The organism is Corallococcus sp. AB011P (assembly GCF_003611605.1).
GTDB classification, from domain to species: Bacteria; Myxococcota; Myxococcia; order Myxococcales; family Myxococcaceae; genus Corallococcus; species Corallococcus coralloides.
The window spans coordinates 1-197144 of the sequence record NZ_RAVX01000017.1; the positions used below are offsets into that span (position 1 = coordinate 1).

Genomic DNA, 197144 nt, shown 5'->3' on the forward strand with positions numbered 1-197144 from the left:
GCACAGCCAGTGTTGATCACGCCTGACGCTGGCCGGCAACCTCCAGATGCCCTCTGAAGCTGGGTCCAACCCTGAGGTTAGATCCGCCAGGTTGATTTTCGGGCCGGAGATCAGGGACAGCCCCTAGGCCTCCGTCTATCGGGTGTCCCTTGCGTCAGTGCAGGGACACCTCGTTCTCGTTGTTGCGCTCCGCCGCGCGGCGGCTCATCTCCGTGAGCCAGGAGCGGGTGAGGGGCGTCTCGCTCTCGCTGCCCTTGTGGCGCTCCGGGGTGCTGTCCTGGGGCAGCAGCCGGTTGACGGCGTCCAGCACGCGCGCGGTGAGGTTGGGTGCCAGGGCCCGGCCCACCGCGCCCAGCTTCGCGGGCATGCCCACCAGCGCCTCCGCGTCACCCCGGCGGCACGCCTCGATGATTTTGCGCGCCACGCGTTCGGCGCTCATGGACACGCCCATCATCGAGTTGCTCACGTGGAACCACGCGTACTCCTTCTCGTGGTCGCCCTTGAAGCTCGCGTTGCGCGGGCTGCCCGTGCGGATGAGGGACGGGCACGCCGTCGTCACGAGGATGCCGTCCTGGGCCAGTTCCGTGCGCAGCCCGTCTGACAGGCCCACCAGCGCGAACTTGCTGGCGGAGTACGGCACCAGGTGCGGGATGCTCAGCTTGCCGCCCATGGAGGCCACGTTGACGATGCGGCCCTCGCCGCGCGCCTTCATGGCCGGCGCCACCGCGAGCGTCGTGTACAGCGGCCCCCACAGGTGGACGTCCACCGCCTCCTCGAAGTCCTCCAGCGTCATGGACTCCAGCGGGCCCACCATGATGACGCCCGCGTTGTTGATGAGCACGTCCACCGCGCCCCACCGCTCGTGGACGGCGCCCACCATTGCGTCCACCTGCACCTGGTCGCGCACGTCGCAGCGCAGGGTGAGCACCTCTCCGCCCATGCGCTCCAGGTCCGCGTGGGCGCGCTGGAGCGACTCGACGTCGCGTCCGCAGATGGCCACGCGCGCGCCTTGCTTCAGGAGCATGCGCGCCATCACCAGTCCCAGCCCCCGGGAGCCTCCGGTGATGACGACCGTCTTGCCCTGGAAGCTGTAGCGCGGACGCAGCGCGTGCTTCAGCCCCACGACAGCCCCCACCCCGGCGGCCAGCGCGCCCAGGGAGAAGCCCTTTCGCTCGATGTGTCGTCGGTCAGCCATGGTGCGACTCTCCAGGGGAGGGAAGGGTGGGGCAGCGGGACACTCAAGGATTCGAGGCCGCGACCTGGTCTTCCTGTTCGCGGGACACCTCGCCGTGGAGCGCGGGCGGCTCCTGGCCGGGCAGGTCCTTGAGCAGCGCGCGCACGCGGCGCAGCGCGTCCTTGCCGCCGATGCGGTTCTTCAGCCGCCCATCCGTGCCGAAGAGGAGGAAGGCGGGGTGTTTGTCCACGCCGTAGGCCTTGGCCATGGAGCCGTCGTCCATGGCGATGGGGTAGCGCAGGCCGTGCTCGCGCGCGAAGCCCTCCACCTTGTTGGTGTCCCGGAGCTCCGTCTCGTTGTGGGTGACGTCCACGCCAATGACCTTCAGGCCCTTGGGCCCGTAGTCCACCACCCACTGGTTCACGGCCTCGAACTGCTTCGCGCAGTCCTCGCAGTCCATGGTCCAGAAGTGGAGGAGGACGGGCAGTCCATCGAGCTCCGAGACGTGGACGGGGGCATTCACCCACCCGCCATCCGGGTCCAGCAGCGTGAGCGGGATTTTCGTCGAGGCCATACGGGCTCCCTGTGGGAAGTGGAAAGCGCTTCAACGGGACGTGACTCAAGCTATGCATGCGCCACCGGTTGCTCCCGGCTGCGCGCCCGTCCGCTCGCCTGTCCGGCAAGGGCTGTTGGCCCGCTCCGCCCTCCGGTGGGCAGGCGGGCATGGAGGACGTGATGCGCATCCCCGACTTCGAACTGGAGCGGTACTTCGCGCGCTGGGAGTTCGCCGCGCCCTACCTCTTGTGCTCCTCCGACGTGGAGGGCTGGCGCATGGCGGACCTGCTGGCGCTCGCGTCGCCGGAGGACCGCGCGCGCTGGGACGGGCTGACGCTCGGCTACACGGAGACGCCCGGCCTGCCCGCGCTGCGCGAGACCATCGCTGGCATGTACCCGGGCCTGTCCCCCGACGACGTCCTCACCTTCGCGGGCGCGCAGGAGGCGCTGTTCGTCGCGATGAACGTCCAACTGGGTCCCGGCACGCACGCCGTCGTCACCTGGCCGGGCTATCAGTCGCTCTACGAAGTCGCGCGCTCCGTGGGCGCGGACGTGACGCTGCTGCCCCTGCGCGAGGAGGATGGCTGGGCCCTGGACCTGGACGCGCTCACGGCGGCGCTGCGCCCGGACACGCGCATGGTCGTGGTGAACTTCCCGCACAACCCCACGGGCTCGCTGCCGGACCGCGCGACCTTCCAGAAGCTGTGCGCGCTGTGCGAAGCGCGCGGCATCCACCTCTTCTCCGACGAGGTGTACCGCCTGCTGGAGTACGACACGAACGACACGCTGCCGCCCGCCGCGTCGTGCTTCACGAAGGGCGTGAGCCTGGGCGTGATGTCCAAGGCGTTCGGCCTCGCGGGCCTGCGCGTGGGCTGGCTCGCCACCCGGGACGCGGAGCTGCTCGCGCGCTGCCGCGCCTTCAAGGACTACACCTCGCTGTGCAACAGCGCCCCCAGCGAGCTGTTGTCCCTCATCGCGCTGCGCGCCCGCGAACGTGTGCTGGAGCGCAGCCGCGGCCTGCTCTCCGCGAACCTCGCGCGGCTGGATGACTTCTTCGCGCGCCACGCGGACACCTTCCACTGGGTGCGCCCGCGCGCCGGCAGCGTGGCCTTCCCCCGTCTGCTGCGAAACATCCCAGTGGCTCGTTTCACTGAGTCACTGATTACCCGCGAGGGCGTGTTGCTGTTGCCTGGCGACGTGTATGGCTTTCCGGGCAATCACTTCCGGTTGGGGTTGGGGCGCGCCAACCTGCCGGAAGCACTGGCACGGCTGGAACGCTTCGTGCGGGACGGGGCCCTGGACGCGCTGGGGTGACTCCCAGAGCCAGCGCGGTGCGTCAGGGTTTTCACTGACAGCTGGACTTTCGGCTTATCGCCTTCATCTGAAACAACCCCTAGAGTGGTTGTCCCCTCGCCCGGCCTGGGGCCGTGCGGAAGCCCTCTCATCCCCCCGAGAGGCCAGGAGACACACCCCGATGAAGATGCTGATTGGCGCGGCCGTGACCGCCGCGACGCTGTTGGTGGGTACCGAAGCCGCCGCGACGAACTACACGCTGTGGATCCACGGCAGGAACGGCAACACGACAAAGGCGGGCAACTACGCCGACTTCAGCTACTGGGGGCCGTCCACCACCGCGGCGGGCGTGAACAAGAAGGCCGTCAACTGGAACGGCACGCAGCGCGTGGGCTCGGAGAACTACCGCATCCGCAACGCGCTGGACTGCTTCTGCACGGGCACCAACTCCTGTTACATCGCGGTGCACAGCGCCGGTGACCTGCAGATCGGCTACGCGCTGTCGCTGTACGGCACCAGCACGCGGCAGGTGAAGAACGCCACGCCCAACGCCAACGGTGAGTGCGGCAACGTGGGCACCTCCACGCAGAAGGGCTGGAACATCAAGTGGGTGGCCGTGGCGTCCGGCGCGGGCGGCGGCAGCGAGCTGGCGGACCACGGCGACTGGGCGATGAGCGAACCCCTGGTGAGCGACCTGGTCACCACCACGGCGCGCTCCATGTACAACCACAACGCCACGGCCAACGTGGAGTTCCTCATGTTCGCCGGCTCCAAGGGGACGCTGTACTCCGGCATCCTCCCGGGCCAGGACGACGAGGCGGTGTCCTACCACTCCACGGGCGGTGTCTCCGGCAGCAGTGGCGGGTCCTACTGCAACCCGGGCGACTGGTTCTGCGGCGGCACGCTCAACCTGCTCAAGAACGCGTGCAGCGACGGCCGGGCGAAGTGGAGCTTCCACTCCGTGTACCTCCGCGACGACGGTGAGTCTTTCAACCACTACGCCAACGGCAACTGGGGAGGCATCGTCTCCAAGGTACGCGAGTACATGGCCCAGTACGCGTACTAGAATGACGGCTTCCCCCGCCCCCTCCGGCGAAGCCCGCTCATGACACGCGACGACGGTCCCGTCTCTTCCGCCTCCCGGCTGCGCCACGGCCGGTGGTTGCTTGCCCTCGTGCCCCTGGTGCTCGTGGGCGGAGCGTTCTTCTGGTGGCAGGGAAGCGAAGGGGCCGAAGCGCCGGAGGGCGCACCGGAGCCCACCTCCGTTCCGGTGCCCGCCCCCCGCGAGGTGGCGCGGGCATCGGCGGAGCGCTCCAGCGCGGCGATGGCGGCCGAGCCCGCCGCGCCGTCGCTGCTCAGCCCGGAGGCCCGCGAGCGCGAGGCCCGCCGCGAGCTGTGGCAGAAGCGGCTGGAGCGCGCGAAGCGCTCGTTGGAATCCTACGTGGCGGCCACGCGCTACCCACCCGAGTCGCGGCCCAGCCGCGAGCATCCGGACCAGTTGGAGCTGGCGGAGCCGGAGCGCACCCGGCCGCTGAGCCCCAAGGCCGCGGAGGACGGAACCTCCGATGTGCAGCTGCGGCTCAAGCAGGACAAGGTGTTCGTCGTCGGTGACGAAGCGGTGCTCTTCACCGTGGCGTGCGAGGACTCACGCCGCGCGCCGCGCCCGTGCGAGGTGGTGTCCGCGATGGCGCACGAGGCGGACCACCTGGCGGACGCGGGCGGCGTGCCGGGCGTGCCGGTGACGTTCGTGGACTCGGGCCAGGGCGGCGATGCGGTGGCGGGTGACGGGATGCTCACCGGCCGCTTCCAGCCGTCGAAGCAGGGCTTCGCGATGTTCTCCGGCACGCTGCGCGTGGCCCTCCGCGTGCGCTCGGGGTCGCTGGAGGACTCGGCGTTCTTCGACGTGCTCTACACGCCCGCGCCGCCGGCCACGTTCACCCGCCGGGTGCGCGAGGTGGTGGAGGCGGGGTCGCTGGACCTGTACCTGTCCGTCCAGGTCCGCAAGGCGGGGCGGTACGTGGTGTCCGGCCGGCTGGACGACGAAGGCGGCGTGCCGTTCGCGGTGCTGTCCTTCAACGAGGAGCTGCAGGAGGGCGCGCAGGAGGTGAAGCTCAACGTCTTCGGCAAGGTCGTCCGGGACGACAAGCCCACGTTCCCGCTGACCCTGCGCGACGTGGAGGGCTTCCTGCTCAAGGAGATGGGCGACCCGGACCGCGAGCTGATGGTCACGCTGCGCGGGCCCGTGCACACCACGCGCGTGTATTCGCTCGATCAGTTCTCGGATGCCGAGTGGTCGAGCCCCGAGCGCGACCGCTACAAGAACGAGCTGGAGAAGGACGTCATGGAGGCGCAGAAGCAGCTCGACGCCGCGCTCTCCGACACGCCCGAGCCCTGAAGCGTCAGGGCCCGCTCCAGGGGGCTCCGGTGAGGCTCAGGATTCGAGCGGAGGCGGCGGAGGCGTGTGGGCCGCGTCGACCTCCACGAGGTCGGCGTCCTGCACGTCTTCAATGACGTCCGGGAGGTCCTCCGTCGCGTCAGCGGCCTCGGGGGCCACCACCACGGCAGGCTCCGGTTCGGAGGCGGAAGCCGCGTTCTTGCGGGCCTCGGCATACGCGGCGGCGTAGGCGGCCTCGGCCTGGACGGCCTCCATCGTGAAGTCGTCCGCGTCCGCGAGGAAGTCATTCGACGACGGGGCGCTCCGCGGCGCATCCGGTGACAGCGCCTCCGGCCCGCTGTCCTCCAGCGTGGCCAGGAACCCGTCTGACTCCTCCGGCGCACCGGACGCCTCCAGGCCGTCCGCGTCGTAGGACGCATCCGGCGCCGCTTCGTCCACGCCCAGGTCGTCGCTCAGCGCGGCCAGCTCCTCGTCGCTCAGGCTGGACAGGTCACCGGACTCCAGGAGGAAGAGCAGGTCCTCCGCCTCCTGCGCGGAGACGGTGCTCGGCATGGTGTCCAGGTTCTGCAGCTCCCACGCGGCCGCGTCGGGCGACAGGATGTCGGAGGGGTCCAGGGACGGATCCACCGGCGCGGCCTCCGCGCGGCGCTCCGCCTGCTGGAAGTGGCGCGCCTGCATGAGCGGCGTGGACGTCTGCGGTGTGCCCAGCCGCTGCGCGTACGCGGGCCCGGCGGCCTCGAAGGTGCTCTCCCCCGCGAAGGTGCGCAGGTGGGGGTTCTCCAGCAGCGCGGCCCGGGCCTCCGGGGCCTCCAGGCCCGACGCGCGCCCCCCGGCCTCCGAGGACGGGTCCGACGTCAGCCCCAGGTCCTCGAGCAGGGCGCCGGCCAGGTCGCCGTCGGCGTCCGCCCGGAAGTCGCTCGTGTCGGAGAAGCCCCGCCGCACCGGATCCACCGGCGCCATGGGCTCCTGCTTCACCGGGGCGGTGACCTCCAGCTCGTTGGAGATGGACCAGGCCCGGGACGTCGAGATGCCAGAACCCACGCGGCGGATGGATGTCATGGTTCTCCTCGGGTGATGGCCCGCAGGTCGGGCGGCTCATGCATTGTCCGCCGGGCCCGGCAGGAGTTGCTAGGGGGACACGAGCAATCCCCATTGGCCACGATGCCCGGTATCCTACCGGCGCCCATGAGTCCCACCCTGGCCGCACACGTGGACGCCGGTCCCGCGTCCTCCCACGAAGTCCGCCCTGGCCTTCGGGGTGTCATGCCCGTTGAAAAGTCGCGGGGGGACGGGGTGGAGACGACCGCAACGTCGGTCCGCGGACAGGGGAGTACGGGGGCGCGGAGGGAACGTGCACCCGGACGTTCTCCAGAGGCGAAAACCCCATGGGGGTGCCCCGGGCATGAAGCGACCGGGCCGTTGGCCTCTCGTTTGCTGTCCGGGAGCCCAGCCAGGAGGCGGTGGTGATGAGATTCGAGTGCGCGGGGCAGACCCACATCGGTCGGCGTCCGCACAATGAAGATGCGTACTGCGTGCTGCCCGAGCGCGGGCTGTTCGTCGTGGCGGACGGCCTGGGCGGGCAGGAGGGCGGGGAGGTCGCCAGCCAGTGCGTGGTGGACACCTTCGCGGGGTTCAGCGACCGGTTGGACCGCGATCGCGACGGCACCTGGCCGGACGCGGTGGATCCCGCGCGAAGCCGCGAGGAGAACTACCTGGCCGCTTGCACCGCGCTCGCCCAGCGCACGTTGCGCGTGCGCCGCGTGGGCAAGCTCAAGGAGATGGCCTCCACGGTGGTGGCGCTCGCGGTAGGAGAGCGCTTCGCGGCGGTGGCCCACGTGGGCGACAGCCGCCTGTACCGCCTGCGCGAGGGCCAGCTGGAGTCGCTCACGCGCGACCACTCGCTCATCGAGGAGCTGCGTGCCGCGGGGCGCGAACCGCCCGGCAATCCGGCCAACCTGCGCCACCTCATCACCCGCGCCCTGGGCACGGAGAACGCGGAGCCCACCGTGCAGCGGCTGGAGACGCAGCCCGGGGATGTCTTCCTCCTGTGCTCGGACGGGCTGTATGAGCCCCTGGGCCCGGAGGTGATGAAGGAGCAGCTGCACGCGCCCTCCGCCCAGGCCGCGTGTGACGCGCTGGTCACCGCCGCGTACGAGGCCGGTGGCCGCGACAACATCACCGCCGTCGTGCTGCGCGTGGCGGTCTGAGCGTCTACCCACCGCGTCACACGCTGAGAGTGCGCGGATGATGAACTCCACAGGTCGGCCCTGACCGCCGACCCGACGCGATGGGTCCGCCCGGACGGAGGGGAGTCACCCTGCACAGGGACTTCAATCCTTCGCACCTTCCAGGTTAATCTGGGGGCTCCCCCCTCGCGTCTCCCTCCCCCCTCCGAGCACCCGTTGCGTATGACGCTCAGCCTTGCCGCGCGCCTGACCGCGGCCCTTACCGCCGTTGTAATCGCCCTCACGCTGCTGACCGTGACGTTGATGGGGGTGTCGCTGCGCTCGCGCGTGGAGTCCGAGATGGCCTCCGCCCTGACGCGGGACGCGACCCGCTGGAAGGCGTTGAAGGACCAGGAGCTGCGGGTGCTGGCGGAGCTGGGGCGCGTGGCGGCGGCCAACCCCGCGTTCACGGCGGCCTTCGCGGAGGATCATTCGGAGACGGACGCCCTGCTGAACGAGCACCGCACGGTGCTGGGCGTGGACCTGATGGCGCTGGTGGGCGTGGACGGGACGGTGCTCGCCTCCTCCGGCGAGCGGACCCTGCCGGGCATCGACAAGGTGGTGCGCCAGCAGGGACAGGTGCTGCTGCCGGCCACGGGTGTGCCCCTGCTCGCGGTGGGGCAGCCGCTCCAGTCCAACGGCGTGCCGGTGGGCTACCTCGTGGTGGGCGCGGAGCTGGGCGGAGAGGACCTGCGGCGGCTGGGCGAAGGGAACGAGGACCTGGAGGCGTTGCTGCACGCGGGGCCTCGGCTGGTGGCGAGGTCGGTGCACGCGGTCCAGGCGAAGGCGCTGCTGGCCGCGGCGAGCGCGAGCAGGGCGAACGGCGCCGAGGTGAACGTGGGCGGCGTGTCGCTGCACGTGTCTCGCGTGGAGGTGGGCGAGGGCCTGGAGCTGGTGCTCGCGCGCGGCGCTCAGGCGGAGTGGGCGCTGATGCGCGCCACGCTGATGGAGGTGCTGGGACTGGGGCTGTTCGTGGCGCTGGTGGCGGGCGGGGGCATGTTCCTGCTGGTGCGGCGGATGATGGCGCCCCTGGGCGCGCTGACGGCGGCGGCGGCGCGGGTGGTGGCGGAAGGGGACTTCAGCGGCACGTTGGACATCCACTCCAGGGATGAGATTGGCCAGCTGGCCACGTCCTTCGGGGACATGATGGCGCGGCTGCGCGCGGTGCTGATGGCGCTGAAGAACTCCGCGCAGGAGCTGGAGGCGACGGCGCTGGAGCTGGCGAACTCCGCGTCGGACCAGAACCTGGCGGTGACGCGGCAGGCGGCGGCGCTGCACCAGACGCAGATCGCCGCGCGGCAGCTTCAGGAGAGCTCGCGGGCGGCGGCGCAGCGGGCCACGGGCGTGCTGCGCGAGGCGGAGAAGGCGGGCGCGGTGGGGCAGGCGGGCGAGTCCGCGGTGGCGGGCAGCGTGGGCGGGCTCACGCACATCCGTTCGCAGGTGGAGCGCATCTCCAACACGGTGTCGGAGCTGCGGCAGAGCACGCGTCAGGTGGGCGACATCACCGGCACGGTGAAGGACCTGGCGGACCAGTCCAACGTGCTGGCGTTGAACGCGGCCATCGAGGCGGCGCGCAGCGGCGAGGCGGGCCGGGCGTTCGCGGTGGTGGCCCGGCAGATGCGCTCGCTGGCGGACCAGTCCGCGACGGCCACGGCGCGTGTGCAGACCATCCTGGCGGACATCGGCCGCGCCATCTCCGAGGCGGTGCAGACGAGCGAGGGCGGCACGCGCGAGGTGGAGGGCGGCCTGGAGCAGGCGCGCGCGGCGGGAGAGAGCCTGCGCGCGCTGGCCGAGGTCATCCAGAACAACAGCGTGTCCGTGAAGAGCATCGCGGACATGGTGAGCCAGCAGGACGCGGGCATCGCGGAGCTGTTCGCCGCGCTGAGCGACCTGACGCGGCTGGCGGACGAGACGGTGGAGCGCGTGGCCACCAGTGCCGTGGCCGCCGCGCGCCTCACCACCGCGTCCCACGAGGTCAGCAACATCGTGGAGCAGTACCGCCTGTGACGCCGGAGCGCGGCGGTAGCGCCCGCGATGCCGCATGGCGTATCGCCCCGCTCGCGCGGTGACGCCGGGCACGTTTCGTCCCGGCGCGCGGGAGTCCGGCGCTACGCCGCCTCGCCGCCGTCGATGGCGTAGGCCGCGCCCGTGATGGGCGCCGCCGCCTCCGACGCAAGGAAGAGGCACATCGCGGCCACCTCCTCCGGCTGGATGATGCGGCCCATGGCGCTCATCGCGGCCAGGGCTTCGCGGGCCTGTTCTTCACTGCGGCCCGTCGTCTTGGTGATGGCGGCCGTCGCGCCCGCGAACATGTCCGTCTCCACCCAACCCGGGTTCACGATGTTCACGGTGACGTTCTTGCGCGCGTACTCCACCGACAGCGCGCGCGTCAGTCCCAGGAGCGCGTGCTTGGACGCGCAGTAGGCGGACGTGTACCGCGCCCCGCGCGTCGCGGTGATGGAGCCGATGTTGATGACACGCCCGCCGCCCGCGGACGCCATCGCCGGCATCAGCTCGCGGCACAGCAGGAAGGGCGCCGTCACGTTCACGGCCATCACCTTCGCCAGGTCCGCCGTGGACGTCTTCGTCAGCGGCGCGGACACGGTGATGCCCGCGTTGTTCACCAGCACCCGGGGCGTCCCCGCGGCCAGCACGGTCTTGCACGCCGCGAGCAGCGCGGACTCGTCCGCCACGTCCACCGTGAGCGCGCGGATGCGCTCGCCGCCTTCCTTGCGCAGCGCCTCCAGCGACTCCGCGGAGCGCGCCAGCGCCCAGACGTCGTAGCCCTCGCGCGCGAACGCCAGGGACACCGCGCGGCCAATGCCCCGGCTGGCGCCCGTCACCACCACGCTCTTCGTCGTCTCGTTTGCCATGGCCGGACAGCATAGGACCCCGTGCGTGGAGCCGCGCGGAAGGTGCATGGCGAAATGCATCAATTGCGCTGCCGGGGACTCTTCAAGACATCAACCACTGCATCGGAGTCCCCTGCGTATGAAGTCCCTTGAGCGTGGCCTGCTGGCCGCTTCCTGCCTGATGTTCGCGTCCACGTCCGCCCTCGCGGCGGCGCCCACCGGTCGCGCCAACCCGCGCCTCATGGGCACGCGCGCCATCGTCGCGTGCGCCGCGGTGGAGAAGTCCTGCGGCGTGGCCAGCATCTCCTTCCCCGCGGGCATCAGCGGCCTGGTGCCCTATGGTCGTCCGGACGTGGCCATCGCCACCATGTTCTACCCGTCGGTGGATGACGCCGAGGCGGTCCTCGCGCGCGTCGACGCGGGCAACACGGCCCAGCAGGCCGTCGACTACGTGTTCTCCGTGGATCCGTACGCGGACTACCGCCAGCTCGCCGTGGTGAAGCTCAACCCCAACGGCACCATCACGGTGGGCCAGCAGACCGGCGCGGAGAACGCCCCGCAGCGCTGCGCCGTGAAGGGCGCCACCTTCGTGGTGCAGGCCAACAACCAGACCACGTCCACCATCTGCGCCGCGATGGCGACGGGCTTCCAGCAGGCCACGGGCAGCCTGCCGCAGCGGCTGCTCGCGTCGCTCAAGGCGGGGGCCGCCGTGGGCGGCGACAACAACGGCGAGCGCTCCGGCGTCATCCGCGTCTGGACCTCGGAGAACGAGTCGACCTTCTACACGAAGGTGCTGGCGGACGCCGTCGTGCACACCAGCAGGACCGCGCTGAAGGACCTGGAGGTGGAGATGAACCGCTACCAGGCGGGCATCGCGGCGCCGTACGCGTCGGACCTCATCCCGCTCGACGCGGAGACCGCGAAGGTCGTGAAGGGCGCCCTGTTCAAGGCCGGCTACTACAACGGTGTCGTGGATGGGACCTGGAACGACGCCGCCGAGCAGGCGCTGGATGCCTTCAACTGGAACACGCTCTTCTTCCTCAAGCCCACGGTGCTGGTGAACGGCCAGCGGAAGATCGACGGTCCGCTGGTCAACTACCTGCGCAACGCGGATCCGAAGGCCTTCAAGCCCGGCGGGTTGTGAAGCACCGGACCCTCGGGTCCGTCCGCGGTATCCCTGTGGGCCGGACGGTGCATGGCGACATGCATCATTCGCGCGTCAGGGGGCTCTTCCAGACACCGCTCACTGCATCGAGGTCCATTGCATATGAAGACCCTCAATCGTGGCTTGCTGGCCGCCTCCTGTCTGATGTTCACGTCCACGTCCGCCCTCGCGGCGGCGCCCACCGGCCGCGCCAACCCGCGTCTCATGGGCACGCGCGCCATTGTCGCGTGCGACGCGGTGGAGAAGTCCTGCGGCGTGGCCAGCATCTCCTTCCCCGCGGGCATCAGCGGCCTGGTGCCCTATGGCCGTCCGGACGTGGCGGTGGCCTCCATGTTCTACCCCTCGGTGGATGACGCCGAGGCGGTCATCGCCCGCACCGACGCGGGCGACACGGCCCAGGCCGCCATCGACTACGTGTTCACCGTGGATCCATACGCGGACTACCGCCAGCTCGCCGCGGTGAAGCTCAACCCCGACGGCACCATCACGGTGGGCCAGCAGACCGGCGCGGAGAGCCCCTCGCATCGCTGCGCCGTGAAGGGCGCCACCTTCGTGGTGCAGGCCAACAACCAGACCACTCCCTCCATCTGCGCCGCCATGGCGACGGGTTTCCAGAAGGCCAGGGGCAGCCTGCCGCAGCGGCTGCTCGCGTCGCTCAAGGCGGGGGCCGCCGTGGGCGGCGACAACAACGGCGAGCGCTCCGGCGTCATCCGCGTCTGGAGCTCGGAGAACGAGGCGGTCTTCTTCACGAAGGTGCTGGCGGACGCCGTCGTGCACAGCAGCAAGCACGCGCTGAAGGAGCTGGAGGTGGAGATGAACCGCTACCAGGCGGGCGTCGCGGCGCCGTACGCGTCGGACCTCATCTCCCTGGACAAGGAGACCGCGAAGGTCGTGAAGCGCGTGCTGCGCAAGCTCGGGTACTACCACGGCCGCATGGACGGGACCTGGAGCGACGCCGCCGAGCAGGCGCTGTATGACTTCAACTGGAACAACAGCTTCTTCCTCAAGCCCACCGTGGTGGTGGACGGTCAGCGGAGGATTGACGGTCCGCTGTTCAACTTCATGCGCGACGCGGACCTGGATGCGCTCGCGCCCGCGACGCACTGAGACACCGAGCCTCGGGTGCGTTTGACGGCTCCCGCATGGCGACGTCAAGCTCGCCGCCATGCCCCGCGCCGACATCACCGACCTGTTCCGCATCGACGACCTGCTGTCCGCCGAGGAGAAGGCCGCTCGCGACGCGGTGGCCCGCTTCGTGGACGCGGAGGTGCTGCCCATCATCGGGAAGCACTTCCGCGACGGCACCTTCCCCGCGCACCTCATCCCGGGCCTGGCGGAGCTGGGCGTGCTGGGCGCGAACCTCCAGGGCTACGGCTGCGCGGGCATGAACACGGTCAGCTACGGCCTGGTGTTGCAGGAGCTGGAGCGCGGTGACTCCGGCCTGCGCAGCTTCGCGTCCGTGCAGGGCTCGCTGTGCATGTTCCCCATCCACGCCTACGGCAGCGAGGAGCAGAAGACGCGCTTCCTGCCGGGCATGGCGAAGGGACAGCTCATCGGCTGCTTCGGCCTCACCGAGCCCGACTTCGGCTCCAACCCCGGCGGCATGCGCGCCCGCGCCCGGAAGGATGGAGACACCTGGGTGCTCAACGGCACCAAGGCGTGGATTACCAACGGCTCCATCGCGGACGTCGCGGTGGTGTGGGCCAAGACGGATGACGGCGGCCCGGAGTCCGTGCGCGGCTTCCTGGTGGAGAAGGGGATGCCCGGCTTCAGCGCGCGGGAGATTCCCGGCAAGTTCTCCCTGCGCGCGTCGCGCACCAGTGAGCTGTCCTTCCAGGACGTGCGCGTGCCGGACCGCAACGTGCTGCCCGGCGTCGTGGGCCTGCGCGGTCCGCTGTCGTGCCTCAACAACGCGCGAGCGGGCATCGCGTTCGCGGTGACGGGCGCGGCCATCGCGTGCTTCGAGGGCGCGCGCGAATACGCGCTGTCCCGCACGCAGTTCGACGGCAAGTCCATCGCCGGCTACCAGCTCACGCAGGAGAAGCTGGCGGACATGCTCCAGGAGATCGTCAAGGCGCAGTTGTTGGGCCTGCGGCTCGCGCGCCTCAAGGACGAAGGCAAGAGCAACCCCGTGATGGTGAGCCTGGCCAAGCGCAACAACGTGAAGAGCGCGCTCGACATCGCCCGCGTGGCCCGGAGCATCTACGGCGCCAACGGCATCACGGACGACTACCCGCCCGTGCGCCACATGCTGAATCTGGAGAGCGTCTTCACCTACGAGGGCACCCACGAGGTGCACACGCTGGTGCTGGGCAAGGCCATCACCGGCATCGACGCGTTCGGCTGAGGCGAGCGCGGACGTCCGGTGGAAGCCGAGCCTCCCCTCGCTCCCGGATGGGAAGGAGGGGAGGCACGGGAAGGAACATCAGGACTGGGGGCTGCCTTCGCCGTTCGGCTCGGACGACGGCTCGCCAGGGGACTCGGACGACGGCTCGGACTCGGCGGACGCCTCGCCCTCCTCGGCACCTTCCGCGGCGGCCTCGGGCTCGTCGGCGACTTCCGGCGCGGTGCCGGAGGCCTCGGCGGCCTGCTGCGCCTTGAGCTCCTCGTCGTTCATGAAGCCGACGGGGTTCTCCTTGCGGTTGAAGAAGCGCACGGCCTTGGCGGACAGCGCGTACATCTGCTCGGCCGCGGCGGCGGGCACCAGCGAGTGCTCGATCTGCGCGGGCTCCGGGCGCTCCACCACGCCCAGCTCGCCGTCCTCCAGCTGCTTGGCCTGGGCGGGGCTCAGCTCCATGCGGCGCAGCTTTCCCTTGCGCGTCATGAAGTAGAAGGTCGTCTCGCCCGGCTCCTGGGGCACCTGGGCGCCGAGCACCAGCTCGCGCAGGGCGCGGTCCAGCTCCACCTGCTTCTTGGACTCGGCGCGCTGGTAGGCCTTGGAGCCCGGCATGGGCGGCAGCTTGGGGATGGGCTTCTCCGTGGGCGTGCCCGGACGCGCGCTCGCGCCGGACCCGCCCTGGGGACCGCCCCGGAAGCCTCCGCCCTGGCGCGGCGGACCGCCCGCACCGTGGCGCGGGGGACCTCCGGCGCCGCGCGGCGGACCGCCACCGCCCTCACGGCGCGGTGGACCTCCGCGGTCATCACGGCGCGGCGGGCCTCCGGCTGTCCGATTCTCATCACGTCCGCGAGGGGCCGGGGCGCGTGGAGCGCTCCCCCGGCTGTCCTCCTGGCGCCGTGGCGCCGAGGGCGTGGAGTCGGACTTCTTGGCCTGCTCCTCGGAGACGAGGCCCGCTTTCAACAACTTGTCTCGCAGGTTCTGCATGGGTTGGGCGTTCTATCCCTTGCACGGCCGCACGCAAGCCGCCGCTTGCCGCTCCTGTCCCCCCCACGTAACTTGCCGCCCCCGCCGTCCTGGTCGTGGAGGTTCCGTGAGAAGTCTGACGAAGTCCGCCGCCCTCGCCCTGGTCCTGGCAGCCACCGGCTGCTCCGACCCCGTCGACAAGGCGGCCAAGGCCCGCATCTTCTCGCCGGAGGACCCGCCGAAGGTGGTGGCCTCGGCGAAGGAGAAGCTGCCGCCGGAGGACGTCGCGGACAACCCCCAGGTCTCCCGCCGCATCCTGGGCATGGACGCCGCGGAGGTGACCGAGCGGCTGGGCCCGCACTTCTTCCAGTCCACCCTCAGCTACGAGTGGGCCGGCCCCAACGGGAACAACCCCGTGAAGCTCACGGAAACGCGCTCCTTCCGAGCGGGCCCCGGGGGCGTCAACGGCGACTTCCACGGCGTCCTGGAGAACTCGCGGGACCAGGGCCTGGAGGTGATGCGCGTGAAGGGGCAGGTGTTCGCGCGCAACCGCTACGGCCCGTACCGCCAGCGCCTGCGCGACCGCGGCATGGCCGAGCGCACCCGCACGGAGCTGACGGGCGCCATCCGCGACTTCGACAGCCTCTTCCAGGGCCGCATCAAGCTCACCCCCGCGGGCACCGTCACCCACGAGGGGCGCACCGCGTGGAAGTACAACGTGTCCCTGGGCGCGCCCCAGGAGGGCGGCACGCCGAAGAAGATGCCCGCCGCCTTCACGCCCAAGAACGCGGACGAGACGACGAAGCGCCGCGCCAACTTCTTCACGCACCGGCTGCCGCGCTCGCTGGAGGGCGAGGTGCTGGTGGACTCGGCCACGTCCGTCGTCCTCAAGGCCCGGCTGGACGGCCGCATCGGCGTGCCCCAGGAGAAGACCCCGGAGGCGGCGGAGCTGCGCATGACGCTGGAGTCCAGCCTGACGGACATCGGCAAGGACCCCGCGCTGCAGCCGCCCCAGGACTTCCTGCCGGACGCGGACAAGCCCCAGGGCATCGCGGACGCGCTGGACCACTTCGGCATCCCGCGCACCAAGGCCGGGGACTCGACCGGCACCCCTGGGGCCGCGGCCGGCGCCCCCGAGCCGGAAGACGAGGCCGAGGGCAACTGACGCACCCCGCCGCGCCTCCTGTCCGTTGGAAGCCCTACGGCTTCACCGCGGGAGGCGCGCGGCCCTTCCGGGCTGTGACGGCCGTGTCCTGCACGGGCCGCCGCCCCGGCCGGGGCCTTCCCGCAAGTGCCTGACGCGGCTGGGGAATCCCCCTGGCCCTGGCCTTGCTCTCACGGGAGGCCATGTTCCGTTCCGCCCTCCCCCTGGCGTGTGCCGGGCTCGCACTCCTGGCGACCCCGGCCCTCGCCGAACCCGCCCGCAACCTGGGCATCACCGTCGCGCCGCTGGGGGCCTACGTGCTCCAGGGCGACGCGGAAGGGGCGCCCACGGTGGGTTACAGCGCGGGCCTGGGCTGGGCGTACCGCAAGCCGGGGGCGGTGCTGGAGGTGGGCGGCCACCTGGCGTCCAGCCGGCACCTGACGGAGGTGACACCCATGTCCGTGCGCGTGGTGCCCCTGGGGGACACCCGGGTGCGGCCCTTCCTGGGAGCGGGGGCCAGCATGCTGGTGCCCCACTCACGGCCCCAGCCGGTGGCCCCGGACGCGCTGGGCAGCCGCGTGCTCCAGCTGGGCTTCGAGCTGTGCGGCGGCGTGGGAGTGGAGCTGGGGGAGAACCTCTTCCTCTCCGCCGAGGCGCGCTACCAGAACTTCTCCGCCAGGGGCTCCCCCTTCTCCGGGGAGCGACAGAGCTTGCGCTCCACGTTCCTGGGGCTGGGGATGCATCTGTAGCTGTAGCGGGTGGGGCGGGTCGCTACAGACTGGCAGCGGCCTGTTGGAAGAAATTTTGACGGCCCTCTTGCGTCCTCTACAATCCTCGTCGGTTGCGGCCCAGACGCATCTGACATGCTCGGGTGTTCAGGCGTGCACAACGAAGGGAGCGGAGATGGAGCGCAAGGTCGGAAGTAGCACGTTGACCGCGAAAGAGGTCAAGGCGGCGCTGGAGAAGTCCACCACGCTGACGGCCACGGAGGAGAAGGCTCTGCGCATGCGCCACGGCGCGGGCGCTCCCAGCAAGAGCGCGCCGCTGCCCCGCGCCGCTGGTGCGAACGCGGAGCTGGCGGACGAGCTGCTCGTCATCGAGATGCAGCTGATGAAGGCCATGCGCGCGCGCACTGGCCAGACGCGCACCGCGGCCAACGCCTCCAAGGCGCCGGCTCGCGAGGTCGCTCCGGCCAACGCGGCGAAGGACAAGATCGTCCGCGCGCTGCGCGCCAAGAAGAAGTAGGGGGCCGTACTCCCTACTGGTTGAGGATGGCCACGAGGCGCGCTCCCGCCTCGGGCAGCGCCAGCGGCGTGCCCGAAACCTCCGTGGCCAGTCCCTCCGCGTCAGCGGCGCCGCCGCGCGCGAAAAGCCCCTTGAGCCAGGTGAAGGCGGAGGGGTTGCGCCAGAAGTCCTCGTTGAACCGCTCCAGCAGGTGCGCGGTGAGCCGGGTCTCCAGGGCCCAGGCCCGCAGGTAGCGGGTGACGTAGAGCTGTGAGTCCACGTCATGGAGGAAGAAGCCCGGGTGCGGCTGCGCGAAGAGTGCGCGGCGCTGGCCGTCGGCGTACTCGTCCGCGCGGTCGGCGGAGGCGCCCTTGGTGCTCAGGGACAGCTCGTAGGACAGCTTCGCGCAGTGGCGGCGCAGCACGGCCAGGGCCTGGAACGCGGCCAGGCGCACGACGTCCTTCGTCGTGCCGGACGGCAGGCCCAGGTAGCGCTTGAGCCAGGGCGGGGACAGCAGCAGCCGCTCGAAGGTGGCGGCATACGCTTCCGTGACGGAGGCGTCGCCCAGGCGGCGCAGCTCCATGGGGGCGTCCGCGTCCACGTGGGCCAGGTGCCACGCGTGGCCCAGCTCGTGGAGCAGGTCGCCCAGCGCGTCCATGCCGCTCCGGGGCTGGAGGACCAGGCGGATTTCGTTGGGCACGCGCACGGCGGCGACGAAGGGGCGTGACGCCTTGCCGGGGCGGGCCTCGTCATCCAGGCGGATTTGGCCGCCAGCCTCCGGGTGGAGGCCCCAGTCGGACAGCCAGCGCATCACGGCGGGGACGGTGTCCTCGCGGCGGAAGCAGGCGTCCATCCACGGGGCGCGCAGGGCGTGCTGCACGTCGTGGCGCCGCGCCTCGCCGCCGGGCAGCGGGCGCAGGGTGGGCTCCAGCTTGCGCAGCACGTAGGCCAGCACGTCGCGGTAGGCGTCCTCGGTGCGCTTGAGGGTCTCCTCGGCGGCCTCGGCCAGCTTGCCCGCGTCGATGCCGGTGACGTCCTGGCGCAGCGAGGGGTAGTCCGGGAAGCCCAGCACCTCCGCGGCCTGGAGGGTGGCGTCGCGCCGGTCTCCATAAGGGCCACGGTGGTCCCAGAGGAAGTTGCCGGCGCCGCGCTCCAGGAGGGCGCGGCGGGAGCGGCTGGGCTCGCGTGGAATCTGGGACAGGGTCTGGGCCAGGGACAGCGTCGTGTCGTCCGCGGGGATGTGGGAGCGGGCCTCCAGCGCGACGACGGCGTCCGCCGCGGGCAGGGCGAGCGACTCCTCCACCTGGGTGGCGATGAGCTCGCGCACCAGTGTGATGCGGCGGATGGCGACGGGGTCGGGGTCGCCCTTGCCCTTCGCGCGGGCGAGCGCCTCGCTGGCGGCGGCGAAGGTCTCCGGCGAGGACAGCTCCGGAAAGGACGCGTAGAGGCGTGCGACGGGGAGGTCCGGGGAGAGTCCGGCGCCGTAGCGGTACTGGAGGGTGGCCAGCTCGGCGAGGAAGTCATCCAGCCGCGACCGGACGGAGAGCAGGGGGCGGTCCATGGCGGTGCGGAAGGTAACAGGAAGCCCGCGTCAGGGCAGGGAGCACGCGCATAGAGTGTCGCGCCATGTCCTCCGCCTCCGTCGCCTGTCCGCATGCCCCCCTGGAGTCCCTCCTGGAAAGGGGCGGCGCGCGATGAAGCGCCGGACGTTCCGGGCGGAGGGGGCGCACGTGGGCCGTGCCCTGGTGGAGGCGGTGGCGGCGGAGCTGGCGCTGCCGGTGGCGGACGTGCGGCGGCTGGTGGACGTGGGCGCCGTGTACGTGGCAGGACGGCGCGCGCGGGATGGGGCCGTGAAGCTCCAGGCCGCGCAGGTGGTGACGGTGGTGCTGGAGGAGGCCGGGCAGAGCCCGCTGGAGGCCTCGAAGCCCGCGGTCCCCTTTCGCGTGCTGTTCGAGGACGCGGACGTCATCGCGGTGGACAAGCCCGCGGGCCTGAACGCGCAGCCCACGGAAGGCCGCGTGGGTGGCAGCCTGGTGGACCTGGTGAGCGAGCACCTGGGACGGCAGGCGGGGCTGGTGCACCGGTTGGACCGGGAGACGTCAGGAGTGACGGTGTTCGGCAAGACGGCCGCCGCCACCTCCGCGCTGGCCGAGGCGTTCCGGGAGGGCACCGCGCGCAAGCGCTACCTCGCGGCGACGGGGCCGGGGCTCCCGGTGGGCGGCACGGTGGACCTGCCCCTGTCGAAGGACCCGTCGCGGCCGGGGCGCTGGCGGGCGACCCGCGCGGCCAATGGCGTGCCCGCGTGGACGGACTACCGGACGCTGTTCGCGGGGGAGGCGTTCAGCCTGGTGGAGCTGCTGCCCCGGACGGGCCGCACGCACCAGCTCCGGGCGCACCTGACGGCGCTGGAGCACCCCATCCTGGGGGACTCGCGCTATGGCGGCGCGGGGAGCGCGGGGGGCCTGATGGCGGCGCGGTGCCTGCTGCACGCGCACACGCTGGAGCTGGGGCATCCGCGCACGGGCGGGCCGCTGCGGTTGGAGGCGGCGGTGCCGGAGGACCTGCGGGCGTTCTTCGAGTCGGCGGGCGTGCGCGTTCCGGAGGGGCCCATCGTGGCCTCGGACGCGTCCTGAGAACCTGGAAAACCAGGGCCCTGTGCTGGCGGACAGGATGCCCCCGTCGCGCGCATCGTGTGTAGACTGGGGGCTTCATGGGTGGCGGGAGACACGGCAAGGGCCCACGGACGCCGGAGCCCTCCCTTCGCGGACCGGAGCCAGGCTCGCGAGGAGAGGACGTGCGAGGCGCGGTGGCCCGGATCTGCCGGGACGCTGCTCGGCTGCTCCAGGAGGGGCAGGCGGCGCGGGCGTATTCCGGCCTGGTGTCCGCCAGCCGTTCCCTGCCGATGACGCCCCGGCTCGCGGCGGTGCTGGTGCGGTGCGCGCTGAAGGCGGGCACGGAGCGCGCGGTCATCACCCTGCTGGACGCGGCGATGGTGACGGAGCGGGGCGAGGTGCGCCGCGAGGTGCGCCGCCAGCTGTCGCGGGTGTTGCGGCGCACGGGACAGGAAGCGCGCGCCGCGGCGGTGCTCAACGGGCTGTTGATGGACGCGCCGGATGACGCCCGGGCCCGCTTCGTGCTCGACGTGCTGCGCGAGCGGGTGGCGAAGGCGAAGTCGGTGCCGTCGCCGCAGCCCCTGGCGGAGGACGAGGAGTCCCGGACGAAGACCGTGGAGGTGTCCGCGCTGGCGCTGTCGGATCCGGAGCTGGGCAACACGGTGGTGGAGATGCCGGTGGTTTCGGTGCCGGCCCCGCAGGCGTGGGCTCCCCGGGCCGCCACGGTGCAGGTCCCGCTGGGCGAGTGGGCGGAACCGGCACGGACGGCGTCGCGAGGACCGGAGTTCCCCTGGGAAGACGAAGGGCCGGGCAAGGCCCGGGTGGTGACGCCGCCACGGGGAGCGAGGACGATTCCGGAGCCCGTGTCGGCGGGAGCTTCCGGTGCACGAAGTGAGACGGACTCCGGTGCAGGGCTCGCCGGGTCACCCCGCCTCAAGGGGGAAGGCTCCGCTGCGCAGGAGGCTGGCGAGAAGGCACCGGACACGGTGCGCCCTGGAGATGAGGCGCAGGCGCCGAGCGACATGGGCCCTGCTGCATCGGATGGGTCGCCGTCAGCGGTCGAGGCGCGGGCGTCAGATGATGCGGTGAGCGCAGCGGCCTCGGGTGCGGCGTCGTCCGTGAACGCCGCGGATGCGCCTGCGTCCGTCGTCGCATCGCCGTCCGCGCCGGTGCCCGAACCCGTCATCGCGGCGTTGAGCGCATTGATGTTGTCAGGCGAGGCAAAGGCGCCTGAGCGCGTCGAAACGTCATCGTCGTCAGCGGATGCGGCCGAGCACGTCGGTGGAACACCGCCAGCGAGTGCGACGCAGACGCCACTGCTTCCGGACACGGCAGCAGCGTCCGAAGTGAAGGCCATTGCGACGACGACTGAAGCAGCGGCGTCGGATGCGGTGCGGACACCCGACGGGAAGGTTGAGGCGCCGGCGCCTGCTGCCGCGCCACCCGCTTCGCCGTTGTTCGAGGCGACGCAGGTCTTCGGCAAGAAGCTCGAGGAAGCGCCGCCTGCCGATGCCGCACAGGCCTTCGACGGAAAGCCTTCGTCGCAGAAGCCCTCCGAGGAATCTCCGGCCGCGATGACGGCGGCACCCTCGAAGACCTCCGCTCCTGACGAGCCGTCCCCACGCCAGCCGGATGCGGTGCGGGTGCCGGGCGGTCCGTCGAATGCCCCCGACCCGGACGAAGCGACGTCGGAAGTGCTCCCTCCGCGTCCGTCCAGCGCGGTGCTGGTGCCGGGTGCGCCAGCGATGGCGTTCGACGACGAAGAGGCGACCTCGGAGATCATCCCTCCCGAGCGTGTCGAAGCGGAGAAGGGCGCTTCCGCGTCAACGCAGTCCCGTGACGGGAAGCCATCCGCTCCGCGACGGGCCTCCGTGCTGGTCCCCGCCGCTTCGAAGCCCGCGTTCGACGAGGAGGAATCGACTTCGGAAGTCGTCTTCCCGCAGGCGGATTCCCCCGCGCAGGCCGCCACCGCCGCGCCCCGGCGCGACTCCACGCGCGTCCCCTCGGTGAAGCCCTCCGAGCCCCCGGCTTCGGATGCAGCTGCGTCGGCACGCACCGCGGACGAAGGCTCGGAGCGGGCCTGGTCCCAGCGCCAGGAGGCCCAGCTCATCGCGCGCAGCGCCTGGCGCGAGCTGGCCCAGCTGTACCTCAAGCGCGCGGACCGCGCGAAGGACGCCCCCGAGCGCGCCGAAGCCCTCACCCGGCTCGCGGAGGTGATGGAGAACGAGCTCCAGGACTCCGCGGGCGCCGCGCGCATGTACCGGGAGATCGTCGAGCTGACCGGTGAGCGCACTGCGTTGCGTGAACAGGTCCGGCTGTTGTCTCAGCGGGAGGACGCCTCGCTCGTGCGCCGTGCGCTCGATGACGCGATCTCCCGGGCGAGGACCTCGCGGGCCCGCGCCGTGGCCCTGCTGACGCGAGGCGAGCGGCAGCTGAACATGGGCAACCCCGCGAAGGCGCGCGAGGACTTCGAGGCGGCGGATGCGCTCGTGCCCGGAATGCTGCCCGTGCTCGCGGGGCTGGTGCGCAGCGTGTCCGACGACGAGCGCTTCGCCCAGGTCGAGCGCCTGCGCGCCGCCTGTGCCGCCGCGCCGCGCCGCGCGCCGGATCGCCTGGACGCGCTGCGGGTGCTCGCGCGGACCGCGGAGGAGTCCCTGGGCGACCTGCGCATCGCGCAGTGGGCCTGGGCGGAAGTGCTCGCGGAGAGCCCGGACAATGAGCAACCCCGGGAGCACCTGCTGGCGCTCGCGCGCCGCCTGGGCGACCTGCCCGCGCTGAGTGCGTTGCTGCACGCGCAGCTCGCCCGTGAGCCTCGGGGACCGGCCGCGCGCAAGGCGCACCTGGAGCGGATCGCCACGCTGGAGGCGATGGGCGACGCGGGAGCGGCCCTGGCGGAGCTGCGCCAGGCCGTGCGCTTCGAGCCGGGGCACAAGGAAGCCTGGCTGCTGCTCGCGGACCGCTGCACCGAGCGCGAGCAATTCGGCGAGGCCGCCTGGGCGCTGGAGAACGCGGCCACCGCGACGGAGGACGACGAGGAGCGCCAGCACACGTGGGAGCGGCTCGCGCTCTTCTGCCGCGAGGTGCTGCACAACACCGAGAAGGCCCGCCTCTACGCGCGCCGCGCCGAGAGTCTGCGCAAGTCCCGCGAGCAGCGCGCCCATCCGCCATCGCCGGAGCCCGCGCGTCCGGCGCCTTCGCAGGCCGGCGGGGTGCCGCCACCGTCGGTGCTCGTCGCTCCGCCAGTCGCCACGGGCCGGGTGCCCGCGGCGAAGCGCAAGGACCTGTCCGACGAGGTGACGTCCAACACGGACGTCCCGTCGCTGCTCCAGGCGGCGGAGGCCTCGTCCGCCAATGCCCCGGAGAAGCGCTCGACCGGAGCGAAGGACGGCGCGGGCCAGAAGGCCGGGGCTCCAGGGGCCAGCGCGACTGCGCGCAAGGGACGCGGCAACGCGGCAGCACCAGTCGGCTCGACGAACACGGCTGGCGAGGAGCCCGACGCGGCTCCTGGCAACAAGAAGCGAGGGCGCGCGGGGGCTCGGAGTGACACGGCTGAGCGTGCGTCGCGGAAGGAATCAGAGCGAGGCGCGGGAGCGTCTCCAGCCGCGTCGCAGCCTGGGAAGGCCCCCTCGGGAAGCCATGCTCCGGTCGCGGATGTCGCCAAGGCCCCCTCGGGACGGCACGCGTCGGTAGGAGACGCCGCCCAGGGAACGGAAGCGCAGCGCCGCCCCGCATCCGGGAAGGCTCCGGTGGGAAGCCCTGTGTCCCTCGCGGATACAGTGCCGGGCGCGGAGGTCGACCTCCCGCTCAAGGCTCCTTCGGGACGTCACGCTCCGGTGGACACCGCAGCGACGTCCACGGAAGCACCTCGGCAACCCAAGGCGCCCTCGGGACGTCATGCACCGGTAGGAACCTCACCGTTCCCCACGGAAGCACCGCGCCAGCCCAAGGCACCCTCCGGAAGTCATGCGCCAGTCGGTACCGCAGCGCCGGGCACGGACGCCACCCGCCAGCCAAAGGCCCCGTCCGGTCGTCACGCTCCCGTAGGCGCAACGGCATCTGGCGCGGATGCCGCACGCCAGCCGAGGGTTCCGTCCGGCCGTCACGCCTCCGTCGGCGCCACGGCATCCAGCACGGACGCCACCCGCCAGCCCAAGGCTCCATCCGGCCGTCACGGCTCGGTCGCGAGCACTTCGCAAGACGCGGACTCCCCCCGTCGCGCCGCGAAGGCGCCAGCGGAGAGCCCTGTCTCCCTCGCGGAGTCCGCCCCCGCTCCCAGCGGCATGGCTCGGGCCGCGAAGCTGTCTCGCGGCGGCTCGGCCCAGGAACCCGGCCCCACGCAGGACGACGCAACCTCCGCGCCCGACCGCAAGCCGCGAGCCGCCGCCACACCTCCGCGCGAAAGGACCACGGCCTTCGGAGCATCGCTCCCGCTGGACGCGGAGCCCGAAGCCCCGGCGTCGAGCAAGGCCGCCTCCGCTGCGTCCACCTCCGAGGACAACGCCCGTTCCTCCAAGAACGCGGGCACGCAGGTGCGCGAAGCCCCGTCCCGCGTGGAACGCGCCCCGCGCGCCGGACACGCGCCCCGGGTCGCGTTGTCCGCCAGCGGCGTGGAACCCCCTCCGCCTCCCCGTGCCCCGCTGTCCGCCAGTGGCGTGGAACCCCCGGCCCCCGCGCCGCGCGCCATGGCCGGAGCCTCGCGCCCCGTCGCCCCTCCCGCGAAGGGCCGCGCCGCTCCCGAAGCCCCGCCCGACATCCCGCTCCTCAGCCAGATTCCGTCCGAGGACGAAGACGAGGACGCCCAGGAACTCGGCGCCGGGCCCGTGGAGGCCACGAGCGTCATCGCGTGGGAAGCGCCTCCCGGCCGCATGGACCCCGTGCGCCGCATCCACCGCGCCGGCCGTCCCGAAGGCACCGTCTCCGGCCCGGCCCCCACGCGTCCCCAGGCCGGAGGCCGCCCCACCGTCGGCTCCACCGAGACCCGCGAGACGCCCGCCGCCGTCCCGGACGCCGCGCCCCCCGCGGACGCCACCTCCGCGGAGCCGCTCGTCTTCAAGCTCGTGCGGGAGAGCCCGCTCGACCCGAAGCCCTACCGCGGCCTCGTGGACCACTTCGACCAGCGCGGCGACGGCACCCGCGCCGCGCTCATGCGCGAGCTCGCGGACTCCCTGGAGGGCCGCGACGTCCCAGCGCCCCGCGTGCAGCGCACGCCCCTCACCAACCAGGAGCGCGCCGGCCTGCGCCACCCGGGCCTGCGCACCCCGTCCGGGGAGCTGCTCGCGTGCGTGGGCATCGCGCTGTGCCGGCTGTTCCCGTCGCCCGCGCGCATCGCCAACACCACGGAGCCCCTGCGCGCCTCCTCCGGCCCGGGCGCCGCCGCCGTGCTCGACGCGCTGAACGGCGCCGCGCGCCTCCTGGGCGTACCCCTGCCGGAGCTTGTCGCGGGCGACGACGACAGCGCCAACATCACCCCGCTGCACACCAGCGCCCCGCGCCTCGTCGTGGGCCGGCTCCTCGTGCAGCAGCCCCCCACCAACGCCGAGCTGCGCTTCCACGCCGGCCGCGCGCTGTTCTCGCTGTCACCGGACCTGCTCGCCCTGCGCGCCCTGCGCAAGGACCACCTGCTGCGCGCGCTCGCGCTCCTGTCCTCCGTCCTCAAGAACCCCAAGGACGCCGGCGACGACGCCCGCGTGGTGCGCGAGTCCCTGTCTCCCAAGGCCCTGGAGCGCGCCGCCCTCCTGATGGAGCCCGGCACCCGGGACTTCGACGCGAGCCTGCTCGTCGCCGCCGCGCGAGACTCCGCCAACCGCGCGGGGCTCGTCGCCTGCGGAGGCCCCGGGCCCGCGCTCACCGTGCTCCGGGCCCGCCGCCCCAACGACTCGGAGCTGGAGGAGCTGGTCCGCTTCGCCGCCTCCGAGCGCTACCTCGCCCTGCGGGACGCCGCCGAAGCCGGCCGCGGCCGTTAGAGCGGCTTCGCCTGGAAGCGCCTCAGTTCACCAGCAACCGCAGCGTGAGCGACAGCACGCGCCCGTTCAGCCCGCCCAGGTCGTGCTGGTACGCCAGGTCCACGCCGCCGCCCCCGGGCGACAAGAAGCCCGCGCCCACCGTCACGCGCGATATCTTCTGGAAGCCGTCGTACGTGTAGCCCGCGCGCAGCGGAATCGTCTGGTCGAAGATGTACTCCGCGCCGGTGTTGTACGTGAGCACCGTCGAGTCGCGCGTCTCGAAGTCCCCGCGCACGTCGAACGCCACCACCACCACCTGCCCCACGTAGCCCGCGTGCGCGGAGAAGTAGCGCGTCAGCTCCACGTTCTCCGTGTCGATGAGGTTGTTCCCCGACACTCCCAGCGTCAGCTGCTCGCTCAGCCGCACCAGGATGCCCGCGTCCATCGTGATGGAGTTGGCGAAGCGCGACTGGCCATTCAGCCGCAGGTAGTGCCCCGATAGGCCGATGAGCAGCGACTGCCCCAGGGGTATCGCCGCGCCCAGCGTGCTCAGGTTCGCGGACGTGCGCCCCCCGCCGCGCCCCAGCGAAAGCCAGTGGTAGTCCACGCCCAGCGCCAGCCGGCCGCTGCTGGAGTCCGTCAGGTTGATGCCCAGGAAGCCCTCCTTGTTGCGAGGGTCGTACGCCCCCGTGCCCTCGATGCGGTAGGCCGGGTACAGCGCTATCGCCGCCGGATTGCCCAGGAGTGCATCCGCACCCAGGCCCGTGGCCCGGAAGGCGCCGCCCATGCCCTGGGACCGTGCATTCGCGATGTTGCGCAGCTCATCGGCCCGTTCGGTCGTGGCGGCTCGGGCGAGGAAGGGGACCACGGAGAGCGTCAACGACAGGGCGGCGGCGATGGCACGGAGCGGCATGGCACCGGGGAATCTATCCGGCTTGCTGGGGTTCTGGGCCACCAATAGATTCCCCGCCCCATGTCCTCTCCTGACACGAAGGCAGCGAAGCTCATCCGCAAGTGCGTCATCCCCGCCGCCGGCCTGGGCACCCGTTTCCTCCCGGCCACCAAGGCCGTGCCGAAGGAGATGCTGCCCATCGTCGACACGCCCACCCTCCAGTACATCGTGGAGGAGGCCGTCGCCGCGGGCATCGAGGACGTCGTCGTCATCAACGGCCGCGGCAAGGGCGCCATCGAGGACCACTTCGACATCGGCTTCGAGCTGGAGACCACGCTGCGCGCCCGCGGCAAGACGGCGGACGCGGACAAGCTGCGCGCCATCGCGAACCTGGTGCGCATCATCAGCGTGCGCCAGAAGGAGCCGCTCGGCCTGGGCCACGCGGTGCTGTGCGCCAAGAGCGTCATCGGCGACGAGCCCTTCGGCGTCCTCCTGGGCGACGACATGATCGACTCGGAGGATCCGGGCATCGGCCAGCTCGCGCGCATCTACCAGCAGCACCAGAAGGCCGTCATCGCGCTGATGGAGGTCCCCGACAGTGAGACGCACATGTACGGCATCGCCGCGGGCAAGGACCTGGGCAACGGCGTCATTCAAATCGACCACGTGGTGGAGAAGCCCAAGAAGGGCACCGCCCCGTCGAACCTGGCGGTGATTGGCCGCTACGTGCTGCCCCCGTCCATCTTCCCCATCCTGGAGAAGCAGACCACGGGCGTGGGCGGGGAAATCCAGCTCACGGACGGCCTGGCCACGCTCCAGAAGACCGAAGGTCTGCTGGGCTACAAGTTCCAGGGCCAGCGCTACGACGCCGGTGACAAGGTGGGTTACCTCAAGGCGAACATCGCCTATGCGCTCAAGCGCCCCGACCTGCGCGGAGGGCTCCTGGAGTACCTGCGCGAGGTCGTCAAGACGGAGAAGCCGTGAAGCGTCTCATCGCTGTATCCGCAGTCCTCGTGTCCCTCGCCGCCGGCGCCTACGTGCTGCCCGGCGGCTCCATCCTGCGGCGCATGGCCACCGCGCGGGAGGAGAAGCGCCTGTCGGCCTTCCGCGTGGAAGGCTCCGTCATCTTCTCCTCCACGGGTGTGGCGGAGGCGGGGGCCGCCCTCAACGTCCCCACGGACCGCCCGGAGCTCCAGGGTGACGGCGTGCTGTCCGTGAAGATTCCGGGCCGCTGCCGCTTCGACGCGAGCTCGCCGGACAGCAGCCTCAAGTCCTCCACCGTGCAGGTCTCCGGCAAGAAGCGCGTGGAGGGCAAGGAGATGCCTGCCGTCTCCGTGCTGGTGGCCCAGGTGTGCGCCATCCTCGCGCAGGACGCGGGCAGCGTGCAGGACACCAAGCTCGCCCAGGAGGCCTACCTCCAGGGGCTGGGCGTCAACACGAAGGTCACGTCGCTCGCGCGCTTCGGCGGTGAGGTGGCCTTCGTCCTGGGAGACCCCGCGGAGGGCAAGCCCCAGTTCTGGGTCTACAAGGACGCCTTTCGGCCCGCGCGGCTGCGCTACTCGGACGCGTCCGGGGCGGCCTGGGACGTGCGCTTCCTGGACTACGCCTCGCCGGCCACCGGCGACTGGATGCCCCGCACGGTGGAGGTGTGGAAGGCGGGCCAGCGCGTGGTTCGCTTCACCGCCCTCAAGGCGGACAACCGCTCGGCCGTGCCGGACACGCTCTTCAAGTAGCGGCGCGCTTCGATTCGCTTGCGGCGGGCGGGGCTGACGGTGAAAGTCCCGCCCGTTCCAGGACCGGGATATCCCCGGTTCCCGGCGCGGAGGCGATTCGCATGAAGCTCCATGGCAACCCGATGAGCACGTGTACCCGCAAGGTCCTCACCGTCCTGGCGGAGAAGGGCCACGAGGTCGAGTTCATCAACATCGACCTGCAGAAGGGCGAGCAGAAGTCGCCCGCGCACGTGGCGCGCCAGCCCTTTGGCGTGGTGCCCGCGCTGGAGCTGGACGACGGCTTTGTCATGTACGAGTCGCGCGCCATCAGCCGCTTCCTGGACCGCACCCTGCCGGGCCCGTCGCTGACGCCCGCGGACCCCAAGGCCTACGCGCTGATGGAGCAGTTCATCGGCGTGGAGCAGTCCTACTTCTCCGGCCCGGCGATGAAGATCGTCATGGAGCGCTTCCGGGGCACCAACAACGAGGAGAACATCGCCAAGGGCCGCGAGGGCCTGAAGCGTCCGCTGGAGGTCCTCGACGCGGCGCTGGCGACCCGGCCGTACCTGGCGGGCAATGACTTCACGCTCGCCGAGGTCTGCTTCGCGCCGTACATGGAGTACCTCTTCGTCATGGGGGAGAAGGACACCGTGGCCCCGTACAAGAACGTGATGGCCTGGTGGGACCGCGTGTCCAACCGCCCGTCCGTGAAGAAGGCCGCCGGCCGCTAGCCCGCCCGCTCGTCCCTCTTCCCCGCAGGCCACCCGGGCCTCTTCCGCACCCTGTCTTCCAGGGTCGGGAGGGGCCCTTCGTGTTTCCAGGGCACCGGGGATGTCAGACGCCCGGGGCACAGTGGATCCCGGGTGCAGGACGGGCGGGCCGGGGAACTGGCGGCAAGAGGTCGGTCATGGAGCAAGAGCACTTCGCGCTGGGTGGTTTTCCTCGGGCACAGGCAGAGGCCCCCTCTCGCGGTTCCATTCCGTTGCGGACGCGGCGTACGGATGTGGGAAGGGAAGTGTCGCAGCGGGAGCACGCCGCTACAGTGCGCCCCGTCGTGAGCGCCACTCCCGCCCAACTTGCCTCTGTCGCCGTGGGCCGTCCCGTGCGCGGGGAGTTCACCTACCTGGTGCCGGAGGCGCTCGGGGAAAAGCTCGCCCCGGGGCAGCGCGTGCTCGTGCCCTTCGGCCGGGGCATGGCGCTGGGCTTCTACCTGGGGCCCGCGAACGCGCCAGTGGAAGGCGGCGTGCGGCTCAAGCCCATCCAGCGCGTGCTGGAGGACTCGCCGTCCCTCCCCAAGGACCTCATCGCGCTCCTGCGCTTCACCGCGGAGCACTACCGCTATCCGCTGGGCGAGGTGATCCGCGGCGCGCTGCCGCCGGGCCTCTCCACCGCGGTGGATGAGAAGGAAGCGAAGCCGGACATCCAGTTCTTCGTGGAGGCGCTCATCACGGAGGTGCCTCCGCAGCTGGCTCGCGCCCCGGCGCAGGCCGCGGTGCTCCAGTACCTCCTGGCGGTGGGTGGACGCGCGCCGCTGGACGAGGTGACGCACGCCATCCCCGGCGCGCGCGAGACGCTGAAGAAGCTGGCCACGCGCAAGTTCGTGAAGTGGGTGGAGGTGACGCTGCAGCCCGGCGTGCGCGAGGGCCTGGTGCAGAACCGCCCGGACCGACTCACCCCGGAGCAGGCCCTGGCGGTGAAGGAGTTGCAGGGCGCCGTCGACGCGGGCGGCTTCCAGCCGTACCTCCTGCACGGCGTCACCGGCAGCGGCAAGACGGAGGTGTACCTGCGCGCGGTGGAGCACACGCTCGCGCGCGGCCTGGGCAGCCTGGTGCTGGTGCCCGAAATCGCGCTGACGCCGCAGCTGGTGGGGCGCTTCCGCAGCCGCTTCGGCGGCGACGTGGCGGTGCTGCACTCGGGGCTGAAGGACCGCGAGCGGCTGTTCCATTGGCAGGCGTTGCGCAAGGGCACGGTGAAGATCGCCGTGGGCGTGCGCTCGGCGGTGTTCGCGCCGGTGGAGCACCTGGGGCTCATCGTCGTGGACGAGGAGCACGACCCGTCCTTCAAGCAGGACGAGAAGCTGCGCTATCAGGCGCGCGACCTGGCGGTGGTGCGCGGCAAGCAGGCCAGCGCGGTGGTGGTGCTGGGCTCCGCGACGCCTTCGCTGGAGACGCTCCAGAACACGCGCTCTGGCCGCTACAAGCTGATTGAGCTGAAGAACCGCGTGGACGACCGGCCCATGCCCACCATCAACCTGGTGGACCTGCGCGTGGAGCGTCCGCGCGAGGGCCAGGTGACGGAAGAGGCGCCCATCTTGAGCCCGCAGATGCTCCAGGCCATGGAGGAGACGGTGGCCAAGGGGCAGCAGGTCATCCTGTTCCTCAACCGCCGCGGCCACAGCACCATCCTCCTGTGCGAGGTGTGTGGCCTGTCGCTCAAGTGCCAGGACTGCGACGTGTGCATGACGCACCACCGCTCGCAGAACCGGGTGGTGTGCCACTACTGCGGCGTGGCCTTCCCGGTCCCGGACAGCTGCCGCGAGTGCACCGGCCCGCTGCTCAAGCTCGGCATCGGCACGGAGCGTGTGGAGGCGGAGGTCCTGGAGCGGATGCCGCACGCACGCGTAGCGCGGCTGGACCGGGACTCCGCGACGAGCGCGGAGAAGCTGACGGAGCTGCTGGCCTCCTTCGCGCGGCGGGAGCTCGACGTGCTGGTGGGCACCCAGATGGTGGCCAAGGGGCACGACTTCCCGGGCGTGACGCTGGTGTGCGTGGTGATGGCGGACACCTCCCTGGCGATTCCCGATTTCCGAGCCGCTGAGCGGACCTTCCACCTGTTGACCCAGGTGGCGGGGCGCGCGGGGCGTGGGAAGGACCCGGGGCGGGTGTTGGTGCAGACCTACAATCCGGACGCGGAGCCGGTGAAGCGGATGCTGGCGCACGACTTCGACGGGTTCTCCAAGCAGGAGCTGGAGTGGCGCAAGGCGTTGGCCTATCCGCCCTTCGCGCGCATGGCGTCCGTCCGGCTGGAGGGTGAGCACCCGGAGCAGACCGCGGGTGTGGCTCGGTTCCTGGGGAACCTGGTGGGACGACACATGCCGCCGGCGTCGGCGGGGGTGCGCCTGTTGGGGCCGGCCCTGGCGCCCATTGCCCGCATCCGGGGCAAGACGCGCTGGCAGTTGCTCCTGAAGGCGCCGACGCATGCGGCGCTCGCCCCACTGCTCGCCCGGTTGGAGGCGGCGTTGGCGGATGTGCCCAATGGGGTGAAGGTCGTCATCGACGTGGATCCCGGGGCCATGCTGTAGACTCCCTGGCTCCCCCATGGGCGCCTCGGTCCTCCTCGTACACGACGATATCGCCACCATCGCCGCCGTCCGGCGACTGCTGTCCCGCGAAGGGCACGAGGTCATCCTCGCGACTTCCGCCGCGGACGCGCTCATTGCATTCGGGCATCACCTGCCGGAGCTCATCGTGCTCGCACCGAGCGTGGAGAGCGACCGCGGGCGCGTGGTGTTGGAGGAGCTGGTGCAGCACCCGGAAGGCCACAAGGCTCGGGTGCTGCTGCTGAGTGAGCCCATCGAAGGCTTCAGCGCTCCGGTGGCGCCGCTGCCCCTGGACGGGCCGAGCTTCGTGACGCTGGTGGACACGTTGATCCGCGCGCCGGCGGAGGCGGATGGCTGGCGCGTGGTGGAGAACCGGACGCTGCAGGAGCCGGCGAAGGGGAGCGCCCCGGCGGCGGACGAGGCCTGGCATGCGACGGCGCCGCGCTCGGTGGGCGGGGACCCCGCGCTGGCGAACGCGCTGTTCGGGGACCTGGCGCCGCTGAACCAGACGGACTGGGAAGTGGCGGCGATGACGCGCGAGGAGCGCAGCGCGCACGCCGTGCACCAGCAGCGCGAGCGCAGCACCCACCTGGCGATGAACGCCGCGCTGGAGCAGGCGCACCTGGAAGTGGAGACGGAGGCGATCGCCTCCATCGACTCCGCGCTGACGGTGGGCACGAAGTCGCAGTGGACCGGGGCGACGGAGGAGGGTGACTCCGGCGAGGCATGGGGCGAGGAGGATCCGGACGCGAGCGTCGGCAGTGAGTGGGACGCGGAGCCGCCGAACGCGGAAGGGGTGGACGAGGGCCGTCCACCGGAAGCGCGCACCACGTTGCGCTTTCCGTTCCCGAACGAGGAGGGCGAGGAAGAGGCGCCCGCCGAGGGGCAGCTCGCGTTCCGTGAAGAGCGGCTCACCCCGCCGGGGCTGAAGCCGGTGAAGCCCGCGCCAAAGCTGGGGGACGAGGGGTTCTTCGACGTCGACTCGGACGAGGAGGCGAAGGCGTCGGAGCCGGAGGGCTCGGAGCCGCTGGCGTGGAAGGAGCTGGAGCCGGATCCGGAGCTGGAGGCGCGTGCGTCTCCGGGCGGCGTGGAAGACTCCGACGAGACGGACTTCGGTTCGGTCGCGGACGACGTGGCGGCGGAGGAGCGAGCCGCGGCGGCGGGTGGGGCGGAGGAGGACGCGCCCTCGGAGCCGACCGCGGAGGAGCTGGCGGCGGCGGGCCTGTCGAACTGGGACGTGCTGGAGGCGGACCTCAAGGCCTCCGCCGAGGCGCGCGAGCAGGAGGATGAGGAGTCCTCCTCGGACGCCGCGAAGCCGGTGGGTTCGGACTGGTTCGACTCCGAGACCGTCGAGGAGGCGAAGTCGGAGGGCTCCAAGCCCCTCCAGTGGGCGGAGTCGTCGGGCACCGCGAGCCCGACGGATGCGGCACGCGCGAAGATTGATGACGCGAAGCCGGGCAAGGAGGCGTCGCGTCCGGATGAGGCCAAGGAGTCGCGCGATGGAGGAACGGCGGACAGCACCGCGCCGCGCGTGAACACCGAGAGGCCGCTGCGTGTCGCGGCCCGTGTCCCGCTGCGCTCGTCGGGCAAGAGCAGCGCGGGTGTCGTGGCGAGCGTGGGTGTCTCGTCCGCGAGCCCAGGCGATGCAGCAGGAGCGGGTGGAAGCGCCGCGGCCTCGGGCAATGCGGCAGGCTCGGGAGGCAGCGCCGCGGGCCTGAGCGACAAGTCCGGTGCTTCGGCAACGGGAGGCACCTCCACGCGTCCGGGCAACGAGTCCGGAGTGGGCGATGCGGCACGTGCAGGTGGCACCTCGCTTCCTGACAATGCGTCCGGTGCCGTTGTCGCGGCAGGAGCAGGGGATGCGGTGACGCCACCTGGCTCCTCCGCGAATCCGCGCGACGGTGCCGCGGATGCAGTTGGTGCCTCGTCGCGCGAGAACGCCCGGCTGGAAGTCCAGGCACCGTCGTCGCCGCTGCAGGTGCCCGGAGGCCTGCAGCGGGCGAACAAGACGCGCACCCAGGAGCAGGAAGCCTCCGCTCCAGCGCGCCCGGACGCGGCCGAGCCGTCGTCGGAGCTCGCCGCGGAGCTGGAGTCACTGCGCGAGGAGCTCGCGCTGGCCCACGCCGCCATCGAGGAGGCGGAGGCCCGGGCCGCGGACGCGGAAGCCCTGGCCGAATCGGAGCAGTCGCTCCGCGTCGAGCTGGAAGAGCGCATCGCGAGCGAAGAGCGAGCACGCGAAGACGCGAGGCTCGAAGCGGACGCGGAGGTGGAGGCCCGGAGCGCAGTGGAGGTGAGGGCCGAAGCGGAGGTCCACGCTCGCGCCCGAGCCGAGTCCCTGTTGAAGCAGGCCTCGGCGGCCCATGAGGCCTCGGAAGTCCGGGCCGAGTCGGCGACGGAGGCCCTCGCGGAGGTCGAGGCACGGCTCGCCTCCGAGGCCGGAAGCCGCGTGGAGGCCGAAGCCCGCGCGGAAGCCGAGGCGCGCGACCGCCGCGAAGCCGAAGCCCTCGCGGAGATGGCCCGGCTCGAGCTCGTCGAACTCGAGAAGCGGCTCGCCACGGAGGTCCAGGCGCGCGAGGAGGCCGAGCTCCGAGCCCGCCAGGAAGCGCAGTCGCGCGAGGAAGCCGAAGCCCGCGCGGAGCTGGAGCAGGCCGCACGCGCGGACGTGGAAGCGCGGCTCGAAGCCGAGACCGAAGCCAGGATCGCGGCCGAAGCCCGCGTGGAAGCCGAATCCAAGGCCCGCGAGGACACGCGTCAGCGAGCGCAATCCGAGTCCGCGCAGGCGGAGAGCCGCGACACCGAGGACGCCGCGCTCCGTGCGGACCTGGAGGCGCGGCGTGCCGAGGCGGAAGCCAGGGCTGAAGCGGAGGCGAAGGCCCGCACCGCCGCCGAAGCGAAGGTGAAGCACTCCGCGCAGGCGCTGTCCCTGGTGGAGGTGCGAGCGCACCAACTGGCCCAGTCGCTGGCCGAGTCCGAAGCGAAGTCGAAGCACTCCGCGCAGGCGCTGGCCCAGGCGGAGACGCGGGTGCAGCAGGCCACGCAGGCGCTGGCGCAGTCCGAGGCGAAGGCGAAGCAGTCCGCGCAGGCCTTGGCGCAGGTGGAGGCCAGGGCGCAGCAACTGGCGCAGGTGCTGCTCCAGGGCGAAGCCAAGGCAAGACAGTCCGCCCAGGCGGTGAGCCAGGCCGAAAGCCGCGCCACGCAAGCCGAGGAGGCCCGCGCCGCCGCGGAAGCCACCGCCGAACGAAACGCCGAAGCCCTGCTCCAGGCGGAAGCCCGCGTGGAGCAACTGACGCAGGCCCTGAATCAGGCCGAAGCGCGAGCCACCGAAGCCGAGAAAGCCCGCGACGCCAACACCGAGCAGCTGGCGCAGGCACGGGCCGAAGCAGGGGCCCGAGCGGAGCAACTCCAGCAGCTCCAGTCCAACTCGGGGAGCCGCGAGGACCAGTTCACGCAGGCCCAGGCCGAAGCCCAGGCTCGCATCGAGCAGCTCACGCAGGCGCTCGCGGAAGCGGAAGCCCGCATCGAACAGCTCACGCAGGCGCGCACCGAGGCTGATGCCCACGCGGATCAGCTCACGCAGGAGCGCACCGAGGCTGAAGCCCGCATCGAACAGCTCACGCAGGCGCGCACCGAGGCTGATGCCCACGCGGATCAGCTCACGCAGGAGCGCACCGAGGCTGAAGCCCGCATCGAACAGCTCACGCAGGAGCGCACCGAGGCTGAAGCCCGCATCGAACAGTTCACGCAGGCGCGCACCGAGGCTGAAGCCCGCATCGAACAGCTCACGCAGGCACGAGCCGAAGCAGAGGCCCGCGCGGAGCAGTTCCTTCAGGTGCGCACGGAAGCGGAAGCCCGCGCGGATCAGCTCGCGCAAGCACGCACCGAGGCCCAGGCTCGCATCGATCAGCTCACGCAGGCGCGCACGGAAACCGAGGCACGCGCGGAGGAGTCCACCCGCGTTGGCACCGAGGCCCAGGCTCGCATCGAGCAGCTCACGCAGGAGCTGACCCAGGCCCAGGCCCGGGCGGATCAACTCGCGCAGTCCCTCGCCCAGGCGGAGTCCCGCGCCGAGCAGTCCACGCACGCCCGGACCGACGCGGACGAACTCGCGCGGACCCGCATGGCCCAGGCCGAACAGGCTCGCGCCGAAGCGGAAGCCACCGCCGAACAGCAGCTCCAGGCCCGCACCGCCGCGGAAACCCGCGCCCTCCAGGCCGAGCAGAAGGCCGCCGAAGCCACCGCCAAGGCCACATCCGAAGGCCGGCTGCGCACCGTGCTGGAAGTCCGCCTCGACTCCGAAGGCCGGGCACGCCAGGACCTCGAAGCCCGCCTCGAAACCGAGTCCCAGGCCCGCACCGCCGCGGAATCCCGTCTCGCCGCCGAGACCCAGGCACGCACCGAAGCCGAAGCCCGCGCCCGCTCCGAATCCACGGACCTCACGCAGGCCAAGGACACCCTGCAAGCGCAGCTCGACCAGCTCCGTGAGGAACTCACCCGCGAGCGCGAAACCCGCGCGAGGCTCGAAGCCGAAGCCGTCGAACAGCGCCTCCAGGCCGAACGCGAGCGCGAACAACTCGAAGCCCGAGCGCAGCGGGACGCGGAAGAAGCCGCGGCCCAGGCCCGCGCCACCATCATCCCCCTCGAATCGCCCGGCCGCCCGGAGATGGCGGTGGCCCGCAGCGGCAGCCTCACTCAAGAGGGCCTCTCGCGCCTCATCCTGCGGCTCTGCGACGCGCGCATGGAGGTGCGCCTGGAGCTCAAGGTGATGAACGCCTTGCGCGTCCTCTGGCTGCGCGACGGAGCCCTGGTCGGCGCCGCGTCCTCCGCGCAGGGCGAGTCGCTCGTCGACCGCGCCCGCGCGGACGGCCTCATCGACGCGCGCCAGGAAGCCGAGCTGCGGCTCGTGCGCAGCGCCACCACCGGCACGCTGCTGGAAGCCCTGCGCGGGCGCGGCTACGTGCGCGAGGCCGAATCCGTCCCGCTGGTCCAGCGCTACACCGAACAGGTCTTCCTGGACGCGCTCGCGGAGCCCTCCACGCTCTACCGTCTGGTGCCGGAGCCCGCGCCCCACGAGGTGGCGCTCGCCGCCGCCACGCGTCCGCCGCTGCACCTGCTCGCGGAAGGGCTGCGCAACACGCTCACCGCCGAATCGCTCCTGGACGCAGCGGGCTCGCTGCGCGCCCAGGTCTCCCGAGGCGACGCGCACATGCCCCCCGCGGACTTCGGCCTCTCCGCCCGCGAGCTCCAGCTCCTCCAGGCCGTGGACGGCGAACGCACGCTGGAGTCACTGCTCCTGGGCGCGGGCCTGCCGCAGGACGGCGCGCTCAAGACGCTCGCGGTGGCGAGGACGCTGGGCCTCATCGCGCTGCATCCGCCGTCGGAGGACGCCCACGGCGGCCTGCCGCCGGAGCTGGACGTGCACCGCCTGGAGGCCAAGTTCGAGGAGATCCAGGACGCGGACTACTTCACCGTGTTGGGGCTCGCACGCTCGGCCGGGAGTGAGGAGGTCAAGCGGGCCTACGCGCTGCTCGCCGCCGAGTTCCACCCGCTGCGCTTCGCCGGACATCCGGACCCCGCGCTCCAGCACCGCGCGCAGCAGATTCGCGCGGTGTTGACGGAGGCCGCCCGGGCGTTGGGAGACGACCGCCTGCGGGGCGAGTACGCCCGTAATCTGCTCGACTGATGCCCGGTGGAACGGTTGCCCGTCGCGGTCCGGAGGGGTTAAGAGTCCCCTCCATGGTTCGCGAGATTCTCATCTGGCCCGACCCCATCCTGAAGCAGAAGGCCAAGCCGGTGGCGAAGGTGGACGACAAGGTCCGCGCGCTCATCAAGGACATGTTCGAGACCATGTACGCCGCCGAGGGCGTCGGTCTCGCCGCCCCGCAGGTGGGCATCCTCCAGCGCATCATCGTCCTGGACACCCGGCCGCAGCAGCCGGACTCCAAGCCCCTGGCGATGATCAACCCGGAGTTCGTCTTGCTCGAAGGGGAGACGACCTACACGGAGGGCTGCCTCTCCATCCCCGGCGAGGCCGAGGACGTGGACCGCGCCGCCTTCGCCACGGTGCGCTACCTGGACGAGGAAGGCCAGGAGCAGACGCTGCGCTGTGACGGCCTGCTGGCCATCGCCGTGCAGCACGAGGCGGACCACCTGGACGGCACCGTCTTCGTGGACCACGTCTCCACGCTCAAGCGCGAGTTCATCCGCAAGCGCATGAAGAAGCTCAAGGCGTCGCGCGAGCAGGGCGCTCCGGCGTCCGCTTAAGCCTTCGCGGTGGCGCGCACGCCCTTCTTGGGGCAGCGGTCCGCCACCACGCAGGAGCCACAATCGGGCGAGCGCGCGAAGCAAGTGCGCCGCCCGTGCCACACCAGTAGCTGATGCCCCAGCGTCCACCGCTCGCGAGGCAGCAGCGCCTGCAGGTCCTTCTCCACCTTGTCCGGGTCTTCGTGGGTGGTGAAGCCCAGCCGGTACGCCAGCCGCTTCACGTGCGTGTCCACAGGGAAGGCCGCGTCGCCGCCCAGGTGGATGCACACCACGCCCGCCGTCTTCAGCCCCACGCCCGGCAGCTCCGCCAGCGTGTCGCGCGTAAGCGGCACCTGCCCGCCATGCTCCGCGACCAGCGCGCGCGCCGTGGCGACGATGTTCTTCGCCTTCGCGCGGTACAGCCCGCAGGTGCGGATGAACGGCTCCACGTCCGTGGGCTCGACGCGCGCGTAGGCCGGGGCATCCGGGAAGCGGGCGAACAGGGCAGGGGTCACCAGGTTGACGCGCTTGTCGGTGCACTGCGCGGACAGGATGACGGCGACCAGCAGCTCCAGCGGCGTGCGGTAGTCCAGCTCGATGCGGGCGTCCGGCATGGCTGCTTCCAGACCGTCCAGGACCGACACCGCACGCTGCCGCTTCTCACCCACTGTCTCTCGCCGGGCCACGCGGGCGTTGTATGTCACGGGGCGGCCCCGCCCAAGCGCCATGGCGGGGCATCCCTTTTCACGCAGCGAGGAGAACCATGAAGCCCATCGACTTCCGCTCCGACACCGTGACGAAGCCCACGCCCGCCATGCGCAGGCTCATCGCCGACGCGGAGGTGGGCGACGACGTCTACGGCGAGGACCCCACGGTGCGCCGGCTGGAGGAGCGCGTGGCCGAGCGGCTCGGACTGGAGGCCGCCGTCTTCGTCCCCTCCGGCACGCAGGCGAATCAGATCGCCATCGGCGCGTACTGCCGCCCCGGCGACGAGGTGCTCACGGAGGAGGGCAGCCACATCCTCCAGTACGAAGGCGGCGCGGTGCCGGCGCTGTGGGGCGTGCAGCCGGGGCCCCTGCCGGGCGAGCGCGGCCTGCTGAAGCCGGAGACCGTCACGGCGGCGGTGCGCGAGGACAACATCCACAACCCGCGCACGCGCCTGCTGTCGCTGGAGAACACGCACAACCGAGGCGGCGGCACGGTGTGGCCGGTGGAGCGCTTCAAGACGGTGGTGGAGGCGGGGCGCAAGGCCGGGCTCGCGGTGCACCTGGACGGCGCGCGGCTGTTCAACGCGGAGGTGGCGGCGGGCCAGCCCGCGTCCGCGTGGGCGTCGCTGACGGACTCGACGTCGGTGTGCTTCTCGAAGGGGCTGGGCGCGCCGGTGGGCTCGGCGCTCGCGGGCAAGAAGGACGTCATCCGCGAGGCACGGCGGCTGCGCAAGCGGCTGGGCGGCGGCATGCGGCAGGCGGGCATCCTCGCGGCGGCGGCGCTGTACGCGCTGGAGCACCACGTGGAGCGCCTGGCCGAGGACCACGCCAACGCGCGCCGGCTGGCGGAAGGCCTGGCCCAGGTGCCGGGCGTGAAGGTGGACCTGGCGCGGGTGGAGACGAACATGGTGTTCGCGGACATGGTGCGACCGGCGGCGGAGGCCTCCGCGCTGCTCCTGAAGCAGGGCGTGCTCGCCAACCCCACCGGCCCGCACTCCATCCGCCTCGTGTGCCACCTGGACGTGTCCACCGCGGACATCGACGACGCCCTGGCGCGCGTCCGTCAGGCCTTCGCCGGCTGATCCGGGCGGGCCCGCCGCGTCCCGTGGGCGAGCCGCCTCCACGCCGGGTGTGGACAGCACGCACCTGTGCGCTACGGGAAATGATCCACGCCCCCAGGGCGGGTGGACGGCCCGGCGCGCGTGGTAGTCTCGCCCCGCCGTGCGCCGACCCGCCGTCCTTGCCCTGCTGGCCCTCTCCGCCTGCGCGACGCCGCGGCCGGGGAAGATGAGCTTTGAGGAGCTGTACGCGACCTCGGGCGACAGCGGCTTCGCCAACAGCAGCACGCCCTTCCTCCCCCGGGAACCGGACCGCGCCCGTGGGCCCCTGGCGCCGGAACGCTCCCCGGAACTCGAAGCCGCCCTCGCCGCGTTCACGAAGCAGGCCCAGGGCTACCGCGAGAAGGTCCAGCGCGGCAGCGCCATGCCCGCCGAGCAGGTGCGCAACTGGGAGTCGATGAACGCGGCCCTGGACGCCTTCCTGGCCCGGCCGGTGGAGCACACCGACACCCGCGACCTGACGCGCGCCCGGGGCGTGATGGAGGCGGAGCTGGAGCAGGACGCGCGCCTGTACGGCGACATGCCGGGCTCGCTCGCGGAGGCCGTGGTGGTGCGTGTGGGCCGCCTCATCGTGCGCGCGTCCACCCTGCGCCGCTGGGAGCAGCCGCCGGAGCCCTCCGGACCGCCGCGCCTCGCCTGGCCCGTGGAGCCGGTCACCATCACCAGCCTCTACGGCGACCGCTGGCACCCCATCACCGGCCAGCTGCGACGCCACTCGGGCGTGGACCTGGCGGCCCGCCGGGGACAGCCCGTGGGCGTCGCGGACAGGGGCGTCGTCCTGCGCGCCGGCTGGAACGGCGACCACGGCAAGATGGTGGAGGTCCAGCACGACGGCCAGTGGGTGACGCGCTACAGCCACCTGTCCGAGGTCCTGGTGACGACCGGCGAGGTGCTGGCGAGGGGCGAGGTGGTGGGGCTCGCGGGGGACACGGGCCTGGCGACCGGCGTCCACGTCCACTTCGAGCTCTGGCACGAGGGCTACTCACTGGATCCGCTGGAGGCGCTCGTCGCCCCCGAGGCGGCCCCGGACGCGTCCGACGAGGGGCGTCCCGTGGCCCGCATGCCGGCGGAGTCCCCCGTCCTCACGTCCCAGGGGCGTCACCCGGCCACGGGTTCGCGCCCCTGAGGGGGACGGGCCTGCACAACGGCCCTGCGACTACAGCGAGTTCTTCAGCTCCTTCGCGGGACGGAAACCGACCGTCTTCGACGCCTTGAGCTTCATCATCTCGTTGGTCTGCGGGTTGCGGATCTTCCGCGCCTTGCGCGAGCGCAACGACCACGTGCCGAACCCGGGGTAGCTGAATCGGGTGTCCTTCTTCACCGCCTTGCCGATGTTGGTGAAGACGCTGTCGAGGATCTGGGCGGCTTGCTTCTTCGTGAGCTTCGACTGCGCAGCCACCACTTCCACGAGCTCTGCCTTGGTCATGACACCCCTCCCTCTTGCGTTGTCTGGCGTTGATCGAGCGGATGGCGGAGGTAACAAATCGAGCTTTCGACTGTCAATGCGCCACCTGCTCCCGGGCCGGAAAATCGGCCTCCGGATGAAAACTGGCCTCTGAAAATACACCCTGTAGAGAGAGGGGAGGATCGCATCTTTTGATACATCCTCACACTCCTGCTTTTCACATCAGGGGAAGTGATCGCCTGGTGATCGGTTCCGCGTGAAAGGCATTGGAAAATCGATCACTTAGCAGTCGCCGCTGATCCAGCTCCAGCAAGGTGCCATCAGGGGGCTAGAGTGCCTGCCCGCGTGCCCACCCGACTGCTTCCATGGCTCCTCGTCCTGTTGTGCGCCTGCTCGCGGCCGTCCCCACGGCCCCAGGCGACGGGCGAACTCTGGGTGGACGGGGCAGCCTCGGGCGGCGACGGCACCCGGGAGCGCCCCCTGCGTTCGCTGATCGAGGCCCTGGCCCGCCCCGGCCCGAAGCGCGTGCACCTGGCCCCTGGCCGCTACGAAGGCCCCTTCCGGCTGCCGGAGGGCACCCGGCTCGTGGGGGAGGGCCCCTCCACGATCCTGGCGGCGACGGACCCCGGCACGACCGTGGTGGAGGCGCCAGGGGACACCGCCCTGGAGTCCCTGGCGGTCGAGGGAGGAGGCTGGGGCCTGGAGGCCCGGGGCCCCGTGAAGGTCCACACCGTGACCTTCCGGAATCAGTCCCGGGGCGCCATCCGGCTGGGCTCGGGTCCGCTGGAAGGCAGGGGGCTGCGCTTCGAGGCAGGGGCGGGCAGCCAGGCGTCGGTCGCGGTGGGGGTGCTCGTGGAGGCCGGAACCACGGGGGCCTCCGCTCCCTCCCTGATCCTCCGGGACAGCGCGTTCACAGGGGCCTACGACCGCGCGGTCCGGGCCCGGGGTGGGGCCAAGGTGCGCCTGGAGGGGGTGGACTTCCAGGGCCCCCGGATGGCGCTGAGCCAGGAGGGCGGCGTGGCGGAGGTCGAACGGGCGCGGGTTTCGGGCGGCACGGGCACGGCGTTCTCCACGGTGGAGGGCGCGCTGACGCTGGTGGACGTCCGGGTCCAGGGCCACGAGTACGGCGTGACGGCCAACCAGGCCCGGCTGTCGGTGCGGGGCTTCAGCTCGGAGCACGCCACGCGCGCGGGAATGGGGCTCACCGCGACGACCGGCCTGCTGGAGGACGTGACCGTGAAGGACGCGGGCAACTACGGAGCGCTTCAGCTCACCGCCTCGGACCTGGAGGTGCGGCGCTTCCGCCTGGAGGGCTCACGGGAATACGGCGTGGTGGCGCTGCAGGGCCGCGTGCGCCTGCGGGACGGCGTCGTCAAAGGCGTGAGCACCGCGGATGGCATCACGGGAGACGGGCTCCACCTGCGCCAGGTGGACGCGGACGTCGACACCGTGACCGTCGAGGGAGCGAAGGGCACCTGCGTGCTGGCGACGCAGCGGGCCCGCGCGACGCTCCGCAACGCCCGGCTCTCGGGCTGCGGGCTCGCCGCGTTGGCGGTGGATACGAATGCCACCCTGGAGTCCCGGAGCATCGACGTACGCGACACGCCGGGCTCCATCCTGGTGGCCATCGAAGAGGGCCAGTTGCAGGTGGAGCACCTCACCGCGAAGGACGCGCGGGGCGAACTGGTCTCCACCGACTGCGAGGGCCAGACGCGCGTCCGCCTCCGCCATGTCGACGCGAGCAGCAGGCGAGGACTGAGCTCCCCCTGCGTCCAACTCGACGCCCGCCCGCCTCAGCCCTGAGCGGGAGCGGACGTGGGAGGCAGCGGCGTGGCGCGCTGTTCGAGCCACTCGCGAATGACGGGGTAGACCTCCATGGGCGCGCCGGTGCCGAAGATGAGGTCGCCGTGGCCGTAGTCCATCTTGTCCCCGCGGTCCCGGCCAAAGACATGCAGTGTGCGATCCGGTGACGTGAGCAGCGCGTACTGCGCCTCCACGTTGGCCGCGGTGGCCAGCCGGTCCGCGCTGCCGCCCATCACGAGCACGGGCAACTGGAGCTTCGAGATGCCCGCGCGCCAGTCCGTCTTGCGGTCGTAGGAACGGAACGTGTCGTGGGAGATCCAGTCCTGGAACTGGAGCAGCACCTTGCGGCTCATCGCCGCCATCATGTTGACGGACAGCTGCCTCAGGACGCGTGGCGGAACATGCCGGGGGTTCACGACGATGTCCGACAGGGGCAGCGCGAGGTAGCCCAGGAAGGGCGCCATGCTGGAGCTCACCCACGACTGCCGGATGCTCCCGGGCCACGCCGCGCGCACGCCCAGCGAGATGAGCGTCCGCAGGAACGGCTCCGACTTGAGATACACCGGCGCGCCCAACTCGAGCAGGCCCGCCAGCTTCCCGCTCTCGGGCCCCTGGGCCACGCCGTACCCCACCAGGCCTCCCAGCGAATGGCCCAGCCAGAAGGCCTGCTTCGCGCCGGTCTCCTTCAGCGCCAGCTCCAGCAGGGCCGGCCCGTCATGGTTGATGTGGTCGTCGACGGTGAAGTCCGTGGGCCGCCGGCCCCTGGGCGGACGCTGCGAGTGCCCGGTGCCGCGCCACTCCACGCTGAAGCAGTCGAAGCCGGCCTCGGTGAGGTAGTGGGCCACGGAGTAGGGCGGCTCGAAGTCGAAGGTGAAGCGGTTGGCCGCCAGCCCGTGGCACAGCAGGACGGGCTCGGCGAAGCGGCGCACCGGGGCCCGCCGGGCGTGCACGGTCAACTCCCACCCATCCGCGCAGCGCACGCGCAGCATGTCGGGAAGGGGCCCCTTGAGGCGGTACCAGCGCCGCACGAGCAGGACCCACGCCACATTCACCAGCAGCAGGACGGCCGCCGCGGTCAATCCCCACAGGGCCCACTGCCCGTACGGCATTTCTCCTCCCATGCGACCCGGGACTGACTCCGGCGCGAATAAAACCCTGCTAAGGTCCGTTCCCTCGCCGTTTCTGCCACATGGGCAGCCGACCACCTGGGGAAGTCGAGGGAACGATGAAGCTGCGGAAACTGATGTTCGTGCTCCCGAACCTCTTCACCGTCACTTCCATCTTCTGTGGCTTCTACGCCATCACCCTGTGTTCGGGTGAGGCTGAACCGGTGCAGCTGTACCAGGCGGCCCTGGCCATCCTCTTCGCCATGTTCTTCGACGGGTTCGACGGACGGGTGGCCCGCCTGACGAAGACGCAGAGCGACTTCGGCATGCAACTCGACAGCCTCGCGGACGTCATGTCCTTTGGCGCGGCGCCGGCGCTCCTCGTCTACAAGTGGGCGTTGGCCCCCATGGGCTTCTGGGGCCTGTTCATCTCCTTCGCGTTCATGGCCTGCGGCGCCATGCGGCTGGCGCGCTTCAACGTGCTCGCCATGCGCAACCCGCACGGCGGTGGCGGCGGCTTCTTCGTGGGGCTCCCCATCCCGCTGGCGGCCGGCGTGCTCGTCTCCCTCATCATCTCCCACCACGTGGCCAGCCAGGGCGAGGCGCTCGGTGACGGCGCGCGCCTGCCGGTGGCGGTGGCGGTGGGCGCCCTGTCGCTGCTGATGGTGTCCACGGTGCGCTACCGCACCTTCAAGGACGCGCGTCCCAGCCGCAAGACGGCGCTCGTCTTCATGGTCATGGCGCTCACGGGCGCGTTCATCGCCCAGCAGTTCCACCCGGCCTGGGTGCTGGTGACGTACTTCGCCGCGTACCTGGTCATGGGGCTGGTGGAGTCCGCGGTCTCCGTGCGCAGCCGGCTGGCGTCGCGCAAGGTCGGCGCCGTCGCGGCGGTGGCGGTGGCGGCCGGGTTGGACGAGGACGACGACGAGGACTCCGAGGCCAACGCCCCGGACGACGGTCCCGCGTTCCTCTGAGCAGTCAGGCGCGGGAGCCGGGACGCGGACCGTGCCCTCCCGGCCCGGGGCCGCTAGGATGCCCGGCCCATGCGCGTCGAGCTGCTGTGCACCGGTGACGAGCTCGTCACCGGCCTCATCACGGACACCAACAGCACCTATCTGGAAGCCCGCCTCTTCGACCTGGGCGTGAAGGTCGCACGGGTGACGCTGGTGGGCGACGTGCGTCCGGACATCACGGGCGCGCTGTTGGAGGCCTCGGCGCGCGCGGACGTGGTCATCGTCTCGGGAGGCCTGGGGCCCACGGCGGACGACTTCACGCTGGAGTGCGCCGCCGCCGCCGCGGGTGTGCCCATGGAAGAGGACGCGCGGGTGCTCGGTTGGCTGAAGGAGCGCTACGCCGCGCGGGGCATGCCCCTGAATCCGGGCGCCCTGCGCATGGCGCGCATCCCCGCGGGCACCGAGCCGGTGCGCAATTCCCAGGGCTCGGCGCCGCTGGTCATCCAGCAATTGGGCCGAGCCCACCTGTTCTTCCTGCCAGGCGTCCCTCGCGAATACCGCGCCCTGGTGGACGGAGAGGTGTTGCCGCGCGTGCGGACCTGGCTCGCCGCCGAATCTGGTCGCACGTTCCGGGCCTTCCGACTGCTGCGAACCGTGCGCCTGCCCGAATCCGTGCTGAACGAGCGGGTGATGCCCCTGGCCCCCAGCCACCCCAGGGTGGTGTTCGGCTTCCGGACGCACGCACCGGAGAACCACCTGAAGCTGATGGCGGAAGCCCCCACGCAGGCGGAAGCCGACGCAGCGCTCGCGGCCGCGGAGGCCGCATGCCGGCAGGTGCTGGGCACGCATGTGTACGGCGCGGATGGCAGCGAATATGCCCCCGTCCTCCTCGAGCTGCTGGCGCGCGGCGGTCACACGCTGGCGGTGGCGGAGAGCTGCACGGGTGGCCTCGTCGCGCAGGAGCTCACGGCCGTCCCGGGCTCCAGCCAGGTCTTCATCGGAGGGGCGGTCGCCTACTCGGAGAAGATGAAGTCCGCCTGGGTGGGCGTGCCCCCGGACATCCTCGAGAAGCACAGCGCGGTGTCGTCCCAGACGGCGCTCGCCATGGCGGAGGGAGTCCGCGTCGCCTGCGGCGCCACGTTTGGCCTGTCCGTCACGGGCTACGCGGGCCCTGGTGGCGGAACGCCCGAGGACCCCGTGGGCACCGTGTACTGCGGGCTGGCCGGTCCCGGAATGGAGTCCCGCTGCGAGCGGATCTCGCTCTCGGGTGACCGGGACCGGGTCCGTCTGTTCGCCGCGTCCCACGTGCTGGAAATGTTGAGGTTGCACCTGCTCGCCGCCCCCGTGTCGCCATGAGTCGCTCCAAATCAAAGCGTCCCCGTCCTTCCGCCCTGGACGCGCCGTCCACGGTGCCCCCGGCCCCCGCCACCGCGGGCGAACCCGTCCCGGCCACGCCCGAGTCCTCCGCGCCGCTCGACAGCCCCCCGGCGGCGACGGAAGCCACCAGCCCCCCCACGTCGCAGCCCGGAGCAGGAGCGCATCCGGTGCGGAGCGCGGTGCGCCTGTGGCTGTCCGCCTACCGGGTGGAGGTGGTGCTGTTCCTCGTCGCGTTCGCGGTGCTGTCCAGCTTCAGCTCGCAGCGCTTCCTCCGGCAGAGCGCCGCACCGCACTTCATCTACCAAGCGCAGTCCTGGTTGGAGGGACGGCTCGACGTGGATCCGCAGGTGTTGCCCAACCTGGAGGACTGGGCCTGCGTGCGGCTGGTGGACGGACACAAGGTGCGGTGCGAGGGACGCCCGCTCCGCGATGACCGCTGGTTCGTCAGCTTCCCGTCCTTCCCCGCGGTCGTGATGCTCCCCTTCGTCGCGCTGCACGGCTACCAGTTCAACGACACGTCCTTCGGCGTCTTCGTGGGCGCGCTCGCGGTGGCGCTCTTCTATTCGCTGCTGCGCTTCCTCGCGCAGGAGGGGGAGACGGAGCGCAACCGCGACGACAACGTGGTGCTGTCGCTGGTGCTCGCCTTCGGCACGCTGTTCTTCTACTGCGCCATCCGGGGCGAGGTCTGGTTTGGCGCGCAGGTGATGGGCGTGGCGCTCACGTGTCTGTACGTGCGCAACGCCGTCAAGGCGCGGCGCCCCGTGCTCGCGGGGCTCTTCTTCTCCATGGCCGTGCTCACTCGCACACCGCTGGTGTTCGCGGGCCTCTTCTTCGTCCTGGAATCGCTCTGCCCTGGCCCGGACCGGCTGGCCCAACTGAAGGCCCTTCCGTCCACGTGGAAGCCCGCCCTCCGCAAGCTCGTCCTCTTCGGCGCGGGGGCCGCGCCCCTTGCCGCGCTCGCGGCTGCGTACAACATCTACCGCTTCGGCAAGCCCGGCGAGTTCGGCCACTCGTACCTCTTCAACAACCGGGTGAACGTCGACATCGACCGCTTCGGGCTCTTCAACATCGAGTACCTGTCGCGCAACCTCCAGGCCGCGTTCCTCAAGCTGCCCCAGGTGTCGCTGTCTCCGCTGAAGTTGTCGTACGACCCGCATGGGCTGACGCTGCTGCTCACGCTGCCCCTGCTGGTGTTCCTGCTGGTCCCCCGCACGCGTCCCCGTCTGCACTGGCCCCTGTGGCTGACCGTGGCGGTGTGCGCGCTGCCGGGGCTCTTCTACCAGAACACCGGTTACATGCAGTTCGGCTTCCGGTTCAGCCTGGACTACACGCCCTACCTGCTGTTGCTCTTCGCCATTGGCGGATGGTCGCTGCGCAACCGCGCGGTGGTGGCAGTGCTGGCGCTTGGCGTGCTGGTGAACTTCTGGGGCGCCGTGGCCTTCCGTGGCTACACGGAGTTCGTGCGGAACTGGTAGGCCTCCAGGCTCCGGTGGCTTGAATCCGCCGGACCTCACCCGCACCTCAAGGGCGACATGCAACCTCCCACTGGCCAGCCCCCACCAGGCAAGCGTTGGCACACCCGTGAGGACAGCGGCATCCGTCTGGATGCGGCGTTGCGCTGGTGGCACGACGACGAGCCCATCGAGCACCCGAAGATCATCGAGCTCTTCAACGCCTCGCTGGTCCTGGATGACGACGGGCGCTACCAGCTCCGCATCGCCCCGGACTGGTGCTACGTCCAGGTGGAGGACGCGGCCTATGAGGTCCGCACCGTGGACATCACCCCGGACGAGCGTGTGTCCCTGCGACTGAGCGACCGGACGGCCGAAGCCCTGGACCTGGGGTCGCTCCAGCTCTCTCCAGACGGAGTCCTCACCTGCCGCGTGAAGCAGGGCAGGGCGAAGGCCCGCTTCTCTCGTGATGCGCAGTACCAGTTCGGCGAGCTGCTGGAAGAGAGCCCCGAAGGGCACCTGGTGCTGCGCGCGGGCCAACGCCACTGGGAGGTCCCCCTCTCGCTGGATGCACTCCAGTCCGCGACCTAGGCCGCCGCTGCGTCCGCGGGCGGCACGGAGGGCGCGGTGGCTCCCACCAGGTCGCGGGCGAGGGCCTCCAGGACGTCCGGGTGCTCCCGCAGCCACTCGCACGCCCGCTCGCGGCCCTGGCCGATGCGCTCACCCCGCAAGCTGAAGTGGCTGCCGGACTTCTCCACCACGCCCGCGCTCACGGCCAGGTCCAGCACCTCGGCGGCGCGGTGGATGCCCGTGCCGTAGAGCACGTCGAACTCCGCCTCCTGGAACGGGGGCGCCAGCTTGTTCTTCACCACCTTCACGCGGGCCCGGGAGCCCACCACCGCGTCGCCCTCCTTGAGGTTGCCCGTGCGGCGGATCTCCATCCGCACCGACGAATAGAACTTCAGCGCGTTGCCACCCGTCGTCGTCTCCGGGTTGCCGAACATCACGCCAATCTTCATGCGGATCTGGTTGATGAAGATGATGCAGGTGCCGGAGCGGCTCACCGCGCCCGTGAGCTTGCGCAGCGCCTGGCTCATCAGCCGCGCCTGGACGCCCATGTGCGCGTCACCCATCTCCCCTTCGATTTCCGCGCGGGGGACCAGCGCCGCCACCGAATCCACCACGATGAGGTCCACTGCGCCGGAGCGCACGAGCTGCTCGGTGATTTCGAGCGCCTGCTCGCCGGTGTCCGGCTGCGCCACGAGCAGTTCCTCCGTCCGCACCCCCAGCTTGCGCGCGTAGGACAGGTCCAGCGCGTGCTCCGCGTCGATGAAGGCCGCGACGCCTCCCACGGCCTGCACCTGCGCGATGGCATGCAGGGTGAGTGTCGTCTTGCCGGAGGACTCGTTGCCGAACAGCTCCACCACGCGCCCTCGCGGATAGCCCCCCACGCCCAGCGCCCGGTCCAACCCCACCGAACCCGTGGGAATGATCGCCACCTTCTGCTCCGGTGCGTCCGCGCCGAGCGTCATCACCGCGCCCCGGCCGAACTGCTTCTCGATGGACGCCACCGCCGCCGCCACTGCCTTCAACTTCTCCGTCAGCCTGCTCATCTCGTCTGCCTCCCTCGCCGCCCTGCGGGCTGGATGCCTCGGCGGTGGGCAGAGCAACGCTCATGCCGCGCGGGCTTCCAGGCGGAAGGGCCTGCAAGGGCGTCCAGGTTCGCTGGAGCCGTCCGAACTGGCGGAGCGGCGTGGCTGTCTCCCGCGCGCTGAGAAGGCGCAAAGGTAGGGACGCCTCCGCATAAGCAGACACGACGGGACGTGACAGTCCGGCTTGATGGGATGGAAGGCTTTGCGTTGAAACCCTGGCGCGTCGCCGTGACATCCCTCACGTGAATACGACCCGTGAGAACCTTCCCCATGTGGTCATCCTGGGAGGCGGCTTCGGCGGCCTCTACGCGGCCCGGTACCTGCGAAAGGCAGGGGTTCGCGTCACGATGGTGGACCGTCACAACCACCACCTCTTCCAGCCCCTGCTGTACCAGGTGGCCACGGCGACACTGAGCCCCAGCGACATCGCCGCGCCACTGCGGGCGATGCTCGGACGCGATCACGTCCAGGTGCTGCTCGCGGAAGTGACCGGTGTGGACACCGCGCGCAAGCACGTCCTCCTGGCGGACGGCGAGCTGGCGTATGACTTCCTCATCGTCGCCACCGGGGCGACGCACTCGTACTTCGGCAATGACGCCTGGTCGCGACACTCGATGGGATTGAAGACCGTCGAGGACGCGCTGGAGATCCGCCGCCGCGTGCTCCTTGCCTTCGAGCAGGCCGAGCGCGAACCGGATCCCGAGCGCCGCCGCGCGCTGCTCACCTTCGCCATCATTGGCGCGGGTCCCACGGGCGTGGAGCTGGCGGGGGCGCTGGCGGAGATCAGCCGCAATTCATTGTCGGGTGACTTCCAGAACATCGACCCACGGGATGCGCGCGTCATCCTCATCGAGGGAATGGACCGCGTGCTCCCCACCTATCCCGAGAATCTCTCGGCGGAGGCCCGCCGGGTGGTGGAAGGGCTCGGCGTCGAGGTCCGTACGGGCACCCGGGTCACGAACATCGACGCCGCGGGCGTGGACATGGGCCCTGAGCATCTCGCGGCCCGAACGGTGCTCTGGGCCGCGGGGGTGGAGGCCTCGCCCGTGGCCCGCTCGCTCGGCGTGACGCTGGACAGGGCAGGGCGCGTCCCGGTGACGCCCGAGCTCACCGTGCCCGGGCATCCCGACATCTTCGTCGTGGGGGACCTGGCGCTCGTGAAGCAGGAGGACGGAAGCGCGGTCCCGGGAGTGGCGCCCGCGGCGATGCAGGAGGGCAAGCACGCGGTGCTCAACCTCCGCCGCCAGCTCGCGGGCGAGCCCATGCAGCCCTTCCGTTACTGGGACCGGGGAACCTACGCGGTCATCGGCAGAGGCCATGCCGTGGGCGTGGCCTTCCGCCGTGTGAAGCAATCCGGCTTCGTCGCCTGGTTGGCCTGGCTCTTCATCCACATCACCTTCCTCATTGGCTTCCGAAGCAAGCTGGCCGTGCTGCTCAACTGGGCGTACTCGTACCTGACCTTCGGCAGGTCCGCGCGCATCATCACCGGCCCCGCTCCCCGTCTGGAGGATCGGGTGGTGCATCCGCTGCCCGCGAGTGGAAGGTCAGCCCCGGTCGAAGGGAGCCCCGAGACGTCCATCCAGCTCGGAGTCCTGGTGCCTGACAAGAGTGGGACGGGATGAGGCATTCACCGCGCCCCGGGTATTGGCGTGGAGCCAGCCCCGGCGGTCCAGCATCCGGCAATCGACGGCGAGCCGCATGTCCACGTCCTCGATACGTCCGTGTCCCTCCAGGTCCGCGCGCGTCAGCGCGAGCTTGAGGATGCGGTCATGCGCCCGAGCAGACAGGCCAAAATGAGTGACCGCGTCCTTCAGCGCCTTCTCCGCGGGCGGTGACAGCACGCAGTAGCGGCGCAGCAGATGCGAAGGCATCTGGGCATTGCAGTGCACCCCGGGCGTGTCGTGGAAGCGGGCGCGCTGCCGCTCGCGCGCGGTCTCCACACGCTGCCGGTAGTACTGGCTGGGCAGCTCCTGGCTCCTCTCCGCGAGGTGGTGGTACTCCACCGGCCGCGTCTGCACGGTGATGTCGATGCGGTCCAGCAGCGGCCCGCTGATGCGCGAGTGGTAGCCGAAGATGCGGTGCTCGAGGCAGGTGCACGTGTGTCCGGGGACGTTGAAGTAGCCGCACGGGCAGGGATTCATCGCCGCCACCAGCATGACCCGGCAGGGATAGGTGATGTGCTGGGTGGCCCGCGCCAGGTGGATGGCGCCCTCCTCCAGGGGCTGGCGCAGCACCTCCAGCACGTTCTTGCGGAACTCCGGCAACTCGTCGAGGAACAGCACGCCGTGGTGGGCCAGGGACAGCTCGCCTGGACGAGCCGTGGGGCCACCTCCCACGAGCCCCGCATCGGACAGCGTGTGATGGGGCGCGCGAAACGGGCGCTCGCGGATCAGCGCCTGCTCGTCTCCCAGCAGCCCCTGGATGGAGTAGACCTTCGTGACCTCCAGCGCTTCGTTGAAGGTCATCTCGGGCAGGATGCCTGGCAGCCGTCGCGCCAGCATCGTCTTGCCCGAGCCTGGCGGCCCGGCCATCAGGATGTTGTGGCCGCCAGCCGCCGCGAGCTCCAACGCCAGCTTCAGCTCCGGCTGTCCCCGGACGTCGGCCATGTCCGCGGCCGCCGTGCGAGGACCGCCCACGGAAGTCCCCGTGCGCGTCAGCGGCGTCAACGGGGACTTGCCGGTGAGGTGCCCCACGGCCTCTCGCAGGTGCGCCACGGACAGCACCTGGATGCCCTCCACCAGCGCCGCCTCCGCCGCGTTGGCCGCCGGCACCATGACCCCCTGGAAGCCGCCATTCCGGGCCGCCACGGCCAGCGGGAGCACCCCCTTGATGGCCTTGATGGAGCCATCCAGCGACAGCTCTCCGCCAAAGAGGTACCGCTCCAGCGGTTCCTCCTCCATCAACCGCGCCGCCGCCAGGACGCCCAATGCGATGGGCAGCTCGAAGGCCGCCCCTTCCTTGCGGATCTCCGCGGGCGCCAGGTTGACCGTGATCCGCTTCTGCGGAAGGTCGAATCCCGCGTTCTTCAGCGCGGAAACCACCCGGACCTTCGACTCCCGGGCTGCTCCCTCTGGCAGCCCCACGACGTTGAAGTAGGGCAGCCCGAGGGCCATGTCGACCTCGCACTCCACCACCACCGCGTCGATGCCCATCAATGCCCCCGACCGCACCCTCGCCAGCATCGTCTCCCCCTTCCAACCCGTACAGGAGGAGGGGAGAGCAATGCCCGTACCGGCGCGCTGTCCTCAGAGGCGGCCCTCCACGGCCATCCCACGCGGCAGACGTCGGGTCCCGAGCGCGGACATGGGGCCTGAAAACAAGAAGCCCGCTGGCGTCGGAACGCCAGCGGGCTTCGGATGGAATCGGTGACGGCGTGTCCGCGCGTCAGCCCTGACGAAAGGCGTGGATCAGGGAGTCGGCGGGGCAGGAGGCGCGGGCGGTGCACCGTCCGGCGTGGTCTGCGTGCCCTGGATGACCGCGTTCTGGGGAAGCTCGGTGGCCATGCCCAGGATCTTCGCTCCCGCGGCACGGGCGCCATCCAGCGCCACCACCAGCTTGCCGTAGTTCGCCGCGTCGTCCGCCATGAAGAAGACGACCTTCTCGTCCGGCTTCTTGGCGTTCAGCATCCGCTTGAGGCGGGCGACGTAGTCCGAAGCGGGGATCTGCTCCGTGTTGATGGAGTAGGCGCCGCTCTTGTCCACCTGCACGACGATCTGCTGATCATCGGGCTCCGGCGGCGGCTGGTTCTCCTCCACCTCCGTCTCCGGGACGCGGACGAGGATGTCCTTCTCCAGGAGGGGCGTCACCACCATGAAGATGATGAGGAGCACCAGCACCACGTCCACCAGGGGCGTGACGTTGATCTCCGAGTTCGGCGCGGACGCGGGCTTGACCCACTGACGCTGCTTGTGTCCTCGGGACATTACTTCTTCTCCTCCACACCCAGGGCGATCTGCTTCGCCTTCGCCTTGCGGGCCGTGTCCAGCACCTTGCGCACGTCGCCCACGTTCAGGGCGTTGTCACCCTTCAGGAGGATCTTCTTGCCCGGATCCTTCACCAGCTCCGCGGCGATCTTCTCCTGGAGCCCCTTCTCGTCGACCTCATCGTTCTCCACGAACATCTTCTTGTCCGGGGTGATGGAGAGGATCAGCGGATCGGCGTCCGTCTTGCCTTCTTTTTCAATCTCCGTGGCCTTGGGCAGCTCCACGGACTTGCCGCGCTGGAGCATGGGCGTCACGACCATGAAGATGATGAGGAGCACCAGCACCACGTCCACCAGCGGCGTGACGTTGATCTCGCTCTTGATGCCCCCTTTGGGGCCTGCTGACATTCCCATGCGTGCACCTGTATCCGGGAAGGAACGCCCACCCCGGGGCAGCGCGGCTTCTCAGCCGGACCGCCCACATGGGTGGGGACGTCCCAGGGTGGGGCTACTAGGCCGCGTGCGACGAACCGCCGCCCACGTGCCGGGCCACCACGTCCAGGAACTCGTTGGAGGACTCGGAGATGTCCACGGAGCGGGCATCCACCCAGCCCTGCAGGAAGTTGTAGGCCATAACCGCGGGGATCGCCACGAGCAGACCGAACGCCGTGGTGATGAGCGCCTCGGAGATACCGGCGGAGATCGTCGCCAGACCGCCGGAGCCCGCCGCCGCCATCAGCTGGAAGGCGTTCACGATACCCATCGTGGTGCCCAGCAGACCGACGAACGGCGCCGTCGAACCGACCGTGGCCAGCAGGCCCAGGCCGCGCTTGAGGCTCTGCACCTCGCGCTGCGCCTGGCGCTCCAGCGCGCGGGCCACGGACTCCACCGCCAGGTCCTTGTTCCCGGGGGTGATCCGGTACGCCGTCAGGCCGGAGTTGATCACGCGGCCCAGGTGGCCCACGTCCTTGCCCAGGTTGGTGTTCGCCGCGGTGGTCAGGTCGCCCTTCGCGAGGATGGCGCCCATCTTGGCGGCGAAGTTGCGGCTGTCCGAGCGGGTCTTGCGGAAGACGATCATCCGCTCCGCCATGACGACCAGCGACGCCACCGACATGATGGCGAGGGTGAAGATGATCATGCGGGCGAAGAGGCCCGTGTGGTGCCAGATATCAAGCAGGGTAAATTGCATGGCTGTGGAGCGCTCCTCCTCACGAGCGCGAGGTGATGTTCGGCGGACTGCTCAAGCGGGGCTGCCTGCTTTGGATCAGCGCGGCAGCTTCAGGTTGAAGTTGAACGTGTACTGCACTTCGACCGGCCTGCCCTGGAACGTGACCGGCTTGTAGCGTGAGGCGGTGAGCACGTCCATCACGGCCTGCTCCATGTGAGGGAGCGGCTTGATCGTGCGGCAGCGCTCGACCTTTCCCTCGGTCGTGATCACGCACTTCACGATCATCAGGCCCTGCACGCGCGCCTCGATGGCCTCACGCGTATAGGACACCTCAGGACCCGCGATCTTCTCGGGACGCGTCATGCCCTGGCCGAACGCCAGCACGTCCGTGCCCGTTCCACCCAGCTGACCGCCCACCACGCCACCGATCACGCCACCCACCACGCCACCCACCACACCGCCCGCGACGCCACCTTCCACGCCACCCTCGACCTCGGACTCGCTCGCCTCTTCCTCGGGCTCGGGCGCGGTCTCCGTCTCCTGCGGCTTCTGCTGCGGGATCTCCTTCGGCTGCACGATCACGTCCTTGGGCTTCTTGGGCGTGACCTTCTTCTCCGTCTTCGGCTTCGACGCCGGGGGAGGCGGCGGAGGCGGCGGAGGCGGCGGAGCCATCGTGGCCTTCAGCGTGACCTCGACCTCCTTCTCCTCCACGGGAGGTGGACGCGTGGAGAGATAGGCCACAAGACCCAGCAGGCCAACGTGGAGCAGCGTGGAAACGCCAGCACCCACGCCGAAGCGCGACCTGGGTCCTTGGCCGCGGTCAAGGACTGAATCGAACATGCACGTAACTCCTCTTCACCAGTGGACTACCCGTCCCCGCCATGCCCGGATTGAAGGGCGGCCACCATACAGAAAAGGGTTCCGGGTTCAAGCAACCGTGTCTGGTGCCGCCGACGTGATCGCGCAATGCCGCACTGGTCACCAAAAAGCAACGGTCTATTGACAACTGCTTGACCTCGGATATTTTCCCAAGTCATTTTCGGTTGCAGCCCACCTTGGAGGGGTTAGGTATGCAAGTGAAACAAGTACTTCGGGAAACCGGAGTCGTCCTTGCTGCAGGTCTGTTGTACGGATCCGCGGCTTTCGCGCAGTCCAGCGTCATCATCGGCACTGTCATCAACACTGAGGACAAGAAGCCGGCTGCAGATGTCGTTGTGACCGCCACCTCGCCCAACCTGCAGGGCGAGCAGACCGTGGTTACTGACGCACAGGGTAACTACCGTATTCCCCAGCTCCCGCCGGGCACGTATACGTTGCGGTTCGAGAAGGAGACGTTCAAGCCTTACGCCCGCCCCGAAATCCAGTTGCTCCTCAACCGCACCATCCGCGTGAACGTGGAGCTCCTGCCGGACTCCTTCACGCAGACGGTTGACGTTATTGGTACGCCGCCGACGATCGACGTCGGTTCGACGAACCAGGGCGTCAACGTGGATCAGGAGTTCATCAGGCGCATCGCGGTGGCCCGTCCGGTCGGCAAGGGTGGCGCGACGCGCTCCTTTGAATCCCTGGCCGAGCTCGCCCCTGGCGCCCAGTCCGACCAGTACGGCGTGTCCATCAACGGCACGACCTCGCCTGAGAACGGCTACGTGGTGGACGGTCTGTCCACGAACGACCCGGCCTTCGGCGTGAACGCCAGCCCGCTGAGCATCGAGTTCGTGCAGGACGTGAACATCATCACCGGCGGTTACATGCCGGAGTTCGGTCGCTCCACGGGCGGTGTGATCAACGCGGTGACCCGGTCCGGTTCCAACGAGTTCCACGGCTCCGTGTTCGCCAACTGGACGCCGGGCGCCCTGGAAGGCAACCGCAAGCTGGTCATCGAGGACGGCACCACGATCACCGGCCTGAACGCCCTGAGCAACCTGGGCGACTTCGGCGCGACCCTCGGTGGTCCCATCCTGAAGGACAAGCTCTGGTTCTTCGCCGGCTTCGCGCCGTCGTTCCAGCGCTACGAGCACACGCGCTCGCTCAACGCCTTCGAGCTGGAGAACCCGTTCAACGCGGCGAACCCCACGCCGGCGGCGAACCCGGTGGCGACCGACGAGAACGGCTTCAGCGTGGTCCGGGAGATCCCGGGCTCGCAGCGGACGTACTTCGCCGACTCGCGCACGATCCAGTTCATGGGTAAGTTGACCTACCTCATCAACCAGGATCACAACGTGTCGTTCGCCCTCAACGGCACCCCGACCGTGTCGGGTGGCCTGGGCAAGCTGCAGATCAGCCCCCGCTCGGGTGGTCTGCCTGCGGCGCAGAACTCGCGTCCCGGTGACATCGGCCAGACCGAGAACCGCGCCAACACCACGGCGCTCGCCCTCAAGTACGCGGGCGCGTTCATGGACAAGAAGGTCCTGGTCGACGCCAACCTCGGTTGGTTCCACCAGACCGCGGGGACGCCTCCGGCGGACGGCAGCGCCATCGGCTCGACGAGCGGCCTGGCGGGCTACGCGCTGGCGCAGTACACCACCCGGCGTGCCCTGACGCAGTTCGAGAGCGTCCCGAACGCGGCGGAGTTCTGCGGCGACACCATCGAGGAGCAGCGGCTGCGCTGCCCGACGACGAACTACTTCGTCGGCGGCCCCGGTTTCATGTCCGAGGCCACGCTGGATCGCTACCAGATCAACGCCAAGGCCACCTACCTGCTGAACGCCCTGGGCACGCACGTCTTCAAGGCGGGCGTGGACACGGAGTTCCTGACCTTCGATCAGAAGAAGGCCTACTCCGGTAGCGTGTTCCTGCGGGAGGCGCGCACGTCGTACAACGGCGCGACCATCCCGATCTGGGCGGACGACCGTCGTTACGGCTACCAGACGGCGCCGGACTCCCCGGTGTTCGAGACCCTGCAGCAGTCCTCGACGAGCGGCACCACCATCGGTGGCTTCCTCCAGGACAGCTGGTCCATCGCCAACCGCGTCACCCTCAACCTGGGTGTCCGGTACGACGTGCAGTCCATGTACGGCGGTGATGGCAACCTGGCCCTGAAGCTCGGCAACCAGTGGTCGCCCCGTATCGGCGCGGTGGTGGATCCGTTCGCCAACGGCCGCGCGAAGCTGTTCGTGAACTTCGCTCGTTACTACGAGCAGGTTCCGCTCAACATGATGGACCGCGCCTTCCCGGGTGAGCGCCGCTTCACCGCGCGTCGCTTCTTCTCGGAGCCGGGCGCCGCGGGCGGTTGCGATCCGTCCACGCTGGAGGGCCAGCGCGGCAACTGCGCGGACACCCAGTTCATCGTGCCGCGCGCGGAGAGCACCCCCAACGCGAACCAGTTCTACAACGGCGGTCTGGTGCAGAACGAGCCGGTCGATCCGGACATCGAGCCCCAGTCGTCCGACGAAATCGTGGTCGGCGGCGAGTACGAGCTCCTGTCGAACACCCGCCTGGGCGCGACCTACACCCACCGCAACATGGGCAAGGTCATCGAGGACATGAGCCGCGATGACGGCAACACGTACTTCCTCGGTAACCCTGGCAGCGGCTTCGCCAAGGAGTTCCCGACGCCGGTGCGTGACTACGACGCGGTCACCGTCTACCTGAACCGCACGTTCACGGAGGGCTGGCTGGCGCAGGCGAGCTACACCTGGTCCCGCCTGTACGGCAACTACCCCGGTCTGTTCCGTCCGGAGAACAACCAGCTCGATCCGAACATCCTCGCGGACTTCGACCTGATTGCCCTCCTGAACAACCGCACGGGCCTGCTGCCCTTCGACCGTACGCACGCCATCAAGGTGTTCGGCGCCAAGGAGTTCAACATCTCCAACGCGCTGTCGGCGAGCATCGGTCTGTCCTACCGCGGTAACTCCGGTACGCCGATCAACTACCTCGGCGCCTACCCGGGCTACGGCCAGGATGAGACGTTCATCCTGCCGCGCGGCACCGGCGGTCGCACCCCGTGGATCAACAGCATCGACTCCAACGTGGGCGTGAACTACCGCGTGAGCAAGGACAGCGTGGTGTCCTTCACCCTGGACGTGTTCAACCTCTTCAACTTCCAGGGCGTGGACAGCGTGGACGATTCGTACACGTTCGCCCAGGTTCTCCCGGTGTACGACGCGAAGACCGGCAAGTCCGGCAACGCGTCCGACCTGCCGGGTCCGGGCAACCCGGGCAACGTTCCGCTCGCGGACGGCTCGGGCTATCTGGCGGAAGAAGACGTGAACCTGAACTTCAAGAACCCGGACCGTTACCAGGCCCCGCGGCAGATCCGCTTCGGTGTCCGGTACACGTTCTAATCCCCCAACCACGTGAGGAAGATCAGCAACATGCGCAAGAGCATTCTTTCGACGCTGGTTACGGTTGCTCTCGCGGGCAGTGTCACCGCCTGCGACATCGAGCAGCCGGATCCCGGGTGCATTGTCCAGGACGCGTCGTTCGCGAACTGGTGGGCGAAGTTCGACGCCGTGGACGCGCCGACGGGCACCTGCACGGACTTCGAGCCGCTGCTGGGTGACGAGCTCGGTGTCTGGAAGTTCGCGGACCCCGTGGCGAACACGGCCAAGCTGGTGATCCGGCCCCTGAGCCTGGCCGCCCTGGGTCAGTTCGACCTGACCAACACGTTCGACAGCCTCCAGGCGACGGGCAAACTGAGCACGGGGAAGGACGCGGATCAGTTCTGCACCGCGGACACCTTCACGACTGCCACTGTCAACGTGGATCAGGGTGACTTCGCTGCCGCACCGCAGGCCATCACGTACCAGTTCGACAACGTGAAGGTGTATTCGAACACCCGCGCGCCGGGTACGCAGATGACCGGCGAGCTGACCTACACGAACAACGGCTGCACCGCGCACTACGTGGTGCGCGCCGTGTGGCCCGCGACGAACTGCGACCCCACGCTGGATCCGAACGACGAGGCGAACTTCACCTCGACGTGCGGTCCGGGCTCCGGCATCAACCCGGACTTCGACTTGGTCTGCGACGCCGAGACCGAGTACTGCACCCCGGCCAAGGCCATCCCGTCGTTCAAGTAGTCGGCACTGACCGACCCTGAAGGCCAACGCGGCCCCGGCAGCCCCTCCCCCACGCGGGAGTGGCGGTCCGGGGCCGCGCTGTTGTTAGGTGTCTGGAATCCACGTTGGGAGGACCATGGAGGGCCGTTACGAACTCATCGAGCACGTCTGCTCACTGCTGGCGGACGAGGCGGGAACGCTCCGCAAGGAGGCGCCCTACCGGGTCGCGCTCTGCTACCCGAGCCCCTACCACGTGGGCATGAGCTCGCTGGGCTACCAGGCCATCTACCGGGAGGTGCATGAGCACGCGGGCGCGACCGCCGAGCGTGTCTTCCTTCCCGATGATGTCGAGACATACAAGAGAACCAGGACGCCATTGTTTACCTGGGAATCCCAGGCACCCGTGTCTAGCTTTGAAATGCTTGCCTTTTCAGTTGCCTATGAATTGGAGCTTTCAGGTTTATTCACGATGTTGGATTTGTCTGGTTTGCCGGTTCTTTCATCGGAACGGGATGCCAGACATCCGCTGGTGGTGGCGGGCGGCCCGCTGACGTTCTCCAACCCGGATCCGCTGGAGCCCTTCGTGGACGTGCTCGTCCAGGGGGAGGCGGAGGACTTGATCCACGTGCTGCTGGAGGCCGCGGCCTCCATGGAGCGCGAGGCGCTGCTGGATCACCTGGCGAAGGTCCCCGGCTTCCGGGTGCCCGGGCGGGGCGGGGCGCGCTACCACGTGGCGAAGGCGACGGACGCCCGGCTGCCGGCGCGCACGCAGATCATCACGCCCCACACGGAGCTCCGGTCGATGTTCCTCATCGAGCCGGAGCGGGGCTGCTCCCGTGGCTGCCACTACTGCGTCATGCGCCGCACCACGAACGGCGGCATGCGCACGGTGCCGCCGGAGCGCATCCTGTCGCTCATCCCGGACCATGCGAAGCGCGTGGGCCTGGTGGGCGCGGCGGTGACGGACCACCCGCGCATCGTGGAGCTCCTGCGCACCCTCGTGGACTCGGGGCGCGAGGTGGGCGTGTCCTCGCTGCGGGCGGACCGGCTCACGCAGGAGCTGGTGGATCAGCTCCGGCGGGGTGGGGCGACGAACCTCACGGTGGCCGCGGACGGGGCGTCCCAGAAGATGCGGGACCTGGTGGACCGCAAGCACTCCGAGGAACAGATTGTCCGCGCGGCCCGGTTCGCGCGCACGGCGGGCATGAAGCAGCTCAAGGTCTACAACGTGGTGGGCCTGCCCCATGAAGAGGACGCGGACATCGACGAGCTGATCCGCTTCACCACGGAGCTGTCGCGCATCCTTCCGGTGGCGCTGGGGGTCGCGCCCTTCGTGGCCAAGCGCAACACGCCGCTGGACGGGGCTCCCTTCGCGGGCCTGCGGGAAGTGGAGAACAAGCTGGAGCGGCTGCGCAAGGGCCTGCGAGGGAGGGCGGAGGTGAGGCCCACGTCCGCGCGCTGGGCCTGGGTGGAGTACATGCTGGCCCAGTGCGGTCCGGAGGCGGGGCTCGCGGCCATGGACGCCTGGAGCGCGGGAGGCAGCTTCGCCGCGTGGAAGCGGGCCTTCCAGGAGCGCGGGTGCGAGCCGTACATGGCCCGCCGGGTGGAGGACGGGCGGCGCCAGCCCACGGTGTGGCCCATCGTGCCGGGCCGCCCGCCGCCCCAGCCGTCCGCCGCCTGACGGGGCCCGCAAAGGCCGTATTCGCCGGGCTCCGCTTTCGCTAGAAGATGGTCAGCGGGGCCGATGGCCGGCACTCGCATGGCCTCGGAGCGCATCTGGTGAGCACGCAGCGCGTGGAAAAGTCGTGGCAGAAGACGGGCCTCAAGGACTACTCGACGGAGGCCCTGCTGAGCACGCTGGGGCACTACGGCATCCCGGTGGGAGAAGAGGACTACCGCAAGCTGGCGGAGTCCGCCTATCCGCTCGGCATCGCCCAGCAGTGGGCGGCGAAGTGGAAGGGCACCGGCCCCTTCAAGGACTACGTCGTGGCCGCGGCCGTGGAGCTGTGGCGCCGGTGGATGCCGGACCGCGTGTCCCCGCAGGAGTTCACCACGGCCCTGGCGACGCTGATGCAGGTGCTCGTGCACAAGCTCAACGGCGCGAAGGAGGCCCCGGTGGCCTCCTCCTTCGAGCACGTGAAGGCGCTGCGCTCGAAGCTGGCGGTGGATGACAAGGGCGCGCTGCCCCAGCCGTTCCTCCAGGAGGCGCTGGCGCCCTTCTCGGAGAAGGACGCGGAGCTGTTCGACAGCCTGGCGGAGTCGCTGGCCGCGCAGGGCCACCTGGACGACGCCTCGGCGTTCGCCGAGGTGGAGGAGTTCCTGCTGCCCGACCGGCGCGGCATCTCCCAGGCGGTGGTGCGCGCCGCGAAGGGCGAGCGCGAGCCCGCCATCCAGGACCTCAAGAACCTCATCCACGACACGGCGCGCGCGCCCATCTCGCGCCTGCTGGCGGTGGACGGCCTCATCCACCTGCAGGCGTGGATCGACGCGTCCGTCGAGGGACGCGGCCTGCTGGCGGAGGCGGAGAAGGCCAACGACATCCACCTGGCGCTGGACCTGGTGCCCCGCCTGGAGCACGTCTTCAAGCAGCAGAACGACCGGTCCGCGCTCCTGGAGCTGATGGGCACGCAGGAGCGGCTGGAGGCCCTGCACGACAAGATGCACCCGGGCCACCGGGCGCACCGGCACCAGCACGCGCAGCCGCAGCGCCGCCGCTAGTCGGCCGAGCTTCAGGTCCCCGTGCGCCGGGGGCTCCGGGCTTCCGGGGCCTCGGGCGCTTGGGGTTCGCTGGCCGCCGCGGGCGTCGCGCCTTCCGCGTCCGGCGTGCCGGGCTTCACGCCAGGCTTCTCTGTCGCCGCGCGCTTGAGCTTCACGGTGACGACGCCGGGCACGCCTTCCGCCACGTCCCGCACGGGCACGACCGCGCCCACGGTGGTGTACCGGATGGCGCCCGTCTGGGTGAAGGCGTGCTTGAGGGCGTACTCTTTCGCGCGCGGGAGGAACCACTCGCGCACCCGGGGCAGGGGCAGGGCGTGCAGCTCCCCCTGCGTGAGGAACACGTACAGCATCAGGTCCGCGCCGCTGTAGAGGAAGCAGCCCGGCGTGTCCTTCTCCAGGTTGGAGATGAGCTCGAAGAAGTAGCGGCGGCGGGTGGCCTGGCGGTCGCCCTTCACTTCAATGCCGCGCACCTCTCCGGAGGGCAGCTCCCAGAGCAGGTCCACGCCCCGGTGCTGGAAGCGCGGGTCCAACTGCACGTCGTGCACGCGCGACCCGGGCTCCGTCTCCAGGAGCCACGCGCGGGCGTGCTGCACGGCCCGGTCGGCCGCGCCCTGCACGCCCCGCATGCTGAAACTGCGGCCTCCCATCGCGGCTAGCGGCGCAGCTCGACGCCGGAGGCCACGAGCTGCACCTCGCGGGGCTTGCCGTCGGTGCCGCGCGGGACGATGGCGCCTTCGGCCTCGTAGTGCTTCGCGTGGGCGTCGCTCAGCTCCGCGACCTTCACCACGCCCTCCACGCGCGCCTGCGAGCCCGCCGAGTCCAGCGGGACGAAGAAGCCGTAGTCCTTGAACGTCACGCGCACGCCGGGGCTCTTGGCGTCCTGGGCCAGCTCCATCCAGCAGCCCTTCTTCTCACACGCCTTTCGCACCTGGCCCTCCACGCGCACGACCTTGCCGTCGTGGGCCTGGGGCTTCGCGAGCAGCTCTGACAGCTTCACCGTCTTCTCACCCTTGAGGGGCTCGCCGCGGGTGAGCGTCCAGTCGCCAGGGTTCGCGGCCTTGGCGGCCTCGGGCGTCTTCGCGTCGGCGGGGTGGTGGCAGTCGCTCGCCGCGGCTTCGGCCTTGGACGCTTCCGCGGCCTTGGCTGCGGGCTTGGGCGTCTTGTCCGCCGCGAGGGCCACGAGGGGAGCGGCGACCAGCATCACGAGGGCGGTGCGGAGCATGTGCATGCCCGTTCGCTTAGCCCAGGTTTCCGGGGCCCGGCAAGGCACCCCTTCCATCCTCGCGACTTGTCCCGCACACTCGGCGCGAGGTGCGCATGAAGGTCACCATCCCCGCCCCCAACCGCCGGTTGGGCACATTCGAATGGCTCGGGCTCGTCGGGCTCGGGGGGCTGCTCGTGGGGCGCTACGTCCCCGTGGCCCGCATCATCCCGTTCTGGGGCTGTGTGCTGCGCGAGCACACGGGCTGGCCCTGCCTGGGCTGTGGGCTCACCCGCGTGGCGGACCGCGTCGCGCACTTCAACATCCCGGGGGCGTGGGAGGCCAACCCCCTGGGCACCGTGTGCGCGCTCTTGTTCGCGCTGGCCGCGGTGGCGACGGTGCTGCACTTCCTCTTCGCGCTGCCCATCCCGGAGGTGGAGCTGGAGGAGCGCGAGTGGCGGTGGGTGCGCATCGCGTTCCCGCTGGTGTTGCTGGTCAATTACGCCTACGTCGTGGTGCACACCCGTTTCCCGCACCTGCTGTCCTGAAGGGCGGGACCCTGTCCTCTTCCGTGCTCTCCGCCTTCCTCCTGCTGGGCTACCTCTGCGGCTCCGTCCCCTTCGGCGTGCTGCTGACGCGGTGGCTGCGCGGAGTGGACGTGCGCGCCAGCGGCAGCGGCAACATCGGCGCCACCAACGTCACGCGCGTCGCCGGCAAGAAGCTGGGCGCGGTGGTGCTGCTGCTGGACGCGCTCAAGGCCGTGCTGCCCGTGGCGCTGGCCGTGCACTACCTGCCCGGGGACACGAAGGCGCACGCGCTGGTGGGGCTGGCCGCGGTGCTGGGGCACGTGTACCCGGTGTGGCTCAAGCTCCAGGGCGGCAAGGGCGTGGCGTCCGCGCTGGGCGTGCTGGTGGTACTGGTGCCCAAGGCGGCGCTCGCGGGGGCCATCATCTACGGGCTGGTGGTGGCCCGCTGGCGCGTGAGCTCCGTGGGCTCGCTGGCCGCGGCGGTGGTCGCCATCGCCACCGCGTTCCTCACCGCGCCCGCCCGCGAGTACGTGCTGCTCACCGCGGGCCTATTCGTCCTGATGCTCTGGACCCACCGGAGCAACCTCCAGCGACTCGCCCGCCGCACCGAGCACCGGCTTTGAGCCGGGAGGCAGCGGCGGGGCGCGGTAGCCCAGCAGCGTGCAGGGGATGGGGCCGTTCCAGACGTCGCGCCGGGCCATGGGGCGCGCGTGGAAGGCGCTCTCGAAGGCGGGGTTGCCGGACAGCACCCAGACGCGCCAGCCCGGCAGCGCGCGCAAGCTGTCACCCAGCTTGAAGTAGAAGGTCTTCATGCCCTTCTGGCCGCCGGAGCCGAGCCGGTCTCCATAAGGCGGGTTGGTGAGGACGAGCCCGCCGCCCTCGGGCAGGGGCGGGAGCTTCGTCGCGTCGCCCTCCGCGAGCTGGATTTCCTCGCCCATCCGCGCCGCCTTCACGTTGCGGTCCGCGGCCTCCAGGGCCTCGTCGCTCTTGTCGAAGCCGAGGATGGGAACCTCCACCTTGCGCTCGTTGCGCCGCGCGTCCGCGCGCAGGTCCGCGAGCAGCTCCTTCGCGCGCGCGCCCAGGTGCGGCCAGCGCTCCACCGCGAAGCCCCGGTTGATGCCCGGGGCGCGCTTGCGCGCGATGAGGCCGCCCTCGATGACGATGGTGCCCGAGCCGCACATGGGGTCCACCAGCGCCTCCGTGCCGGTGTAGCCCGCCGCGCGCAGGAGGGCCGCGGCCAGGTTCTCCTTCAGGGGCGCGGGGGTGGGGCGCACGCGGTAGCCGCGCCGGTGCAGCGGGTCACCGCACAGGTCCAGGGAGAGGGACAGCTTCTCCTTCACCAGGTGGGCCACCACGGACACGTCCGGGTTGCGCGTGTCCACGTCCGGCCGCGAGCCCAGCTTGTCGCGCAGGCGGTCCACGATGGCGTCCTTCACCTTCAGGGCCACGAAGCCGGAGTGCGCGTGCTCGGTGTCCTTCAGGTTCGCGTCCACGGCGAACGTCACGTTCGTGGTGAGGTGCTCCTCCCACGGCACGCTGGCGACGGCGTCGTAGAGCCCCTGGGCACCATGCGCTTCGAACTCGCCCAGTGGATAGAGCACGCGCATGCCGATGCGGGACCAGAGGCAGACGTTGAGGGCCTCGTCGAGCGAGGCCATGAAGCGCACGCCGCCGCGGTCCTGGCGGATGCGCTTCGCGCCAAGCTCCTTCAGCTCCTCGGCGAGCAGGTCCTCGGTGCCGCGCGCGGCGGTGACGAATAGGGCAAGACGTTCAGCCATGGTGCACCGCCCTTAGACGACCCGGGGCCGATTGGGAACTGCTCAGGTGGCCACGACCTCGTACATCGTGAAACTGGCGTCCTCCTGGGACGCGCTGGCCCCCTTCGCCCGCTGGAAGTCCTCGGACTGGAAGTAGGCCCGCATGGCGTCCCGGTCCTTCCAGCGCGTGACGAGCAGGATTTCAGGCGAGCGCTCGAACGAACGCAGCACCTCCAGGCCCAGGAAGCCCGCGTAGCCGTCCACGCGCCGCGAGCGCTCCTGGAGCCGGTGGACCCAGCCGTCGGCCTCTTCGGGGGACGCGCGGAAGCGGGAGATGGCGACGATCATTCGGCCGTCCAAGGGAAAGTAGAGCGGGGGCGCCCGGAAGCTCTTTCCGTGGCGCCCCCGAGGGGAAAACCGCCGGGGGACGGAGGTCCGTTCCCCGGGCTTTGAATCCGTGGCGGCGGGCTACATCGCCCCGGCGCCGGGCATGTCGCCCAGGCCGCGCAGCAGCACCTCGCGGGGCTTGGCGCCGTCCGCGGGGCCCACCACGCCGTCGCGCTCCATGCGTTCAATCATGCGCGCCGCGCGGTTGTAGCCGATGCGCATCTTGCGCTGGAGCATGGAGATGGAGACGGAGCGCATCTCGCTGACCGCCGCGAGCGCCTGGTCGTAGAGCTCGTCGGACAGCTCGTCCTCCTCGCCACCGCCGCCCTCGTTGTCCTCGTCGCGCGGCTTGAGGATGGACTCGTCGAAGACGGGCTTGCCCTGGGCCTTGAGGTGGTCCACCGCCTTCTTGATCTCCTGCTCGGAGACGTAGGCGCCGTGTACGCGCTGCAGGTGGGCGCTCGTGGGCGGCATGATGAGCATGTCGCCCATGCCCAGCAGGGCCTCCGCGCCCACCGTACCCAGAATCGTCATCGAGTCCGGCTTCGAGCGCAGCATGAAGCTGATGCGCGTGGGGAAGTTGGCCTTGATGATGCCCGTGACGACGTCCGTGGACGGACGCTGGGTCGCGACCATCAGGTGGATGCCGGCCGCGCGCGCCATCTGCGCGAGGCGCGCCACGTAGGTCTCCACCTCGCGGCTGGCGACCATCATCAGGTCCGCGAGCTCGTCGATGATGACCACGATGTAGGGCAGCTTCTTGAGCTCCTTCTTCTCCGGGGAAGCGGCCTCCGCCGGCGTGGACTCCTCGCCGTCCTCCTCGAACTCCGCGTCCTCCTCGCCGTCGGCCTCCAGGGTGGGGGCGGGCTCGGAGACGATGGCCTCACGCAGGTCCTCGTCGTCCTCGCGCGGCATGGCCACGCCCAGCCCGTCGCTGGCGGAAGCGGGGGCGGGCACGGTGCTGCCCTCCACGTCCACGACGAACATCTTCTTGGGCTTGGTCTTCTTCTTCGCGGCGGGGGCGGGCGCGGGCTTCTCCTCCGACGCCTGCGTCTCCACCAGCTTGTTGAAGCCTGCGATGTTGCGCACGCCCGCCTCGGACAGCATCTGGTAGCGGCGCTCCATCTCCTCCACCGCCCAGCGCAGCGCGAGCGCGGCCTTCTTGGGGTCGGTGACGACGGGGAGCAGCAGGTGCGGGATGCCCTCGTAGACGGAGAGCTCCAGCATCTTCGGGTCCACCATGATGAAGCGGACCTCCTCGGGCGTGGCCTTGAGGAGGATGCTCATGATCATCGAGTTCACCGCCACGGACTTGCCGGAGCCGGTGGTACCCGCGATGAGCAGGTGGGGGGCCTTCACCAGGTCGAAGACGTACGGCATGCCTTCGATGTCCTTGCCCACGCACATGGTGAGCTTGCTGCCGCTCTTCTGGAACGTGTCCTGCTCCGCGATCTCCTTGAGGAACACCGTCTCGCGGTCGCGGTTGGGGACCTCGATGCCGACCACGCCCTTGCCGGGGATGGGGGCGACGATGCGCACGCGCATGGCCTCCATGGCCATGGCCAGGTCGTCCTGGAGCGCGGCGATCTTGCTGACCTTGATGCCGGGCCCGGGCAGGAACTCGTACATGGTGACGACGGGGCCGGGGCGGATCTCCACGACCTCGCCCACGATGCCGAAGTCCGCCAGCTTCGCGCGCAGCTTCTCCGCCGTGACGAGGAACGCGTCCTTGTCCAGCGCGGAGCGCTCCTTCTTGTCCGCCTCCAGCACGTCCAGCGGCGGCAGCGAGAAGCTCTTGCGGTCACCCACGAACTCGAACTGGTCCTGCGGCCGCTTCATGGCGGTGGGCTTGGGCGGTGCCTTGGGCTCCACGATGAGCGGCATGCGCGCCAGCGCCGCGGGAGGCGCGGGGATGAGGGCGTTGCCCGGCGCGGCGGCGGCCGGCTTCTCCGCGGCCACGGGCTTCGCGGCGGGCTCGGCGGCCGGAGGCGTGAGCGACGCGGCGGGCACCGGCGGCGTGGACGGCGCGGAGGGCGGGGTGACGATCTGCGGCGTCTTGCGAGCGCGGCGCGGCGGCTCTCCACCGTCCGCGTTGGCGGGCAGCTGCGGCTGGGGCGCGAGGAAGGACGCGGCCCAGGCGGGGTCGGCGCCAGGGGAGCGGCGCTCGGCGCGCTCGGGCGGCAGCGAGGGTTGCTCGTCGGAGGCGTCGTCGTTCTCCTCGTCCTCGGACGGCTCCTCGCGGGCGAGCTTCTTCTCCAGCTTCTCGCGCTCCTTCTGCTCCTTGAGCGCCTTCTTCGCGTTGGCGAGTTGCTCCTTCTCGTTCTGCCGGGCCAGGCGCACGGCTTCTTCCGCCAGGGACTCCGCCTCGGCGGCCTCGGCCTCGGCGGCAATGCGCTCGGCCTCGGAGAGCTCCTCCTCCTCGGCCTCCAGCTCCGCGAGGAACGCGGCCTCCTCTTCCTTCTCCTGCGCGAGCCGCTCCTGGCGGGCCGCGTAGTTGACCTTCTGCTGCTCCCAGAAGACGTGCGCGTTCTCGGAGATGCGGCGGCCCAGGACGGTGAGGCCGGCCCACACCAGCGAGCACAGCTTGAAGAACGTGTACTGGGTGCCCACGATGAGCGCCGCCGCGCTGATGGCGGTGACGAGGATGATGGTGCCGACGGTGGAGAACATCCCCTCCATCAGGCCGCCCAGGCTCGCGCCCAGCGCGCCGCCGGGCGGGTGGGCCCAGCCCTTGTCCTTGGCGAACATGAGCTGCGCGAGCACGGACACGCTGCAGGTGAGCAGCGCCAGGGAGATGATCTGCGGCATGCGGCGCCGCTCGCGGTTGCCCACGAAGAGCACCACGGCGGTGTAGATGCCACCCGCGGGGATGAGGTAGGCGCACACGCCCAGCGCGCCGCGCAGGGTCTCCGCGATGAGGTGGCCCATGGGGCCCACCGCGTTGTGGAAGCCGGGCCCCACGCGGTCATGCGCGTCGAACGTGGCGACCGCCAGCAAGGCCAGCAACGAGGCGGCCAGGATGAAGACGCCGATGAGCGCCCGCTTGGCGGGGCTCGCCGCGCCCGGGGCCTTCATCTTCTTGTTGTTGAGCGCCTTGCGGCGCGTCGCGATCTCCTGCCGGGAGAGCACCGCCTTCTCCGCCCGGCCACCCTTCTTTGCCGCTGTCATGGACCCCTGTTCCCTCTGCCCGATTCCAGCCGCGTAGCGAGCTGTAGCAATCCGCCCGGCGAGAATAGGGAGGGAGGGGGCGGGGTCAATTTTCCGGCAGGCGTCCAAGGGGCCCCCGAGGAGGCGGAAGCAGGGCCTACATTTCGGGCGCGTCCCCGTGGCGAGAGGGTATGGTGCCTGCCGCCAAGGAGAACCCGAGACCATGTCCGACCTGAGCCCCGACAAGCCCTCCCACAACGAAGACGACTACTTCGCGCGCGAGGAGATTGAAGCCAAGCGCAAGCTGGCCCTCGAGCAGTCCAAGGAGATGGCCGCCCAGCAGCGCGAGTCGCTCAAGCAGCTGCACTACATGAAGTGTCCCAAGTGCGGCATGGACCTGCAGACGCTGAAGCAGGGCGACGTGGAGCTGGAGAGCTGCTTCAACTGCCACGGCGTCTGGCTGGACGCGGGCGAGCTGGAGCAGGTCATCAAGCAGCACGGCCACGAGGGCAGCGGCAAGGTGATGGGCGCCATCCTCAACCTGTTCAAGCGCTCGTAGTATCGCAAGTCCGGAGGAGGCTTCCCCATGGCCCTCACGCTCGAGCAGGTCCGGCACGTGGCCACCCTGGCGCGGCTGTCGCTGACGCCGCAGGAGGAGGAGCGCTACGCCACCCAGCTGTCAGCGGTCCTGGACGCGGTGGCGGAGCTGGAAGCGCTCGACGTGAGCCAGGTGGAGCCCACCTCCCACGCGACGCTCGCGTCCTCGCTCTTGCGCGAGGACGTGCTGCGTCCGTCACTGCCCCCCGAAGCAGGGCTCGCCAACGCGCCGGCGAAGGTGGGCAGTGCCTTCGCGGTCCCGAAGATTCTGGAGTAGCCCGCCATGTCGTCGCTGACCGACCTGTCGATGCTGGAGCTGGCGGCGAAGCTGGCTTCGCGCGAGGTGTCCTCCGTGGAGGCCACCCAGGCGAGCCTCCAGCGCATCGCCCAGGTGGACCCGAAGGTGCGTGCCTTCCTGCGCGTGGACGAGGCCGGGGCGCTGAAGGCCGCCGAGGCCAGTGACGCGCGCCGCAAGGCGGGCAGCCCGCTGAGCGCGCTGGACGGCGTGCCCGTGGGCCTCAAGGACATCTTCCTCACGGAGGGCGTGGAGACCACTTGCGCCTCGCGCGTCCTGGAGGGCTTCGTCCCGCCCTACGACGCCACCGTGGTGCGCCTGCTGAAGGAAGCGGGCCTGCCGCTCGTGGGCAAGCTGAACATGGACGAGTTCGCCATGGGCTCGTCCAACGAGTCGAGCGCGTACTTCCCCACCCACAACCCGTGGGACCTGACGCGCACGCCGGGCGGTTCGTCCGGTGGCTCGGCGGCGGCGGTGGCGGCACGGGAGGTGTTCGGCGCGCTGGGCACCGACACGGGCGGCTCCATCCGCCAGCCCGCGGCGCTCACCAACACCGTGGGGCTCAAGCCCACGTACGGCAGGGTGTCGCGCTACGGCGTCATCGCCTTCGCCTCGTCGTTGGATCAGCCGGGCCCCATGGCGCGCACGGTGGGGGACACCGCGGCGCTCTTCCAGCTCATCGCGCGGCATGATCCGCTCGACTCCACCTCCGCGGACGTGGAGACGCCGGACTGCCTCACGGGGCTGGAGGACGGCGTGCGCGGCCTCAAGCTGGGCGTGCCTCGCGAGTACTTCGCGGAGGGCATGGACCCGGAGGTAGCGGGCACGCTGCGCGCGTCGCTGGAGGAGCTGGAGAAGCTGGGCGCGACGCTGGTGGACGTGTCGCTGCCGCACACGAAGTACGCGCTGGCGACGTACTACCTGCTGGCCTCGTCCGAGGCGTCCAGCAACCTGGCCCGCTACGACGGCATCCGCTACGGGCAGCGGGCGAAGGACGCGCGCGGGCTCAAGGAGCTGTACACGCAGACGCGTGGGCAGGGCTTCGGCGCGGAGGTGAAGCGCCGCATCATGCTAGGCACCTACGCGCTGTCCGCCGGCTACTACGACGCGTACTACCTGCGCGCGCAGAAGGTCCGCACGCTCATCCGCGAGGACTTCACGAAGGTGTTCCAGCAGGTGGACGCCATCGTGTCACCCACGTCGCCGGTGCCGGCGTTCAAGCTGGGCGCGAAGGTGGACGACCCGCTGTCCATGTACCTGATGGACGTCTACACGCTGCCGTGCAACCTGGCGGGACTGCCCGGCCTGTCCGTGCCGTGCGGCTTCACGCAGGCGGGGCTGCCCATCGGCATGCAGCTGTTGGGGCGCCCCTTCGACGAGGCCCGCCTGCTCCGCATCGCCCGCGCGTTCGAGCGCGAGCACGACTTCTTCCGCCGCGCCGCCCCCGTCTAGCGGGCGCGACACAAGGGTGACACCGCCATGCCCCTGAGCGACTTCCAGACGGTCATCGGCCTCGAGGTCCACGCGCAGCTGCTCACGCAGTCGAAGATCTTCTGCGGCTGCTCCACTGCCTTCGGCGCCGAGCCGAACCACCACACCTGCCCGGTGTGCCTGGGCATGCCCGGTGTGCTGCCTGTGCTCAACCAGCGCGTGGTGGAGTACGCGGTGCGTACGGGCCTGGCGCTCGGGTGCACGGTGAAGCCCACGAGCGTGTGGAGCCGGAAGAACTACTTCTATCCGGACCTGCCCAAGGGCTATCAGATTACCCAGTACGACCAGCCCATCTGCGAGTGGGGCGAGCTGGTCATCGACACGCCCTCCGGGGAGAAGACGGTGCGCGTGCGGCGCATCCACCTGGAGGAGGACGCGGGCAAGAGCGTGCACGAAGCGACCGCGTCCGCGGGGCAGAGCCTGGTGGACCTGAACCGCGCGGGCGTGCCGCTGATGGAGATCGTCAGCGAGCCGGACCTGCGTGATGCCGACGAGGCGGTGGAGTACCTCAAGGTGCTGCGCGACGTGCTGGTGTACCTGGGCGTCAACGACGGCAACCTGGAGGAGGGCAGCTTCCGCTGCGACGCCAACGTGTCGGTGATGCCCAAGGGCTCCACCACGTACGGGCAGCGCTGCGAGTTGAAGAACCTCAACTCGTTCCGCTTCCTCAAGCAGGCCATCGAGTACGAGGCCGCGCGGCAGGTGGACGTCATCGAGTCCGGCGGCAAGGTGGACCAGGAGACGCGCCTCTGGGACGTGAACAAGGGCATCACCCGGTCCATGCGCTCCAAGGAGGACGCGCACGACTACCGCTACTTCCCGGAGCCGGACCTGCCGCCGCTCCTCGTGTCGGACGCGCTGAGGGACTCGCAGCGGCAGTCGCTGCCGGAGCTGCCGCGCGCGAAGCGCACGCGCTTCATGGGCGAGTACGGCCTGCCGGCCTACGACGCGCGCATCCTCACCGCCGAGCGCCCGCTGGCGGACTTCTTCGAGGCCTGCGCGAAGCACGTCTCCGACGCGAAGAAGCTCTCCAACTGGTTCCTGGGTGAGCTGAGCCGCCTGCTCAAGGAGGAGGGCACGCCCATCTCCGCGCTGCGCTTCACCCCGGCGCAGCTGGGTGAGTTGCTGGCCACGGTGGAGAAGGGCACGGTGTCCGCGAACGCGGCGAAGGACGTGCTCGGGGAGATGTTCCGCACGGGCCGCCCGCCCGCGGACATCATCGCGGAGAAGGGGCTCGCGCAGGTCAGCGACGTGGGCGCCGTGGAGGCGGTGGTGGACGACATCCTCGCGAAGAACGCGGGCGAGGTGGAGAAGTACAAGGCCGGCAAGAAGAGCGTGTACGGCTTCTTCGTGGGCCAGGTGATGAAGGCCATGAAGGGCAAGGGCAACCCCGGCCTCGTCAACGAGCTGCTCAAGAAGAAGCTGGGCGAGTAGGGCGCTCGTGGCCCGGCTCCTGACGGTGAACGGTGTCTCGTACCGCTGGAGCCTTCGGGGGCGGCGGGACGCACCGGAGGGAACGGGCTGGCGGCTGCTCACGGTCGTGTGGGCCGAGGCCACCCGGCAGGCGTTGCACGTCCGTGTCCGCCACGATGATCCGTGGCTTCACGTCGGCGACGGCGACATGACCGGACTCGTGACTCGCGACGTGGGCCCCGACCTGGTGGCGCGGGTCATCGTGATGGCGCGGGACCTGGGGTGGAAGCCGGAGGAGCGCGGCCCCACGCTCAAGTTCGTCCTGGAGGATGACGCGCGGCTCGTTCCCGCGGCGCCTACCGGGGAACAGTGACGTGGAGCACGTCCTCGCCGCGTGGATCCGCGGACTGGGCGAGCACGTGCACGTCGTCCGGCCCCCGGCGCTCCAGGATGAGCGAGGGCGCCTCGAAGGTGTTGTCGAAGAAGCCACCGGTGAGCTGCGGGTTCACCGCGTAGCGCACGCGCTTCAGGGTGCGCAGCTGCGTGAAGAGTCCCTCGTTGAACCACTGCTCGCGGCGCAGTTGTGTCTCGCCGGGCGCGTTGAAGGCCCAGGGGGCGTCCCAGCTCCAGGCGTTGGCGGAGGGCTGCGCGAGCACCTCCACGCCCAGCGCGTCCAGGTACTGCGCGCAGGGCACGAAATAGGGCTCGCCGGACGTGTGGGGTTCGCGGAAGCCGTCGTAGCAGACGAGCGTCCCCAGCTTCCCGAACGGCGTGTCCAGCACGGGCAGGTCCTCCGGGCGGCCCGGGCTCAGGTGCAGCACGTCCTCCTGCGTGGGCACCAGGTTCACCTTGCGCGTGACGGCCACGCAGTGCCCGTCCGGTGAGAACGTGTAGCTCGTGTTGAAGGTTCGCGCGCCCGCGGGCTCGTACTCGGGGGTGTCCGGGCCCAGGCGGTTCGTGGGCAGCAGCGCGCTGCCGGCCACCACCCACAGGCCGAAGTCGCGCGCGATGCCGGAGAAGGTCTCGTACATGGCGCGGTGCACGCGGGGCGCAACCGTGGCGTAGAGGCACTCCTCCAGCGTCGGTGGATGAAAGGTGCTCCACGTGCGGAACATGCCCAGCCACTCCGCGAGCGCCACGCGCGTCATCGCGCCGTTCGTCGTCTTGCGGCGGCGCACGCGCGACAGGTGCCCCATCAGTCCCAGCGCCGCGCCCACCATCTCCGGCCAGACGACGAGCGCGGGGTTCAACGGCCGGCCCGAGGCGTCCCGGGGACGCAGCGCGTCCGCCCGTGCAGCGAGCGCCCGATGGTGCGAGGCGAACGTCTCCTGCGAGGCATAGTCGTCGAGCGTGACGCGCGGCTGGATGGCGAACAGGTCGAGGGAGGGGGGCACGGTGCCGCGAGGATGGCACCCACCCCCATGCCGCGCGAGCCTCGCGGCGATGGACCGTCAGGTTCCGGGAGTGCCCCCGTCGAGGCCGTGCCCGGAGGCAGTGATGCGCATGAAGAGGACACTCCACGTCGAGGTGCACCCGTTCGTCGACGCGGCGGAGGCGCTCGCGGGACGGAAGGTGAAGGGCCGGGGCGTGGCACCCGACAACACCGTGTGGTGGCTCGCGGACGCGGGAGGCGAGGGCGACGAGGTCCTCCACTTCGCGGATGCGTGGGACTTCTGGGAGCGGTTCACGCTGCCTCGCGGTGCACCGGACTTCGACTTCGTCCAGCCGCTTCCCGATGGCGCGGTGCTGCTCGTGAACGGGCGTTGCCGTTACCGTTCGGAGACGGGATACGAGCGCAACGCCCACGTCTACTCGCCGGAAGGCACGTTGCTGCGGGAGCTGACCCTGGGGGACGGCATCGAGGACGTGCAGACGACGTCCGATGGACAGGTCTGGGTCAGCTACTTCGACCAAGGCGTCATCGGCAGCCTGACCCGGGGCGGCGGGTCGTCCATCGGCGCCAAGGGCCTGGAGCGCTTCGATGCGCTGGGGCAGCGGCAGGAGAGCGGTGTGTCGATGGCGCTCGGCCTGGGGCAGTACATCCTGGACTGCTACGCGCTCAACGTCGCTTCGGAGCAGGAGACCTGGTTCTACAGCTACACGGACTTCCCGCTCGTGCGCATGCGGCCCGGACAGCCCTCCACGGTCTGGATCTCCCCGGTGCATGGCGCGCGCGCCATCGCCGTCAACGACACGCACGTGCTGTTCGGCGGGAGTTACGACGACAAGCCGCTGCTCCAGTTCTACCGGTTGTACTACCGGGGCGAACAGCGCCTGGCTCCGCTGACCCATGTCGTCCTCACGGACGAGACGGGCCGTGCGTGGCAGCCCTCGTGGCTCAAGGGCCGGGGACCCTGGCTCCACGGCGCGGAAGGGACTCGCCACTTCCGCGTGCACATGGATGAGCTGCTCGCCCTCGCCGCTGCTACTTGAGGAAGCCCAGCTCGCGCAGGCGCTGCTTGAGGAACGCGTCCGCGGTGATGGGCGGGTGGCGCGCGGGGTTGTCCGGCGTCTCCGTCTGCGGCAGCGGCTTCAGGATGCAGTCGGAGAACGGGTGCACGAAGAAGGGCATCGAGTAGCGCACGGTGTCCTGCTCCGTGCTGGGCGGGTTCACCACCCGGTGCGTCGTGGACGGGATGACGCCGTTCATCACCCGGCTCAGCATGTCGCCGGAGTCCACGACAATCTGGCCGCGCAGCGTGTCCACGGGGATCCACTCGCCGTCGCGCGTGAGCAGCTCCAGGCCGCCGGCCGTGCCCTCGCACAGGAGCGTGATGAAGTTGATGTCCTCGTGCTCCGCGGCGCGCACCGCGCCCGGGATGAAGCGGTCCTTCAGCGGCGGGTAGTGGATGAGCCGCAGCACGGAGTTGCCGTCCACCGTCATGTCGCTGAACGTGTTGCGCGCGATGCCCAGGTAGTCCGCCAGCGCCTGGAGCATCACCGTCGCCGCGTCGTCCAGCTCCCGGTAGAGCGTCAGCGTGTGCTCACGGAAGGTGGGCACCTCCTCCGGCCAGACGTTGGGACCGTAGTCGTCGCGGTACGGGTGGCCCACGGGCAGCTCGCGCCCCACGTGCCAGAACTCCTTCAGGTCCCCCACCTTGCGGTTCTTCGCGTGCTCCTGGCCGAACGCCATGAAGCCCCGCTGCCCCGGACGCTCCGGCACCGCGTAGCGCGTCTTGGTGGACTCCGGCAGCTGGAAGAAGCGCTCCACGTCCGCGTACGTGCGGCGGATGAGCGCGTCCTCGACGCCGTGGCCTTCCACGGTCACGAAGCCGAACTCCTTGAGCGCGTCGCCAAACACCTGGACGAAGCGGGCCCGCTCCTCGGGAGTGCCGGAGCGGTAGTGGGACAGGTTCACGGTGGGGATGCGTCGGGCCGAGCGGGACATGCGCGCATCCTAGCCGCGTGACACCTTCCTGACACGTCGCAGTCCGCCGCCCAACCGTCACCCCGGCCCACGGGCGGGGGCCCTCCTCACTTTGAGACACCCACCCTTGGCGGCAGTGGATGCCGGGCTTCCGGGATGTGCAGATTGGGCAGGGAATAGGCCAGGGGGGCGCGGTATGGCCGAAGTCGCGAGGAACGAGCGCACGTGCTCAGCGTGCGGGCGGGGACATGGCGAGGGGACGTCGTGCGACACGCTTGTCCGGGAGGCGGGGGGCGGCCCGGGCAAGGCCGTGGAGCCGCCGGCCGCCGTGGCCGCGGCGGAGGAGGTGGACCCGCTGGTGGGCACCCAGATGGGCAGCTTCCGGCTGGTGCGCCGGGTGGGCCGGGGAGGCATGGGGTCCGTCTACCTGGCCGAGCACGTGTCCATTGGCAGCCGCGTGGCGGTGAAGGTGCTGCACGAACACCTGACGCGCTACCCGGAGCTGGTGCAGCGCTTCCACGCCGAGGCCCGGGCGGTGAACCTCATCGGGCACGAGAACATCGTCAGCATCTTCGACCTCAACGCCACGGCGCCCCGGCCGTACCTCATCATGGAGTTCCTGGAGGGGGCGCCGCTGTCGGCGTGGGTGGGGACGCCCCTGTCAGCCGGGGCGGTGGTGCCCATGCTGATGCAGGTGTGTGATGCGCTGCATGCGGCGCACGGGCGGGGCATCGTCCACCGCGACCTGAAGCCGGACAACATCTTCCTGGTGAAGCGCGGGCGGGGGATGCCGTTCGTGAAGGTGCTCGACTTCGGCATCGCGAAGCTGGTGGACGCGAGCATGCCGGAGACGGTGGCGGGCATCATCGTGGGCACGCCGGAGTACATGGCCCCGGAGCAGTCCCTGAGCCGGCGCCTGGACGGCCGCGCGGACCTGTACGCGGTGGGCGTCATCGCCTACCAGCTGCTCACCGGGCGGCTGCCCTTCCCCGACGAGGGGCTCACCGCCCAGCTCGTGGCGCACCAGACGCGCACGCCCCCGGCCCCGCGCTCCATCTGCCCTTCGGTGCCGCCCGCGCTGGAGGCGGTGGTGCTGCGCGCGCTGGCGAAGACGCCGGAGGAGCGCTTCCCCCACGCGCTCGCCCTGCGGGCCGCATTGGAGCAGGCCCTCGCCACGCGGCCCCCGTCGCCGCGCGCGGCCGTGGGCGCTCCCCGTCCCGTGCAGGCAGGGGCCTCTCCGGGGACTCCCGTCACCGGGCCCCGGCGCACCCCGCCGCTGGCTCCGCCGGGCGCGTCCGGGGGGAAGACGCTCCCGGTGCCCGTGCAGGTGGTGCTGCAGCCGGGCGCGCAGCCCCGGGCCTTCACGGGGTCGGACCTGTCGCGCGGCGGCGTGTTCCTGCACGCGACGGGGGAGCTGCCCCCGCTGTTCGCCCAGGTCCAGGTGGTGCTGCCGCTGTCCACGGGGCCGCTTTCGGTTACATGCGAGGTGGTGCGCCACGTCTCGCCCGAGCAGGCCCAGGCCTGGAGCATGCGCCCGGGGTTCGGCGTGCAGTTCGTCGCGCCGTCCGCCGCGCTGAAGTCCCGCGTGGAGCAGCACCTCGCGAGCGCCACGGCCTCTCCGCCCCCCGCGTCCCGGGAGCTTCCCGACGACGCCGAGGCCGAGCGCGTCCTGGCGATGTGGCGCGGACAGCTGGCGGGGGAGGGCACGCACTATGCGGTGCTGGGGCTCTCACAGGACGTGGAGCTGGAGTCCGCGCGGGAGCGGGCGCGCGAGCTGTGGGGCGCCCTGTCCGCGCTGCGGCAGCGGCCCCTGTCGCGCGGGCAGCGCTCGCGCCTGGAGTCCATGCTGATCCGCGTGAGGGACGCGGGCGACACCCTGGGTGTGCCGCTGCGCCGGGCCCGCTACGACGCCCGGCTGGGCAATGCCCGGGGCGTGGCGCGGTGCCTGGAAGCGGGCCTCACCGCGGTCCAGACGGATGCCCTGCGCCGCGAGTACCTGGCCGAGCAGCCCCGGGCGGTGGGCACCGCGCGGGTGCACTTCCTCACCGGCAACGCGCTGGAGCGCGACGGCCAGCTCCAGCGGGCCCTGGAGTCCTACGAGCGGGGCCTGGAGCTGGACCCCCTGGAATGGGAGTACCACCAGCGCCGCCGGGTGGTGGACCGGGCGCTGGGTGCGCGCCTGTCGGGGCCCCGAAATGAAAGAGCCCGATTCCCTGGGGAGGGAACCGGGCCCTGATGCAGCGGCGGGAGCCGCTGGCGGACGATTACTCCTCGCCGATGCTGATGCCGACGCCCGCGGAGCAGGACGCGCTCACGCCGGTGGCCTTGCTGTAGCAGCTGAGGAACGCGAGGCTGAAGGCCGCCTGCTCGGACTGGGACTTATCGGAGCAGCTCTTGAGGCTGTCCACGCAGTCCAGGGCCGCGTCCAGCTTGTCCTTGTCGGAGTCGTTGCAGCTCTCCAGGCCATCCTTACAGGCCTTGGTCTCGGCCTCGGTCGGCTCCTCGGGGGTGCTGTTGCTGTCGAAACCACACTCCTCGAACTTGGAGGCCAGGTCCTTGGCGAGGTCCTCGGTGCGATCGCAGTAGTCGCCGCCGCCGCAAGCGGTGAGCGTGAGCGAAGCCATGGCCGCCAGACCGAACAGGATCTTCTTCATGATGGTTCTCCCCCTCAGGGATGAGGTACAAGTGGAATGCAAACGGCGCGCATCCTAGCGAGCGCTCGATTGCGGTCCAGTGGACCTTATTCCGGGAATTCTATTCAAAAGCAAATAGGGAGGCTGGGAGCGGGCTGATCCGCCAACTGCCTTGACTCCCCCCCGGGATTCTCGTAAGTCCCGCCGTCTTTTAGCGCGCCGGCCGGTCTTCCGTCCGAAATGCGCGTTGGATTCCATGGGTTGAACCAACCCGAAGCTGACAGGGGTTCGACGATGTACGCAGTCATTCGCACGGGCGGAAAGCAGTACCGCGTCGCCGAGGGCGACGTTGTCCGGATCGAGAAGATCGCCGGTGACATCGGCGCTGAGGTCTCGTTCACCGAGGTTCTTCTGCTGGGTGGCTCTGAGAGCCCGAAGGTGGGACAGCCGACGGTGGCGGGCGCGAAGGTCGTGGGCAAGGTGCTGGCGCAGGACAAGCACCGCCGCGTCCTGCACTTCCGGAAGGAGAAGGAAGGCTGGACCCGTCGCCGTGGCCACCGCCAGTCGTACACCGAGGTGAAGGTCACCTCGATCTCCGGCTAGTCGCCTTTCCGGGCATTCCCCACACGAACTTCAAGGAGCAGGTGTCATGGCCCATAAAAAAGGTCAGGGTTCTTCGCGCAACGGGCGTGATTCCAACCCGCAGTACCGTGGCGTGAAGGTGTACGGTGGTGAGACGATCACGGCGGGCAGCATCCTCGTGCGCCAGGTCGGTACGGTCATCCACCCGGGCACGAACGTGAAGCTCGGTCGCGACTTCACCCTCTTCTCGACGGTGGACGGCGTGGTGAAGTACGAGCGCCTCGGCCGCGACAAGAAGAAGGTGTCCGTGTACCCGGCCGCCGCCGAGCAGGCGAGCGCCTAGTCAGTGGCCCTGGGGCAACCCGGGGCACGGCTTACCGAGCGGGTCGTTCCCGGTCCTTCCGTTCCCGTTGGGAGCGGGTGGATGCGAGGACGGCCCGCTTTGTGTTTTTCCAGGAGGGCGTTCGCCCCATGAAGTTCGTCGACGAAGTACGCATCTACGTGAAGGCAGGAGACGGCGGGAACGGCGCCGTGGCCTTCCGGCGTGAGAAGTTCATCGAGCGCGGCGGCCCCAACGGCGGGGACGGCGGCAATGGCGGCTCCGTGGTGTTCGTGTCGAACCCGCAGCTGACCACGCTCCTGGACTACCGCTACCAGCAGCACCACCGTGCCAAGAACGGCGAGCACGGCATGGGCAGCGACTGCAACGGCCATGGCGCCGAGGACATGGTGCTCCAGGTGCCGGTGGGCACGCTGATCCGCAACGAGCAGACGGGCGAGCTGCTGGTGGACCTGAGCGACCCGGGCCAGCAGTTCGTGGCGGCCAAGGGCGGCCGGGGCGGCCTGGGCAACATGAACTTCGCCACCTCCACGCGCCAGACGCCGCGCTTCGCGCAGGACGGCGGAAAGGGTGAGGAGATCACCCTGCGGCTGGAGCTGAAGCTGCTGGCGGACGTGGGCCTCCTGGGCTTCCCCAACGCGGGCAAGAGCACGTTCATCTCGCGGGTGAGCCGGGCGCGGCCGAAGGTGGCGGACTACCCGTTCACCACGCTGGTGCCGAACCTGGGCATGGTCCAGTACAAGGACAGCCTGTCCTTCGTGATGGCGGACATCCCCGGCATCATCGAGGGCGCCAGCGAGGGCGTGGGCCTGGGCCACCAGTTCCTGCGCCACGTGGAGCGCTGCAAGGTGCTGGTGCACCTCATCGACATGGGCGCCGAGGGTGAGGGCCGCAAGCCGCTGGACGACTTCAACATCCTCAACACGGAGTTGAAGAAGTACAGCGCGGAGCTGGCCAGCAAGCCGCAGGTGGTGGCCGCCAACAAGCAGGACCTGACGGAGGGCCGCGACCGCCTGGGGCCCTTCACGGAGGCGCTGCGCCGCCGGGGCATCCGCGTGTACCCGGTGTCCTGCGCCACGGGCGAGGGCATGCAGCCCCTGATGGACGCGGTGGCGGAGGTGCTCTTCACCGGCCGCACCGACAAGATCCACGTCGAGATGCCGACGAAGAGGTCCGCCTCCAAGGCTCCGGCGAAGGCTCCGGCCAAGAAGGCGGGTGCCAAGGCCACGGTGAAGAAGGCTCCGGCGAAGAAGGCCGCGAAGCAGGCGGCGCGCAAGGGGGCGGCGAAGAAGGCTCCTGCCAAGAAGGCCGCCGCGAAGAAGGCTCCGGCGAAGAAGGCCGCCGCGAAGAAGACCTCGCGCAAGCCGTTGGCGAAGAAGGCCGTCCGCAAGGCGCCGGTGAAGAAGGCGGTGCGCAAACCCGTGGCGAAGAAGGCCGCCCGGAAGGCCCCGGCGAAGAAGTCCGGCGGGAGGCGCTGATCCGATGGCTGGTGGAGGCCCCCGCTACGAGAAGTTCGAGCGCGACGTCGTCGAGCCGGAGCAGTTCCTGCTCGACGTGCGGAAGGAGAAGATCGACCGCGTCGTCAGCCAGCGCACGCGCAACTTCGTGGTGGTGCTCGACCGGCTGGAGGACAACTTCAACATGGCCGCGGTGCTGCGCACCTGCGAGTCCATGGGCGTGCAGGAGGTGCACGTCGTCGTCAACCCGGAAGCGCCCTTCATCCCCAACCTTCGGGTGGCCCAGGGCTGCGACAAGTGGTTGGACGTGCACCTCTACAAGACGTTCGCGGAGTGCCGCGAACACCTGAAGGGGCGGGGCTTCAGCCTCTACGCGTCGGCGCTGCGCGAGGGGGCCACCAACCTCTACAGCCTGCGCTTCGACACGAAGTTCGCCATGGTGTTCGGCAACGAGCGCTATGGCGTGAGCGATGACGTGCTCACCGGGGTGGACGGCACCTTCTGGGTCCCCATGAAGGGCTTCAGCCAGAGCCTGAACATCTCCGCGGCGGCGTCCGCCAGCATCACCCGGGCGATCGCCTGGCGGGACGAGCACCTGGGGAGCTCCGGGGACCTGTCCCCCGAGGAGGCCCAGGCGCTGCGGGAGCGCTTCTACCTGCTGGGCGTGAAGCAGCGGAAGCGTCTGGTCAAAGCCACACAGCGGTGAATGCCGGTCCCCCGGGGCCCGTCCGGATGCGGTAGATGGACCCTGCGGGCGCCCCGGGTGCCCGCTCCGGAGGCGCACGCCATGTTGCTGGAATCCCTGCTCTTCACGCTCCTCACGCAGGCCCCCACCACCGCCGCCCCCACCGCGCCCGCGCCGAAGCCCGCGGCCGCCGCCAAGGCCCCCGCAGCCGCGCCGCAGCCCGCCGCTCCCAAGGATGCCGGCACGGCCGCCATGCCCCCCGCCGCGAAGCAGGGCGACGCGAGCGTCGCCGACAGCGCCACCAAGGCCGCTCCGAAGCCGATGGCGCCCGAGGTGAAGACGCTCGTGGACCGGATGCAGGCCTTCTACGAGAAGACGGGCGACTTCAAGGCGGGCTTCAAGCAGGACTACAAGTACAAGGCCTTCCGCCGCACGCAGACGTCCACGGGCACGGTGACCTACAAGAAGCCGGGCCTGATGCGCTGGGAGTACGAGAACCCGTCCAAGCGGACGTTCGTGCTCGCGGGCAACAAGGTCTACATGCACGACCCGGAAGCGCAGACGCTGTCGGTGGCGGCCATGGACACCAGCCAGCTGTCCGCGTCGGTGACGTTCCTCTTCGGCCAGGGGAAGCTGGCGGACGAGTTCTCCATCACCAAGGGCGCCTGCAAGGACTGCAAGGGCACGCTGCTGGTGCTGGATCCGCTGAAGAACGAGCCGCGCTTCCGCCAGGTGCGCCTGGAGGTGGACCCCTCGACGGCGCAGGTGCTCAAGAGCACGGTGGTGGATCCGGACGGCAGTGAGAACACCATCTCCTTCCTGGACCTGAAGACGAACGTGGGCATCTCCGCGGACAGCTTCAAGCTGAACCCGCCCGAGGGCACCCGCGTGGACGACTTCACCAAGAAGGCGCAGTAGGACGGCCCGCCCTCCATGCGCGGCGTGCTGCTGGCGGGATGCGTGCTGCTGGGCGCGGGGTGTCACTCCGCCGCGCCCGCGGGCCCTTCACGTCCCACGAGCCTCGCGGGGCAGACGCTGCCCCTCCTGTCGTCGCCCGCGCTGCGGCTGACGGTGGCGGGGCGGTTGGGGAACCGGGCCGTGCCGGTCGTGCTGGACGTCACGCGGCCGCTGTCGCTCGTGTCCTCCAACTGCTTCGACGGCGCGCCGCCCGTGGCAGCGGGGACCGCGCGCGTGCCGGAGTCCTCCGGAGGGCATCGCTCCTGGCCGGAGGTGCCGGCCCCTCCAGTGACGGTGGGCCCGGTGGCGCCGACACTGCGCACGCTGCTGCTCTCCGGTGAGACGGGCTGTTCGGTGACGCTGGGGCAGGACGTGCTGTTCCCGTATGCCCTCACGGTGGATCCGCTGCGCCGCGAGGTGACCTTCACCGCTTCACGTCCCCGGGAGGCCTACGACGCGGAGCTGCGCGGAACGGACGCCGTGCGGGAGTCGCACGTGGTGGAGCTGAGCCGCGAGCCGCTGGGCGACTGGCCGCTCCTGGCCGTGCAGGTGACGCAGGGTGGGGCGAGCATCACCGGCCCCTTCGTGCTGGGCACGCGCGAGCCCTTCTCCCGCCTGGCGGTGGACCCCGCGCTGGGGCTGGGGCTTCAGCCGCTGGAGACGGCCGCGGGCCTCCCGCCGCGCACCTTCGTGGTGGACGCGGTGGAGGTGGCCGACGGCCTGGGCGTGAAGCCGCTGGTGATGGAGGCCGCGGGGCGCTGGCCGTCGCAGAGCAGCCTGGGCCGGCTGGGGCCGGACGTGTGGGGCCGCTTCACCGCCACCGTGGACGCGCAGGGTGGGGCGCTGGTGCTGCGCAGGCCCCACGTGCGCACGCCCGAAGGCGGAGGCCGGCAGCAGTGCTCGGGCGAGGGCGGCGCGTTCAGCGAGGAGGCCTGCTACGGCATCTTCGTGCGCGCGGAGCCCGACGGCGCGGTGGCCCTCTCCGGCGAGGTGTTCCGGGACGTGCCGGAAGGCGTGCGCCTGTACGTGGAGCCTCGGGGCGCGGACGGTCAGCGTCTGGAGACGGGCTGCCAGGTGGGCCTGAGCTTCCCGACCACCACCCGTGGCGCCAACACCCAGCACCGGCTGCCGTGGGCGTCGCTGGCGAAGACCCTGCCCGCGTGCCACGCGGCGCTCCAGGGCGCGCGGAGCTACGCGGTGTCGCTGGTGGAGGAGGGGCGCCAGCCCGAGTGTCCGACGACGTGCGCCTTCGTCATGGAGTCCGCGTCGCGGCGGACGGTGTGCGAGTGCCAGCCCACGCCACTGGGCGAGGGCGTGGCGGTGCCGACGAAGGGCTCAGGCCCGCAGCCGCCGCCCGTCGAGGAGCGTGAGCTGGAGCCCGAGGATCCGAAGTAGGGCCCACGAACGGCTCGGGCCCGCGACCGCCTCCGGTGGGGAGGACGGGGCGGGCCCGGGGTACGGCCTTCGCGGTGACGGACTACTCCGGCCGCGGCTCCGGCGGACGCACCAGCGCCTTCAGGGGCACGGGCGCGGGCGGGGCCTCGCGCGGGGTGTGCTCGCGCTGCTTCGGATCCGGACGCTCCACCACGCGGGCGATGAGGTCGTAGTCGTGCGCCTCCGTCACCTCCACGGTGACGAACTCGCCCGGGTACGCCAGGCCGTCGTTGATGTAGACCTGCCCGTCGATTTCAGGCGCCTGGCCCTCGTGGCGGCCCACCAGCAGGTGCTCGGACTCCTCGCTGGGGCCCTCCACCAGCACGGTGAGCTTCTGGCCCACGAGCTTCTTGTTCTGCTCGCGGTTGATGCGCTTCTGGATGGCCATCACCTCGCGCCAGCGGCGCTCGATGGTCTTCGCCGGGACCTTGTTCGGCAGGTCGAACGCGGCGGTGTTCTCCTCGTCCGAGTACTGGAACACGCCCAGACGCTGGAAGCGCTGCTCCTTCACGAACTCCTTCAGGAGCTCGAAGTCCTCTTCCGTCTCACCCGGCAGGCCGACGATGAGCGAGGTGCGCATCACCAGGTTCGGCACGCGCTCGCGCAGCTTGCCCAGCAGCTTCTTGAGGAACTCCGAGTTGCGGCCGCGCTTCATGGACAGGAGCAGCTTGTCGCTGGCGTGCTGCACCGGCATGTCCAGGTACTTGGCGATCTTCGGCTCGGTGGCGATGACGTCGATGAGCTCGTCCGGGAACACGCGCGGGTAGGCGTAGTGCAAGCGGATCCACTTCACGTCCACCTTCACCAGCTCCTTGAGCAGCTCGTGGAGCTTCGGCTTGCCGGGCAGGTCATGCCCGTACGCCGTCAGGTCCTGCGCGACGAGGTTCAGCTCCTGCACGCCGCTGTCCGCCAGGTTCCGCGCCTCCGCCACGATGTCCTGCACCGTGCGTGAGCGCTGGCCGCCGCGCAGCGTGGGGATGATGCAGAACGCGCAGGCGTTGTCGCAGCCCTCGGAAATCTTGAGGTACGCCGTGTACTTCGGCATCGAGTTGATGCGCGGCGTCTCCGCGTTGTGGATGTAGTCCGGATCCGGAATCACCTGGCGCGGCGAGGCCTCCGCCGCCAGCAGGTCGCCAATCTGGGCGTACGCGCTGGTGCCCAGGAAGTGGTCCACCTCCGGCATCTCCTGCGACAGCTCCTGGCCGTAGCGCTGGGACAGGCAGCCGGTGACGACGAGCGTCTTGCACGCGCCCGACTTCTTCAGCTCCGCCATCTCCAGGATGGAGTCCACCGACTCCTGCTTCGCCGGCCCGATGAAGGCGCACGTGTTGACCACGATGACCTCGGCCTCCGAGGCCTCCTGCACGAGCGAATAGCCACGCGTGCGCAGCGTGCCCAGCATCACCTCGGAGTCCACCCGGTTCTTCGGGCAGCCGAGGGTCATCATGTACAGGCTCTTGGTCTCTTCCACGCGCGTCTACCGCTTTCCCAGTTGCGTCCGCTCGAAGTGGTCCGCACTCCAAACGAAGTTGATGATGGCGCCGTTCGAGTAACCGATGTTCAGCGCCCCGTCTTCTTCCAGCTCCACCGAGGTGGCGCGACCCAGCGCACAGGTGGCGGCCGGCCAGTCGAGCACCCGCTGGGCTGTCTTCCCTGACACCACATAGAGCCCCATCCGGAGCTCATCGTCGGAGTCGCATTGACCCTCGACGGCATAGGGATTCTTCCCGGTGAGCACGGTAACGACCGGCCGTCCGTCCGGCAGGCTCAATGCTTCCGGCAGGTTCACACCCATCTTCGAAGCGTCCACCGCGTTGGGCGCCACCAGCTCGCGCAGCGAGCCGGGCGTGAGGGGCGCGTCGCCCTGGGCCCAGTTGGGGTAGCTGAGCATGCCCCAGCCCAGCCAGCCGGTGGGGGCCGCCTCCAGGGCGGTGACGCTGGCGGGGGGCTTGAGCTTGAGGTTCTTGCGCGCCTCGTCCGGCAGGCGCAGCGCTTCCCCCTCCGCCATGGTGCCGCCCTTGCAGTTGGACACCGGCACGACCTTGGCGCCCACCTGGTCCTGGTCCTCGTAGGTGATGCAGAGGTCCATGACGAGCGGATCCACCGCGGGGAAGCGGGGCAGGGCGCGCACGGGAATCATCGCCACCACTGACAGCGTGTCCCCCTGGCGGTGCACCGCGGCGTTCACCAGCCCCTGCGCGAACCTGGGCGTGTTGCTCTCAGCCCCGGAGGTGCGCTGGCCGTCGAAGGCGAAGCGGTAGGTGTAGCCCGTGGCGGTGGTGCCGGAGTCCGGGAAGTAGAGCGTGAGGGTGATGATGTCACCCGCGAGCAGCTGGTTGTCCGTGGCCTCCACGCCCACGAAGAGCGTGTCCTTGCGCCAGCCCACCCGGGCGGAGAAGTTCGCGGTGGCGCCCTCGGTGGACAGCGGCTTGAGCACCAGCGGCGAGCCGAAGTCCTTGAGCCCCTTCTCAGGCCGGGGTGCCTTCTTGAGCACGGGCACCGGCTTGCTGGGCCGGGGCGCCGCGTCCTGCGCGAGCGAGGCGGTGGCGAGGAGCAGACAGAGGGGCAGGGGGGCCAGACGGGCGGCGTGCATGGCGAAGGGGCGCCTCTAGTCGCGGAAGTTGGTGAACTGCATGTCCAGGCTGAGGCGGTCCTGCTCCTTGCGGAACAGCGCCATGGCCTCCTGCAGGTCGTCCCGGTTCTTGCCCGTGACACGGAGCTGATCCGCCTGGATGGAGCCCTGCACCTTGATCTTCGACTCCTTGAGGACCTTGATCAGCTCCTTGGACTTCTCCACCGGGATGCCCTGCTGGAGCTTGATGGGCTGCTTGACGTTGGACAGGCCCGTCTTCTCGATATCGCCGAACTCCAGCACGCGCAGGCTGATGCCGCGCTTGGCCAGCTTGCCGAGCAGGACCTCCTTGGCGGCCTGGAGCTTCTCCTCGCTGTTGGTCTTCAGCGTGAGCGCGGAATGGTCCGGGGCGATGTCGATTTCGGCCTTCACGCCCTGGAAGTCGTAGCGGGTGCTGAGCTCCTTGCGGGTCTGATTGACCGCGTTGTCGAGTTCAGCCAGATCGATTTTGGAGATGACGTCGAAGGAGGGCATGGGGGGAACCTTTTCGCGCCCTTAACATACCTACACCCTGACGACCAAGGGCACCACCAGGGTGCGCCGGGAGGTGTGCTGCTTGAAGGCCCGCTTCACCGCCTTCACCAGCTCCTCCCGCACCAGGGCATCGTCCCCCCGGAGCAGGGGGGTGAGCTCCTCGAAGAAGGCCCGCGCGTCCTGGGCCACCCGGGCCAGCACGCCCTGCTCGTCCGGGCTGAGGCCCTGGCCGGACAGCTGGGGCCCCGCCACCAGCGCCTGGGTGTCGCGCCTCAGCACCACCGCCGCGGCCACCACGCCCGTCTCCGCCAGCCGGTTGCGCTCCACCAGCGTCTCCTGCGTCACCACCCCGTCCCCGGAGCGCTCCATCATGATGCGCCCTGAAGGCACGCTGCCAGTGAAGCGGCCCCGTCCCTCCTCGAACGTCACCACGTCCCCGTCGTGGGCCAGCAGCAGGCCCTCCGCCGCCATGCCGGCCTCGCGCGCGGTGGTCAGGTGTCGGTGCAGGTGCCGGACTTCCCCATGCACGGGGATGAAGTTCCGGGGGCGGATCAACTCCATCACCCGGCGCTGCTGGGGGCGGCTGGCGTGTCCGGAGACGTGCACGCCGGGCTCCACCTGTGCGTAGACGATGCGGGCGCCGCGCCAGTGGAGCTGGTCGAGCAGCGCGCCCACGGAGCGCTCGTTGCCGGGGATGGGCCGGGCGCTGACGATGACGGTGTCGCCGGGCTCCAGGCGCACGGGCCCATCCCCATTCGCCAGCTGGGTGAGGCCCGCGCGCGGCTCGCCCTGCGCGCCCGTGGTGAGCACCGCCACGCGGTGGGGCGCGAGCTTGGGCACGTTGTCCAGGTGCACGAAGAGCGAGTCGGGCACGTCCAGGTAGCCCATCTCCCGCGCCAGCTCCACGTTGCGCACCATGCTGCGGCCCTGGAGCGCGACGAGCCGGCCGGTGCGCTCGCACAGGTCCAACAGGTGCCGGACGCGGTGGAGGTTGGAGGAGAACTGGGCCACGACGATGCGGCCCTTCGTCTCATGGAAGAGGCGCTCGAAGGTGGTCTGCACCACGCGCTCGCTGCCGGTCTCGTCCACGTGTTCGGAGTTGGTGGAGTCCGACAGCAGGCACAGCACGCCTTCGTCGCCCGCCTCGCCCCAGCGCTCCAGGTCCGTCTTGAGGCCGTCGATGGGGTCGGGGTCCAGCTTGAAGTCGCCGGTGTGGATGACGGTGCCTTCGGGTGAGCGCACGATGAAGCCCACAGCGTCCGGCACGGTGTGCGTCACGCGCGTGGCCTCCACGTTGAAGACGCTGCCCACGGGGAAGGGCGTGCGCGGCTCGATTTCGCGCAGGTCCGCCTTCACGCCCAGTTCTTCCAGGCGTTGACGCGCGAGCGCGAGCGTGAAGCGTGTGCCGTAGATGGGGACCGGAATGTCGCCCAGCAGGTAGGGGAGCGCGCCGATGTGGTCCTCGTGCCCGTGCGTGAGGAGCACGCCCTTGAGCTGGGCCGCGTTGCGCCGCAGGTGCGTGAAGTCCGGGACGATGATGTCCACACCGGGCATTCCCGACGAGGGGAACATCAAGCCGGCGTCGATGAGCAGCATCTCCCCACGACAGGCGAGCACCATGGCGTTGAGTCCGATTTCGCCAAGGCCGCCCAGAGGGATGACGTGGAGCATGTGCCCGGAAGTCTAAGGGCCCGGCCCCTCCCGTGCGTAGGAATCCGCACACCCCACCACCAAGAGCCACCGCCCGCCTGCTTGACGGACTCAAACTAAAGGCTTAGTTGTGTTCGAACTAAGGATTTAGTTCGAAGCCGGGAGGCCATGCCCGTGACGAAGCCGCCGTCCGTCGAGGAGTCCAAGCCGCTCACGCCCGTGGAGCTGGAGCTGATGCAGCTCGTGTGGAGGCTGGGGGAGGTGAGCGTGGCGGACGTGCTCGCGGCGCTGCCGCCGGAGCGCAAGCTGGCCTACACGTCGGTGTCCACGGTGCTGCGCATCCTGGAGCAGAAGGGCGTGGTGCAGAGCCGCAAGGAGGGGCGGGGGCACCTGTACTCGGCGCGGCTGTCCCGCGAGGACTACGAGGCCCAGAGCGTGCGCCACCTGGTGGCGACGGTGTTCGACGGGACTCCGTCGTCGCTGGTGGCGCGGCTGGTGGAGGCGGTGCCGCTGTCTCCAGAGGAGGTGGAGCAGATCCGCAAGCTGCTGGGGCGCAAGGGAGGCCGGGGATGAGCGCCGCGTTCCGGGATGTGCTGGCCGCGTACCTCACGGCGGCGGTGCTGGTGGCGGTGGGCTTCGGGCTGCTGCGCGCGGCGCTGGCGTTGGGGATGGAGCGGAGGTTGGACGCGCGGCAGACGCTGCGCGTGGGGCGGGTGACGCTGGGGTTGGCGGTGCTCCTGCCGTTCGTGGCGCTCGCGGCGCGGGAGTGGGTGCCGTCGGCGCCGCTCTTCAAGTTCGAGCGGTCCCTGGTGAGCTACGCCGCGCCGCTGGCGCCTGTCGAAGCGCGGCCCGTGCTCGGCGCCGTGCCGGAGACGCGGTCCTCGGGCGCGGGCCTGCCGTGGGTGATGGTCGGAGTGGGGGTGGTGGGCGTGGGGGCGTTGGCGGTCCTGGCGTGGGAGCTGCGGCGGTATGCGCGCTTGCGGCGGAAGCTGGTGACGCTGCCCGTGCTTCGCCGCGTGGGCCGGGTGCGCGTGGTGCTGGGGGACGCGGCGGACGGCGCGTTCTCCGTGTGGTTCCCCGGTGGCGGCGCGTGGGCGGTGGTTCCCGCTGAAGTGTTGGAGGACTCGGAGGCGCTCCGGCTCACGGTGCGGCATGAGCTGCAACACCACCGGCAGCGGGACACGGTGTTTGCCTATGCGCGGCTGGGGTTCGACAGCGCCTTCTTCTGGAACCCGTTCGCTCGGGCGTTCTCGCGGTGGTTGGCGGAGCGTCAGGAGTTCGCCTGTGACGAGGCGCTCGTCACGGTGAAGCACGTGTCCGCGGAGGCGTATGCGCGGTGCCTGTTGCAGGCGTCGCTGCGTGTCCCTGCCGCCTTTTCTCTTCCCGCCGGTGTCACCGGCATGTCCCACCCCACTGTCAGGAGGATCCACATGCTGTTCCAGTCTCGTCCCCGCAGCTCCGTGCGCACCCTGGGTCTGTCGTTGTCGCTGGCGTTGGTGCTCGCGCCGTTGGCGTTGTGGGCGCAGGGCACGGTGCGGGGGCGCGCGGTGTCGTTGACGGAGGCCAGTGCGCTGGCGGAGGCGGGGCAGAAGGCGGGGGACCTGCCGGTGGTGGTGGATGCCGCCGTGGTCGAACAGCTCAACAAGTTCGTCACCACGCGGAAGGGCCGCGACTTCATGCGCAAGGCGCTGGCGAACCTCCAGGAGCACCGCGAGGCGATGACGGGCACGCTGCGCTCGCGCTCATTGCCGGAGGAACTGGTCGCGGTGGCGATGGTGGAGTCGGCGGTGAGCAACCTGCCGGAGACGTCTCGCGAGCCGTCGATGGCGCCGGGGCCGAGGGGCGCGGGCGTGTGGATGTTCATTCCGGAGACGGCGCGTCGCTACGGCTTGAAGGTGGAGGCGGGACGCGACGAGCGGCTGGACGTGGCGCGGGAGACGGAGGCCGCCGCGGCCCTCTTCCAGGCGCTGCATGAGCGCTACGGCGACTGGCGGCTCGCGCTCGCGGCCTACAACCAGGGCGAGGGCGTGGTGGACCGCGTCCTCGCGGAGAGCGGCGTGCGTGACGTGAGCGAGCTGGTGCGCACCGGCAAGCTCAATGGCTACACCGCCACCGTGCAGGCCGGGGTGCTGCTGCTGCGCAACCCGCACCTGCTCGACTGAGCGTTTGTCCACCGCACGGTGGAATGTCCCCGCCGCACCGGGGTTCGGATGCGCGCCACCTTGCTTTCGCGCGAGGATGGCGACGCTCGGTGCCAGGGGTGGAAAACGTCATGAAGATCGTCGCGCTCGTTCGTCCCGCGGGTGAGGTTCCGGAAGCCGCCCAGGTGCTCGCCGCCGCGGCGGGCATGGCCCCGGCGGAGGCCCGCATGCGGCTGGCTCCCGAGCCTCCCGCCCTGATTGCACGCCTGGCTCCCGATGCGGCGGATGCCCTGGTGAAGGCCCTCCGGGACGCGGGGCTCGCGGCGCTCGCCATCGACGAGTCGGAGGTCGCGGAGCGAGTCACGGCTCGCACCGTGACGTTCGGCGCGGCGCAGGCGACGTTCACGCCTCGCGCGGGCGCGCCGCTCACCATGGCCTGGGAGGACGTGACGGTCATCCTCCGGGGCGCGTCGTCCCTGCGCACGCAGAGCGAGCATACGGAGAAGACGACGAAGGTGGCGCTGGGCACGGCCCTCATCACGGGGGGCCTGAAGATGACGAAGACGGCGGAGAAGAGCGTGCGCGGCTCGCAGGAGGAGACGTCGCAGGTCGTCTTTGTCTTCGACCGCGACGGCAGGGGCGCCGTGCTGCCGGAGGTGGGGTTCGACTTCTCATGCCTGGGGCCCGCGATGCAGCCGTCGCGCACCGCGAACATGGTGACCCTGGCGCGCCTGGTGCGTGAGCGCGCCCCGGCCGCGTTCTACGACGAGCGGTTGATGCGGCTGGGGCGCCGGCCCTTGCCCTTCGTGCTGGGCGGAGCCGTGCAGGTGGTTAGCGGCGCCACGTCCCATTCCCGCATCAACACCGCGCAGGGCCTGGACGTGCTCGCGGAGGCCCTGCGCCTGGGCGTGGCCCAGGGCGACCTGCCCTGACGGCTCAGGACAGCGGCGTGGAGCCTTCCGGCGGCGGACGGGAGATCCACGCGGCGATGAACACATCCAGCTCGCCGCGCATCACGTCCTTCACGCGGGGCGTCCCCGCGCCCGTGCGTGGATCCTCCACGCGCGCTCCTCGGCCCAGGAAGTAGCGGCGGGCCTCGTCGGTGCTGGCACCCTGGCCGGCGACGACACGCGCGGCGATGCCCTTGAGCTCGTCCAGTTCCCCGGCGCCAATGAGCGTGAGCACGCGGCCCGTGGCCTCGTCCTTCGCGGTGACTTCGTTGCGCACGCGCTGCAGGTACTCGCCCTCGCGGCTCTTCACCGGCCGGCCTTCCAGCACCAGCAGCTCCCGCTCCACTTCTTCCAGAGGCCCGCCCCGGTGCACGCGCACGTACGCGCGCTGGCGCTTCTCGTCCTCCAGGCGGCGGTGCAGCCCCGCCTCGCCCGCGAGGAACCCATACGCGCCCGGCCCGGCGATGCGCACCACCACGCGCGCGGGGGCGTCCGCCTCCGCGATGGCGGTGGCCTCGTAGCCCCGGCGCTGCGCCCAGCCCAGGTACATGGTGGCCAGCTCCTGGACCCACACGTCCTGCAGCTCCGACGCGTCGCTGGCGCAGATGTCCACCAGCGCCTCGTTGTCCAACGTCGTGGCCCCGGCGGCCCGCAGCGCCTCCGCCATCTGGACCTCTCGCGCGACCTCCTCCACCTGCTTCGCGGCGGAGCCCAGCTGCACCTCGTTCTTCGCCTCGCGCACCAGCCGGCGCCCGAACTGGCACGCGGCCTCCAGGCGGTCCAGCTCTCCCAGCTGCGCCTCCACCGTGCGGAAGGCACGGAGGACGTCCGCCGCGCGCAGCGAGTCGTCCCAGAGGTTGGGCGCCTGCGTCTCCGCGAGCAGCGCCGCGCGGCGCTGCTCCAGCTCCGTTCGCCCCGTGGACTCGGCGAGCGCACGGGCACGGCCCACCAGCCGGTCCATCTCGATCAGCAGCGACTTGCGGTCCAGCCGGCGCTTCACCGCCGCGGCCTTCGGCGTGGGCAACAGCAGCTGCGCCGTCACTTCACGGGGAGGTGGCACGGGCTCCGCGACCGCGACCACGCGGCCTCCGGGACGGGCCTCCACACGCACGGGCGTGCCCGGCGGCAGCGGCCTGCGCGCAATCTCCACCGCGAGCGCCGCGGTGAGCGTCTTCTCGATTTCACGCTGCAGGTAGCGCGCACCGAACTGCGGCGAATAGCCGCGCTCCACCAGCCGGTCCACCACCTCCGGTGTCACTTCCACGTCCAGGGCGCGGGCGCGGATGCCCTCGCGCTCCAGCACGCGGCCCACCTCGCGCTGGGCGATCTTGCGGATGTCCACGCGCGACAGCGGACGGAAGTGGCAGATGGCGTCGAAGCGGTTGAGGAACTCCGGGCGGAAGGCCTCCGCGATGCGGCGGTCCACCTCCGATACCTGCTCCTCGGCGCGCTTGTGCGCGGCGAAGCCCAGGCCCGCCTCGCGGTACACCTCCGAGCCCACGTTGGACGTGGCCACGATGAGCGTGTTGTTGCACGACACCGCTTCGCCCGCGCCGTTGACGAAGGTGCCCTCGTCGAAGAGCTGGAGGAAGCGGTCGTGCACGCTGCGCGCGGCCTTCTCGAACTCGTCCAGCAGCAGCACGGTGAACACCTTGCCGTCGAGCAGCGCGGACAGCTCTCCACGCCGCGTCTCCAGCGCGGGCGCCCACGACGCACCGAAGGGGACGCTCTCGTCGCCGTCGTTGGGGTAGTCCGCCATGTTCAGGCGCACCAGCCTGTCGGCGGAGCCGAAGAGGTACTCCGCCAGCAGCTTCGCCAGCTGCGTCTTGCCCACGCCCGTGGGGCCGGCGAAGAGGAACACGCCCAGCGGGCGGCGCGGATCGTTGAGCCCCGCCTTGAGCAGCGCCACCGAGCGCAGCACCGCGGCCACCGCGTCCGTCTGGCCGAGCAGCCGCTCCCCGAAGAAGCGCTCCGTCTCCTCCAGGTCCAGCGGCATCGCGTCGTCCACGACGAAGCGGGGCAGGCGCGTGGCGGCGCAGAAGCGGGTGAGCACGTCCTCCGGCCCCACGTGGTCGCGCGCCACGCCCGCGGCCTCCGCCGCCGTCTCCTTGAGCAGCTCGATGGCCTTGCGCGGCATGTGCTGCGCCAGGAGGAACTTCGCGGACAGCCGCAGCGCCAGGTCGCACGCGGCCGGGTCGATGGGCAGCCGCAGCTCGCGCTCCAGCTCCTCCGCCACGCGGCCGACAATCCACCGCGCCTTCTCCAGCGGCGGCTCGTTCAGGGGCAACAGGTGGAGCCGCTCGGCCAGGGCCTCATCGGCGCGCAGCAGCTCCTGCACGCGCTTGGGCTCGGTCTCGAAGATGAAGCGCAGGCCGCCGGTGCGCAGCGCGCGCACGGCCACCGGCGCCAGGGGCCCACCCAGGGCCACCGGCAGGTCGCGGATGTAGACGATGGGGCAGGGGTGGCGGCCCAGGTGGGTGAGCAGCTCCTCGAAGGACTCGGCCGCCTGGCGCTGGGTGCTGCGCGCCAGGATGTTCGCGACGGACACCTCCACGAGCCGCGCCTGGGCCAGGTCGCCGTCCACGCGTCCTTCCGCGATGCGGCGGGCCACCTCCTGCACAAGCGCGCTCTTGCCCACGCCGGGCTCGCCCGCCAGCAGCGGGTGCTTGCCTCCGCGCGCCAGGAGCCCCAGCACCTCCGTCACGGAGGTGTCCACGCCGTGGGCGGCCGGCAGCTTGCCCTCGCGCGCCATCGCGGTGAGGTCGCGGTCGATGAGCCGCTCGTGGTCTTCGTTCTTCCTCGTCGCCATGGTGTGGTCCGGAACGCCCCCTCGACGTGCGGCACTCTAACCGTTGCGGCGCGGAAGCGAAGTCCCGGCCCATCCGCATGGGCCGGGACCCTACGCTTCCAGCTCCGTGTGCCAGTAGGCCACGTCCCTCAGGAACTTGCGCCAGGACAGGGGCAGGCCCTTCTCCACGAGGAACGACACGACCAGTGCGTCCGGCAGCCGCTTCGGCTTCGCGGGTACGGTGCGCAGCGTCATGCGCGCCTGCGCCGGGGTGCGGTTGCCCTTCTTCTGGTTGCAGGGCACGCAGGCGATGACGATGTTGTCCCAGCTCGTGCGGCCACCCTGCGCGCGCGGCAGTACGTGGTCGTACGTGGCCTCCGGACGGGTCACCTTGCGGCCGCAGTACTGGCAGCGGCACTGGTCGCGCTGGTAGACGTTCTCGCGGCTGAAGCGCACGCCGCGCGGGCCCTTCCACAGGGCGCGCACGAAGCGGATGACGGACGGCATGCGCAGCTCCACCGTCACCGAGCGGATGACGCGGTCCTCGTACTCCTCGACGACCTCCACCTTGCCCTGGACGAGCAGCATGACGGCGCGTTGCCACGGGATGCGTGCGACAGGTTCATAGGACTGGCTCAACACCAGCGTTTCCATGACACGGGGCCTTTCGGGCAGGACAGGCCGCCAGGGAGTCGAACCCTGCTCGTCCGGATTTGGAGTTCGGACTGCACCCGGTGCGCGGCCTATGGGTGGGAATCGGAAGGTGAACGGGAGCCGGACGTGAAGAAGGCCGGGTCCCCTTGTCGGGAGCCCGGCCTCCAGGGACATGCCGCGTCAGGGACGGGGCGTGACGCCTTCAGGAGCCGGGCGAGGCGAGGCGAAAGGACGCGAAGTCCCGCCAGCGGCACGTGGAAGGAGCGGTCTCCGGGCTGGGACGCGAGGCCGCGTCGATGCCGTGACCGGAAGGATTCAGGTGCTTGAGGTTCATCGGGGACTGCTTCGTCGCCTGGCGCATCGGGACCGCTCCTTTCGCTCCCAGCGACGGCGGCGGAAATTCAGTCCTGACAGGCAAGCAGCGCGGACGTTAGGACTCTGAGCATGAAAGCCATCCGCTACCACCAGCAGGGAGGGCCGGAGGTCCTCCGTTGGGAGGACGCACCGGAGCCCGTGCCCGGGCCGGGCCAGGTCCTCGTGCGAGTCCATGCCGCGGGCGTGAACTTCGCGGACACCGAGCGCCGCCGGGGGCTGTACGACGCCCAGGCGCCCCTGCCGCGCATCCTGGGCAGCGAGGCCGCGGGCGTGGTGCGAGCGGTGGGGCCCGGTGTGGACGCGTCCTGGGTGGGCCGCCGCGTGGTCGCCCTGACGAAGGAGGCCTACGCGGAGGCCGCGCTCGCGCCGGTGGACGAGCTGCTGGTGCTGCCGCCAGAGGTGTCCTTCGAGGAGGCCGCCGCGCTGCTGGTGCAGGGGCTGACGGCGTACCACGTGGTGCACACCGTGGGGCGCGTGGAGGCGGGGCAGACAGTGCTCATCCATGCGGCGGCCGGCGGCGTGGGGCTGCTCGCGGTGCAGCTGGCGAAGGCGGCGGGAGCGCGGGTCATCGGCACGGTGTCGGGCGAGGCGAAGGCGAAGCTCGCGCGGGACGTGGGCGCGGACGCCGTCATCCGCTACGACCAGGAGGACGTCGCCGCGAGCGTGCGTGAGCTGACGCAGGGGCGCGGCGTGGAGCGCGTGCTGGACTCGGTGGGCGCGAGCACCTGGCAGGCCAGCCTGGACGCGCTGGCGCCCTTCGGGCACCTGGTGAGCTACGGCAACGCCAGCGGCCATCCGCCGCACGTGGAGGTGGAGTCGCTCTACGCGAAGTCGCTCACCGTGGGCGCCTACTGGCTGCGCACGCCCACGCCCCCGGAGGTGCAGCGCAAGGCGCGTGAGGCGCTGCTGGCGGAGGTCGTGGCGAAGCGCCTGCGCATCGTGGTGGGTCTGGCGCTGCCGCTGTCCCGCGCGGAGGAGGCCCACCGCCAGCTGGAGGGCCGGAACACGGTGGGCAAGGTCGTTCTGCTGGGCGAGGACTGAGGTCTGGCGGCTATTCGGTGTCCTTGCCGGTCAGGATGAACTCGAAGCGGTCGCTCTCCGCCGCGACCCGGCGCAGGACGTGTTGGAACTCCTGGGCTTCGAGTCCTGCCTTCGCGACCCAGCCCTCGGCACGGACGCAGTTCCGGGCATCCAGGCGGAAGCCCACGAGCTGCGCCGCGCGGTTGTGACGCCAGATGCGCAGCGACAATGACTCGGGCTGCACGATGTTGCTGGCCCGGGCGACGAGCGCGTGCAGCTCGAAGGTGGTTTCCGTCTCCTTGACGCGGACGCGATGGCTCCGCTGGTTCTCGAACGTGACCGTGACGATGTCGTTGTCCACGGACAGCCCCGGGCCACTGCACAGCCGCCGCCAATCAGTGGTCATGGCCCGGCCTCCGTCAGCAGGTCCTCTTCGAAGGACTCCAGGGGCTCGTCTCGGTCGTCCGCGAAGTGTTCGCGTTCCATCCGGTCCGCCTGTTCCACCACCCGCTTCACGAGCAGCGCCACGCGAACCGCGTCGTGCTCCGGGGCCGCGAGCAGGACATCGTCCTCGATGGTGAGGTCATAGGAGCGCTCCTGTCGGGTGAGGATGGCACCCACGCGCGACTGGGTTCGGGCCGCGCGTTGGGAGATGGCATCGGTATCGCTTCCCGGGTCGGTGCGACCGATGGGGCTGATGCAGCGGATGACGGGATGGCCATGGTCGGAGCGCAACAGCAGGGTGAAGGGCTGGCGCCTGCCGTTCTCGAGCTGGGCCGTTCCCAGCAGGGCGCCTCTGGGCGCGTTCGTGGCCCACTCCACCGGCATGCCTCCGAGCGCGGCGTCCCGCAGCGCGCTGAAGCGGGCACGCACGTTCGCAATCACATCACCCTGGACCGCGAGCGGGCGCGCAGGGCCCGTGGTCGAACCCGGGGGAAGGGGGAAGGCCGTCTTCAGTGCCTCGCGTGCGACAGGGAGGTGACGCCGCACGGCGACCATCTCCTTCTCGACGTCGATCTTCTTGTTCTCCTGGGTTTTGTCGGGAAGCCCCTCGTGCATCAGCCGGAGGAAGGTGCCCATCCGGTCCAGGACGCGCTCGACCTGCAGGACCTCGACGGTGTCCTCCAGGTAGGGGAAGTGGACCTGCAACCAGTCCTCGCCCGTGGGCGGTCCCGCGAGCGTGGTCAGCCGCCGCTCCGTTTGTGACCGAACGCGATCGACGCGGCCGACACGCTGCTCCATGGCCGAGGGTGTCCACGAGATGCCGTAGTGGTGGACCGAAGAGCAGAACGTGTGAAGGTCCTCTCCCTCCTGGAGCAGGTCGGTCGTGACCAGGACGAACGGATAGCCAGGCATCCGGAACTGTTTCACCAGGGTCTGGTTGATCTGCCCGGCCATGCCTCCCACCGGTTGTTGCTGCCGCAGCAGGCTCGCCACGTGCCGCGCGGCCTCTTCCAGAGGACCGCTGCGGATGTCGGGGGCGTTCACGTCGAGGATGAGGCCGAAGTTGGCGGCGATCTCCGCCAGCTCCCGTAGCGCGCCCCATGTTCCGTCCGGCGCGCTCCGTTGCCGGTCCAGCAGGTCCAGATAGGCCAGGTGAAGCTGCTCGCGGTGTTCACCTGCGTCCGCGACCCGCTCCTCTGCTTCGGTCTCCTCCGCGCGGCCCGAAGCCAGGGTCGTCCTTCCGGCCATCATCGCGATGTAGAGGTCGATGAAGGCGTGCCCCAGCCGGGCTGCTGTCGAAAGGAAATGCGCCCTCAGTTCCTGCGTCCTGAACTGATTCCGGTACGTCTCCGGGTCCAGGGGCTGACCTGGTGGCGTGGACATCGCGGGCCAGATCAACTCCCGGAGGGCCGCGTACCGGGGCTGCCGCAGGTCGGTGAAGAAGGTGGATTGCTCCAGGGCGTTCGCGATCTCCGCGGGCGCGTCCGGGGCATGTTCCCTTTGCTGGGACGCACTGAAACGCTCTGCCCAGATGATGCCCGCGCGTACCGCGTGCGGGCTGCTGGCTGTGTCCTTCAGCAGTTCCAACGCGGCGGCCTGAGCGGCCTCCATCCGGGCGCCTCGCGTCACGACCTGGGCCTTCTTGCTCAAGTAGCGAGCGGCCCGTTGCCGGAGCTCATCGATGAGCGCGGGCTTCGACATCTTGACGGCCGAGGCCAGTGACTCCAGGACCGTGCCGGGTGCGGCGTCCAGCAGCGCCAGCACGTGGTTGTCGCTGAAGAAGGTCGCGTACACGCCGCTGGCCTTGTTGAAGCGCGCTTGGAGGTTCGCGCCACTGGCCCAGCCCTGGGGGCCCTTGCCCCGGAAGAACCAGGCGAAGAAGGTGTCATTGCCTCCGCTGTCGTCCACCGCGGTGTCCCCCGCGCCGGAGGACTCGGGTGCAGGAAGCGCCGTCGAACGGAGCTTTTCGCGGCTGTACTTCTCGAACACCTTCTCCAATTCGGGGCGCACCGCTTCCGGCAGGCGCTCCTGGAGGTGTGCCTTCAGCCAGTCGTCGTAGCGCTCGTCCAACTTGCGCTTGAGCTCCTTCACGGACGCCACGCGGCGCACGAAGACGAGCGTCTTCTTCCCGGTCCGCCAGGCGCTGGAGAGACTGTCGACCACCGCATCCATCTTGGGATGCGGCATCTCGCGGCCGAAGCGCTTGCGATAGTCGCCCGCGAGCTGGTTGATGTCGCGGACGTCGATGCCCTCCCGTTCCTCAGCGACGTCCGTCTGCTCGACGTCATCGAAGACGGACTCCTCGTTCGGCGCCGCCGGGTCATCCCGCTTGAGCCGGGCTGTTTCGAGGAAGCTTTCGAACGAGGCAAGCATGCCGATCTGGAAGGATCGGTTGAACCTCTGTCCACTCAGCAGCTCACTGACCTTCTTCTGCACCAAAGCGACAATCAGCCGCTGGCGGTCGTCCTGGACGCGGATGGGTTCGTCGTGGACCGAGACGCCGCCCGCGCGCCATTCCCGGCGGTAGAGGTTCTTGGTGTGGGCCTGGCCCCCGACGTGGATGGACGTCACCCGGCGCACGAGGAAGCGGCCCGCGACCTCCTTCTTCCGGGCCTCGGAAACGTCGTCGGCCTTGAGCTCCTCGCAGCCTTGCGCCAATCCGAACAGATCCAACTGGTTCCAGACATGCCGGTAGCTCTCCTCGAGCGGGGTCGCGGAGAGGAAGAGCACCCGTTCGGCGCGGGGGCCGTGACCGGGGAACAGGCGCCGGTCGGGCACGTCATCGAAGGGGTGCCGTCCGAAGGCCTCCGCGAGGACCTGGTTGCGCGCGGAGCCGGAGGTGGAGAAGCCGTGCTTGAGGTTGTGTGCCTCGTCGACGATGACGAGGTCGAACCGGGGCAGCGCGCAGCAGAGCGCTCGCGCGAAGTTCCGCTTGAACTGCTCCTTGTTCCTCAGGTCCAGCGCGTCGTCCTTCAACCACGGCACATGGTGGCGCAGCGCTTCACGCAGCTTCTTCCAGTCCTCGGAGGTCTTCCCCGTCGCCAGGCTGAAGCTGGTCATCCGCACGAAGAAGTCCCGGTGCGGATCCACGCTCGTCTCGTGGACCAACTCGATGAGGTTCGCGCAGGACACCAACGGGCGCGCGGGACGTCCATCGAGCGAGACCACCCGCATGTCGGGGAAGCGCACGTTGTGGGTGGCGAAGTTCGTCAGCTCCTTCATCCACTTGTTCTGGATGTTCTCGCGGGGCGCGATGACCAGCACCCGGAAGTCTGGGTTGAAGTGACGGAAGAGCGCGAGTGCTCCGAGGGCGACGTAGGTCTTCCCCATGCCGACCTCGTCCGCGAGGTAGGCGCGCCGGTGTTGGGACAACAGGTTGTGGATCGCGACGGCGCCGCGAAGCTGTTCTTCCGCTTGCGGGCCCTCGCCGCCAATGCGCTTGCCGAAGTCGAGGAGCTGCCGCGCGGTTTCGAGGTCGATCATGCCACGCCCTCCGTGCGCGGCACGGGCGCTGCGCGGCGGAGAAACCAGCCGTCGAACCAGTCCAGGAATGCCGGCATCTCCCCTGAGCCCGCGGCAAGGGTCTCCCGCAGGGGGCTGGCGCTCGCGAGCTGCTCCGTGAGCTGGCGCACGTCGTCGCGGTGCGCCTCCCAGTAGCCTTGATACCGGGGCTCACTTCCAAGCTCGTCCATCAACTGCCGCGCGCAGAGGACGACGACGTAGTGCTCGATACGGTCGCCCTGGCCCGCCTTTTCGTCCGTGAGCACCCGGTCCAGAAGACTGCCGAGCGAGTCGTACTTCCTGCCGAAGAGCCGGTAGTCGGCTTCGCGCTCCTTCTTGTCATCCAGGGCTTCGCGCACCCGGGCCTCCAGGCAGCTGAACGCGTGGAAGATCCCCGCGAACCGGTCGAACAAGGTGGTTTCGATGGGAAGCGGCGCGACCTTCGCCATCAAGGGGTCGTCGTCACCGGTCAGCCGGACGTGCGCCGCGATGAACTCGGCGCGTTGCTCCACGGTGAGCAGGGCCCAATAGCGAAGGATCTCCGCGGTGCTCAGGTCCAGGAGGAGGGAAGGGCGCTGCGCCATCCCTTCTTCCTGGACGAGCAGGACTCCGGGTTCAGGGCCTTCCCCTCGCACCTGGAGGAAGGACGTGGACAGGAGGGTCTGCTCGAGCCGCTTCGCGGCCTCGGCGTCGAGCACCCGCCATTCGCGCGAAGGCAGGCTGGAGAGTTCGAAGAGTCGCACTCCCGCGTGCTCGACGGTGAGCGCGGGCGAGGGCTTCTTGCCCCGCCACAGCACCGCCGCCTCCTTCCGGTTCCAGGCGTAGCGCACCGCGAGCTGGGTGCCGCCGCTCGCGGCGGTGCCTTCGTCCTCGCTCCGGGGGGCGAAATGGGAGGGGCGTACTTCGTCGACCGCGAGCCACCAGTCAGGCTTCGCATGGGCGGAGTTGGCGACATTCTCCACCAGGAAGCCCGTCTCCCAGTTTCCGCCCTGGCCCGCGACGCGGCAGCCCGCCTGGGTCATGTTGGTGGAACCGATGTAGAGGATCTCCCGCCCGCCACGCTTGGGTTCGAAGAAGCGGTAGACCTTGGCGTGGACGGTGCGCAGCCGCGCGTCCTCGGACCTGCCCATCCGCAAGAGGTCCCGGGGCAACTCACCCCAGGTCACGCCCTGCGCCGTCATCCCTTCATAGAGCGCCTGGGCGCACTGCGCTTCGCCCCGCTCGTTCCTGGGCAGATGCACGCGCACGTCGCGTGGCTGGAAGCGTTCTATTAGGGCCGCGAGGGGCGCCGACGCTTCGCCGCCGTCGATATACGGGGAGAGGATCTCCAGGCACATGCCCCGGACCGCGTTCGCGGAGCTGTTGGCGATGAAGTCGGGCAGCGATTCCTCGCCGTTGTGGAACTGGGTGTGCAGGCGTCCGCCCACGGTGCGGTGGTCGCGCTGCCGGCAGCCATCGAGGAACTTCCGGATGTCCCAGAGCGCGGCATGGCGCCGTCGCAGGTCGTCGTTCGGACGCCGGAACTCGGCGGTGTTCACCAACCGGTCGAGATAGTCGATGAGGGGACCGCGCAGGTGGGTGGCCTCCCCTTCGTTGAGCTTCTCGATGTGGGCGACCTCCACGTTCTCCCACCAGCCCGCGCGGGTCAGGTTCGCGGAGAGGCAGGCGCAGAGCAGGGCACGAGGACGGTGGCCCGACTCATCGGGCTCCACGTCCTCCACGAGGGCCAGGACGTTCTTCGGGTGGAAGATGCCCGTGGGGTGATGCAGGGGAACTCGCTGCACGTCGAGCTTCGCGGACGCGCCTTCCGCCACCAGGCCGTGCTGGTCGTAATAGACCGCGAGGTTCACCGACTGCTTGGTCAGAACCTCACTGAGCTGGACCAGCTTGATGGCGTTCGCGTGGCTGAGGGAGACGTCGAAGAAGACCGGAAGCACCTCCGATTCGAAGAAGCCCGGGTCGAAACGGAAGGTGGTGAAGACCGCGGACACAAGCCGGCGGTTCTCCATGCAGGCCTGGAAGTGCTCGGACAGGACGGCGCGGGGGATGTCGGGCATGGTCAGGCTCGCAGCGCGAACGCCACGTTGCGCAGGGATTCGATGAAGTAGGCATGTCGCCAGTACAGGGGGAGCTGCTCTCCGGAGGGCGACCTGGGGGACGAATCGTCCCGGAGGTTGACGTGCAGCTTCCCCTCCGCGATGCGGGCCCATGGGGCGGCATCGCCACGGGCGTTCATGATGGTGGCATTCTGTTCGAGCACGAGGCGGATCGCCTCCTCGTAGTCGCCCCCATGCAGCGCCCTGGCGAGCCGCATCCAGCGGGCTCCGGATTCTGGCTCCCCCGTTCCCGCGCGAAGCTCCAGTTCGATGTCTTCCGTCGCGCGCAGGTCGATGGTCTCCCGGGGGGCCGTTCCCCAGAGCTCGCGGATGCCCCGGGCAATGGCTTGCACGGATTGCCCTTCATGGCGGAGGACGTGCTCGAAGAGCGCGACGGCGGGGGCAATGAGCAATTCACAGGCGCGGATGCGCTCCAACCGGTTCGCGAGCGCTTCACCCACGGCGCCCTGGTCACGGGCCCGCCACGCCAGCCGCTGGAGGGACTCCGGGGTGAGCTGCCAGTCCGGGTCGTCCAGGGTGCCCTCCAGCACGTCCGCGAAGACCCGCTGAAGGCCTCGCGTGGTTTCCCGGTCGCCGGGGCCGCCATGCAGCAGGTGCTCGCGGTAGAGGGCCCTTTCAGGCGCGCGGAGCTTCTCCAGGACCCGGGCGATGGCGTCCAGCAAGGCCTCGTCGCGACCGCCCTCCTTCAGGTCGAGAGTGCCGGGCTCCCGGGCCAGGTGGTCGACGAGGCCGCGTACGCCTCGCAGACCCACTGTCTCCAGCAGGGGCAGGTGGACCTTCTCCACCAACTGCCTTGCGACGGGCGTGAGGTGGACCGGATTTCCCTCTAACAGGCCGGAGGCCTTCGCGGGCACCGAGTACAGGCCCCAGAGGCCGTAGATCTTCTGGTTGCTCAAGATCTGGGCGTCACTGTCCGTGCCCAGCATCACGATGCCCGGCTTCGCCAACCGGAGCGCCACGCGTTCCGTTCCGCGGAAGCTCCGCTCGTTGTTGCGGGATGCACGGGCGTAGGCCGCGAGCTGCTCCCACTTCAGGAACGTGGTGACGTACTCAGCGGACTGGGTCTCCGCGGCGACCCGCTCTGCGAAGTAGTAGCCGAGCAGCAGGACCGTGAAGTCCGTGACCGAGTTGCTGACGGTGGTCAGGTTGCCCACGACATGGCGCCCGAGGCGGGACCAGATGGGCTGGACTCCCAGCGGATCGCGCGAGCCCTTCACCGCCGCGCGCGAGTCCAGCTGGGTCAGGAATGGAATGGCGAGCATGGGGAATGCCTCTCATCAAAGCACTCCTCTCCACGTACTGTCCTTCACCCGGAGACAGGGGTCTGCGCTGACCCGATGGCTTGCTGCGCGGTGCCGCGCCCGATGCGCAGCACGACCAGCGCCGCCGCGAGGCAGATGACGCCCGCGACGACCCAGGCGGGCGTGTACGTCTCCAGCGACGTGCGGATCCGCGACCTGCGGCCCCTCTTGATGGACGGCTTCGTGGTGCTGGAGGTGGGCCGCACCGACCGGCGCCAGCGAGTCATCGCCATCATTCCGGAAGGGCAGGGCGTCTACCGCAAGGCCCGGCCCCTCTGGCTGCGCGCCCAGGCGGACTTCGAGCGCGTCGTGGGCGACACCCAGGCCTCCGCCCTACGGGACCTGCTGGCCACTGTCTCGCGAACCCCGCTGGGCGAAGCCGCCGCGGCGACGAGATGCCCTCCTGCTTGCAGGGCTCCCTCCCGTCGCCGCAGTTGAAAGCCGCCGTCCTCAGGGTGTGGGGGCCGTGGCGGTGGCGGGCTTCAGGTAGCGGTCGAAGAACTCCAGGACGCGCCGGTCCACCTCCGCCTCGTTCTTCTTCTTCTTGAAGCCGTGGCCCTCGTCGGGGAGCAGCAGGTACTCCACGGGCACGCCGTTCTTCTTCACCGCCGCCACGATGTCGTCCGACTCCGCCTGGGGGACGCGCGGGTCGTTGGCGCCCTGGACCACGAACAGCGGCTTCTGGATGCGGTCCGCGTGGAAGAAGGGGGAGATCTCCTTGAGCATCGCCTCCTGCGTCTCCGGGTTGCCCATCTCCTGGAACATGGCCTGACGGAAGGCGCCCCACTCGGGCGGCATGCTCTTCAGCGTGCGCAGCCAGTTGGACGGGCCGAAGACGTCCACGCCCACGTCGAAGGCGTCCGGGTGGAAGGCGAGCGCCGCCAGCACCATGTAGCCACCGTAGCTGGCGCCGAGGATGCCCACGCGCGAGCCGTCCACGTACGGCAGGCTCGCCAGGTACTTGCGCGCCTCCACGCAGTCGCGCAGCGGATCCTTGCCGTGCTTCTGGTCATCCGCCTTCAGGAACGTCTTGCCGTAGCCGGCGCTGCCCCGGTTGTTGATGCCCAGCACCACGTAGCCGCGGTTCACCAGGTACTGGACGAAGTTGTTGTAGCCCCGGCTCGTCTGGCCGCCGGGGCCGCCGTGCACGTAGACGATGGCGGGGGCCTTGTGCTCCGCCGTCGCCTGGTGCGGCTTGAAGAGCAGGTTGGGGATCTCCATCCCGTCGAAGGACTTGAAGCGCACCACCTGCGCGTCCACCAGGTTCTCCGGGTCGAGCTCGCGGCTCATCGTGTCCGTCACGCGCCGGGTCTTCTTCGTGGCCAGGTCCAGGACATAGAGGTTCGCGGAGGTGCGGTCCGTCTCCAGTTGGACCGCCAGCTGCTTCTCGTCACGGGAGAAGACGACGTCGGAGATCATCCCGGCGGGGAGCTGCGTCAGCGGAACCTGGGTGCCGGCCTTCACGTCGTGCAGGCGCACCTCGACACCGGCGTCCACGTTGATGATGGAGACGCGGAACGCCCCCGAGCGCGAGAAGTGGGTGCCGAAGATGTCCCAGTCCGCCTTCTCCACGTCCTCCCACTTGCCGGCCTCCTTCGCCGGGCGCACCACCCGGGTGAACTCCGAGCCGTCGTCCGTGATGACGTACAGCTCCCCGGTGACGGGGTGGATGTCCCCCACCCGGTAGCTGGCCGAGCCCGTGTGGGGCGTGAGGTTCTTCAGCGTCTTCGTCGCGACGTCGTAGCGCCACACGTTGCGGTCCGACGTGGTGACCGCCTCCTCCAGCGCCACCCAGCTCTCGTCCGGGGCCACGGCGGCGACGCCGAACCCCTTGTCGTTCTGGACCAGGAGCGTGCGCGCGTACGTCTTCGCGTCATGGCGGTACACGTCCATGGCGCCCGGGTCGCGCTCGTTGGTGGTGATGTAGAACGCGCTGTCGTCGTGGCTGAAGCCCAGGAAGTGGGCCACGCCCTGCTTCATGGGCGTGAGGTCCTTCTCCTTGCCGTCCGGCGTGCGCACGTAGACGTGCGACTGCTCGTTGCCCTCCTGGTCGCGCTCGAAGAGGAAGCGGCTGTCGCGCGGAAAGGTCCCGACCACCCGGATGCTGTCCGTCTTCGAGCGCGTCAGCGCGGTGGGCTTGCCCCCACCCACCGGCACGCTGTGCACGTTGAAGATGCCGGACGCGTTCGACGAGAAGAGCAGCTGCTTGCCATCCGAGGTGAAGACCGGGGCCATCACCTCCGTGGACCCCATGAACTGCTCCACCGAGTACTGCTTCGACGGCCGGGCCGCCGGCGCGCCCGCGGCCGCCTTCACCGCCGAAGCGGGCTTCGTGGCGGGCGGGGTGGCGGGTGGTGCGGCCCCCAGCAGCGGCAGGAGCAACGTCGAGGCAAGGACACGGGACAGGGACTTCCACGCGGGCATGCGGCCTCCGGGAACGGCGGACCGGGGCACTCTGGGCCAGGCCCCGCCGGGTTCAACAGGGGAGGGCGACAAACCTGACATAAGGCTGTCACGGGCAGGGGCGACATTGGGTGCGTTCCCACAACGCGGCACCGGAGCTTTCGCCATGACCCAGAACGACCTTCAGAAGACCCCTGCCCTGCGCGGCCTGCACACCTACGCGGGCGGCTGCCTGTGTGGCGCCGTGCGTTACGAGGCCACCGTGGACCTGGCGGACGTGACCCGCTGCAACTGCACCATCTGCATGAAGTACGGCTACGGCGGCGGCGCGGGGATGAAGCCGGACGCCTTCCGGCTCCTCAAGGGCCAGGACGCCATCAAGAAGTACGGGCGCGACGGCAGCCCCAACACGCGCAGCTTCTGCGGCCGCTGCGGCGTCGTGTGCTTCGGCGACGGCGACGTCCCGGAGCTGGGCGGGAAGTTCGTCTCCATCTACGTCAACACGCTGGATGACGTGGACCCGTCGCTGCTCGACTTCAAGTACTGGGACGGCCGGCACGACAACTGGATGGCCGGGGCGCGCTCCACGCCGTGGCCCTTCCAGGCCGCCGCCTGAGGACGCCCGGAGGGGCAGGGGCCTTCACGCGCCCCTGCCCGTCACCGCCCATGACTACACATTCCCCGCGGCGGCCCGGCCCGCGGCGCGGCCGGAGAAGATGCAGCCGCCCAGGAACGTGCCTTCCAGGGCGCGGTAGCCGTGGACGCCACCGCCTCCGAAGCCGGCCACCTCACCTGCCGCATAGAGCCCTGGGATGGTCTTCCCCTGGGCGTTGAAGACGCGGCCCTGGAGGTCCGTCTCGAAGCCGCCCAGCGTCTTGCGCGTGAGGATGTTCAGCTTCACGCCGATGAGCGGCCCCGCCTGGGGGTCCAGGATGCGGTGCGGCTTCGCGGTGCGCACCAGCTTGTCACCCCGGTAGTTGCGCGCCTGGCGGATGGCCGCGAGCTGCAGGTCCTTGCTGAAGGGGTTGTCCATCTGGAGGTCGCGGGCCTTCACCTCCCGCTCCACCGTGGCGAAGTCCAGCAGGGGGGCTTCCGTCTTCGCGTTCATCCCGGCGACCAGGTCGCGCAGGTTGTCGGAGATGACGAAGTCCTCGCCCTTCTCCTTGAAGGCCTCCACCGGGCCCATGGCCTTCTTGCCCACGGCGCGGTTGAGCACGCCCAGCCAGTCCTTGCCCGTGAGGTCCGGGTTCTGCTCCGAGCCGGAGAGCGCGAACTCCTTCTTGATGATCCACTGGTTGAGGATGAACCAGGTGTGCTCGTGGCCCGTCTTGAGGATGTGCTCCAGCGTGCCCAGCGTGTCGAAGCCGGGGAACAGCGGCGGCGGCAGGCGCTTGCCGGTGGCGTCCAGCCACAGCGAGCTGGGGCCCGGTAGGATGCGGATGCCGTGCCGGGGCCAGATGGGGTTCCAGTTCCGCAGGCCCTCCGTGTAGTGCCACATGCGGTCGCGGTTGATGAGGCGTCCGCCCGCGGCCTCCGTGATGGCGATCATCCGGCCGTCCACGTGGTCGGGCACGCCTTGAATCATGAACTTCGGCGCGGGGCCCATGCGCTGGGGCCACGCCTTGCGCACCAACTCATGGTTGCCGCCAATGCCGCCGGACGTGACGATGACCGCGCTCGCGCGCAGCTCGAAGTCACCCACCGTCACGCGCGAGCTGCTGGCGCCTCGGGGGACGTCCGTGGGCTCCAGCAACATGCCGCGCACGCCCACCACGGCGCCGTTCTGCGTGAGCAGCTCGTCCACGCGGTGGCGGAAGTGGAAGGTGAGGGTGCCCTTGGCCTCCGCTGCCTTGGCGCGGCGGACGAAGGGCTCCAGCACGCCGGGGCCGGTGCCCCAGGTGACGTGGAAGCGGGGGACGGAGTTGCCGTGGCCCACGGCGCCGTAGCCGCCTCGCTCCGCCCAGCCCACCACGGGGAACCAGCTCATGCCCTGTTGGACGAGCCAGGGGCGCATCTCGCCCGCGGCGAAGTTGACGAAGGCCTCCGCCCACTGGCGCGGCCAGTGGTCCTCCTCGCGGTCGAAGGCGGCGGTGCCCATCCAGTCCTCCAGCGCGAGCGCGTGGGAGTCCTTGATGCCCATGCGCCGCTGCTCGGGCGAGTCCACGAGGAACAGGCCGCCGAACGACCAGAACGCCTGGCCGCCCAGGTTCTGCGGTCCCTCCTGGTCCACCACGGCGACGCGCTTGCCCGCATCCGCGAGCTCGGTCGCGGCGACGAGTCCCGCGAGCCCTCCGCCCACGACAATGACATCCACTTCCTGTCCCATGCGTGCCTCCCGGTAGCACCTGGCGCGCGGATGATAGCGGTTCGCGCGGATTGCGCGTGGCCCTTCACATGCGCAACTCAAAAGGGGAGGTGAATCAGCCATGTCACGCAAGACAATGGATTGCCGGGAGGCCCCCAGCGAGTCCAACTGCTCGCTGACCATCACCGGCGAGGAGGACGAGGTGCTGCGGGCCGCGGTGGAGCACGCGGTGTCCGTCCATGGGGAGAAGGACAGCCCCGAGCTGCGGGAGATGATCCGCGGCTCGCTCAAGGACGAGGCGCCCATGGGTGTCCCCATGCGGAGCCCCGAGCCCGCGCGGCCGGGCATGCAGTGAAGCGTCCTCCGAAGCGCCGGGGGGCTGGCCTGGAGGCGGACCGGGCGCCACGGCGCTCCGGAGGGTAGAGTTCCGCGCATGGACTCAGGAGTGAAGGGCAACACGGGACCGCTGGGCCATGACGCCGCCGCCTACGCGCAGCGTCAGGAAGGGCTGTCCCCGGAGCCGCTGCGGGACGCGGCCTGGAGCGTGGCGGGGCAGCGGGCCTTCGGCGTGGTGCTCGACGTGGGCTCGGGCGGTGGCGGGTGGATCCGCCGGCTGCAGCGGAACCCCGCCGTCGAGCGCATCCTCAGCACGGACATCCACGACGCGGGCGCCAGCCGCCTGCCGGGCGTGGAGTTCCAGCTGCGGGACGTGTCCCGGGACACGCTGCCGTGGGGCGACGCCTCGGTGGACTGGGTGTTCGCCATTGAAGTGCTGGAGCACCTGGCCAACCCGCGCCACTTCGTGAAGGAGGCCTTCCGCGTGCTCAAGCCCGGAGGCCACCTCTTTTTCACCACGCCCAACAACGACAGCCTGACGGCGCGGCTGTCCTTCCTCGTCCGGGGCTACTTCCCCGCGTTCTGCGAGCAGGACTACCGCGACTCCGGACACATTACGCCCATCACGGAGCTGGACGCGCGCCGCATGGCCGTGGAGGCAGGCTTCCAGTCCATCGACTTCGACTACCCGCTGCCCGGGCGCATTCCGCGCAGCAGCGTGTACTGGCAGCGGTTCCTGCCGGGGCTGCGCGGCCGGTGGTGGAGCGACGGGCTGTTCGCGCTGCTCACCCGGCCGCGCTGAAAAAGGCCCACACTGGGACTGGTCGCCTGTTCAGTCTCCATGGTAGCCCTGCCGCGAACCAGCGAGGAGCGCGGATGCAGCAGCGTTGCGTGTGGGTGGGAGCGGATCCGCTGTACCAGACCTACCACGACGAGGAGTGGGGCGTGCCGGTGCGTGACAGCCGTGCGCTCTGGGAGATGTTGATGCTGGAGGGCTTCCAGGCGGGGCTCGCGTGGATCGTCATCCTGCGCAAGCGCGAGGCCTTCCGGAAGGCGTTCAAGGGCTTCGACCCGAAGGTGGTGGCGCGCTTCACGGAGAAGGACGTCACGCGCCTGATGGCGGACGAGGGCATCGTCCGGGCGCGCGCGAAGATTGAAGCGACCATCGGCAACGCGCGCGCCTGGTTGAAGATGCAGGAGGCGGGCGAGGACTTCTCCACGTTCGTCTGGGGCATGGCGGGCGGGAAGCCCATCCGCAATGTGTGGAAGGGCCGGGGCGACGTGCCGGCGAAGACGGAGTTGTCGGAGGCGTACTCCAAGGCCTTCAAGCAGCGCGGCTTCAAGTTCGTGGGGCCGGTCATCGTCTACGCGTGGATGCAGGCCACGGGCATCGTGGATGACCACACGGTGGACTGCTTCCGGCACGGCGTGCGGCACCGGTGAAGTGAACCGACGAAACACCCAGGAGATATGGAATGCGGATCAGCGTGACGAGCGTGATGGTGGATGACCAGTCCAAGGCCCTGAAGTTCTACACGGAGGTCCTGGGCTTCGTGCTGAAGGTGGACATCCCGATGGGAGGGGAGCACCGGTGGCTGACCGTCGTCGCGCCGGACGCGCCGGAGGGCACGCAGATCCTGCTGGAGCCCATGGGCTTCGCGCCCGCGCGTGTGTTCCAGAAGGCGCTGTTCGACGCGGGCATCCCGTTGACGTCGTTCGGCGTCGACGACTGTCAGGCGGAATATGAACGCATGGTGAAACTCGGCGTGGTGTTCCGCAGCAAGCCCACCGTCATGGGCCCCGTCACGGTCGCTGTCTTCGAGGACACCTGCGGCAACCTCATCCAGATGGCGCAGGTGTAACGAGCCGTGTATCGGCCGTTCGTCGTATGTCACCCCGAGTCAGCCAGGGTTTACGCTGTGTCCTGGGTTTTCATGCTGACGGAGGGGGGATGTCATGACGATGCGGATTCAATCCAGGGTACCGCCGCAGGAGCCTCGCAAGGGGCTCGCGGCGGGAACGGCACGAGGCAATACGACGCAGGGGACGCCGGCGCGTGCGCCGGAGGTGGCGGCTCGCCGGGCGGGCTTCTCCGAGCAGAGCGCGTTCGTCTCCAAGCAGCCGGACGTGACGTCCACGCTCAAGCGCGAGTTCGGCGCGCTGGCGTCGGACAAGCAGAAGTTCCACGAGACGATGCGGACGGTCTACGGCGAGGGCTACGACGCCGCCAAGGCCGAGCAGTTCCGGCAGCAGGCCCTGAAGGGCGACTTCGGCTGGCTGCCGCCGGTGCGCACGGTGTCCGCGGAGACGCTGAACGGGGCCAACGGCGCCTACGACGCGGAATCTGGCACGGTGCTCATCAATGAGTCGCTGGATCCGTCGCTGGCGGCCTCCACCTACGTGGAGGAGGCGGGCCACCACCTGGACACGAAGCTCAACACCGAGGACACCCAGGGCGACGAGGGCGAGCTGTTCCGCCGCCTCCTGTCCGGGGAGAAGCTGTCCTCGAAGCAGGTGGCGGACATCCGCGCGGAGAACGACAAGGGCACCATCGTCGTGGACGGCAAGGCGAAGGAGGTCGAGTTCTGGAACCCCTTCAAGGCCATTGGTGACGCGGCCAAGGCCGTGGGTGGCGCGGTCACCACCGCGGCCAAGGCCGTGGGCGGCGCGGTCACCACCGCGGCCAAGGCCGTGGGCGGCGCGGTCACCACGGCGGCGAACTGGGTGGGCAACGCGGCGAAGACCGTCTGGAGCGGCGTGAAGACCGTGGCCAACCGCGCGGGCGACGGCCTGCGCAGCCTGTTCACCGGGGCCATCAGCACCGTGGTGGGCGCGTTCCGCAACGTCGGAGAGGGGGTGGGCACCTTCTTCGGCGGCATCGGCAAGTTGTTCCAGGGCAAGTTCGGTGAAGGCTTCAAGCAGATGGGGCTGGGCCTGCTGAAGACCGTCGTGCAGACGCCGGTGGATGCCTTCCTGATGATGGGCGGACGGGCCCTGAGCGCCATCCAGACGCTGATTGGCGTGGAGCCGCCCGGGCGCAAGCTGTCGGACAGTGAGATCGCCACGCTGCGCAGCGTCTACGGGGACTCCATCGACTACTCGCAGATGCGCATCAAGGAGGGCAGCTCCGGCCTCTTCAGCACCACCGGGCGCGCGTTCACCCACGGCAACACCATCTACATCCCGCCGGACAACCTGCCCCTGACGCCGGACCTGCTGGTGCACGAGTCGGCGCACGTCTGGCAGCACCAGAACGGCGGCACGGACTACATGAGCGAAGCCCTGGTGGCCCAGCACATCGGAGACGGCTACGACTTCGAGAAGGGCCTGGACGCGGGCAAGGCCTGGAACGAGCTCAACCCCGAGCAGCAGGCGGAGTTCCTCCAGCAGGCCCAGCTCGCGGGCTACTTCGCCAACCCCGCCGCCGGCTTCCACTTCAACGGCAAGGACTACACGGCGCAGATTGAAGCGGCCATTGCCCAGGTGCGGGCCGGAAAGGGAGCGCCGTAGGCCATGCGGTCGCCGCGCCTCGCCAACCTGGGGTGGGCCTGGGTCCTGCTCCTGCTGCTCACCGCGTGTCGTCCGGTCCTCCAGGTATCCCTGGTGGCGAGCGCGCGGCAGCTGCCCGCTCCGCGCTTCACCGTGGAGGATCCGGAGCACGTGGATCGCCCCCGCTACACCACCGTCCAGGTGCTGGACCGGGCGGGGGAGATGTACTGGCAGCTGCGGGCGGAGCCGTACGGCGACCTGGCCAGCGTGGCCTCGCTGACGTACGGCGAGGCGCCCCCCGGCTTCACCGTGCTGGACGGGCCCCGGGCGCTCCAACCCGGGGGCCGCTACGCCCTGTACGTGGTGGGCAAGAACCGGGGCACGCTCCACTTCGACGTGGACATGGAGGGGCACGCCACGGAGGTCTCCCCCTAGCGTGAAGCCCCGGGCTCCCGGGGTGTTGCGCTAGCGTGGAGCCATGTCTTCGGAGCGCAGCAAGGGCCGTGTCCGCACGGTGGAGGAAGGGTTGGGGCGGCTCTCCTCGCGTGATGCGGGTTCACGCGAGGAGGCGGTGTCGGCGTTGGAGGAGCTGCTGGTGTCCGGGACGCCGGAGTCGCGGGAGCAGACCGCGCGGGCGTTGTTGGAGGAACTGGGCCGGCCCGGAACAGCGGTCGCGGAGCCGCTGCTGTTCGTGTTGCAGCGCGACTGGTGGCCCCCTCAGGCGGGCCTCACCGGCCTCGCCGTCCAGAGCGTGCTGGCGGTGCTGGCGCGGATGGACGCGGAGTCGCCGGCGCTGGAGAACGCGGCGACCGTGCTCACCATGGTGTGCCGGGTGGATCCGCCCCAGCTCACCGCGCTGGATGGGATGTTCCAGCACCCGAGCGTCGCGGTCCGCAGCGCCATGGCGCGCATCGTGGGACGGCTGGGCACCGCCGGGGCGTCCGGGCTGCCCAGGCTGCTGGAGCTGCTGGAGGACGAGGAGCCCGTGGCCCTCTCCGCCCTGGAGTCCCTGGCCGCGCTCGCCCATCTGGCGCCGACGCTCACCGCGCCCCGGTTGCTGGGGCAGGTGCGCACGTCGGATGGCGCGCGCCTCTACCTGGCGCTGGTATCGCTGCGAGGCCTGCTGGAAGAGCTGTACCTGGAAGATGAGCCCGCACCCTCGTTGCCGGACCAGGAGTCCGTGCTGCTGCGCACGCTGACCGCGCCCGAAGCGCCCATCCGGCAGGAAGGGGCGACCCTGTTGGGATTCAGCGGCCCCTTGTCGCCCGCCGCCGTCGCGGCCCTGCGCGAGCACCTGCGGGACGAGAGTCCCCATGTGGCGGCCCGCTCCGCCGTGGCGCTGGTGCGCTCCGGAGCCCCGGCGGCGGAGGCCCTCTTCCTGCTGAAGGGACAGCTGGGCCCGGCCGCGTCGCGCGAGCTCCAGGAGGCCGCGGTGGCCGCGCTGATGGATGCGGGCCCGGACCAACTGGGCCGGGCCAGGGGGATGCTGGAGACGGTGGCTCGCGACGCGGTGGGGCTGACGCGCGAGGCCCTCTTCGAGCTGCTGGGACAGCTTCCCTGACGGCGGGACCCGCCGCGTCCCCCTCCACCCCCTGTCTTGACGGGGTCGCACTTCGCGGCCCAGGATTGGGAGTGCAGCACCGTGGGAATAATCCCATGAGGGGGAAACATGGCTGGCTTCTTCGACGAAGAGGACGAGGCTCCGCAGTCCAACACCGCGCGGGTGGAAGAGGTGCGGCTCCGTCCGCGCGGGCCCACCCCGCCCCAGGAGGAGTTTCCGCATCCGGGCCGGAAGCCTGGAGCGGGGTTCTTCTCCGACGCTCCCGAGCCGCTCCGGCGTCCCGGAGGCCAGGCGGATTTGCAGATGCCGGCCGTCATGCCGGATGACGAGGGGGGCTTCTTCGGGAGCAACCGCTCCCAGACGGAAGACCCCTTCAGCATGCCCTCCTCGGGGGAGGAGCCGGCGGAGGACCCGGTCATGGCCGGCATCGAGGCCGCGGGGAATGGCCGTTCCGCGAGCCAGCAGCAGCGGGACAAGACCTACGACGCCATCGGCAAGGTCGCGGGGGCCGTGGGCCTGGTCTCCGGCGTGGCGGACCTCGTGTATCCGGGCAGCGGCCCGGTCTTGAGGGGCGTGGGGAAGGCCGTTGGCGGGGCTGCCGTGGTGGGACGGGGGCTGGGGGCCGTCATGGACGACGCCTATGACCGGATCGATTCGAACCGCCACGAGCAGACGCAGGCGGACATCGCGCGGATGAAGGACCAGGCGGCGCGGGACAAGATCAACAAGAACACGCCTCGCGGCCACAACAAGATCACCGAGGACTGAGTCCATGCCCCTGCGCGCACACCCTGTGCAGAAGGAGTCGAAGACCCTCCTCTGCATCAACTGCCCGAACACCCTGCTGACCGTCCCCCCCAGCCGCTACACCTTGCAGCCGGACGACAGCTTCGCGACGCCGCAGATCCTTTCGTTGTTCGCCGCGGTCTGTGACACGTGTGGATACACAGAGCTCTACAAGGAAGGCCCGCTGTTCCAGGGCGGCAGGTCCGAGGAGGGGGAGTCATGAAGACGAAGGTCCTGCTGGCCCCGAAGGAAGACATCCAGCTGCAGTCCCTGGTGGCGACGCGGAGGCCCGATGACACGTTCTTCGGCACCTACCTGGCGACGATGACCAGCAAGCGCGTCTTCGCCGAGGACGCCAACGGCACGCTGCTCTTCAACTTCTACTTGAAGGACATTGCCCGCGCGGAGGTGCGCGAGAGCTTCTGGAAGGGCGACGGCATCCGGCTGCTCCTCCAGGACGGCAACGACTTCGTCTTCAAGCTGATGAAGGACGGCATCTACGAGGACGCGGACGCCGCACGGCGGTGGGTGAACACCATCAACCAGGTGTTGCTCATCTGGCGCAATCAGGCGCCCGCCCGCTAGGGGCGTGTCTGACGGATGCAGGTGGCGCTCGCCAGAGGCGCTGAGCGCCACCCGCACCGGGCCTAGCACTCCAGATTGTTGCCGGGGCTCACGCCCAGCAGGCTGCAGAAGTGCTTGTACGTGTCCACGCGGCTCTTCACCTGGCCGGGGTTGCGGCCGTAGCACTCCACCGACCCGTTGATGGTGCGGATGGTCTCACCGAAGCCCGCGCCGTTGACGATGGCGTTGTGGGCCGTCATGGAGCCCGCGCCGTTCTGCGTGGTCCAGAACCAGAAGCCCGTGCGCCACGCGGCGTTCGCGTCCTGGGCCAGCAGGTCCGGGTTCGACTGGAGCGGCAGGCCCAGCGCGTTGCCCGCCGCGCAGTAGTTGCCGTTCCACGACAGCTGCATGGGTCCGCGTCCGAAGTACCGCTTGCCCGGGGCGCAGCTGCACCCCGGAGGGCCCCACGACGTGTCGCAGTAGTCGCCCTTGTTGATCTCCTCGATGTACACGAGCCCGCCCGTCTCGTGTGACACGTTGGCCAGGAAGGCGGCCACCTCGCGCTTGCGCGTGTCGGTGTCACCCGTCGTCGCCAGGCCCGGGAAGCCATTCGCGGCGGCGATGAGCGCGTCGTACGTGTAGAAGCCGTTGCGGCCGGGGAACATGGTGTTGAACATGTCGCGGGTGAGGATGCCCCCGAAGCCCGAGCCGCCCCCGGTCCCTCCGCCGGAGACCTTGTCGAACGTCCAGCGCTGGTTGTCGCGGTCCGCGTAGAACGGGTACTGGACGATGAGCGTGCCGTTGTCCGCGGAGCCCCACGACAGGTCCATGGCCATGCCGGTGTGGCGCGGGTGGAAGCTGAACTGCGTGCCGCCCCGGTTGATGAACTGGAACTGCTGGTTGGCGCCGTCGACGTAGGTCCACTGGTGGAGGACGGCGTTCTCCGCGGTGCTCACTCCCACGATGTCCAGGGCCTTGCCGCTGTTGACGTTGATGATCTTCCAGAACCCGCCCGACGTGGGCGAGATGTGGAACTTCTGCGCGTTGGTGCCGTTGCAGTCCCACTGCTGCACCTTCGCGCCGTCCGCCGTGCTGGACGACGCCACGTCGATGCACTTGTTCGTCCGCACCGAGCGGATGACGTAGTCGCCCTCCGTGATGGTCGACACCACGGCGGCGCTCTCCACCTGGCCCACGGCTTCTTGCGCGGTGTCTCCGGCTTCCGGGCCCGAACAGCCCGCCAGCGCGCCCACGACTCCCAGCAAAGACAGACCGCGGATCATTCCCTTGTGGCTCATGACGTCTCCCATGGGTACCGCCAGCAGATGGAGGAACTCCTGGGAGGTGTATTTGTACGTCCCAGGTAGACTTTGTTTTCTGAAAGAACAAAGTCTCCTGGCTTCATGCCATCAGGCTAGATATTCCGTCAATCCGGGGAATCCGAAAGACGCTTCAGGAAGCGCTCCGTGAAGAGGTACGCGTCCCCCGGCCACCGCGCGGACACGTAGCGCCCGTCCTCCACCACGAAGGCGGGCGCGTGGTCCGTCGCGGTGCCGCGCTTGGACAGGACGCGGGGGCCTCGCTCGAAGTGGCTCGGGTCCGCGAGCGCGGCGGCGACCTCCTCCTCCACGTAGGCGGGGTAGGTGCGGTAGTAGCGCCCCAGCTTCCACGCCGTCAGCAGGTACGCGGAGCGCTCCATGTACTTGGGCAGGCACGTGGTGCGCGTGCCATGGAGCACGCTCCTACCGGTGGCGGGGTCCTTCGTGCGCGCCAGCACCAGCACGCCGTGGCAGATGGCCGCCACGGGCCGCTGGAGCGCCCAGAACGCCGCCACCTTCGTCTGAAGTGCCCCACTGCCCAGGTACTGCCGCATGCCCGGCGCGTGGCCTCCGGGCAGCAGGAGCGCGTCGAAGTCCGACGGTGTCACCGCGTCCCAGGTCAGCGGCTTCTGGAAGGCCTGCGTGAGCGTGAGGTCGCCATAGAAGCGCCGGGGCTCCGGCTCCGCGCCCAGCTGTCCGAAGAGCACGCCGGTGAGCAGCAGCGGATCCGCGGCGGGCATGTGGCCCTTCTCCGTGGCGAACACCACTTCATGGCCCGCGTCGGTGAGCATGCGCCAGGGCACGGCCACCTCGGTGACGTCGAAGTCATGGTCAGGCAGCGGGACGAGGACGCGGCGGGCGGAGGCCATGCGGCCAGTCTTTCCCGGGGCCCTGGGACTGACAAGCGGTCAGGAACCGCGCTCGACCTCCATGCGATAGCCCACGCCGCGCACGGTCTGGATGGAGAAGCGGGACGCGCTGGTCCACTTGAGCTTGCGCTTCAGGCTGGAGACGAAGTTGTCCACGGTGTGCGGGTCCACCACCACGTCCGTGCCCCAGACCGCGTCCAGGATTTCGTCGCGCTTGAGCGCCCGCTCGCGCTCCTTCAGGAAGAAGGCCAGCAGGTCGAACTCCTTGCGCGTCAGTTCCACCTCCGCGCCCTCGGGCGTCTCCACGCGCCGCCGATCCAGGTCCACGCTGTAGCCCGCGAAGCGCAGGACCTTCGCCGGGGCCACACCGGCGCGCCGCAGGTGAGCCCCCACTCGCGCGAGCAGCTCGCGCAGCCGGTAGGGCTTGCCCAGGTAGTCCTGCGCGCCGGACTCGAAGCCGCGCACCACGTCCTCCTCCAGCGTGCGCGCGGTGAGCATCAGCACCGGCACGCCCAGGCCCTCCTCTCGCAGGGAGCGGCAGAGCGCGTAGCCGTCTCCGTCCGGCAGCATCACGTCCAGGAGGATGAGCTGGAAGTCGCGGCGGGAGAGTTGCTCGCGCGCTTCCTTCACCGTGGCGGCCTCCTCCACGGCGTAGCCGCCCTGGTGCTCCAGGTTGTCGCGCAGCGCGAGCCGCAGGTTCGGGTCGTCCTCCACGACGAGGACGGTGGGGGCGGCGGTGGTCATGCGATGCTCCGGGCCTCGGGCCGGTACTCGGGTAGGGTCAGTTCGAAGGTGGTGCCTTCGGAGCTGGAGGCCGCCACGCGCAGCGTGCCTCCGTGCAGCCGGGCAATCTTCCGGCACAGCGCGAGCCCCAGCCCGCTGCCGGGAACCTCGCGGCCGTCGCGACCGGACAGCCGGTAGAACTCGCCGAAGACGCGCTCCCACTCGGACGCAGGGATGCCGGTGCCGTTGTCCGTGAAGTGCACGCGCCCGCCGGGCAGCGTCTGGACGTGCAGCCGCACGGGGCTGCGGGTGTTGTACGCGCACGCGTTGCGCGCCAGGTTCGCCAGCAGGAGCCGCAGCAGCTGCGCGTCCGCGTTCAACTCGCGCGCGTCCACGTCCGCGGTCAGCTCCACCGGAACCGGCGCGCCGGACTCCAGGTCGCGGCGCAGGTTGGAGACCAGCTCGTCCAGCCGCACCGGCGCGAGCTTCGGCACCCAGCGCCCCTTGTCGATGCGGTTGAAGGACAGCAGGTTCTCCACCAGGAAGCCCAGCCCGTCCGCCTCGCGGATGATGCGCGCGGGGTAGTCCTTCGCGTCCGCGCCCTCCGCCACCCGCCACTCCAGCGTCTCCGCGAGCAGGCGGATGGACGCCAGCGGCGTGCGCAGTTCGTGCGACACCGTGGCCACGAAGTCGCTCTTCAGCTCCAGGAAGCGGTACTTGCGCTGCTGCGCCACGAAGGCCAGCGCCGCGATGATGAGCGCCAGCGCCGCGCACAGCGCCAGCATCCACGTCTTGAGCCGGTAGCGGCGCTCCAGCGCCTCTTCGCCCAACGTCCACTCGGACGACTCCACCGCCACCGGCAGCGACGCCAGCGTCAGCACCGGCGCATCCCCCGGCAGGGTCACGCGTCCGTCCGCCTTCAGCAGGCCGCGCTCCCGCATCTCGCGTGTGAGCCCTGTCAGAAGCCCTGACAGGTCCAGCGCCAGCCCGCGCACGTCGCTCCCCTGGAGCGGCTCCAGGTACCATCCGGACCGCGCCAGCACCGGCTCGCGCACGCCCTCCGGAAGTGGCAGCGGCGTCGCGGACAGCTCGCGCGCCCTGGCCTCGAAGTCCGCCACCGGCACGCCCACGCGCGAAGAGAGCGCCACCACCTTCCCGCGCAAGAAGTCGAAGTCCTCCGGTGTGAAGCGCGAGCGCTTGAGCAACAGCAGCCGCTGCAACCCCTCCAGCCGCCCACCCCCCTGGCCGTCCAGGAGCCCGTCGCGCACCAGGGCCCGCATCAGGTCCGGCACCACGTCGCCCCGCGCCGCCACGTCCTCCAGCACCACCAGCAGCGACGGCAGGTCCCGCGTGGAGGCGAGCACGAAGCGGGCGCGGTGCTGGAGCAGCGCCATCAACGACAGCAGCGTGGCCTTCCGGTCCTTCGCCTTCAGCGCCTGCTCCACCAGCGCCATCCGCTCCAGCCGCTCCTTCCAGGGGCCATCGTCCTCGTCCGCCACCTCCGTGCCCGCGCGCAGCCGCGCGTAGCGATCCTTCGCGGGTGAGTCCCCCGCCGTGTCGAACTGCGCCAGCCGGGGCAGTACCTGCTCCCCCTGTTCCCGCAGGTACAGCCCCGGCGTGGCCACGAGCGGATCCTCCTTCGCCGCCGCCAGCGTGCCGCGCGCACCCTCCAGTCCTTCGCGCAGCGCCTGTCCCAGGGACGCGCGGGCGTACTGCTCCAGGGCCTCGCGCCGGGAGCGGAGCGAGGCCCGCGCGTCCTCGCGTTCGGCGGCGAAGATGCGGTGGAGATAGCCCAGGCCGACCCCGAGTCCGGCGAGGCCGAGCACGAGGGCGACGAGGGTGGGCAGCAGCCTGCGCGGCATCCGGACAGTCCCTACTTGATGGTGGGGACGCGGTCGGCGTCCATGGTGCGCACTGGCGCGAAGGACTCGAAGCGGTCCTCGCGGCGGTCCAGCTTCTTCGCCAGCCGGATGAGGTTGCCCAGCTCCACCACGTCCTGACGGGTCTTCAGCGGCGTGCCCAGCTCCTCCCACAGCGACACGAGCGCGTCGTAGGTGAGCGGCCGCGCCCAGTAGGAGCCGCGCAGCTTCTCCGCGAAGGCGGCGGCCACGTAGGACAGGCGGGTGGGGGACGCGGCCTTCTCATAGGCCGGGCGCAGGAGCGTCACGGGCATGGCCTTCTCGATGAGGCGCGAGCTGCCGCCCTCCGGGGCCTTGTAGCGGATGCGCAGCGTGCCGAAGTTGGACTGGGCCGGGTCGCGCAGCTTCACCTCGTAGAGGGCGGTGACGGCGTGGCCCGCGCCCACTTCTCCCGCGTCCACGCGGTCGTCGTTGAACTGCTGCTGGGTGAGCAGCCGGTTCTCGTAGCCGATGAGGCGGTAGCGGGACACCGTCTTGCGGTCGAACTCCACCTGGAGCTTCACGTCCTTGGCCACCACCTGGAGCGTGCCGGTGAGGTTCTGCACGAAGATGCGGCGGGCCTCTTCCAGCTTGTCCACGTAGGAGTAGTTGCCTTCACCCACCTGGGCCAGCCGCTCCATCAGCACGTCGTTGTAGTTGCCCATGCCGAAGCCCACGGTGGACAGGGTGATGCCCGCCGCCGCCTGCTCCTTCACGCGCTCCCAGATGCCGTCCGCCTCGGTGATGCCGTTGTTCGCCACGCCGTCCGAGCAGAGGATGACGCGGTTGATGCCGCCCTTCACCAGGTGGCTCGCGGCCAGCGCGTAGCCCAACTCCATGCCCGCCTGCGCGTTGGTGGACCCCTCCGGCTGGACGCTGTCGATGGCGCTCAGGATGGTGGCCTTCTGCGTGGCGTTGGTGGGGGCGAGCACCTGATGGGCGGTGCTGCCGTAGACGACGATGGACACCCAGTCGCGCTCATCCAGCGCGTCCACCAGCAGGCGCAGCGAGCGCTTCACCAGGCCCAGCCGGCTCTCCATGGCCATGGAGCCGGACACGTCGATGACGAAGACCAGGTGCCCCGGCTTGCGCTCGGCCCGGCTCACGTCGCGCGCCTTCACGCCGATGTGCACCACCTGGTAGCCCTTGCGCGCGGGGGAGGGGAAGCCCTCCACGTTCACGCTGAACGGGGCGTCCGGGGCGTTGGCGTAGCCGTAGTCGAAGGTGTTGACGAACTCCTCCACGCGCACGGCCTGCTCGTCCGGCAGCGCGCCGCGCTCCAGGTAGGCGCGCGTCAGCGAGTACGACGCCGTGTCGGTGTCCACGGAGAAGGTGGAGAAGCGCTCCTCCTCCGTGTCCACGGTGGGGTTCACGCCGTAGCCCTTGAAGTACATGTCGAAGAAGCGCTGACCCTTGGGGGCCACGGTGCGCTCCGGCGCGGGCTGCGGCGTCGGCACCGCCGCGGCCTGGGGGGCGCGGTACACCGCCTGCGGCGTGCCGTCCGGGACGACGACGTGCATGTACGGCAGGGCCCAGGACGGGGCGCGCTCGCGGTCGTTGGTGCTGTTCGGGTTGCCGGACGGCGCCAACTCCGCCAGGGACTCGAAGTTGCGCGTCGCGCCGCCCTTGCCCTCCGGGCGCGCCACCGCGATGCGCTTGATGAACTCCTGGTCGACGTTGACGCCCTGGTTCGTGGAGCCCACGTCGATGGTCGGCGGCGAGCCTATGATGGTCGTCGTCATCGTGAAGGACTCGGGGATCATCTCCACGTTCACGCGGATGGTGCGGTTGGGCAGCAGCTGGATTTCAGGGCGGGCGAAGGGATGGAACGCCTCCTGCTCGAACCGCAGGGTGTACGTGCCCGCGGGAAGCTGGGGGATGCGGTAGTTCCCATGGACGTCCGTGACGACCGTCTGTTCGCCCTGCAGGCTGGGAGAGGTCGCGGTGACGACCACGTCCGCCAGGGGCCTCTTGTCTTCGGTGTTCATCACCGTGCCGATGATGACGCCCGTGGCGGCGGTGCCCGCCTTGGGCTGGGCTCCCACGGGCGCGGCGGGCATCATCAGGAGCAGCGGCAGGGTGCTTCTCAGGAGGGACTTCAGCATGGACCACCTCTCGCGCATCAGGGTGGAGCCATCATCCAGATGCGCCCCGCATCGAACCGCATGGGGGGCTCGTCTCCTCATCATGGTTTCATCATGAAGGGAAACCGTGCCGGGGGCGCGGTGTCTGATTAGAAAGGCCGTCCATGACGGCACTCGACACCCTCTTTCCCTCCGAAGAGCAGATTCCCCCCGGCGTGCGGCTGCCCGCGTACATGGAGCAGCGCGAGTACCTGGTGGGAGGCGAGTTGCGCACCTGGGCCGGTGAGCTCAACCCGGTGGCGAGCCCCGTGTTCGTCCGGACCCCGGAAGGGCTGAAGCAGAAGGTCATTGGCGCCACGCCGCTGCTCACCTCGCGGGAGTCCCTGGACGCGCTGGCGGCGGCGGTGAAGGCCTATGACTCCGGCCGGGGCGTCTGGCCCTCCCTCAAGGTGGCCGAGCGCATCGAGCACGTGGAGCGCTTCCTCACCGCCATGCGCGCCCAGCGCACCGCGGTGGTGAACCTGCTGATGTGGGAGATTGGCAAGACGCAGCCGGACTCGGAGAAGGAGTTCGACCGCACGGTGGACCTCATCGTGGAGACCATCCGCGCGCTGAAGGAGCTGGACCGCACCTCGTCCCGCTTCGTCCAGGACCAGGGCATCATGGCGCAGATCCGCCGCGCGCCCATGGGCGTGGCCCTGTGCATGGGGCCGTACAACTACCCCCTGAACGAAACCTTCAGCACGCTCTTCCCCGCGCTCCTGATGGGCAACACCGTGGTGTTCAAGCCGGCGAAGTTCGGCGTGCTGCTGGTGCGGCCCCTGCTGGAGGCGTTCCGGGACTGCTTCCCGCCCGGCGTCATCAACATCATCTACGGCCGCGGCCGGGAGACCGTGGGCGCGCTGATGGAGAGCGGGCAGGTGGACCTGTTCGCCTTCATCGGCACCAACAAGGGCGCCAGCGAGCTGAAGCGCATGCACCCGCGCCCGCACCGCCTCAAGTCCGTGCTGGGCCTGGACGCGAAGAACCCGGCCATCATCCTGGAAGACGCGGACCTGGATAACGCGGTGAAGGAGTGCATCACCGGCACGCTGTCCTTCAACGGCCAGCGGTGCACGGCGCTCAAGCTGCTGGTGGTGCACCGGAACATCGTGGACGCGTTCCTCGCGAAGTTCACCGCCGCCGTGGACAAGCTCAAGCCCGGCATGCCCTGGGACCCGGGCGTCGCCGTCACGCCGCTGCCGGAGCCGGGCAAGGCGACGTACCTCCAGGGGCTGGTGGACGACGCGGTGTCAAAGGGCGCTCGCGTGGTGAACGCGACAGGCGGGCAGGCGTCCCGGTCGTTCTATTCACCCACGGTGGTGTACCCGGTCACGCGCGACATGCGGCTGGCCACGGAGGAGCAGTTCGGTCCGGTGGTGCCGGTGATGGTCTTCGACGACGACGCGGAGGCCGTGCGGCTGGTGGTGGAGTCGCAGTTCGGTCAGCAGCTCAGCCTGTTCGGGAAGGACTCCGCGCGCATCGGGCGGTTCATCGACGCGTTCTCCAACCAGGTGGGCCGCATCAACCTCAACTGCCAGTGCCAGCGCGGGCCGGACACGTTCCCGTTCAACGGCCGCAAGGACTCCGCGGAAGGGACGCTGTCCGTGGCGGACGCGCTGCGGGTGTTCTCCATCCGCACGCTGGTGGCGACGAAGACGACGCCGGACAACACCGCGCTCGTGCAATCCATCCTGACCCGCAGAGAGTCGGATTTCCTCACCACGGACTTCCTCTTCTAGTCCCGCCTTGGCCCTGGGTGGTATGCCCTGGGCCATCCCATGTCGCCGCGCACCACGACCCTCGAGCTGCACAAAGAAGAGATGAAGTTCTCCGCGGGGCACTTCACCATCTTCTCCGCCACGCACCGCGAGAACCTGCATGGGCACAACTTCTCCGTCTACGTCGCGCTGACGGGGGAGGTGTCCGACGACGGCCTGCTTTCGGACTACGGCCCGCTGAAGCAGGCCATCATCAACCGCTGCAAGGCCTGGAACGAGACGTTCTTCCTGCCCGCCCACTCCAAGCACCTGCGGCTGGAGCGGGACGCACAGGGCAACCACGTGGCGCACTTCAACGGCGAGGAGCTGCGCTTCCTCGCGCGCGACGTCACGGTGCTCCCGGTGGCCAACGTGTCGCTGGAGGAGCTGGCGCGCGTCTTCGGCGAGGAGCTGGTGGGCGACGGCAGCGCCATGGCGCGCGACCACATCACGGGGCTGGTGGTGAAGTGCGCTTCGGGCCCTGGCCAGTGGGCCTCCTGGGAGTGGAAACGCGATGTCTGATCAGGTCCTCATCACCGGCGCCAGCCGGGGCATTGGCCGGGCGGCGGCGGAGCGGTTTCGCAAGGAGGGCTGGCGCGTCATCAACGTGTCGCGAAGCCCCTGCACCGTGTCGGACGTCGTCAACGTTCCGGTGGACCTGGCCGTGCCGGGCTGGGAGCCCGCGGTCGAAGCGGCGCTGCGCGACGGGGCAGGGCAGGGGCGCTTGTCCGTCATCCACAACGCAGCCCTCTACGAGCACGACGACGCGCTGACCATGGACGCGGACCACCTGCGCCGCGTGCTGGAGGTCAACGTCGTGGCCCCGCTGGTGCTCAACCGCCTGGCGCGGCCGCTGCTCACGGACGGCTCGTCCCTGCTCTACGTGGCGTCCACGCTGGGGGAGAAGGCCGTGAAGGGCGTGGCGTCCTACGTGACGACCAAGCACGCGCTCATCGGGATGATGCGGGCCACCTGCCAGGACCTGGCGGGGACGCAGGTCCACACCGCCGCAGTCTGCCCGGGCTTCACGGACACGGAGATGCTCCGCGAGCACCTGGGCACGGACCCCGCCGTCCGTGCGAGCGTGGCGGGGATGACGACCTTCGGGCGGCTCATCACGCCGGAGGAGATCGCCGGCGTGCTCTACCTCTGCGCCACCACCCCGGTCCTGAATGGCGCGGTCATCCACGCCAACCTGGGGCAGATCGAGCGCTGAGCCCGCTTCAGCCTTCCTGCGCGTAGACGGTGCACGAGGACGTGCAGGTCTCCGCCACGCGGACGCGCGCGACGGTGGTGCCGGGCACGTTCACGCGCTCGAAGAGCCACGCGGCCAGCAGCTCGCTCGTGGGGTTCTCCAGGCCGGGGACGTCGTTGAGCAGCCGGTGGTCCAGCTGGGCGTGGAGCGGCTGCCAGGCGGCGTTCAGCTCCGCGAAGTCCACGATCCACCCGAACTGCGGATGCACGGGGCCGCGGAGGGTGATTTCGATGCGGTAGCTGTGGCCGTGCACCCGCGAGCACTTGTGCCCTTCCGGAACGTTGGGCAGGCGGTGCGCGGCCTCGAAGGTGAACTCCTTCGAGATTTCGGTGACGAGGGGGGTCTTCTTCAAGGGACAGTCTCCTGACGGCGGCCTTCTACCTGTCATGTCCCCCGGCGTCCACGTGCCTGGAGGCGCGGGCCCGGACGCCAGGCAATTCCACGGAATCAGATGATCCCGCCTCCCGCATCCTTTCCTTGGTGGACCTGAGCGCACAGGCTGCCGGCCCCTTTTTCCCGGAGGCCTTCGTGATGCGTCGTTCCTTCCTCGCACCGCTCCTGGTGCTCGCCAGCCTGCTGGCCTGTGGTCCCGTTCCGGAACAGGAGCCCTCGCCCACCGAGACCCGCGCTCAGGGCCTGACCTCCGCCAATGGGCTCGTCACCCTGGAGGCCGTGGGTACGGGCCGGCCCTATGCCTTCGCCACCGCGCAGCCGGGCACGCAGCTCTATGTCGACCGGACGTACACGCTGACCGGCCTGTCCCCCCGGCTCCAGGGCGGCGTGCTGCTCCAGGCGGCGAATGACGACAAGCTCTACACCGGCGCGTCGCAGGTGCGGCTGGGCCTGAACTCCGCCGCCACGGTCTACGTGGCCATGGACCGCCGCAACACGGTGCTGCCCGCGTGGCTGGCGGACGGCACCTGGGCGCTCACCGACGAGGTGCTCGCCACCAACGACCCCTCCGCGACCACGTCCAACGCCTCCACGCCCATGAAGGTGTACGTGAAGTCCGTGCCCGCGGGGACGCTGGTGTTGGGCGGCGGCATGGCGGCGCCCGCGCAGGGCACCAACGCGCAGTACGCGGTCGTCATCCAGTACGCGAGCAGCGAGCCCGGCGTGGTGGCGCGCTTCTTCCCCAACTTCCGGATGCAGGGCGTGCCGGTGCTGCGTCACCTGTCCACCGTGAACGTGTCCTACGGAACGGGCGCGCCGGTGGCCGGCATCCCGGCGGACTTCTTCGGCATGCGCATCGAGGGCTTCGTCACGCCCGCCTTCACGCAGACGTACACGTTCCGCACCTCCGCCAGCGGTGGCGTGCGGCTGTGGGTGAATGGCCAGCTCCTGGTGGATGACTGGTTCGAGCACGCCGTGGAGCAGCGCTCCGGGAGCATCGCCCTGTCGCAGGACATCCCCGCCAGCGTGGTGCTGGAGTTCTTCGACGCGGAGGCCGCGGCCTCGCTGTTGCTCCAGTGGCAGAGCGCCAGCCAGCCCTGGCAGACGGTGCCCGTGTCCCGCCTGGAGACGGCGGCGCTGCCCCTGCCGCGTCCCCTGGGCGCCCACTGCACCGCGGGCGCGCAGTGCCGCTCCGGCGGGTGCAGCGTGTTCCCCGTGGGCAACGTCACCATCTGGAACGAGGGAGACGCCGTCTGCACGCCCGAGGTGGCGGAAGGCCAGCCCGGCCTGAAGGCCGAGTACTTCACCTCCGAGTTCCTCTACAACCGCGCCACCGTGCGGCGCGAGGCGTTCCTGGGGACGTACTGGGGCGCGTCCTCTCCCGCGCCCGGCGTGCCCGCCGACAGGTGGTCCGCGCGCTGGTCCGCCACGCTGAGGGCGCCCACCACCGGCACGTACACGCTGCGCACCGCCACCGAGGACGGCGCGCGCCTGTGGCTGGATGGCGTGCTGCTCGTCGACAACTGGATGGAGGCGGAGGGCGGGCAGACGCACGACGTCGCCGTGTCGCTCACCGCCAACAGCCCGCATGACCTGGTGATGGAGTTCTTCGAGGGCTACGGCGACGCTCATGCGCAGCTGTCGTGGACCGGCCCGGGCATCCCCTGGCAGACCGTCACCACGGCGCTGAGCACGCCGCCGCACTTCACCTGCCGGCCACACGGCTCCCAGTGCCGCTCCAACGAGGACTGCTGCGGTGGCTTCTGCTCCGTGTCCCCGGTGGGCAACGTCACCATCTGGAACGAAGGGGCCACGGTGTGCGGCCCCCGGTGAGCTGAGCCATTCGCGCGAGGGCCCGCGCTCAGCTTTCGAGTGCGGTGCCCAGCCGTGCGAGCACTCCCGGCCAGCCCGGCTTCATTCCTTCGAAGGCGCGGCGGCCCATGGGTGAATCCAGGTTGAAGCCTTCGTGGACGAGCGTGAGCCGCGTCCCCGTTCCCTCCGGCGCGAGCCGCCAGGTGAGGGTGGTGTCGAGTGTGCCCGTGGCGAAGCGGTACTGGAGCAGCCGCTCCGGCTCCACCGCGAGCACCTCACAGGGCTGCTGGCCCCAGGCGCCCATGTCGAGCGTGAAGCGGTGGCCCACGATGGGGCGCACGTCGCCCGCGGCCCACCACTTCGCGTGGAGCGCCGGGTCCGTCAATGCCTTCCACACGGCGGAGGGCGGATGGGCATACACGTGGTCCAGTTGGATGACGGCGGGGGGATTCATTTGCGTGACTCCTCGTCGAGCACGTCCTCGAGCGCGGCGAGCCGCTGCTTCCAGTAGTGCGTGAAGGCCTTGAGCCAGTCGTCCACCTCCGACAGTGGACGTGGATCCAGGTGGTAGTAGCGCTCACGGCCGCGCGGCTCCTCGCGGACGAGCCGTGCCTTGCGCAAGACCTGGAGATGTTCGGAGACAGCGGGCCGGCCCAGGTTGAAGCCGCTCGCCAGGTCGTTCACCGCGCGCGGCCCCTTGCGCAGTTGCAGCAGGATTTCCCGGCGCACCGGATTGGAGAGCGCCGAAAAGACATCCGGTTCGGACATGGCCCGGATTGATACGTCGGAAATCTCCGACGCGTCAAGTGGCGCCCATGGCGGGAGGGGAGGTGGCGTGAAGCGGCTATCTGCGGGCGACGCGCGGCTGCGCGAGGGGCGCGCGCTGCTCCCGGCGGACGGGGAGCCGGAGGAGCTGGGCGTAGCGCGCGAGCCGGTCCTCGAAGCGCCGGGCATCGCGGCCCCAGTGCACGACGACGTTGCGCTCCGGGTTCTTCCGGTGCGTCAGCTCGATGCCGTACTCGTCCTGCGCGCCAATCCAGTCCGGGTGGTGGCGCCGCTCGCAGTCGAGGCCGGCGTAGTGGGCCAGGGGCTCGCTCCAGGTGAGGGCGCGCAGGGCCCCGGCGCCGCGCAGCGACACCTCCGAGGCCGTCACCACCACCTCCAGGCGGGTGGTCAGGCACCGCACGATGAGCGTCCCGGTCACGAACAGGGCCAGGACGCCCACCAGTGGCAGCATCCATTGCTCACGCAGCAGGGCCAGGGACAGGCCCTGGTCCAGCGCGTAGGCAACGGGGAGCACGACGAGCAGCACGAACCCGAGCAGTGGCCACACGACCTGGCCGAGCAGCGGACGCGTGTGGAAGCGCAGGGGGAGGTCGCCCCCCATGTCCATCTTCTGTGGAACCGGTGAAAGCACTTCGAAGAAGGACATGGGGCCTGCGTCTCGGGTGTGCGGGCGATGGCTGCCTTTGACCCAAGCTCAACATGGCGGCGGACGCACTGTCCACGTCTTCCCGGGTAGTCCGGGAGCAGCGGACGGGCCGCGCCCTTCAGCGGGAGTGCTGTTTGAAGAAGTCCCACATGATGGTGGTTCCGTCGGGACCCGCTGGGTCCGCGAACGGGAAGGCGCCGTCACCGCCGGGCCATGCGTGCCCCATGCCCTGGATTTCGATGTGCTGGACCAGGAGCACGCCGTTGGAGACGTAGTCCCTCACGGTGTACTTGCGGCCTCCCGTTGAAACAGCGGACGTCACCCGGGCCGGGGTGTTGGACACGCTGTTGTTGTTCGAGCCGTCGTCGCCGTAGTCGTTCGTCTGGACGAACTGGCGCGCGGTCTGCTGGCCGTTGACGGGATTGACGACGTCGTCGGACGTGCCGTGCACCACGAGCACCGGCACCTTCCGGCGCGGCTTGCCCGAGCACGCCCACGCGTCATGGCCCCGGTCATCCGGTGAATAGATGCTGCCGAACGTCATCGCATAGAGGCTGCCGGACGCAGTGGTGGCCGCCTTGTACATGGCGCCCGCGCCCACCATGCCCGCGGTGAACACATCCGAGTAGCAGGCCATCAGGATGCTGGTCATCACCGCGCCCGCGGAGACGCCGCCCAGATAGACGCGGCGCGAGTCCACCGCGTAGTTGCCCTTCACCCAATCCACCATGCCGACGATGAGCGACGGCTCGCCAATGCCTCGCTCCTGGTTGGAGGAGAACATGAAGTTCCAGCATTGGGTGCCGTTCGCGAACATCGCCTGGTTGGGATAGAGCACCAGGAACTTCTCCGCGTCCGCCTTCGCGTTCAGCCGCGACAGGCCTGCGAACTGGTCCGGGTTCTGAAGACAGCCATGCAGCCCCACGACGAGCGGGAGCGGCTCGCCGGGCTGGTAGCCGGTGGGGACCCAGAGCTGGAAGCTCCGGGTGCCCCAGATGTTCGAATAGACGCCGTGGACCCACTCGCCCGCGCGGGCCTGAGTGGTTCCCAACACGGCGAACAGCGCGCACACCGCCACCGCCATGCGAGCCATGGCCTGGACCTTCCGAGTCACCGACATGTGTCTGCCTCCTGCTTCAGCCAGGACGCGTCATGCGCCCGGGTGACTCGACTTCCCGGAGGAACCTCTCCACCGCGTCGGCGACCTGTCCGGGTTGATCCACGGGCGCGGCATGCCCGGAATCCGTCAGCACTTGGAGCCATGCGTCCTTGAGCTGGCCCGCGTAGGCCTGCTTCGTGGACAGCGGCGTGTAGTCCCGTTCGGAGTGCAGCACGAGCACGGGACAGGTGATGTCCTTCAGCCGGTCCTGGACGCTCCATCCGACGAGCCCCCGCGTCGCGCGCAGGTACACGTCCGGCGCGTTGGAGCCCAGGGATTCGATGGCCCGTTGGCGCAGGGCCTCCTGGTCCGGCTTTGGGAACAGCCTGGGGGCCACGCGCTTCGCCAGCCCGCGAGGACCGAGGAGCCGCAGCACCAGGAGGCGCGCGGCGAACTCCATCTTCCGGCGGAACGTGCGCGCGACCATGTCCGGCCCGCTGTTGACCACGGTCAGGCTGCGCACCAGATCCGGCCGGTCCACCGCCAACTGGAAGCCCATCATCCCGCCCATGGACAGGCCGACGACGTGCACCTGCGTCAGCCCCAGCCCGTCGCACAGCGCGGCGATGTCCCGCGCGAAGAGGGCCACGCCATACGCGCCCGCCGGCTTGTCGCTCTGGCCGTGGCCTCGCGCGTCCGGCACCAGCACTCGGTGGTGCGCCGACAGCCGGGGTGCCACCGCGTCCCAGTCGCTGCCGGACGAACCCAGCCCGTGGAGGAGCAGGATGGGCGCTCCCTCGCCAGACTCCTGGAGGTGCAGGGTGACGCCGTCGGGAAGGGAGAACGTAGGCATCGTCGGGTGAACGACCGTTCAGAGGGGGGATGGACTACGCTTGCAGGGTCGGTGGAACCGTAGCTGAACGACCGTTCGTTTTTCAAGGTGGCCCCCATGGCGTCTTCCTCTCCGTCCCGTCTTCGCGCGCGCAAGGCGGTGCTTCCGGCCTCGGCGTCGGCGGACGGCACGCGTCGCCGCATCCTGGAGACGGCGCTCCAGCTCTTCGCGAGCCGAGGCTTCCATGACGCGTCCATCCGGGACCTGGCCAAGGAGCTGGAGCTGCGGCCCAGCGCGCTCTACGCGCACTTCCCCTCCAAGGAACACGTGCTCGCGGAGCTGGTTCGGTTGGGGCACGAGGCGCACCACGAGGGCTTGCGCACGGCGCTGCTCGGCGCGGGGGCGAAGCCGGTGGAGCAGCTTCGGGCCCTGGTCCGGGCGCACACGCAGCTGCACGCGACCCATCCGCAGCTGGCCGTGGTGGTGAATGACGAAATCCATGCGCTGCCGCCGGAGCTGGCGGCGCCGTCGCTGGCGCTGCGGGAGCAGTCGTCGGCGTTGCTGATGGCGGTCATCGAGCGGGGCCGCGCGCAGGGCGTGTTCTCCGTGCCGAACGCGGGCGTCGTCGCCGCAGCCATCTCCGCCATGGGGTTGCGGCTGCCCTACTGGTTCGAACCCACGCCCGCGCTCGACGTGGACGCGCTGGCGGACCTGCACGCGGAGCTGGCACTGCGAATGCTGGGGGTCAAGGCCGGGAAGAAGGAGGGCTGAACTCCGGCGCATCACCGGAGAGGTCATGGGCGTCTGGCGCACGGGTTGCTAAATGTCACCGTGCCGGCCGGGCAGGGTGCCCGGCCGTGGCTTCCTGGCCGCGATGCTCCCCGAACAGTCCCAATCGCACGCGGCACCCGGCCCACGGCGCGGCCTGCGGGCCACTGCCGTCCTCACGCTGCTGTGCCTGCCGCTGTCCGTGGCCACTCCTCCGCCGGTGTCTCCTCCGCCCCGGCTCGTCCTCTGGGCCTGGGAGCGGCCGGAGGACCTGAGCTTCCTGGAGGGCCGCGCGGTGGATGTCGCCTTCCTGCTCGCGACGCTCGACCTCACCGACGAGGACGAGCACCTGGTGCCCCGCAGGCAGCCACTCCGGGTTCCGCCGGGGACCGCGCTGAAGGCCACCGTGCGGTTGCAGATGCTTCCGGGAAGCTCGCTCGCGCGCTTCGGTTCGGAGCGCCTGGAGTCATTGGCTGGGAGTCTGGAGGCGCTCGTGCGCCGCCGCCCTGACGTGACGGCGCTGCAACTGGACTTCGATGCCCGTGCGTCGGAATACGACGGCTACATCGACCTGCTCCAGCGGCTGCGTGCGCGCCTGCCTCCGGGGATGCCGCTGTCCATCACGGGGCTCGCTTCGTGGTGTGTGCCCGGCAGCTGGATTGCGCGCGCGCCCGTGGACGAAGTGGTGCCGCAGCTCTTCCGCATGGGCCCGGACGCGCCGGTCTGGCGTGCTCGGTTCGCGCGCGGCCTGCCTCGCCCGTGCGCGGGCAGCATGGGCCTGTCCATGGACGAGTGGCAGCCCGTGCCTCCCGGCGTTTCGACCCTCTATCTCTTCAACCCCCGGCCGTGGACGCCCGATGCGTTCGCTCGCGCCGAGGCGGAGACCCGACCATGAAGAACGCAAGAACAGTCCTGGGGCTCGTGGGCCTCGCGGTGTTGCTGCCTCCCGTCATCGCCGACGCCTGCGGGCCCGACTTCGGGCCCGAGCCCCGCTTCTCCGTCGTCGACAATCCCGACCGACCCTTCAGCAACTACGCCGCCGGACGCCTGGGCATCCTCCGTCGCACCTTCGACGCGCCGTACCTCGCCTTCGCCTTTCGCTCGATGATGGGCATCCCCACCACGGCGGATGAACAGAAGCATCTGGTGGCGGGTTGGACGGACGCGGAGGGCCGCTATGGGCCCGACCCGAGCTGGGCCCGTGATCAATGGACCGCCGTCCGGCAGGAGGTCGCGCCCTTCAAGGACCTCCCACAGGTGGACGCCAACCAGATGGTGTACGCCTCCAACGACGCCTACATCCACGGCGATGCCTTCCTTCATGCAGCGGCCACGGCTCGGGCGCTCGCGAAGGAATGGAAGCAGCGCCCGGCCCTGCTGAAGGAGTGGGTGGGCAACCAGGACACCGTCTTCAGCAAGGGCTGCACCCTGGCTGACCCGGCGCCGGGCATCGAGGATTCGCTGACGCCGCGGGAGAAGGCGCGCCGTCAGGCCGAGCGCGATTACCAGGCCGCGTCCATGCACCTGTACTGCGGGAAGTTCGACGAAGCGGCGGAGGCTTTCCAGTCGCTCGCCAGCACCGCGGACTCTCCCTACCGGACGCTCGCCGCTTACCTCGTGGCGCGAACCCGCGTTCGCGAGGCGCTGTTCCTACAGCCGGACGACTACTACGAGGCGCGCACGGTGGACGAGGCCTCGCTCGCGCGCTTCACCCGGGCGGAGGAGGCCATCCAGAAGGTGCTCGCGGATCCGAAGCTGCGTGAGGTGCACGGCCCCGCTCGGCGCCTGCTGTCCCTCGTGCGTTTGCGCCTGTCGCCGGCCACCTGGCGGTGCGAGCTGTTCTCGCGGGTACTGGAGAAGGGGACGGGCTCCGGGCTGGAGTCGGAGCTGGCTGGCCTCTCGCTGGGGTCCGACGCGGAGGGCAACGCCGTCACCTGCCCGGGATTGAAGCCTCGCGCGGCGGAACTCTTCGAGTGGCTCCGGCTCATGTCCGCCTCCGCCTCCGAGGAGACCGGCGCTCCGGAGACGCCATGGCCCGCGAAGGCCTACGCAACCGCCGTGGCCCGCTGGAAGAAGTCCGGGCATCAGCCCTGGCTCGTGCTCGCGTTGCTGTCGGCCCGCGCGGACGCGCCGGAGGTGCCCCAGTTGCTCACGGACGCGGCAGCGGTGCCGGTGGAGTCACCCGCGGGCATGACGCTCGCCTGGCGCTCCGTGCAACTGCTGCGCGAGCGGGGACAGTTGGCGGAGGCCCGGGCGCGGCTGGACGCCATTCCCCTGGAGCAGGTGCGCGACCAGCTCTCCACGGACAACGCCCTGCGGGAGGAGCGGCTGCACCTGGCGAACGGCTGGGATGAAGCCCTGCGCAACGCGGCCCAGTTCCTGGTGGAGGAAGTCGTCCTGGCCCCTCAGCAGGACGGCAGTGCACCGATGGGACTCAGCGCCGCGCGGGCCACCTTCCTGGAGTCCCATGTCCCCACGCGCCGGCTGCGCGAGTGGGCCGCGCTTCCGTCGTTGAGCCCCGAGCTGCGCCGGCAGCTGTCGTGGGCCGTGTTCGCTCGCGCCGCGGTGGTGGGGGATGACGCAATGCTCACGGCCCAGGCGACCACGCTCGCGGAGACGGAGCCCAAGGCCCGCGCGGAGTTGCTGGCCATCGTGGGGCGGCCCACGGCGGAGGAGCGTCAGTTCGACGCGCGGCTGCTGATCATGGGGCTGCCGGTCGTCTCCGCGAGGGTGGAGCCCGCCAGGGACCGTCTGGCCAATGTCTCACCGAAGCTGGACCTCACCGAGGACATGAGCTGGTACCGCAACGGCTGGTGCGTGCCGGGACCGAAGAACCTGGAGGATCCGCTGAAGACGCCGCTCCCGTTCGCGAGCCCCGAGGAGCGGGCGGACGCCGCCGCGGAGTGGAAGGCCCTCAACGAAGCAGGCTCCTCCGTGGCCTTCTTCTCCCGCGTGGCGTTGGATTGGGCGAAGGCGCATCCGCAGGACCCGCGCTCGCCCATCGCGCTGTTCCGCGCAGTCCGCTCCAGCAAGAGGGGCTGCGGCCAGAACACCCCGGAGGCGAAGAAGGCCTTCGCGTACCTCCACAAGAACTACGGCAAGACGGAGTGGGCGCGCAAAACGCCCTACGTGTACTGACGCGAGCAGGCCCTACTGCTTGGGCTTCACGATGCGGAAGATCTTCCGCCGGAAGATCTTGTCGCGCGCCTCGTCGGTCAGGCGCGTGGACTTCACCTGCAGGTAGATGGACGGATGGTCCGAGTAGTACTTGCCCTCGGACTTCAGGTGCCGGGAGCCGCTGGCGCCCATCAGGCCGAACATGCCGGGGCCGGACAGCTCCAGGTGCTCCGTGTCCGCCTGGTAGTAGCCCATGTAGTGGGCGTTGCCGGCGGAGTTCGAATACTGCTGCTGGAAGAGCGGGATGGCCTCGCTGCTCTTGTGGGCCAGCATGTACGTGGGCTGCGTCTCCGGCCGGCCGTCGAAGAAGACACCCCGGCTTCCCTGGGCCGTCTCCTGGAGGTCCATGTTGAAGTCGCCCACCATCACCTGGATGCCCTCGGTCTTGCAGAAGGCCTGCAAGGCATTGCGCTCCACCTGCCGCTCGTGCGGATTGGAGCCGGTCAGCGACGCGCGCAGGTGCACCCCGGCCACCGTCACCGAATAGCCATACCGGTTCCCGAGCGTCACCTTGAGGATGTACTCGTCCTTGGACTTCAGCTTCGTCTGGATGGACGCAGTCTTCCGCGTGAGCGTGGTGGCCTCCAGGTAGAAGCCGTCCTCCTTCACGTTGTCCAACTGCCCGTCGATGTCCTCCCGCAGGTAGAGGGCAATCTCGTTGACGTGCTTGATGCCCTTCACCGTCGCGTCGTCAATCAGGTGCTTGCGGACGTAGGACATGCCCAGACCGGAGACGTCGATGCGGTCCGGGAAGGGCGAACCCGTCGGGTTCTCCGACAGGAAGATGAAGACGGGGTAGTGCTTGTAGCCGCGCAGGTTGCGCTCGATGCGGCTCTTGCGCCGGTCGCTCCACTGGGACGTGTCCGTCGCCTGGGGGCCGTTGCTCGCCAACCATGACTGGAGGTTGTCGTCATAGTCGGCGTCGCGGACGTGCATGTTGCGGATGAGGTCGCACTCCTGCTCCACGATGTCCGCGAGCTTCGCGGCGATGTCCGGCCCCTGCAGGAACGCGCTGGAGCCCATGCTGGGGACGAGCGGGTTCGCGAGGTTCGCCCCGTCCACCCGCATCCCCGTGTCATCCAACGTCGCGCTCAGCCCCTTCACGCCCTTGGTGGTGTTGGCCTTGTAGAACTTCTTCGCCGCGTCGAAGGGGATGAACAGGATGGAGATGCGGGGAAGGGTCGCGGTGTCGATGCCCTCGTCGAATTCGCGCTTCGGCATGGCGTCCCCGGGTGTGCGAGCGGGCTACTTCCAGGAGCAGCCCTTGATCTTCTTGCAGAACGCTTCGTTGGTGGCCTTCTCGCACGCGATGGCCACGCCGCCGCACATATTGGACCCGAACATGTAGGCACATCCAGGCTGGCTGCTGCAGTACATCTGGGAGAAGACGCCACAGAAGTTCGCCTTGCCCGTGCAGCGACCTGCGCCCTGTGACGCACCGGCGTCCTTCTCCGGCGTGGCGACCGTGCCCGCGTCCTTGCCTTCGACCCCGGCGTCCACTGTCGCGGAAGGGGAGGGCTTGGGCTTCTTCGCCGTGTCCGCCGCGTGGGCGGGAGCGCCCACCAGGGCCGCCGCCATCGTGAGCGCCATGAAGAGACCGACACGCTGTCCGTGCTGCGCCATGTTCCTGTCCTTTGGGTGTGGGACCGGCCCGACTTCCGCCATGACAGTCCACGAGAAGGGGGCTCAGCGACGTGCAGCATGCACGCCTGCCCGAGTGGGAGTCGAGCGGCCAGGTCCGCTTCAGCGGCGCGGGAGCTGCTCCCGCGCCAGCTCGATGAAGACCCTCAGCGGACGCGAGGCCCGCGCCCGGTGGGGGTAGTAGAGGAAGAGGCCGGGGACGCTCGGGGCCCAGTCCTCCAGGACGGGCCGCAGCGTGCCTGCGCGCAGTCCGGCCGCCGCCTGGAGCTCCGCGATGTAGGTGAGCCCCAGGCCCTGGCTGGCCATGCCCAGGAGCAGCGAGGAGCTGTCCGACGTGAGCGGCCCCTTCACCGGCACGGTGAGCTCCTTCGTCCCCTGTTCGAACTCCCAGTGGTAGGGCAGCCCCGTCGAGGGCGCGCGGTAGCCCAGGCAGGAGTGGTTCCCCAGGTCCCGGGGATGCCGGGGCGTCCCGTGCCTTTCGAAATACGCGGGTGAGCCCACGACGAGGAAGCGGAAGGCCGGCGTCAGTCGCACCTGGACCATGTCGCGCTGCACGGACTCCGTGAGCCGGATGCCGGCGTCGTAGCCCTCCTTCACGATGTCCACGAACCCGTCCTGCACGGACACGTGCACCTGCACCTGCGGGTAGGCCGCGACGAAGCGCGGCAGCACCGGCTCCACCACGGGTGACACGGAGAACGCGGGCACCGACAGGCGCAGCGAGCCCGTCACCTCCGGGGTCACTCCGGCGGCCAGGTGTTCGAGCGCCGCCAGCGCGGACTGCAGGCCCGGACCGGCTTCGTCCATCAGCCGCTGTCCCGACTCCGTGAGGGACACGCTGCGCGTGGTGCGGGCGAGCAGCGCCTGTCCCAGCTTCTCCTCCAGCTGGCGCACCGCCTGGCTCACCGCGGACGAGGACACGCCCAGCTCCTTCGCGGCCTGACTGAAGCTGCGCCGGCGGGCGACGGTGACGAACACGGTCAGGGCATTGAGGGGCGTCAGGGCCATTTCGAAGAAAGTCTAAACAGTCCCTGCAACTTCCGCGTCTTCATCCGGCGGCTTCCGGGCGGCACCTTGTGCGCATCCAACACGGGGGCATTCCATGACGACGACCGCTCGCATCGATTCGCTGGCGCAGTACCACCTGCTGGGCCGCAGTGGCCTGCGGGTGAGCCCGCTGTGCCTGGGTGCCATGACCTTCGGCACCGAGTGGGGCTGGGGCAGCCCCAAGGACACCGCTCACCGCATGCTCGCCCGCTACCTGGAGGCCGGCGGCAACTTCGTGGACACCGCGGACGGCTACACGGGCGGCTCCAGCGAGGCCATCATCGGGGACTACTTCGCGCAGGCCGGAGGCCGCGACCGAGCGGTCATCGCGACGAAGTTCACCGTCAACACCTGGCCCGGCGACCCGAACGCGGGCGGCAACGGCCGCAAGAACATCCGCCGTGCGCTGGAGGGTTCGCTGCGGCGGCTGAAGACGGACTACGTGGACCTGTACTGGCTGCATGCGTGGGATGGCATGACGCCAGTGGAGGAAGTGATGCGCACGCTCGATGCGCTCGTGCGCGAGGGCAAGGTCCGCTACATCGGACTGTCGGACGTGCCGGCCTGGTACTTCGCCCGCGCGCAGTCGCTGGCGGAGCAGGAGGGCTGGGAGCGCGTCGCCGCGTTGCAGTTGGAGTACTCGCTGGTGGAGCGCAACATCGAGCGCGAGCACATCCCCGCGGCGCTGGCGCTGGGCGCGTCCATCACGCCTTGGAGCCCGCTGGCGTCGGGGCTCCTGTCCGGCAAGTACACCCGCGAGGGCGCGCAGGCGAAGGGCGAGGGCCGGCTGCCGTCCATCCAGGGCGGCGGCAACCCGGGCTTCGAGAAGCTCTTCACCGAGCGCAACTGGGCCATCGTGGACGTGCTGCGCGAGGTGGCGACGGAGCTGGACCGGTCGCCCGCGCAGGTGGCGCTCGCGTGGGTGACGCGCCGGCCGGGCGTGGCGTCCACCATCATCGGCGCGACGCGGATGGAGCAGCTGGAGGCGAACCTGCATGCGCTCGACGTGCGGATTCCCGACGCGCTCGCCGCGACGCTGGAGGCCGTCAGCCGCCCGGAGCTCGTCCACCCGTACCACTTCTTCGAGGACGCCTTCTTCACCGGCGGCATGTTCACGGGCGGCACGACGGTCCGCGCCGAGCCCACGTGGTTCCGGTCCGCACCCCGGTAGTCCGGCGCCGTCAGTTCCCGGCGTCCTTCCACCAGACGCCCCAGTCCACCAGGGCCGTGGAGTAGTCCAACCTGCGCGGACCCTGCGCCGGGACATGAAAGGTGCCGTCGTACAGCGGCGTGAAGCGGATCAAACTGGAGAGGCCGTCGAGCTCCCTGCCCCAGGGATCCACCGCGTACCGGACCTCCTGCGCCGTGGAGCCGTGAGCGTCCATCGGGCCCGGCTGCTGCGCACAGACGGTGACGGGGACCGCGTGTGAGCCTCGGGTGACCGTCTCCTGGCGGATGGGCTTGAATTCTCCCAGGACGGGCGGCCACCAGGGGAACACCGTCGCGGCCTGGATGATGAAGCCGTGCAGGGCCGTTCCCAACGAAGTGCTGGCCGCGCCCTGGAAGTCGCCGCAGGGAGGAGCCGCGCCTGGGGCGCCCGTCCACGTCGTCGTCAGCAGTTGGCCGACCTCCGCGTTCATGCAGGAGCGGTGCAGCTTCGGGGCCTCGCGGTCCGCCTCCGTCACCACGTCGTACCAGGTGCCAGGGCCCAGGGGATGTTCCAGGGTGGGGACCTTGCCGGGCTCGAGGGTGCCCTGACGGAAGGACCGGAGTTTGAGCTCGGAGGAGACGGTGACTCCCATCCCCGCGGGCTCGCTGCTGGCTTCGAGCAGGCCCTGGGTGAGGTACAGCGGCCCGGGCACCGAGGCGTAGACGCGGACCTCCAGTGAGCCATCGCTGACGCGGGAGTCGTGCACGGCGCGCCGGGCGTCCCAGGTCTGCCCCCCGGCGGTGAACCGCTCCTCGGTGGTGTTCTCGCCCAGGAGTTGGACGGGCGGGCGCGGCTGGGACTCCTCCATGCGCATGGGCAGCACGTGGGCCTGGGTGAGCGCGCGATGGGGATGGGGACGGCCCCAGTCATTCGTGAAGGTGATGGCGAGCCACGCCCACGGAGGCCGCACGGCCACGACCTCCACGGCCACCCGGCCCTCGACCGTGTTCGTCCGTCCCCGGGGCTCCTCGCGGATCTTCCCTTCGAGGAAGGCCTGCGTGTCGAACGGGATGTACGGATCGAACAGGGTGCTGCTGAAGGTGTACTCCACGCGGTCCCCAACGCGGGCGTACTTCCACGGCGAGGTCGCGGCCTCCGGCGGAAGGGGAACCGGCTTCATGCCCACGCAGGCGGGGCCTGACACGAGCACCGTGCACAGCAGGAGGAGGACGTGGAGGGTGCGAGGCCGCATGTGCTCTCTGGTCACAGTTCCCGGGGGACCGCGCCGTTTCGCAGCAGCAGCGCCGCGCGGTGGATGGCGGCGCGGATGCGGACGTAGGTGCCGCAGCGGCAGACGTTGTCGCTCATGGCCGCGTCGATGTCCGCGTCGGTCGGCTGGGGGTTCTTCCGCAGCAATGCCACCGCGGCCATGATCTGCCCCGGCTGGCAGAATCCGCACTGGGCCACGTCCTCGGCGATCCACGCCTCCTGCACGGGATGCAGGCCGGATGCGTCCGCGAGTCCTTCGATGGTCTTCACCTCTCGGCCCTCGATGTCGCCCACGGGGTGGAGGCAGGGACGGAAGGCTTCACCGTCCAGGTGGCTGGTGCACGCGCCGCAGACGCCCACGCCGCAGCCGTACTTGGGGCCCGTGACGCCCAGCACGTCGCGGAGCACCCACAAGAGGGGCAGGTCCGCGGGCGACTCCACCGACACCGGTTGACCGTTGAGGAGGAAGGAATGGGCCGGCATGGTCAGACTCCCTCGTCGAGGATGGGAAAGCGCGTGGGCATGGTGCCCGTCGCCCGGGCAATGGCGTTGGCCAGGGCCGCCGCCGCGCTGGGGTAGCCCAGCTCTCCCACGCCGCCCACGCGGTCGTCGGAGCGCACGAGGTGCACCTGGATGGAGGCGGGGGCGTGCTTCATCCGCAGCCACCGGTAGTCCGCGAAGCTGCCCTCGCGCACCGCGCCCGCGTCGATGTGGAGCCCGGCGCTCAGCGTGGTGGACATGGCGTCCATCGCGGCGCCCTGGAGCTGGGCCTCGATGCCCTTCGGGTTGATGGGCAGGCCCACGTCCGCGGCGATGACCACGCGCAACACGCGAGGCGTCCCGGACGTGACGTCCACTTCGATGAGGTGGGCGATGGCGCTGTCCCACTCCTCCAGCACGGCGACGCCTTGAGCGACGCCAGGAGGCAGCGCCCGGCCCCAGGCGCCTTCGAGCACCACGCGCTCCAGCACGGCCTTGAGCCTGCGGGACGTGAGGCGGGAGCGTCGCAGCTCCACGGGGTCTCGCTGGAGCTCGCGGGCCAGCTGGTCGACGAAGATCTCGTTGGCCACGCCCACCTGGCTGGTGAAGACGGAGCGGAAGGAGGCGGTGGGAATCGGGAGCGGCACTTCGGCCAGCTCCTGCGCCACCCAGCCGAACTGGTAGGGGACGTGCTGCGTCAGCGCGAAGAACACCGCGCTGGTGACGTCCGGCAGGACCTGACCGACCAGCGAGGTGAGCAGGTCTCCGAAGCCGTGGGGGAACTCCACGGTGGGAATGGCGGCGCGGTGCTGCCAGCCGAGGATGGAGCCACCGGGCCCCAGCGAGGCGAGGATGCGGTGATGGCTCGCGGGCCGGTAGTGCCCGTGGCGCATCTCGTCGTTGCGGCTCCACATCAGCTTCACCGGATGCCCGAGCGAGCGCGAGATGAGCGCTGCCTCCACGGCGGCTTCGGTGAAGAAGCGTCGGCCAAAGCCACCGCCAGCGCGGATGGGATGCACGGTGACCCGCTGCGGAGTGAGCGCCCATCCGAGCGCCGCGGCGACCTGGCTCCGCGCGAACTTCGGATCCTGGACGCCGGACCAGATTTCCGCGGTGTCCGTCGTCACGCGCGCCACGCAGCTCTGCGTCTCCATGGGCGCGTGCGCGAGATAGGGGAAGTCGAAGCGACCTTCCACGACCCGGGTCGTGAGCAGCGGAGGCAGCGGCCGGGGCCCGATGGCGTCACGCAGCCGGGTCCGGATGTCTGCGTCGGAGAGGTGGCTGGCCGGGCCAGGGGTCCAGGTGACCTGCAAGGCGTCGCGAGCGGCGAAGGCCTGCGAGTACGTCCGCGCCGCCACCGCGATGCCTGAAGGGAGCTGCACCACGCCCACCACGCCGGGCAGGGCCCGGGCCGTGGAGGCATTGAAGGACTGGACCTTGCCGAGCAGCGTGGGAGGCCGCGCCACCACCGTGGGCACCGCGTCCGGGATGTCCAGGTCCAGGGTGAAGCGCGCCGCGCCGGTGACGATGTCCCGTGCGTCGACGCGTCCCGTGGGCTGACCGACCACGGTGTACTTGCTCGGAGACTTCGGCAGAGCAGAGACCTCCGGCAGCAGCACGCGAGTGGCGTCCTCCGCCAGCTCGCCATAACCGAGCCTGCGGCCGTCGGGAGCACGCACCTCGCCCTGCGCGGTGGTGAGCGTGAGGGCCAGCACCCGCCAGCGGTGCGCGGCGGCGGTGACCAGTCGGGCCCGGGCCTCCGCGGCGGCGGCGCGGAGAGGACCGGCCAGGTAGCGCATCGTCGACGAAAGGCCGGTGAGCTGGATGAGCCAGCGCGGATCCGCGTCAGCGGTGTGCACGTCCACGGCATCGAGGCCGAGGTCGAGCTCCTCCGCGACGAGCATGGCCACGGCGGTGGTGATGCCCTGGCCCATCTCCGTGCGGGGCAGGGTGGCGACGACGCGACCGTCGGTGCGGACGGCGACGTAGAGGTTGAGCGGCGTCTCTTCCGGGGCCGCCGAAGGCTCTGCGGCCTCGGCGGAGGGAACGTCGAGCGCGAGCCGGGCCGCGATCATCAGCGTGGGCGACGCCACCAGCCACGTAAGGAACTTGCGGCGCTCGATGCCGCTGGAAGGAGGGGCTGCGTCCGTGGGCAGCGTGTCAGCCATGGAGAAAGTGTGTCACGCGGCCACGGGCGGACCCAACGACCTGGCAGGCCCTGTGCGGCACCTGTCATGTGGAGCGCGGAGAACATCCGGGACACGACCCTGGACGGTCCTGAAGCGCCGCGCCGTTCCAGGCCGGCACGGCATCGAGGGCGGTGTCTCGTCGAACCGGACATGCCCTCGGTCGGGTCAAGCATCCGGCGGCATGCGGTCCGCGTGCTGTCAGGGCTGCTTCAACTCCGCGCGAGGCTTGTGCCGGGGCGCGCGGGTCCTGGCCGCCGGAGCGGGACGCGCACGCTGCTTCAGGGGATACTGGCCGCCGGTGTCTCCGTGGAGACGGGGACGAGGATGGTGGGCATGCGCAGGTGGTTCGTCGGTGGGGTGGTGATCCTGGTGGCGTGCGGCTGCGTGCTGTTCCTGGCGCTGCGCTCCGGAGGCCCCTCCACGCCGGAGGACAACGCGGAAGCCGCGCTCGCGCGGAAGCGCCCCGCGAACCCTGTGCCCACCCCGGAGCGCTCCGGCCCCGTGGAGGGGCTCCCGGCGTCGCAGTCCCCGAGCGAATCGGATGGCATCCTGGACGTGGAGGTGCTCGCGGGCGGGAAGCCTTCGCCCGGAACCACCGTGCGGCTCTACGCACGAGGCGCGCGGACGTCCGAGTGGACGCTGACGGGCTCCGGCCTCACGGATCCGGCGGGACACGTCCGGCTCGGTGCCGGTCCCGGCCGCTACCTGCTGGCGGTGCGCGCTCCGGACCGGGCCTCGCTCCTGCGCGATGTGGTCCGCCCTCACGGTGAGTCACTCACTGCGATGAGCGTCTCCCTGGAGCCCGCGCAATCGCTCACGGGCCGCACGGTGGTGCGCGGAACGAATGAGCCGCTGCCGCTCGTGGAGGTCGTCCTCACGGCGCACGCCCGCGAACTGGAGGTCTGGCAGCGCGTGGATGCTCCCGACGACGAACGCGTCTATTCCACGAGCGACGAGCGGGGGAACTTCCGCATCGACGGACTCGCCCCGGGCACCTATCTGCTGGAGGCCCGCGCCCCCGGCTACGCGCGCGTGGTGCTGAGCCGTCTGCGCATCCCCACGGAAGGCCCGCTGACGCTGGCGCTCCGGCTGGCGAGCGTCATCGAGGGCTTCGTCGTGGACTCGAAGGGCCTCCCGGCCGCGGATGCCGAGGTGCGGGTGGGGGGCAATCCCTCCCAGGTGGTGACGACCGGCGCACAGGGCGGCTTCTCCGTGGAGGTGGAGCCCGGTACCCATCCCCTGTCCGCGCGGCGCGGCGAGGAGACCGGGGCGCTCGACCTGCCGGTCCTCTGCGCCGCGGGCAAGACCGTGCGCGATGTGCGGATCCAGTTGGGGCCGGGCGCGGTGCTGGAAGGCCGCGTCGTGGAGGAGTCCGAGGGCACGCCGGTGGCCGGAGCGCGTGTCGACGTCAGCTTCTCAGGCGGTGACGGAGACCCCAGCGTCGCCGTGTCGGACGCTGAGGGACACTTCATCGTGCAAGGGCTCGCTCCCGGCAGCTACAACGCGAAGGTCACGGCTTCGGGCTACTCGCCCGACACCCGTTGGGGCCTGACGGTCACCCAGGGCGAAAGCTTCCCCGTGGAGTTCAAGCTCTCACGCACCGGCGCGGTGGAGGGCCAGGTGCGCGATAGCACCGGCGCGCCGGTGGCGGCGGCACGGATCTCGACCGCGAGCATCGGGCGCTTCGAAATGGACCCGAGACCCATCGAGGCCCGCACCGACACCGAGGGCCGCTACCGCATCGAGGGACTCGCCACGGGCTACATGTCCCTCTCCGCGCGCCATGAAGGAGCGACGACCGGCGTTCGCCAGTCGGTTTCCGTGAAGGCGAACCGCACGGTCCAAGCGGACTTCACGTTGGATGTCACGGGCACGGTGGAGGGCCGGGTCCGCGCGGCCCGGGGCTCGCTTCGGGACGTGACGCTGGAGGTGACGGCCCTGGCGGATGACGTGTCGCAAGGCGTGACTCCAGACATGGGCCATGTCTTCGTGGATGCGGAAGGCGCCTTCCGGATGGCCCTTCCTTCGGGCGACTACACGCTCCTGCTCATGGCGCGCGGCCGCTTCAGTCAAAACGAACAGAAGCGGGTGCGCGTGGACGCGGGGAGGACGGCTCAGGTCGAGCTCACCTGGGAGGAGCCGCGCGGCGGGAACGAATACCGGGGTGTCGTCCTGGAGCCGGATGGCGCGCCCTCGCCCCGTGCTGTCATCACCCTCACCACGACGGAGAGGCAGGACATTCCCCTGTCAATGACGCCCACGGATGAGGAGGGACGCTTCGCCATTCCCGTTGGCCGCGTGGGAGGCTCCCCCACGCGCCGCGTGCTGATGAGCGCGCGCAACGGTGGACGCTCGAGTGAGCCCGTGCCCGTGACGGTCGACCAGGACGTGGTGGTGCGGCTGCGGCCCTCGGCCTTCCTTCGCGGCCGTGTGGTGCGCAAGGGTGAACCCGTCCGGGGCTTCACCGTGTCGTTCCAGCTCCAGAAGGGCTACCTCCCAAGGGGCGACGTGCCCCTCGAGTTCTCCGGCGACCGCTTCGAATTGCGCGACGTTCCCCCCGAACCGGTGAAGCTGACGGCACGCACGGCGGACGGCTCTGTTGGCGAGGCGCTGGCCTCTCCCGGCACGGGCGCGGTGCTCGAAGTGGACATCCCCGTGACGGCGTCGGCCACCGTGCGGGGCCGCGTGGTGAACGCGACCACGAAGGCACCCGTCCCTGATGCGTTCATCTCCATCGAAGGCGAGCAGGGCTCCCGCGAGCACGCTTACACGGTGGAGGGCCGCTTCCTCATCAGTGGCGTGCGCGCGGGTGAGCGCGTCCTCCTCATCCAGGGAGGCCCGTCCCAGGGCCGGCTGCGCCGGCCGTTGAAGTTGAAGGAAGGCGAGGAACTGGACCTGGGCGACGTCGCCCTGGAGGTAACGCAGCCCACGCCGTGAGGCGCTCAGCCCGGCTTGCGCCGCCATCCCGGAGGAGGCCCGTCGCGCAGCACTTCGGCCACCGCCACCGCGCAGGCGAAGCTGGTCGTCATGGGCACCTGCATCCAGTGGCCGCCCATGTAGAGCTTCACCTCCCGCTCCTTCACGACGTGGTCCACCTTCACGTCCGCGCCCACGCGCTCCATGAGGGCGGGGTCGCCCACGGACACCACTGACTCCAGCTGCGCGGGCAGGGTGGGCATGCCGCCCGCGGAGGAGGCGATGATGGCGCCCCGTGCCGCCGCGCGGTCGGTGACTTCGCGCATGGACGCCTCCAGCGCGCGATGGGTCGTGCCCAGGCTCAGGTTGAGCACGTCCACGCCCACCTCATCGAGCATCCACCCCATCGCCTCCACGAGGCACAACGAGTGTCCGCGGATGTTCTGGTCGAGGACGCGGGCGACATAGACCTCTACATCCGGCCAGGGACGGACCTGGTCGTAGAGGATGCTCAGGACGGCCGTGCCGTGCCCGTGCGTGTCCTCCAGGTCCAGCGTGCCCGTGCCGTCCCGCCACGCCGCCAGCTCCTCCCGTTCGTAGGCGCGCGCCTCCAGCACCTGCGCGTCCAGGTCGAGCGAGAAGGTGGCCGCTCCCGCGAGGTGCATGGCGTGCTCGCGCAGGAAGGCCACCTCCACGCCGCTGTCGATGATGCCCACCTTCTTCACGGAGAGGTGCCTCCCGGCCGCGAAGGGCTCCAGAGCTTCAGTTGCCGGAACACATAGGTGCCCAGCGACACGGACTCCGTGCGGGGCGGGACGGCATCTGGAACGGACACGGTCAGGTGCACGAGCGACCCCGCGAGCACCATCCCCGCGCCGAGCACCGCGATGAGCAGGACCGTGAGCGTGCCAATGCGCCGCACGACGAAGAGGCCGGCGTGGTCCGGGTCCTCCAGGATCGGCAGCCGCGAGGGCAGCGGCGCAGTGGGGCGTGGGAGCTCGTTCGCCATGACCGGGACCATTCCTTCCGCCGCGTCAGGCGGCGTCCGCCTCGCCCATGCCCGCACGGAACAGCCGCTGGTACGGAGCACAGCGCGCGAGCAGCTCCGCGTGCGGCCCCTGGCCCACCAGCCGGCCTCCCGCGAGCATCCACACCTCATCCGCCAGGGGCGTGTTGGCCAGCCGGTGCGTGATGAACAGCACCGTCTGGCCGCGCTCCCGGGCCCGCGCGAGCAGCGCCCGCACGATGGCGGACTCCGTCTCCACGTCGAGCTGTGAGGTGGCTTCGTCCAGCAGCAACACCGGCGCGTCGCGGAGTACCGCCCGGGCCAGCGCCAGCCGCTGGCGCTGGCCGCCGGAGAGGCTCGCGCCCGCTTCGGCCACCGGCGTGTCGAAGCCCTGCGGCAGCGCGTCGAGGACGGGCTCCAGCGCGCACAGCCGCACGGCCTGACGCAGGTCCTCCTCGCTCACGGCGGGGAGCCCCAGGGTGAGGTTGTCGCGCACGGTGCCGTGGTACAGCTCCACGTCCTGCCACACCACCGCGAGCTGCCGGCGCAGGTCGGACAGCTCCAGCGTCCGCGCGTCCTGCCCGTCGAACAGCACGCGCCCCCGGCCCGGCTCCTCCAGCCGCGTCAGCATCCGCGCGAGCGTCGTCTTCCCGGAGCCACTGGAGCCGACGATGGTCACCACCGTGCCGGGCCGGACGCGCGCGCTCACCTCGCGCAGCACGTCCTGCCCGGGCAGGTAGCCGAAGGACACGTCCTCCAGCTCCACCTCGCCGGAGAGTCGTTGCGTCACTGAAGCCGGCGGCGTCAGCGAGCGGGCCGGGTCCTGCTCCGGCGTCTCGTGCAGGTACTCGAAGAAGCGGCGCAGGTGGACCCCGCGCTGCTGCAGGCCGGTGACGAAGCCGATGACCTCGATGACCGGCCCGCGCAGGTACGCGGCATAGGCCACGAAGGCCACGAAGCCGCCCAGCGTCAGCTTCCCCTGGAGGATGAGCCGCCAGCCCAGCCAGGTGAACAGCGCCGTCTGCGCGGCCTCCACCGTGCGCTCGAACAGCCGCAACATCCCCTCCACCCCGTGGGCCTTGAGGTGCGCCCGCAGCACGGACTGCATGAGCCCCGCGGCGCGCTGGTAGATGAACGGCTCCAGCGCGAGCACCTTCGTCGTGCGGCTCTGCCGCAGCGTCTCCACCTGGAGCGCCTGGAGGGCGCCGTGCACGCCCATCACCTCCTGCCACGCGAGCCCCATGGCGCGGCCGATGAGGAGCGGCACCGCCACCACGAAGGGCAGCGTGGCCACGGCCGCGAGCGCCAGCTCCCAGTGCAGCGACGCCAGGGTGAAGGGGATGACGACCAGGAAGGTGAGCTGCGAGAAGACGAGCCGGATCAACCCCAGCACCAGCGCCATGCCCGCCTTCGCGTCGTCGAAGCGGCTGGTGAGCTCCCCCACCTGGCGCCGGGAGAAGAAGCGGTCCGGCAGGTGCTGCAGGTGGTTGAAGAGGTAGAGCGCGGAGGAGCTCTCCAGCTTCACCGTCAGGTACGCGGAGTAATAACCGAGCAGCGACTCCGCGAGCGCCGCCGCCACCGACGCGGCGAGGATGCTCAGCACCAGCACGTGCAACAGCCCCAGGTCCTGCGGGGATGACACGTGGTCGAACAACAGCCGCGTGAGGAAGGGCGGGATGAGGCACAAGGCCGTGATGACCGGGCCCAGGAGCGCGCTCCTCGCGAGCGAGCCCCACGCGGGACGCAAGAGCCGCAGCAGCGCGGCGAGATAGCGCGCCGACTGCCGCAGCCCGGGAGCCCCTTCTTCTTGCATCGCGCCGCCCGCTTCCATCACAGGTGCGTGAGCACGCTCCGCGCCAGCGCGTCCACTTCCTCGGGGATGGCGTGGACGCGCAGGCCGGTGTGCTGCTCCATCTTCCGCCGCGCCTCCTCCAGGACTTCATCCCGGACGCCCAGGAACCACGTCTCCGTCCAACGGCTGCCCAGGAGCTTGCGCCCGCCCATCATCGCCAGTCCCACCACCGTGCAGGGCACGTTGTGCTCACGGGCCAGCAGCTCCAGGTACTCGCGCGTCGCGATGACGTCCTCGGGCTTCGTGTCCACCGCCACGGTCAGCACCACCAGTCGCGGCAGGAACGTCTCGTAGATGAGCGTGGAGGCGTTGGCCCGTTTGTCCATGCCCGCCGGCACGTAGAGCAGACCGTTCTGCCCGCCGGTGATGACCAGGTCGCAATCCTTCGCCAGGTCCGCCATGAGCCGCCGCTCGAACGCCAGCCGCTGCGGGCCCTCCACGCGCAGCACGCGCGAGTAGCCCGTGTCCGAGCCCAGCAGGATGCCCGTGGGCTCCGTGGCGTGGTGGCGCACGCGCATGTGCTTCGCCAGCGCCTCGCGCAGGTAGACCTGCGTGGTGAACTTGCCCTGCACCGTGTCCGTGCCGAAGACGCCCAGCAGGTTTCGCGGGCCGTAGTCCACCGGGTCCGGCTTCGCGAGCGCGTCCTGCTCTGGCACCGCCACGCGGAAGAAGAGGTTGGGGTCCGGCTCCAGCCCGTCAAAGAGGTCGTAATAGAGGATGTCGTCGTACAGCGACACCACCGGCAGCCGCCTGCGTGTGGCCACCTCCAGCAGCGCGCGGACGTGCGGGACCTCCGTCTCGAAGTTGAGCGAGCAGGTGAACACGACCGCGTCGAAGTCATGGCGCGCGATGGCCGCCGGGTCGTTCACCACGGGCACGGACAGCTCACCCGCCTGGATGTACGTGCCCGCGTCGCTGAGCGTCACCGTGTCGTCGAAGACGACGCACGCCGGGGCCGGCCCGTGGTCGCGGAAGCGCAGCAGCGCGTAGCCCTCTTTGTTGTACTTGAAGACGGCGGTCCGCTTGCCCGCGAGCACCTCCATCACCTGCGCGCGCGTGTACATGTGGCGGCTGCGCAGCGTGGGGTTCATCTTCAAGGGCAGCCGCTGGTCGCCTTCCCAGATTTCACCCAGCTTCTGGTACAGCACCTCCGGGTCGTACTTGGGATAGGTGCGGGTGTCCGGCGCGATGAGCAGCGGCACGCCGTAGTCTGGCATCTGGAAGACGTGCTCGCGCTCGGAGCCCTCCACGCGCAGCGCGTAGCGGCCCTGCGGGTGCAGCAGGAAGTACTGGAACGCGACGCGCAGGCCCGCGACCTCCAACACCTCCGCGTCCAGCGTCAGCTCCCGGCGCGCCCCGGTGTTCACGCCCTCCAGCGACAGCCGGCGCAAGAGGAACGGCGGCTGCTCCTGCCCGTCGGCCTTGCTCACCTGGATGAGCACGCACTTGAAGGGGTCCACCGGGAAGGACGTGAGCAGCTCGGAGGAGAAGTCCTTCAGCCGCGACACGACGTCCGCGTAGCGCGCCAGGAACAGCGCTCTCGCCCGGTCCCGCTGCGTCGGGTCCGGAATCATGAACAGCAGGTCGCTGCCACTGAAGACCTCGAAGCGGCGCCACGTCTCGCGCGTCTCCGCGTCCACGGGCTCCGGCAGCTGCGCCTCCACCAGCTTGATGAGCGCGTACATCCAGGCGTTGCCCGGCGTCAGCCAGTGCTCGCTGTAGAAGTCGCGCCCCCACGTCGAATAGTAGAGCCGGGGCAGCGACGGCGGCTCGGGAGGCGGCGTGGCGGCCTGGATTTCGACGGGCGCGGCGGGCTGCATGACGCCCTCCAGCCAGTCGATGCCTTCGTGCCACCAGTGGCCGAACAGCTCCGTGTCGAACGCGAGCACGAACGTCTGTCCGTCCTGGACGAGCGAGCGGCGTGAGTCCAGCAGCTCCCAGAACTCGCGCACGTGCCGCTTCACCTGGGCGCGGGCTGCCTCCACGTCGTAGAGCGCCTTCTGTCCCAGGTCGACCTTCTGTCCCGTCACCGCCTGGTACTTGAGGCCCGTCCACACGTGCCCCCGCTTGTTCGCGGGCACGGGCACGCCCAGCTCCTCGAAGTACTCAGGCCGCAGGTCGAAGCCCACGTCGCGGAAGAACTCGCGGTACACCGGGTGCGCGGGGAACGTGGACTCGGGCGATTTCCACAGGTACAGCCCGATGCGGTAGTCGTGGACCATCACCTCCAGGTCCTCGTGGCGGAACACGCCGCTGGGATCCTGGGCCTGGGACGCGCCAATGCCCGTCAGGCTGAGCGCGGTGCGGCGGATGCCATGGCGCTTGAGCACGCGCTCCAGCCCCGGCTGGAAGGCGCACTCGGGCAGCCAGAGGCCGTCCGGTTCGCGGCCGAAGATGTCCTGGAAGGACTCCACGCCCCGCGCCACCAGCCGGTCCGCGACGGCGGGCTGGAAGAAGGGCAGGAAGTTGTGCTGCGGCGTGGAGGTCCACAGCTGCACGTTGGACGGCCGCGAGCGCCCCAGGGAGGTGAACACGTCCCGCAGGCTGTGCTGGCGCAGGAACGCGAGGCTGTCCTCCACGCGGCGCAGGTACATGCCCGCGGTGCGGTGGACCTTCGCGAGCGACTCGTCCGACAGGGATTGGGGGAACTTCTCGTAGCGGTTGTAGAGCTCCAGCCGCGACGTGCGCTCCAGCTCGCGCGTGGCGATGCGCTTCAGCAGCTGGAGGTAGCCGGTGTAGCGCTCCTCGCAGGCGACGAGCTGCTCGAAGAGGCACGGGGTGAAGGACATCACCAGCGTGCCGGCGAAGCGCTGGGCGTCCCAGCGCTCCAACATCCGGAACAGCGGGATGTACGTCTCCGTCAGCGCTTCGAAGAGCCAGTTCTCCGGCTCATCGAAGAGGGGCCCCTCGCCCAACACCTGCGGCATGTGGGTGTTGAGGATCAGGGTGAGGCGCGTGTTCATGAGGGGACCGCGAGACGGGGGGAAGCGGGGGAGGCACAGCGGACCGCGGGGCTAGGCGCCGCCGCCGCAGTCCTCGGAGGGGGACGTCGCGCCGTCCTCGGAACACAGCCGGTGGGCCGAGTTGTAGAGGTCCTGCCAGACCGTTCCCGGCCCCGAGGCGACGAGCGTGTACGTGGTGCTGGAGAAGTTCGACGTGGCGAAGCCCTGGACGTCCGGGCCTCCGTTGACGAGCTCCAGCAGCTCCGAGACATCCTTGCGCGTGAATCGCATCGGGGACCTCCGTGTGGCGGGTGGAACAGCGGAAACGAAGGCGCGGGCCGCGGACTACCCGCAGCCGAACGTGGAGCGGTCCTCGGCGGTGACGGAGCCGCCGTCCTCGCAGGTCCACTGGTAGGTCCAGTAGTTCTGCCAGACAGCGCCGCCGCCAAACGAGGGGACCAGGTTCCAGGTGGAGCCGGCGAAGGTGGAGGTGCCGAAGCCCTGGACATCCGGGCTGCCCTGCACCGCGTTCAACAGGTCACTGACGTTCTTGCGCGTGTAACGCATGGGAGTGCTCCGGGTGTGGCGTGGGGAAGGGGCGAAGCGGGGCGCTAGTAGCAGCCCACCTGGGACCGGTCCTCAATGACGACCTGGCCGCCGTCCTCGCACATCCGGTGATTCGGGTTGTAGATGTCCTGGTAGATGTAGCCGCCCGCCGACGGGGTGATGTTGTACGTGTAGCCGCCGACGGTGGACGTCCAGAAGCCCGTCACGTCGGGGTTGCCCTGCACGGTGTCGAGCAGCTCGGAGATGTTCTTGCGCGTGTACCGCATGGTGAGGACTCCAGGTGATGAGGGGAGATCAGCGGATCCCTGAATCCTAGGAAGGGACGGAGGAGCGGGCAAGGCAGGGCAGGGCAGGGTCCCCGAAGTGTCAGGAAAGACGCGCAATTTCCTGTTTCACGGTGTCACGGGAACCCCGGCATCCCCCGGCTCAGTTGCTGACGAGCGCCAGGGCCAGGGCGTCCTGGTTGCGGCCCCGGAGGGTCGCGATCTGCTTGTAGAGGCTCCGGCTCGTCCAGCAGGCCTCGTCGTCGGGGAGCGTGTTCATCCGCTGGAGGTTGTTGGCCAGCCGCTGTGTCTCGTCCTCGCCGAGGCGGATGCTGATCTCGACGAAGGACTGTGCCACGTCGCTCGTCATGACCTGCCGGGGCAGGGGAGACTGCCGCAGCTCCGCGGCCAGGGCACTGGCCGTGATGACGCTGAAGCGCCCGAGGGTCTCGTCATCCATGCCGCTGAAGATCCGGTTCAGCCCTTCCGCCGTGATGTCGCCACGACTGAACGCGGCGCAGTCCTTCTCGTCGGCCAGGTCCACGATCAGGGAGAGGGCTTCCGCCCGCTGTATCAGGATCCGGTCGGAGAGCCGGCGCAGTCCGGCCTGCGCCAGCTGCATGGCCTGCTGTTGCCGCTCGACGCGACTCATGGTTGGAGTGACTTCGAACCACTGCCGGATTTCGGGGTAGGTCTTCGTGGCCAGGGCCCATTGCCGCAGGTAGCGATCCATGCCCTCGGTGGAGTCGTTCTCGACGAGCGAAGCCACCAATTGCTCGTAGTCCACGGGCTGCCGTCGTTGGTACGCACGCCAGCCCATGGACGAACTCACCGTCACCACGGCGACAAGCGCTCCTACCAAGACATTCTTCCCCACCTTCAACACGTGGGCCAGGAGGCTCCCGAGACCTCCCACCACGGCACCGATCAATGCACTGCCCAGCACGCTGGACCAATCCATCCATTCCCCCTCTGCCCTCAGGCGAGGATGTGAATGTAATGGCTTGGAGGGGCCGCCGGTAACGTACGCCCCGTGAGGGTGGGGCCCTACCCGTTGCGAGCGAGGGGGAGCCGGGGCCGCATGCCGACGTTCAGCCAGGGTTCGAGCGCGAGCTGGACGCCGCACGCCGCGACGGTGACGAGCGCGGCGGTGAAGCCCGGCGCCTTCCACGCGCCGACGACGGCCGCCGTGGCGATGACCCAGGGGCGGATCAGCGTGAACGGCCCCAGGACCACCACGCTCGCCAGCGTCCGCGCGTCAGCCTCCGCGGCGGCCCAGACGCCCAGGCCCATCAGCGTCAGGGTCGCATAGGGCAGCAGCACCCAGAGGATCGCCTGCGCGCAGACGAGCAGTTGGGGGAACAGGCCCGGTGAGAACAGGCAGGCCCCTGCGATGCCGGCACCCACCAGCGCGGTCGTGAAGAGTCCCCGCCCCATCCCCCGGCGGATGGCGGCCCGGTAGTAGTCGGCCTTGAAGATGCGGGCATCCCGGCCCGAGGCCACCCGGAAGCCACAGAACGCGGCGTCGGTGACGGCAAGCAGCGCGAGCAGCACCGGAAGGACGGCGTTCATGAAGTGGGTCCCAACCGTGAGCGCAGCGGACCCAGGTGGCGCTGGAGCGGTTCCCACAGCTCCGCGCGCGTTCCAAGCGTGGCGGTCATGGGCCGGAGCATGGCGCCGAGGAGGTTCCGGGCCCCGTCCAGGGACGCGCAGGTGAACCCCGTGGCGGAGCGGGCCGCCGACAGCAGGGCCTGCGTGGGATGGGCGCGCCGCGCGGAGACCACGCCATCGTGCCGAGCGAGCGGCTCCCGCATGCGGGCCTGGTGGAACATCCACGACCCCCAGGGCGAGAGCACCGAGTGCTGGATGTCGTAGTGCACGAACGCATGCCCCTGCCGCTGGCCGGCGAAGAAGGCGTTCAGGTCGTTGCCACGGAAGTGATGCAGGACGCCCGTGGAGATGTAGATGTGGCCGGGCTGCTCCAACTGGAACGCGTTCGCGACCCGGAGCTCGCATGAGAGGGATTCCTCTTCCGCGAGCCGCCGGGCGTTCTCAATCAGCGTCACGTTCATGTCACAGCCGATGATTTCAACGTCGCGTCCCAGCCGGCCATGGGCCGCGAGCGAGCGGACGGCGTAGCCGAGCCCGCAGCCGACATCGACGATGCGCAGCGGAGGCTTCACGCCGGACTCACGCAGCGCTTGCAACAGGGGCAGCAGCACGCAGCGGATGCGGTCCGCTTGCAGGAACTCCTCGCTCAGCCGCTGCAACTCGACGTGGGAGCGCAGCAGGGCCAGGTCGCAGGCCTCGACGTCGAGCGTGTCATTGGACGCGGGAAGCCGCTGCACGAACCGCGCGGCGGACCGCTGCCCGTTCGCCATCAGCCGCGCCACCACCGCTGACCGGGACACCGGCCGCGGCTGTAGCGTCGCGACGTCGTAGTCGACGATGAGGTCTGAGATTTCCAGCAGGTCGGAGGGCATTCCAGCGAGTGCGCCGGAGTGTACCTCAACGCCGGGGCGGCTCAGCGCCCCGGCGTCGTCCCTGCCTACTCCCTCGCTCCGGCCAGCCCTGGCGGGCAGCTGAAGTGGGCCGGCACGGACCACAGTTGGCCCTCGTCGGTGTCGTTGACGGCGGTGAAGAAGATGCGATGGCCCACCCGTGTGAACGAGCCCGGAAAGTGGACGTCCGCCAGCCGGCCCTGCGTCGCCAGGGAGCCCCGGGTGAAGTAGGGGAAGACGGGCCCGAGCGGGTCCGGCGCGCCGCCGAACAGGACCTGACCCTTGCCGGTGGCGAACAGCGGGTAGCGGTACCCGTACTCCACATTGGGATTGTCGAAGAGCTGGCGGGTCCCCGCGGCGGTCCCATTCGTCGCCCACAGCGATACGTCCCTGGACACGGGGGCATCACTTCCGATGCTCACGAAGAAGTAGATGTCGCTGCCGGAGACCACGGCCGTCCGCACGGCGGGATACGCGTACTCGTCGGATGCGTAGGGATTGGGCAGGGTGGTGATCCCCGTCTTGCCACCGCCGCTCAGGGAGAGCCGGTCGATGCGCAGCCGCTTCGTCACCGGGCTGTCCACGGACGTCAGATAGACATACGTGCCCAGCGTCCCGAGCAGGCGCACGCGCTTTCCGAAGGCTTCCAGACGAATGGTCCCCGCGGCGGTGCCATTCGTCTTCCACACCTCGGAGTTGGGGCCGTCCTCCAGGATGAACAACGGCGGCTCACCCGGGCTGCTCACCCCTGAGAGGTAGGCGTTCCCCGCGTCCAGCCGCTTGACGGAGGTCGTCCCGGCCTGCGTGCCGTCGGTGCGCCACATCGTGGTGCCCGTGTCCTCGGAGAAGAAGAAGAGCAACGCGTTGCCAGCCTTCAACGTGTCGTTGCCCAGATTCGTGAGTCCGCCGAATTCCTTCACCCGCAGCGTGCCGGCCGCCGTCCCGTCGGACCGCCACAGCTCCGGCCGGGCCCCGTCTCCCGGCAGCGGCACCCAGCGGAAGAACACCAGGCGGCCATTGAGTTCCGTGGCGTTGGTCATCACGGAGCCTTCCGCGCCGGGAGTGATGTCCTTGACCAGCCGGGTCCCACCCTCCGTCCCGTTGCTGGTCCACAGCTCCATGCCGGTGGTGTCAGTGCGGGCCTGGAAGAAGAGCTTGTTGCCCACCGCGACGAGGTTCTGGGGCTGATAGACGCCCGGGGGCCCCGGAAACACCTTCACCTGGACGGTCCCTGCCTCCGTGCCGTCGCTGCGCCACAGGACCGAACCGGCGTCGAAGCCCGAGGTGACGAAGTAGAGCGTGCCCTGGACGTTCGTGAGCTCCCCCATGAAGCCCGCGGAAGCCGAGGGCATGATGGTCGCCACGCGTGCCGCCACTCCCGGTGGGCACGCCTGGGCGGTCACCTCGCGGGAGTCGTCTTCCACCGCCTCCTGCACTCCCCCACAGCCCACCCCTGCCAGACTGAACCACAGCAGGGCCCCCCAATTCCTCGCATGCATGTCCACGCCTCCCGGTCCAAGAAACGCGGAGGGTGGGGTGCACGGCTTTGCCTTCCAAGGGGTCCCCCAAGGAGGTGGGAGTGTTCCTGCTTGTTTTCTGGGGTGTCAGTTCGAGCACCAGAACCGGATCGTGCGGTCCGCGCCCAGGGTCGCGAGCTGGCCGGTCCGTGCGAAGGCGGCGCCGACGATGCCCCGGGGCCATTGCTCCTGCCCCAGATACGTCCCGTGTCCCACCAGTCGCTCACGAAGGCTGAAGTCCGTCGTCGTCAGGATTCGCACCTCGGGGTCGACGCCTCCGGTGGCGAGCACGGTGCTGTCCGGCGAGAACACCGCGGTGAAGCTGGGCGGGAGCGACCTGCTCGACGCGGTTCCGAGGCCACGGACCTCCGTCGAGGCGAAGCCGTCGTATGGGGATGTGAGGGTCACCCACCGTCCGTCAGGGGAGAAATCCAGGCGCGAGCCGCCCTGGTTGTAGTCCAGTTCAAAGGCATGCCTCACCGTCCCTCCGGCGACGTCGAGCAGCTGGATGCGGGTGCGGCCGTCATAGGTGGTGGTCGCGAGGAATCGGCCGTCCGGCGAGAAGCCAATCACATACGCGTTCAGCTCGAAGGTCTGGAGCGCCTTGTTCGTGATGACATCACGCAGGAGGATGCGGTCATCCTCACGGCCAGCGGAGGTCTTGAAGTCCGGTGAGAGGGCCTGGCCCTGGAACTCCCGGAGCCCCTTGCCCGTGGCAGTGTCGTAGATGGCGTTGTTCGCGCGGAGCTGGCGCTGGTCGGAGCTGAACTGCAGACGGCTGGGAGACTGGATGTTGGAGGTCGCCACCTGGTGCTGACCCCGGGTCCGCCAGATGCCCATCACTCCATCCCCGGTGCTCGCCAGGAGCGAGCCGTCCGGAGAGAAGACCACGTGGTCGCGCATCACCGGCCCCAGGGAGACCGTCCGCACCGTGGCCAGGTCCTGGACCGGATGGATGCGGACTTCGTTGCCCCAGGGGCCGCACAGCTGGCCCACGCCGTTGCACCAGAAGGCGCTCACGCCCAGGTCGACGACGAGCCCGGTGCTGTCCTGGCTGAAGGAGAGGCGGCTGACATAGGACGCGTTCGGCTCGGGGAAGGTGTGGACCTTCGACCAGTCCGCCACCCGGTAGACCGTCACCTCGGAGCCCAGCGCGTCGGCGTAGAGGAGCCCATCCGGGGAGAAGGCACTCGCATCGCGGGTGGTCGACAGTTCCAGGTCCTTGACCAGGGCCCCGGTATCGAGCCGCACCACCCTGCCACCGGAGGCCAGGAGCGAGCCGTCCTTCGACCAGCCGAGCTGCCCGCCGGAGAGTCCGGGAACGGCCCTCTGTCCCGAGGCATCCGCGGCGCTCACGATGAAGACGAAGTGGTGCGTGGAGATGGCCAGCGACGCACCATCGGGTGAGAAGGCCAGGGATTGGACGACCTGCTCGTAGCTCCGCTGCAAGGAGCCCCGGAGGCTCCCATCCTCGACGCTCCAGATGCGGATGCTGGCGGTCTCATTCCCCGCCGTGTCGAAGCCTCCCGTGGCGAGCAACGCGCCATCCGGTGAAAGCGCCAGGGCCGTCGTCCGGTGGGAATGGGGGAGGTCGAAGGTCCGGACCGGGGCCAGGTCCGGATACCTCCAGATGCGCGTCTGGGTCTGATTGGCCGCCACCAACCGGCGCCCGTCCTCCGAGAACACCACGCTGACCTGCTGGCCCGGCAGCTCCCAGAGCGTCTGGAGCCGGCTCCCATCCGCGGTCCGGTAGAGCACCAGTTGCCCCGACAGGGTGGCCACCGCCAGCACCGAGCCATCCGGCGACAGCGCGGACGCCGCGAGGGCTCCGGCCCCGATGGCGCCACAGGGCTGGAAGGGGGCCGCGCTGGACACCGGAGGCACCTGCTCTGGTGGCTTCTCCTCCCCAGGCTGCTCGTCATCAGGAGGAGGGGCGGGAGGCGACGCTTCTTCCGTGCAGGCGCCAAGGAGGGCAAGCGCCAGGACCACGGCGAAGCGAACGGGACGCATCAATAGGCTCATGTGCGAAGGGGCAGGCGGTGATGCAGGGTCAGGGTGGCCTGACACGGTCCTTCAAGTCCTGCGCAACCCTTGCATGGGCATTCTCTTTCGCGCCTGACCTGCGAACGCAGGATAGCACGGGAGCGCTGGCGTCCTGGCGTCGCGTTGCCTGGCTCACGGCTGACGGCGAGGCAGTCCGATGAGGTAGGTGATGCTCATTCCATTCACCCGATGAACGCCGTGGTGCCACTTGTACCCGTCGTTATCGAGCCCCTCTGTCAGCTCCTCGAGGTCTTCCGGCGTGTAGGTCCGCAGCGACGACACCACGCCATCCCAGAGGATGAGCAGGGGGATGATGGGAATGAGGTAGGTGAAAACAAGCCGCCACCAGTGCCTCGGGCGGATGAGCGGGGTGAAGCCCCATACCAGGGGGAGGATGAGCAGGAGCTGGAAGAAGACGTACAGCACCGAGCGCTGCGTGAGCTCGAAGGCTGCGATGGGAACGCCGCGCGTGGCTGCGTCCGCGAGGAGGGCTTTCGCCTGCTTCGGGCGGAAGTGGTGCAAGGCCTCGAAGAGGGTGCGCAACCCCGTGAGCTCCTCCGGAACACGCATGACGTCGACCGGAGTGTCGCGGTACTGCGCGCCCTCGGGCAGATTCAGCACCGGGGTGGGGTTGAGGTCGGTGAGCACCACCTCGGCCTCACTGTGCATACGGCGCAGCGCCGGGAGCAGGGTGCGCCAGGGTCCTCCCGTTCCCGAGCACAGGTCGATGATGCGGTTCGTGCCGGACATCCGCAGCAGATCCGCCAGCTGGGGGGCCACGGTGTCGTAGGGGCGCGTCCGGTCCAGGACGACGTGCAGGTAGTCGACCTCGCCACGGCGCAACGGCGCGGGCAGCCACGACTGGTCGAGGAACTCGAAGAGGTGGAGTCGGGGGAGCAGTCTCATCTCGAGGAGGATAGAACCTCCCCGGGGCCGCCTTCCATCAGTCCGGCACTCCGGTGGCCGAACGGTCGAAGCAGTTGCCCTACTTGCTCACCGCGATGGACTTGCGGAAGAGCGCCAGGCTGTAGACGAAGAAGCCCACGCCCACCGCGCTCACCATCAGGAACTGGCGCCAGACGGCCCACAGCCCTCCGCCGCGGTAGATGATGACCTGCGAGAAGCTGACGAAGTGCCGGGCCGGCAGCAGGTACGTGACGTATTGCAGCCACTTGGGCTGGCTCTCCACGGGCGTGCTGCCGCCCGAGAGCAGCATCAGCACCAGGACCACCAGGATGATGAGCAGCGCGAACTGCGCCATCGAGCGGGAGATGGTCCCCAGGAAGATGCCGAGCGCCGTGGCGAAGAACAGGTAGAGCACGACGCCCACGAACCACAGCACCACCGAGCCGGCGAACGGCACCTTCAGCACCAGGTGCACGACCAGGAACAGCGAAGCCCCGGTCGCGACGAGGATGACGAGGCTGTTGGCCCAGACCTTCGCCATGGCGATCTCGAACGAGGTCAGCGGCATCACGAGCAGGTGCTCCAGCGTTCCGTGCTCGCGTTCGCGGATGACCGCCGCGCCCGTGAGGACGACCGTCAGCAGGGTGATTTGATTGATGATGGCCACCACGCTCTTGAACCAGGACGACACCCCGTTGGGGTTGAAGAGCTTGCGGACGATCAAATTGACGGGCTTCGGCCCCGTCTCCTCCGTGCGCTTGAGGAAGGAGGAGATGCGGTCGTTGAGGATGTTCTTGATGTAGCCGGAGCCGATGCCCGCCTGCTGCATGGCGGTCGCGTCGATGTTCAGCTGGACGTCCGGGTTGCGCCCCGCGCGCAGGTCGTGCTCGAAGCGGGGCGGAATCACCACGACGAACATGAACCGGCCCCGGTCCATGTCCGGCTGGATGTCCTCCGAGGTGATGACCTCCGGCGACATGAAGCGGGGCGGATAGAAGGCGTTGAGCAGTTCCTTGGACAACGCGGATCCGTCCTCGTCGACGAAGGCAATGGAGGCGTTGTTCACCTCGCTGGAGGTCCCCGTGGCCTGGACGTAGATGGCCAGGGTGAACGCATAGACGACGAACACGACCAGCACCGCGTCGCTGAGCAGGCTGCGGATCTCCTTGAGCCCGAGCCACAGGATGTTCAGCAGCGAGTTCACTGCTACTTCTCCTGCTTTCTCAGGCCGAGGACGCTGATGGCCAGGAGGAGGGGAACACACACGGCCAGGAAGGCGACGTCCCTCATGATGAGGCCCGCGCCGAGTCCCTTGGTGAAGGCGCCCAGGCTGGCGTGCATGTAATAGGTGGCCGGCCAGATGGAGCCGACGAGCTTGGCTCCACCCTGGAGCGTGGAGACTGGCTGCAACAAGCCGGAGAACTGGATGGTCGGCACGATGGTCAGGATGGCCGTGACGAACACGGCCGCGACCTGGCTGCCGGTGAAGGTGGACGTCACCATCCCAATGCCTGTCGTCGCCATGACGTAGAACAGGGCGCAGACCACCAACGTCAGGAAGCTGCCCTTGATGGGGACGCCGAAGACGACCAGCGCCAGCGCGGTCAGGATGAAGAAGTTGGCCATGCCAATGGCCACGTAGGGCAGCTGCTTTCCGAGCAGGTACTCCAGCCGCCCCGTGGGCGTGACATAGAAGTTGATGATGGACCCCAGCTCCTTCTCACGCACGATGCTGACCGTCATGAGGATGGCCGGGATGAGCAGCAGCAGCAGCGCCGGGACGCTCGGCACGATGGAGTAGATGCTCTTGAAGGTGGGGTTGTAGAGGTAGCGCTCTTCGATGTTGGCCGTGGATTTCTGCGCGCTGGCGGAGTGGAAGCCGCTCGCGGGATCCCGGAGCATCCGGTTGTGGACCCCCTGGACGTATTGCTCGACGGTGTCGCCACGGAAGGTCATGGCGCCGTCCACCTGCGCCAGCACCTCGGGGCCGGAGCCCCGGCGGAGGTCCAGACCGAAGCGGGGCGGAATCTCCATCACCACCGAGACGTCGTCTGACTGGAGCCTGCGGAGCGCCTCGTCCGCGGATTGGGCCGGAGGGGTCGGGGCGAAGTAGGGCTTCGCCGCGCTGAACTGCTCCAGGTACGCGCGGCTCTCGGGCGACTGGTCCAGGTCCAGCGCGGCATAGCGGATGTTCTCGACGTCGGTCGTGATGCCGAAGCCGAAGACGAGCATCAACACCGCCGAACCGATGAAGGCGAACGCGAGCCGGACCTTGTCGCGGAGGATCTGACTGGTCTCGTTGGAGGCATACGCGAGCATCCGGCCCAGACGCAGCCGGAGCCCGGCCCGGTCCACCCGTGGCGCGGCCGAGGGCTGGGGTGGGGCGGTTTCGGGCGCGGGGGCGGGAGTCGCGTCCTTGCCCTCGGCGCGTGCCTTCTCCGCGATGGCGTCTTCCATGTAGCCGATGAAGGCGGTCTCCAGGCTGTCCGCGTTCCGGGCCTCGATGAGCTTCTGGGGGCTGTCCGCCGCCAGCACCTTGCCCGCGTTCATGAGGGAGATGCGGTCGCAGCGCATCCCTTCGTTCATGAAGTGCGTCGTCACGAAGATGGTGACGCCCTGCTTGCGCGACAGGTCGATCAACAGCTCCCAGAAGCTGTCGCGGGCGACCGGGTCCACTCCCGACGTGGGCTCGTCCAGGATGAGGATCTGCGGCCCGTGCAGCACGGCGACGGCCAGCGAGAGCCGTTGGCGCAGGCCCATGGGCAGATCCCCGGCCAACGCCTCCAGGTGCGCGCCCAGTCCGAACCGCTCGACCAGTTCGTCGATGCGTGCCTTCGCCTTGTCTGGAGGCAGGTGGTAGAGCCGGGCGTGCAGGACCAGGTTCTGCTGAACGCTCAGCTCGCCGTAGAGCGAGAACGACTGCGTCATGTAGCCCAGGTTCTTGCGCACCTCCATGCTGCCCGCGTCCACGGAGCTGCCGAAGAGCTTCGCCGTGCCTTCCGTGGGAGGCAGCAGGCCGGTCAGCATCTTCATGGTCGTGGACTTGCCGCAGCCGTTGGAGCCCAGGAAGCCGAAGATCTCCCCGCGCTCGATGGACAGGGTGACGTGGTCGACGGCGGTGAAGGTCCCGAAGCGGCGGGTCAGTCCGTGGGCCTCGATGGCCAGCTCCGCGTTGCCCGGCGCGCGGGGCGGGATGGTGATCTCCTTGTGGCCCCGGCGCTTCTCCTCGGGCAGCAGCGCGATGAAGCACTTCTCCAGGTCCTGGGTCCCCGTGCGCTCCATCAGCTCCGCGGGAGTTCCCGTCGCCAGCACGCGCCCCGCGTCCATGGCGACGATCCAATCCCACTGCTGCGCTTCATCCATGTACGCCGTGGAGATGATGACGCTCATGCCGGGGCGCCCGGCGCGAATCTCGTCGATGAGGGTCCAGAACTGCCGCCGGGAGAGCGGATCCACGCCGGTGGTGGGCTCGTCGAGGATGAGCAGGTCCGGGTCGTGCACCAGCGCGCCGCACAGCCCCACCTTCTGCTTCATGCCGCCGGAGAGCTTGCCGGCGGGGCGCTCCGCGAACTTTCCCAGGCCGGTGGCCGCGAGCAGCTCCGGGACGCGCACCTTGCGCTCCTCGGGGGACAGCCCGAAGAGCCGGGCCATGAAGTCCACGTTGTCGTAGACGCTGAGCTCCAGGTAGAGGTTCTTGCCCAGGCCCTGGGGCATGTACGCGATGCGCGGCCCCACTTCACGCCGGTGCCGCGCGTCCGCGATGTCCCCACCGAGCACCATCACGCGCCCCTGCTGCATCTTCTTGGCGCCCGCGACCAGGGCCATCAGCGTGGACTTGCCCACGCCGTCAGGCCCCACGATGCCCACCCGGATGCCGCTGGGAACGTCGAGCGAGAGGCCGTCCAGCGCCACGGCCTTGCCGTAGCGGTGGGTCACGTCCTGGATGGAGACCACGAGCTGATGGGTGGAGCCGGCCGGCGCCCCTGGAGACACGGATGAGACCATGGCGGGGCCCTCCCTTGTCGCCGGGCTAGTGGGGTTCGGATTCCGCCGTGACGACGTTCTGCAGCCGGGACGGCCACGCCGCGTCAGGGTCCACCTTCACGTAACCGACGCCGCGGATGCCTGTCTTGATGCGCTCCACGTAGCGGCTGGCCAGCTCCCGGGGGACCTGGAGCTTCAGGCGGAACACCAGCTTCTCCCGCTCGCTCTTCGTCTCCACCTGCTTGGGCGTGAACTGCGCTTCCGGCGACACGAAGGACACGTAGCCGGGGATTGAACGGTTGGGTTCGAAGTCGACGGTGAGGCGCGCCTCGGAGCCAATCTTCACGCGGGCGGCCTCGCTCGCGGGCAGGAAGATCTCCATGAAGACGTCCTCCAGGTTCACGAGCGTCAGCGCCGGTCCGCCGGGAGACAGCACCTCGCCGGGCTCGGCGAGGCGGTAGAGGACCCGGCCCGTCACCGGGGACTTGAGCGTCGCGTCGTTGATGCGCGTTTGAATCGTCGCCGCGTTGGCTCGCGCGACTGCGATCTCCTCCCGCGAGGTCTTCAGCGTGGCCTCGGCCTCCGCCAGGCTGGCCCGGGTGGTCTCCAGCTGGCTCGTCCGGACGTCCACGTCCCGCTGCGAGCCGGCGCCTTGCGCCACCAACCTCCGGGCGCGCTCGGCCTCGATGGTGGCGAGCTCAATCTCACTCTTCTGTTTGACGATGCCCGCCTCGGCCACCGCCAGCTTCTCCTGCGTGGCCGCGACGTTCGCGTTGGCCTCCGCCAGGCTGGACTCCAGCGTGGTGGTGTCCAGGCGCACCAGCACCTGCCCTGGCTTGACGAGGTCGCCTTCGTTGACGAGCACCTCCCGCACCCGCAGGGGCTCCTTCGCGGAGACATCCGCCAGCTTTGACTCGATGCGGCCGTTGCCCGAGACGATTCCCTCCGGCAGCGCGGACTTCTTCCCCTTCCAATACTTGAAGCCGATGAACGCGACGATCGCGAGGGCGACCAGCCCAATGATCCACTTGAATTTCCCTTTCGGCTTCCAGGGCATGGCGGACTCTCTATGGCTTGACGGGTTGCGAGACCGTCTTGGTTTCTTGCGTCCGCGGCTTGGACAGCATGTCGCCCCAGTGGGTCCGCTGCTCCATCTCGGACTGCATCGGCTCCGGCACGATGGGCTGGTTGCGGCGGACCTCCCAGCCTCCGCCCAATGCCTTGTAGAGGGCGACCAGGTTCGTGGCGATGTTGGAGCTCGTCTGGGCCAGGTTGTTCTGCTGTTCCAGGAGCGACCGTTGCGCGTCCAGCACGCGCTGATAGTCCACGGCGCCTTCGCGGTACTGCACCACCGCGAGCTCCACCGACCGCTGCGCGGACTTCACCGCGGCCTGCTGGAAGGTCATGGCCTGCTGGGCGTGGATGAATCCCGTCAAGGCGTCCGCCACCTCCTGGGCCGCCTTGAGCACCGTGTTGCGGTAGTTGACGAGCAATTGCTGGAACCGCGCATCCTCGACTCGCACCCCGTTCTTCAGCCGGCCGTAGTTCAGGAAGGGGAAGACGATCCGGGGGCCCACGGAATAGAAGAGGCTGCCCAGGGAGAAGAGGTTGCCGGAGGCCGCGGCGCTGGTGCTCGCCTGGAGCCCGATCGACCCGAACAGGGAGAAGCTCGGATAGAGCTCCGCCTCCGCGATGCCAATCCGGGCGCACTGCGCGGCGGCGGACAGCTCCGCGCTGCGGACATCCGGGCGTCGCCGCAGGATTTCAGCCGGCATGCCGACGGCCACCGTCGCGGGCGCCACCGGAATCTGCTTGGGGCCCGCCAGCAGCGCCTCCACCTCGCCCGTGGGCTGGCCCAGGAGCGTGCTCATGGCGTTGCGAGCCTGTTCCAGCCCGGCTTCCAGCTGGGGGATGGTGGCCCGGGTGCTCTCCAGCAGGGTCGCGGCCTGCGTCACATCCAGCTCCGAGGTGACGCCGTTGCTGAAGCGCGACTCGGCGATCCGGTAGCCCTCCTCCTGGATGCGCACGTTCTCCAGCGCCTGCGCGATGAGCACCTCGTACGTGCGGACCAGGACATAGGTTCGCGCGACCTCCGCGGTGAGCGAGACGAGCGAGGACTGGTAGTCCGCCACCGACCCGAGCAGGCTCGCGGTCCCCGACTCCACGCCCCGCCGGTACTTGCCCCAGAAGTCCACCTCCCACAGCGCGTCGAAGCCCAGCTGGTACTCCAGGAAGTGGCGGTCGATGGAGCCCAGGTTCTGCAGGTTGATGGGATTGGCCGCGGCTGAGTTCTCACTGCGCCCCACCGCTGCACCGCTGGCGTTGAGGGCCTGGAACTGCGGATACTGCCGGCCGGTGAGGATGGCCAGCTGGGCGCGAGCCTCGACGATCCTCAGCCCCGCGATCTGCAGCGGCAGGTTCTGCCTGGCGGCGAGCTCGACGAGCCGGTCCAGCGAGGGATCGCCAAACGACTTCCACCATTGGGTGTCGACCGCGGCCTGCGTCGACAGGCGCGGGTCGCCCTGGGTGCGCCACTCCTTGGCGACCGCGGCCTCGGGCTTCTTGAAGTCGGGGCCGACCGCGCACCCGGAGAGCGCGGCGAGGACGCCGAGCAGCGGCACGGTGCCGACGAAGGATGCGAATCCCGGCTTCATCCCCTGCATGGCGCTGGCCGTCCCCCGCATTCGCGACACCTCGATGGGCGGGGAGATTCCGCACGGAGGGATGCGCGCGGAAGTACGAGCTGTCCGGATGCCCCAGGGGGCAATCCCCGATGTCCGCTGGCCCATGCCCGACACGGACTGGGGGCGGAAGGGCTGTCATCCGTCAGACCCGGTGCGCGTTCCCGGCTGGCGGACGCCCTCCCCAATGGCACGCATTGCGCGTACCGGAGGGCCGCACAACCCTATGGCCATGGCACAGGACACCCGCAAAGAGCCCCTGAAGCGAAAGGCCTACACCCAGGAGCTCCGCAAGCTCCAGTCCCAGCTCTGTCAGCTTCAGGAGTGGGTCAAGCACACGCAGATGCGCGTCATCGTGGTGTTCGAAGGCAGGGACGCGGCGGGGAAGGGTGGAACGATTCGCGCCATCACCGAGCGGGTGAGTCCCCGGGTGTTCCGCGTGGTGGCCCTCCCGGCGCCTTCGAGCCGGGAGAAGTCCCAGATGTACCTGCAGCGGTACGTGCCGCATTTCCCGGCGGCGGGCGAGATCGTGATCTTCGACCGCAGTTGGTACAACCGGGCCGGCGTCGAGCCCGTGATGGGTTTCTGCACGCCCGAGGAGCACGAGCGCTTCCTGATGGGCTGCCCCGTCTTCGAGCAGTACATGGTCGACAGCGGAATCCTCCTGCTGAAGATCTGGCTGGAGGTCGGCAAGGAGGAGCAGGCGCGGCGGTTCGCGGCGCGGATCGACGACCCCTTGCGGCAGTGGAAGCTGAGCCCCATGGACATCAAGTCCTGGAAGCGCTGGTACGACTACTCCAAGGCGAGGGATCAGATGCTGGCCGCGACGGACACGCCCTTCGCGCCCTGGCACATCCTGCGGTCCGACAACAAGAAGAAGGCGCGGCTCAACTGCATCCGCTTCCTGCTGGAGAAGATTCCCTACGAGAAGGTGAAGCGCGCCAAGGTGAAGCTGCCCCCCCGCTCCACGCATGGCAAGTACGACGACGACGCCTCGCTCAAGGGGCGGAACTTCATCCCCGACCTGTACTGAGCGCCGTGACGAGGTGAGCCCTTCGTCACGGCGCTTCGGTGTCCGGGACGCTCGCTACGGGCCCAGCACGACGCGGAAGATCCGCTCGTTGCTGTTGTTGGGGATGCTGTCCTTGTCACCCTGGTTGGTGGTGGTCATCCAGAGGTTGCCGTCCGGGGTCGGCTCCACGGTGCGCAGCCGGCCGTAGGTGCCGACGAAGAACTGCTGCACGTTGGTCAGGTTGGTGCCGCTGATGACCTCGCGGTAGAGGCGCGTGCCGCGGGCGCAGGCCACGTAGAGGACGTCGCGCACCACCGCGATGCCGGAGCACGAACCGTCCGCCGTGGAGTAGGTCTGCTTCGGCGCGATGTACCCGGCCGTCGCGCAGCCCGAACCGCCCTGGGACACCGTGCCCTCGCAGTTGGGCCAGCCGTAGTTGCCGCCCTTCTGGATGAGGTTGGTCTCGTCCATCACGGAGTTGCCGAACTCCTGCTCCCACAGGCGGCCCTGGGAGTCGAAGGCCAGCCCCTGCGGGTTGCGGTGGCCGTAGCTCCACACGTAGTTGCCGAAGGGGTTGTCGGACGGGACGGTGCCGTCGGCGTTGAGGCGCAGCACCTTGCCGGCCAGGTTGTTGATGTCCTGGGCGTAGGCGCCGTTCTGGGCATCCCCCGTGGACGCGTAGAGCTTCCCGTCCGGGCCGAAGCGCAGGCGCCCGCCGTTGTGGAACTTGTTGCGGCCGATGCCCTGGAGCAGCACCTGGAGCGACGCGGTGTTGAGGGCGCCGTTCTCATACCGCAGCCGCACGATGCGGTTGTCGGTGGGGGAGGTGTGCATCACGTACAGCCAGCGGTCGGTGGCGAAGGTGGGGGAGAGCTCCAGCCCCATCAGGCCGCCCTCGCCGTCGGTGCTCTGCACGTTGGGGATGGTACCCACGGACGTCTTCTGGCCCGTCGCCGGGTCCAGGCGAATGATGTTCTGCGCGTCGCGGCGGCCGTAGAGCGCCGTCCCGTCCGGCAGGTTCACCAGGCCCCACGGGATGTCCGTGTCGGTGGCGACCTGGATGACGGAGCAGACAGCGTTCGCGCAGGCCTGGCCGGTGGTGACCGTCACGGACGTGCTCTGGGCGGACGCGTTGGCCTGGGCGTCGCGGGCGAGCACGGCATAGGTATAGGCCGTGTTCGCGGACAAACCGCTGTCGACGAAGGTGGTCCCAGGCGGGGAGCCGGCCACCGTGCCAATCTTCACGCCGCCCCGGAACACGTCATACGCGCTCACGCCCACGTTATCGGTGGACGCGGTCCAGTTCACCGTCACGCTGGTGCCGGACGCGCTGGCGGTGACGCCGGTCGGGATGCTGGGAGCCTGGGTGTCCGCCTGGCATTGCGGCGGGGTGATGGAGAGCGTGGCGCTGCCCTGGGAGACATTGCCCACCGCGTCCCGCGCATTCACATACAGGCCCCAGGTCACGCCGGGGACCACGGTCAGCCCGGTGGACACCGTGGCGCCGGAGACGGACTTCATCAGCTGGCCGTCATGGTAGACGTCGTAGAAGGCCACGCCCTGGTTGTCCGTGGACGGCGACCACGACAGCGTGGCCGAGTTGCACGTCACGTTGGACAGCGCGAGCCCCGCGGGCACGGTGGGCGCCTGGGTGTCGGCAGGAAATGACCACTGCTGGTTCGTCTGGGCGTTGCAGGTCCAGACGATGACCTTCGAGCTGTTGGCGGTGGCCTGCCCGGACACGTCGAGGCACAGCGAGGTCGCCGTGTGGATCACCGCGCCGGCGGTGTTGCGGACCCACCGCTGGTTCGCCGTCCCATTGCAGGCGGCGATGAGGGCCCGGGCCCCGGAGCTGGCGGTCTCCGGCTGGACGCACCACGAGCCACCGAACGCGCGAAGCTCGCCTTCCGGCGTGAAGAGGAACCGCTGGTTGTCCTGGCTGTGGCAGTCATAGATGTGGAGCTCCTGCCCCGCGGTCTGGCTGTTCTGCGCCACGTCGAGGCAGCGGCCGGACTGCACGCTGACGAGCCGCGAGCCGGCGACCACCGCGGCGGTCTGGGTCTGGAGTTCGGGGCCGTCCTCCGGCTTTTCTCCACAAGCAGTGACGGTGACCAGGACTCCGGCCAGCAGGTGACGAACATTCATTGAGACGCTCCTTTGCATTCCTCCTCTTTCAGGAAATCCGTGGAAGACCTCAAGTGAACTCTCTGGAACGCACCGGCGGGTGTTGAGCGGCTATCAACAGGCCCCCAGGTTCAATTGCCTGCCGCCGAAGCCGCTCTCACCGGCTCCGCTCTCTGAAGCCGCTCCGCGCGGAACCGGCGCAGGCGGCGGTTGCTGATGGTCAACCCGTCGACTCCGCCGGAGGCCGCCCGCGTGAACGTGACCGCGCCGAGCGAGCCGGCGAAGCGGTCTCCACCGACGGCCTCCAGCACCACCTCGTCCCGGCGCGGCCAGCGGATGGCCAGCTTCCCGTCCGTGACGCGCACCGTGTAGGTCATGTCGACCTCGTCGCTGCGGTACTGCCCCGCGAAGGCCGCCAATGCCGAAGCCGTGGGCTTCGGCTCGCTCACGCGGACGAAGGGCCGCGTCGTCGGCCAGGCGTCCCGGATGCTCAGCTCGCGTGGGGTCGAGAAACGCCAGACGTGCATCGACTCGCCTGGACGGAACGCACCATCGCCCATGGGCACGAAGGCGGTGGGCATGCCGATCTGGCGCAGCGCTCCGTCCTTGAGCTCCAGCCGCACCACTTCATCCGTCAGTGGACTCCAGTAGTCGCCCGCCAGCGCCGACAGCTCCGTCTCCGCCATCTTCACGACGGGCGGCAGCTCTTCCTTCAGGTGCGCGCCCAGGTACACGTCGGCGACCTTCCGGGCGAGCACGCTGGCGTCAATCAGCCCGCTGTTGCAGAGCGTGACGACGGCGACCCGCTGGGCGGGAAAGAGGAGGGCCTCCGTGCGGTAGCCGCCGTCCATGCCGTCGTGGCTCACCATGTCCAGGCCGCGATACCCCATCAACCGGAGGCCGCCGCCGTAGCCCGTCACGGTGCCGTCGTTCAACCTGCCGGAGGTCCGCACCAACGCGACCAGCGCCTGCCCACCGACGCGTGCGTCGAGCAGGTTCTGCTCCCACTTCAGCAGGTCGCCAACCGTGGAGAACAGATTGCCCGCGCCGTAATGGTCGGAATTGGAGACGCTGAGGCGCCAGCCACCGCCGTCGCGGGAGGTGTAGCCCCAGGCGCGCCGGGAAAAGAGCTCGGTGTGGTCCTCGCGGAAGCGGGTGTCGGTCATCCCGAGCGGCTTGAAGATCCGCTCGTGGGCGAACGCTTGCAACGACTGGCCGGAGACACGCCGCACCACGACCGCCAGCAACGTGTATGCGGCATTGCCATACAGGACCTCTGCGCCCGGTTCGAAGTTCACGCCGCGTTGCCGGCTCAGCGCCCAGAGGACGTCTGCTTCGGTGGACACGTCGTCACCGCGCCAGCCCGCAAGGTTCAGCAACTGTCCCTGCTCACGCAACCCGTTGGTGTGATGCATCAGGTGCGCGAGCGTGACCGTCTTTGCATACGCGGGCAGCTCCGGCACGTACTTGCGGATGTCATCGTCCAGCGAGAGCTTGCCCTCCTGCGCCAGCAGTCCAATCGAGAAGGCAGTGAACTGCTTGGAGATGGAGGCGATGGAGAAGACCGAGCGCGGCGTGACAGGGGCGTCGTGCTCCAGGTCCGCCATGCCGTAGCCTCGCGCGTAGTCCAGCACGCCGTCGCGTGAGATGCCCACGGCGCATCCGGGCGCGGTCTTGCTCTTCCACTGCGAGAAGAGGGCATCCACCTGCTTGTGGCGGCCTCTGGGCGGAGTGTCCGCGGCCAGGGCAGAGGCACACGTGAGCGCGGCGAACAGGAACGACGACACGAGCAGCTTGCGCGGCATGGAGCGCTTCCAGGGCAGGAGGTGAACGGAGCCACCCTGCCTGCCCTGACGCCACGCTGTGGGAGTGTTCAGCCGGTGGGGACGGGCCCGCGGTGAACGGGCACCCCCGTGCGGCGAACGGGCCGCACGGCCGGGGAGCATGCCCATTCATGCTCCCCGGCTGCGTCAGCTCACGGGTGACAGGTCCGGTATTGCGCCACGGTGGAGGCGGTATTCACCGAGCAATACAGCGACTTGCTGGACGTGTTTCCCCATTTGTCCTTGGCGGTGACGGAGAACAGCATGTCCGACTGGATGGAGCCGGTGCCCGGGATGTTCCACCACGTGGACCAGGCCGCCTGGGTGAGCGTGGCGGAGAAGGCGGGTATCAGGACATGCGCGAGGGTGATGGACTGGATGCCGCGAGGGTCGCTCGCGGGCTCCGCGGAGATGAGGTAGGAGCGGCCCGAGCCGTAGAGCGTGAGGTTGATGGTCGGCCCGGTGTTGTCCGCCGTCACGGTGCGCGTCTCCGGCGAGCTGGAGACCCCGTTGATGTCCGTGCACTGGAACAGCAGTGAGTAATCACCATCCGCGCGGCCCGTGGTGTCGACCACGAATTCATAGGGCGCGGTGGTGTCCGTCTGGGTGACGGAGCCCCCCTCGCGCAGCTCCACGTGGTGCACGCCCTCCGTGTCCGTGCACTGCACGGTGAACTTCGGCTTCTTCGGCTGGGTGTCGTCCCGGATGATGCCGGTGATGACAGGCGGGGTGAGGTCCTTGATGAACGACGTCACGAAGTTCGCCGTGTTGCCGCACAGGTCGCGAACGACGGCCTGGAACGTGTGAGCCCCCGCCGCCATCGCGTCCCCGAACTCCAGCACGTAGGACGGGGTCGTGGGCTGCGCCACCAGCGTCCCGTCCACATACAGCGCATACGGATACTCGACGCCACAGCCGTCCGTCACGCTGACATTCAGACGCACCAGCGAACTCAGCTGCGTCTTGGTGAAGGTCACCGCCGGGGGCCTGCGGTCGAGCGGGGCCGCCAGGGAGGTGGTCCCCTTGTTGCCGAAGGCGTCCGTCACCTCCACGGTGAGGTTGTGGGCCAGCGGATCCGGCGGCGTGTAGCTGGCTTGATACGCCGTGGCTTCGTTCGTCCGCGTGGCGAAGACAAAGCCATCCACCTTGAAGTCCACCCGCGTCACCGCGGAGCTGTCCGTCACCGAGACATTCACAGTGAACGGCGCCTCGTCGCCCGCTCCCACCGTCATCGTCAAGCCGGGCGGCGTGTTGTCCACCTTCAGGTTGAAGTGCTGGACGGCGGCGTTCAGGTACTTGTCGAAGACCTTGATGGCCACGTCATGGGTGCCATCGGTCCAGGTGGAGGTGTCCAGCGCGTGCTCGTAGGGGGGCACGAAGATGCCGGCCATGAACTGGCCGTCGGCGCTGAAGTCCACGGCCTGGATTCCGGACGGGTCGCTCGGCGTGACGGAGTAGAGGGGCTGCTTCGGCGTACCGGAGCGCAGGACGGAGAAGGTGGGCGCCTGCTTGTCCATCGCGACCGTCACCGTTCGCGTGGCCAGGTTGCCCCAGTAGTCCCAGGCCTCCAGCCGGATGGTGTGGTTGCCATGGGCCAGCGCCGCGCCCGGCAGGGTCTGCTCGAACTGCCAGCCGGACAGCGTCTTGATCTGCGCGCCGCCGTCCACCACCAGCCGCGGCGCGGTGGTGTACTGGTCCGGCAACTCAGCGTCGGTGATGGTGCCGGTGCATTCGATGTCCTGGTTCACCTGCCGGCAGCTCAGCGTCGTCTGCGGCGGCACCGAGTCCGGCTTGTAACCGACGTTGACGGCCGCGAACGCCCGCGCCACGGCCTTCATCCGGGGGCCGCCGTGAACGCCGTCCCGCGCGGTCGCCGCCGCGAGCGCCGCCTGGCGGGCCTGCAGGTAGTCCGTGTCCATCGGCATCAACTGCACAGCCTGCGCCCAGATGCGCAGCGCTTCCGTGGGCCCCAGGCCACTGAACCCTTCGGGCACCAGGTCGCAGTGCCACGGGCTCGTGGTCTGCGTGCTGCAACCATAGGCCAGCAGCAGGAACATCCGGCTCAGGGGGCCTCCGGAAAAGTGCGGGTCCCTGCCTCCAATGTCCGCGAACCACTTCGCATACGTGGGCTCCAGGAGGTTGCGGACCACTGCGCCCGTCTCCTCGGCAATCGTGAGGTTCGAGGGCTTCAGCACCACCCCATCGATGTTCGTCGACGTCGACGATGCCCGCTTCGCGTCGCGCAGCAGCTCGGTGGCGAAACCAAAGATGTCTCCCGTGCCCTCATTCAGCCCGCCCCGCTCCGAATACTCGTACGGAATCTCCGCGGGATCCCCCGCCAGCTCCCGGGCGAAGAAGTCATGGGCCATCTCGTGGGCGACGACGTCGGTGGTCGTGAACGGGGTCTTGGGATTGACGCCGAGGGCGCGGTAGCCGAACTGGAGGATCGGCTTGTGCTCGTCGGGGTCATAGAAGGCGTTCGCTTCGTTGACGTGCACCTGGATGTCGAAGGTCGTGCCGTTTCCCGTCGGGCCGGCGCGCCCCAGGACGGTCTCGTAGATGGACCACGCCAGGCCCACGGCGTGGTAGGTGTCCACCGCCGCGGTCTCCCCGTTGGTCCCGAGCGGGCCTCCTCCGCTGTATCGGAGCCCGTCACCCAGGATCAGGTCCGAGGTGTAATAGAGCTCATAGTAGCCGCCCCGACCCTGCGAGACGTAGGCGTAATAGTCATTGTGGTACACGTCCCGCAGCCAGGTGGCCCCTCCCAGGGTTTCGGAGAACACGGAGAGGTTGACCGCGCCCGCGTAGTAGCCCGTGCCCCGGGCCTTCTTGAACGTCCCCTGCACGCCCGTGTGTCTGAGCGGATCCAGGCGCAGCACCTCTCCGGAGCGTGCATCCACCTGCGCGAGCCATCGCCTGGACACGTCCCCGGCCGTGCCGAGCTTGAGCAGGTAGATGAGCCGCAGGTCCGTCACCACCCGCTCGAAGTCCTCGGCGTTCCGGGGACCGGCGAGGCGCGGGGCAGCCGCGTCCTTCCGGAGCTGGCGCACCTCCGTGGGCACGAGCACGAGCCGCGCGGACTCCACCTTCGCGGTGGCGTCCTTCAGGGCCGCGAGCGCGGCGTCCCGGGCCTGGGCTTCCGTGAGCCGGGCCTCCGTCTCCACGGCGCCCGTGGGCTGGAACCGGACGTTGGAGAAGAAGGTCTGGCCCTGCGCTGACTTTGCTTCCAGGCCCCAGACCGGCACGCCCCGGAAGTGGAGCGTCTGCTGCACCCCCTTCGCGTCCGGTACCAGGGAGACATCCCGGAGGTCGAAGCCGCGCTCCGCGACCAGTTGCTCGGCCCGCGTCCGGGACTGGGCCTGCACGGGCTCCGGAGCGTCTTCCGACGACGTGGGACCACAACTGAGACACAACAAGACAAGGCTGCCCCGCAGCCAGGAACGCGATTGCATGGAACTCCCCCTCTGCTGGACTCGTGAAGACATCCAACACCCGTGATTGCACGAATTACTGCTTTCATGCAATCCCACCCATGGCGAGGGGAGACCTGGCTACTTCTTGGCGGCGCGGCCCTTGAACAGCTTCTGGCCCAGGGTGACGAGCAGCACCAGCAGGGCGCCGGCGCCCAGGCCCACCGCGGCGTTGAGCACCATGGGGGCGAGCCCGCCCAGGACGTTGCCCACGCCCGGGACGCGCCCGGCCCACGCGGTGAAGGACACCTCCGCGTGGTGCAGGCCGGAGACGCCGTGCACGAGGATGCCGCCGCCCACCAGGAACATGGCCGCCGTTCCCGCCACGGAGAGGAACTTCATCAGCCACGGCGCAGCGCGGAGGATTCCCCTGCCCAGGCCCTGCGCGAAGCCACTGCCCTTGCGGCTGAGGTACAGGCCCGCGTCGTCCAGCTTCACGATGCCCGCCACCAGCCCGTACACGCCCACCGTCATGAGGAGGGCAATGCCCACCATGACCGAGACGCGGGTGGCGAAGTCCACCTCCGCCACGGTGCCCAGCGTGATGGCGATGATCTCCGCGGAGAGGATGAAGTCCGTGCGCACCGCGCCCTTGATCTTGTCCTTCTCCAGGGCCACCCGGTCGACGCTCGGGTCCTCCAGCGTCTTGCGCAGCTCGGCGTGGTGCGCCTCGTCCTCTTCCTTGCCGTGCAGGAGCTTGTGCGCCAGCTTCTCCGCGCCTTCGAAGCAGAGGAAGGCGCCGCCCACCATCAGGAGCGGGGTCACCAGCCAGGGCGCCAGCGCGCTGATGGCCAGCGCGGCCGGCACCAGGATGGCCTTGTTGACGAGCGAGCCCTTCGCCACCGCCCACACCACGGGCAGCTCGCGGTCCGCGTTCACGCCCGTCACCTGCTGCGCGTTGAGCGCCAGGTCGTCTCCCAGCACACCCGCCGTCTTCTTCGCCGCCACCTTCGTCAGGATGGAGACGTCATCCAGGATGGTGGCGATGTCGTCGATGAGCGCAATCAGGCTGCTGCCTGCCATGGATGTCTTCCGGGCTGGGGGGTGGGGACGTCACCCTGCTGCAAGCGCGGATTAGCACAGCTGGAGGAGCCGCGCTCCAGCGACGGCGGGTCACCCACCCGGGCTCAGCTCCAACGGCAGCACCGCGGTGAAGGTGGCGCCTCCGCCCTTCGTGGGCTCCAGGTGGATGCTCCCCCCGTGGGCCTCCGCGATGTGACGGGCCATCCACAGTCCCAGCCCGAAGCCGCCGTGGTAATTGGCGGGGACGGCGCGCTCGAAGCGCCCGAAGACGCGCTCCTGGTCCTCCGGCCCGATGCCGGCGCCATGGTCCTGCACCGCCAGGCTCACCCGGCCCTCCGCGCGCGCCACGGTGACCTCCACGGGCCTGCCCGTCCCGAACTTGAGGGCGTTGTCCACGAGGCTGTCGAGCAGCTGTTCCAGCCTCGTGGGGTCATAGCTCCCCACCACCGGCAGGGGCGCCTCCAGGGTGAGGACGCAGTCCGCGCGCAGGGCCTTCTCCCGCGACCGGGCCACGACCGCGGCCGCGAGCTCCGCCAGGTCCACCTCCCGCCGTGAGAGGTCCAGCGGTCCGGTGACGAACTCCGACACGTCCACCAGCTGCTCCACCAGGCGCGCCAGGCGCTGGAGGTGCTTCTCGGTCGTCCGCGCCTTGAGCCGGGTGGCTTCCGGGTTCGCGTCCAGGGCCCCGGCGTCCAGGCCGCGCACCAGGGACTGGAGGCTGAGCGACAGGGCGCTCACGGGCGTGCGCAGCTCGTGGCTGGCGAGCCGCAGGAAGTCGTCCCGCGTCCGCACGGACTCGCGCAGCGAATCCTTCTCCACCTCGTTGCGGACCACCTCCCGGCGCACGCGGGCCATGTCCAGCTGGGTGCGCACCCGCACCAGCAGCTCGCGCGCGGAGAAGGGCTTCACCAGGTAGTCATCCGCGCCGCTTCGCAGGCCCTCCACCGTGGCCTCGTCGCCCGCCCGCGCGGACAGCAGGATGATGGGGATGGCGCGCGTGCGTTCGTCGGCACGCAGCTCCCGCACCAGGCCAAAGCCATCCAACACCGGCATCATCACGTCGGAGAGGATGAGGTCCGGCGGCCGGACGCGCGCCTGCTCCAGCGCGTCCTGTCCGTTCCTGGCGGCCTCCACGTGCGGGAAGACGTGCTTGAGCAGACCCGTGACGTAGGCGCGCAGGTCGGCGTTGTCGTCCACCAGGAGGATGCGGGAGCGCGCGAGCTCCGCGGAGACCTCTGGCGAGAGCGGCGCGGAGGCGGGCGGCGCCCCGGTGTCCATGGCGCTGACGTCCGTGGACCAGCGGCGCGCCTCCTCCACGAAGGGGATGGCGCCCGAGGGGACCGGCCCTGGCCGGAAGGTGCGCTCGACGCGCTCCGGGGGCAGGTGGTCCGTCCCCCGCGGCAGCCGCAGGGTGAAGGTGGTGCCCCTTCCCAGCTGGCTCGTCACCGCGACGCTGCCCCCATGCAGCTTCACCAGCTCCTGCACCAGCGCGAGTCCGATGCCCGTCCCCTCGTGGCTGCGGCCCTGGGTGACGCGGACGCGGTAGAAGCGCTCGAAGACGCGCGGGAGCTCCTCCTCGGGGATGCCCACCCCCGTGTCCTCCACGCGAAGGACGGACTGCGCGTCCTCCCACTGGAGGCTCACGCGGATCTCCCCGCGGTAGGTGTACTTCACCGCGTTGGAGAGCAGGTTGAGGACAACCTTCTCCCACATCTCCGGGTCGACGTAGAGGGGCTCGGGCAGGGGAGGACAGTCCACCACCAGCCGCAGGCCCGCGCTCTCCACCGCGGACTGGAAGGTGCTCGCGAGGTTCGTGGTGAAGACAGACAGGTCCACGGGCAGGTAGCGGGCCTGGGCCCGTCCCGCCTCCATCCGGGAGAAGTCGAGCAGGGTGTTGACCATCTTGTAGAGCCGCAAGGCATTGCGGCGCACCAGCTCCAGCGGCTCTCCCTCCAACGACTTCGGCGTCCCCGCCAGCGCGTCCTCGATGGGGCCGAGGATGAGCGTGAGCGGGGTGCGGAACTCGTGGCTGACATTGCTGAAGAACGCCGTCTTGGCCGCGTCCAGCCGGGCCAGCTCCTCCGCCCTCTGCTTCTCCTGCTCATAGGCGCGGGCGCTGGCGATGCTGGCGCTGAGCTGCCGCGCCAGCAGTTGCAGGAAGCCGCGGTACTCGTCGTCCAGCGCGCGCAGGGGGCTCAGGCCCGCCACGAGCACCGCCGTGGTCTCCGTCTCCACGCCCATGGACACCGGGAGGACGAGCGCTCGCGTCGTGGGCTCGGGCCAGGGCCCGCCGGGAAGGGGCCCGAAGCGCTGGTGGAGGTCCTCGAGCAGGACCTCCTGTCCCGACCGCGTGACACTCGCGAGCGGCCAGGAGGACGTGTCGTCCAGCGCCAGCGCGACGGGCGCGGCGGTCCCCCCACGCTCCAGGCCCGCGCAGCTGACCAGGCGCGCCTGCTCCGCCTTGACGACGTAGAGCAGCGCGAAGGGCACGTCGTACGCCGCCTGCGACAGCACCTCCTCCAGCGAACGGAAGATGTCCTCGACCTTCTTGTCCAGGGCCATCCGGATGGACAGCTCCCGGAGGATTCCCAGCCGGCGGTCACCCACCACCTGCCGGGTCGTCTCACTCGCGATGGCGAAGAGGCCGGCGATCTCTCCCGACTCGCCGATGGTCGGGTTGTAGGACCAGGTGAAGTAGGACTCCTCCCGCAGGCCACCGGGGCGGCGCGCGAAGTTGACGTTCCCGTCTTCGATGTAGATGGGCTCGCCCGTGTCCTGGGCGCGCTGCATCAGCGGCCCCAACTGCGCCCACTCCTCGACGAGCGCCTCGTTTCCGCGCGCGCCCAGCGTCTGGGGATGCTTCGCCCCCAGGATGGGCCGGAACGGGTCGTTGTAGAGCATGCGCAGCTCGGGGCCCCAGAAGAGGATGATGGGGTAGGGCGAGCGCAGCATCGTGCTGACGGACGTCCGCAGGGACTGGGGCCAGTGCTCGAGCGGGCCAAGCGAATTGCTGGACCAGTCATGGGCCCGCATCAGGGCGCCCATCTCACCGCCGTGCTGGATGAAGGGCTCCTCCCGGCCCACGCGGTGAGGTGTGTTCCGCACCTCGGGGTCGCTGGGAGCCGGCGCGCGCGAGTAGGTCGAGGAGCTCATCGAGCAAGTTCGTTAGCACACGGCCCCGAGGCCGGGCGGGGCGTGTGGGAGGAAGGTTGACCCCTCGACGCAGGCACTGGAGGGCGAGCAGCCAGCCACCCCGTGGGCGGCTACGTGCGGGAGTGGCCCCGGCGCGCGGCGTCCACGCTCCAGATGCCGGAGCCGTGAGCGGCGATGTAGAAGAAGACGAAGCAGTAGAGCGCCGCGAGCTCGCCCTGGTTCAGCAGGGGGTTGAGGTTGCCCCCGTTGGGGACCACGTGCCCCATGAAGAAGGCGAACGCCATCGTGCCGCTGGAGATGAACGCCGCCGGGCCGGCGAACAGCCCGAGCGCCACGAGCAGGCCGCCCAGGAACTCGATGCCCCCCGCGCCATAGACGATGAACGGTGGCGCCCCGGCGGGCATCCCTCCGAACATGCCGAAGACCTTCTGCATGCCGTGCAGCATGAACATCAGCCCCGCGGCGATGCGGAGCAGTGCGTAGATGCGTTCAGCGTGGGGCCGCAGGAATCCCATGGTTGTTCTCCGAGCGTGTGCCGGGGGATGGAAGGTCCCGGCACGCGCCCGTGAACCATAACGGCGGGCCCGTGTCCACGCCGCGCACGGGCCCGAGGCGTCACTTGCTGCTCTGGACCACGGTCTCTTCCACGATGGTGAGCTTGTCCACCGCGCCCGTCATCCCGATGTGCGTGAAGGCGCTGTAGGGATAGGCGCCGTCATCGAGCTGCTCCACGAACTCGATTTCATCACCCGTCACCTGGCGGCCATCCTCCAGGTTCACCGTGAACGCGCCTTCCTGGAAGCGCACGCGCCAGATGCAGGCCCCCACGCGGCCCACGCCCGTGGTCACGCCGAAGCCCTCCACGCCGAAGTACAGGTCCGGGTGGCGCATGCGGTCCATGTACGCCCAGATCTGCACGGAGGACCACTCCCACCAGCGGTGCGGGAGCATCATGGCCACCATCTCGCCCTGGTTGCGCACGTTGATGGCGTAGGAGGAGCCGCCCGGGCTTCCGGTGAACGTGGGCAGCATCCGCATGCCGCCATCGGGGTTGCTCGGGTCCGGGGCCAGCGACAGCGTGCTGATGACCTGGTCCTCGTTGCGGCCGTAGAACCGGATGCCCTCATCGCTCGCGCCGAAGTCCACGATGGACTTCTGCCGCCAGCTTTCGGCGCGGCCCATGAGGCCGACGACGCCGTCCTGTTCCAGGCTGTTCAAGCCGGTGACCACCAGGCCCTCGTCGGTGGACTTCAGCGCCGCGCTGCCCGTGCCACAGTGGGCGATGCCCTCGAAGCGCTGCACACAGTTCCGCGGGGCCGCCATGACCTCCTGTGACGCGGAGGCGGCCTTGGCCTCCTCCTGCGAGGGTTCCCCCTGACAGCCCGCGAATACTCCCACCAGCGTGGCCGTCAGCAGCCGGCCCACGAACATTCCTGCTCGCATCATGGACATCCATTCCTCCTCGGGGTGGACAGCGGAGGCCAGATGTCTGCAATGGACAGACCACTGCCCCCAACCGAGACAGTCACTCGGATGGCAATGATTGCCGTGTGGAGGCTGTGACGGTTCAGGTCACAGGAATACTGGTTTTGTGGCGTTTGCGGTTATTTCCGACGCGGCCCGTCACGATTGGCGCCCAGTTGGTTTCGCGCCGCGTCGATGGTTTCGAGCAACGCGATGCTGTGTTGCAGCGGGTGCAGGGGTGACTCGGTGCGTCCCTCGGCGATGTGCAGCGCGACGGCGGCCGCCTGCCAGGCGAGGCCCTCGCTGCCGTGGATGCCGGACGGGTCGGTCCAGCGCAGCCGCTGGTCCGACCTGGCGGCCTTCAGCGTGAAGCCGCCGGGGGTGAAGAAGCGCGAGTCGAGCTGGAGGCGCGCGTGCGTCCCCGCGATGACGGCCTCCTGGGGTGTCTCCGCGAAGAGGGTGGTGTGCAGCAGCGCCTGCGCGCCCGTGGGGTACGTGAGGATGAGGGCCGCCTGCCCGTCCACGCCTGTCTGGGTGAGGGTGCCCGTGGCGTGGATGTGTGGCGGCGGGCCGAGCACGAGGTGCGCGAGCCAGATGGGATAGATGCCGATGTCGAGCAGCGCGCCACCGCCGAGCGCGGGGTTGAAGACGCGGCCTTCGGGGTCGAAGTCGAAGCAGCCTCCGAAGTCCGCCATGACCAGACGGATGTCGCCGAGCACGCCGTCCCGCAGCAGCCGTTCGATGAGCAGGGTTTGCGGGAGGAAGCGCGACCACAGGGCCTCCATGGCGAAGACGCCCGCGGCGCGAGCGGCCCGGGCGATGTCGCGGGCCTCGCCAGCGTCGAGCGCGAGCGGCTTCTCCACGAGGACGTGCTTGCCGGCGGCGATGGCGAGCAGGGCCTGTCGCTTGTGTTCGCTGTGGGGAGACGCGACGTAGACGATGTCGACGTCGGGGTCCGCGACGAGCTGCTCGTAGGACTCGTGGACGCGCGGGACGCCGTACTGCGCGGCGAAGCGCCGGGCGCGCTCGGGGTCACGCGAGGCCACCGCGTGGACGCGCTGGTCGGTGTGCCGGTGCAGGGCCCAGACGAAGCCACCGGCAATCCGCCCTGGAGCGAGCACGCCCCAGCGCAGCACGGGGCCTCCGCGCAGGGGGATGGCCTCGACGTGGGGGAGGGTGGTGGGGAAGTCGCTCACGGTCCAGACTCTAGCCGGGGGACGCCGGACGCGGATGGAGTAGGGTGCGCGTCCGATGTCGCTCCCGCTCGTGCACATCTACTGCGATGGCGCCTGTTCGCCGAACCCCGGCCTGGGAGGCTGGGGCTCCATCCTCATCGCTCCCGAACGCCAGGGCTACCGCAAGGAGCTCCAGGGCTCGGAGGCGGACTCCACCAACAACCGGATGGAGTTGACCGCGGCGCTCGTCGCGCTGAAGGCCCTGAAGACGCCGTGCCGCGTCCAGGTGTTCACCGACTCGAAGTACGTGTGCAACGCCTTCGCGGAGAAGTGGCTGGACACGTGGCAGGGCAATGGCTGGCGCACGTCGGGCAAGAAGGCCGTGTCCAACGCGGACCTGTGGCGCGAGCTGCTGGAGGCCGTCCGCGTTCATGAGGTGACGTGGCACTGGGTGCGCGGCCACTCGGATGACGTGGAGAACAACCGCGCGGATGCGCTGGCCGTGGCGGCCCGGTTGGAGCTGGCGGCCCGGCTCGGACGGTAGTCCCAGGGTGCTCGCGGAAGGATGCGCTCGTCCAGCGAGACGAGCGCACGGGCCATCCGTGCGGTGATGGGCTCATTCCGGGCGTCGTGCATCGAGGTGCAGCAATGATAGGGCATTCGGCAGGGCCGCGCCCTCCGCCGTGTTGTCGAAGATGCACCACACCCGGCGGCCGGACTGCTCGTGGCCCGCAATCTCCACGGCCAGGGCCTCCAGGAACGCCTGGGAATATTCGGAGTAATACATCTTCGGCGAGCCGTGCAGCCGGTAGTAGACGACCTCCGCGTCTGGAGGCTGGGGCGCGCTCACCGCGGGCGGATCCGCTCTCACATAACGGATGCGTGCGTCGTCCAGCACCTGCCGGGCCTCGTCCGTGAACCAGGTCCGGTGCCTGGGCTCGCACACGACGTCCACCGCGGTCCGCTCCCGCAGGGACTGGAAGAACGCGTGGGCCGTTTCATGCTCGTGCTGGAGGCTGGGCGGCAGCTGCACCAACAGGCATCCCAGCTTGGCTTCCAGGTGGCCCGCCTCGCTCAGGAAACGCTCGAGCGGCTCGCGTGCGTCGCGCAAGCGCAGCTCATGGGTGATGACCTTGGGGACCTTCACCGCGAAGCGGAACGTCTCCGGAACGCTGTCACGCCAGCGGGCGTAGGTGCCGGGCCGGTGCGGCCGGTAGAAGGAGGAGTTGAGCTCCACCGCGGGAAGGACGCGCGCGTAGCGCTCCAGGTGGGTCCCCGTCGTAGGGAAGTGTTCACCCACCGCGCTCGACAGGCTCCAGCCGGCACAGCCGACCCGGCAGCGCTCGTGAGAGGGGTTCGAAGGTCCGTGTCGCACCCGGAGAAGCTAGGCACGGACCGGCGCGATGCTCACCCTCACCCGCGCCAGAAGCGGCGCACCTGGGCGTCCGTGCGTTCCTGTTCCGCGAAGCGGACGAGGAGGGGTTCGGACAGGGTCTCCGGCACGCGCAGCTGGGCGAGCATCGCGCGGACCTCGAACTTGCGCGTGAGGCCGAGCAGGGCCTCGCGCTCGGGCACGGTGAGGCCGGGGTGCCAGCAGTCGGCGATGAGCACCACGCGGCGCTCGGTGCCCCGGTTCCAGGTCTCGTGCTCGAAGGAGTCGTGGAAGGTGAGCACGCGGCCCGGCTGCCAGTGCCGCGTCTCCGAGCCCACGCGGATGCCGCAGCCCTCCGGCACCTTGAGCCCCAGGTGCAGCCGCATCCGGAAGCCGTCCCATGAGCAGTGCGGCGTCAGCGTGGTGCCGGGCGCGTGCGAGGAGAACAGCACGTCCGCCAGCGGGAAGTCGGTGCACTCGCCGTCCAGCGACCGCACCACCTCGGCCGTCTCCTCCATGGCGAGCTGGGGCCAGAAGAGGCGGTCGGTGCGCTCACCGCCGAAGTAGATGGGGTGCACGGACCAGTGGCCAGTGCCGACGATGCCGGAGTCGTAGTGCAGCAGGTCCGCGTTCTCCAGCCGCTCCATGTCGCGCGTCACCGCGGCCAGGCAGCCCTCCAGCGCCTTCGCGGCCGGTGGTGGCGGGTCGCGCCACGGGTGCTCATCCAGGCCGGGGAACGGCGGGAAGATGGTGGGGGACTGGTCAGGCCTGACGGGCAGTGCGGGCACCTGGCCCATGAGCATGCGCAGATAGTGTTTCAGCCGGTCCAGCTCCGGCCCCGCGCCCAGGACCGCGTCGACGTAGCCGCCCTGCCGGGCCAGGTCGACGATGCGCTGGCGCACCTGCGCGGTGATTTCCTGAGGCGATGTCTGCGCGACCATGGTGCGGTGCCTCCGATGGAGAGGCGCAAGCCATAGCCCGGCGGCGAATGCAGCGTCCAGGGGTGGCGCTGCCCCGTTCGCGGATGACCCGGTCCCTCCTCGGACACGCCACGGGAATAACTCCGGACGCGAGCGTAACAGCGGGGCAACGCCCACTCATTGAGAGGTTTCACACCATGATGCGACTGTCCCTGTTCGCGGCACTGACCCTCCTGTTGACCACCCCGGCCTGCGGCCCCGCCGATGAGATGGATTCCGAAGCCGGGTTTGGGATCGAGCAGGTGGAGCAGGCGGCGACGCAATCCGCGGGCACCACGTCGGAGGAGCTGCCGCCCATCAACTGCCCCAGCCGGATGGTGGCCTACTTGATGGGGTGTAGTGGCACCGGCTGCGACAACGTGTCGATGAGCTGCCGGGACATTCCAAGCAGCGCCGTGGTTGGCAGCAAGGCTTGGACGGCGGCATTCTCCGAGGAGACCTCGACGCCCACCGTCTGCCCCTCGGGCTCCTGGGTGACGGGTGTGTCCTGCACGGGCGGCTACTGCGACAACGTCTCGCTGGAGTGCACGAAGATCACCGGGCCCACCGCGGTGGACTGCCACTGGACCGGTTGGATCTCCGACGAGACCGCCCCCTATCAGGCCCCCGAGAACTACTTCATCCGGGGCGCGAAGTGCCGGGGCTGGTATTGCGACGACATGAGCTTCCAGGTCTGCAGGATGGGCTGAGGTTCCGGCGGACCCATTCCAATGCCACCGCGCGAGCGGACAGACTGGGCTCCTTCAAGTCCAAAGGGGGAGCTGTCCTTGAGTCTTTCGTCTGTCCGCCGTGCGCTGTTGCCGTGGGTGTTGCTCGTGTCCGCCTGCAAGGGTGAGGGCACCGTGGGCTCTCAAGGGCCTCAAGGGCCTCAAGGGCCTCAAGGGCTCCAGGGGGAATCGGGGCCCGCGGGAGCGCAGGGGCCTCAAGGCGAAACGGGACCCGCGGGAGCCCAGGGGCCTCGCGGTGACGTCGGGCCCGCGGGAGCGCCGGGCAGCTCCGGGACGGACGGGCTTCTGGCCGCGCGCGTGCGGATCATCCCCCTGCAAGCCACCGCGCTGGAGTCCGGCGCCGCGCTCATGGCCGCCGTGGACGCGGTGCCTTCCGATGGTTCGCAGACGTGGGTGCTGAAGCTCGGCGCCGGCACCTATGACCTGGGGACGGCGGGCCTGGTGCTGAAGCGGGGCGTGTTCCTGGAGGGCAGCGGCGTGGGCGTGTCGCGCATCACGTCCTCGACGGCCGGGGATGGCTCGGTGGTGGGCGCCTCTGGCGCGGGGCTGCGCCTGCTCTCCGTGATCAACACGGGCGGTGGGACGCGGTCGGTGGCGATCTTCAACAGCGACGATGGCTTCGCGGTGAGCGAAGTCCGGGCGGAGGCGTTCGCGGGCCAATCCCTCACCTTTGGTGTGCACTACCAGTCCGCCAATAGCATCACCCTGTCGCGCGTCGAATCCCAGGCGACGTCGGACCGGGGCCGGGTGATGGGGTTCGCGTTCGACCAGGTGGGCATCACGCTGGAGGACTCCAAGGCCGTCGCCCAGGGCACCGCGAGCGCGGTGGAGTCGGTGATTGGCGTGGGCGTGGCCGGAAAGTTCGGCTTCCTGCGCCGCGTATTCGTCAATGCCAGCGCGAGCAACGGAGCCCGGAGCTTCGGTGTGGAGGCGGCGGCCCAGAGCGTGGACATCGTGGACTCGCAGGTCTTCAGCGGAGGCGCCGGGCTGTCCGCGGCCCTGCACGCGGAGACGCCCGGCGTGTCCGTGCGCTCCAGCCGCCTGAAGGGGACCGGCACGGGAGGGGCCTTGGGCATCTACGCGGACTTCCCGGCTCCGCCGCCCGGGGTCCGCATGGGCATCGACCAGTCCTCCATCGAAGGCTACGAAACGTCCGTGTACCTCAAGGCGGGGAGCACGGCGCGGCTGGGCCACGCGACGCTCTACGGCGGGGTCTTCATGGAGCAGGGCGCGAGCGCCTTGTGCCTGTTCACCTTCAAGACCGTGCAGCAGGACACCCTGCCCGTGGACTCCAACTGCCTGTGACGAGTCCCGCCCTCGCGGCCAATGACTCCGCGCTTACCTGCAGCCGCTGTCGTCACAGGCGGCGGGGACCTTCTGGGGTGCAGGCCGCTGCGCTCCGGATGCGGGGCCCGTCTGGGCCTCGAGGAGCAGGGTTTGCAGTTCAGCCCCCAGCTGCAGGTCGTCGTGCATGCCGAAGACCTGCCGGCGAAGACGTCCCTGCGCATCGATGAGGACGGTCGTCGGCGTTCCTTGCATGGCGTACGCCCTCATGGTCCGCGGGATGGGGTCGCCACCTTCGCCCGGTGCGTCCACGCCCACCGGGAACCTCACCCGGTACTCGTGGAGGAACGCCCGCAGGGATTCGAGCTTCATGGCTTCGTGGTGTTCGAAGACCGTGTGCAGTCCGACCACGACGAGCGGCGCGCCCGCGAAGACCTCCGCGACGCGCTGGGCCTGCGGAATGCCCCGGGCGACGCAGCCTGGGCAGAGCATCTGGAAGGCGTGGAGGAGGATGACCTTGCCGCGGAGTCGCTCCAGGGTGAGCGGCTCTGGCGTATTGAGCCAGTCGGTCGTCCGCCAGTCCGGTGCGGGGCGCGGTGTCATCAGAAGTCCCCGTCCTTGACGTAGGGGTGGGCCCAGAGCGTCACCTGCAACAGGCACGACTTGACCCACGCCGCATGCATCTTCTCCACGTCCTCCGCGGAGTGGCCCTGCTCGGCCAGAAAGGGGCGCAGGGTGAAGGTGACCGGGAAGATGAGCGCGAACAGGTTCCGGAAGGGCACGAGGTCCGTCGAAGGGGCTCCGTCGGTCTTGTTCTTCCCGACCCGGTGGTGGCGCAGGCCGATCTCGTGCTGGTAGTCGAGCCAGGCCTGGTCGTACCGGGCGCTCGACGTATCGAGGATCCACTGGCCGAAGCGCTTGCGGACGGAGGTGAGGTAGTCACCCAGGGGCTTGCCGTCCGTCTTCCCGCTGAACGAGGCGAGCAGGTGAGGCTGGCTCCCGACGAACCCATACCAGACGTCGAGGATGGCCTCGACCCGCCCCTTCACGATGTCGTGCGACATGCGGAGGGCCTTCACGTCCTCTTCGCCGAACAGGACGCTGGCCTTCATCTGTTCGAAGTCGTTGAGGGAGACCGGCGAGCGCGAAACGGACGCGGCGCCGTGGGTATAGCCGGGGATGTTGCTCATTGTATCTTCTCCTGCTCGGAGCAGAGCTCCGCCGTTGCCGTCGGCCGGAGTGGCCGCGGAAAGCCGTGTTCATTCGTGTTTGAGACTCGGGGGCGTCAGCCGCGACGCATGAACTGCTCCCAGACCTCGCGTCGCGCCGACTCCGCCGCGAGTTCGTGTTCCGGGCAGTCGACGCGCAGTTGCTCACTCGACAGGGGCGCGTCCACGAAGGCGCAGTGATGCGGCGACGCGCCCGGGCGCACATTTGGACGGAAGTGCGTGCAGGTCACGCACATGCCGGTGACCGGAACGAGCCCTTGCTCCTGGAGCATCCGGATCATCTTGACGATGCCGGCGAAGAACGCGCGCTGCTCCTCCGGGGAGAGGTCCGCGACCGCGTCCGCCATGAACTCTGGCCACGAACGCGCGCGGGCGCCGAGTGAGGCGCCCGTGGCCGTGGGCGTCAGGAGGCTGGCGCGCGGGTGCCTCGGGTCCGCGGAGCGGGTCACGAGCGCCTTCTCGACGAGGACGCGGACGGAGTCGCTGATGGTGGGAAGCGTCACGCCGAGGCGCTCGCTCAACTCCTTGCCGGTGAGGGGCCCGTTCGCGACTAGCGTGGCGAGAATCTGTCCCTGCGTCGCGGACAGGCCCGCTCCATTCGCCTGCTGCCACGACTGCTGCTTCATGGCGAGCCCGATCTTGTGGAGCCCTGTCGCGATGCGCGCGGAGATGGGTTCGCTGTTCTCGTCGAAGTATCCCGGTCGCTTCCCAGTCATGCACTTGATCTAAGTTAGGACTCCTAAGTTGTCAAGACGACCGGGCGGAGCGCTCGTGTGGCAGAGTCGCCCCGCTTTGCATCCCTTCGCGTTCACCCGCCGGTTCCGGGCCTGGCACTTCGTGCTCGGAGCCTTGTTCATCTACGCCGTGGTCTGCGTCTGGAGCGCCTTCCGGGGTGGGGTGTTCGCGTTCCACGACCTCGCGCTCCTGAACGACCTGTTCTCGAACGCGGTGCACCGGGGCCGCCCCTTCTGGGTGACGGACGCGGACCTCAACCACCTCACGGTGCACTTCACCCCGACGCTGCTGTTGCTCACGCCGCTGTTCCTGCTCAGCGATTCGCAGTTCCTGTTCATCCTGTTGGGATTGGTGGCGCTGTACGCGGCGGTCGGGCTCCAGGTCTGGTTCTTCGAGCGCATGGTCGAGGAGCACGAGCTGCTCCCCGCCGTCTGGAGGCCGTGGGTCTCGGTCGCCTTCACGCTGTACCTGGCGCTCAATCCGTTCGTGAAGACGGTGGCGCTCTCCGCGCACTTCGAGGTGTTCTTCCAGCTGGGCTCCACGGCGGTGCTCGTGATGCTCCTGCGGGGGACGCGGATGCGGTGGGTCGTGCTCACGGCGCTGCTCACGTTGGGCGTGCGTCCGGATGGCGGCCTGTTCCTCGCGTTCCAGTCGGCGGCCTTGCTGCTGCTGCCGGCCGTGGCGCGTCCGCCGCGAGCGCTGCTCACGCGCAGGGCGCTCGGGGTGTCCGCGCTGGCGCTGGGCTACCTCGCGCTCTGTGTCGCGGTGGTGCTGCCAGCGCTCGGGACGCCTTCGGGCACGCGGTTCTGGTCGCACTACGGCAACACGTGGGGGCAGGTCGCCTTCACCGCGCTGGGCGACCCCAGCAGGGTGGTGCATGACGTGGCCACCAGCGGGCTGGTGGTCTTCCAGCGCAGCTTCTGGTGGATCCAGCTGCTCTCGCCCGCGGCCACGCTGGTCAGCACGATTCCGGGCACCTTCTTCTTCATGGCGGATGCGCCGGACAAGCGACTGCTCTGGTTCTACAACTCCGCCTTCCTGCTGCCCGGGCTGGGCGTGTGCGCGGCGGCGGGCTTCGGGAGGCTCGCGGAGGCGTGGAAGCGCGTGCTCGCGCGTGGGCGGGTCCCTGTCTGGGCCGCGACGGTGCCCGCGCTGTTGCTCGCCGTGCTCGCGCTCCTCCAGGTCGCGCGCTTTGACCGGACCATCGGGTCTCCGCCGCTGCGCCCCATGCCGCCGGTGGATGGAGACTTCCGCCAGGCCTTCGAGCGCCAGGTCCAGGCCTGTGCTTCCTGGCGCGCGGTGGCCACGGACTTCCGCTCCATCGTCTTCGTGCCCAACGGCTACGACCGCTTCCTCCTGCACCACTATGAGCGGGCGCAGGTCGTGCTCGTTCCTCCGCGCGTGGACACGCTCCTCCTGGGAGCGGCCTCACGAGAGGCGTTGCTCGATACGCTCCAAGGTGATGCCCGGTTCGAAGAGGTGGCGGACCCGGGACCGGTCCGCGTCTTCGTGCGGAAGGATGCGCGCGGCTGCGGTTCGTGACGCGGTTCCAGGGGCGGTGGACGGAGGGGGCTCATCCGAGGTCCAATCACGGCCGTCATGACCCCAGACGAAGTGCAGAGAACCTTGGCGGACTCGGAGCTGGTGCCGTGCGCGGAGTTGTCACTCGCGGATGCCCGGAGGATGGTGGAGGGCTTCCTGGACGCGGACGTCCCCGCCCTCGTCCACCGTGAGGCGTGCGGCAAGGTCGGCTGCTCTCCGAAGTTCCAGGTGCTGGTGCGGCCCGAGGATGGGCCCCGGGTGGCCGCCCTGCTCCAGCAGGGGTGGCTGGAGTCGGTGCGCCGCGAGGGGCTGGTGCCAGAGGGGGCGACTCCCCGCCTTGTGCCCGCCGCCCCATCAGACGCCACCGAGGAAGAGGGAGAGCCTCCCTGCCCGGCCTGTGGAACGGCCGCCCCGCTGGTGGCGGGCGCCTGTAGCGACTGCGGCCTTCAACTCGAGTAGTCCGCCGCGTTCACTGGACGTCGGGTCTGACGGCTCAGCCCGCCAGCTTGCAGAGGGGTTTCAGATCGGCATCGTAGAAGCCCTCGCCCGCGACGTAGATGAGGCCCTTCCACTCGCGCGCGATCCAGCCCTCCAGATTGTCGACCATCTCCCAGCAATCCTCAGTCGCACCTTTGGAGTCGATCTCAAACACGATGAGTTGCCGGGTGTCCTCGAGCCGTGAAATCAACGCCGCGTGCTTCTTGGCCAGCGCCGCGTGCTGGAGCTCCTCAATGGCTTCCTGCTTGTCTTCCGCGAACTCCTTCGCATTGTCCTCGCGATGGAGGAGAACAGGGCGCTTGCGCGCCTGGTATTCAATCTTCAATTCCGTCCACGGCGTGTCGCCCGCTTGCGAGGATGAGGGGGTCACGGTGAGCCGCGGAGGACTCTCAAAGTAGGCTCCTTCCTCGATGAAGTGGGCGATTTCTCGAGAGCGGAGTGGTTTGTCCGCCTGGCAGAAGATGTGGATGAACAAGCGTGTCCTCGTGTTGTCTCAGTCTTCCCAGGTCCTGACGTCAACGACGCTGGGGCTTTCACCGTATTCGTAGAGGATACGCTTCCCGGGGTCCAGCTTGTCGACGTAGATGAGCCTGTCCCCTTTCTTCAAGCCGTCCAGTTCAATCTTGAGCTTGTCTCGCAGGCGTTTGATGGGAATGCCTTTCTTGAGCATCGCATCCACCTCCACGTAATCCGTCCCGCCGTTCTTGTTGGGCCTGGTGAGGTCGACATACTTGCCATTCAGCGCGGTGGTCTCGGTATTCTTGAAGCCCTCTTTCTCGAGCAGCCGGCGGGTCTGGACCTGGTGGGCACCTCCACTGCGCCCTGGACGTCCACCTTCGGCGGCGGCCTTGTAGTGACGTGCCTTGTAGGCCTCGAAGTCGAGAATCTCCTTCTGGGTCTTCCCCTTCTTGTACTGCTGATAGCGATACCGCTCGTAACGCCATTCAGCGGCTCCCTTGGCACCCACCTTGGGTTTCTTGCCTTCGGGGAGTTTGGGCGGCCAACCCCCCATCTCCTTGGCCTTCGCGGCCTCGGCCTTCTTCCTCTTCGCGGCTTCCGCGTTCTCGAGAGGAGACTTGCCCTCGCGGTAGTTGTTCGTCCGCTCCCGCAGCCATGACCCCAGGCGGCTTACACCAAACGCACTCTCCACCGCGGTGCCCTTGAGCGCTGCGAGCGCGGCCTCAGCGCCCTTGGCCGACGCCCACATCACCAGCACCTCGACAATCACGCCAGCGAGCGTGCCGATCGCCTCGGCAAGCTCGTGAGCTGCCTTGTCGATTTGCTTGTGGTTGCCGTTGGCATTCCACACGCTCTTGAAGAATGTGGCGAAGGCCTTGCCAATACGGTGGAGGGAGTCCGAAGCCCACTTGACGAGGAATCCCAGCCCCAGCCACTCAAGGAGCAGCATCCCCACCTCGAAACCGGCAGCGGCTCCGGGGGCGGCCCCCACACCCCCCGCCAGTGCCCCGAGCGCGGCGCCAATCGCCGTGCAAATGGCGAGCAGCAGCATTGCGCCCACTGCCATCTCAAGGAGCGCCGTCAAGACCGAGATGAGGGCCTTTTCGACATGCTTCCCGACCGCCTGGGGAATGTAGTCGATCGACAACCGGATGGCCTTGCGGAGATCCGCCTGGAGCTGGCCTACCTTCTCAAGGGTGTCTGCAATCCCCAACGCAGCCGCCACTTCATGGCTGTAGGAGCCGCTGCTGAGTTTGCCCTTCATGGCCTGGGCAAACTTCCTGCTTGGAATCCAGATGAACTCCCCTGCCTGGAATTGCAGCGACTTCCATCCGTCGAGGAAAGGAGGAATGGGACGCCGGTTCGCCGCAGCCAGGACCGTGACATAGAAGCGCAGGTCCGAGCCCCACTTCACGAGGTCATGGTAGTGCTGCTCGGCGATGGAAATGGCGTAGCCTGATTTGCCCTGAGCGACGCGTTGAAGCAGTGCGTTGGGGTCGGGGAGCGGGTGCTCGGGGGAAGACCAGATGTACTCGGCGGCGACATAGCCCTTGCGACCGTCGCGGGTGGACACATACAGCCATCCGCCAGGAATGCGGCTCACCACCTGGACGTGTGTGTTGAAGGCCAGTCTTCCGATGATGTTGTTCCCCGTCATCGGGCTGGAGCGCAACCGGAGCGCAGGCGTTCCATCCCAGGAGACGATCCCGATCTCGCCGACATACACGCCCTGACTGGGAAGCTGGCGCGCCTGGAGCTGTGGGCCGGGCGTATGAAGGGGCGTGAGTGCCACCAGTCGACCCGTGAGAAACGGCTCACCAGGCATCTCTGGCCGCCTTGTCGTGCCACCAGACAACCAAGCATGACAATGAAGGACCGGGCAAGGTCCGCTGCTGTGTCATCGCTCTCCCAAGGCAGCGTTAGAAAAGACGGTCGCCCATCATTTCCTTTATCCCAGCATTTTGTCTCGAATCCCCCAGGTTCCTTGCCGGAAGCCCTTCTGGGAAGTAGTGGGATTCGAACCCGCGGCCTGCGTGTTTTTGAGCGCGGCGTATCTGCCAGGTTGGGTCATTCCGGAGCGAGCTGCCTTGGATGTGAAGTCGGGATGACTGGATTCGAACCAGTGACCTCGCGCGTATGAGGCGCATGCTCTTGACCAGACTGAGCTACATCCCGTTGGGTTGGATTCCTCGAGGGAGGACCCGGACATGACTGAGGCCGGGTCCCCCCTCGGGAGCCCGGCCTCTGTCCATGCCCGTCCCGGTGTTACCGGATGGCGGCGTGGGTCAGGTGCCGGGCGGACAGCTGTGGAACGAGGCGATGGCCAGGTCCATGCTGTCGGGAGTGGGCTCCATGTCGGTGGGGCTCGGCTTGTCGCTCTTCGTCATGGGCATCACACTCCTTTCGCGGGGAGCAGGGACGCAGCGGAAAATCCGTCCTGACAGAGCTGCTTCCGCCAGCTCCGCTTTTCGATGCACCGGACGTTGTCCACGTCCGCGAGCGTCTTCAGATACCGGCCCAGGTCGAGCCGATACGTGCACCGGCTCCCGGAAATGACGACGCGGCGTCACTGCACGCCGGGCGCTCGGAACACCTGGCCGTTGCGGCCTTCCAGCACGAGACTGGCCTCGTCCGAGCTGCCCACGCGCAGCTCCACGCGGGGCTGGCCTCGACGGTCCACCAGGAGCAGGCCCGGTGAGCCCTCCTCATCCGCGCCCAGGATGGCGCGGGGCCGCCCCGTCACGTCCGCCAGCTCCAGCCGCGACGAGCCGTCCACCTGGAGCCCCACGGAGAACAGCTCCGCGCCTCCGGCTTTGGACAGCGTCAGGCGTGGCGCCTCGTCGGAGAACACCATCAGCTCCGCCAGCGACTCGCCTTCCGCCGTGGAGAAGCGCAGGCGGGGCGAGTCGTCCTCGCCCACACCCAGCAGTGCCCGGGGCCGGCCTTCGCTGTCGTTCAACACCAGCGCCGCGCCGCCATGGCGGTTCGCTTCAAGGCTGGCCCGCGTGCGGCCCCTGGCGTCCTTGAGCACCAGCCGCGAGGCGACCAGCTCTCCCGATTGCGATGGCGGTGCTTCGTCACGCAGGGCCGCGGTTCCCAGTCCCACCCCAGCCAGCACGAAGGCCGCGAGGGTGAGGCCCTGCCACCGTCGGAGCCGGCCTTCCAGCCGCTCCATGCGCGCGTCCAGTGAGTCCATCCCGGCGTCGCCTCCTGTCCCACCCTGGTGGGACGGCAGGAGGCTAGCAGAGGCCGGCGGGTCTCCGCTTTAGCGGGGCAGGAAGAGGAGCAGGAACGTGGGCAGTGCGGCGACGAGGACGCCCACTCCGAGCGTGAGCACCATCTGGAGGAAGAAGAGGTCCTCCAGCGTCTCCTCCAACACGCCCTCCAACCGGTCGATGGCCAACATCTCCAGCTCCCGCACCGCGGAAGGCACGTCCGGCGACGTCAGCACCGCGCGGAGTGCGATGAGTCCCAGCACCCGGCGGGACTGGTCCATGAGGAAGCCTTCCAGCCATCCGGCGCGGGAGGCCGCGGATTCGCGCTCCTCCTCGGGCTCCCGCATGCGCTCCGCCACCGACTCCTCGATGGCCCGGGTGAGCTCCGCGCGACTGGGCGTGCTGGCCCCGCGCAACCGCCGGGCGACCTGCAGTGTCGCGGGCTTGAGGATGGCGTACGCATAGCCCATCAGCCCTCGCGCGCGGACCTCGCTCGCGAGCCGTGAGCTGACCCCGTGGAGCATCCAGACGTAGCCCCCGGCCAAGGCCAGGGGTAGGGGCGTGAGCACGAAGCTCAGGTAGTTCAGCCAGGAGGGCGTCGGGGCCGCGCCCGTAAAACGCGGCGCGAGCACGAAGACGCCCGCCAGCACCAGACCGAAGCACCCGAAGAGGAAGAAGCCCTTCAGCGCGCCCCCCACGCCGGAGCCCAGCAACGCGGGCACCATGGCGAGGAGGCTCCGCATGCCCGCTCGGGTCATGCCTCCCATGGATTCACGCGGAGGCGCTTCGAGCGGTGCCGCGTCCGGGTCCCGTTGCTTCAAGGCCGCGTGGCTCATGACGAGCGCTCCATCTCGGCGGTGGCCCATCGGTCCACCTGTTCCGCGGAAGGCGGCGATACATGCGCGCTGACCTTCAGCTCGCGCCTGCGCCGCCACCACATCAGGAGCGCGGCGGCGCCGAAGAGCACTGCTCCCAAGGCCAGCCGGAACAGCAGCCACGGGATGGGGCCGGACCGGGAGCTCTGGCGTTCCTTCCACCACGCCGTGCCGGTTCCAATCAGTGCGAGCACGCCCGGAATGGCGGCCATGTGCCACAGGAGCCCACTGTCACGGCCCGGCACGAGCGCCAGGAGCCCCAGGAACACCGTCAGGGTCCACAGCAGGATGCGGCCCAGCCGGAAGTTCGTCAGCCCCACCAGCACCGCCGCGACGGGCTTCGAGCCCTCACCACTCATGTTGCGTCCCCATGGGGACGTCATCCTAGAGGGGAGCGGGCTCGCGACCAAAGCCAGCCCCGGGCGCGTCAGGGCTCACGGCTGGGGGCGCCACCACAGGCCCTTCAGTCCCGCCTGCTCACACGCCTGACGTGCCTCCTCGGTGTAGCAGTAGTAGAGCAGCTCGGGGACGGAGAACACGGGCGGGAAGCCTCCGGGCGGCGGGCGGAGCACGAGCGGCTCGGCGTCCTCCTGGGCTAGGAATTCTTCGCCGCACTGGTGGAAGGGCACGCCCTTCACGAGGGTGCGCTCCCGGTCGAGGCAGTCGGTCCGCTCCAGCAACTGGAGGATGACGAAGTCCTCGTTCTTCAGCGCCGGGTCCGTCACCGAATGCCAGGTCCTCCTCCGAGGGTATCCGCTGTACACGAGGTGTTTGATGCGTTCCGCATAGATGACCGTGGGAATGAGGCGGTGGCGAAACGGGCCCACCTCTTCGAGCACGCGCACCATGCGCCGTGAGAGCAGCAGCCACCCCATGGACGTGGTGCACAGGTGGTCGCGTCCGGCGATCCACTCCAGGTTGCCGTAGTACTCGATAACCCCGGGCGCGCCCTGCTGGCTCTGATAACCAATGTCGGGAGCGAAGAACGTTACGTCCATGAAACCGTCGAACTCGATGAGATGGGCGTCGTAGATATCCGCATTCTCCTTGGCATGGGAGACATCTGTCGACAATGCATACATCATGTGGTGTGTAACTCCCTGTAAGAGGACAGCTCCAGCAAGGCCAGCTTCTTCCCCGTGAGCACCCTACCGCCGCGCTGCTCCTGGAACATCTTGATGACCGGCTCCTTCAGGCTCCCGGATTGGATGGCCTGACGCAGCTCGTGCTCGACCTTGAAGAGGGCCTCCTCAATAAGCTTGGGCGTCCAGCTGGAGGGCGCCCCCTTCGTGCGCAGCCTATTCCAAGCCGCCTCAAGCCGGGCGCTCACGAACTCGCTGTAGCGCGGGTGGCTGCCTGAGTGGATGAGTCGGCCCTCCACGTTGAGCCCGGAGTGCATGTCGAGGATGTTCGACCCTCGGTCAATCGTATAGCCTTTGAGCCTCTCCATGGCCATGCGGATCAGCGGGTGGGTTTGGGCGACCGCGTCTGGGATGAGGTGGTGCATGGGATGGCCCGCGGAGAGCCGGACTTCCGCTGCCGCCCGCGCCGCCGGACCCTGGGTCTTCTCCACCCAGTCCAGGTAGTTCTTCCGGTAGCGGGTGAAGACGCTGAGACGGGGCGTGCCCTTGCCGACCTTGAGCACCACCAATCCGTCTTCGATCACCGTGAGTGCCCCGTACTCGTCGCCCAAGGACCTTCCGTCCGGACGGCGCAGCCGGTAGGGCTGGGAGCCCGTATTCAACTTCTCCAGCCGGTAGCCGGCGGCCTGGAGCTCCCGCTTGAACACGTTGAACTCCGGCGTTCCTTCCTGCGGGATGCGGCGTCCGACGAAGTCCTTGAGCTTGTCCCAGTTGGGGAGCTTCTCCAGCAGCTTCTCCAACTCGGCATCACCGAGCGTGCGCTCGGTCAGGGTAGGCTCGGGATCCGGCTTGGACGTCCCGCCTTCCTGGACAGCCTTTGACAGCAACGGCGTGCCGGAGCCCCAGGGATTGAAGGGAATGGGAATGGCCGGGGCGGCGGTGATGGAGCCCGGTTGGAACACGGGGACGCCCGCGTAGGCCCCGCCGGGACCCGCCGCCGCCATCATGTAGATGCGGGGCGGGGTGATTCTCACGGACGTCATCAGCTTGAGCCCACGTCCCGCGTTGGTCTTCACACCCATCAGCGCCAGCGCCGCCATCGCGATGCTCACCAGCATCCGGAGGAAGGACTTGCTGGCCTCCTTCAGCTTCTCCGGGGAGCCATTGGCCTCCCAGGCCTGGGTGAGCCACAGCTGCGCGTGCTTCAGGGCCTCCCCTCCGGCCTCGATGAGGCCATGGGCTCCGAACGCCGCCAGGCCCAACTGGATGAGCGCCGCCGCGAGCTGTCCTACGCCGGT

The 197144-nt window shown here is 69.7% G+C and carries 168 protein-coding genes and 1 tRNA gene; 77 read left to right on the forward strand and 92 right to left on the reverse strand.

The features are described 5' to 3' along the window. Nucleotides 1-154: 154 nt before the first annotated feature. Nucleotides 155-1195: an SDR family oxidoreductase gene (locus D7X30_RS30850; RefSeq protein WP_120566564.1), complete on the reverse strand. Its 1041-nt coding sequence runs from the start codon at nt 1193-1195 to the stop codon at nt 155-157. 43 nt (nt 1196-1238) lie between these two features. Then, nucleotides 1239-1748, reverse strand: coding sequence for a peroxiredoxin (locus D7X30_RS30855; RefSeq protein WP_120566565.1), 510 nt, complete (start codon nt 1746-1748; stop codon nt 1239-1241). 161 nt (nt 1749-1909) lie between these two features. Here D7X30_RS30855 and D7X30_RS30860 point away from each other — a divergent pair, with 161 nt between their 5' ends. From D7X30_RS30860 to D7X30_RS30870, 3 genes are all read left to right on the forward strand, one after another. Beyond that, on the forward strand, nt 1910-3043 hold the full coding sequence (locus tag D7X30_RS30860) for an aminotransferase class I/II-fold pyridoxal phosphate-dependent enzyme (protein ID WP_120566709.1): 1134 nt from the start codon (nt 1910-1912) through the stop codon (nt 3041-3043). A gap of 160 nt (nt 3044-3203) precedes the next feature. After that, a complete protein-coding gene (locus D7X30_RS30865; protein ID WP_120566566.1) occupies nt 3204-4088 on the forward strand; it encodes a hypothetical protein in 885 nt (294 codons plus the stop codon). Nucleotides 4089-4127: 39 nt separating this feature from the next. Next, nucleotides 4128-5417 (forward strand): hypothetical protein, encoded by a 1290-nt coding sequence (locus D7X30_RS30870; protein WP_120566567.1) that lies wholly within the window; start codon nt 4128-4130, stop codon nt 5415-5417. A 36-nt stretch (nt 5418-5453) separates the two neighbouring features. Here the strand turns inward: D7X30_RS30870 and D7X30_RS30875 are convergent, their stop codons facing one another. After that, the gene (locus D7X30_RS30875) at nt 5454-6476 is read right to left on the reverse strand and encodes a hypothetical protein (RefSeq protein WP_120566568.1); all 1023 of its coding nucleotides are present in this window, start codon (nt 6474-6476) and stop codon (nt 5454-5456) included. A gap of 407 nt (nt 6477-6883) precedes the next feature. On the opposite strand from D7X30_RS30875, the gene D7X30_RS30880 reads away from it, so the two are divergent. Together D7X30_RS30880 and D7X30_RS30885 are read left to right on the forward strand one after the other, a co-directional pair. Further along, nucleotides 6884-7624, forward strand: a complete 741-nt coding sequence (locus D7X30_RS30880; RefSeq protein ID WP_120566569.1) for a PP2C family serine/threonine-protein phosphatase — start codon at nt 6884-6886, stop codon at nt 7622-7624. Between the two features lie 201 nt (nt 7625-7825). Beyond that, a complete protein-coding gene (locus D7X30_RS30885) occupies nt 7826-9649 on the forward strand; it encodes a methyl-accepting chemotaxis protein (RefSeq protein WP_120566570.1) in 1824 nt (607 codons plus the stop codon). Between the two features lie 101 nt (nt 9650-9750). Here the strand turns inward: D7X30_RS30885 and D7X30_RS30890 are convergent, their stop codons facing one another. Continuing rightward, complete coding sequence (locus tag D7X30_RS30890) at nt 9751-10515, reverse strand: SDR family NAD(P)-dependent oxidoreductase (RefSeq protein WP_120566710.1); 765 nt, start codon at nt 10513-10515, stop codon at nt 9751-9753. Between the two features lie 118 nt (nt 10516-10633). On the opposite strand from D7X30_RS30890, the gene D7X30_RS30895 reads away from it, so the two are divergent. From D7X30_RS30895 to D7X30_RS30905, 3 genes are all read left to right on the forward strand, one after another. Beyond that, complete coding sequence (locus D7X30_RS30895) at nt 10634-11638, forward strand: DUF1028 domain-containing protein (RefSeq protein WP_120566571.1); 1005 nt, start codon at nt 10634-10636, stop codon at nt 11636-11638. A 123-nt stretch (nt 11639-11761) separates the two neighbouring features. Continuing rightward, the gene (locus tag D7X30_RS30900) at nt 11762-12766 is read left to right on the forward strand and encodes a DUF1028 domain-containing protein (RefSeq protein ID WP_120566572.1); all 1005 of its coding nucleotides are present in this window, start codon (nt 11762-11764) and stop codon (nt 12764-12766) included. A 58-nt stretch (nt 12767-12824) separates the two neighbouring features. Next, complete coding sequence (locus tag D7X30_RS30905; RefSeq protein ID WP_120566573.1) at nt 12825-14006, forward strand: acyl-CoA dehydrogenase family protein; 1182 nt, start codon at nt 12825-12827, stop codon at nt 14004-14006. A 78-nt stretch (nt 14007-14084) separates the two neighbouring features. Here D7X30_RS30905 and D7X30_RS30910 read toward each other — a convergent pair whose 3' ends face one another. Then, complete coding sequence (locus tag D7X30_RS30910; RefSeq protein ID WP_120566574.1) at nt 14085-14981, reverse strand: DUF2058 family protein; 897 nt, start codon at nt 14979-14981, stop codon at nt 14085-14087. 106 nt (nt 14982-15087) lie between these two features. Between D7X30_RS30910 and D7X30_RS30915 the strand changes: the two genes are divergently transcribed. The 3 genes from D7X30_RS30915 (at nt 15088) to D7X30_RS30925 (ending at nt 17349) form a co-directional block, all read left to right on the forward strand. Then, the gene (locus tag D7X30_RS30915) at nt 15088-16125 is read left to right on the forward strand and encodes a hypothetical protein (RefSeq protein ID WP_120566575.1); all 1038 of its coding nucleotides are present in this window, start codon (nt 15088-15090) and stop codon (nt 16123-16125) included. Nucleotides 16126-16307: 182 nt separating this feature from the next. Beyond that, nucleotides 16308-16853 carry a hypothetical protein gene (locus tag D7X30_RS30920; RefSeq protein WP_120566576.1) on the forward strand — a complete coding sequence of 182 codons (546 nt, stop codon included), beginning with the start codon at nt 16308-16310 and terminating at the stop codon, nt 16851-16853. A gap of 154 nt (nt 16854-17007) precedes the next feature. Beyond that, nucleotides 17008-17349: a hypothetical protein gene (locus D7X30_RS30925; RefSeq protein ID WP_014394173.1), complete on the forward strand. Its 342-nt coding sequence runs from the start codon at nt 17008-17010 to the stop codon at nt 17347-17349. A 13-nt stretch (nt 17350-17362) separates the two neighbouring features. Here D7X30_RS30925 and D7X30_RS30930 read toward each other — a convergent pair whose 3' ends face one another. Beyond that, entirely contained in the window at nt 17363-18889 is a 1527-nt protein-coding gene (locus D7X30_RS30930; RefSeq protein ID WP_120566577.1) for a peptidase M3, read from the reverse strand. A gap of 133 nt (nt 18890-19022) precedes the next feature. On the opposite strand from D7X30_RS30930, the gene D7X30_RS30935 reads away from it, so the two are divergent. Both D7X30_RS30935 and D7X30_RS30940 read left to right on the forward strand, forming a co-directional pair. Continuing rightward, nucleotides 19023-19961, forward strand: a complete 939-nt coding sequence (locus D7X30_RS30935) for an RluA family pseudouridine synthase (protein WP_120566578.1) — start codon at nt 19023-19025, stop codon at nt 19959-19961. Nucleotides 19962-20122: 161 nt separating this feature from the next. After that, the gene (locus D7X30_RS30940) at nt 20123-25903 is read left to right on the forward strand and encodes a hypothetical protein (RefSeq protein WP_120566579.1); all 5781 of its coding nucleotides are present in this window, start codon (nt 20123-20125) and stop codon (nt 25901-25903) included. Between the two features lie 22 nt (nt 25904-25925). Here the strand turns inward: D7X30_RS30940 and D7X30_RS30945 are convergent, their stop codons facing one another. Beyond that, nucleotides 25926-26795, reverse strand: coding sequence for a hypothetical protein (locus D7X30_RS30945; RefSeq protein WP_120566580.1), 870 nt, complete (start codon nt 26793-26795; stop codon nt 25926-25928). 60 nt (nt 26796-26855) lie between these two features. Between D7X30_RS30945 and galU the strand changes: the two genes are divergently transcribed. From galU to def, 6 genes are all read left to right on the forward strand, one after another. Beyond that, entirely contained in the window at nt 26856-27758 is a 903-nt protein-coding gene (gene galU / locus D7X30_RS30950) for a UTP--glucose-1-phosphate uridylyltransferase GalU (protein WP_120566581.1), read from the forward strand. Continuing rightward, a complete protein-coding gene (locus D7X30_RS30955; RefSeq protein ID WP_120566582.1) occupies nt 27755-28507 on the forward strand; it encodes a hypothetical protein in 753 nt (250 codons plus the stop codon). Before galU ends, D7X30_RS30955 begins: the two co-directional genes overlap by 4 nt. A gap of 101 nt (nt 28508-28608) precedes the next feature. Continuing rightward, a complete protein-coding gene (locus D7X30_RS30960) occupies nt 28609-29217 on the forward strand; it encodes a glutathione S-transferase family protein (protein WP_120566583.1) in 609 nt (202 codons plus the stop codon). 176 nt (nt 29218-29393) lie between these two features. After that, nucleotides 29394-31787 carry a primosomal protein N' gene (gene priA, locus D7X30_RS30965; protein WP_120566584.1) on the forward strand — a complete coding sequence of 798 codons (2394 nt, stop codon included), beginning with the start codon at nt 29394-29396 and terminating at the stop codon, nt 31785-31787. A 16-nt stretch (nt 31788-31803) separates the two neighbouring features. Next, entirely contained in the window at nt 31804-37485 is a 5682-nt protein-coding gene (locus tag D7X30_RS30970; RefSeq protein ID WP_120566585.1) for a response regulator, read from the forward strand. A gap of 53 nt (nt 37486-37538) precedes the next feature. Beyond that, entirely contained in the window at nt 37539-38066 is a 528-nt protein-coding gene (gene def, locus D7X30_RS30975; RefSeq protein ID WP_120566586.1) for a peptide deformylase, read from the forward strand. Here the strand turns inward: def and nth are convergent. Next, complete coding sequence (gene nth, locus D7X30_RS30980) at nt 38063-38773, reverse strand: endonuclease III (protein WP_120566587.1); 711 nt, start codon at nt 38771-38773, stop codon at nt 38063-38065. The two genes, def and nth, sit on opposite strands and share 4 nt — an antisense overlap. Nucleotides 38774-38808: 35 nt before the next feature. On the opposite strand from nth, the gene ltaE reads away from it, so the two are divergent. Both ltaE and D7X30_RS30990 read left to right on the forward strand, forming a co-directional pair. Further along, nucleotides 38809-39834, forward strand: coding sequence for a low-specificity L-threonine aldolase (gene ltaE / locus D7X30_RS30985; RefSeq protein ID WP_120566588.1), 1026 nt, complete (start codon nt 38809-38811; stop codon nt 39832-39834). A gap of 139 nt (nt 39835-39973) precedes the next feature. Continuing rightward, nucleotides 39974-40996, forward strand: a complete 1023-nt coding sequence (locus tag D7X30_RS30990) for a M23 family metallopeptidase (protein WP_120566589.1) — start codon at nt 39974-39976, stop codon at nt 40994-40996. A gap of 30 nt (nt 40997-41026) precedes the next feature. Here D7X30_RS30990 and D7X30_RS30995 read toward each other — a convergent pair whose 3' ends face one another. Continuing rightward, nucleotides 41027-41296 (reverse strand): HU family DNA-binding protein, encoded by a 270-nt coding sequence (locus D7X30_RS30995; RefSeq protein WP_014394187.1) that lies wholly within the window; start codon nt 41294-41296, stop codon nt 41027-41029. 324 nt (nt 41297-41620) lie between these two features. Between D7X30_RS30995 and D7X30_RS31000 the strand changes: the two genes are divergently transcribed. After that, entirely contained in the window at nt 41621-43078 is a 1458-nt protein-coding gene (locus D7X30_RS31000; protein ID WP_147443365.1) for a hypothetical protein, read from the forward strand. On the opposite strand, the gene D7X30_RS31005 is transcribed toward D7X30_RS31000, so the two are convergent. After that, on the reverse strand, nt 43069-44187 hold the full coding sequence (locus D7X30_RS31005) for an alpha/beta fold hydrolase (protein WP_120566591.1): 1119 nt from the start codon (nt 44185-44187) through the stop codon (nt 43069-43071). The two genes, D7X30_RS31000 and D7X30_RS31005, sit on opposite strands and share 10 nt — an antisense overlap. Before the next feature lie 116 nt (nt 44188-44303). Here D7X30_RS31005 and pssA point away from each other — a divergent pair, with 116 nt between their 5' ends. From pssA to D7X30_RS31025, 4 genes are all read left to right on the forward strand, one after another. Further along, complete coding sequence (gene pssA, locus D7X30_RS31010) at nt 44304-45158, forward strand: CDP-diacylglycerol--serine O-phosphatidyltransferase (protein ID WP_120566592.1); 855 nt, start codon at nt 44304-44306, stop codon at nt 45156-45158. Nucleotides 45159-45227: 69 nt separating this feature from the next. Next, the gene (locus tag D7X30_RS31015; RefSeq protein WP_120566593.1) at nt 45228-46493 is read left to right on the forward strand and encodes a CinA family nicotinamide mononucleotide deamidase-related protein; all 1266 of its coding nucleotides are present in this window, start codon (nt 45228-45230) and stop codon (nt 46491-46493) included. After that, nucleotides 46490-47989: a hypothetical protein gene (locus tag D7X30_RS31020; RefSeq protein WP_120566594.1), complete on the forward strand. Its 1500-nt coding sequence runs from the start codon at nt 46490-46492 to the stop codon at nt 47987-47989. Before D7X30_RS31015 ends, D7X30_RS31020 begins: the two co-directional genes overlap by 4 nt. A 57-nt stretch (nt 47990-48046) precedes the next feature. Further along, nucleotides 48047-48556, forward strand: a complete 510-nt coding sequence (locus D7X30_RS31025) for a DUF1285 domain-containing protein (RefSeq protein ID WP_120566595.1) — start codon at nt 48047-48049, stop codon at nt 48554-48556. Here the strand turns inward: D7X30_RS31025 and recA are convergent. Continuing rightward, entirely contained in the window at nt 48553-49578 is a 1026-nt protein-coding gene (recA, locus tag D7X30_RS31030; RefSeq protein ID WP_120566596.1) for a recombinase RecA, read from the reverse strand. The genes D7X30_RS31025 and recA overlap by 4 nt on opposite strands. Nucleotides 49579-49859: 281 nt before the next feature. On the opposite strand from recA, the gene D7X30_RS31035 reads away from it, so the two are divergent. After that, entirely contained in the window at nt 49860-51239 is a 1380-nt protein-coding gene (locus tag D7X30_RS31035; RefSeq protein ID WP_233591888.1) for an NAD(P)/FAD-dependent oxidoreductase, read from the forward strand. Here D7X30_RS31035 and D7X30_RS31040 read toward each other — a convergent pair. The 5 genes from D7X30_RS31040 to D7X30_RS31060 all read right to left on the reverse strand — a co-directional run bounded on the left by D7X30_RS31040 (nt 51162) and on the right by D7X30_RS31060 (nt 55547). Further along, nucleotides 51162-52799 carry a YifB family Mg chelatase-like AAA ATPase gene (locus tag D7X30_RS31040; RefSeq protein ID WP_120566597.1) on the reverse strand — a complete coding sequence of 546 codons (1638 nt, stop codon included), beginning with the start codon at nt 52797-52799 and terminating at the stop codon, nt 51162-51164. The two genes, D7X30_RS31035 and D7X30_RS31040, sit on opposite strands and share 78 nt — an antisense overlap. Nucleotides 52800-53024: 225 nt before the next feature. Further along, complete coding sequence (locus D7X30_RS31045; RefSeq protein WP_120566598.1) at nt 53025-53540, reverse strand: biopolymer transporter ExbD; 516 nt, start codon at nt 53538-53540, stop codon at nt 53025-53027. Beyond that, a complete protein-coding gene (locus D7X30_RS31050; RefSeq protein WP_014394198.1) occupies nt 53540-53953 on the reverse strand; it encodes a biopolymer transporter ExbD in 414 nt (137 codons plus the stop codon). The genes D7X30_RS31045 and D7X30_RS31050 overlap by 1 nt, the downstream gene beginning before the upstream one ends. A gap of 97 nt (nt 53954-54050) precedes the next feature. Further along, complete coding sequence (locus D7X30_RS31055; protein WP_120566599.1) at nt 54051-54728, reverse strand: MotA/TolQ/ExbB proton channel family protein; 678 nt, start codon at nt 54726-54728, stop codon at nt 54051-54053. A 75-nt stretch (nt 54729-54803) separates the two neighbouring features. Further along, entirely contained in the window at nt 54804-55547 is a 744-nt protein-coding gene (locus D7X30_RS31060) for an energy transducer TonB (RefSeq protein WP_120566600.1), read from the reverse strand. A gap of 230 nt (nt 55548-55777) precedes the next feature. On the opposite strand from D7X30_RS31060, the gene D7X30_RS31065 reads away from it, so the two are divergent. The 4 genes from D7X30_RS31065 (at nt 55778) to D7X30_RS31080 (ending at nt 62428) form a co-directional block, all read left to right on the forward strand. Beyond that, a complete protein-coding gene (locus D7X30_RS31065; RefSeq protein WP_120566601.1) occupies nt 55778-58993 on the forward strand; it encodes a TonB-dependent receptor in 3216 nt (1071 codons plus the stop codon). 30 nt (nt 58994-59023) lie between these two features. Beyond that, complete coding sequence (locus tag D7X30_RS31070) at nt 59024-59731, forward strand: hypothetical protein (protein ID WP_120566602.1); 708 nt, start codon at nt 59024-59026, stop codon at nt 59729-59731. Between the two features lie 115 nt (nt 59732-59846). Further along, nucleotides 59847-61391 carry a radical SAM protein gene (locus tag D7X30_RS31075; RefSeq protein WP_120566603.1) on the forward strand — a complete coding sequence of 515 codons (1545 nt, stop codon included), beginning with the start codon at nt 59847-59849 and terminating at the stop codon, nt 61389-61391. Between the two features lie 98 nt (nt 61392-61489). Further along, on the forward strand, nt 61490-62428 hold the full coding sequence (locus tag D7X30_RS31080; protein WP_199724597.1) for a hypothetical protein: 939 nt from the start codon (nt 61490-61492) through the stop codon (nt 62426-62428). An 11-nt stretch (nt 62429-62439) separates the two neighbouring features. On the opposite strand, the gene D7X30_RS31085 is transcribed toward D7X30_RS31080, so the two are convergent. Next, nucleotides 62440-63054: a hypothetical protein gene (locus D7X30_RS31085; protein WP_233591889.1), complete on the reverse strand. Its 615-nt coding sequence runs from the start codon at nt 63052-63054 to the stop codon at nt 62440-62442. Nucleotides 63055-63080: 26 nt separating this feature from the next. Continuing rightward, nucleotides 63081-63656, reverse strand: coding sequence for a DUF4920 domain-containing protein (locus D7X30_RS31090; RefSeq protein WP_014394206.1), 576 nt, complete (start codon nt 63654-63656; stop codon nt 63081-63083). Between the two features lie 89 nt (nt 63657-63745). Here D7X30_RS31090 and D7X30_RS31095 point away from each other — a divergent pair, with 89 nt between their 5' ends. Together D7X30_RS31095 and plsY are read left to right on the forward strand one after the other, a co-directional pair. Then, a complete protein-coding gene (locus tag D7X30_RS31095) occupies nt 63746-64177 on the forward strand; it encodes a DUF2752 domain-containing protein (RefSeq protein WP_120566606.1) in 432 nt (143 codons plus the stop codon). Between the two features lie 23 nt (nt 64178-64200). Further along, nucleotides 64201-64779, forward strand: a complete 579-nt coding sequence (gene plsY / locus D7X30_RS31100) for a glycerol-3-phosphate 1-O-acyltransferase PlsY (protein ID WP_120566607.1) — start codon at nt 64201-64203, stop codon at nt 64777-64779. Here the strand turns inward: plsY and D7X30_RS31105 are convergent. From D7X30_RS31105 to D7X30_RS31115, 3 genes are all read right to left on the reverse strand, one after another. Continuing rightward, nucleotides 64705-65934: a class I SAM-dependent RNA methyltransferase gene (locus tag D7X30_RS31105; RefSeq protein ID WP_120566608.1), complete on the reverse strand. Its 1230-nt coding sequence runs from the start codon at nt 65932-65934 to the stop codon at nt 64705-64707. The two genes, plsY and D7X30_RS31105, sit on opposite strands and share 75 nt — an antisense overlap. 42 nt (nt 65935-65976) lie before the next feature. Then, nucleotides 65977-66261, reverse strand: a complete 285-nt coding sequence (locus D7X30_RS31110) for an antibiotic biosynthesis monooxygenase (RefSeq protein ID WP_120566609.1) — start codon at nt 66259-66261, stop codon at nt 65977-65979. A gap of 120 nt (nt 66262-66381) precedes the next feature. Beyond that, nucleotides 66382-69468 carry a DNA translocase FtsK 4TM domain-containing protein gene (locus D7X30_RS31115; protein ID WP_199724598.1) on the reverse strand — a complete coding sequence of 1029 codons (3087 nt, stop codon included), beginning with the start codon at nt 69466-69468 and terminating at the stop codon, nt 66382-66384. 202 nt (nt 69469-69670) lie between these two features. Between D7X30_RS31115 and D7X30_RS31120 the strand changes: the two genes are divergently transcribed. The 5 genes from D7X30_RS31120 to D7X30_RS31140 are packed head-to-tail and all read left to right on the forward strand — an operon-like array spanning nt 69671 to nt 73616. Continuing rightward, nucleotides 69671-70006 carry a zf-TFIIB domain-containing protein gene (locus D7X30_RS31120; protein ID WP_120566611.1) on the forward strand — a complete coding sequence of 112 codons (336 nt, stop codon included), beginning with the start codon at nt 69671-69673 and terminating at the stop codon, nt 70004-70006. Between the two features lie 27 nt (nt 70007-70033). Continuing rightward, the gene (gene gatC, locus D7X30_RS31125; protein WP_014394213.1) at nt 70034-70321 is read left to right on the forward strand and encodes an Asp-tRNA(Asn)/Glu-tRNA(Gln) amidotransferase subunit GatC; all 288 of its coding nucleotides are present in this window, start codon (nt 70034-70036) and stop codon (nt 70319-70321) included. A 6-nt stretch (nt 70322-70327) separates the two neighbouring features. Next, nucleotides 70328-71791 (forward strand): Asp-tRNA(Asn)/Glu-tRNA(Gln) amidotransferase subunit GatA, encoded by a 1464-nt coding sequence (gene gatA, locus D7X30_RS31130; RefSeq protein ID WP_120566612.1) that lies wholly within the window; start codon nt 70328-70330, stop codon nt 71789-71791. A gap of 27 nt (nt 71792-71818) precedes the next feature. Beyond that, nucleotides 71819-73264, forward strand: coding sequence for an Asp-tRNA(Asn)/Glu-tRNA(Gln) amidotransferase subunit GatB (gatB, locus tag D7X30_RS31135; RefSeq protein WP_120566613.1), 1446 nt, complete (start codon nt 71819-71821; stop codon nt 73262-73264). 7 nt (nt 73265-73271) lie between these two features. Further along, entirely contained in the window at nt 73272-73616 is a 345-nt protein-coding gene (locus D7X30_RS31140) for a hypothetical protein (RefSeq protein WP_120566614.1), read from the forward strand. Here the strand turns inward: D7X30_RS31140 and D7X30_RS31145 are convergent. Beyond that, nucleotides 73600-74637: a carbon-nitrogen hydrolase family protein gene (locus D7X30_RS31145; protein WP_120566615.1), complete on the reverse strand. Its 1038-nt coding sequence runs from the start codon at nt 74635-74637 to the stop codon at nt 73600-73602. The genes D7X30_RS31140 and D7X30_RS31145 overlap by 17 nt on opposite strands. A gap of 109 nt (nt 74638-74746) precedes the next feature. Here D7X30_RS31145 and D7X30_RS31150 point away from each other — a divergent pair, with 109 nt between their 5' ends. After that, complete coding sequence (locus tag D7X30_RS31150; RefSeq protein WP_147443366.1) at nt 74747-75676, forward strand: hypothetical protein; 930 nt, start codon at nt 74747-74749, stop codon at nt 75674-75676. Here D7X30_RS31150 and D7X30_RS31155 read toward each other — a convergent pair. Then, nucleotides 75669-76631 carry an isopenicillin N synthase family oxygenase gene (locus D7X30_RS31155; protein WP_120566617.1) on the reverse strand — a complete coding sequence of 321 codons (963 nt, stop codon included), beginning with the start codon at nt 76629-76631 and terminating at the stop codon, nt 75669-75671. The two genes, D7X30_RS31150 and D7X30_RS31155, sit on opposite strands and share 8 nt — an antisense overlap. A 175-nt stretch (nt 76632-76806) precedes the next feature. Here D7X30_RS31155 and D7X30_RS31160 point away from each other — a divergent pair, with 175 nt between their 5' ends. Further along, entirely contained in the window at nt 76807-78846 is a 2040-nt protein-coding gene (locus D7X30_RS31160) for a protein kinase (RefSeq protein ID WP_120566618.1), read from the forward strand. 28 nt (nt 78847-78874) lie between these two features. Here the strand turns inward: D7X30_RS31160 and D7X30_RS31165 are convergent, their stop codons facing one another. After that, a complete protein-coding gene (locus D7X30_RS31165; protein ID WP_120566619.1) occupies nt 78875-79264 on the reverse strand; it encodes a hypothetical protein in 390 nt (129 codons plus the stop codon). A gap of 273 nt (nt 79265-79537) precedes the next feature. Between D7X30_RS31165 and rplU the strand changes: the two genes are divergently transcribed. The 6 genes from rplU (at nt 79538) to D7X30_RS31195 (ending at nt 84659) form a co-directional block, all read left to right on the forward strand. After that, nucleotides 79538-79846 (forward strand): 50S ribosomal protein L21, encoded by a 309-nt coding sequence (gene rplU / locus D7X30_RS31170; protein WP_120566620.1) that lies wholly within the window; start codon nt 79538-79540, stop codon nt 79844-79846. A gap of 46 nt (nt 79847-79892) precedes the next feature. Beyond that, nucleotides 79893-80168: a 50S ribosomal protein L27 gene (rpmA, locus tag D7X30_RS31175; RefSeq protein ID WP_014394223.1), complete on the forward strand. Its 276-nt coding sequence runs from the start codon at nt 79893-79895 to the stop codon at nt 80166-80168. 128 nt (nt 80169-80296) lie between these two features. After that, nucleotides 80297-81643 carry a GTPase ObgE gene (gene obgE / locus D7X30_RS31180; protein WP_120566621.1) on the forward strand — a complete coding sequence of 449 codons (1347 nt, stop codon included), beginning with the start codon at nt 80297-80299 and terminating at the stop codon, nt 81641-81643. A gap of 4 nt (nt 81644-81647) precedes the next feature. After that, a complete protein-coding gene (locus tag D7X30_RS31185; RefSeq protein ID WP_120566622.1) occupies nt 81648-82328 on the forward strand; it encodes an RNA methyltransferase in 681 nt (226 codons plus the stop codon). 81 nt (nt 82329-82409) lie between these two features. Next, nucleotides 82410-83225, forward strand: a complete 816-nt coding sequence (locus D7X30_RS31190; RefSeq protein ID WP_120566623.1) for an outer membrane lipoprotein carrier protein LolA — start codon at nt 82410-82412, stop codon at nt 83223-83225. A gap of 15 nt (nt 83226-83240) precedes the next feature. Next, a complete protein-coding gene (locus D7X30_RS31195; RefSeq protein ID WP_120566624.1) occupies nt 83241-84659 on the forward strand; it encodes a hypothetical protein in 1419 nt (472 codons plus the stop codon). Nucleotides 84660-84741: 82 nt separating this feature from the next. Here the strand turns inward: D7X30_RS31195 and rimO are convergent, their stop codons facing one another. Genes rimO through D7X30_RS31215 form a run of 4 tightly spaced genes read right to left on the reverse strand, consistent with a single transcriptional unit; the run spans nt 84742 to nt 89475 of the window. Continuing rightward, entirely contained in the window at nt 84742-86142 is a 1401-nt protein-coding gene (rimO, locus tag D7X30_RS31200) for a 30S ribosomal protein S12 methylthiotransferase RimO (protein WP_370051841.1), read from the reverse strand. A gap of 33 nt (nt 86143-86175) precedes the next feature. Then, entirely contained in the window at nt 86176-87291 is a 1116-nt protein-coding gene (locus tag D7X30_RS31205) for a hypothetical protein (protein WP_120566626.1), read from the reverse strand. A 15-nt stretch (nt 87292-87306) separates the two neighbouring features. Beyond that, nucleotides 87307-87804: a YajQ family cyclic di-GMP-binding protein gene (locus tag D7X30_RS31210; protein WP_120524455.1), complete on the reverse strand. Its 498-nt coding sequence runs from the start codon at nt 87802-87804 to the stop codon at nt 87307-87309. 30 nt (nt 87805-87834) lie between these two features. Next, on the reverse strand, nt 87835-89475 hold the full coding sequence (locus D7X30_RS31215; RefSeq protein WP_120566627.1) for a ribonuclease J: 1641 nt from the start codon (nt 89473-89475) through the stop codon (nt 87835-87837). A gap of 147 nt (nt 89476-89622) precedes the next feature. On the opposite strand from D7X30_RS31215, the gene D7X30_RS31220 reads away from it, so the two are divergent. The 3 genes from D7X30_RS31220 (at nt 89623) to D7X30_RS31230 (ending at nt 92527) form a co-directional block, all read left to right on the forward strand. Further along, nucleotides 89623-90027 carry a BlaI/MecI/CopY family transcriptional regulator gene (locus D7X30_RS31220; RefSeq protein WP_233591890.1) on the forward strand — a complete coding sequence of 135 codons (405 nt, stop codon included), beginning with the start codon at nt 89623-89625 and terminating at the stop codon, nt 90025-90027. Then, nucleotides 90024-91616, forward strand: a complete 1593-nt coding sequence (locus D7X30_RS31225) for a transglycosylase SLT domain-containing protein (RefSeq protein WP_120566628.1) — start codon at nt 90024-90026, stop codon at nt 91614-91616. The genes D7X30_RS31220 and D7X30_RS31225 overlap by 4 nt, the downstream gene beginning before the upstream one ends. A gap of 110 nt (nt 91617-91726) precedes the next feature. Beyond that, complete coding sequence (locus D7X30_RS31230; protein ID WP_120566629.1) at nt 91727-92527, forward strand: hypothetical protein; 801 nt, start codon at nt 91727-91729, stop codon at nt 92525-92527. Between the two features lie 4 nt (nt 92528-92531). Here the strand turns inward: D7X30_RS31230 and D7X30_RS31235 are convergent, their stop codons facing one another. The 3 genes from D7X30_RS31235 to D7X30_RS42065 form a co-directional block, all read right to left on the reverse strand. Continuing rightward, nucleotides 92532-95354, reverse strand: coding sequence for an AAA family ATPase (locus tag D7X30_RS31235; protein WP_120566630.1), 2823 nt, complete (start codon nt 95352-95354; stop codon nt 92532-92534). Nucleotides 95355-95444: 90 nt separating this feature from the next. Further along, a complete protein-coding gene (locus tag D7X30_RS31240) occupies nt 95445-95987 on the reverse strand; it encodes an HNH endonuclease (protein WP_120547468.1) in 543 nt (180 codons plus the stop codon). Between the two features lie 202 nt (nt 95988-96189). Then, the gene (locus D7X30_RS42065) at nt 96190-96348 is read right to left on the reverse strand and encodes a hypothetical protein (protein WP_158619420.1); all 159 of its coding nucleotides are present in this window, start codon (nt 96346-96348) and stop codon (nt 96190-96192) included. An 83-nt stretch (nt 96349-96431) separates the two neighbouring features. Between D7X30_RS42065 and D7X30_RS31245 the strand changes: the two genes are divergently transcribed. Beyond that, entirely contained in the window at nt 96432-97403 is a 972-nt protein-coding gene (locus D7X30_RS31245) for a quinone oxidoreductase (RefSeq protein ID WP_120566631.1), read from the forward strand. Nucleotides 97404-97413: 10 nt separating this feature from the next. Here D7X30_RS31245 and D7X30_RS31250 read toward each other — a convergent pair whose 3' ends face one another. The 4 genes from D7X30_RS31250 to D7X30_RS31265 are packed head-to-tail and all read right to left on the reverse strand — an operon-like array spanning nt 97414 to nt 104706. Continuing rightward, nucleotides 97414-97788, reverse strand: a complete 375-nt coding sequence (locus D7X30_RS31250; protein WP_120566632.1) for a hypothetical protein — start codon at nt 97786-97788, stop codon at nt 97414-97416. After that, on the reverse strand, nt 97785-101309 hold the full coding sequence (locus tag D7X30_RS31255) for a DEAD/DEAH box helicase (protein ID WP_120566633.1): 3525 nt from the start codon (nt 101307-101309) through the stop codon (nt 97785-97787). The genes D7X30_RS31250 and D7X30_RS31255 overlap by 4 nt, the downstream gene beginning before the upstream one ends. Continuing rightward, nucleotides 101306-103384: a hypothetical protein gene (locus D7X30_RS31260; protein ID WP_120566634.1), complete on the reverse strand. Its 2079-nt coding sequence runs from the start codon at nt 103382-103384 to the stop codon at nt 101306-101308. The genes D7X30_RS31255 and D7X30_RS31260 overlap by 4 nt, the downstream gene beginning before the upstream one ends. Nucleotides 103385-103386: 2 nt before the next feature. Beyond that, complete coding sequence (locus D7X30_RS31265; protein ID WP_120566635.1) at nt 103387-104706, reverse strand: hypothetical protein; 1320 nt, start codon at nt 104704-104706, stop codon at nt 103387-103389. A gap of 102 nt (nt 104707-104808) precedes the next feature. Here D7X30_RS31265 and D7X30_RS31275 point away from each other — a divergent pair, with 102 nt between their 5' ends. Continuing rightward, nucleotides 104809-105183, forward strand: a complete 375-nt coding sequence (locus tag D7X30_RS31275; RefSeq protein WP_199724599.1) for a hypothetical protein — start codon at nt 104809-104811, stop codon at nt 105181-105183. Nucleotides 105184-105195: 12 nt separating this feature from the next. Here D7X30_RS31275 and D7X30_RS31280 read toward each other — a convergent pair whose 3' ends face one another. Continuing rightward, nucleotides 105196-107169 carry a S9 family peptidase gene (locus D7X30_RS31280; protein ID WP_120566636.1) on the reverse strand — a complete coding sequence of 658 codons (1974 nt, stop codon included), beginning with the start codon at nt 107167-107169 and terminating at the stop codon, nt 105196-105198. A gap of 145 nt (nt 107170-107314) precedes the next feature. Here D7X30_RS31280 and D7X30_RS31285 point away from each other — a divergent pair, with 145 nt between their 5' ends. Beyond that, entirely contained in the window at nt 107315-107764 is a 450-nt protein-coding gene (locus D7X30_RS31285) for a GFA family protein (RefSeq protein ID WP_120566637.1), read from the forward strand. 54 nt (nt 107765-107818) lie between these two features. Here D7X30_RS31285 and D7X30_RS31290 read toward each other — a convergent pair whose 3' ends face one another. Then, complete coding sequence (locus D7X30_RS31290; RefSeq protein WP_120566638.1) at nt 107819-109474, reverse strand: FAD-binding dehydrogenase; 1656 nt, start codon at nt 109472-109474, stop codon at nt 107819-107821. 100 nt (nt 109475-109574) lie between these two features. Between D7X30_RS31290 and D7X30_RS31295 the strand changes: the two genes are divergently transcribed. The 10 genes from D7X30_RS31295 (at nt 109575) to D7X30_RS31340 (ending at nt 116210) form a co-directional block, all read left to right on the forward strand. Beyond that, nucleotides 109575-109808 carry a DUF1059 domain-containing protein gene (locus tag D7X30_RS31295; protein ID WP_120566639.1) on the forward strand — a complete coding sequence of 78 codons (234 nt, stop codon included), beginning with the start codon at nt 109575-109577 and terminating at the stop codon, nt 109806-109808. Between the two features lie 78 nt (nt 109809-109886). Then, nucleotides 109887-110591, forward strand: a complete 705-nt coding sequence (locus D7X30_RS31300; protein WP_120566640.1) for a bifunctional 2-polyprenyl-6-hydroxyphenol methylase/3-demethylubiquinol 3-O-methyltransferase UbiG — start codon at nt 109887-109889, stop codon at nt 110589-110591. Between the two features lie 74 nt (nt 110592-110665). Continuing rightward, nucleotides 110666-111232, forward strand: coding sequence for a DNA-3-methyladenine glycosylase I (locus D7X30_RS31305; RefSeq protein ID WP_120566641.1), 567 nt, complete (start codon nt 110666-110668; stop codon nt 111230-111232). 32 nt (nt 111233-111264) lie between these two features. Then, nucleotides 111265-111651, forward strand: coding sequence for a VOC family protein (locus D7X30_RS31310; protein ID WP_120566642.1), 387 nt, complete (start codon nt 111265-111267; stop codon nt 111649-111651). A gap of 94 nt (nt 111652-111745) precedes the next feature. Further along, entirely contained in the window at nt 111746-113299 is a 1554-nt protein-coding gene (locus D7X30_RS42430) for a hypothetical protein (protein WP_199724600.1), read from the forward strand. 3 nt (nt 113300-113302) lie between these two features. Next, the gene (locus tag D7X30_RS31320) at nt 113303-113713 is read left to right on the forward strand and encodes a hypothetical protein (RefSeq protein ID WP_120566643.1); all 411 of its coding nucleotides are present in this window, start codon (nt 113303-113305) and stop codon (nt 113711-113713) included. A gap of 43 nt (nt 113714-113756) precedes the next feature. After that, nucleotides 113757-114839: a HEAT repeat domain-containing protein gene (locus D7X30_RS31325; RefSeq protein ID WP_120566644.1), complete on the forward strand. Its 1083-nt coding sequence runs from the start codon at nt 113757-113759 to the stop codon at nt 114837-114839. Nucleotides 114840-114947: 108 nt separating this feature from the next. After that, nucleotides 114948-115607: a hypothetical protein gene (locus D7X30_RS31330; protein ID WP_120566645.1), complete on the forward strand. Its 660-nt coding sequence runs from the start codon at nt 114948-114950 to the stop codon at nt 115605-115607. Between the two features lie 4 nt (nt 115608-115611). Then, nucleotides 115612-115848, forward strand: coding sequence for a hypothetical protein (locus tag D7X30_RS31335; RefSeq protein WP_121714613.1), 237 nt, complete (start codon nt 115612-115614; stop codon nt 115846-115848). Beyond that, the gene (locus tag D7X30_RS31340) at nt 115845-116210 is read left to right on the forward strand and encodes a hypothetical protein (RefSeq protein WP_120566647.1); all 366 of its coding nucleotides are present in this window, start codon (nt 115845-115847) and stop codon (nt 116208-116210) included. Before D7X30_RS31335 ends, D7X30_RS31340 begins: the two co-directional genes overlap by 4 nt. Before the next feature lie 62 nt (nt 116211-116272). On the opposite strand, the gene D7X30_RS31345 is transcribed toward D7X30_RS31340, so the two are convergent. The 5 genes from D7X30_RS31345 to D7X30_RS31365 form a co-directional block, all read right to left on the reverse strand. Then, nucleotides 116273-117487 (reverse strand): glycoside hydrolase family 19 protein, encoded by a 1215-nt coding sequence (locus D7X30_RS31345; RefSeq protein WP_120566712.1) that lies wholly within the window; start codon nt 117485-117487, stop codon nt 116273-116275. A 128-nt stretch (nt 117488-117615) separates the two neighbouring features. After that, nucleotides 117616-118377, reverse strand: a complete 762-nt coding sequence (locus tag D7X30_RS31350; RefSeq protein WP_120566648.1) for a type 1 glutamine amidotransferase domain-containing protein — start codon at nt 118375-118377, stop codon at nt 117616-117618. 39 nt (nt 118378-118416) lie between these two features. Next, nucleotides 118417-119121: a response regulator transcription factor gene (locus D7X30_RS31355; RefSeq protein ID WP_120566649.1), complete on the reverse strand. Its 705-nt coding sequence runs from the start codon at nt 119119-119121 to the stop codon at nt 118417-118419. Further along, nucleotides 119118-120962: a HAMP domain-containing sensor histidine kinase gene (locus D7X30_RS31360; RefSeq protein ID WP_120566650.1), complete on the reverse strand. Its 1845-nt coding sequence runs from the start codon at nt 120960-120962 to the stop codon at nt 119118-119120. The genes D7X30_RS31355 and D7X30_RS31360 overlap by 4 nt, the downstream gene beginning before the upstream one ends. Nucleotides 120963-120973: 11 nt before the next feature. Next, nucleotides 120974-123103, reverse strand: coding sequence for a von Willebrand factor type A domain-containing protein (locus D7X30_RS31365; protein WP_199724601.1), 2130 nt, complete (start codon nt 123101-123103; stop codon nt 120974-120976). Between the two features lie 143 nt (nt 123104-123246). Here D7X30_RS31365 and D7X30_RS31370 point away from each other — a divergent pair, with 143 nt between their 5' ends. Genes D7X30_RS31370 through D7X30_RS31380 form a run of 3 tightly spaced genes read left to right on the forward strand, consistent with a single transcriptional unit; the run spans nt 123247 to nt 126097 of the window. After that, the gene (locus D7X30_RS31370; RefSeq protein ID WP_120566651.1) at nt 123247-124863 is read left to right on the forward strand and encodes an NADP-dependent glyceraldehyde-3-phosphate dehydrogenase; all 1617 of its coding nucleotides are present in this window, start codon (nt 123247-123249) and stop codon (nt 124861-124863) included. A 39-nt stretch (nt 124864-124902) separates the two neighbouring features. Then, nucleotides 124903-125403 (forward strand): 6-carboxytetrahydropterin synthase, encoded by a 501-nt coding sequence (locus D7X30_RS31375; protein WP_120566652.1) that lies wholly within the window; start codon nt 124903-124905, stop codon nt 125401-125403. Beyond that, nucleotides 125396-126097, forward strand: a complete 702-nt coding sequence (locus D7X30_RS31380) for an SDR family NAD(P)-dependent oxidoreductase (RefSeq protein ID WP_120566653.1) — start codon at nt 125396-125398, stop codon at nt 126095-126097. The genes D7X30_RS31375 and D7X30_RS31380 overlap by 8 nt, the downstream gene beginning before the upstream one ends. Before the next feature lie 7 nt (nt 126098-126104). Here the strand turns inward: D7X30_RS31380 and queD are convergent, their stop codons facing one another. Further along, nucleotides 126105-126488 (reverse strand): 6-carboxytetrahydropterin synthase QueD, encoded by a 384-nt coding sequence (gene queD / locus D7X30_RS31385; protein WP_233591891.1) that lies wholly within the window; start codon nt 126486-126488, stop codon nt 126105-126107. Nucleotides 126489-126667: 179 nt separating this feature from the next. Here queD and D7X30_RS31390 point away from each other — a divergent pair, with 179 nt between their 5' ends. Continuing rightward, on the forward strand, nt 126668-128362 hold the full coding sequence (locus tag D7X30_RS31390; RefSeq protein ID WP_120566655.1) for a PA14 domain-containing protein: 1695 nt from the start codon (nt 126668-126670) through the stop codon (nt 128360-128362). A gap of 28 nt (nt 128363-128390) precedes the next feature. On the opposite strand, the gene D7X30_RS31395 is transcribed toward D7X30_RS31390, so the two are convergent. The 5 genes from D7X30_RS31395 to D7X30_RS31415 all read right to left on the reverse strand — a co-directional run bounded on the left by D7X30_RS31395 (nt 128391) and on the right by D7X30_RS31415 (nt 131725). After that, nucleotides 128391-128795: an SRPBCC domain-containing protein gene (locus D7X30_RS31395; RefSeq protein WP_120566656.1), complete on the reverse strand. Its 405-nt coding sequence runs from the start codon at nt 128793-128795 to the stop codon at nt 128391-128393. Continuing rightward, nucleotides 128792-129109 (reverse strand): helix-turn-helix transcriptional regulator, encoded by a 318-nt coding sequence (locus D7X30_RS31400; RefSeq protein ID WP_120566657.1) that lies wholly within the window; start codon nt 129107-129109, stop codon nt 128792-128794. The genes D7X30_RS31395 and D7X30_RS31400 overlap by 4 nt, the downstream gene beginning before the upstream one ends. Before the next feature lie 76 nt (nt 129110-129185). After that, nucleotides 129186-129728 (reverse strand): hypothetical protein, encoded by a 543-nt coding sequence (locus D7X30_RS31405; protein ID WP_147443367.1) that lies wholly within the window; start codon nt 129726-129728, stop codon nt 129186-129188. A 163-nt stretch (nt 129729-129891) separates the two neighbouring features. After that, on the reverse strand, nt 129892-130893 hold the full coding sequence (locus tag D7X30_RS31410) for a PHB depolymerase family esterase (RefSeq protein ID WP_120566659.1): 1002 nt from the start codon (nt 130891-130893) through the stop codon (nt 129892-129894). Nucleotides 130894-130909: 16 nt separating this feature from the next. Further along, nucleotides 130910-131725 carry an alpha/beta fold hydrolase gene (locus tag D7X30_RS31415; protein ID WP_120566660.1) on the reverse strand — a complete coding sequence of 272 codons (816 nt, stop codon included), beginning with the start codon at nt 131723-131725 and terminating at the stop codon, nt 130910-130912. Between the two features lie 96 nt (nt 131726-131821). Here D7X30_RS31415 and D7X30_RS31420 point away from each other — a divergent pair, with 96 nt between their 5' ends. The 3 genes from D7X30_RS31420 to D7X30_RS31430 all read left to right on the forward strand — a co-directional run bounded on the left by D7X30_RS31420 (nt 131822) and on the right by D7X30_RS31430 (nt 135610). Continuing rightward, entirely contained in the window at nt 131822-132475 is a 654-nt protein-coding gene (locus D7X30_RS31420) for a TetR/AcrR family transcriptional regulator (RefSeq protein ID WP_120566661.1), read from the forward strand. A gap of 103 nt (nt 132476-132578) precedes the next feature. Next, nucleotides 132579-133367, forward strand: coding sequence for a hypothetical protein (locus D7X30_RS31425; protein ID WP_120566714.1), 789 nt, complete (start codon nt 132579-132581; stop codon nt 133365-133367). Continuing rightward, nucleotides 133364-135610, forward strand: a complete 2247-nt coding sequence (locus D7X30_RS31430) for a hypothetical protein (protein WP_120566662.1) — start codon at nt 133364-133366, stop codon at nt 135608-135610. The genes D7X30_RS31425 and D7X30_RS31430 overlap by 4 nt, the downstream gene beginning before the upstream one ends. Nucleotides 135611-135622: 12 nt before the next feature. Here the strand turns inward: D7X30_RS31430 and D7X30_RS31435 are convergent, their stop codons facing one another. From D7X30_RS31435 to D7X30_RS31445, 3 genes are all read right to left on the reverse strand, one after another. Beyond that, nucleotides 135623-136870: a hypothetical protein gene (locus tag D7X30_RS31435; RefSeq protein ID WP_120566663.1), complete on the reverse strand. Its 1248-nt coding sequence runs from the start codon at nt 136868-136870 to the stop codon at nt 135623-135625. Between the two features lie 24 nt (nt 136871-136894). Then, a complete protein-coding gene (locus D7X30_RS31440) occupies nt 136895-137272 on the reverse strand; it encodes a hypothetical protein (RefSeq protein WP_120566664.1) in 378 nt (125 codons plus the stop codon). Nucleotides 137273-137392: 120 nt separating this feature from the next. After that, nucleotides 137393-138298 (reverse strand): LysR family transcriptional regulator, encoded by a 906-nt coding sequence (locus D7X30_RS31445; protein WP_120566665.1) that lies wholly within the window; start codon nt 138296-138298, stop codon nt 137393-137395. A gap of 94 nt (nt 138299-138392) precedes the next feature. On the opposite strand from D7X30_RS31445, the gene D7X30_RS31450 reads away from it, so the two are divergent. After that, nucleotides 138393-139508 (forward strand): aldo/keto reductase, encoded by a 1116-nt coding sequence (locus tag D7X30_RS31450; protein WP_120566666.1) that lies wholly within the window; start codon nt 138393-138395, stop codon nt 139506-139508. A 10-nt stretch (nt 139509-139518) separates the two neighbouring features. Here D7X30_RS31450 and D7X30_RS31455 read toward each other — a convergent pair whose 3' ends face one another. The 3 genes from D7X30_RS31455 to D7X30_RS31465 are packed head-to-tail and all read right to left on the reverse strand — an operon-like array spanning nt 139519 to nt 143404. Next, complete coding sequence (locus D7X30_RS31455) at nt 139519-140739, reverse strand: DUF6068 family protein (protein ID WP_120566667.1); 1221 nt, start codon at nt 140737-140739, stop codon at nt 139519-139521. Between the two features lie 11 nt (nt 140740-140750). After that, nucleotides 140751-141239 (reverse strand): (2Fe-2S)-binding protein, encoded by a 489-nt coding sequence (locus tag D7X30_RS31460; RefSeq protein ID WP_120566668.1) that lies wholly within the window; start codon nt 141237-141239, stop codon nt 140751-140753. A 2-nt stretch (nt 141240-141241) separates the two neighbouring features. Beyond that, a complete protein-coding gene (locus tag D7X30_RS31465) occupies nt 141242-143404 on the reverse strand; it encodes a molybdopterin cofactor-binding domain-containing protein (protein ID WP_120566669.1) in 2163 nt (720 codons plus the stop codon). A gap of 354 nt (nt 143405-143758) precedes the next feature. Here D7X30_RS31465 and D7X30_RS31470 point away from each other — a divergent pair, with 354 nt between their 5' ends. After that, nucleotides 143759-146362 (forward strand): carboxypeptidase regulatory-like domain-containing protein, encoded by a 2604-nt coding sequence (locus D7X30_RS31470; RefSeq protein ID WP_158619421.1) that lies wholly within the window; start codon nt 143759-143761, stop codon nt 146360-146362. Between the two features lie 5 nt (nt 146363-146367). Here the strand turns inward: D7X30_RS31470 and D7X30_RS31475 are convergent, their stop codons facing one another. The 17 genes from D7X30_RS31475 to D7X30_RS31555 all read right to left on the reverse strand — a co-directional run bounded on the left by D7X30_RS31475 (nt 146368) and on the right by D7X30_RS31555 (nt 166606). Next, nucleotides 146368-147066: a S8 family serine peptidase gene (locus D7X30_RS31475; RefSeq protein ID WP_120566671.1), complete on the reverse strand. Its 699-nt coding sequence runs from the start codon at nt 147064-147066 to the stop codon at nt 146368-146370. Further along, on the reverse strand, nt 147063-147350 hold the full coding sequence (locus D7X30_RS31480; RefSeq protein WP_120566672.1) for a hypothetical protein: 288 nt from the start codon (nt 147348-147350) through the stop codon (nt 147063-147065). Before D7X30_RS31480 ends, D7X30_RS31475 begins: the two co-directional genes overlap by 4 nt. 25 nt (nt 147351-147375) lie before the next feature. Continuing rightward, on the reverse strand, nt 147376-149160 hold the full coding sequence (locus tag D7X30_RS31485; RefSeq protein WP_158619422.1) for a peptidase domain-containing ABC transporter: 1785 nt from the start codon (nt 149158-149160) through the stop codon (nt 147376-147378). 17 nt (nt 149161-149177) lie between these two features. Continuing rightward, nucleotides 149178-152162, reverse strand: coding sequence for a DUF1611 domain-containing protein (locus tag D7X30_RS31490; RefSeq protein ID WP_120566674.1), 2985 nt, complete (start codon nt 152160-152162; stop codon nt 149178-149180). Between the two features lie 51 nt (nt 152163-152213). Further along, nucleotides 152214-152432 (reverse strand): hypothetical protein, encoded by a 219-nt coding sequence (locus tag D7X30_RS31495; RefSeq protein ID WP_120566675.1) that lies wholly within the window; start codon nt 152430-152432, stop codon nt 152214-152216. A gap of 54 nt (nt 152433-152486) precedes the next feature. Beyond that, complete coding sequence (locus D7X30_RS31500; RefSeq protein WP_120566676.1) at nt 152487-152708, reverse strand: hypothetical protein; 222 nt, start codon at nt 152706-152708, stop codon at nt 152487-152489. A 44-nt stretch (nt 152709-152752) separates the two neighbouring features. Then, entirely contained in the window at nt 152753-152974 is a 222-nt protein-coding gene (locus tag D7X30_RS31505; protein ID WP_120566677.1) for a hypothetical protein, read from the reverse strand. A 160-nt stretch (nt 152975-153134) separates the two neighbouring features. Next, a complete protein-coding gene (locus D7X30_RS31510; protein ID WP_120566678.1) occupies nt 153135-153932 on the reverse strand; it encodes a hypothetical protein in 798 nt (265 codons plus the stop codon). Nucleotides 153933-154018: 86 nt separating this feature from the next. Next, the gene (locus tag D7X30_RS31515) at nt 154019-154543 is read right to left on the reverse strand and encodes a hypothetical protein (RefSeq protein WP_120566679.1); all 525 of its coding nucleotides are present in this window, start codon (nt 154541-154543) and stop codon (nt 154019-154021) included. After that, entirely contained in the window at nt 154540-155454 is a 915-nt protein-coding gene (locus D7X30_RS31520; RefSeq protein WP_120566680.1) for a class I SAM-dependent methyltransferase, read from the reverse strand. Before D7X30_RS31520 ends, D7X30_RS31515 begins: the two co-directional genes overlap by 4 nt. A 65-nt stretch (nt 155455-155519) precedes the next feature. After that, entirely contained in the window at nt 155520-156896 is a 1377-nt protein-coding gene (locus tag D7X30_RS31525) for a hypothetical protein (RefSeq protein ID WP_233591892.1), read from the reverse strand. Nucleotides 156897-157076: 180 nt separating this feature from the next. Beyond that, on the reverse strand, nt 157077-158999 hold the full coding sequence (locus D7X30_RS31530; protein ID WP_120566682.1) for a WD40 repeat domain-containing protein: 1923 nt from the start codon (nt 158997-158999) through the stop codon (nt 157077-157079). Between the two features lie 165 nt (nt 159000-159164). After that, the gene (locus D7X30_RS31535; protein ID WP_120566683.1) at nt 159165-159938 is read right to left on the reverse strand and encodes a hypothetical protein; all 774 of its coding nucleotides are present in this window, start codon (nt 159936-159938) and stop codon (nt 159165-159167) included. 79 nt (nt 159939-160017) lie between these two features. Next, a complete protein-coding gene (locus D7X30_RS31540; protein WP_120566684.1) occupies nt 160018-161142 on the reverse strand; it encodes an ABC transporter permease in 1125 nt (374 codons plus the stop codon). Nucleotides 161143-161144: 2 nt separating this feature from the next. After that, nucleotides 161145-163943, reverse strand: coding sequence for a ribosome-associated ATPase/putative transporter RbbA (rbbA, locus tag D7X30_RS31545; protein WP_120566685.1), 2799 nt, complete (start codon nt 163941-163943; stop codon nt 161145-161147). Nucleotides 163944-163968: 25 nt separating this feature from the next. Beyond that, on the reverse strand, nt 163969-164979 hold the full coding sequence (locus D7X30_RS31550; protein ID WP_120566686.1) for an HlyD family secretion protein: 1011 nt from the start codon (nt 164977-164979) through the stop codon (nt 163969-163971). A 10-nt stretch (nt 164980-164989) separates the two neighbouring features. Continuing rightward, the gene (locus tag D7X30_RS31555; RefSeq protein ID WP_120566687.1) at nt 164990-166606 is read right to left on the reverse strand and encodes an efflux transporter outer membrane subunit; all 1617 of its coding nucleotides are present in this window, start codon (nt 166604-166606) and stop codon (nt 164990-164992) included. Between the two features lie 223 nt (nt 166607-166829). Here D7X30_RS31555 and ppk2 point away from each other — a divergent pair, with 223 nt between their 5' ends. Further along, nucleotides 166830-167636 (forward strand): polyphosphate kinase 2, encoded by an 807-nt coding sequence (ppk2, locus tag D7X30_RS31560; RefSeq protein WP_233591893.1) that lies wholly within the window; start codon nt 166830-166832, stop codon nt 167634-167636. A gap of 54 nt (nt 167637-167690) precedes the next feature. On the opposite strand, the gene D7X30_RS31565 is transcribed toward ppk2, so the two are convergent. The 8 genes from D7X30_RS31565 to D7X30_RS31600 form a co-directional block, all read right to left on the reverse strand. Further along, on the reverse strand, nt 167691-169760 hold the full coding sequence (locus D7X30_RS31565; protein WP_120566688.1) for a PQQ-dependent sugar dehydrogenase: 2070 nt from the start codon (nt 169758-169760) through the stop codon (nt 167691-167693). Between the two features lie 110 nt (nt 169761-169870). Next, nucleotides 169871-171544 (reverse strand): serine hydrolase, encoded by a 1674-nt coding sequence (locus D7X30_RS31570; protein ID WP_120566689.1) that lies wholly within the window; start codon nt 171542-171544, stop codon nt 169871-169873. 170 nt (nt 171545-171714) lie between these two features. Further along, complete coding sequence (locus D7X30_RS31575) at nt 171715-175014, reverse strand: Ig-like domain-containing protein (protein WP_147443368.1); 3300 nt, start codon at nt 175012-175014, stop codon at nt 171715-171717. A gap of 99 nt (nt 175015-175113) precedes the next feature. Beyond that, nucleotides 175114-176055 (reverse strand): DUF808 domain-containing protein, encoded by a 942-nt coding sequence (locus tag D7X30_RS31580; protein WP_120566691.1) that lies wholly within the window; start codon nt 176053-176055, stop codon nt 175114-175116. A gap of 90 nt (nt 176056-176145) precedes the next feature. After that, complete coding sequence (locus D7X30_RS31585; protein WP_120566692.1) at nt 176146-179208, reverse strand: ATP-binding protein; 3063 nt, start codon at nt 179206-179208, stop codon at nt 176146-176148. A gap of 110 nt (nt 179209-179318) precedes the next feature. Beyond that, entirely contained in the window at nt 179319-179723 is a 405-nt protein-coding gene (locus tag D7X30_RS31590) for a DoxX family protein (protein ID WP_120566693.1), read from the reverse strand. 100 nt (nt 179724-179823) lie between these two features. After that, nucleotides 179824-180654 (reverse strand): hypothetical protein, encoded by an 831-nt coding sequence (locus tag D7X30_RS31595; RefSeq protein ID WP_147443369.1) that lies wholly within the window; start codon nt 180652-180654, stop codon nt 179824-179826. Between the two features lie 158 nt (nt 180655-180812). Further along, complete coding sequence (locus D7X30_RS31600; protein WP_233591895.1) at nt 180813-181868, reverse strand: Gfo/Idh/MocA family protein; 1056 nt, start codon at nt 181866-181868, stop codon at nt 180813-180815. Nucleotides 181869-181923: 55 nt separating this feature from the next. On the opposite strand from D7X30_RS31600, the gene rnhA reads away from it, so the two are divergent. After that, nucleotides 181924-182391, forward strand: a complete 468-nt coding sequence (gene rnhA, locus D7X30_RS31605; protein ID WP_120566695.1) for a ribonuclease HI — start codon at nt 181924-181926, stop codon at nt 182389-182391. Nucleotides 182392-182463: 72 nt separating this feature from the next. On the opposite strand, the gene D7X30_RS31610 is transcribed toward rnhA, so the two are convergent. Both D7X30_RS31610 and D7X30_RS31615 read right to left on the reverse strand, forming a co-directional pair. After that, nucleotides 182464-183147, reverse strand: a complete 684-nt coding sequence (locus D7X30_RS31610; protein WP_199724602.1) for a DUF72 domain-containing protein — start codon at nt 183145-183147, stop codon at nt 182464-182466. Nucleotides 183148-183260: 113 nt separating this feature from the next. Beyond that, a complete protein-coding gene (locus D7X30_RS31615) occupies nt 183261-184160 on the reverse strand; it encodes an aspartyl/asparaginyl beta-hydroxylase domain-containing protein (protein ID WP_120566697.1) in 900 nt (299 codons plus the stop codon). A 176-nt stretch (nt 184161-184336) separates the two neighbouring features. Here D7X30_RS31615 and D7X30_RS31620 point away from each other — a divergent pair, with 176 nt between their 5' ends. Both D7X30_RS31620 and D7X30_RS31625 read left to right on the forward strand, forming a co-directional pair. Next, nucleotides 184337-184888, forward strand: a complete 552-nt coding sequence (locus D7X30_RS31620; protein WP_120566698.1) for a hypothetical protein — start codon at nt 184337-184339, stop codon at nt 184886-184888. Between the two features lie 336 nt (nt 184889-185224). Further along, a complete protein-coding gene (locus D7X30_RS31625) occupies nt 185225-186232 on the forward strand; it encodes a hypothetical protein (RefSeq protein ID WP_120566699.1) in 1008 nt (335 codons plus the stop codon). A gap of 33 nt (nt 186233-186265) precedes the next feature. On the opposite strand, the gene D7X30_RS31630 is transcribed toward D7X30_RS31625, so the two are convergent. The 3 genes from D7X30_RS31630 to D7X30_RS31640 all read right to left on the reverse strand — a co-directional run bounded on the left by D7X30_RS31630 (nt 186266) and on the right by D7X30_RS31640 (nt 188156). Further along, nucleotides 186266-186814 (reverse strand): redoxin domain-containing protein, encoded by a 549-nt coding sequence (locus D7X30_RS31630; RefSeq protein WP_120566700.1) that lies wholly within the window; start codon nt 186812-186814, stop codon nt 186266-186268. Then, nucleotides 186814-187401, reverse strand: coding sequence for a protoglobin domain-containing protein (locus D7X30_RS31635; RefSeq protein ID WP_120566701.1), 588 nt, complete (start codon nt 187399-187401; stop codon nt 186814-186816). Before D7X30_RS31635 ends, D7X30_RS31630 begins: the two co-directional genes overlap by 1 nt. Nucleotides 187402-187496: 95 nt before the next feature. Next, nucleotides 187497-188156, reverse strand: coding sequence for a MarR family winged helix-turn-helix transcriptional regulator (locus D7X30_RS31640; protein ID WP_120566702.1), 660 nt, complete (start codon nt 188154-188156; stop codon nt 187497-187499). A 76-nt stretch (nt 188157-188232) separates the two neighbouring features. Between D7X30_RS31640 and D7X30_RS31645 the strand changes: the two genes are divergently transcribed. Further along, nucleotides 188233-189717 carry a hypothetical protein gene (locus D7X30_RS31645; protein ID WP_120566703.1) on the forward strand — a complete coding sequence of 495 codons (1485 nt, stop codon included), beginning with the start codon at nt 188233-188235 and terminating at the stop codon, nt 189715-189717. 57 nt (nt 189718-189774) lie between these two features. Then, nucleotides 189775-190176: a hypothetical protein gene (locus D7X30_RS31650; RefSeq protein ID WP_120566704.1), complete on the forward strand. Its 402-nt coding sequence runs from the start codon at nt 189775-189777 to the stop codon at nt 190174-190176. A gap of 34 nt (nt 190177-190210) precedes the next feature. On the opposite strand, the gene D7X30_RS31655 is transcribed toward D7X30_RS31650, so the two are convergent. The 8 genes from D7X30_RS31655 to D7X30_RS31695 form a co-directional block, all read right to left on the reverse strand. After that, a complete protein-coding gene (locus D7X30_RS31655; RefSeq protein ID WP_233591897.1) occupies nt 190211-190690 on the reverse strand; it encodes a hypothetical protein in 480 nt (159 codons plus the stop codon). An 18-nt stretch (nt 190691-190708) separates the two neighbouring features. Then, the gene (locus D7X30_RS31660) at nt 190709-192466 is read right to left on the reverse strand and encodes an SH3 domain-containing protein (RefSeq protein ID WP_233591899.1); all 1758 of its coding nucleotides are present in this window, start codon (nt 192464-192466) and stop codon (nt 190709-190711) included. A gap of 307 nt (nt 192467-192773) precedes the next feature. After that, nucleotides 192774-192849, reverse strand: a tRNA-Met gene (locus D7X30_RS31665). 391 nt (nt 192850-193240) lie between these two features. After that, a complete protein-coding gene (locus D7X30_RS31675; protein ID WP_120566705.1) occupies nt 193241-193870 on the reverse strand; it encodes a hypothetical protein in 630 nt (209 codons plus the stop codon). A gap of 69 nt (nt 193871-193939) precedes the next feature. Continuing rightward, on the reverse strand, nt 193940-194725 hold the full coding sequence (locus D7X30_RS31680; protein ID WP_120566706.1) for a hypothetical protein: 786 nt from the start codon (nt 194723-194725) through the stop codon (nt 193940-193942). Continuing rightward, entirely contained in the window at nt 194722-195123 is a 402-nt protein-coding gene (locus D7X30_RS31685) for a hypothetical protein (RefSeq protein WP_120566707.1), read from the reverse strand. Before D7X30_RS31685 ends, D7X30_RS31680 begins: the two co-directional genes overlap by 4 nt. A 75-nt stretch (nt 195124-195198) precedes the next feature. After that, entirely contained in the window at nt 195199-195849 is a 651-nt protein-coding gene (locus D7X30_RS42435; protein WP_199724603.1) for a hypothetical protein, read from the reverse strand. Continuing rightward, a partial coding sequence (locus tag D7X30_RS31695; protein WP_147443371.1) for an AHH domain-containing protein occupies nt 195846-197144 on the reverse strand: 1299 nt, incomplete at its 5' end. The genes D7X30_RS42435 and D7X30_RS31695, both read right to left, overlap by 4 nt.

Coding starts and splice junctions, on each gene's coding strand:
- D7X30_RS31220 (WP_233591890.1), top strand. CDS start 89,623: ATGCCCGTGACGAAGCCGCCGTCCGTCGAGGAGTCCAAGCCGCTCACG.
- D7X30_RS31245 (WP_120566631.1), top strand. CDS start 96,432: ATGAAAGCCATCCGCTACCACCAGCAGGGAGGGCCGGAGGTCCTCCGT.
- D7X30_RS31480 (WP_120566672.1), bottom strand. CDS start 147,350: ATGGCGAACGAGCTCCCACGCCCCACTGCGCCGCTGCCCTCGCGGCTG.
- D7X30_RS31420 (WP_120566661.1), top strand. CDS start 131,822: ATGGCGTCTTCCTCTCCGTCCCGTCTTCGCGCGCGCAAGGCGGTGCTT.
- D7X30_RS31205 (WP_120566626.1), bottom strand. CDS start 87,291: ATGCACGCCGCCCGTCTGGCCCCCCTGCCCCTCTGTCTGCTCCTCGCC.
- D7X30_RS31510 (WP_120566678.1), bottom strand. CDS start 153,932: ATGGATTGGTCCAGCGTGCTGGGCAGTGCATTGATCGGTGCCGTGGTG.
- D7X30_RS31365 (WP_199724601.1), bottom strand. CDS start 123,103: ATGCTGAAGTCCCTCCTGAGAAGCACCCTGCCGCTGCTCCTGATGATG.
- D7X30_RS31590 (WP_120566693.1), bottom strand. CDS start 179,723: ATGGGATTCCTGCGGCCCCACGCTGAACGCATCTACGCACTGCTCCGC.
- D7X30_RS31110 (WP_120566609.1), bottom strand. CDS start 66,261: ATGATCGTCGCCATCTCCCGCTTCCGCGCGTCCCCCGAAGAGGCCGAC.
- D7X30_RS31435 (WP_120566663.1), bottom strand. CDS start 136,870: ATGCCGAAGCGCGAATTCGACGAGGGCATCGACACCGCGACCCTTCCC.
- D7X30_RS31555 (WP_120566687.1), bottom strand. CDS start 166,606: ATGCGGGGGACGGCCAGCGCCATGCAGGGGATGAAGCCGGGATTCGCA.
- D7X30_RS31310 (WP_120566642.1), top strand. CDS start 111,265: ATGCGGATCAGCGTGACGAGCGTGATGGTGGATGACCAGTCCAAGGCC.
- D7X30_RS31440 (WP_120566664.1), bottom strand. CDS start 137,272: ATGGCGCAGCACGGACAGCGTGTCGGTCTCTTCATGGCGCTCACGATG.
- D7X30_RS31295 (WP_120566639.1), top strand. CDS start 109,575: ATGTCACGCAAGACAATGGATTGCCGGGAGGCCCCCAGCGAGTCCAAC.
- D7X30_RS31460 (WP_120566668.1), bottom strand. CDS start 141,239: ATGCCGGCCCATTCCTTCCTCCTCAACGGTCAACCGGTGTCGGTGGAG.
- pssA (WP_120566592.1), top strand. CDS start 44,304: ATGAAGCTGCGGAAACTGATGTTCGTGCTCCCGAACCTCTTCACCGTC.
- gatC (WP_014394213.1), top strand. CDS start 70,034: ATGGCCCTCACGCTCGAGCAGGTCCGGCACGTGGCCACCCTGGCGCGG.
- D7X30_RS30895 (WP_120566571.1), top strand. CDS start 10,634: ATGAAGTCCCTTGAGCGTGGCCTGCTGGCCGCTTCCTGCCTGATGTTC.
- D7X30_RS31095 (WP_120566606.1), top strand. CDS start 63,746: ATGAAGGTCACCATCCCCGCCCCCAACCGCCGGTTGGGCACATTCGAA.
- gatA (WP_120566612.1), top strand. CDS start 70,328: ATGTCGTCGCTGACCGACCTGTCGATGCTGGAGCTGGCGGCGAAGCTG.
- D7X30_RS30875 (WP_120566568.1), bottom strand. CDS start 6,476: ATGACATCCATCCGCCGCGTGGGTTCTGGCATCTCGACGTCCCGGGCC.
- D7X30_RS42435 (WP_199724603.1), bottom strand. CDS start 195,849: ATGATGTATGCATTGTCGACAGATGTCTCCCATGCCAAGGAGAATGCG.
- recA (WP_120566596.1), bottom strand. CDS start 49,578: ATGAGCAGGCTGACGGAGAAGTTGAAGGCAGTGGCGGCGGCGGTGGCG.
- D7X30_RS30995 (WP_014394187.1), bottom strand. CDS start 41,296: ATGACCAAGGCAGAGCTCGTGGAAGTGGTGGCTGCGCAGTCGAAGCTC.
- D7X30_RS31025 (WP_120566595.1), top strand. CDS start 48,047: ATGCAACCTCCCACTGGCCAGCCCCCACCAGGCAAGCGTTGGCACACC.
- D7X30_RS30910 (WP_120566574.1), bottom strand. CDS start 14,981: ATGCAGAACCTGCGAGACAAGTTGTTGAAAGCGGGCCTCGTCTCCGAG.
- D7X30_RS31370 (WP_120566651.1), top strand. CDS start 123,247: ATGACGGCACTCGACACCCTCTTTCCCTCCGAAGAGCAGATTCCCCCC.
- D7X30_RS31160 (WP_120566618.1), top strand. CDS start 76,807: ATGGCCGAAGTCGCGAGGAACGAGCGCACGTGCTCAGCGTGCGGGCGG.
- D7X30_RS31250 (WP_120566632.1), bottom strand. CDS start 97,788: ATGACCACTGATTGGCGGCGGCTGTGCAGTGGCCCGGGGCTGTCCGTG.
- D7X30_RS31120 (WP_120566611.1), top strand. CDS start 69,671: ATGTCCGACCTGAGCCCCGACAAGCCCTCCCACAACGAAGACGACTAC.
- D7X30_RS31045 (WP_120566598.1), bottom strand. CDS start 53,540: ATGTCCCGAGGACACAAGCAGCGTCAGTGGGTCAAGCCCGCGTCCGCG.
- D7X30_RS31585 (WP_120566692.1), bottom strand. CDS start 179,208: ATGAGCTCCTCGACCTACTCGCGCGCGCCGGCTCCCAGCGACCCCGAG.
- priA (WP_120566584.1), top strand. CDS start 29,394: ATGGAGCAAGAGCACTTCGCGCTGGGTGGTTTTCCTCGGGCACAGGCA.
- D7X30_RS31335 (WP_121714613.1), top strand. CDS start 115,612: ATGCCCCTGCGCGCACACCCTGTGCAGAAGGAGTCGAAGACCCTCCTC.
- D7X30_RS31225 (WP_120566628.1), top strand. CDS start 90,024: ATGAGCGCCGCGTTCCGGGATGTGCTGGCCGCGTACCTCACGGCGGCG.
- D7X30_RS31105 (WP_120566608.1), bottom strand. CDS start 65,934: ATGGCTGAACGTCTTGCCCTATTCGTCACCGCCGCGCGCGGCACCGAG.
- D7X30_RS31495 (WP_120566675.1), bottom strand. CDS start 152,432: ATGCGATTCACGCGCAAGGATGTCTCGGAGCTGCTGGAGCTCGTCAAC.
- D7X30_RS31275 (WP_199724599.1), top strand. CDS start 104,809: ATGCGCAGCACGACCAGCGCCGCCGCGAGGCAGATGACGCCCGCGACG.
- D7X30_RS31075 (WP_120566603.1), top strand. CDS start 59,847: ATGGAGGGCCGTTACGAACTCATCGAGCACGTCTGCTCACTGCTGGCG.
- D7X30_RS31325 (WP_120566644.1), top strand. CDS start 113,757: ATGTCTTCGGAGCGCAGCAAGGGCCGTGTCCGCACGGTGGAGGAAGGG.
- D7X30_RS31465 (WP_120566669.1), bottom strand. CDS start 143,404: ATGGCTGACACGCTGCCCACGGACGCAGCCCCTCCTTCCAGCGGCATC.
- D7X30_RS31680 (WP_120566706.1), bottom strand. CDS start 194,725: ATGAGCCACGCGGCCTTGAAGCAACGGGACCCGGACGCGGCACCGCTC.
- D7X30_RS31185 (WP_120566622.1), top strand. CDS start 81,648: ATGGCTGGTGGAGGCCCCCGCTACGAGAAGTTCGAGCGCGACGTCGTC.
- D7X30_RS31085 (WP_233591889.1), bottom strand. CDS start 63,054: ATGCGGGGCGTGCAGGGCGCGGCCGACCGGGCCGTGCAGCACGCCCGC.
- rplU (WP_120566620.1), top strand. CDS start 79,538: ATGTACGCAGTCATTCGCACGGGCGGAAAGCAGTACCGCGTCGCCGAG.
- D7X30_RS31070 (WP_120566602.1), top strand. CDS start 59,024: ATGCGCAAGAGCATTCTTTCGACGCTGGTTACGGTTGCTCTCGCGGGC.
- D7X30_RS31535 (WP_120566683.1), bottom strand. CDS start 159,938: ATGAGACTGCTCCCCCGACTCCACCTCTTCGAGTTCCTCGACCAGTCG.
- D7X30_RS31155 (WP_120566617.1), bottom strand. CDS start 76,631: ATGTCCCGCTCGGCCCGACGCATCCCCACCGTGAACCTGTCCCACTAC.
- D7X30_RS30945 (WP_120566580.1), bottom strand. CDS start 26,795: ATGCCGCTCCGTGCCATCGCCGCCGCCCTGTCGTTGACGCTCTCCGTG.
- D7X30_RS31355 (WP_120566649.1), bottom strand. CDS start 119,121: ATGACCACCGCCGCCCCCACCGTCCTCGTCGTGGAGGACGACCCGAAC.
- obgE (WP_120566621.1), top strand. CDS start 80,297: ATGAAGTTCGTCGACGAAGTACGCATCTACGTGAAGGCAGGAGACGGC.
- D7X30_RS31405 (WP_147443367.1), bottom strand. CDS start 129,728: ATGGGGGGCGACCTCCCCCTGCGCTTCCACACGCGTCCGCTGCTCGGC.
- D7X30_RS31350 (WP_120566648.1), bottom strand. CDS start 118,377: ATGGCCTCCGCCCGCCGCGTCCTCGTCCCGCTGCCTGACCATGACTTC.
- D7X30_RS42065 (WP_158619420.1), bottom strand. CDS start 96,348: ATGCGCCAGGCGACGAAGCAGTCCCCGATGAACCTCAAGCACCTGAAT.
- D7X30_RS31090 (WP_014394206.1), bottom strand. CDS start 63,656: ATGCACATGCTCCGCACCGCCCTCGTGATGCTGGTCGCCGCTCCCCTC.
- D7X30_RS31445 (WP_120566665.1), bottom strand. CDS start 138,298: ATGGCCCTGACGCCCCTCAATGCCCTGACCGTGTTCGTCACCGTCGCC.
- rnhA (WP_120566695.1), top strand. CDS start 181,924: ATGTCGCTCCCGCTCGTGCACATCTACTGCGATGGCGCCTGTTCGCCG.
- D7X30_RS30860 (WP_120566709.1), top strand. CDS start 1,910: ATGCGCATCCCCGACTTCGAACTGGAGCGGTACTTCGCGCGCTGGGAG.
- D7X30_RS42430 (WP_199724600.1), top strand. CDS start 111,746: ATGACGATGCGGATTCAATCCAGGGTACCGCCGCAGGAGCCTCGCAAG.
- D7X30_RS31565 (WP_120566688.1), bottom strand. CDS start 169,760: ATGAATGTTCGTCACCTGCTGGCCGGAGTCCTGGTCACCGTCACTGCT.
- D7X30_RS30850 (WP_120566564.1), bottom strand. CDS start 1,195: ATGGCTGACCGACGACACATCGAGCGAAAGGGCTTCTCCCTGGGCGCG.
- D7X30_RS31630 (WP_120566700.1), bottom strand. CDS start 186,814: ATGACACCGCGCCCCGCACCGGACTGGCGGACGACCGACTGGCTCAAT.
- D7X30_RS30930 (WP_120566577.1), bottom strand. CDS start 18,889: ATGGACCGCCCCCTGCTCTCCGTCCGGTCGCGGCTGGATGACTTCCTC.
- D7X30_RS31685 (WP_120566707.1), bottom strand. CDS start 195,123: ATGAGTGGTGAGGGCTCGAAGCCCGTCGCGGCGGTGCTGGTGGGGCTG.
- rpmA (WP_014394223.1), top strand. CDS start 79,893: ATGGCCCATAAAAAAGGTCAGGGTTCTTCGCGCAACGGGCGTGATTCC.
- D7X30_RS31575 (WP_147443368.1), bottom strand. CDS start 175,014: ATGCAATCGCGTTCCTGGCTGCGGGGCAGCCTTGTCTTGTTGTGTCTC.
- D7X30_RS31570 (WP_120566689.1), bottom strand. CDS start 171,544: ATGCCGCGCAAGCTGCTCGTGTCGTCGTTCCTGTTCGCCGCGCTCACG.
- D7X30_RS31050 (WP_014394198.1), bottom strand. CDS start 53,953: ATGGGAATGTCAGCAGGCCCCAAAGGGGGCATCAAGAGCGAGATCAAC.
- rbbA (WP_120566685.1), bottom strand. CDS start 163,943: ATGGTCTCATCCGTGTCTCCAGGGGCGCCGGCCGGCTCCACCCATCAG.
- D7X30_RS31380 (WP_120566653.1), top strand. CDS start 125,396: ATGTCTGATCAGGTCCTCATCACCGGCGCCAGCCGGGGCATTGGCCGG.
- D7X30_RS31410 (WP_120566659.1), bottom strand. CDS start 130,893: ATGTCGGTGACTCGGAAGGTCCAGGCCATGGCTCGCATGGCGGTGGCG.
- D7X30_RS31620 (WP_120566698.1), top strand. CDS start 184,337: ATGATGCGACTGTCCCTGTTCGCGGCACTGACCCTCCTGTTGACCACC.
- D7X30_RS31005 (WP_120566591.1), bottom strand. CDS start 44,187: ATGCCGTACGGGCAGTGGGCCCTGTGGGGATTGACCGCGGCGGCCGTC.
- D7X30_RS31300 (WP_120566640.1), top strand. CDS start 109,887: ATGGACTCAGGAGTGAAGGGCAACACGGGACCGCTGGGCCATGACGCC.
- D7X30_RS31450 (WP_120566666.1), top strand. CDS start 138,393: ATGACGACGACCGCTCGCATCGATTCGCTGGCGCAGTACCACCTGCTG.
- D7X30_RS30960 (WP_120566583.1), top strand. CDS start 28,609: ATGAAGCTCCATGGCAACCCGATGAGCACGTGTACCCGCAAGGTCCTC.
- D7X30_RS31595 (WP_147443369.1), bottom strand. CDS start 180,654: ATGATGCGAGCAGGAATGTTCGTGGGCCGGCTGCTGACGGCCACGCTG.
- D7X30_RS31395 (WP_120566656.1), bottom strand. CDS start 128,795: ATGAATCCCCCCGCCGTCATCCAACTGGACCACGTGTATGCCCATCCG.
- D7X30_RS31060 (WP_120566600.1), bottom strand. CDS start 55,547: ATGTTCGATTCAGTCCTTGACCGCGGCCAAGGACCCAGGTCGCGCTTC.
- D7X30_RS31260 (WP_120566634.1), bottom strand. CDS start 103,384: ATGCCCGACATCCCCCGCGCCGTCCTGTCCGAGCACTTCCAGGCCTGC.
- D7X30_RS31360 (WP_120566650.1), bottom strand. CDS start 120,962: ATGCCGCGCAGGCTGCTGCCCACCCTCGTCGCCCTCGTGCTCGGCCTC.
- D7X30_RS31425 (WP_120566714.1), top strand. CDS start 132,579: ATGCTCCCCGAACAGTCCCAATCGCACGCGGCACCCGGCCCACGGCGC.
- D7X30_RS31400 (WP_120566657.1), bottom strand. CDS start 129,109: ATGTCCGAACCGGATGTCTTTTCGGCGCTCTCCAATCCGGTGCGCCGG.
- def (WP_120566586.1), top strand. CDS start 37,539: ATGGTTCGCGAGATTCTCATCTGGCCCGACCCCATCCTGAAGCAGAAG.
- D7X30_RS31055 (WP_120566599.1), bottom strand. CDS start 54,728: ATGCAATTTACCCTGCTTGATATCTGGCACCACACGGGCCTCTTCGCC.
- D7X30_RS31430 (WP_120566662.1), top strand. CDS start 133,364: ATGAAGAACGCAAGAACAGTCCTGGGGCTCGTGGGCCTCGCGGTGTTG.
- galU (WP_120566581.1), top strand. CDS start 26,856: ATGTCCTCTCCTGACACGAAGGCAGCGAAGCTCATCCGCAAGTGCGTC.
- D7X30_RS31165 (WP_120566619.1), bottom strand. CDS start 79,264: ATGAAGAAGATCCTGTTCGGTCTGGCGGCCATGGCTTCGCTCACGCTC.
- D7X30_RS31190 (WP_120566623.1), top strand. CDS start 82,410: ATGTTGCTGGAATCCCTGCTCTTCACGCTCCTCACGCAGGCCCCCACC.
- D7X30_RS31230 (WP_120566629.1), top strand. CDS start 91,727: ATGAAGATCGTCGCGCTCGTTCGTCCCGCGGGTGAGGTTCCGGAAGCC.
- D7X30_RS30890 (WP_120566710.1), bottom strand. CDS start 10,515: ATGGCAAACGAGACGACGAAGAGCGTGGTGGTGACGGGCGCCAGCCGG.
- D7X30_RS31375 (WP_120566652.1), top strand. CDS start 124,903: ATGTCGCCGCGCACCACGACCCTCGAGCTGCACAAAGAAGAGATGAAG.
- nth (WP_120566587.1), bottom strand. CDS start 38,773: ATGGCGCTTGGGCGGGGCCGCCCCGTGACATACAACGCCCGCGTGGCC.
- D7X30_RS31550 (WP_120566686.1), bottom strand. CDS start 164,979: ATGCCCTGGAAGCCGAAAGGGAAATTCAAGTGGATCATTGGGCTGGTC.
- gatB (WP_120566613.1), top strand. CDS start 71,819: ATGCCCCTGAGCGACTTCCAGACGGTCATCGGCCTCGAGGTCCACGCG.
- D7X30_RS31040 (WP_120566597.1), bottom strand. CDS start 52,799: ATGCTGGCGAGGGTGCGGTCGGGGGCATTGATGGGCATCGACGCGGTG.
- D7X30_RS30935 (WP_120566578.1), top strand. CDS start 19,023: ATGAAGCGCCGGACGTTCCGGGCGGAGGGGGCGCACGTGGGCCGTGCC.
- D7X30_RS31485 (WP_158619422.1), bottom strand. CDS start 149,160: ATGCAAGAAGAAGGGGCTCCCGGGCTGCGGCAGTCGGCGCGCTATCTC.
- D7X30_RS31210 (WP_120524455.1), bottom strand. CDS start 87,804: ATGCCCTCCTTCGACGTCATCTCCAAAATCGATCTGGCTGAACTCGAC.
- D7X30_RS31470 (WP_158619421.1), top strand. CDS start 143,759: ATGCGCAGGTGGTTCGTCGGTGGGGTGGTGATCCTGGTGGCGTGCGGC.
- D7X30_RS31345 (WP_120566712.1), bottom strand. CDS start 117,487: ATGAGCCACAAGGGAATGATCCGCGGTCTGTCTTTGCTGGGAGTCGTG.
- D7X30_RS31215 (WP_120566627.1), bottom strand. CDS start 89,475: ATGCTCCACGTCATCCCTCTGGGCGGCCTTGGCGAAATCGGACTCAAC.
- D7X30_RS30905 (WP_120566573.1), top strand. CDS start 12,825: ATGCCCCGCGCCGACATCACCGACCTGTTCCGCATCGACGACCTGCTG.
- rimO (WP_370051841.1), bottom strand. CDS start 86,142: ATGACCCTCGGCTGCCCGAAGAACCGGGTGGACTCCGAGGTGATGCTG.
- D7X30_RS31455 (WP_120566667.1), bottom strand. CDS start 140,739: ATGCGGCCTCGCACCCTCCACGTCCTCCTCCTGCTGTGCACGGTGCTC.
- D7X30_RS30970 (WP_120566585.1), top strand. CDS start 31,804: ATGGGCGCCTCGGTCCTCCTCGTACACGACGATATCGCCACCATCGCC.
- D7X30_RS30880 (WP_120566569.1), top strand. CDS start 6,884: ATGAGATTCGAGTGCGCGGGGCAGACCCACATCGGTCGGCGTCCGCAC.
- D7X30_RS31615 (WP_120566697.1), bottom strand. CDS start 184,160: ATGGTCGCGCAGACATCGCCTCAGGAAATCACCGCGCAGGTGCGCCAG.
- D7X30_RS31515 (WP_120566679.1), bottom strand. CDS start 154,543: ATGAACGCCGTCCTTCCGGTGCTGCTCGCGCTGCTTGCCGTCACCGAC.
- D7X30_RS31150 (WP_147443366.1), top strand. CDS start 74,747: ATGAAGAGGACACTCCACGTCGAGGTGCACCCGTTCGTCGACGCGGCG.
- D7X30_RS30920 (WP_120566576.1), top strand. CDS start 16,308: ATGTTCCGTTCCGCCCTCCCCCTGGCGTGTGCCGGGCTCGCACTCCTG.
- D7X30_RS31285 (WP_120566637.1), top strand. CDS start 107,315: ATGACCCAGAACGACCTTCAGAAGACCCCTGCCCTGCGCGGCCTGCAC.
- D7X30_RS31530 (WP_120566682.1), bottom strand. CDS start 158,999: ATGCGTCCCGTTCGCTTCGCCGTGGTCCTGGCGCTTGCCCTCCTTGGC.
- D7X30_RS31305 (WP_120566641.1), top strand. CDS start 110,666: ATGCAGCAGCGTTGCGTGTGGGTGGGAGCGGATCCGCTGTACCAGACC.
- D7X30_RS30925 (WP_014394173.1), top strand. CDS start 17,008: ATGGAGCGCAAGGTCGGAAGTAGCACGTTGACCGCGAAAGAGGTCAAG.
- D7X30_RS31065 (WP_120566601.1), top strand. CDS start 55,778: ATGCAAGTGAAACAAGTACTTCGGGAAACCGGAGTCGTCCTTGCTGCA.
- D7X30_RS31675 (WP_120566705.1), bottom strand. CDS start 193,870: ATGGACTCACTGGACGCGCGCATGGAGCGGCTGGAAGGCCGGCTCCGA.
- D7X30_RS31280 (WP_120566636.1), bottom strand. CDS start 107,169: ATGCCCGCGTGGAAGTCCCTGTCCCGTGTCCTTGCCTCGACGTTGCTC.
- D7X30_RS31640 (WP_120566702.1), bottom strand. CDS start 188,156: ATGACTGGGAAGCGACCGGGATACTTCGACGAGAACAGCGAACCCATC.
- D7X30_RS31415 (WP_120566660.1), bottom strand. CDS start 131,725: ATGCCTACGTTCTCCCTTCCCGACGGCGTCACCCTGCACCTCCAGGAG.
- D7X30_RS30855 (WP_120566565.1), bottom strand. CDS start 1,748: ATGGCCTCGACGAAAATCCCGCTCACGCTGCTGGACCCGGATGGCGGG.
- D7X30_RS30885 (WP_120566570.1), top strand. CDS start 7,826: ATGACGCTCAGCCTTGCCGCGCGCCTGACCGCGGCCCTTACCGCCGTT.
- D7X30_RS31580 (WP_120566691.1), bottom strand. CDS start 176,055: ATGGCAGGCAGCAGCCTGATTGCGCTCATCGACGACATCGCCACCATC.
- D7X30_RS31235 (WP_120566630.1), bottom strand. CDS start 95,354: ATGGCGACGAGGAAGAACGAAGACCACGAGCGGCTCATCGACCGCGAC.
- D7X30_RS31020 (WP_120566594.1), top strand. CDS start 46,490: ATGAGTCGCTCCAAATCAAAGCGTCCCCGTCCTTCCGCCCTGGACGCG.
- D7X30_RS30865 (WP_120566566.1), top strand. CDS start 3,204: ATGAAGATGCTGATTGGCGCGGCCGTGACCGCCGCGACGCTGTTGGTG.
- D7X30_RS31490 (WP_120566674.1), bottom strand. CDS start 152,162: ATGAACACGCGCCTCACCCTGATCCTCAACACCCACATGCCGCAGGTG.
- D7X30_RS31500 (WP_120566676.1), bottom strand. CDS start 152,708: ATGCGTTACACGCGCAAGAACGTCAGTGACCTGTTGAACGCGGTGCAG.
- D7X30_RS31290 (WP_120566638.1), bottom strand. CDS start 109,474: ATGGGACAGGAAGTGGATGTCATTGTCGTGGGCGGAGGGCTCGCGGGA.
- ltaE (WP_120566588.1), top strand. CDS start 38,809: ATGAAGCCCATCGACTTCCGCTCCGACACCGTGACGAAGCCCACGCCC.
- D7X30_RS31330 (WP_120566645.1), top strand. CDS start 114,948: ATGGCTGGCTTCTTCGACGAAGAGGACGAGGCTCCGCAGTCCAACACC.
- D7X30_RS31340 (WP_120566647.1), top strand. CDS start 115,845: ATGAAGACGAAGGTCCTGCTGGCCCCGAAGGAAGACATCCAGCTGCAG.
- D7X30_RS31320 (WP_120566643.1), top strand. CDS start 113,303: ATGCGGTCGCCGCGCCTCGCCAACCTGGGGTGGGCCTGGGTCCTGCTC.
- D7X30_RS30870 (WP_120566567.1), top strand. CDS start 4,128: ATGACACGCGACGACGGTCCCGTCTCTTCCGCCTCCCGGCTGCGCCAC.
- ppk2 (WP_233591893.1), top strand. CDS start 166,830: ATGGCCATGGCACAGGACACCCGCAAAGAGCCCCTGAAGCGAAAGGCC.
- D7X30_RS31015 (WP_120566593.1), top strand. CDS start 45,228: ATGCGCGTCGAGCTGCTGTGCACCGGTGACGAGCTCGTCACCGGCCTC.
- D7X30_RS31520 (WP_120566680.1), bottom strand. CDS start 155,454: ATGCCCTCCGACCTGCTGGAAATCTCAGACCTCATCGTCGACTACGAC.
- D7X30_RS31265 (WP_120566635.1), bottom strand. CDS start 104,706: ATGCTCGCCATTCCATTCCTGACCCAGCTGGACTCGCGCGCGGCGGTG.
- D7X30_RS31115 (WP_199724598.1), bottom strand. CDS start 69,468: ATGACAGCGGCAAAGAAGGGTGGCCGGGCGGAGAAGGCGGTGCTCTCC.
- D7X30_RS31390 (WP_120566655.1), top strand. CDS start 126,668: ATGCGTCGTTCCTTCCTCGCACCGCTCCTGGTGCTCGCCAGCCTGCTG.
- D7X30_RS31240 (WP_120547468.1), bottom strand. CDS start 95,987: ATGGAAACGCTGGTGTTGAGCCAGTCCTATGAACCTGTCGCACGCATC.
- D7X30_RS31255 (WP_120566633.1), bottom strand. CDS start 101,309: ATGATCGACCTCGAAACCGCGCGGCAGCTCCTCGACTTCGGCAAGCGC.
- D7X30_RS31505 (WP_120566677.1), bottom strand. CDS start 152,974: ATGCGGTACACGCGCAAGAACATCTCCGAGCTGCTCGACACCGTGCAG.
- D7X30_RS31195 (WP_120566624.1), top strand. CDS start 83,241: ATGCGCGGCGTGCTGCTGGCGGGATGCGTGCTGCTGGGCGCGGGGTGT.
- D7X30_RS31650 (WP_120566704.1), top strand. CDS start 189,775: ATGACCCCAGACGAAGTGCAGAGAACCTTGGCGGACTCGGAGCTGGTG.
- D7X30_RS30900 (WP_120566572.1), top strand. CDS start 11,762: ATGAAGACCCTCAATCGTGGCTTGCTGGCCGCCTCCTGTCTGATGTTC.
- D7X30_RS31635 (WP_120566701.1), bottom strand. CDS start 187,401: ATGAGCAACATCCCCGGCTATACCCACGGCGCCGCGTCCGTTTCGCGC.